The 230686-nt window shown below is 56.2% G+C and carries 192 protein-coding genes, 4 tRNA genes, 23 pseudogenes, 1 riboswitch and 2 other annotated features (2 of these 222 running past the window's edge); of the genes and pseudogenes, 149 read left to right on the top strand and 70 right to left on the bottom strand.

Annotated elements, in window-relative coordinates; genetic code table 11:
* Both LKE90_RS08935 and xseA read right to left on the bottom strand, forming a co-directional pair.
* A protein-coding gene (locus LKE90_RS08935; protein WP_291493286.1) for a hypothetical protein crosses the window boundary here: on the bottom strand, window positions 1–183 show its 5' portion. It extends 63 nt beyond the left edge of the window; the window shows 183 of its 246 coding nt (coding positions 1–183); the start codon lies at window positions 181–183; the stop codon falls past the left edge of the window.
* Window positions 180–1652 (bottom strand): exodeoxyribonuclease VII large subunit, encoded by a 1473-nt coding sequence (gene xseA / locus LKE90_RS08930; protein WP_291493287.1) that lies wholly within the window; start codon window positions 1650–1652, stop codon window positions 180–182. The genes LKE90_RS08935 and xseA overlap by 4 nt, the downstream gene beginning before the upstream one ends.
* Before the next feature lie 75 nt (window positions 1653–1727).
* On the opposite strand from xseA, the gene purD reads away from it, so the two are divergent.
* The 8 genes from purD to LKE90_RS08890 all read left to right on the top strand — a co-directional run bounded on the left by purD (window position 1728) and on the right by LKE90_RS08890 (window position 12484).
* Window positions 1728–3008 (top strand): phosphoribosylamine--glycine ligase, encoded by a 1281-nt coding sequence (gene purD, locus LKE90_RS08925; RefSeq protein WP_291493289.1) that lies wholly within the window; start codon window positions 1728–1730, stop codon window positions 3006–3008.
* 247 nt (window positions 3009–3255) lie between these two features.
* Window positions 3256–5346, top strand: a complete 2091-nt coding sequence (tkt, locus tag LKE90_RS08920) for a transketolase (RefSeq protein ID WP_407066091.1) — start codon at window positions 3256–3258, stop codon at window positions 5344–5346.
* 90 nt (window positions 5347–5436) lie between these two features.
* Entirely contained in the window at window positions 5437–8292 is a 2856-nt protein-coding gene (locus LKE90_RS08915) for a bifunctional transaldolase/phosoglucose isomerase (protein ID WP_291493292.1), read from the top strand.
* A 20-nt stretch (window positions 8293–8312) separates the two neighbouring features.
* Entirely contained in the window at window positions 8313–9308 is a 996-nt protein-coding gene (gene gnd, locus LKE90_RS08910; protein WP_291493294.1) for a phosphogluconate dehydrogenase (NAD(+)-dependent, decarboxylating), read from the top strand.
* 29 nt (window positions 9309–9337) lie between these two features.
* Window positions 9338–10204 (top strand): HAD family hydrolase, encoded by an 867-nt coding sequence (locus LKE90_RS08905; protein ID WP_291493295.1) that lies wholly within the window; start codon window positions 9338–9340, stop codon window positions 10202–10204.
* A 201-nt stretch (window positions 10205–10405) separates the two neighbouring features.
* Window positions 10406–11161 carry a 6-phosphogluconolactonase gene (gene pgl / locus LKE90_RS08900; RefSeq protein ID WP_291493297.1) on the top strand — a complete coding sequence of 252 codons (756 nt, stop codon included), beginning with the start codon at window positions 10406–10408 and terminating at the stop codon, window positions 11159–11161.
* Window positions 11158–11847: a ribose-5-phosphate isomerase RpiA gene (rpiA, locus tag LKE90_RS08895; protein WP_291493299.1), complete on the top strand. Its 690-nt coding sequence runs from the start codon at window positions 11158–11160 to the stop codon at window positions 11845–11847. The genes pgl and rpiA overlap by 4 nt, the downstream gene beginning before the upstream one ends.
* Before the next feature lie 91 nt (window positions 11848–11938).
* Complete coding sequence (locus LKE90_RS08890; RefSeq protein WP_291493301.1) at window positions 11939–12484, top strand: gluconokinase; 546 nt, start codon at window positions 11939–11941, stop codon at window positions 12482–12484.
* A 523-nt stretch (window positions 12485–13007) separates the two neighbouring features.
* On the opposite strand, the gene LKE90_RS08885 is transcribed toward LKE90_RS08890, so the two are convergent.
* The 15 genes from LKE90_RS08885 to LKE90_RS08815 form a co-directional block, all read right to left on the bottom strand.
* Entirely contained in the window at window positions 13008–14738 is a 1731-nt protein-coding gene (locus tag LKE90_RS08885; protein WP_291493303.1) for a tetratricopeptide repeat protein, read from the bottom strand.
* 130 nt (window positions 14739–14868) lie between these two features.
* On the bottom strand, window positions 14869–16185 hold the full coding sequence (gene mtnK, locus LKE90_RS08880) for an S-methyl-5-thioribose kinase (protein ID WP_291493304.1): 1317 nt from the start codon (window positions 16183–16185) through the stop codon (window positions 14869–14871).
* Between the two features lie 83 nt (window positions 16186–16268).
* Window positions 16269–17009 carry a putative bifunctional diguanylate cyclase/phosphodiesterase gene (locus LKE90_RS08875; protein WP_291493305.1) on the bottom strand — a complete coding sequence of 247 codons (741 nt, stop codon included), beginning with the start codon at window positions 17007–17009 and terminating at the stop codon, window positions 16269–16271.
* A gap of 177 nt (window positions 17010–17186) precedes the next feature.
* A protein-coding gene (locus LKE90_RS08870) for an IS3 family transposase (RefSeq protein WP_291501409.1) occupies window positions 17187–18397 on the bottom strand; the annotation gives its coding sequence in 2 pieces (ribosomal slippage) (window positions 17187–18112 and window positions 18112–18397; 1212 coding nt in all).
* Window positions 18003–18119 (bottom strand) — a sequence feature (AL1L pseudoknot). It overlaps the preceding gene by 117 nt.
* Before the next feature lie 51 nt (window positions 18398–18448).
* The gene (locus LKE90_RS08865) at window positions 18449–19933 is read right to left on the bottom strand and encodes a sensor domain-containing diguanylate cyclase (RefSeq protein ID WP_291494061.1); all 1485 of its coding nucleotides are present in this window, start codon (window positions 19931–19933) and stop codon (window positions 18449–18451) included.
* Between the two features lie 195 nt (window positions 19934–20128).
* Window positions 20129–21064, bottom strand: coding sequence for an FAD-binding protein (locus tag LKE90_RS08860; RefSeq protein ID WP_291494063.1), 936 nt, complete (start codon window positions 21062–21064; stop codon window positions 20129–20131).
* A gap of 2 nt (window positions 21065–21066) precedes the next feature.
* A complete protein-coding gene (locus LKE90_RS08855) occupies window positions 21067–21816 on the bottom strand; it encodes an electron transfer flavoprotein subunit beta/FixA family protein (RefSeq protein WP_291494064.1) in 750 nt (249 codons plus the stop codon).
* A gap of 124 nt (window positions 21817–21940) precedes the next feature.
* Window positions 21941–23572: an electron transfer flavoprotein-ubiquinone oxidoreductase gene (locus tag LKE90_RS08850; RefSeq protein ID WP_291494065.1), complete on the bottom strand. Its 1632-nt coding sequence runs from the start codon at window positions 23570–23572 to the stop codon at window positions 21941–21943.
* Window positions 23573–23841: 269 nt separating this feature from the next.
* Window positions 23842–24537, bottom strand: a complete 696-nt coding sequence (locus LKE90_RS08845; protein ID WP_291494176.1) for a 2OG-Fe(II) oxygenase — start codon at window positions 24535–24537, stop codon at window positions 23842–23844.
* 124 nt (window positions 24538–24661) lie between these two features.
* Window positions 24662–25894: a multidrug effflux MFS transporter gene (locus LKE90_RS08840; protein ID WP_291494066.1), complete on the bottom strand. Its 1233-nt coding sequence runs from the start codon at window positions 25892–25894 to the stop codon at window positions 24662–24664.
* A 394-nt stretch (window positions 25895–26288) separates the two neighbouring features.
* Window positions 26289–27623, bottom strand: a complete 1335-nt coding sequence (locus LKE90_RS08835; RefSeq protein ID WP_291494068.1) for a hypothetical protein — start codon at window positions 27621–27623, stop codon at window positions 26289–26291.
* 165 nt (window positions 27624–27788) lie between these two features.
* Window positions 27789–28103, bottom strand: a complete 315-nt coding sequence (locus tag LKE90_RS08830) for a hypothetical protein (protein WP_291494070.1) — start codon at window positions 28101–28103, stop codon at window positions 27789–27791.
* Window positions 28104–28309: 206 nt separating this feature from the next.
* Window positions 28310–29662, bottom strand: coding sequence for a class I SAM-dependent RNA methyltransferase (locus LKE90_RS08825; RefSeq protein WP_291494071.1), 1353 nt, complete (start codon window positions 29660–29662; stop codon window positions 28310–28312).
* Window positions 29646–31637 carry a DEAD/DEAH box helicase gene (locus LKE90_RS08820; protein ID WP_434735030.1) on the bottom strand — a complete coding sequence of 664 codons (1992 nt, stop codon included), beginning with the start codon at window positions 31635–31637 and terminating at the stop codon, window positions 29646–29648. The genes LKE90_RS08825 and LKE90_RS08820 overlap by 17 nt, the downstream gene beginning before the upstream one ends.
* Before the next feature lie 374 nt (window positions 31638–32011).
* Window positions 32012–32461, bottom strand: coding sequence for a hypothetical protein (locus LKE90_RS08815; protein WP_291494074.1), 450 nt, complete (start codon window positions 32459–32461; stop codon window positions 32012–32014).
* Between the two features lie 138 nt (window positions 32462–32599).
* On the opposite strand from LKE90_RS08815, the gene LKE90_RS08810 reads away from it, so the two are divergent.
* The 25 genes from LKE90_RS08810 to LKE90_RS08690 all read left to right on the top strand — a co-directional run bounded on the left by LKE90_RS08810 (window position 32600) and on the right by LKE90_RS08690 (window position 58841).
* Window positions 32600–34033 carry an NAD(P)H-hydrate dehydratase gene (locus LKE90_RS08810; protein WP_291494076.1) on the top strand — a complete coding sequence of 478 codons (1434 nt, stop codon included), beginning with the start codon at window positions 32600–32602 and terminating at the stop codon, window positions 34031–34033.
* A 147-nt stretch (window positions 34034–34180) separates the two neighbouring features.
* Window positions 34181–34265: transfer RNA gene (locus LKE90_RS08805), tRNA-Leu, on the top strand.
* Between the two features lie 118 nt (window positions 34266–34383).
* Entirely contained in the window at window positions 34384–35715 is a 1332-nt protein-coding gene (tig, locus tag LKE90_RS08800) for a trigger factor (protein WP_291494078.1), read from the top strand.
* Window positions 35716–35973: 258 nt separating this feature from the next.
* A complete protein-coding gene (gene clpP / locus LKE90_RS08795; RefSeq protein ID WP_291494081.1) occupies window positions 35974–36612 on the top strand; it encodes an ATP-dependent Clp endopeptidase proteolytic subunit ClpP in 639 nt (212 codons plus the stop codon).
* Window positions 36613–36735: 123 nt separating this feature from the next.
* Entirely contained in the window at window positions 36736–38001 is a 1266-nt protein-coding gene (gene clpX, locus LKE90_RS08790; RefSeq protein WP_291494083.1) for an ATP-dependent Clp protease ATP-binding subunit ClpX, read from the top strand.
* A gap of 243 nt (window positions 38002–38244) precedes the next feature.
* Window positions 38245–40737, top strand: coding sequence for an endopeptidase La (gene lon / locus LKE90_RS08785; protein WP_291494085.1), 2493 nt, complete (start codon window positions 38245–38247; stop codon window positions 40735–40737).
* A gap of 151 nt (window positions 40738–40888) precedes the next feature.
* Entirely contained in the window at window positions 40889–41173 is a 285-nt protein-coding gene (locus LKE90_RS08780) for an HU family DNA-binding protein (protein WP_010668906.1), read from the top strand.
* Between the two features lie 138 nt (window positions 41174–41311).
* Window positions 41312–41386, top strand: a tRNA-Val gene (locus LKE90_RS08775).
* Between the two features lie 357 nt (window positions 41387–41743).
* Window positions 41744–42109, top strand: a complete 366-nt coding sequence (locus LKE90_RS08770) for an NADH-quinone oxidoreductase subunit A (RefSeq protein WP_291494086.1) — start codon at window positions 41744–41746, stop codon at window positions 42107–42109.
* 53 nt (window positions 42110–42162) lie between these two features.
* Window positions 42163–42735, top strand: a complete 573-nt coding sequence (locus LKE90_RS08765) for a NuoB/complex I 20 kDa subunit family protein (protein WP_291494088.1) — start codon at window positions 42163–42165, stop codon at window positions 42733–42735.
* Window positions 42728–43384, top strand: a complete 657-nt coding sequence (locus tag LKE90_RS08760; protein ID WP_291494089.1) for an NADH-quinone oxidoreductase subunit C — start codon at window positions 42728–42730, stop codon at window positions 43382–43384. Before LKE90_RS08765 ends, LKE90_RS08760 begins: the two co-directional genes overlap by 8 nt.
* 13 nt (window positions 43385–43397) lie before the next feature.
* On the top strand, window positions 43398–44690 hold the full coding sequence (locus tag LKE90_RS08755) for an NADH-quinone oxidoreductase subunit D (RefSeq protein ID WP_291494091.1): 1293 nt from the start codon (window positions 43398–43400) through the stop codon (window positions 44688–44690).
* Window positions 44687–45316, top strand: coding sequence for a complex I 24 kDa subunit family protein (locus tag LKE90_RS08750; RefSeq protein WP_291494093.1), 630 nt, complete (start codon window positions 44687–44689; stop codon window positions 45314–45316). Before LKE90_RS08755 ends, LKE90_RS08750 begins: the two co-directional genes overlap by 4 nt.
* A 15-nt stretch (window positions 45317–45331) precedes the next feature.
* Window positions 45332–46666, top strand: coding sequence for an NADH-quinone oxidoreductase subunit NuoF (gene nuoF / locus LKE90_RS08745; RefSeq protein ID WP_291494095.1), 1335 nt, complete (start codon window positions 45332–45334; stop codon window positions 46664–46666).
* 5 nt (window positions 46667–46671) lie between these two features.
* Window positions 46672–48708 (top strand): NADH-quinone oxidoreductase subunit NuoG, encoded by a 2037-nt coding sequence (nuoG, locus tag LKE90_RS08740; protein WP_291494096.1) that lies wholly within the window; start codon window positions 46672–46674, stop codon window positions 48706–48708.
* A 4-nt stretch (window positions 48709–48712) separates the two neighbouring features.
* Window positions 48713–49735: an NADH-quinone oxidoreductase subunit NuoH gene (nuoH, locus tag LKE90_RS08735; protein WP_291494098.1), complete on the top strand. Its 1023-nt coding sequence runs from the start codon at window positions 48713–48715 to the stop codon at window positions 49733–49735.
* Window positions 49735–50223 carry an NADH-quinone oxidoreductase subunit NuoI gene (nuoI, locus tag LKE90_RS08730; protein ID WP_173574077.1) on the top strand — a complete coding sequence of 163 codons (489 nt, stop codon included), beginning with the start codon at window positions 49735–49737 and terminating at the stop codon, window positions 50221–50223. Before nuoH ends, nuoI begins: the two co-directional genes overlap by 1 nt.
* Window positions 50224–50283: 60 nt before the next feature.
* Window positions 50284–51009 (top strand): NADH-quinone oxidoreductase subunit J, encoded by a 726-nt coding sequence (locus LKE90_RS08725; protein ID WP_291494100.1) that lies wholly within the window; start codon window positions 50284–50286, stop codon window positions 51007–51009.
* Window positions 51006–51329 carry an NADH-quinone oxidoreductase subunit NuoK gene (gene nuoK / locus LKE90_RS08720; RefSeq protein ID WP_291494102.1) on the top strand — a complete coding sequence of 108 codons (324 nt, stop codon included), beginning with the start codon at window positions 51006–51008 and terminating at the stop codon, window positions 51327–51329. The genes LKE90_RS08725 and nuoK overlap by 4 nt, the downstream gene beginning before the upstream one ends.
* 5 nt (window positions 51330–51334) lie before the next feature.
* Complete coding sequence (nuoL, locus tag LKE90_RS08715; protein WP_291494104.1) at window positions 51335–53278, top strand: NADH-quinone oxidoreductase subunit L; 1944 nt, start codon at window positions 51335–51337, stop codon at window positions 53276–53278.
* Between the two features lie 46 nt (window positions 53279–53324).
* Window positions 53325–54749, top strand: coding sequence for an NADH-quinone oxidoreductase subunit NuoN (gene nuoN / locus LKE90_RS08710; protein WP_291494106.1), 1425 nt, complete (start codon window positions 53325–53327; stop codon window positions 54747–54749).
* Window positions 54742–55551, top strand: a complete 810-nt coding sequence (locus LKE90_RS08705; protein ID WP_291494108.1) for a biotin--[acetyl-CoA-carboxylase] ligase — start codon at window positions 54742–54744, stop codon at window positions 55549–55551. The genes nuoN and LKE90_RS08705 overlap by 8 nt, the downstream gene beginning before the upstream one ends.
* Window positions 55535–56350, top strand: coding sequence for a type III pantothenate kinase (locus LKE90_RS08700; RefSeq protein ID WP_291494178.1), 816 nt, complete (start codon window positions 55535–55537; stop codon window positions 56348–56350). The genes LKE90_RS08705 and LKE90_RS08700 overlap by 17 nt, the downstream gene beginning before the upstream one ends.
* Window positions 56351–56359: 9 nt before the next feature.
* On the top strand, window positions 56360–58009 hold the full coding sequence (locus LKE90_RS08695) for a ribonuclease J (protein WP_291494110.1): 1650 nt from the start codon (window positions 56360–56362) through the stop codon (window positions 58007–58009).
* 154 nt (window positions 58010–58163) lie between these two features.
* Window positions 58164–58841: a TetR/AcrR family transcriptional regulator gene (locus LKE90_RS08690; protein ID WP_291494112.1), complete on the top strand. Its 678-nt coding sequence runs from the start codon at window positions 58164–58166 to the stop codon at window positions 58839–58841.
* On the opposite strand, the gene LKE90_RS08685 is transcribed toward LKE90_RS08690, so the two are convergent.
* Window positions 58762–60222: an NCS1 family nucleobase:cation symporter-1 gene (locus LKE90_RS08685; RefSeq protein ID WP_291494114.1), complete on the bottom strand. Its 1461-nt coding sequence runs from the start codon at window positions 60220–60222 to the stop codon at window positions 58762–58764. The genes LKE90_RS08690 and LKE90_RS08685 overlap by 80 nt on opposite strands.
* A 126-nt stretch (window positions 60223–60348) precedes the next feature.
* Here LKE90_RS08685 and hydA point away from each other — a divergent pair, with 126 nt between their 5' ends.
* Entirely contained in the window at window positions 60349–61749 is a 1401-nt protein-coding gene (hydA, locus tag LKE90_RS08680; RefSeq protein ID WP_291494115.1) for a dihydropyrimidinase, read from the top strand.
* A gap of 137 nt (window positions 61750–61886) precedes the next feature.
* On the opposite strand, the gene LKE90_RS08675 is transcribed toward hydA, so the two are convergent.
* Window positions 61887–62942, bottom strand: a complete 1056-nt coding sequence (locus LKE90_RS08675; RefSeq protein ID WP_291494117.1) for a 2OG-Fe(II) oxygenase — start codon at window positions 62940–62942, stop codon at window positions 61887–61889.
* 479 nt (window positions 62943–63421) lie between these two features.
* Between LKE90_RS08675 and LKE90_RS08670 the strand changes: the two genes are divergently transcribed.
* The 7 genes from LKE90_RS08670 (at window position 63422) to LKE90_RS08640 (ending at window position 73095) form a co-directional block, all read left to right on the top strand.
* Entirely contained in the window at window positions 63422–65572 is a 2151-nt protein-coding gene (locus LKE90_RS08670) for a TonB-dependent receptor (RefSeq protein ID WP_407066101.1), read from the top strand.
* A 140-nt stretch (window positions 65573–65712) separates the two neighbouring features.
* On the top strand, window positions 65713–67071 hold the full coding sequence (locus LKE90_RS08665) for an NAD(P)-dependent oxidoreductase (protein WP_408737093.1): 1359 nt from the start codon (window positions 65713–65715) through the stop codon (window positions 67069–67071).
* 15 nt (window positions 67072–67086) lie between these two features.
* On the top strand, window positions 67087–68355 hold the full coding sequence (gene preA, locus LKE90_RS08660) for an NAD-dependent dihydropyrimidine dehydrogenase subunit PreA (RefSeq protein ID WP_291494127.1): 1269 nt from the start codon (window positions 67087–67089) through the stop codon (window positions 68353–68355).
* Window positions 68356–68397: 42 nt separating this feature from the next.
* On the top strand, window positions 68398–69657 hold the full coding sequence (locus LKE90_RS08655; protein ID WP_291494129.1) for a M20 family metallo-hydrolase: 1260 nt from the start codon (window positions 68398–68400) through the stop codon (window positions 69655–69657).
* Window positions 69658–69852: 195 nt separating this feature from the next.
* Window positions 69853–71169 carry a proline--tRNA ligase gene (gene proS, locus LKE90_RS08650; protein WP_291494131.1) on the top strand — a complete coding sequence of 439 codons (1317 nt, stop codon included), beginning with the start codon at window positions 69853–69855 and terminating at the stop codon, window positions 71167–71169.
* Complete coding sequence (locus tag LKE90_RS08645) at window positions 71169–72422, top strand: lipoprotein-releasing ABC transporter permease subunit (protein ID WP_291494133.1); 1254 nt, start codon at window positions 71169–71171, stop codon at window positions 72420–72422. The genes proS and LKE90_RS08645 overlap by 1 nt, the downstream gene beginning before the upstream one ends.
* Window positions 72415–73095 (top strand): ABC transporter ATP-binding protein, encoded by a 681-nt coding sequence (locus LKE90_RS08640; RefSeq protein WP_291494135.1) that lies wholly within the window; start codon window positions 72415–72417, stop codon window positions 73093–73095. Before LKE90_RS08645 ends, LKE90_RS08640 begins: the two co-directional genes overlap by 8 nt.
* A gap of 100 nt (window positions 73096–73195) precedes the next feature.
* Here the strand turns inward: LKE90_RS08640 and fliP are convergent, their stop codons facing one another.
* Window positions 73196–73990, bottom strand: a complete 795-nt coding sequence (gene fliP, locus LKE90_RS08635) for a flagellar type III secretion system pore protein FliP (RefSeq protein WP_291494137.1) — start codon at window positions 73988–73990, stop codon at window positions 73196–73198.
* Window positions 73987–74268, bottom strand: coding sequence for a hypothetical protein (locus tag LKE90_RS08630; RefSeq protein ID WP_291494139.1), 282 nt, complete (start codon window positions 74266–74268; stop codon window positions 73987–73989). The genes fliP and LKE90_RS08630 overlap by 4 nt, the downstream gene beginning before the upstream one ends.
* Before the next feature lie 205 nt (window positions 74269–74473).
* On the opposite strand from LKE90_RS08630, the gene LKE90_RS08625 reads away from it, so the two are divergent.
* The 16 genes from LKE90_RS08625 to LKE90_RS08550 all read left to right on the top strand — a co-directional run bounded on the left by LKE90_RS08625 (window position 74474) and on the right by LKE90_RS08550 (window position 90038).
* Window positions 74474–74869 (top strand): flagellar basal body rod protein FlgB, encoded by a 396-nt coding sequence (locus LKE90_RS08625; RefSeq protein WP_291494141.1) that lies wholly within the window; start codon window positions 74474–74476, stop codon window positions 74867–74869.
* A gap of 14 nt (window positions 74870–74883) precedes the next feature.
* Window positions 74884–75291: a flagellar basal body rod protein FlgC gene (gene flgC / locus LKE90_RS08620; RefSeq protein ID WP_291494142.1), complete on the top strand. Its 408-nt coding sequence runs from the start codon at window positions 74884–74886 to the stop codon at window positions 75289–75291.
* A complete protein-coding gene (locus tag LKE90_RS08615; RefSeq protein ID WP_291494144.1) occupies window positions 75288–75629 on the top strand; it encodes a flagellar hook-basal body complex protein FliE in 342 nt (113 codons plus the stop codon). Before flgC ends, LKE90_RS08615 begins: the two co-directional genes overlap by 4 nt.
* Before the next feature lie 22 nt (window positions 75630–75651).
* Window positions 75652–75924: a flagellar biosynthetic protein FliQ gene (locus tag LKE90_RS08610; protein WP_291494146.1), complete on the top strand. Its 273-nt coding sequence runs from the start codon at window positions 75652–75654 to the stop codon at window positions 75922–75924.
* Window positions 75921–76724 (top strand): flagellar biosynthetic protein FliR, encoded by an 804-nt coding sequence (locus LKE90_RS08605; protein ID WP_291494147.1) that lies wholly within the window; start codon window positions 75921–75923, stop codon window positions 76722–76724. Before LKE90_RS08610 ends, LKE90_RS08605 begins: the two co-directional genes overlap by 4 nt.
* A gap of 34 nt (window positions 76725–76758) precedes the next feature.
* Complete coding sequence (locus LKE90_RS08600) at window positions 76759–77844, top strand: EscU/YscU/HrcU family type III secretion system export apparatus switch protein (RefSeq protein ID WP_291494148.1); 1086 nt, start codon at window positions 76759–76761, stop codon at window positions 77842–77844.
* 102 nt (window positions 77845–77946) lie between these two features.
* Entirely contained in the window at window positions 77947–79179 is a 1233-nt protein-coding gene (locus LKE90_RS08595) for a TIGR03862 family flavoprotein (protein WP_291494149.1), read from the top strand.
* A gap of 28 nt (window positions 79180–79207) precedes the next feature.
* Window positions 79208–80680 (top strand): ATP-binding protein, encoded by a 1473-nt coding sequence (locus LKE90_RS08590; RefSeq protein ID WP_291494150.1) that lies wholly within the window; start codon window positions 79208–79210, stop codon window positions 80678–80680.
* Window positions 80681–80880: 200 nt separating this feature from the next.
* Window positions 80881–82053 carry an HlyD family secretion protein gene (locus LKE90_RS08585; RefSeq protein WP_291494152.1) on the top strand — a complete coding sequence of 391 codons (1173 nt, stop codon included), beginning with the start codon at window positions 80881–80883 and terminating at the stop codon, window positions 82051–82053.
* Window positions 82050–83633 carry a DHA2 family efflux MFS transporter permease subunit gene (locus LKE90_RS08580; RefSeq protein WP_291494154.1) on the top strand — a complete coding sequence of 528 codons (1584 nt, stop codon included), beginning with the start codon at window positions 82050–82052 and terminating at the stop codon, window positions 83631–83633. Before LKE90_RS08585 ends, LKE90_RS08580 begins: the two co-directional genes overlap by 4 nt.
* Before the next feature lie 66 nt (window positions 83634–83699).
* On the top strand, window positions 83700–84431 hold the full coding sequence (locus tag LKE90_RS08575) for a JAB domain-containing protein (protein ID WP_366509557.1): 732 nt from the start codon (window positions 83700–83702) through the stop codon (window positions 84429–84431).
* 443 nt (window positions 84432–84874) lie between these two features.
* Complete coding sequence (locus LKE90_RS08570) at window positions 84875–85558, top strand: tetratricopeptide repeat protein (RefSeq protein WP_291494158.1); 684 nt, start codon at window positions 84875–84877, stop codon at window positions 85556–85558.
* Between the two features lie 257 nt (window positions 85559–85815).
* Entirely contained in the window at window positions 85816–87150 is a 1335-nt protein-coding gene (locus LKE90_RS08565) for an amidohydrolase family protein (protein WP_291494160.1), read from the top strand.
* An 85-nt stretch (window positions 87151–87235) separates the two neighbouring features.
* Entirely contained in the window at window positions 87236–88396 is a 1161-nt protein-coding gene (locus tag LKE90_RS08560; RefSeq protein WP_291494162.1) for an SMP-30/gluconolactonase/LRE family protein, read from the top strand.
* Between the two features lie 160 nt (window positions 88397–88556).
* A tRNA-Val gene (locus tag LKE90_RS08555) sits at window positions 88557–88631 on the top strand.
* A gap of 129 nt (window positions 88632–88760) precedes the next feature.
* Entirely contained in the window at window positions 88761–90038 is a 1278-nt protein-coding gene (locus tag LKE90_RS08550; RefSeq protein WP_291494164.1) for a tyrosine-type recombinase/integrase, read from the top strand.
* 2219 nt (window positions 90039–92257) lie between these two features.
* Here the strand turns inward: LKE90_RS08550 and LKE90_RS08545 are convergent.
* Window positions 92258–92665, bottom strand: a complete 408-nt coding sequence (locus LKE90_RS08545; protein WP_291494166.1) for a hypothetical protein — start codon at window positions 92663–92665, stop codon at window positions 92258–92260.
* Window positions 92666–92783: 118 nt separating this feature from the next.
* Window positions 92784–92906, bottom strand: coding sequence for a hypothetical protein (locus tag LKE90_RS08540; RefSeq protein WP_291494168.1), 123 nt, complete (start codon window positions 92904–92906; stop codon window positions 92784–92786).
* A 2-nt stretch (window positions 92907–92908) separates the two neighbouring features.
* Here LKE90_RS08540 and LKE90_RS08535 point away from each other — a divergent pair, with 2 nt between their 5' ends.
* The 3 genes from LKE90_RS08535 to LKE90_RS08525 all read left to right on the top strand — a co-directional run bounded on the left by LKE90_RS08535 (window position 92909) and on the right by LKE90_RS08525 (window position 96037).
* A complete protein-coding gene (locus LKE90_RS08535) occupies window positions 92909–93367 on the top strand; it encodes a tyrosine-type recombinase/integrase (protein ID WP_291494180.1) in 459 nt (152 codons plus the stop codon).
* A 384-nt stretch (window positions 93368–93751) separates the two neighbouring features.
* Window positions 93752–95326 carry a Fic family protein gene (locus LKE90_RS08530; RefSeq protein ID WP_291494169.1) on the top strand — a complete coding sequence of 525 codons (1575 nt, stop codon included), beginning with the start codon at window positions 93752–93754 and terminating at the stop codon, window positions 95324–95326.
* A gap of 324 nt (window positions 95327–95650) precedes the next feature.
* Entirely contained in the window at window positions 95651–96037 is a 387-nt protein-coding gene (locus tag LKE90_RS08525) for a hypothetical protein (RefSeq protein WP_291494171.1), read from the top strand.
* A gap of 330 nt (window positions 96038–96367) precedes the next feature.
* Here LKE90_RS08525 and LKE90_RS08520 read toward each other — a convergent pair whose 3' ends face one another.
* Window positions 96368–96973, bottom strand: a complete 606-nt coding sequence (locus tag LKE90_RS08520; protein ID WP_291501020.1) for a recombinase family protein — start codon at window positions 96971–96973, stop codon at window positions 96368–96370.
* A gap of 242 nt (window positions 96974–97215) precedes the next feature.
* Here LKE90_RS08520 and LKE90_RS08515 point away from each other — a divergent pair, with 242 nt between their 5' ends.
* From LKE90_RS08515 to LKE90_RS08500, 4 genes are all read left to right on the top strand, one after another.
* Window positions 97216–99057 (top strand): Hint domain-containing protein, encoded by a 1842-nt coding sequence (locus tag LKE90_RS08515; RefSeq protein ID WP_291501435.1) that lies wholly within the window; start codon window positions 97216–97218, stop codon window positions 99055–99057.
* A gap of 62 nt (window positions 99058–99119) precedes the next feature.
* The gene (locus LKE90_RS08510; protein ID WP_291501434.1) at window positions 99120–99686 is read left to right on the top strand and encodes a helix-turn-helix domain-containing protein; all 567 of its coding nucleotides are present in this window, start codon (window positions 99120–99122) and stop codon (window positions 99684–99686) included.
* Window positions 99687–99825: 139 nt separating this feature from the next.
* On the top strand, window positions 99826–100458 hold the full coding sequence (locus LKE90_RS08505; protein ID WP_291501433.1) for a helix-turn-helix domain-containing protein: 633 nt from the start codon (window positions 99826–99828) through the stop codon (window positions 100456–100458).
* Window positions 100455–100988 (top strand): hypothetical protein, encoded by a 534-nt coding sequence (locus LKE90_RS08500; RefSeq protein ID WP_291501432.1) that lies wholly within the window; start codon window positions 100455–100457, stop codon window positions 100986–100988. Before LKE90_RS08505 ends, LKE90_RS08500 begins: the two co-directional genes overlap by 4 nt.
* A 6-nt stretch (window positions 100989–100994) precedes the next feature.
* On the opposite strand, the pseudogene LKE90_RS08495 reads toward LKE90_RS08500, so the two are convergent.
* The 3 genes and pseudogenes from LKE90_RS08495 to LKE90_RS08485 all read right to left on the bottom strand — a co-directional run.
* Window positions 100995–101183, bottom strand: a pseudogene (locus LKE90_RS08495) (transposase); the annotation flags it as partial.
* A gap of 142 nt (window positions 101184–101325) precedes the next feature.
* Window positions 101326–101963: pseudogene (locus tag LKE90_RS08490) on the bottom strand (IS5 family transposase); the annotation flags it as partial.
* A 136-nt stretch (window positions 101964–102099) separates the two neighbouring features.
* Complete coding sequence (locus tag LKE90_RS08485; RefSeq protein WP_291501431.1) at window positions 102100–102993, bottom strand: LysR family transcriptional regulator; 894 nt, start codon at window positions 102991–102993, stop codon at window positions 102100–102102.
* 232 nt (window positions 102994–103225) lie between these two features.
* Between LKE90_RS08485 and LKE90_RS08480 the strand changes: the two genes are divergently transcribed.
* The 7 genes and pseudogenes from LKE90_RS08480 (at window position 103226) to LKE90_RS08450 (ending at window position 114244) form a co-directional block, all read left to right on the top strand.
* On the top strand, window positions 103226–103927 hold the full coding sequence (locus LKE90_RS08480) for an isochorismatase family protein (protein ID WP_291501430.1): 702 nt from the start codon (window positions 103226–103228) through the stop codon (window positions 103925–103927).
* 81 nt (window positions 103928–104008) lie between these two features.
* Complete coding sequence (locus LKE90_RS08475; RefSeq protein ID WP_291501429.1) at window positions 104009–106087, top strand: hydantoinase/oxoprolinase family protein; 2079 nt, start codon at window positions 104009–104011, stop codon at window positions 106085–106087.
* The gene (locus LKE90_RS08470) at window positions 106084–107880 is read left to right on the top strand and encodes a hydantoinase B/oxoprolinase family protein (protein WP_291501428.1); all 1797 of its coding nucleotides are present in this window, start codon (window positions 106084–106086) and stop codon (window positions 107878–107880) included. Before LKE90_RS08475 ends, LKE90_RS08470 begins: the two co-directional genes overlap by 4 nt.
* Before the next feature lie 32 nt (window positions 107881–107912).
* On the top strand, window positions 107913–109280 hold the full coding sequence (locus LKE90_RS08465) for a purine-cytosine permease family protein (protein WP_291501427.1): 1368 nt from the start codon (window positions 107913–107915) through the stop codon (window positions 109278–109280).
* The gene (locus LKE90_RS08460) at window positions 109273–110544 is read left to right on the top strand and encodes a cytosine deaminase (protein WP_291501426.1); all 1272 of its coding nucleotides are present in this window, start codon (window positions 109273–109275) and stop codon (window positions 110542–110544) included. The genes LKE90_RS08465 and LKE90_RS08460 overlap by 8 nt, the downstream gene beginning before the upstream one ends.
* An 85-nt stretch (window positions 110545–110629) precedes the next feature.
* Window positions 110630–111478 (top strand): annotated as a pseudogene (locus LKE90_RS08455) (transposase).
* A 225-nt stretch (window positions 111479–111703) separates the two neighbouring features.
* The gene (locus LKE90_RS08450) at window positions 111704–114244 is read left to right on the top strand and encodes a TonB-dependent receptor (RefSeq protein ID WP_291501425.1); all 2541 of its coding nucleotides are present in this window, start codon (window positions 111704–111706) and stop codon (window positions 114242–114244) included.
* Window positions 114245–114471: 227 nt separating this feature from the next.
* Here the strand turns inward: LKE90_RS08450 and LKE90_RS08445 are convergent.
* Window positions 114472–115166: pseudogene (locus LKE90_RS08445) on the bottom strand (IS5 family transposase); the annotation flags it as partial.
* Window positions 115167–115616: 450 nt separating this feature from the next.
* On the opposite strand from LKE90_RS08445, the gene LKE90_RS08440 reads away from it, so the two are divergent.
* Together LKE90_RS08440 and LKE90_RS08435 are read left to right on the top strand one after the other, a co-directional pair.
* Complete coding sequence (locus LKE90_RS08440; protein WP_291501424.1) at window positions 115617–116435, top strand: YoaK family protein; 819 nt, start codon at window positions 115617–115619, stop codon at window positions 116433–116435.
* 45 nt (window positions 116436–116480) lie between these two features.
* Window positions 116481–117164 (top strand): annotated as a pseudogene (locus LKE90_RS08435) (oleate hydratase); the annotation flags it as partial.
* A gap of 115 nt (window positions 117165–117279) precedes the next feature.
* Here LKE90_RS08435 and LKE90_RS08430 read toward each other — a convergent pair.
* A complete protein-coding gene (locus tag LKE90_RS08430) occupies window positions 117280–118359 on the bottom strand; it encodes an IS5 family transposase (protein ID WP_011252003.1) in 1080 nt (359 codons plus the stop codon).
* 76 nt (window positions 118360–118435) lie between these two features.
* Between LKE90_RS08430 and LKE90_RS08425 the strand changes: the two are divergent.
* From LKE90_RS08425 to LKE90_RS16485, 3 genes and pseudogenes are all read left to right on the top strand, one after another.
* Window positions 118436–119521, top strand: a pseudogene (locus LKE90_RS08425) (oleate hydratase); the annotation flags it as partial.
* A 437-nt stretch (window positions 119522–119958) separates the two neighbouring features.
* Window positions 119959–120411 (top strand): hypothetical protein, encoded by a 453-nt coding sequence (locus tag LKE90_RS08420; protein WP_291501091.1) that lies wholly within the window; start codon window positions 119959–119961, stop codon window positions 120409–120411.
* Between the two features lie 22 nt (window positions 120412–120433).
* Window positions 120434–120556: pseudogene (locus tag LKE90_RS16485) on the top strand (IS630 family transposase); the annotation flags it as partial.
* On the opposite strand, the gene LKE90_RS08415 reads toward LKE90_RS16485, so the two are convergent.
* Together LKE90_RS08415 and LKE90_RS08410 are read right to left on the bottom strand one after the other, a co-directional pair.
* On the bottom strand, window positions 120527–120883 hold the full coding sequence (locus LKE90_RS08415) for an EVE domain-containing protein (RefSeq protein WP_291501090.1): 357 nt from the start codon (window positions 120881–120883) through the stop codon (window positions 120527–120529). The pseudogene LKE90_RS16485 and the gene LKE90_RS08415 overlap by 30 nt on opposite strands.
* On the bottom strand, window positions 120880–121242 hold the full coding sequence (locus LKE90_RS08410; protein ID WP_291501089.1) for a VOC family protein: 363 nt from the start codon (window positions 121240–121242) through the stop codon (window positions 120880–120882). Before LKE90_RS08410 ends, LKE90_RS08415 begins: the two co-directional genes overlap by 4 nt.
* A gap of 67 nt (window positions 121243–121309) precedes the next feature.
* Between LKE90_RS08410 and LKE90_RS08405 the strand changes: the two genes are divergently transcribed.
* From LKE90_RS08405 to LKE90_RS08395, 3 genes and pseudogenes are all read left to right on the top strand, one after another.
* Window positions 121310–121738 carry a MarR family winged helix-turn-helix transcriptional regulator gene (locus LKE90_RS08405; protein WP_291501088.1) on the top strand — a complete coding sequence of 143 codons (429 nt, stop codon included), beginning with the start codon at window positions 121310–121312 and terminating at the stop codon, window positions 121736–121738.
* Window positions 121739–121895: 157 nt separating this feature from the next.
* A riboswitch (Fluoride riboswitch) is annotated at window positions 121896–121972 on the top strand.
* A 35-nt stretch (window positions 121973–122007) separates the two neighbouring features.
* A pseudogene (locus LKE90_RS08400) lies at window positions 122008–123063 on the top strand (chloride channel protein); the annotation flags it as partial.
* Between the two features lie 126 nt (window positions 123064–123189).
* Window positions 123190–123327 carry a hypothetical protein gene (locus tag LKE90_RS08395; RefSeq protein WP_291501087.1) on the top strand — a complete coding sequence of 46 codons (138 nt, stop codon included), beginning with the start codon at window positions 123190–123192 and terminating at the stop codon, window positions 123325–123327.
* 381 nt (window positions 123328–123708) lie between these two features.
* Here LKE90_RS08395 and LKE90_RS08390 read toward each other — a convergent pair whose 3' ends face one another.
* Window positions 123709–124086: a hypothetical protein gene (locus LKE90_RS08390; RefSeq protein ID WP_291501086.1), complete on the bottom strand. Its 378-nt coding sequence runs from the start codon at window positions 124084–124086 to the stop codon at window positions 123709–123711.
* Window positions 124087–124114: 28 nt separating this feature from the next.
* Here LKE90_RS08390 and LKE90_RS08385 point away from each other — a divergent pair, with 28 nt between their 5' ends.
* The 11 genes and pseudogenes from LKE90_RS08385 (at window position 124115) to LKE90_RS08335 (ending at window position 133098) form a co-directional block, all read left to right on the top strand.
* Complete coding sequence (locus LKE90_RS08385) at window positions 124115–124387, top strand: type II toxin-antitoxin system Phd/YefM family antitoxin (protein WP_291501085.1); 273 nt, start codon at window positions 124115–124117, stop codon at window positions 124385–124387.
* Window positions 124388–124825: a type II toxin-antitoxin system VapC family toxin gene (locus tag LKE90_RS08380; protein WP_291501084.1), complete on the top strand. Its 438-nt coding sequence runs from the start codon at window positions 124388–124390 to the stop codon at window positions 124823–124825. It begins immediately after the preceding gene.
* A gap of 577 nt (window positions 124826–125402) precedes the next feature.
* Window positions 125403–125726: pseudogene (locus tag LKE90_RS16605) on the top strand (transposase); the annotation flags it as partial.
* Window positions 125727–125846: 120 nt separating this feature from the next.
* Entirely contained in the window at window positions 125847–126773 is a 927-nt protein-coding gene (locus tag LKE90_RS08370; protein WP_291501422.1) for a LysR substrate-binding domain-containing protein, read from the top strand.
* 151 nt (window positions 126774–126924) lie between these two features.
* Window positions 126925–127296: pseudogene (locus LKE90_RS08365) on the top strand (ABC transporter permease); the annotation flags it as partial.
* Window positions 127297–127302: 6 nt separating this feature from the next.
* Window positions 127303–127476 (top strand): annotated as a pseudogene (locus tag LKE90_RS08360) (IS5/IS1182 family transposase); the annotation flags it as partial.
* A gap of 79 nt (window positions 127477–127555) precedes the next feature.
* Window positions 127556–128104 (top strand): annotated as a pseudogene (locus tag LKE90_RS08355) (transposase); the annotation flags it as partial.
* A 53-nt stretch (window positions 128105–128157) separates the two neighbouring features.
* The gene (locus LKE90_RS08350) at window positions 128158–128910 is read left to right on the top strand and encodes an LLM class flavin-dependent oxidoreductase (RefSeq protein ID WP_367117410.1); all 753 of its coding nucleotides are present in this window, start codon (window positions 128158–128160) and stop codon (window positions 128908–128910) included.
* Complete coding sequence (locus LKE90_RS08345) at window positions 128907–130682, top strand: FAD-dependent monooxygenase (RefSeq protein WP_291494655.1); 1776 nt, start codon at window positions 128907–128909, stop codon at window positions 130680–130682. The genes LKE90_RS08350 and LKE90_RS08345 overlap by 4 nt, the downstream gene beginning before the upstream one ends.
* Before the next feature lies 1 nt (window position 130683).
* Window positions 130684–132537, top strand: coding sequence for an ABC transporter permease (locus tag LKE90_RS08340; RefSeq protein ID WP_291494656.1), 1854 nt, complete (start codon window positions 130684–130686; stop codon window positions 132535–132537).
* Between the two features lie 45 nt (window positions 132538–132582).
* Entirely contained in the window at window positions 132583–133098 is a 516-nt protein-coding gene (locus tag LKE90_RS08335) for an efflux RND transporter permease subunit (protein ID WP_367117422.1), read from the top strand.
* A gap of 290 nt (window positions 133099–133388) precedes the next feature.
* On the opposite strand, the pseudogene arsC reads toward LKE90_RS08335, so the two are convergent.
* The 3 genes and pseudogenes from arsC to LKE90_RS08320 all read right to left on the bottom strand — a co-directional run.
* Window positions 133389–133682, bottom strand: a pseudogene (arsC, locus tag LKE90_RS08330) (arsenate reductase (glutaredoxin)); the annotation flags it as partial.
* A complete protein-coding gene (locus LKE90_RS08325; RefSeq protein ID WP_291494692.1) occupies window positions 133679–134032 on the bottom strand; it encodes an ArsR/SmtB family transcription factor in 354 nt (117 codons plus the stop codon). The gene LKE90_RS08325 and the pseudogene arsC, both read right to left, overlap by 4 nt.
* Window positions 134033–134109: 77 nt before the next feature.
* A complete protein-coding gene (locus LKE90_RS08320; protein ID WP_291494657.1) occupies window positions 134110–134805 on the bottom strand; it encodes a VIT1/CCC1 transporter family protein in 696 nt (231 codons plus the stop codon).
* Between the two features lie 228 nt (window positions 134806–135033).
* Between LKE90_RS08320 and LKE90_RS08315 the strand changes: the two are divergent.
* Window positions 135034–135279, top strand: a pseudogene (locus tag LKE90_RS08315) (transposase); the annotation flags it as partial.
* Here the strand turns inward: LKE90_RS08315 and LKE90_RS08310 are convergent.
* Window positions 135254–135590, bottom strand: a pseudogene (locus tag LKE90_RS08310) (transposase); the annotation flags it as partial. The pseudogenes LKE90_RS08315 and LKE90_RS08310 overlap by 26 nt on opposite strands.
* Window positions 135591–135886: 296 nt before the next feature.
* Between LKE90_RS08310 and LKE90_RS08305 the strand changes: the two are divergent.
* A complete protein-coding gene (locus tag LKE90_RS08305) occupies window positions 135887–136525 on the top strand; it encodes an HPP family protein (RefSeq protein WP_291501421.1) in 639 nt (212 codons plus the stop codon).
* A gap of 33 nt (window positions 136526–136558) precedes the next feature.
* Here the strand turns inward: LKE90_RS08305 and LKE90_RS16475 are convergent, their stop codons facing one another.
* The 3 genes from LKE90_RS16475 to LKE90_RS08295 all read right to left on the bottom strand — a co-directional run bounded on the left by LKE90_RS16475 (window position 136559) and on the right by LKE90_RS08295 (window position 139130).
* Window positions 136559–136864, bottom strand: a complete 306-nt coding sequence (locus LKE90_RS16475) for a helix-turn-helix domain-containing protein (protein WP_367117421.1) — start codon at window positions 136862–136864, stop codon at window positions 136559–136561.
* A 237-nt stretch (window positions 136865–137101) separates the two neighbouring features.
* Entirely contained in the window at window positions 137102–138181 is a 1080-nt protein-coding gene (locus LKE90_RS08300) for an IS5 family transposase (RefSeq protein WP_011252003.1), read from the bottom strand.
* 370 nt (window positions 138182–138551) lie between these two features.
* Window positions 138552–139130, bottom strand: a complete 579-nt coding sequence (locus LKE90_RS08295; protein WP_291501420.1) for a DUF488 domain-containing protein — start codon at window positions 139128–139130, stop codon at window positions 138552–138554.
* A 35-nt stretch (window positions 139131–139165) separates the two neighbouring features.
* Here LKE90_RS08295 and LKE90_RS08290 point away from each other — a divergent pair, with 35 nt between their 5' ends.
* Window positions 139166–139381 (top strand): DUF2945 domain-containing protein, encoded by a 216-nt coding sequence (locus tag LKE90_RS08290; RefSeq protein ID WP_291501419.1) that lies wholly within the window; start codon window positions 139166–139168, stop codon window positions 139379–139381.
* Between the two features lie 13 nt (window positions 139382–139394).
* On the opposite strand, the gene LKE90_RS08285 is transcribed toward LKE90_RS08290, so the two are convergent.
* The 4 genes and pseudogenes from LKE90_RS08285 to LKE90_RS08270 all read right to left on the bottom strand — a co-directional run.
* On the bottom strand, window positions 139395–139667 hold the full coding sequence (locus LKE90_RS08285) for a DUF1971 domain-containing protein (protein ID WP_291501418.1): 273 nt from the start codon (window positions 139665–139667) through the stop codon (window positions 139395–139397).
* On the bottom strand, window positions 139664–140053 hold the full coding sequence (locus tag LKE90_RS08280; RefSeq protein WP_291501417.1) for a PAS domain-containing protein: 390 nt from the start codon (window positions 140051–140053) through the stop codon (window positions 139664–139666). The genes LKE90_RS08285 and LKE90_RS08280 overlap by 4 nt, the downstream gene beginning before the upstream one ends.
* A gap of 61 nt (window positions 140054–140114) precedes the next feature.
* Window positions 140115–140480 (bottom strand): DUF488 domain-containing protein, encoded by a 366-nt coding sequence (locus LKE90_RS08275; protein ID WP_291501416.1) that lies wholly within the window; start codon window positions 140478–140480, stop codon window positions 140115–140117.
* A gap of 6 nt (window positions 140481–140486) precedes the next feature.
* Window positions 140487–141704, bottom strand: a pseudogene (locus LKE90_RS08270) (cbb3-type cytochrome c oxidase subunit I); the annotation flags it as partial.
* A 98-nt stretch (window positions 141705–141802) separates the two neighbouring features.
* Here LKE90_RS08270 and LKE90_RS08265 point away from each other — a divergent pair.
* A complete protein-coding gene (locus LKE90_RS08265; protein WP_011252003.1) occupies window positions 141803–142882 on the top strand; it encodes an IS5 family transposase in 1080 nt (359 codons plus the stop codon).
* Between the two features lie 106 nt (window positions 142883–142988).
* Here LKE90_RS08265 and LKE90_RS08260 read toward each other — a convergent pair whose 3' ends face one another.
* Both LKE90_RS08260 and LKE90_RS08255 read right to left on the bottom strand, forming a co-directional pair.
* The gene (locus tag LKE90_RS08260; protein ID WP_408737094.1) at window positions 142989–143558 is read right to left on the bottom strand and encodes a hypothetical protein; all 570 of its coding nucleotides are present in this window, start codon (window positions 143556–143558) and stop codon (window positions 142989–142991) included.
* Window positions 143559–143743: 185 nt separating this feature from the next.
* A complete protein-coding gene (locus tag LKE90_RS08255) occupies window positions 143744–145060 on the bottom strand; it encodes a globin domain-containing protein (protein WP_291501414.1) in 1317 nt (438 codons plus the stop codon).
* An 88-nt stretch (window positions 145061–145148) separates the two neighbouring features.
* Here LKE90_RS08255 and LKE90_RS08250 point away from each other — a divergent pair, with 88 nt between their 5' ends.
* From LKE90_RS08250 to LKE90_RS08240, 3 genes are all read left to right on the top strand, one after another.
* Window positions 145149–145601, top strand: a complete 453-nt coding sequence (locus tag LKE90_RS08250; RefSeq protein WP_291501413.1) for an Rrf2 family transcriptional regulator — start codon at window positions 145149–145151, stop codon at window positions 145599–145601.
* A 1-nt stretch (window position 145602) separates the two neighbouring features.
* A complete protein-coding gene (locus tag LKE90_RS08245) occupies window positions 145603–146097 on the top strand; it encodes a DinB family protein (RefSeq protein WP_291501412.1) in 495 nt (164 codons plus the stop codon).
* Window positions 146098–146502: 405 nt separating this feature from the next.
* On the top strand, window positions 146503–148974 hold the full coding sequence (locus LKE90_RS08240) for a heavy metal translocating P-type ATPase (RefSeq protein WP_291501411.1): 2472 nt from the start codon (window positions 146503–146505) through the stop codon (window positions 148972–148974).
* Window positions 148975–148976: 2 nt separating this feature from the next.
* Here the strand turns inward: LKE90_RS08240 and LKE90_RS08235 are convergent, their stop codons facing one another.
* Window positions 148977–149915, bottom strand: coding sequence for a chloride channel protein (locus tag LKE90_RS08235; RefSeq protein ID WP_291501410.1), 939 nt, complete (start codon window positions 149913–149915; stop codon window positions 148977–148979).
* Here LKE90_RS08235 and LKE90_RS08230 point away from each other — a divergent pair.
* Window positions 149835–151045 (top strand): IS3 family transposase gene (locus LKE90_RS08230; RefSeq protein WP_291501409.1). Its coding sequence is split into 2 segments (ribosomal slippage): window positions 149835–150120 and window positions 150120–151045, totalling 1212 coding nucleotides; the frame shifts between segments, so codons are not numbered across the junction. The genes LKE90_RS08235 and LKE90_RS08230 overlap by 81 nt on opposite strands.
* Window positions 150113–150229: a sequence feature (AL1L pseudoknot), on the top strand. Its footprint overlaps the gene before it by 117 nt.
* Before the next feature lie 36 nt (window positions 151046–151081).
* Here the strand turns inward: LKE90_RS08230 and LKE90_RS08225 are convergent.
* A complete protein-coding gene (locus tag LKE90_RS08225; protein WP_291501408.1) occupies window positions 151082–151606 on the bottom strand; it encodes a chloride channel protein in 525 nt (174 codons plus the stop codon).
* A gap of 105 nt (window positions 151607–151711) precedes the next feature.
* Complete coding sequence (locus LKE90_RS08220; protein ID WP_291501407.1) at window positions 151712–152989, bottom strand: type II restriction endonuclease; 1278 nt, start codon at window positions 152987–152989, stop codon at window positions 151712–151714.
* 232 nt (window positions 152990–153221) lie between these two features.
* Here LKE90_RS08220 and LKE90_RS08215 point away from each other — a divergent pair, with 232 nt between their 5' ends.
* Window positions 153222–153368, top strand: coding sequence for a hypothetical protein (locus tag LKE90_RS08215; RefSeq protein ID WP_291501406.1), 147 nt, complete (start codon window positions 153222–153224; stop codon window positions 153366–153368).
* A gap of 397 nt (window positions 153369–153765) precedes the next feature.
* On the top strand, window positions 153766–154869 hold the full coding sequence (locus LKE90_RS08210) for a chloride channel protein (protein WP_408737092.1): 1104 nt from the start codon (window positions 153766–153768) through the stop codon (window positions 154867–154869).
* A 265-nt stretch (window positions 154870–155134) separates the two neighbouring features.
* Here LKE90_RS08210 and LKE90_RS08205 read toward each other — a convergent pair whose 3' ends face one another.
* Window positions 155135–155350 (bottom strand): hypothetical protein, encoded by a 216-nt coding sequence (locus LKE90_RS08205; RefSeq protein ID WP_291501405.1) that lies wholly within the window; start codon window positions 155348–155350, stop codon window positions 155135–155137.
* 190 nt (window positions 155351–155540) lie between these two features.
* Between LKE90_RS08205 and LKE90_RS08200 the strand changes: the two genes are divergently transcribed.
* The 5 genes from LKE90_RS08200 to LKE90_RS08180 all read left to right on the top strand — a co-directional run bounded on the left by LKE90_RS08200 (window position 155541) and on the right by LKE90_RS08180 (window position 158196).
* Window positions 155541–156179 carry a LexA family transcriptional regulator gene (locus LKE90_RS08200; protein WP_291494761.1) on the top strand — a complete coding sequence of 213 codons (639 nt, stop codon included), beginning with the start codon at window positions 155541–155543 and terminating at the stop codon, window positions 156177–156179.
* A gap of 237 nt (window positions 156180–156416) precedes the next feature.
* Entirely contained in the window at window positions 156417–156587 is a 171-nt protein-coding gene (locus LKE90_RS08195; protein WP_291494727.1) for a hypothetical protein, read from the top strand.
* Window positions 156588–156600: 13 nt separating this feature from the next.
* Window positions 156601–156900, top strand: a complete 300-nt coding sequence (locus LKE90_RS08190; RefSeq protein WP_291501404.1) for a hypothetical protein — start codon at window positions 156601–156603, stop codon at window positions 156898–156900.
* Window positions 156901–156985: 85 nt separating this feature from the next.
* Window positions 156986–157612, top strand: a complete 627-nt coding sequence (locus LKE90_RS08185; RefSeq protein ID WP_291494691.1) for a hypothetical protein — start codon at window positions 156986–156988, stop codon at window positions 157610–157612.
* A 35-nt stretch (window positions 157613–157647) separates the two neighbouring features.
* Window positions 157648–158196 (top strand): hypothetical protein, encoded by a 549-nt coding sequence (locus LKE90_RS08180; RefSeq protein ID WP_291494690.1) that lies wholly within the window; start codon window positions 157648–157650, stop codon window positions 158194–158196.
* A gap of 43 nt (window positions 158197–158239) precedes the next feature.
* On the opposite strand, the gene LKE90_RS08175 is transcribed toward LKE90_RS08180, so the two are convergent.
* From LKE90_RS08175 to LKE90_RS08165, 3 genes are all read right to left on the bottom strand, one after another.
* Window positions 158240–159013, bottom strand: coding sequence for a hypothetical protein (locus tag LKE90_RS08175; RefSeq protein WP_291494689.1), 774 nt, complete (start codon window positions 159011–159013; stop codon window positions 158240–158242).
* 118 nt (window positions 159014–159131) lie between these two features.
* Window positions 159132–159365, bottom strand: coding sequence for a hypothetical protein (locus tag LKE90_RS08170; protein ID WP_291494688.1), 234 nt, complete (start codon window positions 159363–159365; stop codon window positions 159132–159134).
* Window positions 159366–159503: 138 nt separating this feature from the next.
* Window positions 159504–160268, bottom strand: coding sequence for a hypothetical protein (locus tag LKE90_RS08165; protein ID WP_291494687.1), 765 nt, complete (start codon window positions 160266–160268; stop codon window positions 159504–159506).
* Between the two features lie 1811 nt (window positions 160269–162079).
* On the opposite strand from LKE90_RS08165, the gene LKE90_RS08160 reads away from it, so the two are divergent.
* The 6 genes from LKE90_RS08160 (at window position 162080) to LKE90_RS08135 (ending at window position 168046) form a co-directional block, all read left to right on the top strand.
* Window positions 162080–163297 carry a hypothetical protein gene (locus LKE90_RS08160; protein ID WP_291494686.1) on the top strand — a complete coding sequence of 406 codons (1218 nt, stop codon included), beginning with the start codon at window positions 162080–162082 and terminating at the stop codon, window positions 163295–163297.
* A gap of 95 nt (window positions 163298–163392) precedes the next feature.
* Window positions 163393–164817: a hypothetical protein gene (locus LKE90_RS08155; protein WP_291494685.1), complete on the top strand. Its 1425-nt coding sequence runs from the start codon at window positions 163393–163395 to the stop codon at window positions 164815–164817.
* Between the two features lie 163 nt (window positions 164818–164980).
* Window positions 164981–165352: a helix-turn-helix domain-containing protein gene (locus tag LKE90_RS08150; protein WP_291494684.1), complete on the top strand. Its 372-nt coding sequence runs from the start codon at window positions 164981–164983 to the stop codon at window positions 165350–165352.
* A gap of 177 nt (window positions 165353–165529) precedes the next feature.
* Window positions 165530–167251, top strand: coding sequence for a recombinase family protein (locus LKE90_RS08145; protein ID WP_291494683.1), 1722 nt, complete (start codon window positions 165530–165532; stop codon window positions 167249–167251).
* A gap of 169 nt (window positions 167252–167420) precedes the next feature.
* On the top strand, window positions 167421–167648 hold the full coding sequence (locus tag LKE90_RS08140) for an AbrB/MazE/SpoVT family DNA-binding domain-containing protein (RefSeq protein ID WP_025826032.1): 228 nt from the start codon (window positions 167421–167423) through the stop codon (window positions 167646–167648).
* Window positions 167648–168046 carry a type II toxin-antitoxin system death-on-curing family toxin gene (locus LKE90_RS08135; protein ID WP_291494682.1) on the top strand — a complete coding sequence of 133 codons (399 nt, stop codon included), beginning with the start codon at window positions 167648–167650 and terminating at the stop codon, window positions 168044–168046. The genes LKE90_RS08140 and LKE90_RS08135 overlap by 1 nt, the downstream gene beginning before the upstream one ends.
* A 22-nt stretch (window positions 168047–168068) precedes the next feature.
* Here LKE90_RS08135 and LKE90_RS08130 read toward each other — a convergent pair.
* A pseudogene (locus tag LKE90_RS08130) lies at window positions 168069–168409 on the bottom strand (transposase); the annotation flags it as partial.
* A 462-nt stretch (window positions 168410–168871) separates the two neighbouring features.
* On the opposite strand from LKE90_RS08130, the pseudogene LKE90_RS08125 reads away from it, so the two are divergent.
* The 3 genes and pseudogenes from LKE90_RS08125 to LKE90_RS08115 all read left to right on the top strand — a co-directional run.
* Window positions 168872–169716: pseudogene (locus tag LKE90_RS08125) on the top strand (IS630 family transposase); the annotation flags it as partial.
* 269 nt (window positions 169717–169985) lie between these two features.
* Window positions 169986–171110: an alkene reductase gene (locus LKE90_RS08120; protein WP_291494681.1), complete on the top strand. Its 1125-nt coding sequence runs from the start codon at window positions 169986–169988 to the stop codon at window positions 171108–171110.
* 88 nt (window positions 171111–171198) lie between these two features.
* Window positions 171199–171504 carry an ArsR/SmtB family transcription factor gene (locus tag LKE90_RS08115; protein WP_291494680.1) on the top strand — a complete coding sequence of 102 codons (306 nt, stop codon included), beginning with the start codon at window positions 171199–171201 and terminating at the stop codon, window positions 171502–171504.
* Window positions 171505–171970: 466 nt separating this feature from the next.
* On the opposite strand, the gene LKE90_RS08110 is transcribed toward LKE90_RS08115, so the two are convergent.
* The 6 genes from LKE90_RS08110 to kdpF are packed head-to-tail and all read right to left on the bottom strand — an operon-like array spanning window position 171971 to window position 179901.
* Window positions 171971–172663, bottom strand: a complete 693-nt coding sequence (locus LKE90_RS08110; RefSeq protein ID WP_291494679.1) for a response regulator — start codon at window positions 172661–172663, stop codon at window positions 171971–171973.
* Entirely contained in the window at window positions 172660–175341 is a 2682-nt protein-coding gene (locus LKE90_RS08105; RefSeq protein ID WP_291494678.1) for a sensor histidine kinase, read from the bottom strand. Before LKE90_RS08105 ends, LKE90_RS08110 begins: the two co-directional genes overlap by 4 nt.
* 3 nt (window positions 175342–175344) lie before the next feature.
* Window positions 175345–175959 (bottom strand): potassium-transporting ATPase subunit KdpC, encoded by a 615-nt coding sequence (gene kdpC / locus LKE90_RS08100; RefSeq protein WP_291494677.1) that lies wholly within the window; start codon window positions 175957–175959, stop codon window positions 175345–175347.
* Window positions 175960–175971: 12 nt separating this feature from the next.
* Entirely contained in the window at window positions 175972–178086 is a 2115-nt protein-coding gene (gene kdpB / locus LKE90_RS08095) for a potassium-transporting ATPase subunit KdpB (protein WP_291494676.1), read from the bottom strand.
* 15 nt (window positions 178087–178101) lie between these two features.
* Window positions 178102–179808: a potassium-transporting ATPase subunit KdpA gene (gene kdpA / locus LKE90_RS08090; protein ID WP_291494675.1), complete on the bottom strand. Its 1707-nt coding sequence runs from the start codon at window positions 179806–179808 to the stop codon at window positions 178102–178104.
* Window positions 179809–179811: 3 nt separating this feature from the next.
* Entirely contained in the window at window positions 179812–179901 is a 90-nt protein-coding gene (kdpF, locus tag LKE90_RS08085; protein WP_291494674.1) for a K(+)-transporting ATPase subunit F, read from the bottom strand.
* A gap of 363 nt (window positions 179902–180264) precedes the next feature.
* Between kdpF and LKE90_RS08080 the strand changes: the two genes are divergently transcribed.
* From LKE90_RS08080 to LKE90_RS08040, 10 genes and pseudogenes are all read left to right on the top strand, one after another.
* Window positions 180265–181530, top strand: a complete 1266-nt coding sequence (locus tag LKE90_RS08080) for an outer membrane beta-barrel protein (protein WP_407066115.1) — start codon at window positions 180265–180267, stop codon at window positions 181528–181530.
* An 88-nt stretch (window positions 181531–181618) separates the two neighbouring features.
* Window positions 181619–183541 (top strand): potassium transporter Kup, encoded by a 1923-nt coding sequence (locus LKE90_RS08075; RefSeq protein ID WP_291494672.1) that lies wholly within the window; start codon window positions 181619–181621, stop codon window positions 183539–183541.
* Window positions 183542–183674: 133 nt separating this feature from the next.
* On the top strand, window positions 183675–184136 hold the full coding sequence (locus LKE90_RS08070) for a phosphate-starvation-inducible PsiE family protein (RefSeq protein ID WP_291494671.1): 462 nt from the start codon (window positions 183675–183677) through the stop codon (window positions 184134–184136).
* Window positions 184137–184289: 153 nt separating this feature from the next.
* Window positions 184290–184842 (top strand): annotated as a pseudogene (locus LKE90_RS16600) (IS481 family transposase); the annotation flags it as partial.
* A gap of 452 nt (window positions 184843–185294) precedes the next feature.
* Window positions 185295–185654, top strand: coding sequence for a hypothetical protein (locus LKE90_RS08065; RefSeq protein WP_291494670.1), 360 nt, complete (start codon window positions 185295–185297; stop codon window positions 185652–185654).
* Window positions 185651–185824 carry a hypothetical protein gene (locus LKE90_RS08060; protein WP_291494669.1) on the top strand — a complete coding sequence of 58 codons (174 nt, stop codon included), beginning with the start codon at window positions 185651–185653 and terminating at the stop codon, window positions 185822–185824. The genes LKE90_RS08065 and LKE90_RS08060 overlap by 4 nt, the downstream gene beginning before the upstream one ends.
* 87 nt (window positions 185825–185911) lie before the next feature.
* The gene (locus LKE90_RS08055) at window positions 185912–186646 is read left to right on the top strand and encodes a hypothetical protein (RefSeq protein WP_291494668.1); all 735 of its coding nucleotides are present in this window, start codon (window positions 185912–185914) and stop codon (window positions 186644–186646) included.
* 376 nt (window positions 186647–187022) lie between these two features.
* Entirely contained in the window at window positions 187023–188159 is a 1137-nt protein-coding gene (locus LKE90_RS08050; protein ID WP_291494667.1) for an L-dopachrome tautomerase-related protein, read from the top strand.
* 5 nt (window positions 188160–188164) lie between these two features.
* On the top strand, window positions 188165–189214 hold the full coding sequence (locus LKE90_RS08045) for an alpha/beta fold hydrolase (protein WP_291494666.1): 1050 nt from the start codon (window positions 188165–188167) through the stop codon (window positions 189212–189214).
* A complete protein-coding gene (locus LKE90_RS08040) occupies window positions 189211–189336 on the top strand; it encodes a hypothetical protein (RefSeq protein ID WP_291494665.1) in 126 nt (41 codons plus the stop codon). Before LKE90_RS08045 ends, LKE90_RS08040 begins: the two co-directional genes overlap by 4 nt.
* A gap of 372 nt (window positions 189337–189708) precedes the next feature.
* On the opposite strand, the gene LKE90_RS08035 is transcribed toward LKE90_RS08040, so the two are convergent.
* From LKE90_RS08035 to LKE90_RS08025, 3 genes are all read right to left on the bottom strand, one after another.
* Entirely contained in the window at window positions 189709–190665 is a 957-nt protein-coding gene (locus tag LKE90_RS08035; RefSeq protein ID WP_291494664.1) for an aldo/keto reductase, read from the bottom strand.
* A gap of 45 nt (window positions 190666–190710) precedes the next feature.
* Complete coding sequence (locus LKE90_RS08030; RefSeq protein WP_291494663.1) at window positions 190711–191421, bottom strand: SDR family oxidoreductase; 711 nt, start codon at window positions 191419–191421, stop codon at window positions 190711–190713.
* A 316-nt stretch (window positions 191422–191737) separates the two neighbouring features.
* A complete protein-coding gene (locus tag LKE90_RS08025) occupies window positions 191738–192793 on the bottom strand; it encodes an SDR family oxidoreductase (RefSeq protein WP_291494662.1) in 1056 nt (351 codons plus the stop codon).
* A 105-nt stretch (window positions 192794–192898) separates the two neighbouring features.
* On the opposite strand from LKE90_RS08025, the gene LKE90_RS08020 reads away from it, so the two are divergent.
* The 9 genes and pseudogenes from LKE90_RS08020 to arsH all read left to right on the top strand — a co-directional run.
* The gene (locus tag LKE90_RS08020) at window positions 192899–193807 is read left to right on the top strand and encodes a LysR family transcriptional regulator (RefSeq protein WP_291494661.1); all 909 of its coding nucleotides are present in this window, start codon (window positions 192899–192901) and stop codon (window positions 193805–193807) included.
* Window positions 193808–193959: 152 nt separating this feature from the next.
* Window positions 193960–194235 (top strand): formaldehyde-responsive transcriptional repressor FrmR, encoded by a 276-nt coding sequence (gene frmR, locus LKE90_RS08015; RefSeq protein WP_291494660.1) that lies wholly within the window; start codon window positions 193960–193962, stop codon window positions 194233–194235.
* Window positions 194236–194293: 58 nt separating this feature from the next.
* The gene (locus tag LKE90_RS08010) at window positions 194294–195403 is read left to right on the top strand and encodes an S-(hydroxymethyl)glutathione dehydrogenase/class III alcohol dehydrogenase (protein WP_291494659.1); all 1110 of its coding nucleotides are present in this window, start codon (window positions 194294–194296) and stop codon (window positions 195401–195403) included.
* A 59-nt stretch (window positions 195404–195462) separates the two neighbouring features.
* On the top strand, window positions 195463–195864 hold the full coding sequence (locus LKE90_RS08005; RefSeq protein WP_291494658.1) for a VOC family protein: 402 nt from the start codon (window positions 195463–195465) through the stop codon (window positions 195862–195864).
* A 473-nt stretch (window positions 195865–196337) separates the two neighbouring features.
* Window positions 196338–196630: pseudogene (locus LKE90_RS08000) on the top strand (DUF1275 family protein); the annotation flags it as partial.
* A gap of 627 nt (window positions 196631–197257) precedes the next feature.
* Window positions 197258–197953 (top strand): VIT1/CCC1 transporter family protein, encoded by a 696-nt coding sequence (locus tag LKE90_RS07990; RefSeq protein ID WP_291501403.1) that lies wholly within the window; start codon window positions 197258–197260, stop codon window positions 197951–197953.
* 77 nt (window positions 197954–198030) lie between these two features.
* Window positions 198031–198384 (top strand): ArsR/SmtB family transcription factor, encoded by a 354-nt coding sequence (locus LKE90_RS07985; RefSeq protein WP_291501467.1) that lies wholly within the window; start codon window positions 198031–198033, stop codon window positions 198382–198384.
* Window positions 198381–199913 (top strand): arsenical efflux pump membrane protein ArsB, encoded by a 1533-nt coding sequence (gene arsB, locus LKE90_RS07975; RefSeq protein WP_367117408.1) that lies wholly within the window; start codon window positions 198381–198383, stop codon window positions 199911–199913. The genes LKE90_RS07985 and arsB overlap by 4 nt, the downstream gene beginning before the upstream one ends.
* Before the next feature lie 23 nt (window positions 199914–199936).
* Window positions 199937–200632 (top strand): annotated as a pseudogene (gene arsH, locus LKE90_RS07970) (arsenical resistance protein ArsH); the annotation flags it as partial.
* A 200-nt stretch (window positions 200633–200832) separates the two neighbouring features.
* Here the strand turns inward: arsH and LKE90_RS07965 are convergent.
* A complete protein-coding gene (locus tag LKE90_RS07965) occupies window positions 200833–201438 on the bottom strand; it encodes a recombinase family protein (RefSeq protein ID WP_291501401.1) in 606 nt (201 codons plus the stop codon).
* A gap of 287 nt (window positions 201439–201725) precedes the next feature.
* Between LKE90_RS07965 and LKE90_RS07960 the strand changes: the two genes are divergently transcribed.
* From LKE90_RS07960 to LKE90_RS07920, 9 genes are all read left to right on the top strand, one after another.
* Window positions 201726–203036 (top strand): autotransporter strand-loop-strand O-heptosyltransferase, encoded by a 1311-nt coding sequence (locus LKE90_RS07960; RefSeq protein ID WP_291501400.1) that lies wholly within the window; start codon window positions 201726–201728, stop codon window positions 203034–203036.
* Between the two features lie 44 nt (window positions 203037–203080).
* Window positions 203081–205447, top strand: coding sequence for a Hint domain-containing protein (locus LKE90_RS07955; protein WP_291501399.1), 2367 nt, complete (start codon window positions 203081–203083; stop codon window positions 205445–205447).
* A gap of 63 nt (window positions 205448–205510) precedes the next feature.
* Window positions 205511–206077 carry a helix-turn-helix domain-containing protein gene (locus LKE90_RS07950; RefSeq protein WP_291501398.1) on the top strand — a complete coding sequence of 189 codons (567 nt, stop codon included), beginning with the start codon at window positions 205511–205513 and terminating at the stop codon, window positions 206075–206077.
* A gap of 139 nt (window positions 206078–206216) precedes the next feature.
* Window positions 206217–206849 carry a helix-turn-helix domain-containing protein gene (locus tag LKE90_RS07945; protein WP_291501009.1) on the top strand — a complete coding sequence of 211 codons (633 nt, stop codon included), beginning with the start codon at window positions 206217–206219 and terminating at the stop codon, window positions 206847–206849.
* Window positions 206846–207379 carry a hypothetical protein gene (locus LKE90_RS07940; RefSeq protein WP_291501008.1) on the top strand — a complete coding sequence of 178 codons (534 nt, stop codon included), beginning with the start codon at window positions 206846–206848 and terminating at the stop codon, window positions 207377–207379. The genes LKE90_RS07945 and LKE90_RS07940 overlap by 4 nt, the downstream gene beginning before the upstream one ends.
* Window positions 207380–207675: 296 nt before the next feature.
* Window positions 207676–208272 (top strand): invasion associated locus B family protein, encoded by a 597-nt coding sequence (locus tag LKE90_RS07935; protein WP_291501007.1) that lies wholly within the window; start codon window positions 207676–207678, stop codon window positions 208270–208272.
* A gap of 50 nt (window positions 208273–208322) precedes the next feature.
* Complete coding sequence (locus LKE90_RS07930; protein ID WP_291501006.1) at window positions 208323–210110, top strand: ShlB/FhaC/HecB family hemolysin secretion/activation protein; 1788 nt, start codon at window positions 208323–208325, stop codon at window positions 210108–210110.
* Window positions 210110–220726 (top strand): two-partner secretion domain-containing protein, encoded by a 10617-nt coding sequence (locus LKE90_RS07925; protein WP_291501005.1) that lies wholly within the window; start codon window positions 210110–210112, stop codon window positions 220724–220726. The genes LKE90_RS07930 and LKE90_RS07925 overlap by 1 nt, the downstream gene beginning before the upstream one ends.
* A 2-nt stretch (window positions 220727–220728) precedes the next feature.
* On the top strand, window positions 220729–220929 hold the full coding sequence (locus LKE90_RS07920; protein WP_291492061.1) for a hypothetical protein: 201 nt from the start codon (window positions 220729–220731) through the stop codon (window positions 220927–220929).
* Window positions 220930–221052: 123 nt separating this feature from the next.
* Here the strand turns inward: LKE90_RS07920 and LKE90_RS07915 are convergent, their stop codons facing one another.
* Window positions 221053–221511, bottom strand: coding sequence for a hypothetical protein (locus LKE90_RS07915; RefSeq protein WP_291492062.1), 459 nt, complete (start codon window positions 221509–221511; stop codon window positions 221053–221055).
* On the opposite strand from LKE90_RS07915, the gene LKE90_RS07910 reads away from it, so the two are divergent.
* From LKE90_RS07910 to LKE90_RS07895, 5 genes and pseudogenes are all read left to right on the top strand, one after another.
* Window positions 221512–222186 (top strand): cytidine deaminase-like fold-containing protein, encoded by a 675-nt coding sequence (locus LKE90_RS07910; RefSeq protein WP_291492063.1) that lies wholly within the window; start codon window positions 221512–221514, stop codon window positions 222184–222186. It begins immediately after the preceding gene.
* Window positions 222183–222623 (top strand): DUF6911 family protein, encoded by a 441-nt coding sequence (locus LKE90_RS07905; RefSeq protein ID WP_291492064.1) that lies wholly within the window; start codon window positions 222183–222185, stop codon window positions 222621–222623. Before LKE90_RS07910 ends, LKE90_RS07905 begins: the two co-directional genes overlap by 4 nt.
* 118 nt (window positions 222624–222741) lie before the next feature.
* A pseudogene (locus tag LKE90_RS16470) lies at window positions 222742–222972 on the top strand (hemagglutinin repeat-containing protein); the annotation flags it as partial.
* Window positions 222973–223006: 34 nt separating this feature from the next.
* Window positions 223007–223630 (top strand): hypothetical protein, encoded by a 624-nt coding sequence (locus LKE90_RS07900; protein ID WP_291492065.1) that lies wholly within the window; start codon window positions 223007–223009, stop codon window positions 223628–223630.
* Between the two features lie 19 nt (window positions 223631–223649).
* A pseudogene (locus LKE90_RS07895) lies at window positions 223650–223961 on the top strand (transposase); the annotation flags it as partial.
* Window positions 223962–223987: 26 nt separating this feature from the next.
* Here LKE90_RS07895 and LKE90_RS16465 read toward each other — a convergent pair.
* From LKE90_RS16465 to LKE90_RS07875, 4 genes are all read right to left on the bottom strand, one after another.
* On the bottom strand, window positions 223988–224272 hold the full coding sequence (locus LKE90_RS16465) for a hypothetical protein (protein WP_366509542.1): 285 nt from the start codon (window positions 224270–224272) through the stop codon (window positions 223988–223990).
* Between the two features lie 248 nt (window positions 224273–224520).
* Complete coding sequence (locus tag LKE90_RS07885; protein ID WP_291492067.1) at window positions 224521–225669, bottom strand: tyrosine-type recombinase/integrase; 1149 nt, start codon at window positions 225667–225669, stop codon at window positions 224521–224523.
* Window positions 225670–225800: 131 nt separating this feature from the next.
* Window positions 225801–225876, bottom strand: a tRNA-Glu gene (locus LKE90_RS07880).
* 83 nt (window positions 225877–225959) lie between these two features.
* Complete coding sequence (locus LKE90_RS07875) at window positions 225960–226973, bottom strand: hypothetical protein (RefSeq protein WP_291492069.1); 1014 nt, start codon at window positions 226971–226973, stop codon at window positions 225960–225962.
* 146 nt (window positions 226974–227119) lie between these two features.
* On the opposite strand from LKE90_RS07875, the gene LKE90_RS07870 reads away from it, so the two are divergent.
* Together LKE90_RS07870 and LKE90_RS07865 are read left to right on the top strand one after the other, a co-directional pair.
* Complete coding sequence (locus LKE90_RS07870) at window positions 227120–227809, top strand: ATP-dependent Clp protease proteolytic subunit (RefSeq protein ID WP_291492070.1); 690 nt, start codon at window positions 227120–227122, stop codon at window positions 227807–227809.
* A gap of 102 nt (window positions 227810–227911) precedes the next feature.
* Window positions 227912–228925 (top strand): ferritin-like domain-containing protein, encoded by a 1014-nt coding sequence (locus LKE90_RS07865; protein WP_291492071.1) that lies wholly within the window; start codon window positions 227912–227914, stop codon window positions 228923–228925.
* 134 nt (window positions 228926–229059) lie between these two features.
* Here the strand turns inward: LKE90_RS07865 and LKE90_RS07860 are convergent, their stop codons facing one another.
* Complete coding sequence (locus LKE90_RS07860; protein WP_291492072.1) at window positions 229060–230220, bottom strand: serine hydrolase domain-containing protein; 1161 nt, start codon at window positions 230218–230220, stop codon at window positions 229060–229062.
* Window positions 230221–230231: 11 nt separating this feature from the next.
* Window positions 230232–230686, bottom strand: the 3' portion of a protein-coding gene (locus tag LKE90_RS07855; RefSeq protein ID WP_291492073.1) for an NAD kinase. The gene runs 352 nt beyond the window's last position; only the last 455 of its 807 coding nucleotides appear in the window; its start codon lies beyond the right edge, outside the window; its stop codon occupies window positions 230232–230234.

Below are 230686 nucleotides of genomic sequence, written 5' to 3'. Positions count from 1 at the left end.
TGACATGCGTAAGGCGTTCACAAACGATCCGCCGATGTAGATCAGCATCGAGAGGGTGGCGAGCACGATCATGAGGATGAACATCAGTTTTTCGGGACGGTTTTCGGCGCCGTCGGCGTCAGGGGATGCGATCCTGCTGAAATCCGGTTTAATCGACTTCAGATTTTTGAGTATGTTCTTCATAGATCAAAGGCTCCCTGAGCCGTATCTTTGGGTGCTTCGATGCGGGCGAGGCGCTCGTCATCAGCAAAAACAAGCGTGACGCGCTGACCCGAATTCAGCCCGGCAGCGCGTGTGACGGCATCGCCCGCCATATCGCGGACAAGAACATAACCACGGTCGAGAACGGCGCGTGGCGAGACAGATTCCAGCACATTCCCGACGCCCAGCAGGCGGGCCTGTCGTTCCCGGCACAGGGCCTGCAAGGGAGCGGCAGTCAGACGCTGGCGTCCCAGACGGGCTTCGGCAGCGCGGCGGGAGGCTGTCATGGCGGCGTCCAGTGCCGCATTATCCAGAGAAAGGCGGGAGCGCCGGTCGCTGAACAGTGCCGACGGTGCGGGCATGTGCCGTTCCGCTGCGACCAGAGCCGCCTTGCGGCGTTCCAGTAGTGCGGGCAGGGCGAGGTCCAGCCTGTGCGACCGGTCATCCAGCCGCATCCGCGCCGTGCTGAGCAGGGAAGGCAGGTCCGGCAGACCTGAAGCCGCACGATCCAGCCGCAGGCGTGCGGTCTGTGCGATCCGGTTCAGTGCGCTTCCCATACGGGCGATGCGGTGCGTGAGATCCGCCAGCAGTTCGTCGCGCACCGGCACGGCCAGTTCGGCGGCGGCTGTGGGCGTGGGGGCGCGCATGTCGGAGACGAAGTCGATCAGAGTGGTGTCGGTCTCATGTCCAACAGCGGAGATGAGTGGAATCGGACAGGCCGCGACGGCACGCAGAACGGCTTCGTCATTGAAGGCCATCAGGTCTTCGAGCGAGCCGCCGCCACGAGCCACGATCAGCACGTCCGGACGGGGCAGGTTCTCGCCCGGACCGGGACGACCCAGCAGGCTGAATCCCTCAATGGCTGCTGCAATCTGTTCCGCCGCCCCTTCGCCCTGCACAGCGACAGGCCAGATCAGCAGATAACGGGGAAAGCGGCGGGCGACCGTGGTGCGGATATCGTGCAGCACCGCGCCCTGCATGGAGGTGACGACACCGATCACGCGCGGCAGGCGGGGGATGCGACGTTTGCGCTCGGGGTCGAACAGACCTTCCTGCGCGAGTTTCAGACGCAGACGTTCGATACGGGCGAGCAGCGCACCTTCGCCCGCATACTCCATCTTCTCGACGATCAACTGATAGCTGGAGCGTTCGCCGTAGGAGGAGACGCGGCCCGTGGCGATGATCTCCAGCCCGTTTTCCGGCACCAGCCCGAGACGTGACACGGAACCACGCCAGACCACGCCGGAGATTTTGCCGCCCTCGTCCTTCAGTGAAAAATAGAGATGACCCGAGCTGTAACGCTTGAATTCCGTGATCTCGCCACGCACCCGCACCCTGCCAAACGTCCCTTCAAGGGTGCGTTTGATGGCTCCCGAAATTTCGGAGACCGAATATTCCGGCACATTGACGCCGGGAAAGGCGGGGGGAGGTGTTGGAGAGCCATCGTCCATGACGCGACCCTATGCTACAGACGCTGCGTTCTCAACAAGAGCCGCAATCCATGTGGTCGGAAAGAAGGTAATGCGATGAGAGTCCTGCTGGTTGGTTCGGGTGGTCGTGAGCATGCGCTCGCGGCGGCGCTGGCGAAGTCGCCAGTCCTTACGCAGCTCTATATCGCTCCCGGAAATCCGGGCACGGCCCTGTGCGGCACGAATATCGCCATCGCGGTGGATAATGTCGCGGCGCTGGTGGCGTTCGCGCAGAAAGAAGGCATCGACCTCGTCGTGCCGGGACCGGAAGCGCCACTGGTCGCCGGACTCGCTGACGCCTGTGCTGAAGTCGGGATTCCCTGCGCCGGACCGACAAAAGCGGCGGCGCAGTTGGAGGGTAGCAAAACCTTCACCAAGGAAGTGTGTGACGCGGCAGGCATTCCAACCGCCAAATGGGAGCGTTTCACTGACCCGGCTCATGCCATCGCCTTCGTGCGTCGTCGCGGTGCGCCGATTGTTGTGAAGGCCGATGGTCTGGCGGCGGGCAAGGGCGTGGTTGTGGCGCAGACGGCGGCGGAAGCCGAAGACGCCGTCACCGACATGATGACGTCCAACAAGCTGGGCGCTGCGGGTCATTCGGTGGTGATCGAAGAGTGCATGGTGGGCGAGGAAGTCTCGCTCTTCGCCTTCTGCTCCGGCGAGACGGCTGTGCTGATCGGTGCGGCGCAGGATCACAAGCGTATCGGCGATGGCGATACGGGTCCGAACACTGGCGGAATGGGCGCAGTCTCGCCGCCAGCCGGTTTTGATCGAGTGGCGCAGGAAAAAGCGCTCGATCTTCTGGTGCGCCCGATGCTGGCCGAAATGGTGAAGCGCGGGACGCCGTTCCGTGGCGTGATCTTCGCTGGTCTGATGCTGACAGACGAAGGCCCGAAGCTGATCGAATACAATGTCCGTTTCGGTGACCCGGAAGCGGAGGCGCTGCTGCCTCGTCTGACATCTGATCTGCTGCCCGCCCTCGTGGCGCTGGCGAAGGGCTCTCTGGGGGATGTGCAGGTCACTTTCTCGGATGACGCCTCTGCCGTGGTGATCATGGCGGCGGAAGGCTACCCCGGTGATTATGCAAAAGGTGGCCTGATCGAGGGGATCGATCGTGCGGAAGCCGTGCCGGGCGTGCGGGTGTTTCAGGCGGGCACGGCGCGTGATCCGCAGGGGCATCTGGTCTCGTCCGGTGGGCGCGTGCTGGCGGTGTGTGGGATCGCGCCTACGTTGAAGGAGGCCATTGACGCCGCCTATCAGGGTGTTTCCGCCATTCGCTGGAAAGAGGCCGTCTGGCGGCGCGATATCGGCGCGCGTGCGCTGGCTGCGGGCGGTTGAGAGAAAGTCTCACAAACTCGTGATGGCGGAAACCGGGGCGGTCTTGACGGCTTGAGTCCCTGAGTTCCGTGTGTGGTGTCCCTGTGCCTGCCTTGTCGAGGCAAAAGGGGCGTGTGATGGTATGGCCCTCTCGTGCCGGGAGGGTTTCCGCCGCAACGGAAGATGATCCGTTGCAGGCCTGATTGATAGAGGATCGGTTACAATGCGTTCTTTCCACGCCGCGTCTGGAAACGGTATGGCCAGCGGTATGGTCAGTGCGACCTGGGCGCCTGAAACGGGCGGAGCCGCGGGTCACACGATCGACCGCACCTGCATTGACACCATCCGCACCCTGTCGATGGACGCGGTGCAAAAGGCGAATTCCGGCCATCCCGGCACCGCGATGGCCCTTGCTCCGGTAGCCTATACGCTCTGGCAGGACGTGCTGAGCTATGACCCGGCCAACCCGCTCTGGCCTGCCCGCGACCGCTTCGTGCTGTCGGTCGGCCATGCGTCGATGCTGATCTATTCGCTGATCTGTCTCAGCGGCATCCGCGATGTGAAGAATGGCAAGGTGCTGGATGCACCATCTCTGACGGTCGCCGACCTTGAGCAGTTCCGCCAGCTTGATTCAAAGACGCCGGGGCACCCGGAATATCACCATACGGCAGGCGTCGAGACGACCACCGGCCCGCTCGGACAGGGCTGTGGCAATTCCGTCGGTATGGCGATCGCCGAGAAATGGCTCGCAGCCCGCTTCAATAAGCCGGGTTTTCCGCTGTTCGACTATCATGTCTATGCGCTGTGCGGTGATGGCGACATGATGGAAGGTATTTCCAGTGAAGCGGCGTCCACGGCCGGACATCTGAAGCTCGGCAATCTGGTCTGGATGTATGACGCCAACCAGATTTCCATCGAAGGTTCGACCGATATCGCGTTTACCGAAAATGTCGGCAAGCGCTTCGAAGCCTATGGCTGGCAGGTTCTGGTCCTGAAGGACGCCAATGATACGGAAACGCTGAAAAAGCTTCTGGTCGAGGCAAAGACGGAGACCGAGAAACCGACGATGATCGTCGTTCATTCGGTTATCGCCTGGGGCGCGCCGAAGAAAGCCGGAACCGCCGCCGCACATGGCGAGCCGCTGGGCGGCGAGGAAATCGCCGCGACCAAGCGCGCCTATGGCTGGCCGGAAGACAAATCCTTCTACGTGCCCGAGGGCGTGACCGACCACTTTCAGGCAGGCCTTGGCGCACGCGGCGCCAAGGCGAGCAAGGCGTGGGATGATCTGTTCTCGGCCTATCGCAAGCAGTTCCCGTCCGAGGCGGCTGAACTTGATCTGATCCTGTCCGGCGAACTGCCGAAGGGCTGGGATGCCGATATCCCGACCTATCCGACGGACGCGAAAGGTACTGCCAGCCGCGCCAGTTCCGGTGAGGTGCAGAACGCTGTCGCGAAGCACATTCCGTGGCTGGTCGGCGGCTCCGCCGACCTCGCGCCGTCCACCAAGACTCTCATCAAGGATGGCGGATCGTTCCAGCCGGAAGCATGGGGCGGTAGCTACGCCGGTCGCAACTTCCATTTCGGCGTGCGCGAACATGCGATGGGTTCCATCGTCAACGGCATGGCGCTCTCGGGTCTGCGTCCCTATGGCGCGGGCTTCCTGATCTTCTCCGACTACATGAAGGCTCCGATCCGTCTGTCGGCTCTCATGCATCTGCCCGCGATCTATATCTTCACGCATGACTCCATCGGGGTGGGCGAAGATGGTCCGACGCACCAGCCGATCGAGCAGCTTGTGCAGCTTCGCGCGACACCGGGTGTTGTCACCCTCCGTCCGGGTGACGCCAACGAGGTCGCCGAGGCATGGCGCACGCTGATTCCCTTCCGTGACCGTCCCGCCGTACTGGCGCTGAGTCGTCAGAACCTGCCGACACTGGACCGCAGCAAGTATGCGTCCGCCGCCGGTGTGGCGAAGGGCGGTTACGTTCTGGGTGACAGCGGCAAGACGCCTTCGGTCATCCTGATCGCCACCGGTAGCGAACTGTCTCTGGCTGTTGAAGCCTACGAGAAACTGGAGGCGGAAGGGGTTGCCGCGCGCATCGTGTCCATGCCGTCGTGGGAACTGTTCGAGGAGCAGCCACAATCCTACCGTGATGAGGTGTTACCGCCTTCAGTTACAGCGCGTGTGGCTGTCGAGGCGGCGTCGCCCATCGGCTGGCATCGTTATGTCGGTCTGACGGGTGACATCGTGTGCATGAACAGCTTCGGTGCGTCGGCTCCGGCTTCGGCGCTGATGGAGAAGTTCGGCTTTACGGTTGAGACCGTTCTGGCGGCTGCCCGTCGGCAACTAGCGCTGTAGGAAACCAGTCCTGCATCCGGATTCGGATGCAGGTTTTTTTGAATGAATGAATCGGCAGGTTCCGTTGCTGCTGCCGGGGAGAATTGCTCGATGAACGCATCATCCGTGAACGGAAAAAGCCCTTTACGTGCTCTGGAACAGTTCGGGCAGTCGCCCTGGCTGGATTTTGTGCGCAGGGGTTACACGCGGGACGGGTCGATGGCGGCCCTCATCAAGCAGGATGGCGTCAAGGGCGTCACGTCCAACCCGGCGATCTTCCAGAAAGCAATGGGCGAGGGCACGGATTATGATGCCCAGATCAGGGACGTGCTCGGCAGGGAGATTGTCTCAGCCGGTGAACTGTATGAGCGTCTGGCGATTGAAGATATCCGGGAAGTGGCGAAGCTGCTGAAGCCGGTCTTTGAACAGACCAAGGGTATCGACGGCTATGTCAGTCTTGAAGTCTCGCCTTATCTGGCGCTGGACACGGTCGGCACCATCGAGGAAGCCGGGCGTCTCTGGACGGCAGTGTCCGAGCCGAACCTGATGATCAAGATCCCGGCGACGAAGGAAGGCATTCCGGCCATCCAGCAGAAGATCGCTGATGGCGTGAACATCAATGTCACGCTGCTCTTCTCGCTGGAGATGTACAAGGCGGTCGTCGAAGGATGGCTGTCAGGCCTTGAGGCGCGTCATCAGGAAGGCAAAAGCGTTGCGGGCATTGCGTCCGTGGCCTCCTTCTTCGTCAGCCGCGTGGATGGCAAAGTCGATGGTGAGATCGATCGCCGGATCAAGGCTGGCGACAAGGACGCGGAGTCTCTGAAGGCCATTCGTGGCAAGGTCGCTATTGCCAACGCGAAGATGGCCTACCTGCACTGGCAGGAGATCATGAAGAGCGATCGCTGGACGAAACTGAAGGCGGCAGGCGCGCAGCCGCAGCGTCTGCTCTGGGCGTCAACCGGCACCAAGGACAAGGCTTACAGCGACGTTCTGTATGTCGAGGAGCTGATCGGTCCCGAGACGGTCAACACGATCCCGCCTGCGACGCTGGACGCGTTCCGTGATCACGGAACGCCCCGTGATTCGCTGGAAGAGAATCTCGATGACGCCAGACACGTCATGGCGGAAGTGAAACGTCTCGGCCTTGATCTGGACGGCATGACGACGAAGCTGGTCGATGAAGGCGTGGTTTCATTCGAAGAGGCGTTCGACGCCCTGCTTGGCTCGGTGGCGAAGAAGCGGAATGAACTTCTCGGTAACAGACTGGCGAAAACGAAGCTGTCACTGCCGCAAGATTTTGACGACGCGGTGAAGGCCGGTCTGGAGGAGTGGCGCAAGGGTGGCCTGATCCGTCGTCTGTGGGCGAAGGACGCTGCGGTCTGGACGAATGGGCCGGAGGCGAAGTGGCTCAACTGGCTCGGTGTTGTCGCTGACCGTCTGAAGGCGCTGCCGGAACTGGAAGCCTTTCAGCAGGAGGTGAAGGCGCGCGGTTTCAAACAGGTGCTGCTGCTGGGCATGGGCGGCTCAAGCCTTGGTCCGGAAGTGCTGGCCATGACCTTCGGCAAGCATGAAGGCTACGGCCATCTCTACGTGCTGGACAGCACCGATCCACAGCAGGTCCGCACGTTCGAAGGCAAGATCGACCCGAAAGAGACGCTGTTCATCGTCTCCTCCAAATCCGGTTCCACGCTGGAGCCGAACATCATGCTGTCCTACTTCTTCGATGTCGCGAAAAAGGCATTGGGCGAGAAGGCCGGTGAACACTTCGTCGCCGTGACGGACCCCGGTTCGGCTCTGGAGAAGAAGGCCAAAGAGGACGGCTTCTGGAGAGTCTTCGCGGGTGACAAGCAGATTGGCGGCCGTTATTCCGTGCTGTCGAATTTCGGCATCGTCCCGGCGGCTGCTTCCGGCGTGCCGCTGAAGCTGTTTCTTGAAGACGCGCTACATGGCGTGAAGGCGTGTGACGGCAGCGTGCCGCCGACCGTCAATCCGGGCGTGCTGCTTGGCACGGTGTTCGGTGTTGGTGCTGAAAAGTTCGGACGCGACAAGATCACCATCATCGCCACGAAGCAGGTGATGGATTTCGGCGCATGGGCCGAGCAGTTGATTGCCGAGTCCACCGGCAAGCTCGGCAAGGGCCTGATCCCCATCGACGACGAAACGCTGGCGGGCCCGACGCATTACGGCAAGGACCGTCTGTTCGTTTATTTCCGTCTGTCCAACGAGCACTCGCACGAGCAGGACGAGGCCGTGAAGACGCTGATCGACGCAGGCCAGCCGGTTGTGACAGTCAATCTGCATGACCGTCGCCAGATTGCGCAGGAGTTCTTCCGCTGGGAGATCGCCACGGCGGTCGCGGGCGTGTTCCTCGGGATCAATCCGTTCGATCAGCCGGATGTCGAAGCCAGCAAGCTTGAGACCAAGAAGCTGACCGCCGCCTATAACGAGACAGGTGCGCTTCCGGCTGAAGCACCGTTCGCGACGGATGGTGATCTGGAATTCTTCGCCGACAGGAAGAACACCGCAGCGCTGAAAGGCGATACGGCGCAGGCGATTCTCAAGGCGCATTTCGACCGCGTGAAGGCTGGCGATTATGTCGGTCTGCTGGCCTATATCGAGCGTGACCGGCACAGTATCGAGTGGATCCAGCACACACGTCTGGCCATCCGTGACGCCAAGACGGTTGCGACTGCTGCCGAGTTTGGCCCGCGCTTCCTGCACTCCACGGGGCAGGCCTACAAGGGCGGTCCTGACAGCGGCGTGTTCCTCCAGATCACGGCGGATGACGCGCACGATCTGCCGGTCCCCGGCGAGCGTTACAGCTTCGGCGTGGTGAAGGCGGCGCAGGCGCGGGGTGACTTTGATGTGCTGGCCGAGCGCGGTCGCCGCGCATTGCGGGTGCATATCAGGGGCGATCTGAAAAAGGGTCTGGCGACGCTCGCGTCCGCCATCAGGGCCGTGATCTGAGGCGGGAAGGAAGAAAAGACATGCAGATTGGAATCATTGGCCTTGGCCGCATGGGTGGAAACATCGCTGTCCGTCTGACCCGTCATGGACATGATGTGGTGGTGTATGACCGCGATGCGTCCACAGTGCAGAAGGTCGTGGAGCGTGCCGAGGGCGGTCGTGCTGTCGGCGCGGTGAGTGAAACCGATCTGGTGTCGAAGCTTTCGGGCGACAAAAGGGTCGTCTGGCTGATGCTACCCGCTGGTGATATCACCGAGACGGCGGTTCAGTCCGTCGGTGGTCTGCTCGGCAAAGGCGATATTCTCATTGATGGTGGCAACACCTATTACAAGGACGATCTCCGTCGTGCCGCCGCCCTGAAGACAAAAGGCGTGGATTACGTCGATGTTGGCACGTCCGGCGGCGTGTGGGGGCTGGAGCGCGGCTACTGCATGATGTTCGGCGGCTCGAAAGAGGCGGCTGCCACGATCGACCCGATCCTGAGCGCGCTGGCTCCCGGCAAGGGCGATATTCCGCCAACGCCGGATCGTGACCGCGCTGGCCTCGATCCCCGCGCCGAGCAGGGCTATCTGCATTGCGGCCCCGCAGGGTCAGGCCATTTTGTGAAAATGGTCCATAACGGCATCGAATACGGCATGATGCAGGCCTTTGCTGAAGGCTTTGACGTCATGAAAAGCAAGAACTCGCCACTTCTGCCGGAAGACGAGCGGTTCGACCTGAACATGGCCGATATCTCCGAGGTCTGGCGTCGCGGCAGCGTTGTGTCGTCCTGGCTGCTTGATCTGACGGCGGAGGCGATGGCCCGGAATGGGGAACTGTCCGAGTTCAGCGGGGAGGTTCAGGATTCCGGCGAGGGTCGCTGGACGATTGAGGCGGCCATAGAGGAAGCGGTTCCCGTGCCGGTGATGACGGCGGCGCTGTTTACGCGCTTCCGGTCCCGCAGCGGCAACACCTACGGCGAAAAGGTTCTTTCCGCCATGCGGTTTGGCTTTGGCGGTCACGTCGAGAAGAAATAACGTCCTGTCTGCGACGTGGGGAGTGCGCTGTGAAAGTTGATGATATCGCAAGACATGATGCGAAGCCTGCGCCGACGGATCGTGTCCGTCTCGTGGTGACGGACATGGACGGCACGCTTCTGACACCGGAAAAGCAGGTGGCGCGCAGCAGCGTCGAGATGATCGACAGGCTGCGGGCCGCTGGTGTGGCGGTGTGTCTTGTCAGCAGTCGCGCCCCTGTGGGCATCGAGCGATATCATCAGGCGCTGAATCTCGAAACACCTTACGCGGCCATGAACGGCGCCATCGTGCGGGACGGGCAGGGGAAAACCCTGTCCACGCTCACCTTGCCGGTTGAAGCGGTAAAGGCGACGATCGACATGCTGGATGTGCATGAGGTCGATGGCTGGCTGTTCTGTGGTTCCGACTGGGTCGTCCGGGACGAGGCGGGAGGCTATGTGGCGCAGGAGCAGAAGGCTCTGGGGCTTGCTCCTGTCGTGGTAAAGGACTTTGGGCCGTGGGAAGACAAGGTCGGCAAGATTACCGGTTCCAGCGCGGATTATGATCTTCTAGGCCGTCTTCAGGGAGAGATTGGCCAGATGCTGACAGGTCAGGCCAGTGTTGCTTCTTCGGCGCGGTATTATCTGGATATCACGCCACTCAATGCCAACAAGGGGTATGCGCTCCGTGAAATCGGGCGGCAACTGGGTTTTGAGGCACATGAAATCGCCTGCCTTGGCGACATGCAGAACGATGTGCCGATGTTCGATGTCGCCGGTCTGTCGATCGCCATGGGCAATGCGACCGATGAGGTCGCTTCGCACGCACATTTCACGACGGATACGGACGACAACGAAGGATGGGCGAAGGCTGTCGAGCGGTGGATACTTCCCCGGGTTGGCGGCAACGCTGCCTGAAAGCAGGAGGGGAGCAGGCTTCGCGCTACCCTGAGGAGTAGTGTCAGAAGCAAGAGGGCAGCACATCGTGTCGTATCCGGTTTCGGAGGAACCGGAGCCATCGGCCAGCGGTCCGGAGACGCATAAGACGTGATACAGCGTGACAGATGCTGATGGTTTCCTGAAAAAACGTTGTGGTGAGTGCTGGTTGGGAGTGGGCCGATGAGTGGACAGGATGTGATGACGGCGCAGGAAATCGTGCTGGACACTCCCGATGCCGTGGCGCAGTATGTGGCCGACTTCCTGCTGGAAAAAGCGTGTGCAGCAACGGGAGTGTTCCGCATCGCGCTGTCAGGTGGCTCCACTCCGCGCAAACTCTACGCGCTCATGGCGAATGCCGGTTATGCGGAACGCTTTCCCTGGGATCGGACAGAGTTCTTTTATGGGGACGACCGTTTCGTTCCAGCCGACTCTCCCGACAGTAATCGCGGCATGGTGCAGTCGATCCTGTTCGCGCATGTTCCCGTTCCGTCGAAAAACATTCATCCAATGCCGGATCATGGCGACCCGGATGAGGCGGCTTGCGCCTATGAAGTCGATCTTCAGCGGACATATGGTGCAAAAACACTTGTGGTCGGAAAACCGCTCTTTGATGTGGTGCTTCTCGGTCTGGGTGAGAACGGTCATACAGCCTCGCTCTTTCCACGCCAGCCGGTTCTGGAGGAAAAGACACGGTGGGTTGCGTCCTGTGTGCCGGATGATGCGCCTCACACAAGACTGACGCTGACCTACCCGGCTATTGCGTCCAGCCGGCATGTGCTGTTTCTCGTGACCGGGACGTCCAAGGCGGATGTTCTGAGCAGGGTTCGTGCGGGTGATCCGGCTGAGCCAGCCAGCCATATCCGCTCGGATGGCGAGATTGTGTGGATTATCGACAGAGGCGCTGCGGGGCAGGCCGAAGGGGAAACGGGACGATGAGCGCGAGCGAATATAAACGTCAGGCAGCCGAGTTTGCGGCCGAGATGGTCGAAGACGGCATGGTTGTCGGTCTTGGCACGGGCAGTACGGCGGCTTTTGTCGTGGAGGCACTGGGTCGCCGCCACAAGGAAGGTCTGCGTTTCGTGGCGATCCCGACCTCGTTGGCAACTGAAAAGCAGGCGCTGGGACTGGGCATTCCTCTCACGACGTTTGGAGAACATGCAAGGGTCAATGTGACCATTGATGGAGCTGATGAAATCCAGCGTGGTACGCTCAATCTTATCAAAGGTCTTGGTGGCGCGCTTCTGCGTGAGAAGATTGTCGCGGCCTCATCTGACCGTCTGGTGATCGTGGCGGATGATACGAAACTTGTTGATCATCTGGGCATGAAAACACTTCTGCCTGTTGAGGTGACGTCTTTTGGCTGGGAATCAACCGCACGTCAGATTGAGCGGTTGGGTGGACAGGCTTCACCGCGACGGAACCGGGAAGGGGCGTTTTTTGTCAGTGATGGAGGCAATCTGATTCTTGACTGTCGTTTCGAGGTGATTTCCGATGCAGGACGTCTTGAACAGGATATCCGCTCAATTGTCGGTGTGGTGGAGAGTGGCCTGTTTGTCGGAATGGCAACGGACGCCATCGTCGCTGGTGGAGAGGGTATTGTCCATCTGACTGTTGGCGCGTGAGCTTTTCTCTTTGTGACAATGGACGGGGGGCGTTTGGCTCCCTGTCTGTGATTATGCTGAGCCGTAACTGTGATTCTGGAGAGAGCAGGCTATGACGCAGTCATGTCCCAACGGTATCGCGCCTCGCCTTGTGGTTGTCATGGGTGTTTCCGGTAGTGGCAAGACACTCGTGGCTGAAGGACTCTGCGCGCGGCTCGGATGGCCTTTTCAGGAAGGTGACGCGCTTCATCCTCCACATAATATTGCAAAGATGTCGTCAGGAGAGCCGCTCACGGACGAAGATCGACTGCCCTGGCTGGAAAAATGCCGGAGCTGGCTTGCGGAACGTGCGCGGGATGGCAAGGGCGGGATTCTGGCCTGTTCGGCACTGAAGGGGTTTTATCGTGATATTCTGAGGCAGGAGGGAGTGGATGTCACATTCCTCTTCCTGAGGGTTCCTCGTGAGGAACTTGAACGTCGCCTTAAGGGACGCAAGAAGCACTTCATGCCTGCTACGCTGCTGGACAGCCAGTTGGGGACGTTGGAAGCGCCATCCGCTCAGGAACATATTCTCGTGCTGGATGCCGTGGGGCGCCCGGCAGAGGTGATTTCAAAAGCGATTGATATTCTCTGTGAGGATCAGGAAGGCTGTCTCTGATCCTTATTTCCGGCGGATGGCGACAACCGTATGCTCGCATTTATTCTGGCATCTGGCGTGCTGTCCCTGCCAGCGTAACCAGCCGCCACAGGAAACACATTTCAGCCCGTCTCCAAGAGAAAATGACACGGTGTGTGGAAGGGTTTTTACCTTCTCTTTCTCTCCGCTAGAGAGCGTCATGAACTGCCTCTTGTGTTTCTGTTCTCCTGTAAAATATCTGACGGAATTGGTTAATTGCGGGTTTATTTTCTGAATATTTCATACGGCAGGAGTGTGAGTGAATTTTGATTTTCCATGTAAAAGAGCAGCTCATTGAAGTGGATGGCGACTGAAGCTTCATCCATATCCGGCAAGAGAGGATGAGTAGCCAGTTCTGCCTGCTGCTATAAATGCGGCCTTGGTGGGTTCAGGAAAATAATTGATTGCGCCACGATATTATGCGCCTGGCGTCAGCTCTCACCACCCGGACAATCGAACCTGATGGTAAGCATTCAGTCGTCGGAACTGCTCACCGCTCTACAGTTCATGACACGGCTGCCAGTGTGGCTGGTGTGTAGGCTTGCAGATCCTCCTTCAGGGTGCTGATGAGACCCGCCCAATCTCCCGGTCTGGGCTGGCGGAAGATTTTCATGGTGGGATACCACGGCGTATCGCTGCGTCCTTCCAGCCAGCGCCAGCAGCCGTCGAAACGGGACATCATCCACACCGGTAATCCCAGTCCACCGGCAAGATGGGCAATGGATGTGTCCACACAAATCAGCAGATCAATACCAAGGAGACGGGCCGCAGTATCGGCAAAATCTCTGATACCGTGAGTTCCGTCATGAATGGACAAGCCAGATTCCGCGATTTGCTGAGCGCCGTTCATCTGGAAACTCACAAAGATCGTTTCAGGCACATCAAGCAGAGGTGCAAGTTCTCCAAGAGGCATGGAGCGCCTCTGGTCGATGGCGTGCGCTTCGACGTGAGACGGGCGGGGAGCGCCGGACCAGACAAGTCCGATGACACGCCGGGCGGGACGTCTTCCTGCCCACATGAGACGACGGATGGCCGTTCCCTGTCGGGATGCTTCTTCGGGAGAGACGGAGAAATAGGGCGCGGAAGGAATGGTCTCCGCCGTGATGTCCAGTCGATGCGGCAGACTGGCCAGAGGACAATGATAGTCAAAATGCGCGTCGGCAGGCAGGTCTGTCACGCTGTGAGTCACGCCAGAGACTGTTGTGAAAAGCCTCTGCAATGGCTGAGGCGTCAGAACGGTCACGACGGCTCCACGTGCTGCAAGATGTGGCGCAAAGCGGATGAACTGGAGAGAGTCTCCAAAACCCTGCTCCGCATGAAGAAGAATCTGACAACCCTGAAGGGGCTCACCCTGCCAGAGTGGAGCGGGAAGATCGGATGGAAGCGTTTGGGAGGTGCCCCATCTGGTTTCATAATCAGCCCATCCCTCCCTGAAGCGTCCAAGCTTGAGCAGGCTGACTCCGCGAGAAAAGCGGGTTTTGGCGCAATCGCGGCCTGTCGACAGGGCTTCGTCAAACACATCCAGCGCTTCGGCGGAACGATTCAGATTGAAAAGCAGATGCCCCCGGTTATGGATCGCCTCCGGATTGTTTGGCTGTAGGGAAATCGCTTTTTCAATCGTTGTCAGCGCTTCTTCAAGTCGGCCCGCATGTTCGAGAGCGACACTGAAATCGACAAGGTAGGCCGGGTCATCCGGACGGGATGCCAGCGCCTGCTCAAGATAATGCAGGGCGCCGATGGTCTCGCCTTTTTCAACAAGCGCTCGACCCAGACGATGCTGAATGGACACCTCATTGGGGAGTGTCGTCAAAGCCTGTCTATAGAAACGGATGGCGCGGTCGGTTTCCTTGACGCCTTCAAAAGCGATGCCTGCCATGAAATAGGCAGTTCCGGTTTGAGGCATCCAGAGGGCGGCCCGCTCAAGAATGGCCTGCTGCTCCTGAATGCGACCAAGTTTTTTCAGACAATCCGCTTGCAGAAGGTAGAAAATGAAATGGTTGGTCAGACGGGCGCTGCGGGCAAGAGGAGCCAGTGCGCGTGCGGGATGGCCGAGCAATAATTCGGCGCGGCCCAGAAGCGCCAGAACAGCCGGTTCACGTGGAAAGCGCGCCAGATATCCAAGGGCAGTTTTTCTCACTCCGCTCATGTCGTTCAGTTTCTCGAAAGCGCGGGCTTCTGCAAGGCATGCTTCGAGTGCGGAAGGCATCGCTGAAGTGGGGTCGTCGAGAACAGACATGGAAGACTCCTTTGACGAGTCTTCTCTTACGCAACGTAGGTTAAAAGCCTGTTGCGATTGAGGAGATGCATCCGTTTATCTGTCACGGATGCATTGAGTCTGCCTGGCGGAGTAAGCAGGTTTCTGCTTTTCAGTGTCCATGAAAGAGTTTTTCCGGGGCTGCTTTCAGATTGGAAAGAAGCTCTATTGCAAAGGAAAGCGCCTGATATTGTCGGTGACCTTTTTCCGTTTCCGGTAGAGCATCGAAATGCGACGTGTGGGCGTATCCTGTAAGCCTTCGAATGACTTCCATGGCTGTGAAACCTGCCATATCCGAGACAATCCGGTCACACTCTTCCTGCTGCTGACGCTGTATTTCTGTAGCGTCATGGCGTGTCAGAAAAGCCGGAGCAAGATCGGTGTCTGTATTGTTATCAAGCCATTCTTCACAATAAGTCTTGAGAAAACTCTCATGGAAGATGGCAGCAGCCTGTCGTATCTGCGTGCGTCGTGATGTATCCTGCGCGGCGAAAGAGGCGAGTATCAGGCTCGCAACGAACATGCCGCAATCAAAGCCGGTTGGACCAATGCAGGCAAATTCACCATCAATCACAGAAGCGCCATTGGGGCCGACCATGATGGAACCGCTATGCAGATCTCCATGGAGCAGAGCTTCACGGGCCGTAAAAAACCGTGACTGCATGTGGGAGACCGCACGGTGAATGGTCGGGTCAGTATGAAGCTGCTCTACGAGCGTCTTCAACGCTGGATGGTAATGATTGCGAGGATGATCGTAATAGGGGTCTGTCAGAACCAGATCGACTGTAATGCGGGTCAGGGTTGTGTTGCCTGAGAAAAAGCTTTCGAGTTGAAACATTTTTTCGAATGGTCCGCCTCGCCATGAGGTGTGGAACGCGGTTCTGGCCACAAAATGACCGATCTGACGCGCTACGGGAAGCGGGTCGACTCCTTGGATCAGGGCTTCGGTAAAAGTGACATGATCGTCAAGGCAGGCTGTCACCAGCAGGAAAAGCTGTGGATCGAAATAAAGAAATTCCGGGACCATTTCCGGCGCCAGCGGTGTAACAGCCTTTAACCACCCTGCTTCAAAAGTCGTTCGGTCAAGCGGCATTTTCCATGAAGGATCAACGCGCACATGTGGAAGCGACTGCTTTGCACAGAGAGAGCCTGATGGACCGTGAATAAGCCAGACACTGTTGAGGTTGCCGTCGCTGACTTCCCGAATATTCCAGCCGGATGGGGTGCCGCCAAGGCGGACCGCCAGCAACGGGAGTTCAGACAGAACCAGTCTAAGGCTCTCAGGATTCAGGGGGCGATACGGTGTGCCTTGGGTCAAACTGGTATATTCCGGCCCGGAGCGGTTGTCGTTGACCGGACTATACCACTGAATGAAGAACGTCTGTCGAACGATAATGACTTCGACTGGTCTGGCACGCTCTGCCGGCACCGAAGTCTGGAACTGCTCTCAGGGCCATTCGTTCCGGAAGGAGGCAATCCCTGTTTGGCGTGAAGGCCAATTTTCCTGAGTCTTTATGCCGGAACAGGAGATTGCAGGACTTCTGCTCTGGGACGTTCTGCAATGGTCTGGCTTGGTCTGCCGATGAAATATCCCTGTACCAGAGAGCAGGACCGTTTCTCCAGATAGGAAAGTTGCTCGGCGGTCTCAATCCCTTCGGCAACGATGTTTACCCCGAGACCATGGCCAAGCGACAGGATGGCATCCACGATCGCGGCTGAATGAGGCTGATCCAGCATGTCCCAGATAAAGGAACGATCGATCTTCACTTCGTCGAACTGGAAATCACGCAGATAGCTGAGGCTTGAATATCCCGTTCCAAAATCATCCATGACGATTCCTACGCCAAGAGTGCGAAGGGTCTTGAGGATTTCAATATTCTGTTTGCCCTGAAGAAACGTGTTCTCGGTAATTTCAATGCTGAGGCGCTTTGCTGCAAGTCCAGCATCGTCAAGAGCGGTCTTGATGATCTTCGGCAGATCGGATGTCGTAAACTGGATGGGAGAAACATTGACTGATACTTTCAGTCCGTTTGTCCAGCCAGCGGCATCGCGACAGGCCCTGCGTACGACCCAATCGCCAAGCTGTGCGATCAGGCCGCAATCTTCTGCAATTCCGATGAACTGGTCAGGCGGAACCCGACCGCGTTCGGGATGCTGCCAGCGAAGCAGCGCTTCATATCCGACCAGCCTTCGCTCACGGGTTGACATGATCGGCTGGTATTCAAGAAAGAACTCATCGCGCTCAAGACCCAACTGGATTTCACGCTCAAGACGGATGCGGTCCTGTATCGAGCTGTCAAAAGAACTGTCATATTCACGTACATTTCCACGTCCGGCCTGTTTTGCCGCCAGCAGAGCAATGCCTGAGCAATGGAGAAGCTGTCCCCCATCTGAATTGCCCCGGGTTTTGTGGAGACGTTTTTATCTGAACTACGCAGCTAATGCATGTGATTTCTGTTGTGCATAAAAGCGTGCCTCAGCTTCTGCTGGGGGGATGTTTCCAATGGAGGACAGGATCCGTCGATTGTTGAACCAGTCGACCCATTTAAGTGTTGCCAGTTCAACCGCTTCCCTGTTTTTCCATGGCCCCTGCCGATAGATGAGTTCGGTTTTGTAAAGCCCGTTAATGGTCTCCGCCAGGGCGTTATCATAGGAATCTCCGACACTGCCGACAGAGGCGACCAGTCCGGCTTCAGCCAGTCTTTGCGTGTAGCGAATGGACACATATTGACAGCCGCGGTCGGAATGGTGGGTCACTTTTCCCTCAGGCCGCCTCTGGCACAGAGCCTGCTCGAGAGCATCCAGTACGAAGTCGGTATGGGCAGTGGACGAGACGCGCCAGCCCACAATAACCCGTGCGAATACATCAATGATGAAGGCCACATAAACAAAGCCCTGCCATGTGGAAACGTAAGTAAAATCCGAAACCCAGAGCCTGTTGGGGGCTGGGGCATGAAACTGGCGCTGCACCAGATCCCGTGGACAGGGCCGTGCCGGATCGGGCCGTGTGGTTCTGATCCCCTTGCCACGAATGACGCCTTTCAGTCCCATCCGGCGCATCAGCCGCTCTACCGTGCAGCGGGCGACATCCAGACCTTCACGTCTGAGCTGATGCCAGACTTTGCGCGCTCCATAGACACAGAAATTATCGGTCCAGACCCTGCGGATTTCATGATACAGTTCTTTGTCTTTCTGGCTGCGCACACAGGGATTTTTCTGTCTCGCCCGATAAGCATAATAGACAGATGGTGCAATCGACAGAACCCTGCAGATTGACCCGACACCATATGTCTGCCGATGCTCCTCAATGAAGCGTGTCATGGCCTGAACCGGCGGTCGAGTTCCGCCTGGGCAAAATATGCCGACGCCTTGCGCAGGATTTCATTGGCCTGCCGCAGTTCGCGGTTCTCTCGCTCCAGTTGCCTGATCTTCTCTCGATCTGGCAGTTCACTCACCGCAGGCGCATTGGCACGTTCATGCAGACGGGTCCATTTTGACAGCGTGTCAGGATGAATATCCAGCTTTGGCGCTATCATCATCACCGCGGACCAGCGTGATGGATGGTTCTTCTCTTCCTCCAGAACCATGCGGGCTGCACGCTCGCGAAATTCAGGCGGAAAACGCTTCGATTTGTTGCTCATGAATTCTTCTTACCTTACGGGTCGTTCTGTCTCCACAAAACCCGGGGCAATTCAATCCTTCATCTCGTCGTCGGATACGGCAAAGCCTACACTGACGGATACCGGCAGTTCATCATGCCCGTCAGGCAAGGGAATTTTCAACTCCAGAGCGAGGTAGGAAGCGAAATCCGTTACATCGTCCGGACTGAGCACGCAGGCCACGGCAAACTCATCTCCCGCGATACGGGCCATGATGGCGTCCTGTGGTACAAGAAGCTGGAGACGCTTGGCGATATGGGACAGAACCTTGTCGCCCATGGCATGTCCGCAGGTCTCGTTGATGTTCTTGAAACGATCAATATCCACAAGAAAGACGACGATCGGATTGTTGCCGGGTCTGTTCTGAAGCAGATCGGTAAGGCTGGTGACGAAAAAGGAACGGTTGCCGATACCTGTCAGCATGTCCGTGATGGCAAGTTCCTTGATGGTGGCTTCAGTTTCCTTGCGTGCACGAAGGTCGATGATCGCAAGAATGGTTCTGGATTTGCCGCGCCACAGGCTTTCACGGGCATAGATTTCAACGGGGATGCGTTCTCCATCGTGGTTGACCATCTGGATTTCACGGGGAGTTTCTTCCTCGATCAGTTTCTGGACAATTTCTTCGCTCGCGAGAACCGGAAAAAAGTTCTTCAGATGATATGCCGCGTTGGGTTTCGTTCCTGCGAGATTCCAGAAAGCGCTGTTGGCATCAAGTATGGTGCTGCCGGTTGTGACGACCAGCCCTTCCAGAGCCGCGTCGGCAAAGCTGCGCGCACGCGTGCTTTCTTCGATTTTCCGTCTTGCCGACTGATATTCGAGCAGAAGAAAAATGCAGGCCAGAGCGAGAAAAGTCGACGTGCCCGCTCCGACCGTTTCAGCAAGGGACAGGGAGGCGATATGCTGTGACATGCCGCCCATTACCGCATGGGAAAGAGAGGCATGGGGCATGCCCATGAAATGCAGGGAGCATATGCCGAGAACCCATGCGAGCGCAGCAAGGGATCTTCTACGGCCACGCTGATGACGCAGGAGCAGAGTGCCCGCGTAGAAAAAGGCAAAACCGACTGCCAGGGAAAGAATGATCCTGACAGAGGGAATGAATTCCTGCCCTGCGCCGCCCATGGCGGCTATGCCGATGTAATGCATGCTCCCGACCGTTATGGTCATGAGAAGTGCGGTGCGGGGAGAGTGGGAGCGGTTGGGTGTGTGACATTCACTCCACCATGTCGGAATGAACAGCCCCATGGCGACGAGCATGGAAAGGAGTGTCAGCGGCACTTGGTAGGCTGTCGCCAGACTGTTCGCGCAGCCCAGCATGGCGACGAAATGGGTGGCCCATACACCATTTCCGGCTATGCAGGCGCTGAAAAGCAGTCTTTTCTGATAGGGACGCCCCTTCACCATCGCAGCGCGGCAGATCATCCGCACGGCGATCAGCATGGTCAGGGTGCAGAGAATCAATGCACCGAGCGCAAACGTGAAGTTGTAGCCTGTAAAGTCGGGAAGAGTGTCAGACATGGCGCCGGGCTGATCCTGTGGAACTGCCTTCAGTCTGCCTTGTCGAGGTCAATCACCCGTTAACGTGTTGCCGCGATTCTATCCCGGAAACAGCCTGTGGTGTGCAGGCTGTTCTTCCAGTGGATCATGCCGCAAAAATAAAGCCCCACCGGCGGAGAGGTGGGGCTTTATGACAAAGAAGGGCCTGACTGCCCTTCAGAGAGCCTTGGCCAGTTCCGGCACGACTTCAAACAGGTCGCCAACAAGCGCGTAGTCCGCAACCTGAAGCAGCGGCGCGTCGGCGTCCTTGTTGATCGCAACAATCACCTTGCTGTCCTTCATGCCCGCGAGATGCTGGATCGCACCGGAAATACCGACAGCGATATACAACTCGGGAGCGACGATCTTGCCTGTCTGACCAACCTGACAGTCATTCTCGGCGTAACCGGAATCAACTGCCACACGGGATGCGCCGATGGCGGCTCCCAGCTTGTCGGCCAGAGGAGCCAGCACGGACTGGAAGTTCTCGGCGCTGCCCAGACCACGACCGCCGGAGACGATCACGCGAGCCGACTCGAGTTCCGGGCGATCGCTGGTCGGCGTGTGCTCGGACACGAAGAGCGAGACCGTGTCCTGCACCGTTACGTTCACGGCTTCGACGGGAGCGGAGCCACCTTCAGCCGGAGCCGGGTCGAAGTTCGTCGCACGAACAGTCAGAACTTTCTTCGCATCGGAGGACTTCACCGTCGCCAGAGCGTTGCCCGCATAGATCGGACGGACAAAGGTGTCGGCATCGACAACAGCCATCACGTCGGGGATCGGCTGCACGTCAAGCAGCGCGGCAGCGCGGGGCAGGACGTTTTTGCCGACAGCCGTGGAAGCGGCGACGATATGGCTGTACTCGCCAGCCAGCGAGACGATCAGGTCGGCCACAGGCTCGGCCAGTTCATGCGCCAGCACGTCGGCGCCCGCCTTCAGCACCTTGGCCACGCCCGGCACCTTGGCGGCGAGAGCGGCTGCGGCGTCCGCATCGGCTGCGCTGCCTGCGACCAGCGCGTGGACATCGCCCAGCTTGGTGGCAGCGGTGATGGCGGAACGGGAGGCTTGACGAATCTGACCGGCTTCGGTCTCGACAAGAACAAGAACGGTCATGATCAGATCACCTTCGCTTCGTTGCGCAGTTTCTCGACCAGTTCGGCCACGGAGCCAACCTTGATGCCTGCCTTGCGGACCGGCGGTTCAGCCACGGATACCGTCGTCAGGCGACGGGTCATGTCCACGCCGAGGTCAGCAGCCTGAATCGTCTCAAGCGGCTTCTTCTTGGCCTTCATGATGTTCGGCAGGGACGCATAACGCGGCTCGTTGAGACGCAGGTCAGCCGTAACAATGGCGGGGACGGCGAGGGACACTGTTTCCGTGCCGCCATCGATTTCGCGTGTCACTTCCGCACGGCCGTCAACGATTTCGACCTTGCTGGCGAAGGTGCCCTGACCCCAGCCGAGCAGACCGGCCAGCATCTGGCCCGTCGCGTTCATGTCGTCGTCGATGGCCTGCTTGCCAAGGAAAACGAGGTCCGGCTTCTCACGCTCGACAAGCGCCTTCAGCACCTTGGCGACGGCCAGTGGCTCAGGGCTTTCCTCGGAGAGGACGAGGATGGCGCGGTCAGCACCCATCGCCATCGCCGTACGCAGCGTGTCCTGCGCCTGCTGCAAGCCGATCGAGACGGCGATCACCTCGGTCGCAGAGCCTTTTTCACGCAGTCGGACAGCCTCTTCGACGGCAATCTCGTCAAAGGGATTCATCGACATCTTCAGACCGGCCGTCTCAACACCGGTTCCGTCCGATTTGACGAGAACCTTGATGTTGTAATCAACAACCCGCTTTACCGGGACAAGTATCTTCATCGTCTCTCTCGCATACTACCCGCATTGGTGGGCGCAGATCGTGGCGTACGGACGCTGGTATGAACCACGTCCGGCGATCGGGCCACCGGAATTGGCGGCAGGCTTAACGTACTATCGACAGAAATCACATACCCGCAGGGTAATTCGGACCGCCAGCCCCTTCCGGCGTGCACCAGTCGATATTCTGCGTGGGGTCCTTGATGTCGCACGTCTTGCAGTGGACGCAGTTCTGAGAATTGATCACCAGACGGGCTTCGGTCTCCGCGTCAACCGCCTCATAGACCGCTGCCGGGCAGTAACGGCTTTCCGGTGAACGGAAAACATCCCAGTTTACCGTCTTCCACAGATCCATGTTGCGGACCTTCAGGTGAACCGGCTGGTCTTCCTCATGATTGGTGTTCGACAGAAAGACGGAGGACAGCCTGTCGAAGGTGATCTTGTTGTCCGGCTTCGGATAGTCGATCGGCGTGCTGAGAGACGCAGGCGTCAGCGTCTCGTTGTCCGCATGTTTGAAATGCAGGGTCCACGGAGCCCTGCCGCGCAGAACCATCGCATCGAACCCGGCATAAAGCGCGCCCAGCTTCGAGCCCCAGCGGGCGAAAGCCGGGCGGACGTTGCGGGCGGTTTTCAGTTCGTCATACAGCCACGACTGACGGACAAGGCTGGTATAGGCGGCAGGCTCCACCCGTTCGGCCTTCATGGCGTCCAGAACAGCTTCAGCGGCCAGCATGCCGGATTTCATGGCCGTATGGGTGCCCTTGATCTTCGGCGTGTTGAGGAAACCCGCCGAATCGCCGAGCAGCGCTCCACCGGGAAAGGTGAGGCGGGGGATGGACTGGAGGCCACCCTCGGACAGCGCGCGTGCGCCGTAGATCAGGCGACGTCCGCCTTCGAAATGCTTGCGGAAGACCGGATGCAGCTTGGTGCGCTGCATCTCGTCGAACGGCGACAGCCATGTGTTCTCGTAATCGAGACCGGTGACGAAGCCGTAGGAGACAAGGTTCTCGCCGAAATGGTAGAGCCACGCGCCGCCATAGGTCTTATCGTCGAGCGGCCAGCCAAAGCTGTGTACGACCAGACCGGGGCGGTGGTTCTCGGCGGGGATTTCCCACACTTCCTTGATCCCGAGGCCGTAGGTCTGCGGATCGACGCCTTTGCGCAGGTTGTAATGTTCCATCACCTGCTTGGTGAGGGAGCCACGGCAGCCTTCCGCGAACAGCGTGTATGTCGCACGCAACTCCATACCGGGCTGATAGTTCGGGCCTTTTTCGCCGTCACGGGTGATACCCATGTCGCCGGTCGCCACACCCACCACGCGGTTCTTTTCGATCAGCACTTCCGCGCCTGCGAAGCCGGGATAGATCTCGACGCCGAGTTCTTCCGCCTGCTCGGCCAACCAGCGGCAGACATCGCCAAGGCTGACGACATAGTTCCCGTAATTGGCGAGATGCGGCATCACACGGTCGAGCGCCGGAATTTTGAAGCCTTTTGTCTCGGTGAGGAAATACATTTCCTCCTCGGTCACCGGGGTCTTCAGGGGAGCGCCACGCTCCAACCAGTCAGGGAGCAGTTCCTCAAGAGCGCGAGGCTCGATCACTGCACCAGAGACGATGTGCGCGCCGATTTCGCTGCCTTTCTCGATCAGGCAGACAGTGGCTTCGGGGTTAAGCTGACGCAGGCGGATGGCTGCCGCCAGACCCGCCGGGCCGCCACCCACGATGACGACATCAAATTCCATCGCCTCGCGTTCGCTCATCGGTCCTCGTTCCTCGTCGTCAAATGCCGTGGACGAGAAGGCGGAAGGGCGCTTTCTCGCGGGCTGTCTATGATTTGAAGTGTCCGGGTAAGGCGTTCGTCCCGATTTGCCAAGGCTGTTTATCTGCGTGAAAGACCTGAACAGAGGCGTTTCAGGAGAGGGTGTGGCAGAAAAACTGTCGGACTCACGGATGCCCGACGTCAGATATATTCAGGTCTTCAGCGCATCCCCGGCAGAGGGTTCCCGTTCCATTCGTCGGAAAGCTTCACTCAGTGAGCCGGTCCGAAAGCCAGTTCCTGTGTTGCGCGCCATGTGGAATCGACAAAATTGACGATCAGTCCGCGCCGCAAACCCTTGATGGGGCGTTTCTTGAAACCGTGCCAGGTATCGTCACCCGGCACGAACAGGGTACCGGTGTTGAAGCGGCCACTGCTGCGGACGACGGTTTCCCCTTCCGCGTTCATCAGGTCCGTGCCCCACTGCTCGGCATCGTCGTGAGTGGATAGGGGGATGAGCAGCGTCAGCTTCTTCGCGCCGATGTCTGTATGCGGCTCCAGCCAGAAACCATCCGTATCGAGACTGAGTTCAAGACGGAGCGCCGTATGGTCGAGCTTCGTGCCACAGAGCGCTTCCACGGCGGCACGTCCTTCGGGACTGTCGAACATATGGGCCAGCACATCCAGCCGCGCATCCCGCGCTCGCGCTTCCGGCTCCACAAAAACCCGGGAGCCGTTGCGCGTCTCACGGCGACCGCCGGTGTCGCCTGCGACAGCATCTTCCTCCGGCTCCCATGCCACCAGCGCTTCGCACGCCTCCTGCGGCAGGATGGCGGACAGAGTCCAGTGACGGAACGGTGTCGTCGAACACGCCGCCGTGTCGAGGGAGTTACGCAGGCCCGCGATGGCGGCCTCACAGGCTGTTCGGTCTGAAGCCAATGCCGATGTCCGTGTGCTGTGTGTCATCATCATCCTTTCGCTCACGACAGAAGTCTGTCCGGAGCGACCCGTCCCATAACGCGACAGCGCGGGAGGCGTTCGCGACAAGGAAGGCTCTGTCTAGCAAAAAGGTGCGGGAATGGCGAGTGAAGGGTCAGGTTTCAGCGCAGAGGAGAAGGCGGAAGATGTTCGCGATCACCATCATCGCCGCGCCGACCGCCATCACGCAGGCTGTGGGGATGATCGAATCCGTTGGCATGTAGCCCATCATCAGGCCGCTGACGGCGCCGATGCTGAACTGCATCGTACCCAGCAGCGCGGAGGCGCTTCCCGCATGGGCGCCGTGATGGTGGAAGGAGAGTACTGTTGCATTTGCGCCGATGAACCCGAGCGAGCCGGTCATGAACATGATCATCATGACGACAAAGACGGGGGTCTGGGCCGTGACGACGTGCGTCGTGGTGAGCAGCACGTTCATGGCTCCGGCGAAGGCGCACCAGCCGATACCGAACTGCATGAGCGTTTCAAGGCGCACGCGATGCACCAGCCTGCCGCTGATCTGGGTGCAGAGGATGAAGATGGCGGCGTTGACGCCGAAGAAGATGGCGAAGTGACGGGGCGAAAAGCCCATCAGATGTTCGAACACCACAGGCGCGCCGCCGAGATACGCGAACATCACAAAGGTCGCGGCGCTGGCGATCAGGGCGTTCAGGAAGAAATGCGGCTCTCTAAGAATGGTCAGGTAGCGGGCAAGAATCGTGCTGACGGGCAGGCGCGGGCGGCGTGAGAGCGGCAGTGTCTCGGGCAGCACGAACCAGACACCGGCGATGGCGGCCACGCCGTAAAGGGCCGCTACCCAGAATATCCAGCGCCAAGTTGCGATTTCCAGAATCAGTCCGCCGATGGAAGGCGCCAGAATCGGCATGACGCCAAAAACGAGGGTCAGTTGGGTCATGATATGCGCCCCGGCTCTTCCCGTGGCGACATCGCGGATCATGGCGCGGGGAATAACGGCGCCGCCCGACCCGCCGAGGGCGGAGAGAAAACGGAACAGGCAGAACAGCCGGTAATCGGATGTCACCGCGCAGCCGATGGAGGCAAGTGTGTAAAGCGCAAGCCCTGCGATCAGAGGGCCACGTCGGCCGAAGCGGTCGGAGAGCGGACCGCAGGAGAACTGTCCGACAGCCAGTCCGATGAACCATGTGGCAAGAGTGAACTGCGCCGAGCCGGGGCCGCCTCCCAATTCCTGATCGAGAATCGGAAAGGCGGGCAGGTACATGTCGGTGGACAGGGGGCCGAGCGCTGTGATCAGTCCCAGCAGAGCCACGATATAAAAAGGCAGACGTTGATCGGCCTGCATCGTCTCTACTGACATTTTGCCTGACATGTCTGGCGTCCGCCCCAAAAAGGAGGAACGGCTATGCCGTCTTGAGGCGAGGCTGTCCATGCCGGATTATGCATGGTGACCTGCGTCTGGCGGGAGGGGTTCTGAGGATATTTCGGCCGATTTGCCTGAGTTCCAGATTATGCCGTGTCTTCTGTGATCTTCAATGTGACGTCGGGACAGGATGTTCGGACACTCTGGCGATGATGATCTGAAAGACGCTGGCTGAAAACGTGTTAATCGCCATGCGTTCATGCACGGCGTCAGTGAGCATGGTCTGGGGGAATAGGGCAGGCGTCAGTTTTGTGAATGTCCTTATGGCGATGTGAAACGTGTTTTCACATCGCCATAAGGCAGTACATGATCCCGCTTCCAGTGGGAAACAGGAGCGTTCAGATCACGAGAACAGGGACGCAAACAGGTTCTGATGGCTGGTTGAAGCCACGTGATTCTGGGTGCTGGACAGGGCGGATGCGTGCGAGGACGTGGAAGAGAAGCTCCCCGTCAGATCCGTCAGAATGTTGCCCGCGAAGTTCGGGGCATCGGTAAGACCTGTTCCAACAATGGAAACAACGGGCGCCAGGAAGTCCGCGGAAATAGCCGGGGCGATATCTGCCAGCACGTCCTTGATGGTGGCTGTCACCAGATCCGTTGGAAGAGCAGGCAGGTTCAGGGTCACCTTTGAAGAGGTCAGATCGCTTGCTGTAAGCGTCGATCCTGCCGGAAGCTGAAGCTCTGAAGGAAGCGTCAGGCTGCCGGTAATGCCCGCATTGGTGGCTTTGGCGAGCGCCGAGTAAATATTGGTGACCGCATCACCGGATTTCGTACCCTGCTCATCAAGACGCGTGGTGCGCAGCGCGTCGAGTTCCTTGGTGTCGGTGACATTGACCGAACTGATGCCGGCATTGGCTGTTGCGATCCATTCACTGTTGCCGAACCAGTTCTTGCCGACATACTGGTATCCGTTGATCAGATTTGGATTGCCTGCGGCACTCTGCCCGAGCACGTCTTCCTCGAAAGCGCGCGCGATGACTTCCGCCTTGACGCTCGTCTGGACGCTGGAACTGACAATGGTGGGTACGCCGACCTGAAGAATATTCAGGAACTGGTTGACTTCATTGCTGATTGAACCGGAGCTGAAGCTCAGACCGAGTTCTTCGATGGCTGTGTTGCCTGTGACCACAATGGCATTTGCTGTCGTGGCGATGAATTTATCATACTGCTCCGGATCGGCCATGATGGCCTGACCGACAGTCTCTGTTCCTTCAAACGGAGTGTCCCAGTAATAGAAGGAACCGCCCCAGCCGCCGACAGTCATGCCGCCGTAGGAAAGTGATGTTCCGATATCGTCTTCAAGCATCGAATTGATGCTCTGGAGCGTGCCGCTTTCGATCGTGCCATTGATGACGGCAAGACCGATCTTGTTGGACAGTGACTGGAAATCAACGGTTTTTCCGTCCCATGCCGCACCATAAGCTGTTGCGGCATGGATAAAGATATTGCCGAAGCTGGTGGGATCATTCCCGTTTACCGTGATTGCCTGCTGGTACCAGAACTGGCTTGCATCATCGAGCGTATCTGTGCCGGCCGTGTTCGCGGCATCAAGAAAGGCGATCATGTCCTGATAGCCTTTCAGCGGATTGGCGGTGCCGTTATCCGTATCAGCACGAAGCTTTTCGATCTGCTCTTCAGTCAGAATCAGAGGTGAAGAAGTCGAAGAAGACTCCAGCATTTTTTTATCCAGGAAATAGTTCTGCAAGGCAGAATGGTTGACGTAAAAATAAAATGAACCCTGTCATTTTATTTTATGGCGCTTTTTGAATTCATGAGGATTGCATCATGGTTGTGATGCAATCCTGTGGTTTTTCTGCGTATTCAGAAAAGCATTTCTGTCGAATTAGAAGTATTTGCTCAGAGCGCCGTTGCCCTGCCACTCGTTCAGATAATGATAGTCTGGAGTAATTGTGCCGCCGAGAGCCTTTCCAACAGTATCGATGGCTTTTGAGCCTTCATAAACAACGTAATCGTTGAATTCATGCAGGGCCGCGACAACAGGGCCACCGACATAGGTGAGAGCGACACCGATAGGTCCGATTGCATCGAGGAAGGAATTGAAGGTGTTGGCTGCGCCGATCAGGGCATTGCCAGCCAGAGAACTCAGGCCATTGCCGCCTGAGATTTCATTGAGTTCGGAAACTGTAAGTTCACGCATGGGACGATTTCTCCGCAATAAAACGCCCTCCATAGAAGAGCGGCGTAGAGGAAGTTCAGAGGTTATTCGCCCTGTGATATTAACCTCATCTCAACTTTTTGGAAAGATTTCTCAAAACAATATTCTGTATTGTTTTTGATAAAAATCATTAATAGTGAGGTTTATACATGTGTATAAATTACTTCTTATCGCCGTTTATTCTGTAATTAATGTACCCCATACGAGAAGCGGCAAACGATTTCTGTCTCTGCTGACCAGAGGAACTGATCAATCACCGTCAGGGCATCAATCCGGTAGCCCGCCTGCAGAAGGTGCGCAGCATCCCGGTAGAGAGTACGCGGATTGCAACTGACATAAATAACGACGCCCGGTTTTGCCTCAAGAATCACATTCATCTGAAGACCCGCGCCAGAATGAGGCGGGTCCAGAACAACAGCCAGAGAGGACGTCAGTTCTTTTGCTTCTACGGGCTGCCTGTTCAGATCCCTGCGATGGGCGGTGACATTCTTCCCTGCGGCGGCCCGTGCAAGGGTTTCCACCGCGTCGGGGTGTCCTTCGTAGGCGTCAACCCGGGCATGGCCCGCAAGCCCGAATGTGAGGGTGCCGCATCCCGCATAAAGCTCGACAATTGTCGAACGGCGGCCACGGGAGGGGGGCAGGGCCGCCAGAACGGCTGTGCGGATCGCCACCTCCCCTTCACGACTCGCCTGTAGAAAGGCGCCGGAGGGCGGTTCTGTCACCACACCATCGAACGTGATGACGGAAGGCGCCAACTGCACGAGGGTTTCCGGGTTTTCCTGCGAGGCTTTTCCTTTCCAGCACAGGCGCGAAATACGGTGAGTCTTGCAGAATGCGGCGAGTTTTATGCGATCAGCGGTGCTGGGCTGCGCATCCGACGCCAGCAGAAGATCCGGCCCCGAATCGAGGAGGTTGATAAGCAGATCCGCTTCCCTGCGAAAAAGATCCAGACGCTCCAGCATTGTGCGAAGAGCGGGAAGAAGGCTGACAATATCAGGATGCAGCAGAGAGCATTCTGTCAGATCGACGACATCGCCACCGCGTCGATGCAGTCCCAGAATGACGCTATCGTGCCTGCGTCTTGCCGCGAGATCGACTCGTCGACGTGTCGCGGGAGGAGTCTGGAACGAGGAAACGGGAGGAAGATCAATGGCCCCGGCGCGACGGAGACCGGTGACAACCTCGGCGGTCTTCCACTCAAGTATCCATGCCGCTGACAGGTGCTGAAGAGAGCATCCGCCGCAGGTTCCGAACAGGGAACAGGGCGGCGTGACACGCTCTGGCGCAGAGACGCAGATTTCCAGAACCGATGCCCGATCCTTGCCCACGCTTCGGGCAAGGACCTCGTCGCCGGGTGCCGTATAGGGAATAAAGACAGGAGCGGCCTGTTGCGCTCCGGAATCTGCCGGACGACCGATACCATCGCCACTGACGCCAAGCGCTTCAATACGATAGCGTCGTGGCGTCGGGTCGATGGCGGGAGAGGGTGACTGATGAGAATGGGGCCGACGACGGCCCCTTCCTTCAGCTTTCCGTGCCATCCTCGCCCGTTGCTTCGATTGCGACCGGCACACGCCGGGGAAGTTTCATGAAGTTGGGAAGATCCATCCCGAATCCGAGAACGCTCTCGCCGGGCGCATCGGCAATTTCCGAACCGCGACGGCGGCTGTCGTCACGCCGACCGCGATCATTCCGATCGTTGCGGTCCCTTGTCCCCCGACGATCCTCACGTGCCTCTGCCTGAGAGGTAGTAGCTTCTGTGGGAGTTGCCGGTTTCTTCTCGGCTTCCTTGCGGCGAGCCGGAGCGTCCGGCTGCCGGGAGGGCTCACTGTCACGTTCACGTCCTGAACCGCGACCTCCGCGCTTCTTTCTGCCCCGGTTGCTGCGTGATTCTTCCTCACTCGCCCAGTCAAGCTGCGTGATGCCCTCACGTTCCAGACGGGGGATCGGTTTGCCTGTCAGCGTTTCAATCGCTTCCGCGAACTTGCGGTCGTAAGGCGTCGCAAGACTGTAGGCCTTGCCTTCCTTGCCGGCTCGTCCTGTCCGACCGATGCGATGGACATAATCCTCGGCATGGAAGGGGAGATCGAAGTTGAAGACGTGAGACAGCCCGCCGATATCAATACCGCGGGCGGCAACGTCCGAGCAGACCAGAATCTTCAGTTCGCCGGACTTGAATTTTTCCAGAGTCTGGAAACGGACTGACTGCGGCAGATCGCCATGCAGGGCGCCTGCTGAAAAGCCGTGCTTCAGGAGTGACTTGAGCAGAACATCGACATCGCGCTTGCGATTGCAGAAAACGATCGCGTTCTGAAGGTTTTCGGCCCGCAGCAGCTTGCGAAGAACCTTCCGCTTGTCGTCCTCATCGACGACAATCAGTCCGGTCTCGATCGTCGTCGCAACGGTCGAAGGACGGCTGACCGTGATCTGCTTGGGTGACTGAAGAAACGCATCGGCGAGGCGACGGATTTCAGGCGCCATCGTTGCGGAGAAGAACAGCGTCTGGCGATTCGTCGGAAGCAGACCGACGATGCGCTCGATATCGGGGATGAAACCCATATCGAGCATGCGGTCGGCTTCGTCGATCACGAGAATCCGTGTCTGTGTCAGCAACAGACCACCGCGCTCGAACAGATCGAGCAGACGGCCCGGCGTGGCGATCAGCACGTCAACGCCCTTGTTCAGCACCTCTTTCTGGTCGGCCATGCTTTCGCCGCCGATGAGAAGGGCGTGCGTCAGCTTCAGATGCTTGCCGTAATTGACGAAATTCTCGGCGACCTGAAGCGCCAGTTCACGCGTCGGTTCAAGGATGAGCGAGCGTGGCATCCGGGCGCGGGCGCGGGAGCCGGAGAGAATCTCCAGCATGGGAAGTGTAAAGGAGGCTGTCTTGCCGGTTCCGGTCTGGGCGACGCCCAGCACATCCTGCCCGTGCAGAATGGCAGGGATCGCCTGCGCCTGAATGGGGGTGGGATGGACATAGCCCATCTCGGTGACGGCGCGGAGGATTGGTTCCGAAAGCCCCAGATCAGCAAACCTGACCTGTGCGCTCTCTCCGCCGACTTCGTTTGGAGCAGGCTCCGCTGCTGGCGTTGTGGCCGGATGGCTCGCTGCTTCCGGCTCGACGATACCGTCGGTAGCCCCACCGACATGAAGTGGATGAGCGTCAGTCGCCTCTTCGATAACCGGCTCGTCCGGAGACTTGGCTTCCGCCTTGGCGTTGCGTCGGCGTATCGGTTTTTTCGGTGTGGCCACGGGCGCCGCGTCCGCACTTTTTGCCGTGACGGCGGCTTTACGTGTGCGTGGCTTTTTGACAGGCGCTTCTTCAGAAACGGCCTCTTCCGGAACAGCGACCGCTTTCTTCGCTACGACAGGTTCAGCTTTTTTCCGTGTCGTGCGGCGCGGCGTTTTTGCGGTGGAGGTGGCTGCCGCGACCTCTTCCACGACGGCAGGCTCTGCCTTTTTCCGGCGTGCCCGTGCGGGTTTTTGGGGAGATGCTGTTTCAGCAGCCGCAACCACTTCCGGCGCGACTGTTTCCTCGACAACCTTTTTCCGTCGTGTCGCCGCGCGCTTTGGAGCAGGCGTAGCCGAGGCTTCCGCCTTGATCACGGCAGACTCTGCCGTCACCGCGTCGACAGTCGCCGCGGTCTTGCGGGTGCGAGTGCGGGGAGCCGCTTTGCGCGGCTTTTTCTCGGTCGTGTCGGAAGCTTTGGGGCTCAAGTCGCTCTCAGATTAGGTCGGTCGCCGCATAGGGCGGGGCGCACAGAAGGGGCCGGAAAAAACCGGTGCCTGTCGGTAGGCCGTCCCGCGCGAAAAATCAAGCGGCAGTCGTTTCGGTTCCGGACTGGCCGCAAGTGTTTTCGGCAGAATAACCGTCAGGCTCTCATGAAAGTTTAAAGACCATGCCCGATCGACGCGCACAGGATGGCGAGCACACCGCAGGCGACCACACCCAGCATCAGGCTGCGGATGGAATCGAATGTCTGCGGCTGCGGACGGATGGCGCGGCGGGCTTTCTGATAAGGGCCGTAAAAAACACGCAGGAACAGGCCCGCCATGACCAGACCGAGAAGCTGCATGACGTTTGTGGTCCAGGGGATTGCCGCAAAGCCACCTTCATGAACGATCATGAGCCAGCCGGTCACCAGCACGATCGGCATGATATGCCAGACGACGCGTAAAAAACGCTTCAATGTCAGCAGATGCACGGCGCTGCGCTGCGCCTTGTCGAGCAGGGACAGGCTCGGACGCAGGATGGCTACGGCATAGGTCGCGCCACCAACCCACACCGCCATTCCGGCGATGTGCAGCGTCAGAACAAGACTCCAGAGAATATGTGGCATGCGAACTCCATCGGACAGATCGGCTGTACGGTCGTAAGCTGTGTCGCCAATCAGAGCGTCGAACGCAAGACTCCCTGTTTCCCGGAGTCAGATTCAGGCGGGTTCATTCCGCCGCATTATCATACGGAGACACCCGTCATGTCAGGCCGACCCGACAGATTCGCCGTCCTTACCCCGAAGGAAATGGACAGCGTTGACCAGATCGCATCCCGCGCCATCCCTGTGGCGACCCTGATGGAGAATGCGGGCCGGGCTGTGGCGCTGGCCGTGAGGCGTTTTACAAAGCCCTGCCGTGTGCTGGTTCTGTGCGGTCCCGGCAATAATGGTGGCGACGGCTATGTCGCGGCCCGTTATCTCGCCGGGATGGGGTGGCCTGTTGCTGTCGCCGCGCTGGTGGAGCCGCGTCCGGGAAGTGATGCCGCGGCTGTTTCAGCAGGATTTCATGGTCCGCGTGTTCCATTCTCTCCGGAAGAAGCTGCCCGGGTCGATCTGGTCATCGACGCGGTTTTTGGGGCGGGTCTCAGTCGGGATGTGCGGGAGCCTGTTCCGTCCGTGCTTGCCGCTGCAAAACGTGTCGTCGCCATCGACATGCCGACCGGTATTGATGGCGCAACCGGATTGGTGCGCGGATATGCCCGTTCCGCCGACCTGACCGTGACATTCTTCCGTGCGAAACCCGGTCATCTTCTGCTGCCGGGACGTGAATATCTCGGGCAGTTCGAGGTGAGGGATATTGGCATTCCTGCTGCGACATTGAGGGAAATCGCCGTCACTACATGGCGGAATGAGCCGGGGCTCTGGAAGCTGCCCGTTCTTGCTCTTGAATCGCATAAATATTCCCGTGGTGTCGTCAGCCTGTGCGCCGGTGAGGCGATGCCCGGCGCGACCCGTCTGGCGGCGGCCTCCGCACGGCGCACGGGCGCGGGTCTTGTCAGGATTGCAGCAGGCAAAGCGGCTCCTGCATTCCGTCTCGGCGAGCCGGGCCTCATCATTGATGAGGAACCGCTGGACGAACTGCTGAAAGATCATCGTCGCAGGACGTGGATTTGCGGTCCGGGTCTTCTGCCGGAAGAGGTGGAGCGGGTGTTCCCGCAACTGGTCGCGGCGGATCGACAGATTCTGGCGGATGCGGGCGCTTTTTCATGGGCGGCCGGTGCGCCGGAGCGTCTGCGGGGGGCGGCTGTCCTGACGCCGCATGGCGGAGAGTTTACGAGGGTCTTCGGCTCGTCGGAATCAGACCCGCTGGCCGCAGTGCGGGCGGCTGCCAGAGAGGTGAACGCGGTCGTGGTTCTGAAAGGGGCGACGAGCCTGATCGCCGCTCCGGACGGACGGGTTGCCTTGAATACGCATGCGACCCCGGCTCTCGGCACGGCGGGGTCGGGCGATACGCTCACCGGCATTATCGGCGCCTTGCTGGCGGCGGGTATGGAGCCTTGGGAGGCTGCGTGCGCAGGCGTGTGGCTACATGGCGAGGCGGCCCTGCAGGCGGGAGACTGGCTGGTCGCGGAAGATCTGGACCGGTATCTCGGGAAGGCGAGGGACAGGGCGACACGGCTTCAGGCCGAACAGTGAAGTTCCGTGACAGTCCGGTGAAGTCGTTCTGCCGGGGTGTCGGCAAACAGCTTAATTGCAGGATGCGTGCCGGAGTGATCTTGCCGTAAGGGTAAGACTGCGGTAATCGGTGCGCCCTCGGCGTTATGGGTTGCGCTGATAGGCCATGCGGGTGTGGTGGAATTGGTAGACACGCCAGATTTAGGTTCTGGTGGCGAGAGTCGTGGGGGTTCAAGTCCCTCCACCCGTACCAGCCCTGTCACAATGACAGAGGCTGGGTTTGCATCCCATTCATTCTGCCGGAAGAGTTTTGGCGGTCGGTGAAGATCGCTTTGTATTGAAGAGTTCGCACGAGAGGATGGCCTGGGCATATGCAGGTTACTGAGACGCTTTCCGAGGGCCTGAAGCACGCCTTCACCGTGGTCGTTCCGTCGGCCGAACTCGAGAAGAAGGAAGAGGCGCGCCTCAAGGAAGTTGGTGCGTCCGCCAATCTTCCCGGTTTCCGCCCGGGCAAGGTGCCGCTTTCTGTCATCCGTCAGCGTTTCGGCGCATCCGTGAAGGGTGAAGTGCTGGAGCAGGCTGTGAATGACGCGCTGCGTAACCTCTTTGAGGAACGCAACCTGCGTCCGGCGCAGCAGCCCAAGGTTGATGTTGTTTCCGGTGGCGACGGCAAGGGCGACCTTGAACTCAAGGTCGAGACGGAAGTCCTTCCTGAAATCAAGGAGCCGGACCTGTCTGACGTGTCTCTCGTCCGTCTGAAGGCGACGCCTGATGCCGAGACCGTGGACAAGGCTCTGAACGACATTGCGAAGCGTCAGCGCGAGTTCGTGACGGTCGAGGACGTGCGTCCGGCTGCTCAGGGTGATGCGCTGGTCGTCGATTTCGTTGGCAAGCGTGACGGCGTTCCGTTCGATGGCGGCACAGCGGAAGATGTCAGCGTCGAGATCGGTGGAGAGGGCTTCATCCCCGGCTTCGCCGAGCAGCTTGAGGGCATGACGCCGGGTGAAGAGAAGATCATTACGGTGACCTTCCCTGAAGAATACGGCGCGAAGGAACTGGCTGGTCAGGTCGCTACTTTCGACATCAAGGCGAAAGAGCTGAAGAAGCCGGTCGAAGCCGAGATCAACGACGACCTTGCCAAGAAGATCGGGTTCGAGAATCTCGACAAGATTCGCGAAGTCATCACGAAGCAGGTTGAAGACGAGTACGAGCAGCTTTCCCGTCTGCGTCTGAAGCGTGATCTGCTGGACAAGCTGGCTGAGAAGACGGACTTCCCGGCTCCGGAAAGCATGGTTGAAGCCGAGTTCGAGCAGATCTGGGCGCGTGTTGAGGCTGATCGCAAGTCCGGTGAACTGGACGAGGAAGATCAGGGTAAGGACGAAGACACGCTCAAGGCTGATTATCGCAAGATCGCCGAGCGTCGCGTAAAGCTCGGCCTGCTGCTTGCAGAGATCGGTCGCGCGAAGGGCATCACGGTGACGCAGGACGAAATGGCGCGCGCCATTCGCGCTGAAGCCATGCGCTACCGTGGTCAGGAACAGGCTGTGTTCGACTTCTTCATGAAGAACCCGCAGGCTGCCGAGTCCCTGCGCGGTCCGATCTTCGAGAACAAGGTGATCGACTACATCATCGAGTTGTCCAAGGTTGAAGACAAGGACGTGACGCCGGAAGAGCTGGCCGACATGCCTGCGGCCAACGTCTGACAGTCTCTGCTGTCCTTGTAGTTAAGTGATGATGCGGCACTTTCTTCTTTTTCGGGAGGAAAGTGCCGTTTGTCTGTGTGGCCTGCCATGATGGCCGGTCGGAAATGCAGGATTTTCACCCAATGGGGTGGCGCTGGGTCTGATTATCTCTATCTTAAGCAGACCGGGCGTTCTGTCTGGGTTGAACCTAACCTGTCTTGAGGGCGGGGGACGGGGCAGGATGCATGGCGTGGCGGCATATAAGTCGGGAATGATGTGATGAGGGATTCGAACCCCGTAGAGATTTTTAACAACGCTCTTGTGCCGATGGTGGTCGAGCAGACTTCTCGCGGGGAGCGCGCGTTCGATATCTATTCGCGTCTTCTGCAGGAGCGGATCATCTTTCTGACCGGGCCGGTTTACGATCAGGTGGCGTCGGTGATTTCGGCGCAGCTTCTCTATCTTGAGAGTGTGAATCCGAACAAGGAAATCTCCTTCTATATCAACAGCCCGGGTGGCGTGGTTTCCGCCGGTCTCGCGATCTATGACACCATGCAGTATATCCGCAGCCCTGTGAGCACTGTGTGCATCGGTCAGGCCGCTTCAATGGGCTCCCTGCTTCTGGCGGGCGGCGCCGAAGGGAAGCGTTTCGCTCTGCCGAATGCTCGCGTCATGGTGCATCAGCCGTCTGGCGGCGCGCAGGGACAGGCCAGCGATATCGAGATTCAGGCGCGAGAGATTCTCACGATTCGCCAGCGTCTCAACGAGATTTACCGCGAACACACAGGCCAGACGCTCGAAGATATCGAGCAGAAGCTTGAGCGCGACAGCTACATGTCCGCCGACGAGGCGAAAGCCTTCGGGATTGTGGATGAAGTTATCAAGAAACATCCGGCTCAGCCCGCAGAAAAGGCCTGAGCCTACAGACACCGTCATGCCTGGCTATCACTTGATGCGTCTTGCTGGTCCGGTTACGATTTTCGCTTTGCCCGGTAATATGGCCGGGCGGCTCCGGGAGGAGTCAAGATTGGGGGACTGCAGATGAATGCAAAGTCCGGCGATTCCAAGAACACGCTGTATTGCTCGTTCTGCGGAAAGTCACAGCATGAGGTCCGCAAGCTGATCGCGGGTCCGACCGTGTTCATCTGTGATGAGTGCGTTGAACTCTGCATGGATATCATCCGTGAAGAGCATAAGACGACGCTGGTGAAGTCGCGTGACGGCGTGCCGACTCCCAAAGAGATCTGCAAGATTCTCGATGATTACGTCATTGGCCAGTTCGAGGCGAAAAAGGTGCTCTCGGTTGCGGTGCACAACCACTACAAGCGCCTTGCCTACGCCCAGAAGAACAATGACGTCGAAATCTCGAAGTCGAACATTCTTCTGATCGGTCCGACCGGTTCGGGTAAGACGCTGCTTGCGCAGACACTGGCCCGCATCATCGACGTGCCGTTCACGATGGCGGACGCCACGACCCTGACGGAAGCCGGTTATGTCGGTGAGGATGTGGAGAACATCATCCTCAAGCTGTTGCAGGCGGCCGATTACAATGTCGAGCGGGCGCAGCGCGGCATCGTCTATATCGACGAAATCGACAAGATTTCCCGCAAATCCGACAATCCCTCCATTACCCGCGATGTCAGCGGTGAAGGCGTCCAGCAGGCGCTTCTGAAGCTGATGGAAGGCACCGTGGCGTCCGTTCCGCCGCAGGGTGGTCGCAAGCATCCGCAGCAGGAATTCCTGCAGGTCGATACGACCAACATGCTTTTCATCTGCGGTGGTGCTTTTGCCGGACTGGAAAAAGTCATTTCGGCACGCGGCAAGGGTTCGGGTATCGGTTTTGGAGCAGACGTTCAGGCTCCGGAAGATCGTCGCACAGGCGAGATTCTGAAAGGCGTAGAGCCGGAAGACCTGATCAAGTTTGGTCTGATCCCCGAATTCATCGGTCGTCTGCCGGTTGTCGCCACCTTGGGTGATCTCGATGAGACGGCGCTGGTGCAGATTCTGTCTGAACCAAAGAACGCGCTGGTCAAGCAGTACGCCAAGCTGTTCCAGATGGAAGATGTGAAGCTGACCTTCACGGACGATGCGCTCAAGACGATCGCTCACAGGGCCATTGAGCGGAAGACGGGAGCACGTGGTCTGCGTTCGATCATGGAAAGCATTCTGCTCACAACCATGTTCGAACTGCCTGGCCTCGAAACCGTGGACGAGGTTGTCGTGAACAAGGATGTGGCTGAAGGAAAGGCCTCGCCAGTTTTCGTTTACGGGAAAGCCAAGGACAAACCGGCGGAGCAGTCAGCCTGACCGCCTTTGCGGGTACTCATTGCATGAAACGGGAGGCTTCGCTCCGGCGTGGTCGCCTGTTTCATGCCTCCGGCTCTTGATAGTGCCGAAAATCATTCCGATATACATCAGTGTAAACGACAGCTCCGGAATCGTCAGAAGGCGTTATCCGGAGAAATCCACCCATTGCCGGGGCGGATGGGCGATGTGTGTGCCACTGAATGGGCATGCATCGCCGGATCGTCCATTCAGGAGATCGGCATCATGACAGAAAAACCCAAAGCACCCTCATCACGCCGCAAACGGACCAAAGCCGACGATGCCCCTGTCGCGCCGACAAGGAAGGCCGCGGCGAAAAAGGTCGCCGCCCCGACGACGGAGCGCGTGGCTGTTCTGCCGCTGCGTGACATCGTTGTGTTCCCTCACATGATCGTGCCGCTCTTCGTCGGGCGTGAGAAATCGGTGAAGGCGCTGGAATCCGTCACCAAGGATGACAAGAAAATCCTTCTGGTCGCGCAGAAAGAGGCGACGGTGGATGATCCGGGTCCAGACGACATCTACCGCTTCGGAACGACTTCGACCATTCTTCAGCTCCTGAAGTTGCCGGACGGCACGGTGAAGGTGCTTGTCGAAGGGAATCAGCGCGCCCGTGTGGTGGCGCTTCACGATGTCGATGGACATTTCGAAGCCGACGTCGAATTCGTCTCCGATGTCCCCGTGGAAATGGAAGAAGCCGAAGCGCTTGCCCGCGCCGTGGTGGGGCAGTTTGAGCAGTATGTGAAGCTCAACAAGAAGATTGCGGCGGAAGTGCTGGTTTCGCTGAATCAGATCGGTGATCTGTCAAAGCTTGCTGACACCATTGCCAGCCATCTCAGCCTGAAAATTTCCGAAAAGCAGGAAATTCTCGAACTGCCTTCCGTGACGAAGCAGTTGGAGAAAATTCTGGCTCATATGGAAGCCGAGATCGGTGTTCTGCAGGTCGAGAAACGCATCCGGAACCGTGTGAAGCGGCAGATGGAGAAGACCCAGCGCGAGTACTATCTGAACGAGCAGCTCAAGGCGATCCAGAAGGAGCTTGGCGAGGGCGAGGACGGCAAGGACGAGACTGCCGAAATCGAAGAGAAGATCGTCAAGACCAAGCTGAGCAAGGAAGCGCGGGAGAAGGCTGTCGGCGAGCTGAAGAAGCTGCGCGGCATGAGCCCGATGTCGGCAGAATCGACGGTGGTGCGCAACTACCTCGACTGGCTGCTGGGCGTGCCCTGGAAAAAGACCACCAAGGTAAAGAACGACCTCGATGCGGCTGAAAAGGTGCTCGACGAGGATCATTACGCGCTGGAGAAGGTCAAGGAGCGTATCCTTGAATATCTCGCGGTCCAGAGCCGTTCGAAGAAAGTGAAAGGGCCGATCCTGTGCCTTGTCGGCCCTCCGGGCGTCGGCAAGACCACGCTGGCGCGGGCCATCGCCAAGGCGACGGGGCGGCACTATGTCCGCATGTCGCTTGGCGGCGTGCGCGACGAGTCCGAGATTCGCGGTCATCGCCGGACCTATATCGGCGCGATGCCAGGCAAGATCATTCAGGGTATGAAGAAGGCGAAGGTTTCCAACCCGCTTTTCCTGCTTGATGAGATCGACAAGCTCGGCGCCGACTGGCGGGGCGATCCGGCTTCAGCGCTGCTTGAGGTGCTGGACCCGGAACAGAACAGCAGTTTCTCGGATCATTATCTGGAGGTCGATTACGACCTGTCGGATGTGATGTTCGTCACGACGGCGAACAGCCTCAATATGCCCCAGCCTTTGCTGGACCGCATGGAGATCATCCGCCTGTCCGGCTACACGGAAGAGGAAAAGCTGAACATCGCGAAGCGGCATCTGATCGCCAAGCAGAGTGAGGCGCACAACCTCAAGCCTGAGGAATGGTCTATTTCCGATGCGGCGCTGATGGACCTTATCCGCTTCTACACGCGTGAGGCGGGTGTCCGCAGCCTTGAGCGTGAGATCGCCAATCTCGCCCGCAAGGTCGTGAAGGAGATTGTCACCGGCAAGGCGAAGAAGGTGGCCATCACCGAGAAGAATCTCGGCAAGCTCGCAGGGGTGCGTCGCTTCTCGCATGGCGAGACAGAAGCCACCGACATGGTCGGTATGGTGACGGGACTGGCCTGGACCGAGGTCGGCGGTGAAATCCTGACGATCGAAAGCGTGATGGTGCCGGGCAAGGGCAACATCAAGCAGACCGGCAAGCTTGGCGACGTCATGCAGGAAAGCGTGTCTGCGGCGCTGTCCTATGTGCGGAGCAGGGCGCCCTATTTCGGGATCAAGCCGACGCTGTTCGAGAAGTGTGACATCCACGTTCACGTGCCTGAAGGCGCGACTCCGAAGGATGGCCCTTCCGCCGGTATCGCGATGGCGACGTCGCTCGTCAGTGTCCTGACAGGCATTCCTGTTCGGCGTGACGTGGCGATGACGGGTGAGATCACTCTGCGTGGGCGTGTTCTTGCCATTGGCGGCCTGAAGGAAAAGCTGCTTGCGGCTCTGCGGGCCGGGATCAAGACGGTCTTCCTTCCCAAGGACAATGAGAAAGATATCGCGGAACTTCCAGAAGCTGTGAAGAAGAATCTGGAACTGGTCCCTGTTTCCCATGTGGATGAGGTGATCGGTCGCGCTCTTGTCAGTGTGCCGCAGCCGATTGAATGGGAGGACGAGAGCGATCTGGTTGCGCCGATCGCGGCTTCGGGAACAGCCAGCGCGGTGGCTCACTGACGGATGTGAGGAAAGGGCAGGGGAGGCGATTTTGCGCCCCTGCCGCGGTCACTGGCTGTTGACGTGGCCGAAAACGGCTTCATAGTGCGCCGCGGAATGTCTCTGACGGCACCGAGCCGCATGAGAGACTTGAACATGGAAAGGCGTATGTATGGACAAGCCGCTTAACAAGCAGGAACTCGTCTCGGTTGTTGCAGATGATGTAGACCTGCCCAAGGCGAAGGCTGGCGAAGTGGTTGACGCTGTGTTCTCAGCCATCGAGAAGGCCCTGAAGGGTGGACAGGAAGTCCGTCTCGTCGGGTTCGGCTCGTTCGTTACGGCTCACCGTAAGGCGACCAAGGGCCGCAATCCCCGCACTGGCGAGGAAATCGACATTCCGGCTTCGACGTCTGTACGTTTCAAGCCCGGCAAAACCCTCAAGGACGCAGTCAGCTAAGACGCTGCCTCACTGAGTGCTTTGCGAGCAGGCAAGACGGTTTTTACTGTCCTGCCTGTTTTTTTATGGGACGATTTCTGCTCAATTTGTGCTTGCCGGGGCTTGATTGATCGTTCTGTTTTGTCTACCCAGTGCGGCGGGCGATTAGCTTAGCGGTAGAGCATCTCGTTTACACCGAGAGGGTCGGCGGTTCGATCCCGTCATCGCCCACCATTTTCCTGAAAACTTAATCATGTGATGTCTGCCTGATCACGGCTGTCATCTTCCCTGCATCGCTGCCATGCGTCAGAGGATGGAGTGCGGCTTTGGGTGTGCATATCTATATTGTTTTATATATAGATATGCAGCCGAGACGTATTTTGTCATCATGACAAGCGGTCGGGATGGGGTGTTTCTGTGATGAAATTCATTTCGGTGAATGATGTTCACTATGCTGGACGCCTCACGGGAAAGTTTCTGAATCGTGCCGGTATGAGGGTGGCCACGGAAACATTCCGGGCATAGTTTGACGGCATTATCTCCCGGTTCGGGCGTAAGGCGCGGATCCGGAAAATTATTACGGAGGGCGCGATGCCGTCGGTGATCAACGATTATCTTCCGGTTCTCATTTTCGGCGTCCTCGCCGTGGTGATCGCGGGCGCCATGCTGGGCGCTTCCCTCGTCTGCGGACATCAGAAGCCTTACGCGGAAAAACTGACAGCGTACGAGTGCGGCTTTGAAGCATTCGATGACGCGCGTCGGCGCTTTGACGTGCGCTTTTATCTCGTTTCGATTCTGTTCATCATATTCGATCTGGAAGTGGCGTTCCTGTTCCCGTGGGCCGTGAGTCTGTCGCGGATCGGATTGTACGGCTTTCTCTCGATGATGGGATTTCTCGGCGTGCTTGGAATCGGCTTTCTCTATGAATGGCGCAAGGGCGCGCTGGACTGGGATTGATCTGTGATACTGACGGACGTGGCTGCGACAGTGGTGAAGGTGGAGAACGCGCAATGAGCGGTGACAATGCTGTGGTTCCGGATACGAATATCGTCTGGAACCGTGACGCGGTGCCGGCGGGTCCGGAGCAGGACGCTATTGTGCGTGGGATAACCGGCGAGATCAGCGAAAAGGGCTTCGTGGTCGCGAGTCTGGACAAGCTCGTGAACTGGGGGCGCACCGGTAGCCTCTGGCCGATGACGTTTGGTCTGGCCTGCTGCGCCGTCGAAATGATCCATGCCTACATGCCGCGTTACGATCTTGACCGGATGGGCATCATCCCGCGCGGGTCGCCGCGCCAGTCCGACGTGATGATCGTTGCTGGAACGTTGACCAACAAGATGGCTCCCGCCCTGCGCCGCGTCTATGACCAGATGGCGGAGCCGCGTTGGGTGATTTCCATGGGGTCCTGCGCCAATGGCGGCGGCTACTACCACTATTCCTATTCGGTCGTGCGTGGCTGTGACCGTGTCGTACCGGTCGATGTCTATGTGCCGGGCTGTCCACCGACGGCTGAGGCGCTGATCTACGGTATCATGCTGCTACAAAAGAAAATCCGCCGGACAGGGACGATTCTCCGTGGCTGATCACTCCACTGCACCCGTCGCCGGAGGCAATTCCTGCCTCTCCTTTCTGGCCTTCACGCTTTCCACATCGCTGCCGGGTATTTCTTCCGCCGCCATCGAGGGCGGAGAGCTTGTGGTGCGGGCGAGCCGGGACCGGCTGATACCGCTGATGATGCTTCTTCGCGATGATCCGCGGTTCCGCTTCGAGCAGCTTATGGATCTGTGCGGTGTTGATTTCCCTCAACGCGCCGAGCGTTTCGATGTGGTCTACAACCTCCTGTCGGTGAGCCTGAACCAGCGTGTCCGGGTGATCGTGACGACGGATGAGCTGACGCCGGTCGCGTCCGTGCATCAGATATGGCCCTGCGCCACATGGTGGGAGCGCGAGTGTTACGACATGTATGGCGTTCTGTTCTCGGGTCAGCCGGATCTTCGTCGTATTCTCAGCGATTACGGGTTCGAGGGACATCCGCTTCGCAAGGACTTCCCGCTGACCGGCTACACGGAGGTTCGCTACGACCCGGAGCGCCGTCAGATCGTGCGGGAGCCTGTCACATTGACGCAGGATTTCCGTGATTTCGATTTCGTGTCGCCGTGGGAGGGTGTTCTGACGCTGCCGGGCGATGAACGGGCGCATGAGCTGCGTCAGATCATGAAAAAGATACAGTGACAGGAGCCGGAGCATGACAGAGGCCCTGAAACAGGACGAAAATCTTCTCGGTCTGCGTGACAGTCTTGATGAAGGTCCGCTACCCGAGACGCTGCTGCCGGAACCGGTGGCGGAGCAGGAAGTGGAGCGCCGGACAGTCGAAATCGACAGCCATGCGCTGAATTTCGGCCCGCAGCATCCATCGGCGCATGGTGTTCTGCGTCTTGTGCTGGAGATGGAAGGCGAGGTTGTGGCGCGTGCCGTGCCGCATATCGGCCTGCTGCATCGCGGCACGGAAAAGCTGATCGAATACAAGACCTATCCCAAGGCGCTGCCGTATTTCGATCGTCTCGATTACGCCTCTCCGATGTGCGAAGAACACGCTTTCGCGCTGGCGACCGAAAAGCTGCTCGGCATTGAAGCGCCGGATCGCGCCAAGTGGATTCGCGTCATCTTCGCGGAAATCACCCGTATCCTGAACCATATCCTCAACCTGACGGCGATGGGTCTGGACTGCGGCGCGGTGACGCCTGCACTCTGGGGGTATGAAGAACGTGAGAAACTGCTTGAGTTTCATGAAGCAGTTTCCGGCGCCCGTTTCCACGCCAACTATTTCCGTCCCGGTGGCGTCGCGCGCGATATGCCTGCTGGTATGGAAGAGAAAATTGCAGCTTGGGCGGAAGAATTTCCAAACTGGATCGATGATCTCGAAGGTCTGCTGACAGAAAACCGTATCTGGAAGCAGCGCACGGTCGGGATCGGCGTGTTCACCAGCGAACAGGCGCTGGCGTGGGGCTGGAGTGGCCCCTGCCTGCGTGGTTCCGGCGTGCCGTGGGATCTGCGTCGTTCCCAGCCGTATGACAATTACGACAAGGTCGATTTCGAAATTCCTGTGGCGCGGCATGGTGATTGCTACGATCGCTATCTTGTCCGCGTGGCCGAAATGCGTGAGAGCGTGAAGATCATCAAGCAGAGTCTGGCGCAGATCAGGCCTGGCGCGATCAAGGTTCAGGACCCCAAGTTCTCGCCGCCGCCGCGTGCCGAAATGAAGCGGTCGATGGAAGCGCTGATCCATCACTTCAAGCTGTTTACCGAGAGTTATCATGTGCCGCCGGGCGCGACCTACACGGCAGTTGAGACGCCGAAGGGTGAATTCGGCGTCTATCTCGTGGCTGACGGAAGTAATCGTCCGTATCGCTGCAAGATCAGACCAACGGGTTTCGCGCATCTACAGGCGATTGATGAACTCTCTCGACGAGGCATGCTGGCTGACGCCGTGGCGATCATCGGCTCGCTGGATCTCGTCTTTGGTGAGGTGGACCGATGAGCGCTGTTTCAAACGTGCAGCCTGATCACTTTGAATTCGATGAGATCAGCGAAAGCGAAATCGCGACGATCCTCGCCAAGTATCCGCCGGAGCGGAAGGCGAGTGGAGCTCTGCCGCTGCTCTATGTCGTGCAGAACCAGATGAAGCGCCAGACAGGCAGCGCCTGGGTGCCGACCGTGGCGATGGACGCCGTGGCTGAAAGGCTGGATGTCGCGCCGATCCGTATCTACGAGGTCGCGACGTTCTACTTCATGTTCAACACCAGACCGATCGGGAAGTATCACCTTCAGGTCTGCACAACGACGTCCTGCTGGCTGCGTGGTTCCGATGACGTGCTGTCCGCCTGCAAGAAGGCTGCCGGTGTTCATAATGTCGGCGATACCAGTGAAGACGGTCTGTTCACGCTGAGTGAGGTCGAGTGTCTCGGGGCGTGCTCCAATGCGCCGATCCTTCAGGTGGATAACGACTTTTTCGAGGATCTCGATGGCCCCCGTACGGAGGCGCTGATCGAAGCGCTGAAGCGTGGCGAGTATCCGGAGCCGGGTCCGACCAACGGGCGTCATGGCGCGGAGCCGGAGGGTGGCCGTCGGGTGCTGCTCGAAGAGACCGGTTCGGGTCAGGGTTGAGGGAGATCTGCGACGATGCTGAGCGATAAGGACCGGATCTACACCAACCTGTATGGCCAGAATGACTGGCGACTGGCTGGTGCGCGCGCCCGTGGTGACTGGAACGATACGAAAGCGATCACCGACAAGGGACGCGACTGGATCGTCAATGAAATGAAGGCATCCGCCCTGCGTGGGCGTGGTGGCGCGGGTTTCCCGACCGGCGTGAAATGGTCCTTCATGCCGAAAGGTGACGGACCGGCACCACGCTACCTCGTCATCAATGGTGACGAGTCCGAGCCGGGCACCTGCAAGGATCGCGAGATTCTGCGCCATGAGCCGCACAAACTGATCGAGAGCGCGCTGATCGCCTCCTTCGCGATGGGAGCGCACGCTTCCTACATCTATGTGCGCGGTGAGTTCTATAACGAAGCGCGTCATCTCCAGATCGCCATTGATGAAGCGTATGAAGCCGGACTGCTTGGCAAAAATGCTGCGGGCACGGGCTGGGATTTCGACTTCTATCTTCATCGCGGCGCAGGCGCTTACATCTGTGGCGAGGAAACCGCCCTGCTGGAAAGCCTTGAAGGCAAGAAGGGCCAGCCGCGCATGAAGCCGCCGTTCCCGGCTGGCGCGGGCCTGTATGGCTGCCCGACGACGGTGAATAATGTGGAGTCGATCGCTTCGGCGTCCACGATCCTGCGGCGCGGGGCAGCATGGTTCTCCGCACTCGGCCGTCCGAACAATGCGGGCACCAAGCTGATGGCCATTTCCGGTCATGTGAATACGCCGTGCGTGTTCGAGGAAGAACTCGGCGTTTCGATGAAGGAGATCATCGAGAAGCATGGCGGCGGTGTGCGTGGTGGATGGGACAATCTGCTTGCAGTCATTCCGGGTGGCTGCTCGGTGCCGCTGCTACCGAAGGATGTCTGTGAGACCGTGCTGATGGACTATGATAGCCTGCGGGCGGTGCAGTCAGGACTCGGAACGGGCTGCATGATCGTGATGGATAAATCCACGGACATCATCAAGGCGATTGCCCGCTTCTCGCAGTTCTTCAAGCATGAGAGCTGCGGCCAGTGCACGCCTTGCCGTGAAGGCACCGGCTGGATGATGCGCGTCATGAACCGCATGGTCGAAGGCCGCGCCGAAATCGAGGAAATCGACATGCTGGAGCAGGTCACAAGGCAGGTCGAAGGGCATACGATCTGTGCGCTTGGTGATGCGGCGGCATGGCCCATTCAGGGCCTGATCCGGCATTTCCGCCCGCTCATGGAAGAGCGTATCCATGACTATAAGCGGCGGCATGGTGGTTCGCAGCAGGTGCAGGTGCCTACGGGAACGCCTGTCGTAGCGATTGCGGCGGAGTAAGGCGGATGGTCAGAGTCATTGTTGACGGCACGCCCGTCGATGTCGCTCCCGGTTCCTCCGCCCTTCAGGCGTGTGAGGCGGCGGGCAAGGAAATTCCGCGTTTCTGCTATCATGAACGTCTGTCGGTCGCGGGCAACTGCCGTATGTGCCTCGTTGAGGTCGAGCGGGCTCCGAAACCGGTCGCTTCATGCGGTTTTCCCGTCAACGAGGGGATGAAAATCTTCACGGACACGGAAACGGTCCGTAAGGCGCGTCGGGCGGTGATGGAGTTCCTCCTCATCAACCATCCACTCGATTGCCCGATCTGTGATCAGGGCGGTGAGTGTGATCTTCAGGATCAGGCGTACGGCTACGGCAGTGGCATTTCCCGCTACCACGAGGAAAAGCGTGCCGTTACCGACAAAAATCTCGGCCCGCTGGTAAAGACGGTGATGACGCGCTGCATCCAGTGCACACGCTGTGTCCGTTTCAGTGCGGAAGTGGCGGGCACCCCGGAACTGGGCGGCATCTCGCGTGGTGAAAATCTGGAGATCACCACCTATGTCGAGAAAGCGCTGACCTCGGAACTGTCCGGCAATCTGATCGATATCTGTCCGGTTGGCGCGCTGACTTCCAAACCGTCCGCCTTTCAGGCCCGTCCGTGGGAGATGCGGAAGACTGACGCCATCGACGTGATGGATGCGGTCGGCACCAACATCCAGATTCAGGCGCGTGGCGGCGAGGTGAAGCGCATCGTTCCCCGCGTGAATGATGAGGTGAACGAGGAATGGCTGTCCGACAAGGGCCGTTTCTCCGTCGATGGCCTGAAGCGCCGTCGCCTCGACCGTCCGTGGGTGCGTGTGCATGGCAAGCTGCATCCGGCAAGCTGGCAGGACGCCTTCGTCGCCATCGCCAAACGGCTTGAGGGTATGCCCGGAAGCCGGATCGGCGCGATCGTCGGTGATCTGTGTGATGCCGAAAGCATCATGGCGCTGCGGGATCTGATGTGGTCGCTCGGTTCGCTCAATCTCGACTGCCGTCAGGATGGCGCGAAATACGATCTGTCGGACCGTTCGCGGTATACTTTTGCCAGTGGCATCACCGGTATTGATGAAGCGGATGCGATTCTCGTGGTCGGAGCAAACCCGCGTCTCGATGCACCGGTTCTGAACGCCCGTATCCGCAAGCGCTATCTGTCCCTGGGACGCGGTGGTCTGCCGATCGGTGTCATCGGCACGCTTATGTCTGACCCGACATGGGCGTATGAGGATCTGGGCAACAACCCGGTCTCGGTGAACGGTCTGCTGAGCGGCAATGTCGAATTTGTCGAAAAGCTGAAGGCCGCGAAGAAGCCGATGATCATCGTCGGACAGGAAGCTCTGACCCGCGAGGATTCCGGCGCTATCCTGAAAGCCTGTCGCGCTCTGGCGGAATCGGTCGGCGCTCTGACGGACGACTGGAACGGCCTGAACATCCTGCATACGGCGGCCTCGCGGGTTGCGGCGCTCGACCTCGGCTTCGTGCCGCGCAATGGTGGTCGCAGTCTGCGCGGGATGCTGAGCAGCGGGGTTGATGCGCTCTGGCTGCTGGGAGCGGACGAGTTCTCCGTGAACGCCATCAGCCCGGAAACATTCGTGATCTATCAGGGGCATCATGGCGATGCGGGCGCGGCCCGCGCCGATGTGATCCTGCCCGGTTCGGCCTATACCGAGAAATCGGGCACATGGGTCAACACGGAAGGCCGCATCCAGCGCAGCTTCCAGGCGGTGTTCCCGCCGGGAGAGGCGAAGGAGGACTGGAAGATCATCCGCGCCGCCTCGGAAGTGCTGGGCGCGAAGCTGCCTTATGACACGATCGAGGCGCTGCGTGAGCGGCTTCAGCTCGGTGTGTCCTCGGCGGCAGGGGAAACGGCTGAGGAAGCGGGTTCGGACAGCATTCAGGCCAAGCCGCTGCTGCCGTTCTCCCGGAGTTATTACCTGACAAACTCGATCAGTCGGTCCAGTCCGACCATGATCGAGTGCGCGGAAGTCTACGCGCCGAGTGTGGCTGTGGCGGCGGAGTAGGAACGTGGCTGACTTTTTCTTCCATACGCTTGCCGGCCAGCTCATTCTCATGGTGCTGGAGACGCTCGCGGTCCTCGTGCCGCTGCTGATCGGCGTGGCTTACCTGACGCTCATGGAGCGTAAGGTGATGGCCGCGATGCAGATGCGCCGTGGTCCAAACGTGAACGGCATTTTCGGTCTGCTTCAGGCGTTCGCCGATGCGATCAAGATGATCACCAAGGAAACGATCATCCCCACCGGGGCCAATCGCTTCCTCTTCCTGTTCGCGCCGTTCCTGACCTTCTCGCTGGCCATGACGGCGTGGGCGGTCATCCCGACGGGTAACGGGCTGGCGGTCGCCAACATCAATGTGGGCATCCTCTACCTGCTGGCGATCTCTTCGCTCGGTGTCTACGGCATGCTCATCGCGGGCTGGGCGTCGAACTCCAAATACGCCTTTCTCGGCAGCCTTCGCTCCGCCGCGCAGATGGTGTCCTACGAGGTCTCCATCGGTCTGGTGATCGTCTCCGTGCTGCTGGCGGTGGGGAGCCTGAACCTCAACGACATCGTGCTGGCGCAGCGGCATGTCTGGTTCTGCGTGCCGATGTTCCCGATGTTCATCCTGTTCTTCATCTCGGCGCTGGCCGAGACGAACCGGGCGCCCTTCGATCTCCCCGAAGGCGAGAGTGAGCTGGTGGCGGGCTTCTTCGTCGAATATTCCTCTCTCTCTTTCGGTCTCTTCTTTCTTGGCGAATATGCCAACATGATCCTCATGTCCGGCATGGTCAGCATCCTGTTTCTCGGTGGCTGGCTGCCGCCGCTTGGCATCGCGCCGCTGACATGGATACCGGGTCCGCTCTGGCTGATCGCCAAAATCCTGTTCTGTCTTTTCGTCTTTATCTGGACCCGCGCAACGTTCCCTCGTTTCCGGTATGATCATCTCATGCGTCTTGGCTGGAAAGTGTTCCTGCCGTTCTCGCTGCTCTGGATGATCGCGACCGCCGGGTTCCTGCTTGCAACGGGTCTTCTGCCGCAGGGAGTAAGCTGATGGCTGGCATGGATCGTGCGCTGAAGGCTTTTCTGCTGACCGAAATCGTCTCCGGCATGGCCGCGACATTCAGGACGATGTTCAAGCCGAAAGTCACCATCAACTATCCTTACGAAAAGGGGCCGCTTTCTCCGCGTTTCCGTGGTGAGCACGCCCTGCGTCGCTACCCGAACGGCGAGGAACGCTGCATCGCCTGCAAGCTGTGCGAGGCGACCTGTCCGGCGGAGGCGATCGTCATCGAGGCCGAGCCGCGTGACGACGGTTCCCGCCGTACCACGCGCTACGATATCGATATGACGAAGTGCATCTATTGCGGCCTGTGCGAGGAAGCCTGCCCGGTGGATGCGATTGTCGAGGGGCCGAACTACGAGTTCGCCACGGAGACCCGTGAGGAACTCATGTACAACAAGGAAAAGCTGCTCTCGAACGGCGACCGCTGGGAGAGCGTGCTGGCACGGAGGCTCGAACTCGATGCGCCTTATCGCTGATCGGCCCCACGCTATGTCCGTAGCCGTGTCCGCCGCCTGTTTCAGGGGAGGCTGTGTCTGATGGTCCAGCTCGTCTTTTATGTGTTCGCCACCATTCTGGTCGGTTCCGCCGCCATGGTGATCAGCGCACGTAACCCGGTCCATTCGGTCCTGTTCCTGATCCTTGCGTTCTTCAATGCTGCCGGACTCTTCCTCGTTGCCGGGGCTGAGTTCCTCGCGATGATCCTGGTGATCGTCTATGTCGGCGCGGTGGCCGTGCTGTTCCTGTTCGTGGTGATGATGCTCGACATCGACTTCACGAAGATGCGGGAAGGCCTGCAACGTTACGCGCCCATCGGGGCCGTGGTCGGCTGCATCCTGTTCGTCGAACTGGCGATGGCGGGTCTTCACTGGGGCATGTCCCCGGTCATGCCCGCGCCGATCACGGGTGGTCTCGGCCTGCCCGGAGGCGCCGCCACCAACACCGGCGCACTCGGTAACCTGATCTATACGCACTACATCCTGCTGTTCCAGCTCTGCGGTATCGTGCTGCTCGTCGCCATGATCGGCGCGATCACCCTGACACTGCGTGACCGTCCGATGGGCCGTCGCCAGATCATCGCCCGCCAGCATGAGCGCAAGCGCGCCGACACGCTGGAGATGATGACCCTGCCGCTGGGGCAGGGCACGGATGCGAATGGCGGCTTCATCCGCCCCAACGATTCCTATTACGTGACAGCCGTTCCGGGTTCTTACGGAGTCCCTGCCGCGGAGACGCGCGAGCCGGGTGAAGGAGATGCAGAATGAACACGACAATCGCCCAGATCGGGCTTGGCCCCTACCTGACGGTCAGCGCGGCGCTGCTCGTGCTCGGCGTGTTCGGCATCTTTCTCAACCGGAAGAACATCATCATCATCATGATGTCGATGGAGCTGATCCTGCTGGCCGCCAATCTCAACCTGGTGGCGTTCTCCTCCGTGCTGGGCGATCTCTCGGGACAGGTGCTCACGCTGTTCGTGCTGACCATCGCGGCCGCTGAAGCCGCGATTGGTCTGGCCATCCTCACTGTCTATTTCCGCAACCGTGGCTCGATTCAGGTCGAGGACGTTGCGACGATGAAGGGCTGAGCATCATGCAGGCAGCACTCATCCTCTTTTCGATCGCGACACTGGCCCCGCTGGGCGGCTCGGCCATTGCCGGACTGTTCGGGCGTCGCATCGGCGACGGCGCGGCGCAGGCCGTGACGGTCCTGTGCATGCTCATCGCTACGGTATGCAGTTATGGCGCGCTGGCCGGTGGCTTCCTTGGTGGCGGCATGCCGAGCGTGGCTCTGCTGGCGCACTGGGTTGACGCCGGTTCCTTCCATGTGAACTGGGCGCTCCGCTTCGACACGCTGTCGGTTACCATGGTGGCGATGGTGCTGACCGTCTCGACGCTCGTGCACATCTATAGCATCGGCTACATGGCGCACGATACGATGCCGCGTTACCGGTTCTTCTCCTACCTGTCGCTGTTCACATTCGCCATGCTGATGCTGGTCACGTCCAACGACCTGATCCAGCTCTTCTTCGGCTGGGAAGGGGTCGGTCTCGCGAGTTACCTGCTGATCGGATACTGGTATCAGAAGCCAAGCGCCTGCGCCGCAGCGATCAAGGCGTTCGTGGTCAACCGTGTGGCCGACCTGTTCTTCCTTGTCGGCATCGGCCTGATCTTCGTGGTGTTCGGCACGGTCCAGTATGACGACATCTTCGCCACGGTCCCGGACCATGTGCAGACCGGCTACTATCTGTTCGGTTCGGTCCACTCCGTCATCGAGGTCATTGCGACGCTGCTGTTCATCGGCGCGATGGGCAAGTCGGCGCAATTGTTCCTGCACACATGGCTGCCGGATGCGATGGAAGGGCCGACGCCGGTTTCCGCTCTCATTCACGCCGCCACCATGGTCACGGCGGGCGTCTTCCTGATGGCGCGCATGTCGCCGCTGGTCGAGTTCGCACCTGACACACGCATCTTCATCGTGCTGATCGGGGCCACGACCTGCTTCTTTGCGGCGACTGTCGGTATGGTGCAGCCGGACATCAAGCGTACGATCGCTTATTCCACCTGCTCGCAGCTTGGTTACATGTTCATGGCCATCGGTGTCGGAGCCTATCAGGCGGCCGTGTTCCATCTGACCACGCACGCCTTTTTCAAGGCGATGCTGTTTCTCGGCGCAGGCTGTGTGATCCATGCGATGCACGAGGAACAGGACATGTTCCGCATGGGCGGCCTGTGGAAGAAGATCCCGGTCACCTACGCTATGATGTGGATCGGCAGTCTGGCGCTGGCGGGCGTCTTCCCCTTCGCCGGTTACTGGTCGAAGGACGCCATCCTGAACGCAGCATGGGTCTCGCATTCCGGTGTTGGCACCTATGGCTGGATTCTCGGCACGGTCACGGCTTTCATCACAGCGCTGTATAGCTGGCGTCTGATTTTCCTCGTGTTTCATGGCAAACCCCGTGACCAGCATGCGTTCGATCATGCCCATGAAAGTCCGGCGGTCATGCTGGCCCCGGTCATGATCCTGTCGATCGGCGCGCTGGTTGCCGGTGCTGCTCTGGCACCGCTCTATATCGGCGGCAGGCAGGAAGGATTCTGGCAGGGGGCGATTTTCAATGCTCCGGGCAACACGATCATCGCCTCGCTTGAGGATGTTCCGACGCTGATCGGACTGCTGCCAAGCATTGTCGGTCTGCTGGGTATCGCGCTGGCTTATGTTCTTTATATCGCCAAGCCGGAGCTGCCGGGGCAGATCGCCACGTCCTTCCGTCCGGTTTATCAGTTCCTGCTCAATAAATGGTATTTCGACGAATTGTATGACGTGGTTTTCGTGAAGCCTTATCGCGCCATTGCCCGTGCCCTGTGGCATGGTGTGGACGAAGGTGTGATCGAGAAAATCCCGGTCGGTCTCGCCGAGATTACGCGTGGCACGGCGGTTACCGCGACGCGCACGCAGACGGGGTCTATCGCCATCTATGCGTTTACCATGCTTGTCGGTCTGGTCGTGTTTGTCAGCACCGTGGTCTTTTTCCGATGAGCGGCTTTTCTGAAATCCTGCACGTCATCGCCGGGGAGAATGGACGATGAACTGGATACTTGCGTTGCCGGAAATCGTTCTGGCGGTCAGCGGTCTCCTTATCCTCTCGGTGGGTGTGCTCACGAGGAAAGGCCATGCCTTTCTGCCATCGGCGACGCTGAGCATCGCGGCCTTCGTGGTCACGGGGTTTCTGGTGGCCACGTCCTATGGTGGCGTTGGCTATGATGGGCTCTTCGTGGTCGATGCGTTCGCTCGCTTCATCAAGCTGCTGGCGATTGTCGGTGGCGTGGTGGCGATTGCCCTGTCGGTGGGTTACACCAACGAGCACCGTGAACTGCCGTTCGAGATGCCCATTCTCGTGCTGTTCTCGACCCTCGGGGCGATGGTCATGGCGTCGTCCACCAATCTGATGACGCTGTTTGTCGGGCTGGAACTGTCCTCACTGGCGATTTACGTTCTGTGCGCCATGGAGCGGGACCGTCTGGGTTCAGCGGAAGCAGGTCTGAAATATTTCATTCTCGGTTCGCTGGCGTCCGGTCTTCTGCTCTATGGCGTGTCGCTGGTCTACGGCTATGCGGGGACGATGGAGTACGCGCCCATCGCGGCCGAGATCAACGGCGCAGGCATCCTGCCCGTCGGTCTTGTGATTGGCATGGTGTTCGTCATCGTCGGGCTGGCGTTCAAGCTGTCCGCCGTGCCGTTCCACATGTGGACGCCGGATGTCTATCAGGGTGCGCCGACACCGGTGACGGCCTACATGGCCGGTGCGCCGAAATTTGCGGCTTTCGCCCTGATTCTGCGCGTGATGGCGGGTCCGTTCGGTGCGATGTCACCGCGCTGGCAGTTGCTGATCGAAGTGATCGCGGCCCTGTCCATGCTGTTCGGTTCCTTCGCCGCCATCCCGCAGCGCAACATCAAGCGCCTGATGGCCTACTCGTCGATCGGTCACATGGGCTATGCGATGATGGGGCTTGCCGCCGCGTCTCCTGCAGGGACGACAGGCACACTGGTTTATCTCACGACCTATCTGATCATGAATGCGGGCACGTTCGGTGTGATCACCGCCATGCGTCGGCAGGGACGTGAGATTACCGAAATCTCCGACATCGCAGGACTGGGGCGCACCAATCCGGGGCTGGCTCTGGTTCTGGCGATCTGCATGTTCAGCATGATCGGCGTGCCGCCGCTGGCCGGGTTCTTCGGCAAGTTCATGGTGTTCGCCGCAGCCTGGAACGCAGGCCTGTATCCGCTGATCGCAGTCGGCGTGGTGTCCGCCATCGTTGGAGCGTTTTATTACCTCCGCATTGTTAAGGTGGCGTATTTCGATCCGGCGGCTCCGGCCTTCGATCGTCCTGCCCCGTCTGTCTCGTTCGTATCCATCGCCATGGGGCTGGCGACGGTGCTGTTCCTGATTGGTCTGGGTCCGATCAGCGAGGCAGCGCAGGCTGCGGCGCAGGCGCTCATTGACTGAGCCGGCTGCGCCTCAGGGAAGCGGTCCGGATCAGCTTCCCGTCTGGCGGCTCTCATGTTTCGACGAACTGCCCTCCACCTCTGACCTCTGTCTTGCAAAGGCGGAGGAAGGTGAGGCTGACGGCTTCGCCGCGCTGGCCTTTCATCAGACGAATCCCCGAGGCAGTCGCGGGCGTCTCTGGTCTGATCCGGGAGACAGTCTGGCGCTTTCAGCATTGCTGCGGCCGGATGAGACCGAGCGGAAACAGCCCGGCGCATGGGCGTTCATCGCGGCTCTGGCGTTTCATGACGGTCTTGCTTCGGGGCGGGACAGTAGCTCCCGGCTGCGGATCAAATGGCCCAATGACATCGTGCTGGATGGTCGCAAGATGGGTGGTATTCTGGTGGAAGCAGGAGGAGGTTCCGCGCCCTGGCTGGTCATTGGTTTCGGGGCCAATCTTGTGGCCTCTCCCGTCATTCCCGGCCGGAGGTTGGCCTGTCTGGCGGAGTGGACAGCCTCCTGCCAGCCGCGTGCTGTCGCCGGGCGTATCCTGTCTGCACTGACACACTGGCGACAGGTTTTCAGGACCGAAGGTTTTGCAGCAATTCGTCTCGCATGGCTTGAGAGATCGTTGCCTTTGGGAGCGCCCCTTGTAGTAAATGGCGGCGGACACTATTCTGAGGGCAGATTTGCAGGGATTGGTGAGGATGGTGAGCTGCTCCTCGACTGTAATGGAAGGGTCGAGAGAGTGATCACGGGTGAAGTGCTTTATGGTGATCCCAGAGTGAATGCGTTGGAAGCCGGTCGTGCTGCTGGTCATTGACGCAGGCAATACGAACGCTGTTTTTGCTGTCGATGACGGGGAAAAATGGCGTGGAACCTGGCGCATCTCCATGCAGACGCAGCGCACAAGCGACGAATACGCGGTGTGGCTGCTGACGCTGCTTCGCAACGAAGGGATTGCGCCAGAGGACATTACAGGCGCCGCCATCGGTACGGTTGTGCCAGCAGCTTTCTATCATCTCCGCCAGCTCTGCCGTCAGTATTTCAATGTGGAGCCTCTCGTGGCCTCGTCCCGTCTGGACTGGGGCTTCCGGATTGCACTGGATAACCCGACGGAAGTGGGCGTTGACCGTCTGCTGAACGGGCTCGCGGCCCAGCGCCTTTATGGTGGTCCGCTGGTGGTCATTGATTTCGGCACCGCCACCACGTTTGACGTCGTGGCGGAAGACGGAACGTATCTGGGTGGCATCATTGCTCCCGGCATCAACCTGTCGGTTGAAGCCCTGCATATGGCCGCGGCGCGTCTGCCGCGGATTGGAATTGGTCGCCCGGAAGGCGGCCTTGTTATCGGGAAGAATACGAACATGGCCATGCGGTCAGGCGTGTTCTGGGGATATGTCGGATTGATCGAAGGACTTGTCGAGCGGGTCAAACGGGAGTTCGGAGCCCCGATGAAGGTGCTTGCGACTGGTGGTCTCGCGCCGCTCTTCTCTGAGGGGACAGAGGTTTTCGACCATATCGACCCTGAATTGACCATCAACGGATTGCGGTTCCTGTTCGAGCGAAACCCGGAGCCGCCATTACACACCATCACAGACAGTACACAGGAAGAAGGATAACAGAACGATATGACAGAGAAGGACGGCGGTCTGGCCTTTCTGCCACTTGGCGGAACGGGCGAGATCGGCATGAATCTCAACCTTTACAGGTTGGGAGAGACATGGCTTGCGGTTGACTGCGGTATCGGGTTTTCCGGCAATGATACGCCGGAAGCGGAAATTCTGGTTCCGGACCCGACCTATATCATGGAGCGTCGGGACAAACTGGCTGGTCTGGTCATCACGCATGCTCATGAAGATCACATCGGCGCGGTGGCGCACCTCTGGACCCGCCTTGAGTGCCCGATTTACGCAACGTCGTTTGCGGCAACGGTTCTGCGCCGCAAGCTCGGTGAGGCCCGTCTCGACCAGCAGGTGAAGATCCACGTGGTCCCCTGCGGCGGACGCTTCAATGTCGGACCATTCGACATCGAGTTCATCCCGGTCACCCATTCGGTGCCGGAAGCGCAGGCGATGGCCATCCGCACGCCGCAGGGCGTGGTGGTGCATACCGGCGACTGGAAGATCGACCCGACGCCACTGGTCGGACCGCCGACCGATATCGAGCGTCTGCGCGAAATCGGTGACGAGGGTGTGCTGGCGCTGGTGTGTGACAGTACCAACGTGATGACGCCCGGTGCCTCGCGCTCGGAAGCCGAAGTGCGTCAGGGCCTGACGGAACTGATGGGAACGCTGACGGGACGCATCGCCGTTACCTGCTTCGCGTCCAATGTCGCCCGCGTTGAGACCATCGCCATGGCGGCGCAGGCTGCCGGACGTGTCGTGGTGCTGGTCGGTCGTTCGCTGCGCAACCTCGACGTGGCGGCGCGTGAGTGCGGCTACCTCTCGGGCGTGCTGCCGTTCCTGCCGGAATACGAGATCAACAATGTCGAGGACGACAAGATCGTCATGATCATCACCGGCAGTCAGGGCGAGCCCCGCTCGGCGCTGTCGCGGATCGCCTCGGACACGCATCAGACCGTCGCGCTCGGAGAAGGGGATACGGTCATCTATTCGAGCCGCATGATCCCGGGCAACGAGCGCGCGATCATGCAGGTGCAGGACAATCTGACCCGTAACGGCGTCCGTGTCATCACGGACAAGGAAGGGTACATGATCCACTGCTCCGGCCATGCCACGGCTGATGACGTGCGGATGATGTATGACCTGATCCGTCCGCAATACGCTGTGCCGACACATGGCGAATGGCGTCACCTGACGGCCCATGCGGCTCTGGCTCAGGAGAAGGGCATCGCCTCGATCCTGCTGGAAGACGGCGATATCCTGAACCTCGCGCCCGGTGCTGTGCAGGTGGTCGACACCGCGCCTACCGGACGTCTGGCTGTGGATGGCAACCGTCTGCTGGCGATGGACGGCGATGTTCTGTCTGCCCGTCGCAAGATGCTGTTCAACGGCATTATCATCGCCAGTGTCGCGGTGGATGACGAAGGCTACGTCATCGGCGAGCCGAAGATCAGCGCGCCGGGTCTGCTGGAAGCAGGAGAGCCGGAAAGCATTCGTGTTCAGGAAGAGTTCTCCAACGCGATCGACGAGATTCCGGATGAACTGCGCATGGATGACGTCTCCTTCCGGGAGGCCGCCAAGACGGCGCTGCGTCGGGCTCTGGGGCGCAAGCTGCAGAAACGTCCGCTCGTGGACGTACACGTCCTTCGCGTCTGACGTGATCGATCAGGCAGGCGCCACGCACGAGACGCCTGCCTGCTTCTGACGGCGGCTGATGATACGCTTCGACATGCTGCGGTCATGCATGGGCGAGGGTCGTGTGGCATAATCGTCGGATGAAGGTTACAGCAAGCAAGAGACAGAAAATTCAATGAGGCAGAAAGACGGAAACCGGCCCGTAGGGTCTTTGCGCGAGAACATGACAGGTCATATTCTGGACGCGGCGGAAAAAGTCTTTTCTTGTCATGGTTTTTCTGGCGCTCGTGTTGATGAGATCGCCCGGGTCTGTGATCTGCCCAAGGCGAATGTCCTTTATTATTTCAGTACCAAGGAAAAGCTCTATCACGCGACGCTGGAGCGTTTTCTTGATGGTTGGCTGGCTGATGCCGATGCTTGGATTTCAGAAAAGAACAGACCTTATGACGGTCTGCTGAAATACGTTCAGGCGAAAATCGTTTTCTCCCGGCGTAAGCCGGAGGTTTCCCGGCTCTTTATGCAGGAACTTCTGTCTGGCGGTGGCCAGATCGAGGATTTTCTGAAAATCACGCTGAAAGAGCATGTGGAGAGACTGTCAGAAGTTTTCAGAATCTGGCAGGAGCGGGACCAGATGAAGGCGGTGAATGTTCCGCACTTCATGTTCCTGCTCTGGTCCATGACACAGTCCTACGCCGATATGCAGGTGCAGTTTGCAGCCGTTCTGGGGCGAAAGAAACTGCTGAAAAGCGATTATGACGATGGCCTGAGCACCATCATGCAACTGCTTTCTTCTGTGTGTATTGATGCGGAAACAGCCGCGCCAGAAGAAGGTAGAACCCAAGCGCCGTCGTGAATCCGGCGATGCAGGATAGGTTCCGATACGGCGCGAAAGCAGCGAAGAAGATGAAACTCAGTCCGCATAGCGTGCCGGTGACAAGGGCGCTGATTGCGACGGGATTGATACCTCCGCGATACCAGTAGACGCCGCTCCGGTCAGAAGAATAAAGAGCCTCTGCCTGAATATGCTGCTTTTTGACCACGTAGTAATCGGCCAGAAGAATGGCGACCATCGGTGTGATGCAGCTTCCCAGCACATCGAGCGTGAGATGCACCAGTTCAGGCCGCGCATAGAGGTTCCACGGTGTGACGATGATGGCGCCTGCCCCGGCGATCAGTCCACCCTTGCGCCATGAAAGATGGTTCGGCGCGATATTCGAAAAATCGAATGCGGCAGAGACGAAGTTCGCTGAAATATTGATGCCGATTGTGGCCGTAACGACGGTCAGAACGCCCAGAAGAGCTGTGGTCAGGCTTGTGGTTTTGACGACGGTTTCCACTGGGTCGAAAATCAGATGACCAAAGACCGGTAGTGTCAGGGCGATCGTCAGCAGTGTCAGGGAGGCAAACGCCAGAAGATTGAAGGGAAGCCCCCAGAAGTTGCCGCTGCGGATGGCGCGCATGCTGACGCCATAGCGGGAAAAATCGCCGAAATTGAGGATGATGGGCGAGAAATAGGCAAGGATGAGTGCCATGGCATTCACGATGCCGAACAACTGCTGGCTGAAGGTCGGATGTGTTGCTGTGTGGAACATGTGAAAGGAGACATGCCCGCCGGTTCTGACAAGCAGCCACCCGTCGAGCAGCACCATCATGCCGTAAATGATGGGGCCGGCCCAGTCGATGAAATGGCGGATGGCATCCATACCGTTCCAGAAAACCATGATTTGCAGGGTCCACACGGTCATGAAGGCGGCCCAGCCGACCAGTGACAGTCCGACAAAGCCATGTTGCGAGGCGATGGCCCAGGGTTCAAGGGCTGGCCACAGCTTGACGGCAAGCACCACAAGCGCGTTGGAGGCAAGCCAGGTCTGGATGCCATACCAGCCGATGGCGATCAGCCCGCGTATGAACGCCGCGAGGATGGCGCCATAAACGCCGAACGTCATGCGGGCGACGACAGGAAACGGCGCGCCTGTACGGAAGCTTGGAGCGGCGACAAGGTTGCAGGCCACCTGCACCACGAGAATGCCGAGGAGCAGGGCGAGAAACACGTCTTTAAGCGGCAATTCCATGACAAAAAGGCTGCTGACCGTCACATAGCCCGCCACACTGTGAATGTTGGACATCCACAGGAACAGGTAGTCCTTGCCACCCCATGTGCGTTGGGTCACCGGAGCCAGGTCGTCATTGATCAGGCGGGATGATCTCAGTGGGGGTGATAAAGGGCCGTTCATGGTGCTCTCCCTGAGAACATGATTCGTTTCTGAAATATCTTATTGACCAAATAGTCAGAATAACAATACGGTTTCGATATGAAATGTGGAGAAATCCACGATTCCTGCAATCACGAGGGAGCACTCATGCTGCATATCAGAGGCGGTGACGTTGTAACGGCGGAACGCACCATGCGGGCCGATGTGCTGTGTGGTGATGGTGGACGGATTCTTCAGGTGGGACCTGATCTGGAAACACCGACTGGCTATGACGTGGTGGAGGCAGGTGGTCTGCTGGTCATGCCGGGTGGCATAGACCCGCATACGCATATGGAAATGCCTTTCATGGGCACCATTGCGACAGATGATTTCTTTACAGGTACCGCAGCCGGGCTGGCGGGAGGCACAACGAGCATCATTGATTTCGTGATTCCGGGTTCGGGGCGTGGCTTGCTGGATTCATGGAAAGAATGGCGTGAAAAAGCAACGAAATCTGCCTCTGACTATGGTTTTCATGTTGCCATCACGGAGTGGAATGACCAGGTGCGCCATGACATGGGTACGCTGGTTGAAGAGTGTGGCGTCAACTCCTTCAAGCATTTCATGGCCTACAAAAATGCCCTGATGATTGAAGACGATACGCTGCTCCGGTCCATGAAACGAGCATCGGAACTCGGCGCGATCTGTACTGTTCATGCTGAAAATGGTGATGCGGTCGCCTACCTCCAGCAGGATCTGCTGGCGCAGGGACGAACCGGGCCGGAGGCGCACCCTGTCTCACGTCCGCCGGAAGTGGAGGGGGAGGCTGCCCAGCGCGCCATCGCTCTGGCTGGTCTGCTGGGTGTGCCGGTCTATATTGTCCATGTCTCGACCGAGCAGGCGGCAAAGGCCATCGCTGATGCCCGCATGAGAGGGCAGGAGGTGTATGGCGAAGTCCTGCCGCAGCATCTTGTGTTTGACGAAAGCGTTTATGAAAGTTCGGACTGGCTGAAGGCGGCACGTTACGTGATGAGCCCGCCGTTTCGGGAGCGTCATCATCAGTCGGCTCTGTGGGGCGGGTTGATGTCCGGCCAGTTGCACACGACGGCGACGGATCACTGCTGCTTCTGCGCTGCGCAGAAGGAGGCCGGACGACAGGATTTCACCCGCATTCCCAACGGAACGCCGGGTATTGAGGACAGGATGAGTGTGCTGTGGCACTACGGCGTGAAGAAAGGCCATCTGTCTCCAGAGAATTTCGTGGCTCTGACGTCCACCAATACGGCCCGGATTTTCAATATTTATCCGCAGAAAGGGACGATCTTACCCGGAGCGGATGCTGACATTGTTCTGTGGGACCCTGATGCGGAGCGAACCATTTCGGCCGCAATGCACCATCAGAATGTCGATTACAATATTTTTGAAGGTATGACGCTGACCGGTCTGGCGCAGACAACAATCAGCAACGGCAGGGTCGTCTGGCAGAACGGGGATTTACGGGCGGTCAAGGGGGCTGGGCGTTATATCAGCCGCCCGGCTCTGAAAAGGGCTCCTCGCAAACCTCTTTAGAAACATCTGAAGAAAGTCTTCAGGCTGAGCCTTTTGTCCCGGAGGGCAGAAGTAAGCGGTCTCTGTGAAGCTGCTCCACCTGTTAAATGGATGGGGCAGCGTTCTGCATTGTTATAGATACTGTTGACGCAAGAACCCTATTTCGCATCGGAGGTTTTTTGTCCGGTCACTTCCTCCTGACTGCGGGCATAGGCAAGGGAGTCTTCGTTGAAGGCGAAGGGAAGGCATGCATAACGCTTGCCCTCTGTGACGGGGCAGACGGCATGCATGAGTGCGCTGGAAAAGATGAGAGCGCCTCCTGTTGGCGGACAAAATCCCTGATCTGAAAATTCGGGAAAGATCAGCTCACCACCCTTGAAATCATGATTGAGATTAAGGGAAATGGCGAAAAGTCTGTGAAACGCGCCTTTGACCGTATTATCGCGATGTGGCCCGAAACCACCCAGTTCGGCGGCGTCATAGCATCCGATGATCATGCGATCCATGCCGGTAACCGTGCATTGAAAACTCTTGCGGATTTCAGGAACGACACGCCGGATGATCCGGGCCTGCAAACCTTGAACCAGAGTTTTGTCACGTAAAACACAGTCATGTCTGCGCTTGAAAGACTGGCTGACGGTCTGGATGGCAGTCCCGTCACTGTCACGTGTAAGAATGCCGGAGAAGTTCTGTGGCTGACTGTGATAGTAAGAAATGAGCGTCTGACAGAACTCTGGTTCGAGCACATTGTCGAGCATGAGTGCGGGGATGGGGCCGTTCTGGAAACGGGGGGGCTTGTCCAGCCATTTGTTCAGATGGTTTGCTACGTCAGGACTGTCGGGAAGAACCTGTCTGATCCTGAGCATGGGATCGACCAGAATCCAGAGCGCTTCATCTGGGCCAGCACCGTAAAGCCTGTGCACGGCCTGATCATCGTCAAAGAGCACAATGCTGTCGCGACTGGCATGATCCGAAACGGGACGGCTGATCTCCCGACTGTCGCCAGTGACACGGAAGATTTCCAGAACACCGCTCTTTCGTTTCTCAGCAAGGCCGCGAAATGCTTCGGTGTCGCATGCCGCCGGAGGAGACTGGGCTGAAGCCATGAAGATCAGCAGGCTATACCGTCCGGCAGCCATATCGAAACTGTAATGGCCCCAGCCCGTATCGGCTTTCTGTAGAAACAGCGGGGCGGGATCGCCGGTAAGGATCATAGGCGGAATTCTCTGATCGCAATTGATTTGTCTTACTATATTGAAAATACTTATTATTTAAAGGTTTTTGTTTGCACGGGGAAGATGGGAAAAGGAGATGGAGAGAAAAACTTAACCAGATGGTCGAATTATCGTTGCGAATCCGGATTAAAAAATTATAGTTACCCTGCATTGATCACCTTTGCTTTTCGATGCGGGAGCGGGAAGAGAACATGGTCCGAAAACGCCTTTCAGTTTTTCATTTCCTCCTGGCGGGGACGATCTGTGGAGAAACAATTCTAACTGAGCTGGCGGTGGCTCAGGAGACGACCTTTCCTGCAAAGGCGACAAAAGCTGCCGCTGGACATGGTGTTGCACGGAAACCGGCTGCCTCCAGACCGCGTTCCATAAAGGCAAGTGGTCCCGGAGAAGCAATTCAAGTGACAGGCCGCACAGCCTCCGCGCAGGGTGTGACGGGACGGCAGCCGGGTGGCGGTCTTATGCGTCTCGAAACGCGTGCCGGAACCATCCAGTCTGTAACAAGGGATTTCATATCGAAGCAGCCTCCGTCCGCCAATCCTGTGCAGGTGCTGTCACTGACGCCCAGCGCCTTTGTCTCGTTGACTGAACCCTATGGTATTGCCGGTGGTAACCTGACCCTGCGCGGACTCCCTGGTGACCATGTCGGCTGGATCTATAATGGTGCACCGGTCAATGACGTGGGCGACGGTGGCTTTTATGCCAACCAGACATCGGATGGTGACAACCTGAAATCGGTTTCTCTGACGCCGGGATCAGTCGATATTGATACGCCAAGTATCTCGGCTGCTGCTGGCGCCGCTTATGCCGAACTGATCGACCCATCCCACAAGCGCGGTGGTTTTGTCGATTTCTCCTATGGCTCCTATAACATGCACAGAGAGTTCGTGCGGCTGGAAACCGGTGATATCGGGAAAACAGGCGTGCGTGCCTTCGCATCCTTTTCCAATACGGCATCAGATAACTGGCGTGGCCCGGGCAAGTTCACTCGCAAGCATGTCGATTTCAAGCTGGTGAAGGATTTCACACCGGAAAGTAACTGGACGCTCAATGCCAGCTACAACACCAATGAGTTACAGCTTGATATGTACCCGACAAAGGACCAGTTCGCGCAGTATGGTAAGAAACTGGATTACAGTTCCCACTTCAATAAAAACGACCGGACGAACTATTACAAGTACGGACTTGATGCTTTCCAGAATCTGATTGCTTCCGCGCCGCTGTCCCTGAAGCTGGCTGACGGTCTGCGGTTTGATGATACGCCTTATCTCTGGTGGGGGTCCGGCAGCATTGGTGGTGTGAGTACGATTGAAGATGGTCAGACTTTTTCTGGCAATCAGCCTGTAGACGTGAATGTCGCCAATGGCACGACCGTTTACTCACCACTTTATTTCAGTTACCACAGGACAGGTAATAACGCGAAAGTAACATGGACCAAAGGGATCAACACGCTCACCTTTGGCTGGTGGTATGAATGGTCACGAACCAATCAGGCGACCCCGGTATCCTACATCAATCAGAATGATGGTGGTCCTGCCAATATTTATGGCGATTATGGTCCAAGCATCTACCGCACTGCTGAAGGTAAAAAGTGGTACCTGAATAATCATAACACCTTTACGCAGGTGAACATGCTTTATCTTGGGGACAAGCTGAAGCTCCTGCATGACAAGCTGGAACTACAGGCTGGCGTGCGTCTGGCGATGGTCAATCGCAAGGTGAACAGTTATGTTCCCAACATTATCCAGAATCGTGGACAGAATGTTTTTGAACCGCTGCCGCAGTTCAGCGCCAGTTACACATTCAACTCCCATCATCAGTTGTATGTGCGTGGTTCGACCAGCTTCAAAATGCCCAACAACAATACGCTGTTCGAGCTGTATAATGTGAATGGCAGCATGTCGACGGCGCCATCGGACAATGTGAAGCCGGAATATTCGATTAATGAAGAAATCGGCTATCGCTATCATGACGACATCTTTGTCGGTGATATTTCTTTCTTCAATTACAATTTCACAAACCGCCAGATGGGAGTTCTGAGTTACTTCGGTAGCGCGCCTATGGCGACCACGATGAATGTTGGTAATCAGACATCACGGGGCGTCGACGTCCAGCTTGCAACGCGACCGATCTTTGGTCATTTCCGTCCCTATATCAGTTTCGAATATCTCGATGCGACCACCGATTCGAATATTCATTATCTGAATGATTACCTCCGTACCAAAGGGAAGCGGCCTGCCCAGACACCTCATGAAATGGGAGCATTGGGCATTGACTGGGATAACGGTCACATATTTCTTAATCTCAACCTGAAATATGTCGGATCGCAGTATGCGACACTGATGAATGATGAGAAATTACATTCATATATCTCGGACTCGCTGACTGTTGGTTATCGTTTCTCCAATGTCTGGTATCTGCATTCCCCCCAGATTCAGCTCAATTTCCAGAATCTGGCGGGTTCGCTTTATCGAAACGGCGTTTATTCGATGACGCCCTTCGCTCATGCCACAACGGGTCTGCATGGGACACAGTATACGGCGGGTTCGGCTCCGACCTATACACTCGCGCCGCCTCTGTCGGTTTCTTTTTCGGTGTCCACCGGTTTCTGATTTCTGTTTGACAATCAGGGAAAGCCCGTCAGTGAAAACTGCCGGGCTTTTTTTGTGTCCGATAAAAAGCTGACTAAATGGTCAGAAAAATGTTGCGTAACCGGATTAAATTCTCCACCATCAGGACGAACAGAATCTTGATGGATACACAGCCAATGCCATCCCCCGATATCCTAAGCGGTCGTCTGACTGATCTGGAGCTCACTCGTAACTTTTCCGATGCGCATCCACCGTTGTCCCATGAGCAGGCGCTGGTGGAAGCGGAGCGCTGCTTCTACTGCTATGACGCGCCATGCATCGAAGCCTGCCCGACCAGTATTGATATTCCCCGTTTCATCCGGGCGATTGCAACAGGCAACATGCAGGGGTCGGCCCGTACCATTCTCGACTCGAATATCCTTGGCGGTTCCTGCGCCAGGGTCTGTCCGACCGAGATTCTGTGTGAGCAGAAATGTGTCCATAACACGCTTGAGGAAGGGCGGCCCGTTCGGATCGGTCAGTTGCAGCGTCATGCGACGGACTGGCAGATGGGGCATGGCGGTCAGCCTTTCCGTCGCCAGCCGGAAACAGGACGCCGCGTGGCGATTGTGGGAGCGGGGCCAGCAGGTCTGGCATGCGCCCATCGTCTCGCCATGTATGGGCATGACGTCGTGCTGTATGACCGTCATGCGAAAGCAGGCGGCCTGAATGAATATGGCGTTGCGGCCTATAAGCTTTCAGATGATTTCGCGCAGAAGGAGGTGGATTTCCTTCTTGCGGTCGGAGGGATTTCGATTGTCGGCGGCAAGACGCTCGGTGTCGATTTCAGCGTCGGAGACCTTAAAAAGGATCATGACGCTGTCTTTCTTTCGATTGGTCTCACCGGTGTCCGGCAACTGGAGATGGAAGGTGAGACGCTGGATGGCGTTCAGGACGCGGTCTCCTTCATCGAAACGCTACGGTCCCTGCCGAAAGCCGATGTGCCTGTCGGCAGGCGGGTCGTGGTGATTGGTGGCGGTAACACGGCGGTTGATGCTGCTGTGCAGGCGCGTCGGCTTGGCGCGGATGAAGTGACGCTGGTTTATCGTCGTGGTGCGGAAAACATGTCGGCAACGGCGGTCGAACGGGAATGGGCGCAGACGAACGGCGTTACTGTTCGTCTGTGGGCGTCACCCGTGGCGATCGTGCAGGAGCAGGGGGTTCTGGCGGGCGTGGAGTTTTCACGCGGCTCTCTGAATGAGGCAGGAAAGCCTGTCTACAACGCTGACGACAGATTCCTTGTGCCGGCGGATATGGTGCTGAAGGCGGTAGGTCAGGTTTTCTGCCATGACCCGATCAGCGGTGAAGATATTGCAATCCAGAACGGGCGGATTCTGGTGGATGCGGAATATCGCACCAGCATGAAGGGCGTGTATGCTGGCGGAGACTGCACTCCGGGCGAAGATCTGACGGTCGCTGCGGTGCGTGACGGGCGGGATGCGGCGGAAGCCATCAATGCCGCTCTTGTGAATGTGGCATAAGGGAGGAACGGGAATATGGCTGACCTGACTACAGTTTTCGCTGGCATTCGCTCTCCCAATCCGTTCTGGCTCGCCTCTGCGCCACCGACAGACAAGGAATACAATGTCCGACGTGCCTTTGAGGCCGGCTGGGGTGGTGTCGTCTGGAAGACGCTTGGCGAAGATCCTCCGGTGGTGAATGTAAGTTCGCGTTATGGTTCGCTGGATTTCAACGGCGCACGCATGATCGGTCTCAACAATATCGAGCTGATTTCCGACCGTCCTCTTGCGACCAATATTGCGGAAATAAAGTCTGTCAAAAGAGATTATCCGGATCGCGCCGTGATTGTCAGCCTGATGGTGCCGTGTGAGGAGGACAAGTGGAAGGCGATCCTCCCAATCGTTGAGGAAACGGGCGCGGACGGTATCGAACTGAACTTTGGCTGTCCGCACGGCATGTCCGAGCGCAATATGGGCGCTGCCGTGGGGCAGGTGCCTGAATATGTGGAAATGGTCACCCGCTGGTGCAAGCAGAACACCCGCATGCCGGTGATTGTGAAACTGACGCCCAACATCACCAACATTCTCATGCCTGCCCGTGCAGCGAAACGGGGTGGCGCGGATGCCGTGTCTCTTATCAACACCATTCAGTCCGTGATCGGTGTCGATCTGGACCAGATGGCGCCCATGCCGGTTGTTGGCGGTAAGGGAACGCATGGTGGCTATTGCGGGCCTGCGGTGAAGCCGATTGCCCTTCGTATGATTGGCGAGATTGCTCGTGATCCTGAGATGGCCGGAATGCCGATTTCAGGAATTGGCGGTATTGGTTCATGGCGGGATGCCGCCGAGTTTCTGGCGATGGGATCGACCACGCTTCAGGTCTGCACGGCGGCGATGCATTATGGCTTCCGCATTGTCGAGGATATGGCTGACGGTCTTTCCGCATGGATGGATCAGAAAGGCTACAGTTCGATTGAGGAACTTTCCGGTCGCGCACTTCAGCAGTTCGTGCCATGGAATCAGTTGAACATGAAGTTCAAGACCATCGCGAACATTGATCAGGACGCCTGCGTCAGTTGCGGTCTGTGTCACATCGCCTGCGAGGACACGTCGCATCAGGCGATTGCCAAAACCCGTGTCGGAAACGAACGTCATTACGAGGTGATTGAAGAAGAGTGCGTGGGCTGCAATCTGTGCGCTCATGTCTGCCCCGTCGATGGATGTATCACGATGGAGCCGCAGCCGGTCGAGGGACATCTGACATGGCCCGAGCATCCCAATAATCCGCATCGTGTCATGGCGTAACAGCTGGTTTCCTGAACTGATATCTGAACGAGGAGAAAGAGCGTGTCCCAGTCGGTCAAAGGCAGTAATCTGAGGGTCGATGGCAACGCCCTGTGGGTGGACCTGATGGCAACGGCCCGGTATGGCGGCACACCCAAAGGTGGCATCCGTCGGCTGACGCTCACGGATGAGGACCGGCAGGTGCGTGACTGGTTCATGCAGGCTTGTGCTGACCTTGGGTGTGAAGTCTCCTTTGACTCCATGGGCAATCTCTTTGCCCGCCGTCCGGGAACGGATAACACGCTGCCTCCCATCACCATGGGTAGCCATCTGGATACGCAGCCGACGGGTGGCAAGTTTGACGGTATTCTCGGCGTGCTCGGTGGTCTGTCCGTGCTTCGGGCGCTGCACAATTCCGGCTACACGACGCGTCATCCCATCGAGGTCATCAACTGGACCAACGAGGAAGGCTCGCGCTTTTCACCGCCGATGATGTGTTCGGGCGTGTTCGCAGGCGTGTTCACTGAAGCGGAAGTGCTGGACAAGCGCGATCGCGCCGGTATCCGTTTTGGCGATGAACTGGACACGATTGGCTATCGCGGCAAGGAGCCCTGCGGTCAGCACCCGATTTCAGCCTATTTCGAACTGCATATCGAGCAGGGGCCGATTCTGGAGGCCGAGGACAGGACGATCGGTATTGTCACCGGCATTCAGGGCGCGCGTTGGTATGAGGTGACGGTGCGCGGCAAGGACGCCCATGCGGGTTCGACCCCGATGCCGATGCGTCACGACGCGCTGGTTGCGTCCGCCGGGATGATCATGACGGTCAGTGAAGTGGCGAAGGCGCATGGTCCCAGTGCGGTGGGCACTGTAGGGCTGCTCGAAAATCGTCCCAATAGCAGTAATGTCGTGCCGGGCGAGGTGTTCTTCACCATTGACATCCGTGATCCAGATGATGCCGTGGTGCTACGCATGGAACAGGAGCTTCGTGGAAAGCTCGAAAAGATCGCACAGGAGAACAGTGTCGAACTGGAGATTGTGCAGATTTGGGACGCGCCGGCGGTTCATTTTGATGCGGCCTGTGTCGGTATGGTGGAAGCTGCCGCCGCAGAGCACGGCTACAGCGCGCGTCGGATCGTTTCCGGTCCCGGTCATGATGCTGGTTATGTGGCGAAAGTCGCCCCGACGGCGATGATTTTTGTGCCATGCAAGGATGGTCTCAGTCACAATGAGGAGGAGAGTGTCCTGCAACACGACGCGGAGATGGGCGCGAACGTGCTGCTGGCGGCGGTGCTCAAGGCGGATCAGGCGTTCGATCAGTAAAGTAAAAAGTTCGGTTCTGTAGAAGGCCGGATGGGCGGGGCAAACCTCACCCATCCGGCCTTTTCTGCTTGCAAGGCCCACGAAACCGACGTTTTGACAGGGGAGGGGCTTGCATCCAGCGCCGGTGTGAGGGATCACGCAAGGGAACGACCGCTCCCGGTCAACATGTTTGTCCTGCAGGAACGAAAGCCCACCATGCGCCTGTCACGCAGTTTTCTGCCTACCCTCAAGGAAACCCCGTCCGACGCCCAGATCGCGTCGCACAGGCTCATGCTCCGCGCCGGTCTCGTCCGGCAGACGGCTTCGGGTATCTACACCTGGCTTCCGGCAGGTCTGAAGGTTCTGCGCAACATCGCGAACATCGTGCGTGAGGAGCAGGATCGGGTCGGCGCACAGGAAGTGCTGATGGCGACCATCCAGTCCGCTGAACTGTGGAAGCGTTCCGGCCGTTATGACGCTTACGGCCCCGAGATGCTGCGCATCAAGGATCGGCACGAGCGCGAACTGCTCTACGGACCAACCAACGAGGAAGTCATCACCGACGTTGTTGGGCAGGAACTGAAATCCTACAAGGAGCTGCCGCAGGTTCTCTATCAGATCCAGTGGAAGTTCCGTGACGAGATTCGTCCGCGTTTCGGCGTAATGCGTGGCCGTGAATTTTACATGAAAGACGGCTACGGCTTCGATATCGACTACAAGAGCGCTGTCGATACCTATCGCAAGATGATGCTGTCCTACCTCCGTACGTTCCAGCGTCTTGGCGTTCGCGCCGTGCCGATGGTGGCTGACACCGGCCCGATCGGCGGCGACCTGAGCCACGAGTTCCTGATTCTTGCACCGACGGGCGAGAGCGGCGTGTTCTATGACGGTGCGCTCGATACGCTCGACTGGCTCGCCGATCCGGTGGACGTGGACAAATCCGAAGATCTTGAGAAGTTCTTCAAGAACGTCTCCTCTTACTATGCCGCCACGGACGAGAAGCACGACGAGAAGGCATGGGAGTCCGTGCCTGCCGAGCGCCGTCGTGAAGGGCGCGGAATCGAGGTCGCGCATATCTTCTATTTCGGCACGAAATACACCAAGTCGATGGACATCACTGTCGCCGGTCCTGATGGCACGCCCGTCCATCCGGAGATGGGGTCTTACGGTATCGGTGTGTCGCGTCTGGTCGGCGCGATCATCGAGGCCAGCCATGACGAGGCAGGCATCATCTGGCCGGACAATGTCGCGCCGTTCAAAGCCGCGATCCTGAACCTGAAGGTCGGTGACGAGACCTGCGACGCTCTGTGCGAGGCGCTCTATGCCAAGGCTCCCGAGCAGTTCCTCTATGACGACCGTTCCGATCGCGCTGGCGCCAAGTTCGCCGATGCCGACCTGATGGGGCATCCGTGGCAGATTATCGTTGGGCCGCGCGGAGCGAAGGAAGGCAAGGTCGAACTGAAGCGTCGCGCCACCGGTGAGCGTTTCGAACTGACCGTCGATGACGCTCTGGCGAAAGTCCTCGGCGTCTGATGTTCGGCTCCTTCGAGCGCGCCGTCGCTGGGCGGTATCTGCGGGCGAGAAAGGGCGAGCGCTTTGTCTCGGTGATCGCCATCTTCTCGCTGGTGGGCATTTCGCTCGGTGTTGCGACCCTCATCATCGTCATGGCGGTGATGAACGGGTTCCGCTCTGATCTGATGGGACGCATCCTCGGCCTGAATGGTGATCTTTCGCTCTACAGCGCCAGCGTCACGCGCTCGATTACGGACTATGATTCCATCGCTGACGAGGTTCGGAAAGTTCCGGGTGTCACCAGTGCCACACCCCTGCTGGAGGGGCAGGTGCTTCTCAGTGTCGGCAACTACAGTTCCGGCGGTGTCGTGCATGGCATGACGAAGCAGGGACTTATGGACCTGAAAGAAATCAGCTCCTCGATTATCGCCGGTTCGCTCGACAATTTTCAGGGCGATGACGCCATTGCCGTTGGTGCTACTCTGGCCGATCGCTCGGGTCTGATGATCGGTTCGAAGATCACGCTGGTCTCGCCCAACGGAGCCGCCACCGCATTCGGTACGGTGCCCCGGGTTAGAGCCTACAAGGTTGTGGCGATCTTCGATGCGGGTGTGAACGATTATAATGCGGGATATGTTTTCCTGCCGCTCGAAGCAGCGCAGGTCTATTTCCAGCAGCCGCATGCCGTGACGCAGATTCAGGTCATGACAACCGATGCAGAAAATATGCAGCCGGTAACACAGGCCATTACGGAGACGCTGGCTGATCCACGCATCCGTGTGATCGACTGGACGAAAAGCAATAACGCCTTCTTCGGGGCGGTTCAGGTCGAGCAGAATGTCATGTTCCTGATCCTGACGCTGATTATTCTGGTGGCGGCTTTCAATGTGATTTCATCCCTCATCATGATGGTGAAGGACAAGACGGCTGATATTGCCGTGCTACGGACGCTTGGCGCGACACGTGGTGCGATCATGCGGATCTTCCTGATGTGCGGCGCGTCCGTGGGTGTCACAGGTACGGTTCTGGGCACGGTTCTGGGGGTGGTGTTCTGCGAAAACATCGAACGTATCCGCCAGTTGTTGCAGAAAATAACCGGCACCAATCTGTTCAATCCGGAGGTCTATTACCTTGAACACCTTCCGGCGAAGCTGGTCTGGGGACAGGTAATCGAAATCATCGTCATGGCGCTGGGTCTGTCGCTTCTGGCGACGCTTTATCCGTCATGGCGGGCGGCGAAGACTGATCCGGTGGAGGCTCTGCGTCATGGGTGAGACAGTTCTGGCCCTGCGTGACATCACGCGTTGCTATGTCAGCGGCGACGAGACACTGCATGTCCTGCGTGGCTTGAATTTTGAACTCCGTGCTGGTGAAACTGTTGCTCTTGTCGCCCCGTCCGGCACGGGTAAATCCACTCTGCTGCATATCGCGGGTCTGCTTGATCATCCGGATGGTGGCGTGATCGAGGTTGCCGGACGGGACGCGGGACGTCTGCCGGACAAGGACCGTACGGCCATACGCTGTTCGGAAATCGGCTTTGTCTATCAGTTCCATCATCTGCTCGCTGAATTTACAGCTCGTGAAAATGTGGCTTTACCGCAGATGATCGGGGGAATGTCCCCGGCGGTTTCCCGTCGTCGGGCTGAAGAGTTGCTGGGTGTGTTCGGACTGGGGCATCGGCTAAATCACCTGCCCGGTAAACTGTCCGGTGGTGAACAGCAACGTGTCGCCATCGCCCGTGCGCTGGCCAATGCGCCATCTGTGCTGCTGGCGGATGAGCCGACCGGAAACCTCGATGTGTCCACTGCCGACATTGTGTTTGATGAACTGCTGCGCGTAGTGCGCGGCTCTGCTGTCGGAGCGCTGATCGCGACCCATAATGAAGAGCTTGCTGCCCGCATGGACCGGGTGGTGACCTTGCGGGATGGGCTGCTGGTTGAAGGATAGCGGGTCTTACTGTCCGCACTGGGTCTGAAATGTTTTAAAACGAGTATGTTGCAGGGTTGTCTGCAACATACGGGTAGGCTGCCGGAAGCCGATTACTCCCTCATCCACCGAAACTTCTCACCAGACTACCGGCCGTCAGTTGCCAGCCGTCAACCATCACGAAGAAGATGAGCTTGAACGGGAGTGAAATCGTCGTGGGCGGCAGCATCATCATGCCCAGACTCATGAGGACGGTTGAGACGACCAGATCAATGACAAGAAACGGCAGGTAGAGCAGAAATCCCATTTCAAAGCCTCTGCGTAACTCCCCCACCATGAAGGCAGGCATCAGAATACGCCATGGGGTATCTGCGGCGGTCTTTGGTGGTTCGACATGGGCGAGGCTGGCGAATGTCGCCAGATCCGCAGACCGCGTGTTCTGAAGCATGAATGTCCGGAAGGGTTCTGCTGTCGCCTTTATACCATCCATTTCACTGATGGATCCGTTGATGAGAGGCGAGATGCCATCTTCCCATGATTTTTCAAATACGGGTTGCATGACAAAAAAAGTGAGAAAGAGCGCGAGGCCGATCAGAACCGTGTTTGGTGGTGTGCCCTGTGCTCCTATTGCGCCGCGCAACAGCGACAGGACAATGATGATGCGCGTAAAGGCGGTGACCATCACCAGAAGGCTTGGAGCCAGAGAGATGACGGTGATCAGGGCTGAAAGCTGGACAAGGCGTCCTGTTGTGCCCGGCCCGGCTTTCTGTCCCAGATCAAGACTGATGGCCTGCGCGTGGGCGGTGCCCGGCCAGACGGCGAGAAGCAGGCCGCCGAGCAGGGTCAAGCCAGCAAGAGAAAACAATGCCAGAAGGGTAGTGTTGCGGCTGAATGGGAGACGTTGGGCGCCCATCATGTGTCGTTCTCTTCCACGGTGGATAATGGATAGGTTCCGCTGACAACAAGGTCATTCGGACCGCCTGTCAGGAGGAGAAAGCGTTGTCCTTCCCATGTGATCACGCTCAGCCGTCTTCTGGTATCCAGAACCAGTGAGGATTCCATGGCCAGCGTGCCCGAACTGCGACGGTTGCCACCAAATCGTGCCGCAATTTTCCAGCCGTTTCGGCTAAGCAGAATCATGACAAGCACGGCAATGGGAGCCAGTATTACAGAGAGCGTATCGTAGAATCCCATACAGACAATATTCCGTAGTCCAGGTTCCGGAATGTCTGATTTGGGCCCTGAAGATGAATCATTCCTTTACAGAAGATCATTTTCTTTCTGTGTAAACGAATAGTCCATTTGACCGTGATGTTAACGATATTGCAGTTTTTCTGCTCGATAACTGCCTGAGTTTCTGATGCGGTAAGTCCCGGTTACATGATACAGGAATTTGTGCATGTTTGATGCTTCACGTCCCGCTGCGGGTGGGGTTGATCTTTTTGGTCTGGCTCAGAAGCGGCTGGAATGGCTGGATAATCGCGAGCAGCTGCTGGCATCCAATATTGCGAATGCAAATACGCCCGAATACGTCGCAAAGGATATGGCACCCTTTGAGAGTGCGCTGTCTCAGTTCGGCGGTCAGCTTACGAGAACTTCGGAACGTCATATTGCTGGCAGAAAAGGCATGGATCAGAAATCAGATGAAGCTTCGGGCACCCAGTCGCTGGACGGTAACCGCGTTTCTCTTGAGAACCAGATGCAGCTCGTTGCCGAAACATCGGATCAACAGAGGCTCGCCACCAATGTCTACACAAGTTATCGGAACATGCTTAACTCCGTTCTGGGTAAATAAGGAGGGATTGGATAATGGATATTAATGCGACATTATCCATCTCCGCGGCAGGAATGGAGGCTCAGTCAGAGAGACTGCGTGTCGTGGCAGAAAATATCGCCAACAAGGACACTGTCGGTTCCACACCTGGCGCTGATCCTTATCGCAGAAAAACCATTTCATTCGAAAATGTTCTTGATAGAAACACGGGGGTCTCAAAAATAAGGACCAAGAAAATCGGACACGATATGTCCGATTTCGAAATGCGTTATGATCCAACGAATCCTGCTGCGGATACAAAGGGCTATGTCAAAATGCCCAATGTGAACACCATGGTTGAGGTTGTTGACTCGCATGAGGCCCAGAGATCCTACGAGGCGAATCTGAATACCTTTCAGACAACCCGCACAATGGCAACCCGGACAATAGATCTTCTGAAATGATAATCACTTCGGCCACGAGTAATTCCGCTGCCGCAGCAGCCTATGCCAAAACCCAGTCATCTTTGGAGATGGGGTTGCCGGCAGATGATGCCGATGGAGTCGTGTCCGGCGCATCAGGCGCACAGAAATTTGGCGACGTGCTGGCAACTGCGATCGAGGGAGCCGTTTCCAGCAATAAAGAAGCCGAGATGAAGGCTGCGTCGGGCCTGACGGGGCACGGTAACCTGACTGATATTGTTACCTCTGTGTCTCAGGCTCAAATGGTGCTGCAAACTGCATCTGTTGTGCGTGACAAGGTGATTCAGTCCTATCAGGATATCATGCGTATGACGATTTAAGTATTGACCGGGATTTTATTAAATGAATTCAGTTGATGTGGCATCCGTATTAAGAGAAACACTTTTTGTGGCCGTAAAGGTAGGCGCTCCTGCATTGCTGGCTTCCATGGCTGCGGGATTGCTGGTGTCCATTTTTCAGGCGGTAACGCAGATCAATGAGTCGACACTGGCGTTTCTTCCCAAATTTCTCGCATCAATGGCGGCGTTGCTGGTGGGTGGGCCTTTCATGTATGGGACACTCGTTACATATGCCCGTCATGTTTTTGATCAGTTGATTGTTGCCGGGGCGTCTTGAATCCGGATCTTGATCAGTTTATTGCAACGCTGCCAGAACAGGCGGTAATTTTTATTGCCATTCTTGCAAGAGTGGCCGCGATGTTTGTCGCTTTTCCGGCTTTCATGTTTCAGTCAACGCCGACAACAGTCAGGGCGGCGATGGCAATCGGCGTCAGTCTTCTCCTGTTCCCACTTGTGCAGCCGCAGTTTGCTTCCGCCGTCTCCGATGACGTCATGGTCCCGAGCCGTCTTCTCATACTGCTTTGTTCTGATTTCCTCAGCGGTGCGTTGATCGGATGGCTCGCGCAACTGATGATGCTATCTTTTCCAATTTCCGTTCAGATCATGTCAACATTTATTGGTATATCGAACGTGTTGCAGCCAGACCCGGAACTGGGCGCGCAAAGCACACCGCTGAGCCATCTGGCGCAACTATCGACCACGCTGATTGTTTTTTCTTCCAGTCTTTATATTTTTCCTTTGAATGCGCTTGTGGGCAGTTATCAGATTTTTCCGCCCGGACATTTTCCATTTCTGGGAGATGCTGCCAAAACCGTCGCTAAAGCAACAGAGTATTCCTTTTTTCTGGCATTCCAACTGGCAATGCCCGTCGTTCTGATCGGCACCATATGGCCCATCATGCTGGGGCTTCTAAGTCGTTTCTCGCCGGGATTGCAGGTCTACAATCTTGCAATGCCCGCTCAGTTGCTGGGGGGCATATTTCTGCTGGCCCTGCTGCTTAAGGGCATGCTGTCTGTCTGGACGCATGCGGCATCCGCAGGGCTGGTTCAGTTGCCTGGATACGGACTCATCCATTGAATACAGATATTTTTTCATGTCGGATTTAACGTAAATGGCAGAATCCGGTAGCGGTGATAATACAGAAGCCCCAACGGGACGAAGACTTGAGAAAGCCCGCGAACAGGGTAATATCGCCCAGTCGAGGGAGCTTCATATCTTTTCTGGTCTGGGGCTGGCCACTATCGCTCTGGTTATGATTGTTCCATCCAGCGCACGAAGCTTTATGTCCCAGATGGCGGGTCTCTGTGATCATGTTGAGGAAATTCACCTCAACCCCGCAACTGCGGCTTTCCTTCTGGAAATGAGCTGCAAGATGCTGATTATGCTGGCCTTTCCTGTTGTTATGGCTGCTGTGGCCGGTGGAATTGCAACAGCAGCGATGCAGTCCGGCTTTCTGTTTCGTCCTGAAGCCTTGATACCTGACATAGGAAGATTGAATCCTCTCAAGGGTATCAAGAAGATGTTTGGCGTTTCGAGCCTCATCGAGGCCTTGAAATCCATTCTGAAAGTCGTCGTCTTTTCCCTTATCCTCTATGGTGTGGTGAAGGATGTCCTTGTTCTCGCGCCGAGGACGATGTTCTGGTCCGCTGAAACTTTTTCGGCGCAGATAAGTAAAATCACGCTCAGGGTTCTGATTGCGGTTCTCGTTGTGCAGGTGGCGATCATCGTTCTTGACGAAGGATGGACACGCTACAAAAGACTTCAGGATCTGAAAATGAGCCGTCAGGACATCAAGGATGAGATGAAGGATTCTGATGGCGACCCCCATGTCAAGGGACGTCAGAAACAGTTGCGGATGCAGCGCAGCCGGAAACTGATCAGGAAGGCGGTGCAGTCAGCGACAGTGGTTGTCACGAACCCGACTCACTATGCCGTCGCCCTGTCCTATGAAGTCGGCTCAAGTGGCGCACCAAAGATCGTCGCGAAAGGCGCTGATGAACTGGCTGGACGGATCAGGGAATTTGCTTACGAGGCGAAAGTGCCCGTTATCTCGAACCCGCCTCTGGCCCGCTCCTTGTATCAGTTTCCGGAAGATACTGAAATTCCATACGAATATTTTCAGGCGGTTGCAGCCATTATTGCGCATGTATGGCGTTTGAAGCAGCCCGCCGGGACGCAGCGCACGCCGGTAATGTAAGGCGTCTTTAATTGCTCCGCTTTGTGCCGTTCTTCGCGCCTCTATCTTTTCCGGACGGTTTACGGATAGGAAGCCCAAGAGACGGACAGCAGGGGCATCACCATGACAGAGCAAAGCAGGCCACAGGTGCTGGTGATTGGCGGCGGTCCTTCTGGACTTGCGGCCGCTGAAATTCTGACGGGTGGACACTGTGAGGTGACCGTCGTTGATCATATGCCGAGCTTCGGTCGTAAATTTCTGATGGCCGGTCGGAGTGGTCTCAACCTGACGAACGCCGAACAGGAGACCGCTTTTTTGCAGAGATATGGTGCGGCTCAGGATTGGCTTGCGCCCGCTTTATCTGCTTTTTCTCCGTCCATGATGACAGTGTGGGCCGAAGAGCTGGGCCAGCCCTGCTTCACGGGAAGTTCCGGCCGCGTTTTTCCGAAAGCGATGAAGGCGTCGCCGTTGTTGCGGGCCTGGTTGAAGCGGCTTGCGGATCGAGGAGTGCATTTTCGGGCGGGAATGCGGTGGCAGGGCTGGAAGAGTAACGGCGATGTCGTGCTGGTCTCCCGGAACGGTAGTGAAGAGACCCTGAGAGCCGACGCCACGGTGCTGGCTTTAGGTGGCGGGAGTTGGACACGGCTGGGTTCCGACGGCGGATGGGTGCCCCTTCTGTCTGCCGCCGGTGTTCCGGTCGCAGCACTGAGACCGGCTAACTGCGGTTTTCATGTCGAATGGTCGGAGGGATTCAGGGAAAGATTCTCCGGTGCCCCGCTGAAACGCATAGCCTTGTCTTTTGCCGCTGAAACCTGCCGGGGGGAGGCTGTGATCACCCGGAAAGGGCTTGAAGGTGGGGCGGTTTACACCCTGTCGGCGCTTCTGCGGGATGCGCTGGAGCGTGATGGAACGGCTGACGTCCTGCTTGATCTGCGCCCTGATTTCGATGTCTCCCAGATGACGGAAAGACTGAAACGATCCCGTGCTCGGGAAAGCCTTTCCAATCGTCTGCGGAAAGCATTGCAGTTGTCTCCTGTCGCCGTTGGTCTGTTGCGCGAAACAGGAGAAATTCCGGCTGACCCCGAGCAACTGGCGCAACGTCTGAAGACCATTCCAATACGGCTGTCCGCAACGGAACCCCTTGAGCGCGCCATCTCCTCTGCGGGAGGCGTCTGTCAGAGCGGTGTGGATCAGAGGTTTATGCTGAAAGAGCTGCCGGGCGTTTTTGCCTGCGGCGAAATGCTCGACTGGGAAGCCCCCACCGGAGGCTATCTTCTGCAGGCGGTCATCGCGACAGGGCGGGCTGCGGGGCAGGGCGTTCTGGACTGGCTTGCCGAGAGGGAGCTGGTTGCCTGAAAAGGAGTCGGGACTGTATCGGGGCGTCATGACCAGCACCATCGAATTGGGTGAGATTGTCGGCGGCGGCCCGGCAATGATGAATCTCGCCGAACTGCTTGCAACCCGTCTGCTCGTGCAGGGCAACTCGGGCTCCGGAAAATCGCATCTGCTCCGGCGTCTGCTGGAGCAGACGGGAAATCTTGTGCAGCAGGCGATTATCGATCCGGAAGGCGATTTTGTCAGTCTCGCCGAGGCCTACAGCCACCTCGTGATTGATGCGGCGGAACATACGGAAGTGGCGTTACAGGCAGCGGGAGAGCGGATGCGGGTGCATCGGGCGTCCGTGGTCCTCAATCTGGAAGGACTGGACGCCGATCTTCAGATGAAGCGGGCGGCGGCGTTTCTCGGTGGCATGTTCGATGTGCCCCGGGCGCACTGGTATCCGGTGCTGGTCGTGGTGGACGAGGCCCAGCTTTTCGCGCCGGCTGCTGCGGGGGAGGTCTCGGATGAGGCCAGACGGGCCTCGCTGGGGGCGATGACCAACCTGATGTGCCGTGGTCGCAAGCGCGGACTGGCCGGCGTGATCGCGACGCAGCGGCTGGCCAAGCTCGCTAAGAACGTCGCTGCTGAAGCCTCCAACTTTCTGATGGGTCGCACGTTTCTTGATATCGACATGGCGCGTGCGGCCGATCTGCTTGGAATGGAACGGAGGCAGGCGGAAGCCTTCCGCGATCTTCAGCGTGGCACGTTTGTTGCGCTTGGTCCGGCCCTGTGTCGCCGCCCTGTCACGATCCGGATCGGGAAGGTTGAAACTGAAAGCCGTTCAGCGGGTCCAGTGCTGGAACCGTTCAGGCCTCCGACCGAGCAGGTGGCTGATCTGATTCTCGCGCCCCTGCCCGAAGCGGAGGTGATGCAGCGTGCAAAGCGTCCCGTCGCGCCGCCGCCGCCGGATTTGCTGACACAGCTCGCCACACATGGGGCTTCTCTGGCTGAAACGGAGACCGCCGAGGAAGAGAACGCTGTCGATCCGCGTGAGCGTCGCAGGCAGATGGAAGCGGTTCTGCGGGATGTGCTGGCGGAAGATGATGGTGGATTCCGTCCACCGGCTTCGCTCTATCAGGATTTCCTCGTCCGGTGTCGTATCGCCGGATTCGGACGGGATGCGATGGATATGAAGAGTTTCCGGCGTGCGCTCGCATCGGCCCGGAGCGGTATCAGTGTTGAAGCCGCGGAAACATCCGACTGGCAGGACGCGGAAGCTGTGGCGTCGACGCTGCCCGAAGACATGCAGGGGGTGTTTCTCTATCTGGCGCGCGCGGCGCTGGAGCAGGCGGTCTGTCCTTCGGACACAACAGTCGCCAGGGTCTATGGAACGCACTCGACCGGGCGCGCGCGGCGTATTCTGGGATGGCTCGAAGAGCAGAACGTCATCGTGCTCAGGCTGGATGGCGCGGGGCGTCGTCGTGCGGCGATTATCGGTCTGGGCTGGGAGACGTTGCCGGGAGATCCCGGACTGTAGAGTGCCGACAAGGCTGGCCGGGGAGAGAGGGGCAGGTCTTTTGCCGGGTGTCTGATATGTGAGTTGCGAGGTGGAGTGCGTCTCCCGACTTGATGGGGCGGCGCTGGCATGCGATGAAACTGACCGAACCGATCGGTCAGCGCAGCAGCAATCAGAGCGCTGGCCATTGAAAAGCCCGGGATCAGGCGGACGGAGACGGCATGGCCGACGGACAGCAGACACAGGACAGCACGCAGGACGAAAAGAAGAAGCCGGAGAAAAAGCGGAATCCGCTGATCCGCGTCATCCTTATTCTTGCGCTTCTGCTGATTATCATCGGCGCCGCTGTTTACTGGTTCATGCACCGCTTCGAAATCGAGACGGATGACGCCTTTACGGCAGGGCGTTCCATCACCATTGCGCCGCACGTCGCCGGATACGTGACTGAGTTGCTGGTGGACGATAACCAGTTCGTTCACGCCGGGCAGTTGCTCGCCCGCATCGACAGCCGTGACTGGCAGGCCGAGCGTGACCGCGCCATCGCCAGTGTCCAGCAGAGCGAGGCCAGCATGACCGCTCACCAGATGATGCTGGCTGTGGCCGAGAAAAACTTCCCCGGACGACTGACGGCGGCGCAGGCCGAGCTGTCTGCCGCGAAAGCGGATGAGTTCAAGGCGTTGACCGATTACAGGCGGCAGCATTCGGTCGAGCATGCGGCGACGACTCAGCAGGATATTGATTATTCCAAGGCGGCGCTTGATCAGGCCAGAGCCCATGTGCAGCAGGCTGAGGCGCAGGTTGTGATAGCGACCCCGGTCGAGCCGAATATTGGCAATGCGCGGGCGGCTGTCGCAGGAGACAGCGCTGATCTGGCAAGCGCAAAGGCGGCGCTGGTCAAGGCGGAGCTGAATCTGGGCTGGACAGAAATCCGCGCTCCGCATGACGGCTGGATTTCACAACGCAATATCGAGCGTGGCAATTACGTGACGGCCGGGCAGAGCCTGTTCTCAATCGTGGAGCCTGAAGTCTGGGTGATTGCGAACTACAAGGAAACGCAGATCACCAATATGCGGCCGGGGCAGCAGGTGGATATCTCCATTGACGCCTATCCCTCGCATGATCTGCATGGCCATATCGACTCGCTGCAGAAGGGAACCGGCGCGACTTTCAGTGCTTTCCCGCCTGAAAATGCGACCGGAAACTACGTGAAGATCGTGCAGCGTGTCCCTGTGAAAATCCGTATCGACAGTGGACTCAATCCGGACATTCCGCTGGCGCTGGGTCTCTCGGCCGTGCCCGTCGTGCATACGGACAGCGCTGCCGCACGTGGTTCCGATGGACATGTCGTCAACCGTGATCCCGGCCACGAACAGCTGGAGCAGGGCAACCCATGAGCGCGGCCTCCAGCGACGTCGAGAAAAAGGACGAGAACTGGAAGCCAAAATACAATCCGTGGCTCGTCGCTTTCGTGGTGACCATGGCGGCGTTCATGGAGATTCTGGACACGACCATCGTGAACGTATCGCTGCCGCATATCGCCGGCAGTCTCTCCAGTACATATGACGACGCCACATGGACGCTCACATCCTATCTTGTGGCCAATGGCATCGTGCTGACCATTTCCGGCTGGCTTGGAAAACTGTTTGGCCGGAAGCTCTATTTCATGGTCTGTATCGGGATGTTCACCGTAACATCCTTCCTGTGTGGCATTTCCACCAGTCTGGGCGAGCTGATTTTCTTTCGCCTGATGCAGGGGTTTTTCGGTGGCGGGCTTCAGCCCAACCAGCAGTCGATCATCCTTGACGTGTTCCCGCCGGAGAAACGGGCGGCCGCGTTTGGGCTGACGGCCATTGCGGCGGTCGTCGGGCCTGTGCTTGGGCCGACGATGGGTGGATGGATCACCGACAATTTCTCATGGCGCTGGATTTTCTTCATCAACGTGCCGTTCGGTATTCTCACCACGATCGCCGTCGGGTTCCTTGTGGAAGATCCGCCTTGGGCGAAGAAGCGCCGTGAGCCGTTTGACGTGATCGGCATCAGCCTGATCACCCTCGGCTTCGGCTGTCTTGAGATCATGGTCGATCGTGGCGAGGATGATGACTGGTTCGGCTCGACCTTCATCTGCATCATGGCGGTGCTGGCGGCGATTGGCATCATCGGCGCCATCATCTGGCTGCTGAAAGCGAAGCGTCCGGCTGTAGACCTCAATGTTTTCAGGGATCGCAATTTTGCGGTTGCAACCTTCCTGATGGGCGCCATGGGCGCGTTGCTCTATTCGTCCGCTATTATCGTGCCTCAGTTTGCACAGCAGGTGATGGGGTATACGGCCACCCTGTCAGGGCTTGTGCTGTCACCGGGTGGTATCGCCATGATCATCCTGATTCCCATCGTGGGAAAGCTGATGGGACTGGTACCGATCCGCACGGTCATTGCGCTCGGCTTCACGCTGATGGGATGCTCACTGTTCTGGTCGGCGAATCTTACGCCCACGACTGATTTCAAGTCTCTGGTGTTTTTCAGGATGAGCCAGACCGCATGCCTGGCTTTTCTGTTTGTGCCGCTGTCCACGATTGCCTATGCGACCCTGCCGCGTTCCATGAACGCGGATGCTTCGGCACTGTTTTCGATGGTGCGGAATTTTCTGGGCTCGTTGAGTATCTCGGGAGCGACGGCTCTGATCATTGAGCGTCGGCAGGCGCACCAGTCTGATATGGTTCACTGGATGACGCCGTTTCACCAGCCTTACAATGACTATCTGGCGCGTGGACGGCAGGTCGCCCTCGATCATAATCATCAGCCGCAAGCGAGCGCGCTAGCGACACATCACCTGTTTACGGACTTCAGTCAGCAGGTCGCCATGCTGGCGTACAATGAAGCTTTCATGATTTTTGGAATCGCCGCCTTCTGCATCGTTCCGTTCTGTTTTCTGCTTTCAAAGATGAAAAGTGGAGGGAAGCCGACAGCAGTTCACTGATCTGACGAAAAGACGGTATCAGCCCGCTGTCTTGGCATTCAGTACGTTCAGTGACAGAATCTGTTCATGCCCGGCTTCCCATCCAGTTCCCGTCCAGATGAGACGCTCCCATTCGCGAGCACGGGGCCTTATGGCCATCGCAGGAGAATGCGGGAGCGTGTGATCGCACGCAGCGCGTCTGTTCTGGCTGATTATGAACTGCTGGAGATGCTGCTGTTCTGTGGCGTTCAGCGTGGCGACACGAAGCCGCTGGCAAAAGCTCTGATCAATCAGTTCGGTTCTTTCGCGGGCGTTCTGTCCGCGCCGGTTGCGGCTTTGAAAACTGCCGGACTGAACAGTGACAGTATCGCAGCTCTCAGACTTTCCTCGCTGGCGGCCCAGCGTCTTGGGGGAGCGGAGGCGAGGGAACGTCCTCATCTGGGAAACTGGGAAGCTCTGCTCGGATATTTCGATACCGCTCTGGAAGGGGCTGTGCCGGGGCAACTGCGTGTGCTGTTTCTCGATAATAAAAACCGTCTTCTGGCGGACGAGGCCTTGCCCGGACCATCCAGTCAGGGGAGGGAGACCCAGCAGGAGGCTGCGGATATTCTCCGGCGGGCTCTGGAAGTCCATGCGACCGCGCTGATTCTGATCCGTCTGTGCGGTGAGGGGGCCGAGCCGCAAAAAATTATTGGGCTGGACGAGCCTCTGGCGCGTGAACTGGTCAGAGCTGGTGGCTTTCTTGCCATGACGCTGCACGATGTGTTCGCGCTGCATGGAGGAAGTTGGGCCAGTCTGAAGCAGTTGGGGCGGTTGTGACGCACCGGTTTACCCCTTCATTCGAAAACAGATTATAAGATATGGAATCTATTAAACGCTTCTGCTGAATGTATTCCGCTTTGTGGACTTTCAGGATGATGGGAGTGCGCCTGCGCTACCGAAACCGGACTTCGTCCTGTGCGAGCCTGTCGCGGGCAGGGCGTCTGGGATACTGCACAGGTTGTGTCTGCTCTGACCCGCTGACAGGGCATCGGCTTTATGTCCGAAAATCCGCAGAAGTCAGCCAGTCCTCCGACTTCCCGAATATCTTATCAAAATGCGTGGGTTTGTTTACAGGTGGTTGACATTCACCGGCTAGTTTGAGTTTCAAACTTTATCAAAAAGCTTTAAATCAAAGGGTTATTCAGTTGAAACTATTAACACGCCACGCAGGCCTCATCGGATGCCTGTTACTGGCCGCCTGTTCTCATTCACCGGCGACGGTGGACAGACAACTCGCTGTTGCGGATATCGAAGTGCAAAACGGCCAAGAGGAAAGCGCACTCCCGCAGTTGATTGAACTGAACCAGCGTTATCCCAACAATCCCGCCGTTCTGCTCAGGCTCGCCAGAACGCATGAGGCATTGGGGAGAGAAACGGCTGCCATCGAGTTTTACAAGAAAATCATCGGAATCAATCATGATTCCAAGGATGGCTGGATGGGGCTTGTCAAAATATACATGCGCCGCAAGCCTGAGACAGCTCTGACCATTCTGGAAAATATGGTCAAGCTCTATCCTGACGACCCACATATCGTTGATGATTATGGTGTGGCTCTGGATCTGAACGGTCATTACGCCGAAGCGCAGGCCGAGTATAAGCGGGCGATTCAGATTGATCCCAGTATGGTTTCGCCTGAGGTCAATCTCGGTCTTTCCATTGGCCTGTCAGGAGATGTCTACAAAGGTCTGGCCATCATCAAGCCATATGCCATCACAGGCGATGCAGCGCCGCGGACGCGGGAAAATTATGCCCTTCTCCTCATCGCCGCCGATCATGTGGAGGAAGCCAAGGTTGTTCTGATTTCCTATCTTCCGCCGGATGCGGCGGCTGCCAAATTCAGAAAACTCTCGGAATTCTGGGCGCTCCACGGATCTCAGAAGCGTATTTCATCTGGCAATAACTGAGAGATTCGGATAACTGTAAGCTTGTCGTGAAACCAGCTTAGCCTTTCCGACACTCTTGTTTCCTGCTTCTGCCATGAAGACCGGAACGAGCTGAATGTATTCGGAAAATGGTTTGTGTGGCTGGAATTTTGTCACTGTCAGGTTTGGTGGGCTGTCAAAGCGGCCCTGCTATAGTTGCCTGAAGTCATTTTTCCACACGTCTCTGAAGGAACGAATTCAAGCTTTATATCGTTGATGGAAAAAGCGTGGAGTTTGTAATGAGACAATTCAGTCTGGCAACAGCAGCCTTTCTGCTCTCGGCAGTGCCCGCTTTTGCAGACTCTGCGCCTGTTATCGCCCTGACACATATACGGGTCATCGACGGTACGGGCGCGCCTCCCATGGAGGATGTCACACTGGTCATGCAGAGTGGCCGTATTCTGGCTGTCGGGAAAGGTATCAGTGTTCCCGGTCGCGCCCGTATTCTGGATCGCTCGGGCGACACGGTGCTCCCCGGTCTCATTTCCGATCACAGCCATGTCGGACAATATGAGAGCGTCGTAGCCGGTCCTCAGTTTTACACGCGCGCCACCATCATCTCCGAGCTTGAACAGTATCGTCGTTACGGCGTGACGACCGTCACAGCTCTGGGCAATAACGCGCCGGATGTGTTCGATCCGCTACGACGGGACGCTCACGCAGGCAAAACGCCAGCCGATCTTTTCGGTGTGGATCAAGGGATCGGGGTGCCCAAGGGGGCTCCTCCGGTCAATGTCACGGCTGATCAGCTATTCCGTCCCCGAACGGCGGAAGAAGCCCGTCATGATGTGAATATCATGGCGGATGAAGGTAGCGATCTGGTCAAAATCTGGGTTGATGACTTCGATGGCTCTCTGCCGGTTAAAATGGCTCCCGACATCATCTCCGCTGTCGTGGATGAGTCCCACAAGCGCAATCTGCGTGTTGCTGCACATATTCATGATCTCGACGATGCAGAACATGTTGTCGCGGCTGGTGTGGATATTCTTGCTCACGGAATACGGGACAAGCCCGTCCCTCCGGCTCTGATCGAAAAGCTGAAATCCGGGCAGATCTGGTATATCGCGACCCTGGAACTCGATGAAGCCAGCACGGCATGGGCTGAGCATTCACCGTGGACACAAACAGCCTTTACGCTTGCCGGGCTATCGACGCCATTGCTTCGGCAGGTCAGCGATCCGGTCTGGCGGCAGAAGCACATGACCGGCAAGCAGGCTGATTTCGCGAGGGCCTCACTTGCGATGAATCTGCAAAACCTTAAGACGCTCTACGATGCGGGCGTCAAGATTGGTTTTGGAACAGACAGCGGTGCAATGCCGCTTCGCGTGCCCGGTGTGGCGGAACATAGGGAACTTGCCCTGACTGTTCAGGCAGGAGTGCCAGCACTCGCAGCCATCCACATTGCCACTCAGAACGCTGCCGATCTGCTGCATCTTTCCGACAGAGGTGTGATCGCTGCTGGTAGGCGGGCTGATCTTCTGGTGGTTTCAGGAAATCCCGCGGTCGCGATCGGAGATGCCGACAGGATTGTTGAAACATGGGAAAACGGGACGGTAACAACAACTCGTCCCTGATGACTTCCCCTGACATCAGGCTTCGATGATATATGATCACCTTGTCCTGACTGCCATTACTTTGCCTCAAGCTGTTTTTGGAAAAATGAAAAAGCTGTATTTCCTGCTGATGACAGGTGTTCTCTGTGTTGCTACGGTTTCCACGACACAGGCCGCTTCTACGGCGATCACCAGTAATCTTGATCCGGCATTTGGCGCCAGCGGCACAGTGGAAATTGTCGCAACGATTGACGCTCCCGACCCGTCAGGGATTGCTGTCGTCAATAATCGTCTGTTTCTGACTTTCCCGAAGCATGATGGCGATCATCCGGGACCGGTGCTCGCAGAATGGAAGAATGGACAGCTCATTCCATTTCCTTCATCGGCTTTTTCGGAATCAGCACAAGGTGATCCTGCATCCCGGCTTATCTCCCCTCACGGGATGACCACGGATACACAGGGTAATATCTGGGTCATAGATGACGGGAAAATCAAAGGACACTCCATTCCTGCGGGTGGGGCTAAAGTTGTAGGTATCAGTCCGACAAGCGGTCAGATCATCGCCAGCGTGATTCTGAAAGAGGCTTTACTGCCTGACAGTCACATGAACGATCTGCGCGTCGATCTGACGCATGGCGCGAAGGGCACGGCGTTCATTACCGACAGCTCCTTCGGAGGCCATCCCGCCCTCGTTGTCGTGGATATCGCCACAGGTCGGCAGAGACGTGTGCTGGCGGGGCATGTGTCAACCATGCCAGATAAAGGGTATCAGACTGTTCTGGATGGGCGAGTGCTTCATTATGATTCCACACACCCCACATTCCCGGCTGGCGGGGCTGACGGAATAACACTCTCCGTTAACTCACAGACGCTCTATTATTCGCCACTGGCCAGCCGTCGTCTTTACAGTCTGTCTACGGCGCAGTTGGCTGATTTTTCCGTCAGTTCAGACGAACTCGCTCAGCGTGTTGTCGATGAAGGCGAGAAAGGTGCGGCGGATGGTCTTGCCACCGATCCATGGAATCGCATCTACACCACAGCGGCAGATCATGATGCCATTTTTCGTCGTAACCCGGATGGCGGGTTTGAGCTGATTGCCTCCGACCCGAGATTCGTATGGCCGGATGGAATCTTCGCCGATTCCCGGTATGTCTATGTCGTTCTTGGCCAGTGGAGCCGCCTTCCGCGGCTACATGGCGGTCAGGATATGCGCAGACCACCTTTTCTGGTGGCAAAAGTCCCGATCACACCTCCTGCATCTCAGTAAAAAGGCTCGGTCTGGGCTTCCGCTCCGTTTTCAGTCTGACGTGGACGGCTGGTCTTTTTGTGTGGGTGAGTGGGATCATTCGCTCCGTGGCGCGTAAAATTACCCATTTGTGTCTTGCGCTCTTTGTCCGTTCTGGCTATGAGCTGCCTACGCAAAATCGGGGTGCGTAGCTCAGCGGTAGAGCATCGCCTTCACACGGCGGGGGTCACAGGTTCAATCCCTGTCGCACCCACCACGATTTTCCAATAAAATCAAACACTTAGCTGGATTTTTCCCTTATACATTTTAGGGATATATCCACTTTTGACCCTAGCGTAGTTCTAGCACAAGATTTTCCACATCAAGGAAAATCAAGGACTTAGCTATGAACGAAAATCATCGTAAGCACAGAATTAGCACAGTAGGGCAAGCGCCGCCTGTTCAGCCATTCACATTGTTTATACCCACCGGCACAAAAAACTATTCAATGCGCTTTTCTATCGCCGGTCATGGACAACAAAGGATAGCGTTAAAGACTGCCTTTTATCCTGATGCCCTGTCATTGGCTTATAGAAAATATTGGGGTGCAGTAAACAAAGCCGAATCAGGTCAGTCATTAAAGATTAAAACCACTGAATCACTTATAAAACAATGGATGTCCCTAAAACGTCCACCTGAATTACATCAGAAAACGTCATACAGACAAACAGTGATGACCCGTTATTTTGGTTCGTTCATTGGCAATCAGTCTATTACAGACAAGACAATGGCCAGCTATCAGCAATGGCGTAATACCTATTGGACAGAAGGACCGGGCAAGGACATCACCCACTTGGAATATCGGCGTGCAAGGCCAGAAGATGCCCTTATTAAAAGTCCGGGGATGCTAATCCGTTCACCTGTCACGGATTCAATGCGGAAAGCACCTAGCCAATCCACCGTCCAGCATGAAAACGCCATTCTAAGGGACTTCTTTCAATGGATGAAACAGGAAGGCCACCTATCACAAATTCCATCATTCACTAAACCAAAGAAAACAAAATCTACTGATAACAGGCCATCTTTCACAGATAAGGAATTGGCGAAGTTTCGTGCCATCACCATGAAACGCCTACAGCAATCAACAGAAACCAATCGCCATTCCCGTTTCCTGTTCTGGGCCTTCACTGAAATAATGATAGACAGCGGCTTGCGTGATACGGAATGTCTACACCTTAAATGGTCAGATATTATAAACTTCACTACTGACACCAAACCAATCGACAATAAACTATCCATACAGATACAGGGTAAATCCAAATCAAGAACCTGTATCCCTAACCCGTCCATTATTCATCCCTTACAGGTGTTATATGCAGAACAGAAACCTAATACAGACGACTATCTATTCACCTATAAAAATGGAAACAGGGTTTCATCCTTTTCTGAACAGATGAATGAAACATTGAAAGATGCAGACTTAACCACTGATTATCGTGGCGTTAAAAGAACCTGTTATTCATTCAGACACTACTACATCACCAAAGGACTTAACAACGGCATAGATATCCATCTGCTTGCCAGAAACACAGGCACGTCAGTTTCAATGATAGAAAAGCATTATTCCCATGTATCACTAGAACAGCACAGGGACAGGATAATACCAGACCACATGCGTTTATAATTAAATGATTGATGTCGATGCTAGTCTTGTCTTTAATAATGCACAGACAGGGCTTTATATCGGATTACGGGCAAATGCCGGTGATGCCGGTGATATGCCGGGGCAAGGAAATCGCTTCCACCGGCACCAATAACACCAATTTTAACGATAATTCACGCAAATAAGGGAAAAACAGGTCATTTCAGGCCAAAAACAAGGGATGCCGGTGATGCCGGTGATGCCGGTGATAATTTCCTGTTTTATTAGATATTGTTTTTTTTATACGAAAAAGAAGAAAAAAATATATATATAAGTGAAATCTGTGTTTTTTGCCCCTTTTCCCCCGCATCACCGGCACAGGGCAGTCCCTTGAACCAGTGACCATCCTGTGACCTGTGACCACCCCCCCCACCGGGATACCCATCCGTCAGCAAGACCACCCCCCGAAGCATCGCGCGGTTGATGAAATTGGTACGCCTGTCATTTTTTCACTTTCAAATAATTTAATAGGTATAGATCATAGCTGATTCATTTAATAATCACTGTAGCGGCATCCTGTGCTATTTTAGGGCTATGTTTCTGCTTATTGGTATCGGCAAGGACAGGAACAAAGCAATACCTGTTTGTTCCTGCTGTCCCTTACTTGTCCCTGAAAAAACCAAGGAAAACCAAGTGGTTACAGCCATAACGGGATAAACGGGATGTTTTCTTCTTGTTTTATTCTTAAGAAAAAAAGTAAAAATATATATTATACATATATGGAATTGCCCTTGTCCCTGTCCCTTTATCCCGTCCTATCGAAAAAACCAAGGAAAACCAAGGGTTCTAGCCTATCAGGTCTTGTCCCTTTTATCCCGTGTTTATCCCGTGTTTATCCCGTTGACGGGACAAGCGGGATAAAGTTGACCATCATGTGACCTGTATAGCGGTATATTAAATGAAAGGCATAGATTATACCCAATTCATTTAATAATTACACAGCGGCTTTAAATCAAGGAAATGCCGATATGACCAGAATACGGCATTTATACAGCAATTTTGTAGTATGGAAACTACAAAAAACCAGCAAAACAAACAAAAATTACCCCTGAAAAACGTGATTAGACCGCCATTATTTCTATCCATACATCAATTTTGCTGTATATTTCTAAAAAATTATTATTAATAATAATATATATAAAGATGATAATGGGAAATATACAACAAAATTGCTGTATCAACACATCGGCGCTTCTTTTCTACCAGCGCAAGGACTTATCTATAGAAAAGCATGGCTGATATGTATAAATTGCATAGATAAATGACGTTACTGATTATCGGTTTATTTCCGATAATTTTCCGATATAAAAGCGATAATTTCCGATTGACTTCCCAAGCCATTACTGAATCAAAATTATAGCATCAATCGGATTTAAGGAACCCAAGGACATCGACATCAGCGACACCCATCACCCGGCATGGACCTACATCAGGCCACACGCCTATCCGCCCACTAAACCAAAAGCAGATCACCCAGTCCCATTACCCGGCATGGACCTATTTCACCACACGCTCCGCTGTGCGGAGCGGTGGGATCAATCGGATTAACTACACCCTGCCTTGTTTCTAAGGGGGGCAATAAGGGGGACAAGGACTACCAAGCCAAATCACATCAGCAGATAACCCACGTAAATCAGCTAAGGTTCGGTTTCTACCATAGGCACCAAACCCGTCACCAAGCAGGATCAACCACCCGGTATGAACCCAAGGGTATCAATCAGATTTATACCCATCCCACAGCATAGACATCAGCGATAGCAGCCAAATCTGTCTTCTGAAATATCCTACATCACCGCCACACGCTCCGCTCTGCGGAGCGGTGGGATCAATCCGTCTGACATCGACATCACCGATGGAATCGACTTCACCTAATCCATCCACCAGACAGGTTACAGTATCACCAGCCCTTGATATAATACGCTTCACCACTTGATGAATCGGCCCGAATCGGTCAAAAAAATATGTAACAAAAACAAGGACTTATTCATGCCGGAAGCCGCTTCACACGGCGGGGGTCACAGGTTCAATCCCTGTCGCACCCACCACGATTTGGCTGAAAAACGGCTGATTTCTCACGATAATAAATTTTTAGAGATAATCATTTCGGTTCACGCGAATACATTTTGGGTCATAGAAAGCCGCTTCTGCACACCTAAATCCGTGCAGTCATTCTGCGAGTCTATGCCTCTCTGAATCGCCCCTCAAACACCCCCGCGCAACTGGACCGCAGGCTGCATTTGGTCCCGCCAATGTGGCGCTGGGACCAGAATAAGCAATCCGATTAACGACACCGTTTCGTAGAGTCGCCATGACGTGGCACGTGCCGTGCCCTCTCCCAGAGACAGATCAAACGAAAAAGGCGTCTTGAGATCCAGCGGACCTTGGACTGGCCGATCCTGTCGCCAGACCATAATCTCTTGTCCATCGCGGATCTCGTCCTGGTCAGGGATTCCTGCGCAGGAGACCATGTCCGCACGTGTAAAGCCTATCAGCTGGCGGCGCGCTTGATTTGGAATTTCCGAGCAGGCAGCCTGTAAACCAATCAGACCCATAACTGCTGACAATCGACCAACCTGACAACAGAAGCCGCCGATGTGTAAACCGATCATCGTCGCCCGCTTCCATCATACGGCCACCTGAGGCGGTGCCTGGACCAGACGATGGCAACGACGAGCCCCTGGCTCACCGCAACCATCACCACACAGGCTGGTATGAACCAGCCCGGCATCAGCCAGCCTGGACAGCAGCGTTGCCGTCATCCAATTGCTGGCGGGCAAAATCCCACTCAGCCTCGGTTGGCGCACGATCTTCCCGAATAGGCTGAAGAAGAGCCTTGATGTCCTCGATCATGACTGGCGTCGCCTGTCTACACCGGAGCGCGACGCGGATCCATTCTCGCCCTCACATGGGACCGAGTGAACTGGCAGACCGGCATGATTGATTTCCAGGAACCCGGCAAGCCATTGACCAGCAAACGCCGATCCATCGTCCCCATGACAAAGGCGCTGAGGGCAGAGATGGAGAGAGCCAAAGGTCTATCAATTGGCAACTATGTCGTCGAGTGGCACGGGAAGCCAGTCCCCAAAGGGCTGCGTTGGCCATTTGCCAAGGCGTGCGAGCGAGCTGGGCTGACGGGGAAGCCGACACCGCATCATATCAAGCACTCAGTGGCTTCATGGTTTGCAATGGATAGGGTGCCTATCGATCAGGCATCGGACTGGCTGGCGACTGATCCAGCCACCCTGCGGCGCGTCTATAGAAAATTTGACCCGACCTATCTGAGGGGTATCGCCGATGATTTCGAGTTGTAGTGGTTCAATTGAACCACTAACTCTTTATCAGCCTGATGATTTTATCTAATAAAATCAATGGCGTGCCGACGACAATGAAACTGAGAACTGGAACCTGTTGATATCGCTGGAATAAAATAAACTGACTATCTCGAGATGGATTGAGTGTTCGAAACATCGACCTGCAGGCCGAACGTCTGCTTCGGGGGAGCGGGTGGTCTGCATTCCGACGAATTGTATTGGAAAACAGCTATTTTGTTCTGTATCGGGCCTTGTCAGTCTGCCTTGGCCCGGCTTTTCCGGAGACTCGTTCACCCGCAGCGTAAGTCTTTTCTTGCAATATTGCTGATTTCTAATCGAATATGAACAATCGTAATCGGTTTTTTCGAATGAGGCGTATTTCTAATGGCGGACACAGAAAGGTCCACACTGCTTGGGGGGCGATGGCTCGGCGATAACTTTGGCGTTGATCCGTGCTGCGGCTTTCCCGTGACCAGCACGACCGGTTCGCGCCGGGAGAGCCGCCATCATGGTTTTGAGAGCCATGAAGTTTACCCGGAAAGCATGCGCCCCGCTGAGAGCCCCGCTGGACATCTTCAGTTCCATTTACGTTATGAACCAACCAACCTCGAACTGCTGGCGCGGGTATTTGAAGTGTCGGGACCTGATTTCGTGCGAGACTGGATAGAGCGGGAACCGACCGGGCAATACGCACGCCGCGCCGCCTTCCTCTATGAGTTTCTGACGGGACAGGAACTGGAAACCGAAGCGGCGGTCGGTGGCAACTATGTCTCCGCGTTGAATGACGAACTGGTTGTTACCGCAAGCCAGGATCAGGCCATCAATATTAAAAAGTGGCGTGTGCGGGATAACATGCCCGGGACAAGGCATTTTTGTCCTTCCGTTTGGAAAAGTCAGCAGCTGGAGGGTGCCGCAGGTTTCAACATCGCAGCCAGATATACCCGCCTGCAGGAGGATTTCGGCGATGACATGCTTGCGCGGGCAGCAGTCTGGCTGACCAATCGGGAGAGCAAGGCGAGCTTTGCAATTGAGGGCGAAGCAGACCAGACCGACAAGATTGCCCTCTTCAGCCATGTGCTGGCAACCAGGACCGGCAAGGGTGCAATCCCTCTTATCGGTCCGGCGCTCGTTGAGCTGCAGAAGGATATCATCGGCCCGAAAACGTTCATCAGCAGTTTCGGTCCCAGAAAATCACCGGTTTTTGTAGGTGAGAACACGATACGCGGGGAAGTCGTACATTATGTAGCGCCGCCACCGGAAGACCTGAAGGATATGCTTGATGGACTTGCAGCCTTCCTCAAAAAAACCCGGGGGCAGTCACCCATCCTGCGTGCTGCAGTCGCTTCCTTCGGTTTTGTCTACATTCACCCTCTGGCAGACGGGAATGGTCGGACACACCGCTACCTCATCAATGACATTCTCTGCCGGGATAACGCTATCCCGGATGGTGTCATCATTCCGGTGTCCGTTGCCATTATGGCCGACAAGACAAGCAGGCGTCACTACGATGCGATCCTTGAGTGCGTCTCAAATCCTCTGATGAGGGTCGCGCGTCCGCATGTGTCTTTCGCGTCGAAAAACAAAACCTATTCGGACGGTATTCAGTCCAACCTCGTATTTACTGGCGATGGAGTTGCCCGGCCAGCGTGGCGCTATCCGGACCTTGCCCGGCATGTCGATTATCTTGGGCACGTTATCAGGCTTACGATGGACGAGCACATGCAGGAGGAGGCTGACTATCTCCGGCGTCACTATACGGCGCGCGGGCTGATCAAGGCCATGCTGGACATGCCGGACAAGGATGCTGACCGCATCATTCGAAGCCTGCAATCCAACGACTTCATCGTCAGCAACGGTCTGCGGAAGGAATTCTCAGGACCTGAAGTCGCCCACCAGGTCACAGATGACGAATGGAAAGGCTTTGCTGAGAGCGTGAGGTCGGCCTTCCAGAATGACTGAAGTCTCGCAGGCGAGGGAAAGGATAGGGCACCAGGCACCGCATATACCGTGTAGCTACGTCTGCTTCGAAGCGACGAAGTGCTGCGTTCTGGACATTCGGCAACGCAGAGGGTGGCTGGCGTCTGACCGGGATCACAGATATGCGCGAGATGACTGGAAAGGGGCATTATGTCGGGGATCAGATGAGCAGGGAGGAAAGCTCTGGTTCTGTTCTGACGATGTCGACTATGTTGCACGAGCGACAAAAACCATTCGGTTCGGTGCGGAGGGCAGTCATGTTCCCCAACCACGCACCGCTTGCCGTCGCCGATCGCACCGGATCTGATGGAAGAGGCGCTCGCGCTCTATCGTCAGTGTTTTGAATCGTCAGAACGCCTCCCGAAGTCTTGCGCCATGCTGGCTGTCAATGCGATTATTGGAGAAATACTCACCGAGGCGCAGCATGCTGCAACTTCACTGGAGCAGCATTTTGTTGCGTTGTGCCGCGGGTGTCCAACGCAATTTCCAGCCTCTCGATCCGTCTTATGGAGTGAACAGGAACAGGCGTTCATCAACCGGACTCTGCGTTATATGTTTACAGGAACGGCTGACGTCGTAGCGGCAAGGATTTCTGCGTTCATACAACAGTACCAACCCGACGAGTTTATGATTGGTCCCCTCTTCTCACAGGCTGCAAGGCGACGGCCCTTGCCGGGATTGCACAGAGACTGATGGGGCGTCAGTTAGTGGAAGTTTCGTGATTTTATCATCATATGTTCGGACCGGAAGTCCTGCGGGTCTGTAATAATATCTTGCAAGGAGTGATTGCGACATCGGCCAGCAATCCGGAGAGGTCAGTGATCTCCTCGCGATCAGATGCATGACGTCGCTTTCCTTCTGGAGCATGCCTGTCACCGCCAGTATCTGCCGATGATGACGATGTACCGTTCCCGCAGAGCCTTGCGAAGAAAGGCCTGGGGATGATCCCTCAGGGTCAGGCCAAGCCGGTTACAGTCCCGCATGACTTCTGCTCCATCGCACATGGGTTGCGGAAACTCAGCTTTATGATTCTTCGTCGGGCGGCACGGCTTTCTTTCTGCTTCGATGACTGTCCGCGCCTGTTGCGATACGTGAAACGGTACCCGCGCTGATTCCAAATGCATCGGCCACAGCCTTCAGGGGCTCTCCTTCCTGTCGTCTGCGTGCGATTTCCTCGCGCTGGAGGCCAGTAATCCGGGCGGGACGTCCCATTCTGACGCCCATTTCCTGTGCTCGCGCCCGGCCTTCAGCGGTTCGTGTCCGGATGAGATCCCGTTCCACATCGGCAAGGCCTCCCAGAACAGCCAGCATCAGACGGCCCGTGCTGGTTGTCGTGTCTGCCCATGGTTCTGCAAGTGAGTAGAACTGCGCCCCCTTCTGGGTAATTTCCCTCACGATGGCGAAAAGATCGAAGGTGCTGCGGGCAAGGCGGTCGATACGTGTGACGACGACGGTATCACCGTTGGAAAGGCTTTTTAAAAGTCTTCGTAACTGGATTCGTTCCGCATCGGCTCCGCTGGCTTTTTCCCGGAAGATTTTCTCGCAGCCGAATGCCTTGAGAGTGCGGAGCTGCATATCCAAAGTCTGCCCGACCGTGCTGACCCGGGCATAACCGGTTTTCCGCGCCATATTTTGCCATCCATGCTCGTGATGGCGGCATCCTACGACGCACAGTCAAATTTGCGCAACGCTTGATTTGCGCAAATGCATTTTAGACTAGGCTTCTTCGCCTTGGACTTGCTTCGAGCCTAACTTCCACATGGACCGAAAGCAAGAAAATTGTCATCGAAAAGCAAACAGACCCCAAAATATTTTTTTGCGCAAATCAAGGGTTGCGCATGATGCGTAGCGAAATATGAAGGAGTTTTATTATGGCTTCCTATACTGATCAGGCATCTGGCTTAACATACACAGTAAATCAATCTGATTTGCTTGGTTTGTTTTATAATGTTGTTATTTCTGATTCATCTGGAAATACAATAAAATCTCTTTCAAGCGTTCCTGTGGGGAATATTATTACAGGTAGTGGCAGTAGCCTTAGCTTGGTAAGCATTCTCACAGGAACTTATGTCAGTGTTCCAGGATCAACGGGAAATATAAATATCGCAATTAATGCCCTTAGTGGTTTAAATTTTTATATTGGTGGAGATACCACTGTTAGCCTTGGTGTTTCTGCTATCACTGGATTAACTCTCAATGTTTATGGCGGAGATCTGACTTTCTCATCAGGTATTGTTGCAAGTGCTCTTTCTGGTAGCACAATCAATATTGGCTATGGCGGTACATATTCCTCAGGAAGTAATCTTGCGAGCATTCTCAATGGTTCAACAGTCAATTTCACCACTGGCGGCGGGACGTTAATCCTTAATGCCGGCGGAAGCCTTCTGGATCTTAGTTCAACATCAATCACAGGCTATGATCCCAGCAAAGATACTATTGAACTTGAAAATACGACTGCAACAATTTCAGGATATATTGTTTCAGGTTCTGGCAGTAGCCGCACGGTAACACTTGTTGGCACTGATGGGAAAACAATTGCGACCTATACAGCAACACTGGCGTCTGGTGTTACTCTGGCAGATGGCGTTTATAGTACCAGCACGACAGATACCACTTCCAATCCTCTCAAAATTACATATCACGATGGCAACACTTATATCGGTGCCTGCTTCCTGCCTGGGACATTGATCCGGACCCCGTCTGGAGAGGTCTTGATTGAGGATGTGCGGATTGGCGACACGGTTTCCGTTTTTAACTGGCGCAATGGTGTGGAAACCCAGCGCGAGGTGACGTGGGTTGGCAGCCAGAAGATGGTTGTCCGTTCAGGGTTGCCTGACGATGAGGCGGGCTACCCGGTCCGCGTCCTGAAGGACGCGATTTCTGACGGTGTTCCCTACAAGGACATGCTGATCACACCTGAACATTGCCTGTTCTTTGAGGATAAATTTGTTCCTGTGCGCATGCTGGTGAATGGACGGTCGATCTTCTACGATCGGACGATCACGAGCTACAGCTTCTACCATGTCGAGACGCAAGAGCACTCCGTCATCTGGGCGGACGGGATGCTGACGGAAAGTTATCTCGACACCGGCAACAGGGCATCTTTCAGACAGCACGGCAATCTGGTGATCCTCGCCGGAGCACAGGGCAAATCCTGGGGCGAGGACGGGGGGGCGCCGCTTGGCGTCACCTGTGATTTCGTGGAGCCGCTGTTCCGTTCGATCGAAAGCCGCGCGGAAGCCGGACAGATCGAACGGAAGGATGCCGCGCCGGTTCTCACGGACGAGACGGACATCCATCTCGTCACGGAGACGGGAGCTGTCATCCGCAAGGCGCGCGAGCATGACGGCAGCGTCATGTTCATGATCCCCGCGTCCGTCAGAAACGTAAGGATCGTGTCCAACGCCAGCCGTCCCAGCGACGTGTTCGGTCCGTTCGTTGACGATCGCCGTCGTCTTGGTGTGGCCATCGGCGACATCACGCTGTTCGAAAGCAGACGGACGGTGCCTGTCACCAGTCATCTTACAGTCAGTGACCTGACGGGCTGGCACGGGCTGGAAGGAGAAAGCTGCCGCTGGACGACGGGCGACGCCCTGCTGCCGCTGGGCGAGCGTCCCCCTGCTGGTGTGGCCATGCTGACCCTTCAGCTTGTGGCGGCAGGTCCTTACCTCGTGTCCGACACGGACGGTCAGACCCTGCAGCAGTCGGTCTGATTACGGCCTGTCCCGTTCCCTTCGGGGGAACGGGACGGACTGTATCTGTTAGAAAAACAGCTATGACATCACATATTATTCTTCAGTCCGGGCAGATATGGATGCCGCATGAGGGTGCCGGACAGCTCCCGCGCCGGATCGTCGATCTCCCTGAAGGCATGCTGGCCTATCAGACCGTGTCGATACCCTCACAAACCGTCAGGGGCAAAGGTTATCTGGTCAGCCAGTCGACATTCCGCCGATGGATGCGCCTTCACAATGCGGCGTTGCATGCCGAAGGCGAGGGCAGGGCCGCACCGGCTGCGGAACTGGCGCAGAAGATCGTCACATTGCGCAGAAGTGCCGGCGTCACTCAGGAAGAGATGGCCAGAGCGCTGGGGATAAGCCGCTCCGCAGTGGCGGCGATGGAGACGGGACGCACCAGCAGGGCGCATCTGCATCTTCCCCGACTGGCGGCGCTGTTTCAGGTGCCCGTGGATTTCTTCCTCACCGGTATGGTCGAGGAGAACGTGACCATGACGCTGGGCGCGGACGAGGCTGATCTTGTCGATCTTTACAGGCGTCTTTCGCCGGAACTGAAAATCACCGTCCAGAAATACGTGGAACGGCAGACAAGAAAGATTTCCTGATCATGGAGACTATCGAGAGACCGCAAGAAGGTGGTCGGCCCAGCCCGGATGACGGTCGGCCGTTCAGAGGGATTGTTTTCGCGGGGCTTATCAGTCTGGTCATCTGGACGATATTTTTCTGCGTATTGAGAAAACTCTGATGAGTGCGGCCATTCATCTGGAAGCCGGGCAGGTCTGGGGAGCCGGACGGATGAAGATGAGGCGCAGGACAATCGTCCTCGTCGCGGGTCATACCGTGCTCTTTCAGGTTGAGGGCGAGGAGAATAGCAGCGCGCCGAGTAATTCGGGGATTCATGCATTCCATGAGTGGATTCGTGGCAATGGCGCGGTGTTGCTGGGAACGGAGGCAACTCCCCATTCCGACAAAATTTCCGACAGGATCGTTGGTCAACGCCTGCGGGCTGCCCGGGTGAGCGCGCGACTGTCGCAAGACGAAGTTGCAGTTCAGGCGGGGATTTCCCGCACGGCGATCGCGTTATGGGAAGGGGGACGCCGAGGCTGCTCGCTGAAACGTCTGGGCGATGTCGCAGACGTTCTCGATATTGCGCTGTGGGATCTGTTCCGGGAGGAAGACGAGCCCGCGTCTCTCCCTGCCTCGGACGAAACAGAGCAGAGACTGCTGGCCCTGTTCCGGAGAGTGGATATTTCTTCACGCTCGGAGGTTCTGAGATGGCTTGAGGTGCGGGTTGGGGCGACAGCCATGCGGCCGCAGAGACCCGATCCGATCGTGGAGCGCCTGCGGCAGATTACCGGCCCGGCGGAGCCTGTATGAGTGTGACGCGTCACAGGACGGCAACGTCGATCGTCGGGGATTTTGTTGATCCGGACCATCTTGAGCCTGAGGCTGTAAGATCCCTGCTGGTGAACCCTCTGCCCGGGAGGAGGGGAGCTCCTCTGTATCAGGCGGAGGTCGTGTTCCATGACGGCACGACATATCCTCTTGCAGCGCCAGAAGAAAATCTCGATGTCCGGCGATACTGCCAGCGCCTGTCCGTTCTGTATGACTGGCCGGTGCATGACGGAATGCAGACTGGCATGCCCTGTCCGTCCGTGACGGGCGAGGTCTCGTCACCGCAGCTCAGTCAGGGAGAGCGCGAGGCGATGCGGCGGATCGGACGCGAGATCGCTGACGGTCTGGAGGCCGGCAGCATTCCGTTCGGGCGGGCGGTCGAGCAGGCGGCCGACCGGCTTGCGGCGTTTGTCGCCCTCTCTGTTGTCGAGGGAGGGCTCGACAGCGACGCTGCAAAGGAGGCCGCCATCGAAGCCCTCAACGAAACCATACAAAAACTTCTCAAAAAATAATCAGACCCTTCTTTCATAGCGGATGGTGAGGCGGCGAAAACGGGGTACCCACGCGAAGGTGTGCTCGACGACCCAGCGATGTTTTCCGAGATGGGTACTGCTTTCAATACCTTTTTTGGCGACCCTGTGCCTGATCCTGATCCCGCGGCTGGAGCATGCCTGTCGGCAGCGTCGATAATTATAGCCTTTGTCGGCGAGGATCTATGCCAGCCAGACGGATGCGGCGGCGCGCGTGATGTCATGGTTGCGGCATTGACGCGCTGGAGGCGCAGATTGCGGTGGTCTCCGCTGTGGCGATGATTCCTGTCAGCGGCCTTTCGATGCATGGGCTCTGGCTTATGCGGTTGCGGCGTTTGTATTTTCGCTTGTCGTATTTGATCGGTTTTCCGCGAGATTTCCGTTCTGGAATGCAGGGCCTGATCTCTTTTTTTCCAGAGCATCCTGGAACCAGTCAGCATCGTAACCTCGATCCGCCAGCAACCACTGTGCCATGAGAAGGCTTTCCAGAAGAGCAGAGGTCCGGTGTAATCACTGACCTGTCCGGCTGTCATGAAGAAACTCAGCGGTCGTCCGTTCTGATCGGTGACCGCATGCAGCGTGGCGTTCATACCGCCTTTGGTGCGACCGATCAGGCGGCCTGGATCCGCTTTTTTAACCGCAGGCTGGAAGCCGTGCGGTGTGCTTTGAGATAGGTCGCGTCAATCATAATCGCCTGAGGCTCGGCTTCGCGGCAGACAGGTCATCCATCATCCGCATGAAAATGCCCATGTCGCCCCAACGCTTTCAACGGTAGTAGAGCGTCTTGTGCGGACCGTATTCCCGGGGCGCATCACGCCAACGCAAGCCATTGCAGTTCACGAAAATGATGCCGCTCAGCACGCGGCAGTCATCAACGCGAGGTTTGCCGGGGCTCTTGGGAAAGAATGGCCGCAGACGCTCCATCTGTTCATCCGTCAGCCAAAACAAGTCGCTCATCTTCAGTCTCTTCACAAAGCGTGAATCAGATTTCCGCAATTAAATCAATGGGTCCTGAGCCTAAGTAATAAATACAGATATCATATCTCCAATAACCGTATAAATGGAAATATATTGTCGGGGTCAAATCACTGATTCATAAATCTGTGTCTTTAATGAGTGATAGAAACTTATGAATATGCGAGGAATGAGTAGTCCTACTCCATGCGATTTGAATCTCGATCCCCTGCGAAAGTCCAGTGATCGGTACGGAGACAAGTGATGAAGGAATGGCGTGTTTCATGCATTCGGGCAGAATAGTTACTCCACATCCTGCAGAGACCATACCAAAAATGGCCGTGATATTTGATATCTTCCACACGATCTCAAGAGATACGTTGCTTTCTCTCAATAAACTTTCAATTTTCCATCGATAAAAACTCCATTCGTCGTCATCGCCCATAATGAATTTTAACGAATTAATGGTTGATGCCGGAACGAAAGGCCTGTTTGCTAAAGAGGAGGCAGCAGGTACGATGAGAAAAAGATCTTCCTGTCGTAATGTGACAAAATCAATATCCTGATTCTGAATCGGACCAATAGTATAGCCAATGTCGATTTCATTTCGTGAAAGCTGAATCTGTTGAAGTTGACTTGGAACATAAAGTAAAGATATCAGGACATCAGGGAAAGATTCGCGAAAGGCTTTTACTGCTCTTGGCAATAAATCCACTCCCGCAAAATTCATGTAACCAATCGAAAGATGTCCATAAAGTCCTTCTGAAACTGACCGTGCCCTTTTGATCGAGGACATGTAGCGGTCGATAACACTGCAGTTTGCTTCCAGAAAATACAGCCCGGCGTCCGTAAGACGAACGTTATGCGTGGAACGCACAAGAAGTTGCACACCCACCTGATTTTCCAACTTTTGGATACGTCGTGTCAGTGCTGATTGGTCAATGTTCAGACGTGCAGCGGCTCGCCTAAAACTTAATTCTTCAGCCACCACGATAAATGTATCGAGTAAACCGATGCTTTCCGCTCGCGCCACGATTTCTGCCTTTCCTGAACGGGGCAATAGGGATGCGGATCGTCCATGTCGCCTTCAGGCTACGACAGTTGGGAACCCATCGGCAAGTGGTGATGCATTTCGCGCAAGAAAGGGTGTTCATTTGCCAATTCCCTGTAGCTTTCGCTCTGTGCATGTTGTTCTGGTATCGCAATGACACCGCCACGATAACGTGGGCGTAGTGCTGGATGTCTCTCGATTAAGGATGGCTCTGATGGCCCTTGATGCAAAAGAACTGGATCGTCTGCTTGAGCAGGCTTTTAACGAAGGTACACGTCTTTATCAGGAACGCGGCTTCCAGCGTCGGGTCGGGTTCGGTTCACGACCGGCTCTCGTAAGCGTCGACTTGGCAAATGCCTGGACGCGTCCAGGTAATCCCTTCACCTGCGATCAGGAAAAGATGGACGGTGAAATCATTCCGGGCATGCAGAAGCTGCTTCGGACGTTCCGTGCTCACAAACTGCCAGTGGTGCACGTTACAACGGCATACGAAATTACGGATCGCAATGCTTCTCTGACTGACATGGGTCTCTGGCATGACAAAATTCCGGTAGATGTCGTCAATCTGAAAGATCGAGATCTGTGGGCAATCGATAGTCGTATTGCTCCGGTCGAGGGTGAATACACTCTGCTGAAAAAGCGGGCTTCAGCTTTCCATGGAACAGAGTTGGCTGGAATTCTGCGGGCGGCCGGCGTTGATACAATCTTGGTCACAGGTGTGACTGCCTGCGCTTGTGTTCGCACGACGATTTGTGATGGGCTTGCTGACGGTTTCCGGACAATTGCTGTCAAGGAATGTATTGGTGATCGGGTGCCAGGCGCCGTCGCGTGGAATCTTTTCGATATCGATGCAAAATTCGCTGACGTTCATACAGTTGATGAATGTGTAGAAAAAATTGCGGCTCTCGCGGGCTGAGTAGGCCCGTCAGAGCAATGTGAGCATACATCGGTTCTGTTGCCGGTTCAGACTGTGACGTAACACAAGGGAAGAGACAGAATGGCTCGGATTGGGGTCGATGTGGGGGGCACTAACACGGATCTGGTGCTCGAATGTCATCAGGGCGTATTCTACCATAAACTGCCAACCACACTTGAAGATCAGTCAATTGGTGTGATCGAGGGAATTCTGACTCTCTGCGAAAAGGCCGGCATCAGTGTGGAGGAGGTGGAAACACTCCTCCACGGAACGACGACAGCAACCAACATCACGATTGAACACAACGGTGCCGAATGCGGAATGCTGACAACAGACGGATTCCGCGACATCCTTCATATTGGCCGTCACAAGCGGCCACATAACTTTTCGCTGCATTTTGATGTGCCGTGGCAGTCACGGCCTCTCGTGCGGCGACGTAACCGTATTCCTATAATGGAAAGAATTTCGCCTCCTACAGGAGAAATTGAAATCCCTCTGGATGAGGCTGCCGTAAGGGAAGCCTGCGCTCTGTTCCGCAAGCGTGGGATCAGGGCCGTAGTGATTGGATTCCTTTTTTCCTTTCTCAATGACGCGCATGAAGTGCGTGCCCGCGAGATCGTGCTTGAGGAAATGCCAGACGTATTCGTATCAATTTCGTCAGAAATTTCGAATGCAATGAGAGAATATGAGCGTTTTTCGACGGCTGCGATGAACAGCTATGTCGGCCCCCCCACGTCGTTCTATCTTCGACGTCTTCAGAAAGGGCTTGAGGCAGCCAATATCAAGGCACGCCTCCGCATCATGCAGTCGAACGGCGGTGTGGCATCGGTTGAAGCCTGCTGCGAGCGGCCGGTGAACATTCTCATGTCAGGTCCGGCTGGCGGGGTGATGGGTGGCCTCTGGGAAGGCGCTGCCGCTGATGTTTCCAATATCATTACCGTCGATATCGGCGGCACGTCGGCTGATATTGCCGCCATCGTCAATGGTGAAGTGAAGGTCAAGAACCCTCGTGATACAGAGGTCGGGGGCTACCCTGTCATGGCCCCAATGATCGATCTTGTGACGATCGGTGCTGGCGGCGGTTCTATCGCAAGAGTGGATGAATTCGGTGCGTTTCATGTTGGGCCCACTTCAGCAGGGTCAATGCCTGGTCCAGCGTGTTATGGGCGCGGCGGGGCGGAGCCTACTGTTACCGATGCCCATATCGTTCTTGGTCGGCTTGATCCGGACAAGGCGCTGGATGGGCGTCTCGCGCTTCACCGCGATCTCGCAGAAAAAGCAATTCTTGAAAAAATTTCGCAACCCCTAGGTATTTCTGTTCAGGAAGCAGCATTGGGCATTATTCGCGTTATTGATAACAATATGGCGTTGGCTATTCGCTCCACGACTGTTGCCCGCGGACTTGATCCCCGCGAATTCGCCGTCATGCCATTTGGCGGCGCTGGTCCACTGCATGGCGTTGCGTTGGCGGAAGCTGTCGGCGCTCCAGAAGTGATCGTGCCAGTAGCGCCCGGCATTACAGCCGCTGTCGGACTGCTCAGGACCGGTGTGCAGTATGAGCATGTCGAGTCAGCACTGGTTATGCTTCCTACCCAGTCTGCGGATGTTATCGAACATCTTGAAAGTGCTGCGGAGCGTTTGAAGATCAATCTGCTGAATGATCTTTCTTCTTTGGGTGAGGAAGAAGAGACTTACGATATTACACTCTTTGCGGAATGCCGTTATGCGGGGCAAGGGTTTGAGTTACGTGTTCCGCTGGAAAGCGACACAATCTCACTGGATAGTACAGGAAATCTTCTGAAAGATTTCCATGCGATTCATCATCGTGACTACGGCTATTCTTATCCTGATGCCCCTGTTGAGGTCGTATCACTCCGGGCTAGGGGGAAGATCCCGCAACGGCAGGAGGAAGCGAAAGAATTACCACTTGCTGATGAACAGGGAATTGAACGGGCCTTTCTCTACTTAAAACAGACTGTTTTCGATAACGGCCAAACCCTAGATACACCGCGTTATAACCGGACACTGTTATACCGTGGCGAACAGGTGCGTGGACCCGCCCTGTTGATTCAGCAAGATGCGACAACGCTTGTACCTCCCGGATACACTGCAGAGGTACTGCCGCGTGGTGGTACGCGCCTAAAAAGATGTGCGATATGAGCGGAGATCAGATCATGGAAAAAGCATCCGAAAATGGTGATCTGGATCCCATTCTTCTGCAAGTGATCCGCGGCGCATTTGAGACAATAGCCAATGAAATGGCGCACGTTCTCCATCGCATGTCCTTTTCTTCGATCATTCGAGAAAGTGAAGATCTTGGCGCAGGTCTTTTTGATTCACAGTTCAATACCCTCTGTGAATCGGAATCGACACCGATGCATATCGGCTCCATTCCAGCTTATTTGAGAGGTATCCAAGATACGCTGGAGGATGGTGAGTGGTATGAAGGGGATATCGTTGTACACAATCACCCTTATCACGGCTCTTCACACAGCCCCGACCTTGCGATCGTCATGCCGATTTTCCATGAGGGACGACTGATCGGATTTGCCGCCAACACAGCGCATCACGTCGATATCGGCGCGGCGACGCCAGGTCTGATCATTGATGTTCCGGATGTATTCGCAGAGGGAATGCTTTTCGCTGGAAACAAGCTGTATCGTAAAGGGCAGCCGAACAAGGCATTGTGGAATTTTATTCGTAATAACTCCCGCGCTGCACAGCATCTTGTCGCTGATATCGAAGCGCAAATTGCCTCGGTCCGTCTTGGAAAGACCCGTTTTCTGGAGCTTGTTGAGAAATATTCGGAAAAGACCGTGCTGGCTGCCTCTGCGCAACTCATGGATTATGCCGAGCGCATGATGCGGCAGAAGATTGCCGCCATTCCTGATGGTGAGTATGCCGCAAAGGGATATTTGGATGACGACGGTCGCAACCGTGGTCATCAACTTCCAGTCGTGGTGACTGTCCGTGTGACCGGAGACAGTCTGGAAGTGGACCTTACCGGATCGGCTTCTCAAACACCGACAGCCTATAATGTCCCCTTTGAGGGTTCGACGAAAGTGGCAGTCTATGCTGCTTTTCGAAAGTTGCTGCTGGATAGTGCGTGTCGGGATGTGCCTGTTCCATCCAATGAAGGTTCGTTCCGGCCTATTACGGTTACGGCCCCGCTCGGGTCCATCTACAATCCGGTCTTTCCAGCCTCGGCGGAAGCCCGATTTACCCAGTGCAACAGGCTGATCGATCTGATCCTACGTGCTCTTGCGCCTGTGATGCCAGAGCAGGTAATTGCGGGATCATCAGCGTCGATTTCGTTCGCAGCGTATTCCGGACTGAAAGATGATGGAAACTATTGGGTCTTTCTTGAGGTAAATGAAGGAGCATATGGTGGCCGTCCTAAATCGGATGGTCCGGACTCAATCGATAATCTCATGGCCAATACGAGAAACAATCCGATCGAGGATCTCGCCATGCACCTTCCCATGCGTTGCGAGCGCTATGAGCTGCGTGATGATGTTCTTCCGGGTGCGGGAGAATTTCGTGGTGGAATTGGTGTGGTCAAGTCGCAAAAGATGCTGTCAGACGGATTCATCACGCATGAATCGGAACGTCATACAGATGCTCCTTGGGGGTTGTTTGCGGGACATGATGGTGCTGTTGGCCGATGCACGATCACGTCATTGCAGGATAACAAAACACGTGACATGCCATCAAAGTTTTCAGGAGAGATCGTCAAGTCCGGCGACATGATGACCTATTTCAGTCCCAATGGGGGCGGCTACGGGAATCCTCTGAAACGCAGCCCAGCCAAGGTACTGGACGACGTGCTTGATGGCTTTTGCTCTGTGGACGTGGCTCATGATGTTTATGGGGTCGTGCTGGATCTCGAATGTGAGGTGGTGGATGAATCTGCCACGCGCGCCCGACGCCAATTCATGATGTCTTCTACTTAACAAATAAAAATACAATCAAGGAATGTTCGAGGATGCGTGTAGAACAAGGGGGGGCGGCGACCGTCCTGGAGCGGGTGCCGCCTCATCTTCAGACCACCACCCCTGAAAAGATTTTCTGGAGCCATTTTTCACCCAATCTCGCTCCTGCCGCTTGGGTAATTGGAACACTTGTCGTGTTTCTCGGTCTCTCCGGCTGGGCCGGTTTCTGGGTGTTGGTGATCGGCAACCTGTTGGGTTCATTGCCGGTGGCCTTATGTGCGGTCATGGGTCCGCGTACAGGCCTGCCGCAGATGGAGGCTTCACGCTTTGCGCTGGGCACAACCGGCAAACGTTTGCCTTCGCTGATCAACTGGATCAACTGCGTGGGGTGGGATGCCGTCAACAACGTACCTTCGGCTCTGGCTTTCATACTGCTGTTGAAAATGGCCGGACTGAATACACCATTCTGGCTTGCATTAGGCGTCTTGGCTACTGCGCAACTTCTTGCCAGTCTCGGTGGACATGATCTGGTTCAGGTGATCGAAAAATATCTCGGATGGGTCTTACTGACAGCATTTGCCATCGTGGGTTGCATGGCTATCTCACATGCAGGTGTGGCTCCTTCTTCAGCCTCGGCCGCGACACTCAGTTTTGCTTCCGTGACCATCGCGTTGGGTGCTGTCAGCAGCTTCAATATGGGATGGACAGCCTATGCGTCCGATTATACGCGCTATGTGCCGGAGAACACATCGTCGAAAACTGTTTTCCTGCTGACCTTTCTTGGAACATTCATGTCCTCTTTCATCATGGAACTGTTCGGTCTTCTGACCGGCGCCGCCATAAAGGATCCTTCACCGGGAGCGGTGATTGATGCACTTAATCAATGGTCAGGCCCTTTTGCGCCGGTGGCTCTTGCTGCTGTTGCGTTCTCGTCGATTGCAATCAACGCGGCCAATGACAATACGGCGTCTTATGCCCTGATTTCAGCAGGTGTGCGTGTCAATCGTATGCTCAGCGTGGCTGTCACCGCAGGAACGGCCTACATTCTTGCCGTGATGGGAGAAGGTTCTTTTGTTTCACTATATGAAAACTATCTGTTGCTGGCGCTCTACTGGATTGCTCCCTGGTGCGGCATTGTCTTGGCGGACTGGTATTGCCGTCCTACCCGTGCGCGATCAATGCGGATGCTGACCAAAGAGGGATGGACATCTTCGGCCTCACTCTTTGTGCTGATCACCATTCTGACAATCGCACTTTTCTCATCCACTCCGATTTATGTTGGCCCGGTTGCGCAATTTATGGATGGAGCTGACCTTGGCTATCTGGTGGGCTTTGTCTTGGGAGGTCTTGGTCAAGTCCTGATTTTGCGCCAGCGTCACGGCGTAGACACGCTTTTCGAGAAGGACCAGTTCCATGCTTGATCTGATTATTCGCAACGCCACTCTTCCAGATGGCCGTAATGTCGACATCGGAGTGCGGGACGGTCTGATCGCAGTGATGGAACCTGAGTTGAAAGGCGATGCCGGACAGGAAATCGACGCACAATTCTATCTTGTGTCACCTCCTTTCGTGGATAGCCATTTTCATCTTGATTATACATTGACGTCGAAACTGGCGCCTCCCAACCAAAGCGGCACGCTGTTCGAAGGTATCCGCAACTGGCGCTCGATCAAATCATCCCTGACTGAGCAAGGAATTTACGAGCGCGCACGCCGGCTTTGTGAGAAATCACTAACAAAGGGCACGTTCGCTATTCGGAGCCATGTCGATATTGGCGACCCCGAATTTAAGGGAGTGCGTGCGCTCCTGAATCTCCGTGAAGATATGAAGCCGTGGATGACAATCCAACTTGTAGCGTTTCCGCAGGATGGTTTTTTCCGCAAGCCTGACGCAGAAAAGCTGCTCAAGCAGGCATTGGATATGGGGCTCGACGTCGTCGGTGGGATCCCTCATTACGAGCGGTCCCGGAGCGAAGGCGACAGAAGCATTCATGAACTGTTCCGTCTTGCTGCAAACAACGGTCTGCTCGTCGACATGCATTGCGACGAAAATGATGACCCAGAATCCCGTCATATAGAAACCATGGCTGCTTGTAGCGTCGAGTTTTCCTTGCAGGGGCGTGTGACGGGCTCACATCTGACGTCCATGCATTCGATGGACAATGCCTATGCCGACAAGCTGATTTCGCTGATGGCGGAATCAGGAGTGGCGGCGATCGCCAATCCTTTGGTGAATATGACGTTGCAGGGGCGCTTCGACACCTATCCTCGTCGTCGGGGCATGACCCGTATTCCTGAACTCCTGGCTGCAGGTATTCCTGTGGGACTCGGCCATGATTGCGTGATGGATCCCTGGTACGGCCTTGGCAGTCACGACATGCTTGAAGTGGCTTCCATGGCAGTCCATGGTGCACATATGACCGGTGCCGACCAGATTTCGGCTTGTTTTGCGGGGATCACGACACTACCAGCACGGATTATGCATTTGGACAATTATGGTCTGGAAGTCGGCAAAGACGCCGATCTTATCATTCTTCAGGCACGCTCAATTATGGATGCTATTCGTCTCCGTTCGGAACGACTGTACGTGCTGCGAAAAGGTCTAGTGATTTCAACCTCTTCTCCTTCTGTGTCGACATTATACCTCGGCGATGAGAAGACAATCGATGCGGCGAGCGGCTGGTAATTAGAGCAATTCCACTGAACTCTGAATCGAGAGATGACACTGAAGGCGCAGTATGATTCACCGTTTTCCATTGATGGAGACGGTGATGGCACGAGCATTGAGTGATGATCTTCGGAAGCGGGTTCTGGAAGCTGGAACGGCCGGGGCATCAACCCGCTCGATTGCGGCGCGGTTCGGTGTTGGGATTTCGACGGCGATCCGCTGGCTGCGTCGTGAACGCGAAAGCGGCGAGCGGACGCCCCGTCGTCAGGGCAAGCCGCGCGGGTCACGGCTGGACGCGCATGAAGCGTTCATTGCTGGCATGATCGAAGCGCAAAAAGACATCACGCTCAACGACATGATGGCGCGCCTGAAAAACGAACGGGCCGTCGGGATCGTCCGCAGCGTATGGTGTTCATTGACGAAACCAGCCTCTCCACAAAGATGGCCGACTGAGCGGGCGTGTCTTACGCGGAGAAGGCTGCCGGGCCGGTGTGCTGCACGACCACTGGAAAACCACGACCTTCACCGGTGGGCTGCGTCTGACAGGCACGATCGCGCCCTTCGTGCATGATGGCCCCATGAACGGCACGATCTTTCACGATCTTTCAGGTCTATGTCGAACGGGTTCTTATCCCGACACTGAAGCCGGGCAATATCGTCGTGACGGACAACCTTCCGGCGGCACAGAAGGCCATTGAGCAGGCAGGGACGGAACTGATGTTCCTCCCGCCCTACAGCCCGGACTTCAATCCCATCGAGATGGTCTTCTCAAAACTCAAGGCCTTGCTGCGCACCAGATCCGCGTGGATCTTCGGGGCCATCTGTCCTGAAAAGGGAGCGGCTGCAGGCCTCATGGCATACCAGTCAGAAGCTGGATGTTCCCTACAATATCACCATTCTCCCGCTGCCTCCCAGGGCTCCTGAACCGAATCTATCAACTATTAATGTCTAGAGCGCATTACAGGCTGTTATCTTGTCAATTCCCAAATGCCGATTAACGAGTCTATCGTTGCTATATCGGAACGTATATATGGATAAGAAGTGTTTGACGTATTGTAAGTAAATTGAATACATTTATCCTAATAGATAATTAATAATCCAATTAAATGATAAGTACATATAAATAAATGAATTTATGTAGTTCGTAAATGTCCGTATGTAACTGTGGAGGAAAAAAATGGCAAGTATTTCTTTGTGCGGCACATCAAATGCAACTAACCAAATAATTTTGAGATATATAGAAAAAAAATTCTATAGACTGAGCTTTTGTCTTACTTTTATCTCATCGTTTGCTCTATGTTCAAGCTATTCCTTTGCTAACGATGTAAAAATTCATCGCGAAAGTTCTATTTCTAATAAATTCACAAAAACCAATAAAAACCGCAAACCAGTGATTCCTAAACATATGAGAGTCAATCAATCACAAAAAAAGAAAATAAGTTCCTTTGCAGCAACAAAGTCAGAAGAAGTTCATGTTAGCTCCGTTCGACATGGTGCCGTTGGTGGAGGACGGATGATTAATCTGTCAACTCCAAGCGCCATGAGTGTCGTAGATCGTGCATATATCGCTATGCGTCCTCCACAAGGAAATATACTTCAAATAGCTCAGAATATGCCGGGAGCTAATGTCACAGCGGCAGATCCCTATGGTGTCACTAATAATGTGAATTTTACGGTTCGAGGACTGAACTCGGCCGAGATTGGTTATCTTTCGGATGGTACGCCGCAGAATGATACGACTGCGGGCGCAATTTATCCTACTCAGTTAGTTGACGTCGAAAACCTTGATCAAGTTCGTTTAAGTCAAGGAGCTTCGAGCCTCGACCTGCCTATCTTTAGCGCTCTTGGTGGTGTGTTATCCTATACAACTATTGATCCTTCTAAAAAAGCAGGTGGCTATGCTGAATATATGGTCGGCAAATACAATGCTCAAAAAGAATTTGGCCGAATTCAGACTGGAGAGATAGGTCAATCAGGTATCCGGGCATGGGTATCTTTTTCTAATTTCCTTGACCATCACTGGAATGGCCCTGGGATTGATCATAGAAAGCATATCGATGCAAAAGCCCTAAAGGAGTGGGGTGATGGCAATCGTATTTCTGCAATATTTTCATGGTCTGATGCAGACCTAGCTCAATATTATAATCCGACGATGACAGACTGGAAGCAAAAAGGAAATTCAAATTATTATGGAGCGACGTTCAATCCATCAGGAAGTGCAGCGAATAATGCGTCATATTGGAAAAATCAACGTAATGAATGGATGGATGTTAACGCTGCGCTTCCTTCAAGTTTTACTTTGACAGATCATCTGAAACTCAATGTTCTTCCCTACGTCTGGAGAGGATGGGGTAATGTGACTTACGGTAGCACCGTTAATCCGTCTGGTTCGTATTACGGTACTACATATATGGATGGTCCTGGAGCAATACCATTTACTGATGCTACTGGTTCTGCACCGGCAGCATCGCGATATGTGTTCCTTGATTCTCGTGCGGGAATCACGGCAAAAATTAACTACTCATGGCACAATCATGATTTTGTATTTGGTGATTGGTATGAATACGATGATAATACCAATTATGTTGATATGGTACCTCTAGGACAAACGGGCGAACCCGTAAATATTTGGAAAGCTTCTCGATTTGCGTTGCGATACAATAATGACATTCAACTTCGGGCATTGGACTGGAATTTGATTACTCAAGCAAATTCATTATTCGCCGGGGATAAAATTACATTTCTAAACAAGAAACTTACAATTAATGTAGGAATTAAAGTTATCATGCTTGACCGTTTCGGGGCGAACCATCTGCCAGGTTCACAATATGCAGTAGGCCAAAACATTACAGAACCATTGCCAGAATTTTCTGCACTTTATAAGTTCAACAGACAGAATCAAATTTTCTTTAATGTGAGTACGGGCATGCGAGCCCCGTTGGGACAGAGTTTTTTTAATTCTTACAGTCTTTCAACCGGAGATGTTTCTCAAAAGGGTACAACTAATGAACGTCCTGAGTACGCAATTAAGGAAGAATTGGGATACCGTTATCAATCAAACCTACTTCATGCATCTGCGACGTTATTTAATTATGATTTTAAGAATAGGCAGGTATCGACGCTTGAAAATTACAATGGAGATTTGATCAGTTCAACTATTAATGTCGGATCTCAAACAACACGTGGTGTCGACGTTGAAGTGGGAACTCGTCCATTTTGGCATTTTAGCCCTTATGCGAACTTTGAATTTGTTCACGCCATAAATGACAGCGATTTCTTAACTCAGGGATGTAACAACACAGGATCCTGCGAGTCTGTCGCATTAAACACCAAAGGAAAATACGCGACACAGACACCAGCATATCAAGCGTCATTTGGGCTATCTTATAACGACGGGTTGTTTTTTGGTAATTTTGATCTTCGGTATACCGGCAAACAGTATACAACTTTCATAAACGATGAGCGCATGCCTTCACAACTACGTGGAGACATTGCAGTGGGAGCGAATTTGCCGTCATTTTCATATATGAAATCGCCTAAGATAAAGTTGAATTTTTTAAATATTAGCGACCTTCACCATCTTGCCGGTCCTGCGTCCGTTACATCAAATTCACATGATGTTATTAGCAAAAATAGTTATGTAGTTAAAGGATCATCTCCAACATATTATCTGGGATACGGGTTTACCATGATGGCAACATTTTCCAGTTCATTTTAGGCTCAAGTCCCATTTGTTTGTGGATAGGATGTTAATTCAGACTTTATAAGAAGACTGAAGAGGAATGATCTGTACTGGCTGGGGGACGAGCGGATGACTCGTCCACAGTTGTTTCAAAATTATGACTGCTGTCGAGTTGACGATCCGCATACTGAACAGAATGATTTTAGTGAAGAGGAGCGGATTGCCGCCGCGAGAATGCGGACTACACTTGGCGCTGTCTGCATTTAACGTAACCAGATCATGGCGCAGGCGAGATGAACGAAGCCCATGAAGGCGATGACTGTCTTTTCGCATCGCAACGCGATTCTCCGGAAGCGTTTGAGTTTATTGAAGAAGCATTTGACCTGATGGCGTTCCTTGTAGAGCCGCCAGTCGATCGGCGGCGTCGTGGCGCGACTAAGATTGGCCTTGATCTGAGGCGTTGCACCGAGGTCGTTGATGATGAACGCCCGGAGAGGATCGGCGTCATAGGCGGCATCGGCAATGACGTGGCTGATGCCCGTCAAGCCGTTCAGCAAGGCTTCGGCCTGCGGACGGTCGCCATATTGGCCTGGCGTCGGATGGATACGGATTGGCAAGCCGATGGCATCGACGGCGGCATGAAGTTTGGTCGTCAACCCACCGCGTGAGCGACCAATGGCGGCAGCTTCAGCCCCCCTTTTGCGCCGGTCGCATCGGCGTGGACCTTCGAAATGGTGCTGTCGATCAGGACGTATTCAAAGTCCGGCGTGTCGGCCTGGGCATGGAAAAGCCTCTCCCATACCCCTGCGTGCGACCACCGACGGAAGCGCGCATGAACCCCGGTCCATTTGCCGAAAGCCTCCGGCAGATCGCGCCATTTTGCCGCATTGCCGGCCATCCATAGGATGGCATCGACAAACAGCCGATTGTCCACCCCGCTTCGTCCACGAGTACCAATCGCCCAGCGACCAGCCCCGCCTTCATTGCCTGCGAACAGTGCATTCTTGCGCCCGAGCGTTACGGGAAGGGCAGCACCGTACGGCGCCGGTCGCTGTGCCCTTCGAGACGGCTGATCGCAGCCCGCAGCGTCTCCAGACCGGGTTTTTTCTGGGGTTTGGCAGTCATGTCACGACTCAGTATCCATTCGTCCTGGTGGGTTTCCTGATTATATGTTCTCTATGTGTTCTTTATTGGCGTGGGGAGTCAAGATTCATCTATCTGGAGAGCGTATCGCGCCACATTTGTGGCAATTCGTAATCCGGTAAGATATCGTTATAAGAAATTGAAAACAGGAAGCTTTGTCGAAAGAGGGCGGCTGTTACTATTCCGCCGATAAAAAAGATCGCTGTCAGGGGAAACCGATGAACACGGAGTCTCATCATGCGGTCAGTCACGATGGGAGGCTCAGGTGCTTGTTCACGAGGGGGCGGAGCGCAACGCCAGCATCGACAGGCGTCTGGGCTGTACGCTGGCGGCCATCGCCGGTGCAGTGAACGCTGCCGGGTTTCTGGCCGTAGGCTATTATTCGGCCAATATGACCGGCAATGTCTCCGCACTGGCGAGTGGCCTGCATGAAGGGCGTATGGAACTGGTCCTGTCCTGCTGTGGTCTGATACTGGCCTTTGTCACAGGAGCCGTGCTGTCCGCGCTGCTGGTCAATGCGGGCCGTCGCCACAATCTGCCCTCGATCTACGCACGGAGCATTCTGCTGGAAGCCTGCCTGCTTGGGCTTCTGGGGGCTGTGGATTTTCTGTTTTCGGCCCAGCCACGGGATCCGGTGCTGGCCTACGGGCTGAGTTTCCTCATGGGGCTCCAGAACGCCACGGTCACACGCATTTCCGGGGCGCGTGTCCGCACCACCCATATGACAGGGATGCTCACCGATGTGGGGTTGGAACTGGCGGACTGGCTGGAGGGCTTCTTCCATCCGGTTGACCCGGCCCGACGGACCGTTACGCGTGAACGCCTGGGGCTGCATGCCGCCATCGTGCTGTCCTTCACGCTGGGCGGCGTGGCCGGCGCCTTTCTGTATGGCTGGTGGTCCGGCCTGTTTCTTCTGGTTCTGGCAGGGCTTCTGGCCTGCCTTTCCCTGCCGGGCGCGCTGTCGCAGGAGCCTGTGGCGGAGCATAAACCGGCGCCGGTCCCCTCTTGCGGGGAGAGGCATTCCTGTTCACGGCACTTGATACATCGCAAGGACAGATCGGGTCATTGGGGGTCGTATGAATAGCAATGCCACCCGCCATCGGCCCTTTTCCGGAAAAGGACACGCGCCATGAGATATGCCCACAGCAATTATGAGGCTTTTGTCCAGCCCCCTGCGCCACAGGATATGGCAGGACGGTCAGCGTGGATCGTGGGCGGAGGACTGGCGGGCATGGCGGTGGCGGCGTTCCTCATCCGGGATGCGGGCATGGCGCCCTCAGCCATCACCATTCTTGAGGCCTCGGACAACGACGGTGGCGCGCTGGACGGAGCGGGGAATGCAAAGACCGGCTGGCTGATCCGTGGCGGTCGGGAAATGGAAGAGCAGTTCCAGTGTCTGTGGGATCTGTACCGTTCCATTCCCTCTCTGGAAATTCCCGATGCATCGGTGCTGGATGAAGTCTGGCAGGTCAATCAGGCCGATCCGTCCACAAATCCGGTCCGCGCCATGTGCAACCGTGGGCAGCCCCTCGCCGATCGTGACAGGCTGACACTCACGGGAAAGGCGCGGCGCGAGATCATTGCCCTCATTCTGACCGATGAGGATGAGCTGGCGGGGAAGACGATCGCGGATGTGCTGTCCGGCGATTTCATGGCGTCGAACTTCTGGCTGTTCTGGCGGTCGATGTTCGCTTTCGAGACCTGGCACAGCGCTATTGAGATGAAGCGCTACCTCGCGCGGTTCGTGCATCAGATTCTCGGACTGAAGGATCTGCATACGCTGAAGTTCACCAGATGGAGGGTTCGAAAAACCTTTGATTGACTTCTCTTGTGCCTGATTTCAGGTTTTTAGCGTGTTGACTGCTGCTTCCCTGGTCTAACTTTTACTCTGGGTTTTGAGCAGAGCGATGGTTTCCTGCTCTGGATTGCTACGCGGCGGCGTTAATCCGCTCCAAGAGGAGAAAGCGGCGCATATTATAGACGATATTGGCCAGCCCGACCCTCATGGTGGCCCGCGTTATGCCTACGGTTCGGACGAACAGCCCCGTCTGTGATTTCTGATCGGCAAAGACATGCTCGACACGCGACCGGATAACGGACTTTCCTGCGTTGGATCTCTGGATATGGCGTGGCATAGGCTTGAGATGCGGCTTTTTCCTGTGAACCTTCGAGACAAAGCCCTGCTTTTCCATGAAGTCCTCATTGGCTTTTGAGCGGTAGGCTGTGTCTGCCCAGACCGTTGAAGCTGTATTGCTTTTATCAAGCAGGCCCTCCCTCAATCGCGCGCCATCACTGGCGGCGGCATCTGTCGTCTTCCATTTGCGGATCAGCCGAAATTTCCGGTCGATGGAGATGTGCGATTTATAGCCAAAGAACGGGATGGCCAGATCTGTTGCAGGGATACTCCCGTCCTCCTGTCGCTTCGCTTTCGTGAACTTCAGGGTCCAGCGCGCATGCCTGTCCTTGTGGGACAGCTTTGACGGCTTGTCCTGCCAGTCCTGAGGGATCCGTCCTTCACGCAGATCCGCCTTCTCCGCATTGGTATTGCGCTGCTTCGGAGCCGCTACCAGCGTGGCATCCAGGATCTGGCCTGACATCGGCAGATAACCAGCGTTACGCAGGGTTGCGTCAAAGCGATTGAACAGACCACCAATCGCACCAGCCTGGGTCAGACGCTCTCGAAACAGCCATACCGTTCTGGCATCAGGTACACGGTCCGACAGCCCCAGACCTAAAAAGCGCATGAAGGAGAGACGGTCGTTGATCAGGTATTCCGTCCGTTCATCGGACAGATTGTTGAGTGTCTGGATCACCAGGATCTTGAACATCAGCACCGGATCAAACGGTGGACGCCCGCCTTTGCTCCCGTCTGAATAGGCCAGTGCCTTGTCCAGTTCCGGGCGGAACACCTCAAAATCCACAGTCCGGGAAAACGCTTCAAGCTGGTCGCCAAGACCGCTTAACCGAGCAAGCCGCTCTTCAACGTCAAAAAATCCCGCCTGTTTCATAGCGCCATTCCTCCAACCAGAACCAGAAAAATGGAATCACAGCGTAGGCCTCAATACCAAGAGGTTTTTAGAACCCTCCAGATACAACCAGCAGGAATCCCTCAGCCGACCACTGGCCACATGGCTTGCCGATCAGGGGGTCGTGTTCCGTCATGGCGTGAAGGTGACGAATGTTACCGTTGATGTTTCTGGCGGAAAGAAAGTTGCGACCCATCTCGACTGGCTGGAAAATGGCGCGTCCGCCGGTGTTGACCTGGGTCCGGCGGAGCTGGTGTTCGTGACCAACGGTTCCATGGTGGAGAATTCACGCTGGGGCGATCACCATACACCAGCGCCGATTGACACGGTTATCAAAGAGGGGAGTGTCTGGCAGCTCTGGCGCAATATCGCAGCACAGGATGCCGCATTCGGGCATCCTGATGTTTTCTGTGGCGATACAACAAAATCCCGCTGGCTGTCGGCAACCGTTACGACCCGGGATGCGCGGATACCGGAGCTCGTAAAGCGGGTTACGGGGCGTGATCCGTTCTCGGGGAAGATTATCACGGGTGGTCCGGTCACGATCGCGGATTCATCCTGGCTGATGAGCTGGGTGGTCAGCCGTCAGCCCCATTTCAAGGGGCAGCCCGAAGGGCAGATGGTGGCCTGGCTCTATGGTCTGTTCAGTGACGTGCCTGGCGATTATGTGAAAAAGCCCATGCAGGATTGCACAGGGGGGGAAATCACCCGTGAGTGGCTGTTCCATATGGGCGTGCCGGTGGACCAGATCGACGATATGGCAGCAACAGGGGCGACGACGCATCCGTGCATGATGCCGTTCATCACGGCGCAGTTCATGCCGCGTGCACCGGCGGACAGGCCGAACGTGGTGCCGCACGGGAGTGTCAATCTCGCCTTCCTCGGGCAGTTCGCCGAGACGCCGCGTGATACGGTCTTCACCACGGAATATTCCGTCCGCACGGCGATGGAGGCGGTCTATACGCTGTGCGGCGTCAGGCGGGCTGTGCCGGAAGTGTCAGACGGCATTTTCGATGTCCGGATGCTGCTACAGGCGGCAGCGGAACTGCGGGACGGAGAGAAGGTACCGGCGTCGGGGCTGATCAGGCACCTGACGCATGGAACGGAGATTGACGATCTGCTGGAGCGCTACGGGCTGGTTTGAGGCGATAACTAAAGAAGACTGGAAAGGTGGCAACGGGGGGGAAGGCAGAAGGTCAGCAATGGGGGGTAGGTGGCCGTCCGCCTACGGAACGGAAAACCGCATGAGCAGACTGGCAGCTAGTTGCGGTAAATGGCGCAAAGTTTGTTGCCGTCGGGATCGCGGACGTAGGTCAGGTTGACGAGCCTCATGTTGCTACTGCGCGGTCCCGGTGCCCCCTCAATCGACGTGCCCCCGTGTGCCACGGCAGTGTCGTGGAATTCGAACACCTGTACAGGGGATACGGATCTGAACGCAATCGTGCCTCCATTCCCTGCGGACGCAGCCAAGTCGTTGATGGGTTCACTAGAGCATTTTCTGCCCTGATTGAATCGTTGGGGATTCCCAAAATGGTGGTGATCTGATTCAAGGTGATCGCCGGGATGGGAGGCCGGTTATGGATGTCATCACGCACATTGTCTCTGGATCTCCGCGAGCGTGTTGTTGCGGCTGTATCGAATGGTCTTTCACGCCGTCAGGCGGCTGAACGGTTTGGCGTCAGTCCGGCAAGTGCGGTTCGCTGGTGCGCTCTTGCAGACACGATCGGCAGTCCTGCCGCCAGACTGCGTGGCGGGGATCGTCTGTCTCACCGGATTGAGGCGCAGGCAGAGCGTATTCCCGTGCTGATTGCGGAGAAGGACGATCTGACCCTGTCCGAAATCCGTGCCCGACTGGCTGAGGACGGGCATCACTTCGCAATCAGCACACTGTGGCGTTTCTTCACGCGTCATAAGATCACATGGAAAAAAGACCGCTCACGCGGCGGAACAGGAGCGACCGGACATCCTGACACGACGACAGGAGTGGTTCGATGCCCAGCCCGATCTCGACCCGGCGCGGTTGGTCTTCATTGATGAAAGCTGGGCTTCCACCAATATGGCTCGGCGCTACGGACGGTGTTTACGTGGCCAGAGACTGCGCTCCGCTGTGCCGCATGGACATTGGAAAACCACGACGTTCATCGCCGGGTTACGGCTGACCGGCATCGTAGCGCCCATGGTACTGGATGGTCCGATCAACGGCCGCAGCTTCCAAACCTATGTCGATCGCGTGCTGGTAGGCGACGTCGCGGCGCCAGGGGGTGAAACCTTCAGACTGATCCGCAAGATAGGCTTTGCCCGGCCGCACCCTTCCGATCGCGGTGAAGGCGCGAAGAGGTGCGCCATCCCCCATGCGTTCGCGCGGCGAATAATAGACGAGGCCATCGCCTTCCGAGAGCTGGCGGGCAGGAGCATCCCGGCCATGGCAGAATTGGCAAAACCCGCCATTCTCGGCCGCTTTGACGTGATCACGGCTCGCGACGCCGATCCAGTAGTGTGTCGTCATATCGTGTGCGCCGTGATCGTGTAGCCGAACGGATCGCGAAACGCGAAATACCGCCCGAAGGGGCCGTCCTTCGGCGGAAAGGCAATCTTCGTCCCTGCCGCCTTCAATTCCTCATGCAGTGCATCGGCGTCATCGCAGCCGAACCACAGAGCGATGCCCCAGCCGAGTTTTCCCTGGACAGCTTCCAGATCGACCAGCGGCTTTCTGACCGCGAAGGGAGCGGGCTTGCTGTCGAAAACGATCGTCTGGGGCGTTTCCTGCAGCACAGGCAGGCCCAGCCTGTCTCCATAGAAGGCTCTGGCTGCTTGCAGGTCTTCTGTCTGGATGGCGATGAAATCCGGGCCGGTCAGTCTGGGCATGATTGCCTCCGTGGCATGGGATGATAGTATCAGGAGGCTAATATAATATAAGGCGCCTTATATTTCAATGACCAAAGACATGATTCCGCTGCTGGGGTATCGACTTAAGCTTGCGCAGCATGCTCTACACCGGAGCATGGAAGAGGTGCTGCGGCCATTGGGGCTCAGTCCCGCCCAATATGCGGCGCTCGCCGAGCTGAATGTGAGACCGGATCAGACCAATGCGGATCTGGCGGAGCGGGCTTTCGTCACTCCGCAATCGATGCTGGGCGTTCTGGCGAAACTGGAAGGATCGGGGCTGGTAGAGCGTCGGCAGGATAGTCGTCACGGTCGTCGCCAGCTCGCACGTCTGACGTCTGATGGATATGCCAAGGCGGAGGCCGCGAATGCAGCGATGATGCGGGTCGAGGAAGCGCTCGAGGCCGCGGTTTTTCCGGATACCGTTCAGAATGCGGTCGATCTGATGGACAGGCTTCAAGGCGCGATGTGCAAATAGGATCGTCGCTACGTCCAGTTTCTGGAAAACGCGAAACCAGTTCTCATGACCGAGATGAGGCGGAAGCGGAATGTCTGGGCCTATTCGTCAAGCTATCAAAATTTCTTTTCCACTGACAGACTTATCATTGACATGAGGCAACAGATAAGTCGTAGTATCGCTTAACGGCAATGGACTCTGCCTGACTTCTAAAGAAGTCGAACCGCCCGAAGGGCTGATGACTCCTACCTCGCCATAGTGGCATGTGAGGGAGGAGTGTGTTCAGAGTCATGGGTCGTTTTCCGTTTTTCCAAAATTCTATTGTAGCCAATAGTCTGACGGTTCTGCGCTGGAGTGGGCTTTTGCTGCCCATGGCGGCCTGTGTCGGTACGTTATGCGCCGTCTTCCTCTGGGCGCTCGATCATGTCACCGACTATCGCTTCGCCCATCCCGGCCTGCTGTGGTTCCTGCCTCTGGCAGGTGTAGCTGTCGGGCTGGCGTATCACTGGTTCGGGCGTTCCGCCGAAGGGGGCAACAATCTGATCGTCGACCAGATCCATGAACCGGGTGGCGGTGTGCCACTGCGCATGGCGCCCCTTGTCCTGATCGCCACCGTCATCAGCCATCTGTTCGGGGCCTCGGTGGGCCGCGAAGGAACAGCCGTTCAGATCGGCGGCAGTATCGCATCCGGGTTCGCCCGCCTGTTCCGTCTGGACGACAACGGGGTCCGCATCATCCTGATGGCCGGGATCGCGGCAGGATTTGGCGCGGTCTTTGGAACACCCGTCGCGGGTGCCGTGTTCGCCATGGAAGTACTGAGTATCGGCCGTATTGACTACCGTGCCCTTGTTCCGGTCGCGGCGGCCTCAATCCTCGCGGATATGGTATGTCATGCCTGGGGTATTCATCACGTCCCTTACAAGATCGGGTTTGCCGGCTATCCTGATCTTTCCGGCCAGATCTTTCATACGGATCCGCTGTTGCTGTTGAAGGTCGGTGTGGCAGCCGTCTGCTTTGGCCTGACCAGCCTGCTATTCGCGGAGTCCGTACACCGCCTTACCCCCGTTTCCCGCAGGATTTGCCCTGTTGCCTGGCTGCGTCCCGCCATTGGCGGCGTACTGACCATCGCGCTCGTCTTCATCGCCGGATCACGGGACTATCTCGGTCTTGGTGTGGTGGCGGCCACGCCTGATGGTGCCTCAATTCTCAATTTCTTCCATCCGGGTGATTATACGTGGAGTTGGCTGTGGAAGCTTGTCTTCACGGTTGCCGCCCTGTCGACCGGCTTCAAGGGCGGGGAAGTCACGCCCCTTTTCTTCATTGGCGCCGGTCTGGGACATACCCTGCCTCATCCAGCAACAGCGAGATGACGATCAGCGCGATAAAGGTGAACTAGCCTGGTTGCTGGCGAACCGTCTTCGCGACGAAGCGCCGCACCGCACCGGCCAGTGCTCAACCTGAAAGACGCTCCAATGGCATCGAATGTCATCAATTTCGCATCTGTCGTCCGGAACACGAAAACCGGCAGGGATGTGATCATCCGGGATCCGCGTTCACGGCACTGGGCGTTTCGTGCGCCGCAGATCGCCCGCGAGATCAGCGTCCGGTGACTGGGAAGCATGCGGCGATTTCACGGACACGCATGCTGCCGAGTGAGATTTGCGCGCTGACTGTGCGGGCATGGAATGCGTTCATTGAGGGTAGGGATCCCTGCTGCGGCTTTCCCGTGACCAGCACGACCGGTTCGCGCCGGGAGAGTCGGCATCATGGTTTTGAGAGCCATGAAGTTTACCCGGAAAGTATGCGCCCCGTTGAGAGCTCGGCTGGACATCTTCAGTTCCGTTTACGTTATGAGCCAACCAGACTTTCTGCTACATTCCCATCAATACTGTTCAAAATCTTTGGATCGACTGGCAACGAAGCAATATTTCCAACTTGGAAGTTGAGTGTTGGATTCATTAGTTTTAGATAACCCCATGCGACATTACGCCCTAAAAAGCAGTAAGTTTTTCAGTATAACTTTGAATGATAAAAGTAGAACTTCCAGATACATAAAGTATATATCCTTTTGGTGTCATTCTTACACCAAAATTCGAAGATATAATAAAAGTCAAAGTTATGCATTTATTAAAATAATATTCTGTATTCTGGGCGAGAGAGCGAATATAACCTTTTTCATCTAAGAAATTTCGGATGTCTACTCCATCATTCTCCCAGTTAACCAAGTGCTCTGCATTTCCATACCAGCGTCGGAAATCGCCAGGGATGAGAGCGTTGATCGTGATGCCGCGTTCTTTAAGGAATGATGCTTCCGGGATACGTTCTGAATGAATGGATTGGAACTTCGGGTGGTCTCGGATCAGGCGCATTCTCTTGCAACGAGGTCACATTCATACTATGACTACAGTAGTTTCAGTGGGGGCGATCATGCATGAAATTCAGCTACGCGATGCCAAGGCTACCCTGTCTGCGGTTGTCGATCACGCCTGCGCGGGGGAGCCGGCCATCATTACGCGGCACGGTAAACCAACGGCTGTTATCCTGAGTTATGCGGAGTGGGAGAGACTTTCCCGCGTGCCCTCATTTGGCCGTTTGCTGATGAGTGCTCCCCTGGATGAAGCTGACTTCCCGGAAAGAGTTGAGAGTGGTCTCCGGGAAGTGGAATTCTGAGTGTATCTCGTCGATACAAACGTCCTGTCTGCGGGCGCACCAACCAAGGCCCGGATAGAGACAGGTCTCGTTGAATGGATGGACAGGAACAGTGACAAGCTGTTCATTTCTGTCATTACAATTGCGGAGATTGACGCTGGTATTGCCAAATTACGGGACAACGGCAGCCTGAAGAAGGCACAACGACTTTCTGAATGGCTTGAGACGCTTCTCCATCTCTATCAGCACCGAGTGCTGCCGCTGGATCTTCAGGCAGCACGCGAATTGGGACGTATGACACAGGCGGTACGTCAGGCAGGCCGCATGCCCGAAATGGCCGACCTGTCGATCGCGGCGACAGCGATAATGAAGGGCTATGTCGTGCTAACCCGCAACCTACGACATTTCCAGGGAACAGGTGTCACAACCCTTGATCCCTTTGAAAGCCTGCCAGCTTAAGGTTCGCAGGCAGCGCTCTCCTATAGATGAGGCGTGTCGTGTGTATCTTTATGGTTTTGAGAGCCATGAAGTTTACTCGGAAAGTATGCGCCCCGTTGAGAGCTCGGCTGGACATCTTCAGTTCCATTTACGTTATGAGCCAACCAACCTCGAACTGCTGGAACGGGTATTCGAAGTGTCGGGACCTGATTTCGTGCGAGACTGGATAGAGCGGGAACCGACCGGGCAATACGCACGCCGCGCCGCCTTCCTCTATGAGTTTCTGACGGGACATGAACTGGAAACTGAAGCGGCGGTCGGTGGCAACTATGTCTCCGCGTTGAATGACGAGCTGGTTGTTACTGCAAGCCAGGACCAGGCCACCAATATTAAAAAGTGGCGCGTGCGGGACAACATGCCGGGGACAAGGCATTTTTGTCCTTCCATCTGGAAAAGTCAGCAGCTGGAGGGTGCCGCAGGTTTCAACATCGCAGCCAGATATACCCGCCTGCAGGAGGATTTCGGCGATGACATGCTTGCGCGGGCAGCAGTCTGGCTGACCAATCGGGAGAGTAGGGCGAGCTTTGCTATTGACGGCGAGGCAGAACCGTACCTTTTCGCCACGCTTTGCTGGCTCAGGAAAATGCAGACCCTGCTTTTTAAAAAGAGGGATTCCAACATGGAACGCGATCTGAAGGCTCTGTTGGAAAAAGGAAAGATGACGCTACTGTCGCGTTTGATTCCCGCGTTTGAACGGGATGCGGCTGCCATTGAAACGTATCTCGTCACACCATGGACAAACAGCCCGGTTGAGGGACAGATCAACCGATTGAAAATGCTCAAACGCACTGTGTTCGGAAGAATAGGCTTCCAACTTCTCAGAGCTCGTGTCCTCCAGCTCATAAGTAACTATTTAATATAGTTATTTTTAAAATTAACCTTGAAAATTGACAAAAAGCAAGCAAAGAATACTCAGTGCACACTCGCCCGTCGCAATGTGACCGAGCCGGCCATTAAACGGAGATCGAGAGCGGAGCCCACCATGTCCCAGTCCATCCGGCCTTATTCTGGCCCACCCACCGACGCTCATCTGGACGTTCGCCTGCCCCAGCGTATGGCGCGGAATGTTCCGAGCGAGCTTCTGCGGTCATTCGTGGCGATCGTGGAGGCTGGCTCCATGGCGCAGGCGACCGAGACGATTTTCCTGACACAGTCCGCGCTCAGCTTGCAGATGAAGCGTCTGGAAGACGTGCTCCAGCAGAAGCTTTTCCGTCGCGATGGACGCCGTCTGATCCTCACGCCCATCGGCGAGGAACTGGTCGGCTACGCACGCCAGCTCCTCGCTCTCAATGACCGGATCATGCGCACGCTCGGTCAGGATTCGGAGCCGGAACCCATTACTGTCGGCATGGTGCAGGATTTTGCCGACACGCTTCTTCCCGACGTGCTGGGACAGTTTCGTCTCGCACATCCCCGCTCCCGCCTTGTGATCCAGATCGGCGGATCGGCGGAGCTTCTGGAGATGTTCGACCGATCGAGACTCGATCTGGTACTGTGCCTCGGGCAACACGGAGACCGTCCCGGCGCGTCATGGAAAGTCGTCGGGCAGGACCGCATGACATGGATCGGCGATCCGGCCATCGCCGAACTATCCGAAGTGCCCCTCGTTCTGCTTGAGCCACCCTGCCGTTTTCGTGACGCCGCCCTGCGTGCGCTGACACAGGAACGGCGTGATTACCGGCTGGTGCTGGAAACACCCAACCTGCCCGCCATGCGGGCCGGAGTGCGCGGCGGACTGGGAGTGAGTTGCCGCACACGCAGGTTCGCCACCGCTGAAGGCTTGCCCACGATCACGAGCGACGCCCTTCCGGCGGTCCCCGAGATCGAGACCATCCTCGTGCGGCGCAATCATCTCGGAGACGCCGCGAACGATATAGGCGACCTTCTGGCCGCCGCCGCGGAAGCTTGAATAATGTTCAAGGAACGGATGACAAGAACTCTTTATGAGACAGGGAAGTTTTCGCGGCAGGATCGGGTTGTCCTGATATCTGCAACGAGGTTTCTCATGACGTCATCCGCATCTGTAGTCAAAGCAGGAGACGTGCTGCCACCGCTCACGCTACGGTCTGGGATCACTTATCGGCATCACCACCGGGATCGGACTCGGGCGGTCATTGCGGTTCCGTTACTGGGCGCATCCCGTCCTGCGTATGATCGGCCCTCTGTCTCCGATCGCGCTTCTGCCGCTGGATTTCGTGATGATTCCGTCAAGCTGGATCGCCTCCGTCGTGGATCCGGCCTTTCATGACGTAGCCGGCACTATGGGCGCGAAGGAGCGATTTCTGGTCTTCCATGTGGCGCTGCCTGCCACCCTGCCGCAGATTTTCGTCGGTTTGTTCATGGGGCTGGGTGCGTCGTTCATCATGCTGGTGGTGATCGAAATGCTGGGCGTGAAGACGGGTCTTGGCTTTTATATGCAGTGGGCGCAGGGCTGACGCAATAGAACGATGCAGCGGGAAACCGACTTCGCTCTTTACAGTGAACGGAACCTTGTCGAGCGGTTCTTTAATAAACTCAAGCAGTTCCGCGCCATCGTAACGCGCTACGATAAACTGAAATCAACTTTCGTCGCAGCCGTTCAGTTCGCCTCAATCATTATTCTGCTTAACTGACGACGCGCCGTAGGCCTTGTCTAGCAGGCTGTCGGGTTGGGGTACGCCCTGAAGCGGAGAGGCTGTAGAGTGACGCGATGATCCGCAGGCATTGCCCGAAGAACTTGCCCGCCGGGAGACGTTGAAAGCGAAGCTGGATGAGGCGTGCGCCCGACTGGAAGTCGATGCGGCACAGGCCGAGGCGGCGCGACCGGGCGCCCCAATCGCCCGATGAGGAACCAGCACTCGAGAGACAGATCAGTCTGACCGATCCCGAAAGCCGCCTCATGCGGCGCTCGGACGCCCATGAATTCGGGCAGGCTTACAATGCCCAGGCCGTGGTCTGCGCCGAAGGCAGCCAGTTGATCGTGACAACCGGCGTTGTCGCCACATCAGCAGACGCGCCATTCTTTGCCGACACGGTGCTGTCGATGGAAGACACGATCGGTCTCCCAAAAACGGTACTCGCCGACACGGGTTACGCCAGCGGCCAGGCGGTGCGGGAATTACAGGAAAGGGTATCGATCCGCTGGTAGCCATCGGACGGCCTTGCGCCCGCAGGCTTTATGATTTTCGGCCGCCTCCTGAAGACAGGGAACCTCGTCGGATAATCGAACCGAGGCGGCTCGCCATGAAAGAGAGACTGGAAATCAGAGAAGCCGGAGACGGTCGGCTGAATATGTTTCCCTCTTCGAGCAAGAATTGAGGGCTGTCGAGCAATTTGATTACGAAGGGGAGTTTTATCGAGTGCGGGGCGCACGTTCCTCCGTGCATCCCATTCAAAGGCCTCGACCAGTGTTTCAAGCTGCTGGTAGTTCTCCTGAAGGGTTTGCTTTTGCAATGGCCCACGCTGATCTTTGGGCCTATCGCGCTCTGGGATTAGAGCAAATTGGGACTGAACTGGAACGGGCACGGCTGGCGGCCAGAGGCCTGGGTCGCACAATTGCGGGGTGGGCAGGGGGGTATAACGTCATTCTGGCTAAAACCGATGAGGCGGCATGGGATTTAGCCCGAGAAACGGCAGACTTTGTTGCTAACTACATCCGTTTGCGCCAACAAGAGGATCCTTCCTTCAGACCTTTCTCTTATGGTGATGCAAAAGCGTTTGAATTGGCGGCTGATAGCCGTGAAGAAGGTCAATTCCGACCTGAGCGGGCACTGTATACAAGACTGTCTGCCCTGACGGGGCATGGACCTAGCTTGGTAGGCACCCCTGATTCTGTCGCCGATTATTTGACAGACCATTATCGACTGGGTGTTTCAGCAATTACGCTTGGCGGACTGAGCGAACTTTACGGAAAAGATGGTGAGGAACTGCTTGACCCATCCACGCAGGAACTGCGCCGCGCTCTAGTCCGGACACTACGCGAACGGACTACGCAGGTGGATGTAGAGGCAGCACGTAATCCTGCCCTGGTTGATCATCCCCGTGCGATTGCGGAGGCTAATGCGTGAGCACGCCCTTGCACCGCAGGCCGGTTCCCGGTGCAACTGTACCGGGTAATGCGGCAATAACAGAGCTGCCGCATCTCAGGCTACCGCAACATAGTCCAGTGCTGGTTGTGGGGGGTGGACCTGTGGGGCTTGCTCTTGCCCTTGAACTCTCTCTACGTGGGGTTGGGGTATTCCTGATCGAACGGGAGACAGAAATTGCGCATGATCACGTCCGTGCCCGGAGCTTTAACCGAAGGCTTGTCGAGCATTTGCATCGTTGGGGTGTGTGGGAGGAATTGACAAAACGCTGGACTGTACCGCCAGAGTGGGTTGGCCCTCCGGTTGTTCGGACATCTCTCGTCGGGCATGATTTGGTGGCTTCTACGACCTCATCATCTGAGTTGGATAGTGATGAAACTATCTTCTCAATGGCTCAACGGCTTGGTCGGCCACAATATGTCTTGCGTAGTGTGCTGGCAGAGGAAGCAGTCCGCCAAGGAGCCGTTATTGCCGGAGGTTATGAGGCCGTCGGTGTAGATGAAAACACCTCGGGTGGAGCAGTCGTCCGTATCCGGGATCTGGCTACGGGTGTTGAATATCAGGTCGCAGCAGATTTTGTGGTAGCGGCGGATGGCTCGACAAGCTCAGTGCGTCGCAGTGCGGGCATTACTCGTTCTGGAATTAACTCGACAGAAAAATTTTATAATGTCGCTGTGAAGGTTCCCCATGTTTTTGAAACTCTAGGCACTCCGCCACGCGCTAACAATATCATTTACAATAAAGGATTTACGAATCTTTTTAGCCTGTTTGACGATGTACGCTGGGGGTTTCCAGTTGGCCCGTTTCCTGTCGGCTCCAAGCATTCGGCCGAAGATTTTGTTGCCTATGCAAAGAATGCAATTGGATCTGATATTCCCGTCGAATTTGAATCAGCAGGTCCTTACCTTGTCGGCACACGTATCGCTGATCGTTTTCAGATCGGTCGGGTTTTTGTGGCAGGGGATGCTGCGCATGTACGTCCGCCAGGGGGAAATCTGGCTGAGGGTATTGGTGATGTTGCAAACTTTGGGTGGAAGATAGCTGCAGTCTTGAATGGATATGCAGGTCCTGACCTTTTAGACTCTTACGATCAGGAGCGCCGTCCTCATGCCCTGCGGGTCGCCCAGCATGCTTATAATGCAAGCCGTTATCGCACTGAGATAGCAGACTACATTAAGGGTATGGCAATCCCAGATGACTGCGATCATGGCGAGGCAGCCCAGCAGGCTAGAGCAAACATTACCCGCTTTTTGGAACAGAAAAAGGGGTGGCACAATGCCATTGGCGTAGAGTTTGATGAACGTTATGACGCGTCCTCGATCAACCTGTACCGCGATAGCCAGCATGATCATGAACGTGCCTGGGATCCCTTCGTTTACGAAGATATTCTGTTACCCGGACACCGTTTCCCTGGGGCGGTAGGCAAGCAGTCCGTAGAACTTATTTACGGAAAGACAAACAGTCACTTCACACTTGTAAGTCCAGAAATCCTACCTGCGTCTGTAAAGAGCCAATGGCAGCAGGAAGCAAAGAGTATCGGCGTTGTTCTTGATATAATTGTTGAACCCGCATTGCACGATGCACTGGCAAGTTCAGAGGCCCTTGAAGCCGTTCTGGTCCGTCCGGACCAGAAAATTTCGTGTCGCTGCGATCCAAAAAAGGTGCGGCCTCGTGAAATATTACATCATGCTCTTGGGTATAACATAAAATACTCAGCCTCTGTTTTCCATAATACTTTGCAGGATGGGTCGTGAAATGGCAAACTCAGGACAAAGATTGCTTGTCAGAAGAAATGACAGCAGCTTTCAAATGCTGCTTGCTGTTGTTTATCTGTTGCTTGGAATTCTCGTTCTGTGGCCATTGATGATGATCCTTTATGGTTCATGCCATTCAGGGTCTCCACTCAGTGGCAATGCACACTGGACCTTCGATGGCTATCGCAGATTATGGCAGACACTTCTGTCTAACGGGTTATTCTGGAAATCAGCATTACTCTCTGCACTGGTGGCCGCACTTGGAATTCCGGGGGCTATAGCGCTTGCGTTCATTCATGCTCGCACCGATGCCCCACTTAAACAGGTAATTCCGACACTTGTTGTCATTTCGATGAATATCTCGGTTCTGTTTTATTCCATTTCATACGGGCTTTTTGGAAATGGTTTTAATGGTCTGCTTAATATCGCATGGAGGCATGTCAGTGGTAGCCATGCCGCGCTGTTCGAAACTGAATCCTGGGCGGGTATAATTTTTGTCGGAGCCATCTGCACGGCCGCCCATGTCTATCTGTTTTTGATCGACTCTTTCCGTTCTTTCGATGGGCGCCTGCAAGAAGCAGCACTGGTTTGCGGTGCCTCGCGCTTCCGTTCGGAAATAAACATTGCCCTGCCGCTTTTGCTCCCGGTGCTTTCCAGTGTGATCCTTGTCGGGCTGATCGGGGGTCTTCAGCAGTATGAAAGTGTCGTTGTATTGGGGAAATATGACCCTTCCATCACTATTATTGGCCGAAAGATCGCAGATCTGATTACCGCACCCAAGCCTGATTATGCACTTTCAAGCACGCTAGGGGTATTCCTGATCGGTTTGGTGCTTCTTGCAGCCTGGGGCCAACATCGTCTTTTGCAAAATCGCGATTTTACCGTTGTTACCGGCAAGGCGGGGGCGAAACAAATTGCACGTCTGGGCCCTTGGCGCTGGGTGGGAACTGCTGTTGTCCTTCTTTTTGGGCTAGTGGCTGTTATCTTCCCGTTTGCCACCATTGTCATCGCATCACTTCAGAGTTTTCCAGGTCGGTTTGATCGGTTGTCTCTCGATGGTTATGCTGCTGTGCTGGCGAACCCGATCCTGCCACAAGTACTCATTACAACGACACTGATTGCTGTCGTGACTGGCATTGCTTCTGCGGGCACTGCTTTTGCGGTTGTTTACCTGGCAGTTCGTATCGGTGGCAGACAGGGTAGCATCTTGCGCACGATCACTCTTCTATCTCTTGGTCTGCCAGGGGTTGCCGGAGTGATTGCGACATTATGGGCTTATGTCTCTGTTCCAGGACTGCGTAGTCTTTACGGTACGACATGGGTGATGGTGGCTGCATTGACTGCAGGCAGCCTGACAAGTTCTGTCCAGATTGTTCATGGGGCACTTGTTCAGATTTCGCGAGATCTTGAAGAAGCATCTCTCATTGCGGGTAGAGACCGCTTACAAACAGTGTTTCGTATCACCATGCCGTTGCTATTGCCTACCCTCAAGTCAGCCGCATTTCTCGTCGGCACACTCGTAACCGGCAATCTGGCGGTGCCTCAACTCCTGTCTGCCGCAGATACACGAACACTCGCCCTCTTTAGCTATAGTCTGTATACGGGCGGCCACCAAACCCAGGCTGCAGTGCTTCTGGTTGTATGGGTTGGTTTTGTGCTGTCTCTTATCATCACATGGAATATCGCATCGTCATTGTTTCGGGTTCTCGTTTTTGTTCTTCGGCAGAAAAACAGTTCCAGCTACCAGTCGGATAAAAAAGCGTCTGGAGTCTCAGCCTTTGTGGTCGGCGTCAGGCCCTCCACAAATCCTCTTGAAAGACCTGTCTCGGTACAAACGCAAGGAGCTTCACGATGAGTGTTCTCACGATCGAACAGGTGCGCAAGCAGCTTGGTGGCCGCGATGTGCTGCGAGGGATCGATCTGCATATTGCCGAGGGGGACCCGGTCTATCTCCGGCATGTTCATGGTGTTCCTGACCGCGCCGTTGGGGCTGATCGGAACTGTTCCGACCCTGCTGATCTTCCATCAGCCGTTCGGCTTCAACGCGATCCTGGGGCTGATCGGCTTGTCGGGCATCCTGATGCGCAACACGCTGATCCTGATCGGACAGATCAAGGTCAATCAGGCGGCGGGGCTCGATCCGTTCCATTCGGTGGTCGAGGCGACCGTGCAGCGTGCCCGTCCGGTTATCCTGACGGCCCTGGCGGCGGTGCTGGCCTTCATCCCGCTGACGGAATCGGTGTTCTGGGGATCGCTGGCCTATACGCTGATCGGCGGCACGGCGGCCGGAACCGGGCTGATCCTGATGTTCCTGCCAGCGCTTTATGCGATCTGGTATCACATAAAGCCGACGAACGAGCCTGACGGCGGCGATCCTGAGGTGGCGAAGGGATTCACGGGGTCTGCGCAGGTGTAAGGAGCGCCTTCAGCGCTCCCTACGTCCCGAAAAAAATATAAGGACGCGTCGAAGATGCAGCTCGATCGGCTCACCAAAGGCATGTTGATCCCGTTTGGAGGGGATCGTGCCGTCAGCGTGCCGGCCGGCCTGGCGAATGAATTTCGGGCCGGCCGGCACGCTGGTCGTATGCCAGATCGACGGGGCGTTGCTTCATATACCGGCAGATATTCGCAACGCAGTGCGCGACGATATTTCTGCGTCTTCGGTAGTCTTCAAGGCGTTGGCGACTAAAATCTTCATAATGGCGACGTTGCGACGATCGGCCTGTTGATCAGGATCGGATGCGCCATCATGGCGTCGATCAGCGCGTCATCGCTCAGGGTCGGATTATCCAGGCCGAGTTCGTGAAAGGGCGTGCCCTTTTCTCGCAGGACCGAGCGTACCGGAACGCCCATACGGGCGATCAGATCGACCAGTTCGGCCCGGTTCGGCTGCGTTTTCAGATATTCGATGATCCGGGGTTCTTCGCCGCTGTTGCGGATCAGGGCAAGCGTATTGCGCGACGTGCCGCAGGCCGGGTTGTGGTAGATCGTGATGGTCATGAGCAGGATTCCGGGGACGGACAGCAGGAGGACAGGGTCGCGACCAGGGGCGTGCAGAGTTCCGGGCTGCCTGCACAGCAGTCCCTGACAAGGAAAAGCATCAGGTCCCGCAGGCGCGGCAGACAGGCGCGATAGATGATCAGCCGACTGTGGCGCTGCGAGGTCAGCAGGCCCGCGCGCGTCAGGGTGGCGAGATGGGTCGAGATCGTGTTTTGCGGGACATCAAGATACCGCGCGACCTCGCCCGCAGGCAGGCCGTCCGGTTCGTGGCGCACCAGCAGGCGGAAAATCTCCAGCCGAGTGGACTGTGACAGGGCGCTTAGGGCAGCGAGGGCAGATTCTGTATCTATAAATCGACGATTATAGATATATTGGATGAAGTCAAGACTATAGAGGACATGCACCGTTCAGAGCTTGCAACGCGGTGTCACACGCCGAACAGACGGCCGATTCCGCCCGTGACGATCATCGCAACAATACCCCAGAACGTCACACGCAGTGCTGGGCGCAGAGGCGCCGCGCCGCCGGCAATCGCGCCAACGACGCCCAGAACAGCGAGAACCACGACGGACGTCAGGGACACGCCCCAGGACACCCACGCCAGAGGGGTCAGAACCGCCGCCAGCACGGGCAGCAATGCCCCAGATGAAAAGGCGGTTGCCGAGGCGAATGCCGCCTGTATGGGTCTTGCCGCCGTGGCCTCGGACAGACCCAGTTCATCCCTTGCATGGGCGCCAAGCGCATCATGTTTCATGAGAGAGACGGCGACCTTGCGTGAGAGATCTTCATCCAGACCTCTTTTTTGATAGATCCTAGCCAGTTCGGCAACTTCCCCCTCCCAATCCGTTGCCAGCTCCTGTTTTTCACGGGCAACGTCGGCGTGTTCGGAATCCGCCTGGGAACTGACCGAGACATACTCGCCTGCCGCCATGGACAGGGCTCCCGCGACAAGCGCAGACAGTCCCGCGATGAGAATGTTGCCGTGTGTCGCATGAGAACTGGCAACGCCGACGATGAGGCTGCCGGTCGACAGCGTTCCGTCATTGGCACCGAGAACAGCTGCACGTAGCCATCCCAGTTTCTCGACAGCATGACGTTCAGTCAGAGGATGGAGACGTGACATAAAAAAACCTACTGCTTCTGGTAAATACAAACCAGATTTAGGACCCTCTTTTTGTTTCGGCAATAGATATTTTATTCTGATATTGCGAGTTATTTTCAATATTATTTGTATATTTATAAAAGTGGGTATTAAGGACAGGACGTTTTTTTGAGTGATCTGTGTTTTGATTTTCTATGTTTATGATGAGCAACAGAACAGAAAGAAGGGAATGTTGCAGCGAAATTCCCAGCGACATCGTTGCAAGAACCCTGCTATCCGACCATCTTCATGAGTGGGAGTCGGGTCGATATCCGCAGTGACGGAACTGCCTCGAACAAGACCGCCTTCGTGGTGTTAGCGATCCTGCCAGACGACACGCGGGACAGTCTGAGGCTGTGTTTCCAGGCAAACGAAGGAACCAAATTCTATACAGCCTCCTTCATATCCAAGCCGGAGATAGCTACGCACCAAATACCTCGATCTGGCAGTTCGTAATCTTGCCCGCAGAACCTGTATACTGCCGCCCCACACCGCCGGATGGATAGCTTTTCTTCAGAAATCCAGTGTTATCAATGACCAGCATCCCATCTTCAATGCCCAAACCCGCGATCACATAGTCCCTGACGATATCACGAACGACATCAACGTCCCACTTCGACAACCAACAAGCGCTAGTTGCGGTCACGGACCTGCATCATCTGCGGCTTCCGGACGTAACCGTCCTGTCTTACGTGGCTCATTGTCAATAAGAACATCAATAAAGCACATGCAGAAGACGCAACAGGCTTCTGAGTAAATAGCGGCATAATCGGCTCCTTTGCAGCACGGAACTCCAACGCTCATCATTCCAGCGTTTATTCAACTAACGTGTCACCAATTATCATAGCGTGAATTACGGTGATCCATAGATTCAGAATCTCATCATAAAATGCTATTATATTACTAGCTTTGTGATTAAATGTGGCATAGATTCACGCACCGCTACGGTTCGATCATATGAATCGATGAAATCCCGCAATCAAGAGATGTTTTGCATTTACATTTTTTGAACACCAGAGTATTCTGCACGTTATCTTGATTTAAGCAAAGTAGTGGATACAATATGAGTCATTTTATTTCATTACGTGCTTCTATTAGCGGGTTTGTTGGTATAATAGCATCTTATTCTGCCGGGTTTATCTTAATGCCAATTGAAAGTGCCGCCATTATTGCACCTATGGGTGCATCGGCCGTCCTTGCATTCGGTGTTCCAGCCAGTCCTTTAGCAACACCTCGAGCTGTGATTTTAGGAAATGTTCTTTCAGCAACGATTGGCGTCATAGTTTCGCTTATTCTCGATGTACCACTTCTTATCGCCTGCGCTCTTTCAGTAGGACTCGCAATCGCTGCAATGAACGCCTCAAAATCACTTCATCCTCCTGGAGGAGCGTCGGCACTCACAGCAACGCTCCTCCATCCTGGCAATCATGATCTTACGACTGGTTTCTTATTTCCTTTTGTGCCAGTCGGCCTGAATGCCGTCGCTTTGACCATTGCCGCCATTGCTTATCATCGGATTACTGGTCATACGTATCCACATCGTCCTCAGGACATCGGAGCTTCCACGGTAATTCAAAGTTATTTTACACGGGAAGATATTTACAAGGCGTTGCAATCAATGCCCGATACGCTTGATGTCGAACCCGGTGACATTGAACAATTATTAACCATCATTGATAAAAATAAATACGACTTAAAATAATACATTTTTATTCCATATTTTATCTTTTAATCATTAAGCCCTAATGTGTCCGCAAAGACTAATTAACTGAGCATAATTTAAAATCGTTATTTCCGAACCGTTTACTTCTAAAATTTCACCACGAAACCGTGTTATAATACGGGATAAATTTTCAGGTGTTATGCAAAGCTCCGCTGCCACTAGAGATTTGCTATGCGGAAGTACGACTTTTTTCCTATTGTCCTGTATAATGGAAAGTTTCACAAGATAACAGAACAAGCGCTGTGAACCACTACAATGATAATTAGAACTCGTCTGACTAGTATTATTCCTAAATTGTTTTGCAACATATTCCAGCATAATACGTGCGAACGATGAATCAAGAGAACACAATGCGTCTATAATATTTGTATCAATTTGAGCATCGTCGCTGCTGAGGCACAATAAGCTTCCAGAAGATAAGGTGGAGGGTTCGAAAAACCTTTGATTGACTTCTCTTGTGCCTGATTTCAGGTTTTTAGCGTGTTGACTGCTGCTTCCCTGGTCTAACTTTTACTCTGGGTTTTGAGCAGAGCGATGGTTTCCTGCTCTGGATTGCTACGCGGCGGCGTTAATCCGCTCCAAGAGGAGAAAGCGGCGCATATTATAGACGATATTGGCCAGCCCGACCCTCATGGTGGCCCGCGTTATGCCTACGGTTCGGACGAACAGCCCCGTCTGTGATTTCTGATCGGCAAAGACATGCTCGACACGCGACCGGATAACGGACTTTCCTGCGTTGGATCTCTGGATATGGCGTGGCATAGGCTTGAGATGCGGCTTTTTCCTGTGAACCTTCGAGACAAAGCCCTGCTTTTCCATGAAGTCCTCATTGGCTTTTGAGCGGTAGGCTGTGTCTGCCCAGACCGTTGAAGCTGTATTGCTTTTATCAAGCAGGCCCTCCCTCAATCGCGCGCCATCACTGGCGGCGGCATCTGTCGTCTTCCATTTGCGGATCAGCCGAAATTTCCGGTCGATGGAGATGTGCGATTTATAGCCAAAGAACGGGATGGCCAGATCTGTTGCAGGGATACTCCCGTCCTCCTGTCGCTTCGCTTTCGTGAACTTCAGGGTCCAGCGCGCATGCCTGTCCTTGTGGGACAGCTTTGACGGCTTGTCCTGCCAGTCCTGAGGGATCCGTCCTTCACGCAGATCCGCCTTCTCCGCATTGGTATTGCGCTGCTTCGGAGCCGCTACCAGCGTGGCATCCAGGATCTGGCCTGACATCGGCAGATAACCAGCGTTACGCAGGGTTGCGTCAAAGCGATTGAACAGACCACCAATCGCACCAGCCTGGGTCAGACGCTCTCGAAACAGCCATACCGTTCTGGCATCAGGTACACGGTCCGACAGCCCCAGACCTAAAAAGCGCATGAAGGAGAGACGGTCGTTGATCAGGTATTCCGTCCGTTCATCGGACAGATTGTTGAGTGTCTGGATCACCAGGATCTTGAACATCAGCACCGGATCAAACGGTGGACGCCCGCCTTTGCTCCCGTCTGAATAGGCCAGTGCCTTGTCCAGTTCCGGGCGGAACACCTCAAAATCCACAGTCCGGGAAAACGCTTCAAGCTGGTCGCCAAGACCGCTTAACCGAGCAAGCCGCTCTTCAACGTCAAAAAATCCCGCCTGTTTCATAGCGCCATTCCTCCAACCAGAACCAGAAAAATGGAATCACAGCGTAGGCCTCAATACCAAGAGGTTTTTAGAACCCTCCAGGTTGTCGTGTTACGACCGCTGCAGGAAGAAGAAAGTCACCAGTTATCATACTCATAACAGTGATATTTTCTTTCTTTTCTGGATGCGGACTCCTTAAGTGTATGACGCCATCAAACACAATCCATAAACTTTTAGGTTTATCGTTTTTTTAAACAAAATTACACCGGGGGCAAACATCGTTCTTTTCACAGATGACAAAAGCAGACGTTTTTCATGCTTTGAAACACCATCAAAGAGTCTCAGAACACTGAACATTTCTTCGGGGTCCGATGGAATATTCTGATTTTTATTATGACTTCTCATCATTTTGGACACATACGGACTCTGGAAGAGGATATGTTAAACAACCTGTTGGTGCGACAACAGCACCAGGCGTAAGAACACCTTCCTGCGTATTCGTCAACGACAGGATATGGATCACCGTCAAACCTTTAGAAAGAAGGTAATCTGAAATAATGCGCCGATGACACCGCCACCAGAGAACCTCTGCGCACGTTAAAACAACCGTTTCATATCGGCTCGCTTCGATTAAAGTTGCTAGACCATTCTGAAATTTATCGCTTAAAGCATAGTCGGCATAATTATGAAAACTTTGCACACGCCAGAATGCATTAATCGTAGGTGCAACGGTTCTGGACCGCGGACGTCTCCCGCCTAACTCCGGAAAATGACGATAAATAACGTTTACTTTCCCAAGCGCTTCAGGCAGGACATTACCATTGTAATCCCGATTACGTCTAGAATACGGAAACGCACGAACATCCGCCACGAATGTAATATGATAATGACAAATAAGTGTTATAAACTCGTCAAGGGAATGCGTAGAGTGACCAATCGTATAAATCGTCTTACATTTAACCTTGGTCATTTTACAGTGTCTTCGGTTGCATAAGGAAAATTACCATGTCTTCACAAACCTTCAGAATTGGCGACATTGTTTCATGGAACTCTGAAGCCGGTTATGTCACAGGTAAAATTACGAAAATTCACACATCACCATTTCTCGTCAATGGGTATCATCATCATGCGTCAGGCCAGGAACCTCAATACGAGATTGTCAGCCAGAAAACTGGGCATATAGCATTTCACAAAGCGTCGGCCCTACAGCTACAGATGTAAGTGTTCATATACTTCACAAAGAATGAACTGGATCAGAATCGTAAAACTCCAGTTTTAGCCGGACCAAACCAGATAATTTTAGGTAATGCGTCTGCTCCGGTTTGATAAGGCCTGGTTCACAAGATGTCAGATGCCTGACTTCTCCAGTGTCAACGTACACGAGCGTCGCAGTTCCTTCCAGAATACGGATAACTGCCCATACGCCAGCCTTCGTGGCATGACGCTGACGCAGACCTGCGGGAAGGGTTATCGCATTGAATTCCGACGTAATACGATACGGTTTCATGGCTGCTTCCTGATATCACGAAAAACAACCTTTATCGCATCGATATTTCCACTATGGTTTTTTATGATATCCATATTGAATACAACAACAATCTGCGAACCATTCCGTCTTAAAGCCGGCACGGTGAGTGTACGATCTGAATTAAAACCTGTTGCTCCCTGCTCCACGACATAAGACCAACCTTTCCAGTGCCGTTCACGTAATTTTTCCGGTATAATCAGATCAAGTGACTTCCCAATAGCTTCCTCTGCCGCAAAGCCAAACATCTGAACTGCGTTGTCATCCCACAACTCGATGATGCCTGAGCGATGGACCCGGACAATCGCATCGTCACAAATAATGGGAGAATTCTTTTGATCTGTCTTAACAAAACTTAAATTCGGCATGGAACATAATTCCTAAAAACGTGATAACGGACGAATACTTTTTATACGTTAGCGTCAATACCTATATGTCCTGCTCATCCAGAAATTTCTGGAGAACAAGAGCGTGATTATGAAGCGGATCATGCGCAGCATAAAGAAGAGTGATCCTCCCTTTTTTCATAAGATTCTCAAGTTTTTTGATGTCGGAATTTCCTTCAGAAAGCTCATGACGATACCTCAGTTTGAATTCATCCCAGTGAGCCGGGTCATGAGCAAACCAGTGTCGAAGATCGGGGCTTGGGGCAGCATTCTTTAACCAATAATCCATTTTAACATCTGATTTGTGCAACCCTCGAGGCCACAATCGATCCACAAGAACACGAACGCCATCTATTTCCGAAGGCAGATCGTAAACTCGTTTTATCCGAACGTCGTGTCGAGATTTCATGACAGACTAATCCTTTTTGGTGTCCAGAGACACACTCCTAAAAAGTCTTTGTGTCCATAGCGGGTAAAGCGGATACAATTTGATGATAAAATCACCACTCATGACCAAAGCACCACCTGCAAAGACAACATCACCAGGCAGGCGCATCCATTGCCAGAACAATGTCGTATTATAGAATGCAGCACTCCGTGCATAAGCGTAACCATGCTCGTAAACAGCCAGGAGCTGCGACCAGCCAACGGGGAAGAAATTCAGAACAGTCCAGAGAATGAGGCCTGCATTGTATAGCCAGAATGCCCAGATCCCTGGTCGCTCGGAAAACGTTTTCTCACCGGCATGGATATAGCGCAGACAGAAGTAAATCAGACCAATTGCCAGTTCACCAAAGGCGCCAAACAAAGATGCATGTGCATGATTTAACGTTAAAAATGTACCATGTTCATAATAGTTGACCAATGGCGCATTCAGGATACCTCCTCCATAAACGCCCGCACCAACAAAATTCCAGAAAGCAGCGCCAATAATGTACATATAGCCAACGCGATACTGGAAATCTCCGTGAGCATTGATCAGACGATAATGATGAATACCCTCCATGATGAGCAGAACCAGTGGAAGCACCTCAATAAACGAAAACATTGTTCCAAATGGGATCCAGATACTGGGTTCTCCTGCCCAATATAAATGGTGTCCAGTACCAATCACCCCACCAAGAAAGACGAGAATGACTTCAAAATACATTCCGCGCTCGGCCAGCTTTCGTGACACCAGCCCTGTTGCCATAAGAGTCCATGCCGTCATGGTTGCAGCAAAAAACTCAAACGATTGCTCAACCCACAGATGAACGACCCACCACCTCCAGAAATCAGCCAGTGTAAAAGATTTCTCGATTCCTGTCAGAGGCACCATTCCACAGACGTACAACAGGGCAATATTTACTGTTGAGGCCCAGATCAGGTGTTCAAGCCGGATACGACCTGTCCAGAAATCACGAGCAGCATCTATCCAGCCAGGCACTGTTGGCCAGAGAGCGCGCATGACAAGCGCACTCCACACGATTAAACCTGCAAAGAAACCAATCTGCCAGAACCGACCAAGTTGGATGTAAGAGAGCCCCTGATTGCCGAACCAAAACCAGTTTGTATCTATCGCTCCCATAATACCGAGATAGTCTCCGACGAGACCGCCAACCACAACAAATGCCGTAACCCAGAATAGAGCATCGACAAGCCATCCCTGACCTGGAGGGTTCTAAAAACCTCTTGGTATTGAGGCCTACGCTGTGATTCCATTTTTCTGGTTCTGGTTGGAGGAATGGCGCTATGAAACAGGCGGGATTTTTTGACGTTGAAGAGCGGCTTGCTCGGTTAAGCGGTCTTGGCGACCAGCTTGAAGCGTTTTCCCGGACTGTGGATTTTGAGGTGTTCCGCCCGGAACTGGACAAGGCACTGGCCTATTCAGACGGGAGCAAAGGCGGGCGTCCACCGTTTGATCCGGTGCTGATGTTCAAGATCCTGGTGATCCAGACACTCAACAATCTGTCCGATGAACGGACGGAATACCTGATCAACGACCGTCTCTCCTTCATGCGCTTTTTAGGTCTGGGGCTGTCGGACCGTGTACCTGATGCCAGAACGGTATGGCTGTTTCGAGAGCGTCTGACCCAGGCTGGTGCGATTGGTGGTCTGTTCAATCGCTTTGACGCAACCCTGCGTAACGCTGGTTATCTGCCGATGTCAGGCCAGATCCTGGATGCCACGCTGGTAGCGGCTCCGAAGCAGCGCAATACCAATGCGGAGAAGGCGGATCTGCGTGAAGGACGGATCCCTCAGGACTGGCAGGACAAGCCGTCAAAGCTGTCCCACAAGGACAGGCATGCGCGCTGGACCCTGAAGTTCACGAAAGCGAAGCGACAGGAGGACGGGAGTATCCCTGCAACAGATCTGGCCATCCCGTTCTTTGGCTATAAATCGCACATCTCCATCGACCGGAAATTTCGGCTGATCCGCAAATGGAAGACGACAGATGCCGCCGCCAGTGATGGCGCGCGATTGAGGGAGGGCCTGCTTGATAAAAGCAATACAGCTTCAACGGTCTGGGCAGACACAGCCTACCGCTCAAAAGCCAATGAGGACTTCATGGAAAAGCAGGGCTTTGTCTCGAAGGTTCACAGGAAAAAGCCGCATCTCAAGCCTATGCCACGCCATATCCAGAGATCCAACGCAGGAAAGTCCGTTATCCGGTCGCGTGTCGAGCATGTCTTTGCCGATCAGAAATCACAGACGGGGCTGTTCGTCCGAACCGTAGGCATAACGCGGGCCACCATGAGGGTCGGGCTGGCCAATATCGTCTATAATATGCGCCGCTTTCTCCTCTTGGAGCGGATTAACGCCGCCGCGTAGCAATCCAGAGCAGGAAACCATCGCTCTGCTCAAAACCCAGAGTAAAAGTTAGACCAGGGAAGCAGCAGTCAACACGCTAAAAACCTGAAATCAGGCACAAGAGAAGTCAATCAAAGGTTTTTCGAACCCTCCAGGTCTCACCGGGGCGATGCGCCACAGTCGTCAAAGCTGAATACATGAGAAAATCGGCTGTTTTTAACGCAAGCGCTGGCGTGAGAGCCTTTGTCGCATTCCAGCCGGAAGAGCGGTCTGTCCTGAGAAACGACGCCGCTGTTTCATCACGTATTTTTACAAAAGCGTGGGATACGGCATCGGGTAACACAACCGTGTCTTGTGTCAGATCGATGCCACGAAGATCCTCACGCATATGGGTTGTCGCAACCGTCTGCTTTTCCGGAGACAGATGAGAAAAGGTCTTCTCTCCGACATCGTGTGCATAATTTTCCCGTGTTGAAAGCGCAATATTTTTTAGTAAGGATGCTGTGTAATCTTCTCCATAATACGAGCCCATACCATACAGACTGCCATAATCCATCAGGTCTGCTTTCTGAAACCCGCCTTTACCAGCGATAATGTCATCTGCAGTCATGATGACATCCCCGGACCGGGAAACAAATCTCTGAGGCTGAGGTGGAACACCCTGATATGTCCTGAGTGTTGTCCAGAACAGCAGCATCGCGGTAGCAAACCCGACAACAAGTAAAACCCATTTCAGGACAGTGCTGACAGGATCCCTGTCAGCACGACTGACTAATGACGTCTTGGACATCCTGAACGGACTTTCTGGCTAAAAGTTTAAGAAAACAGAAAAAAGAGCGACCAGACGACCCCCTCCTTTCTGAGAAGGTCGTCTGACAGGTTTCAGATCACCAGAGCCGGATCAGATGCGGAGCCAAAAATCTCATAGCGGATTTGAGAGCCTGACAACTGCTCATTACGCAAAGTTTCAATCATGTCGCGCATGAAAGAATCCGGGCCACAGATGTAATAGGTCGCTGCGTGATCAAGGTTTTTGCGCAGCCAATCTTGTGTAATGTGACCTGAATGAACCGTAATACCCACAGAAGAGACAGCTTCTGGTATTGTTCCCTTGCTACCTGTCAAATGACTGAGTGTTCTATGCAACCATCCTGATGAAACAACATTGGATTGCGCAACAGGCTGTCCTGGAAGATTTCCCGCAGGAACATTGCCTTTTGCAAAAAAGAACTCAGCTGTCAGTTTTCCTGCAGTCGCCAGAGACGTCACAAAAGGCACAAACGCTGCCAGATCAACTGTTTCGGCTCCCAGAACATAATGTATTTTACGACCAGGATGTGTTGCGACAAGATCTTCAAGCATAGAGATCAGCGGCGTGAGACCAACGCCTGCCGCCAGAAGAACGACTGGGGCATGACTGGCGTCATCCAGAAAAAAATCACCCGCTGGATTAGCGGCCTGAAGAATGTCACCGACCTGCACACTGTCGTGAAGCCACGTTGAGACTACCCCCTGATCATGACGCTTGACAGTAATACGGTAATGATCGGCCCCAGGTGCTGAAGAAATACTGTAATTACGTCGTTGTGACCCGTGACCCGGAATATCAAGTTTGAAGCTCAGATATTGGCCGGCCTTATGATGAAAAAGCGGCTTTCCATCGACTGGAACCAGATCAAACGAAGTAATGAAAGGCGTTTCTTTGTGCCGTGCTCGGACCGTGAATTCACGCCACCCCTTCCAGCCTCCAGGAGCATGTTCGTGCTCGTCATAGATCTGTTTTTCTCGACCGATCAGGACATCTGCCAGAAACCAGTAAGCCTTACCCCATGCATCAATAATTTCCGGAGTCGCCGCATCGCCGAGAACGTGCTTGATAGCACCGATCAACGCGTCTGCAACGAAAGGATAATGCTCAGGCAAAATGTTCAGGCCAACATGCTTTTCGGCAATGCGCTCGACCATGCCGCTCAGCTTTCCAAGATCATTGATATGCTCGGCATATGCGAGAACGGCCAGAGCCAGTGCTTTGGGCTGCTCCAGATCTCCCTGATGCGAAAGATTAAAAAGATCCCGGATTTCCGGCTGTGACAGAAGGCGTTTGTACATCTCTTCCGTAATTGCAAGACCGTGCGTTTTGAGTGCAGGAACTGTTGCAACAACGAGAGCACGTGTTTTTTCGTCGAGTGGGGTGGACATAGTGCTTGGATCCTTTAAGGTTTATGGGCCGTATACCTTTTGTGTCGGGCATCTTGGAAAATCTGTCAAGTGGATGCATTCTGTAGATATGAAACTTAATTTGCAGACCGATTATGCGCTCCGCGCACTGATCTTCCTTGGCGCACGGACTGACCGATTGTCTTCCATTCGGGAGATTGCTGAAAGCTACAGGATTTCTGAAGCTCACATGGTCAAAGTGATTCATCGTCTAGGTAAAGGTGGCTTTATTGAAACCCTGCGTGGTCGCAACGGCGGTATCCGTTTAGGGAGGCTGGCTGAGACAATACGCATTGGTGCAGTCGTAAGCTATATGGAAGAAGACATGAGCTTGCTTGATTGTCTCAACGACAAAACTGACGAGAGAGCGGGTTCATGCATTCTTATGCCCTCATGTCGACTGCGAGGGGTTCTGTCGGAAACAATGCAGGCGATGATGGCGGTTCTCGACCGCTACACTCTGGCTGATGTGATTACACCGTTTGAATGTGAACGACTCACCAGAAATGAAACGAAGGATTAATATGTCAGGATTAATGGAATACAAGAAATGGATGGATGAAAATCTGATTACATGCCTTCTGAATGCAGAGAAGTCAGGTGATCAGGAGATCGTCGAAAAAATCCTGTTCTGGCTAGCGCATATTAATATTGTCGACGAGATTTTCCGCGCACACCTAACGAAAACCAAACACGTTTATTCAAAAACTGTAGTTGATAAACTACCTTCAGTGTCCGAACTGATCACAAATGTTTACAATACAGACAATTGGCTGATAAATTACGAGAGAAATCTGTCTGAACATGATCGACAGGCAGTATTTGACTTCATATACACCGATGGAGAAACTGGTCAGCTGACCGCACAAGGCATTCTGATCCACCTTCTTACGCATGGTCTATATCACATAAGTGTCGTTGATGACAGAATCAGCAAGTGCGGATACGATGTCAACGGAATCCTGTTCACCACTCATGTGAAACACACAAAAAAGAGCATGAAAACACCCCACAAATAAATGATACTCTTTAATGCCTGATGAATGCTTTAGCTTCATAGCTTAAAAACAAGGTTTTGCTTCTATTTCTCTGCGACCAGAAGATTGGTATAAAGACAATCTGTTCAAAACACGCCATGGTGTGCAGGAGGTTATGACGCAATAGTTCTGATCATATTATAATGTATGGCAAACCCACCATAGGAGAAACCACAGATCAACACCAAATAAAAATATAAGGCAATTACCTGAAATTTCCTTCAAATCTCTATTAAAAATAATGAAGGATTTATCACTTAACGTAATTTCTATCGAATTTATGTTCGTTCAAGTTTTCTGCCATGCCGATAATAAAAAATTGTAGCAGAAAAACGACACGTCTGTAGACATGAGAATATTTAACGCTCTCGTTCAGGACAAAAACCAATGCCGACGGACCCATCAGCCATCATGAAAACACGCGATCCCGTATGCGGCATGACGGTTGATCCGGCTACCAGCCGGTTCAAGAGCGAGCATAACGGGCACAGCTATTCATTCTGCAGCGCGCACTGCCAGAAGAAGTTTGAGGCCGATCCGGCCTCCTTCATCAAGGCTGACAGCACGCCTCCCACGATGTGGACGTGTCCCATGCACCCCGAGATCAGGGAAGCGCATCCCGGCAAATGCCCCAAATGCGGCATGACGCTGGAACCTGTGAAGGAAGTGCAGGAAAAGGCGGCGCCCATGCAGGGCATGAACTGCCATCATGAACCCCAACAGCCTTCCTCCGCCGAACAGGACAAGCCGGGGATGATCTGGACCTGCCCGATGCATCCGCAGATCCGGCAGGATCATCCGGGGAACTGTCCGCTCTGTGGCATGGCGTTGGAGCCGGAGGAACCGACGGGAGCAGAGACCGAAAACCCCGAACTGCATGATTTCAGACGTCGTCTGATCGTCTCCGTGTTTCTCGCCGTTCCACTGATGCTCATCGCCATGGGTGGGGATGTCGGTCTCCACCTTGTTCCGGGCTCATGGTCTTCCTGGGTTCAGCTTGCGCTGACCACTCCGATTGTCTGCTGGGCGGGGCTGCCTTTCTTCCAGCGAGGACTCGCCTCACTGCGGACCGGTCACTTCAACATGTTCACGCTGATCATGTTCGGCGTCGGCGCCGCGTTTGGCTACAGTCTGGCCGCGACGCTTGCGCCGGGTGCGTTCCCGGCCAGTTTCAGGATGCCCGACGGAGCCCTGCCGGTCTATTATGAGGCGGCGGGCGTGGTCGTTGCGCTGGTTCTGCTGGGACAGGTTCTGGAACTCCGGGCACGTGCGGCCACCGGTAACGCTATCCGCGCCCTGCTGGATCTCACACCAAAACAGGCTCACCGCATCGGAGAGAACGGGCAGCCGACAGACATAGCTGTGGACGCTGTCGTGGTCGGAGATCGACTGCGGGTGCTGCCCGGAGAGTCGATCCCTGTCGACGGCAGGGTCCTCGACGGCACGTCCAGCGTTGACGAAGCCATGATTACCGGGGAGCCAGCACCCGTTGTCAAAAAGATCGGCAGCACGGTGACCGGCGGTACAATCAACGGCAATGGCAGCCTCGAAATCGAAGCGCAGGCCGTCGGCAGCGATACCATGCTGGCGCGGATCGTGAAGATGGTCGCCTCCGCCCAGCGCAGCCGCGCGCCCATCCAGGCCGTGGCCGACCGGGTCGCCGGATGGTTTGTCCCCCTGGTGCTGGCCATTTCCGTGCTGACTTTCATAGTATGGTACGCCGTCGGGCCGGCTCCGCGCTTCGGGCATGCTCTTCTGAATGCCATCTCGGTGCTGATCATTGCCTGTCCCTGTGCGCTTGGGCTGGCCACGCCCATGTCAATCATGGTCGGCACGGGACGGGGCGCACGCGAGGGCGTTCTGGTCCGCAATGCCGAAGCGCTTCAGGCGCTCGACAGGGTGGATACGCTGGTTGTGGACAAGACCGGCACGCTGACGGAAGGCCACCCGAAGCTCATCGCCGTTGAGGTGGCCACCGGATGGCAGGAAAACGATGTGCTGCGTTATGCCGCCTCTGTGGAGACACGCTCCCAGCATCCTCTGGCGCAGGCTATCGTTCAGGGCCTGAAAGACCGCCATGGGGAGCCTGGCGCTCTTACCCATTTCGCGTCGCAGCCGGGACTGGGCGTGAGCGGCAGCGTTGAGGGCCATGCCGTCGTCGTGGGCAATGCCGAGTGTCTGAAGCAGGCCGGCGCTGATGTGTCCCCTGTTGAAGCTAGCGCGACGGTGCATCGTGAAGCCGGAGCCGGGGTGATGTTCGTGGCGGTAGACGGCAGGCTCGCCGGACTGATCGCCGTGGCGGACCCTCTGCGCGCGGATACGCGGGCCTCTCTTGCGGCGCTCCACGCCGATGGTCTGCGGATCATCATGCTCACGGGTGACAGCGAAGCGACGGCGAAGGCTGTGGCGGCGCAGGCGGGAAATATCGCGGAAGTCCATGCCGGTCTGAAGCCACAGGACAAGGCCGACATCGTCAAACACCTGACGGCGCAGGGCGCACATGTCGCGATGACGGGCGATGGCGTAAACGATGCTCCAGCTCTTGCGGCCGCATCCGTCGGGATCGCGATGGGAACCGGCACCGACGTGGCGATCGAAAGCGCCGGGATCACTCTGGCGCATGGCAGTCTGGAAGCACTGGTCAGGGCGAGACGGCTCGCCCATGCGACCATGCGCAACATCCGGCAGAACCTGGCTTTTTCTTTCCTGTTCAACGGGATCGGCATTCCGATCGCCGCCGGTGTGCTCTACCCGATCTGCGGACTTCTTCTTTCCCCGGTTATCGGCGGCGCGGCCATGGCTCTGTCGTCCGTGACGGTTGTCACCAACGCGCTTCGGCTTGGTCGGGGGAAAGACTGACCCTAGCGTTTTTCGGCTGCGGCGCGGGTGCGTAATGCCTCATAAATCGGCGCTTCCCCCATGCCGTCGGCCACGAACATCGCGGCAAAACTGCCCGAAAGCAGCGGAAGCAGCAGACTGGGCGTATCGGTCATTTCCGTCACAAGAATGATCCCGGTCAAAGGTGCCCGCACCGCTCCCGCAAACATCGCCGCCATACCGACCACAACAAAGGGTGTGGTCCGCCCCGCCAGCGTGGGTGCCAGAACATGGGCCAGATCTCCGCAACCCAGTCCTGCCAGCGCCCCCAGAGCCAGCATGGGAGCGAAGAGGCCACCCGGCGTTGCTGCGGCATAGGAAATCGAGCCAAAGACCAGACGCAGGACATACAGTCCTGGCAGGACTGTCCAGATCAGCGTGCCGTCGATGGCGTTTTGCGTGATCCAGTCGCCTCCACCGGCAAGGTGAGGTGTAAGCCAAACGATCAGCCCACCGATAGCGCCAATAACCGCAGCCCGAATTTCCACGCCAATGGTCATCCGTTCAGCCCGCCGTAACGTGGCCAGAACTGTCCGGTTGTAAACGACAGAGAGCAGGCCAACTACAAGTCCTGTCAGCAAAAACAGCAACTGCGTTGAAACGCTGATGACCAAGGGGCTATCGACCACCACGAAATCAGGATGACCGCCCAGCAACGCGCGGGCAACAAGAATGGCGGACACGGAAGCGCCGAGCGCGGAACAGGCGGTGCGCGCTTCGAATTTGCCGACCAGCTCTTCCAGAACAAAGATCGCGCCAGCGCCCGGCGCATTGAACGCCGTCGCCAGTGAATTGCCCCGGGTTTTGTGGAGACAGAACGACCCGTAAGGTAAGAAGAATTCATGAGCAACAAATCGAAGCGTTTTCCGCCTGAATTTCGCGAGCGTGCAGCCCGCATGGTTCTGGAGGAAGAGAAGAACCATCCATCACGCTGGTCCGCGGTGATGATGATAGCGCCAAAGCTGGATATTCATCCTGACACGCTGTCAAAATGGACCCGTCTGCATGAACGTGCCAATGCGCCTGCGGTGAGTGAACTGCCAGATCGAGAGAAGATCAGGCAACTGGAGCGAGAGAACCGCGAACTGCGGCAGGCCAATGAAATCCTGCGCAAGGCGTCGGCATATTTTGCCCAGGCGGAACTCGACCGCCGGTTCAGGCCATGACACGCTTCATTGAGGAGCATCGGCAGACATATGGTGTCGGGTCAATCTGCAGGGTTCTGTCGATTGCACCATCTGTCTATTATGCTTATCGGGCGAGACAGAAAAATCCCTGTGTGCGCAGCCAGAAAGACAAAGAACTGTATCATGAAATCCGCAGGGTCTGGACCGATAATTTCTGTGTCTATGGAGCGCGCAAAGTCTGGCATCAGCTCAGACGTGAAGGTCTGGATGTCGCCCGCTGCACGGTAGAGCGGCTGATGCGCCGGATGGGACTGAAAGGCGTCATTCGTGGCAAGGGGATCAGAACCACACGGCCCGATCCGGCACGGCCCTGTCCACGGGATCTGGTGCAGCGCCAGTTTCATGCCCCAGCCCCCAACAGGCTCTGGGTTTCGGATTTTACTTACGTTTCCACATGGCAGGGCTTTGTTTATGTGGCCTTCATCATTGATGTATTCGCACGGGTTATTGTGGGCTGGCGCGTCTCGTCCACTGCCCATACCGACTTCGTACTGGATGCTCTCGAGCAGGCTCTGTGCCAGAGGCGGCCTGAGGGAAAAGTGACCCACCATTCCGACCGCGGCTGTCAATATGTGTCCATTCGCTACACGCAAAGACTGGCTGAAGCCGGACTGGTCGCCTCTGTCGGCAGTGTCGGAGATTCCTATGATAACGCCCTGGCGGAGACCATTAACGGGCTTTACAAAACCGAACTCATCTATCGGCAGGGGCCATGGAAAAACAGGGAAGCGGTTGAACTGGCAACACTTAAATGGGTCGACTGGTTCAACAATCGACGGATCCTGTCCTCCATTGGAAACATCCCCCCAGCAGAAGCTGAGGCACGCTTTTATGCACAACAGAAATCACATGCATTAGCTGCGTAGTTCAGATAAAAACGTCTCCACAAAACCCGGGGCAATTCACAGTCCCGCTCCGGCGCCAGCCGCCAGCAATGACCGGCAATCCGCCGGTCCCAGCCGTAACAGCCGGCCGATCGTATTGGCGGCCGTCGCGCCCATCTGCACACTCGGTCCTTCACGCCCCAGCGCCAGTCCCCCGCCGATGGCCAGCAATCCTCCGATGAACTTGACCGGGATCAGGCCGATGGAAGCAGGTGTTGCAAGTCCGGCCAGAACGGCCTCGACATGAGGGATCCCGCTTCCAGAAGCCAGAGGTGCCAGTCGTTTGACCATCCAAGCCGCGATGAAAGCCGTGATGCTGCCGATCGCAATCATTATCAGACCGGCGGAAAACGGGTGCAGGGCATCAAGCGCCAGCGCCGTTCTCAACCCCGCAGCATGTTCAAGTAACAGCCGGAATGTTCCACAGACCGTTCCGACAACGACACCTGTCAGAATGGAAAGAAGGGAAAGCACAGTGAGACTGCTTGGCGGTTGGGTCGCCACCGCTTGCTGTGTTTCGTCACAATGAATGGTGTCTGACATCACCCTGTTACCACATTATCATCGCTGCAAACTCGACGATGATAATCGCTTCTTCCTGAAGTCTGAAAAAAGTTTAGCATCTTTCCTCTTATGCCGATAACAACATCAGATCGGTGTCAAAGCATGCGAAATCGCCTGGACAGGCTTCAGTCCATGACCAAAGCGCCTGATTGCCTCGCGATCTTCTTCAAGCGCCCCATAAGGCAAATACCGGACTTTCAGATCGGCGATCCTGCTGAACGCCGGCCGTCGCAACTGCTCCCGCACATCTGCTTCACGCTTGTCCGGCGCGACAAGAAACAGACCCTCCAGAGCCTGCGCCTCTGATCCGAGCGCAAGATCCAGCATCCGCACAATGCCGGAATAGATGGTTGTTGAATGCTCGACTTCGAATGCTGCAACAATCCGGTGGCTTTCCCGGTCCAGCCACAGAACATCGATCAGCCGCACGGATTGTGCCCCTTGCGTTTCCGTTGTGAACCCCGGCAATACCGACAGGCAGCCATCCCCCAATTTGCCATCCTGCCATGGACGACTGCGATCATTGGCCGCAATCCAGACATCGTAACCCAGAGAATGCCCCAGATCGCGAAGCCAGCCCTGAATCTCGGTATGAGTGTGATCCGTTTCCCGCTCCGCGGCGAGGATCCGGGCCTCTTTTGCGCTCTGCTCCCTCACCTGATGAAGATCGGCTTCCCAAAGTTTCCGCGCTGTTTCGTCATCCTCGAGAGGCGGCGCTGTATAGCGTCCGCTTCCGAGGTCAAACAGCAGTCCTCCAATGGCGCCCAGGTCATTGGAAAGCAGCGAACGATAGGTCGCATTCAGCTTCAGGATACCCTGGCGCATGGCAAGATATTCCTCCCATCGCCCCAGCTTCACCTTTGATCCCGTCAAGACGTTATAGCCGTTCACAATCGCCGTATTGAAAGGCGGTATGATCGTCGGGTGCAGGAAATACAGCAGATTGGCGACCGCTGGTCCCAACCCTTTTATCTTACGGGCATCGATTGCATGAATGGCAGAAACCACATGCTCTTCGGTGTTGCAGCACAGACAGGTATCGAGAAGCTGCCCGAATGCTTTCTGGTTGGCCGCATTTTCATAGATGTCGGGAATGCGGAGCTTCGGCTTCCACAGGAACGCATGATCCGCACCCTTGAATATCTGACGCTGTTCAGCAATCGAATGAACAACTGTTTCCAGGGATGAGCCACGATAGGCGACCCCGAATGTGCCAGCGGTAATCTCGGCGACGACCTGCTGCAGACCACGGCGGATAGACCGGAAATTCTTGAGGCGTTCATCCCACAAAAACCAGCTCTGATAGGTGCCTGCCGGATCATCCCGCCAGCGAAGGATAAGGTCTCGAATAAGGTCGGTCATCAATCCGGAAACTAAAAGTATATTTCGCTTTTGACACTGATTATAACAGCATCTCACGTCAATGCGGATAATCGCAATATCTGGCGAGATTTAAGATCCTCATGTCTCGTTTCGTCGTGGCCCTCAGAAGGCTGGATAGCCTGTTTAACGTACAAGCAGCCCATACGCTTCTTTTGTCAGGTATGGCGCACAGCTGCAGGGAGAAGGGGGGGCACGACGAGTTCCTCACGAGATGTCTCGACTCTGTTCCTTGTCTCCGCTCCATATCGATTACGTGATCGGGTGCGACGGCAACAACAATATGGCGCGTATTCAACCCGATCGCCTGCCACCGCGCGGTCTCCATGCCGAACCGGGAACACGCGTGCCGCATGTCTGACTGTATCCGGAAGTGTGCGCACCTCTCCAGTTTTGATCTGTTCGGCGATAGATTGGTTCTGCTGGCGGGGACAGATGCGGTATTACCCGCGTTACATCATCTCAATGACACCTCACCACTTGACACGTAGTTCCTAAACTGGTCGTTCCAAGCCATCCGTCAGATCAATTACGCATTTTTACACAATATTTGACCCGGTCCACACAAATCTGGCACGACGATTTTATTCCAGCTTCCCCGGCAGCCATCATAGTGACTGTGGCGGCTGATCGTAGTGCTATGGACGCCTCCTGTGTCAGATCAATCTTCTGTTCCTGTAAAACCATTCACTCATCGCAAGGGCTGGATGCACCATCTCAGACGAACATTACTTGTAAGGACCACACGCTGGCGCAGGATGAGTCTTTACTGGGTTGGCGCGATCATTGTCGGTTTGACTGCCGTGCTGTTTGCGAGGTTGGGTGATCAATGCGCAGACCTCCGGACCCGACTTGTAATATGGCACCCGTGGGCCTTGCTTGTTCTGGCACCATCTGGTTTTGCCTTCATTACATGGATGACACAAACTTGTTTCAAGGGGGCACAAGGTTCAGGTATTCCACAGACAATTGCGACGTTGCATATGGGGAATTATGACGTTATCGACCGAATACTCACCCTAAAGATTTCTGCTGGAAAAATCATCTTAACATGCTTTGGTCTTATCTGTGGTGCGTCCATCGGTCGCGAAGGCCCAAGTGTGCAGATCGGCGCCACCATCATGCACGTTTTTTCCCGGCTGCTTGGGCAATCTAATATCGTGTCCAAACGCAGTATGATTCTGGCAGGCGGAGCAGCAGGCATGGCTGCCGCTTTCAATACTCCTCTGGCAGGAGGCAGTTTTGCAGTGCTGGTCATCAAGGCATCAGCCGGCCTGCCAGGCTCTGTCGGTCGACTGGCTAAGCGGCGACCGATCATGTTTTCAGCACTTTGCGGACTGTTGACCGCTCTGATCGGTCTGGTTTCCAAAGGCAGTACTTATGGAACGGGTTATGCGCAGGCAAAGGCGATTTTCGCAGGAACAGACCATTATCCTGCCTCGTTCTTTATCCTGAAATATCTCTCGATGCTGATTTCGTACTGTTCGGGTATTCCGGGGGGAATGTTCGCGCCGTCTCTCGCAATCGGAGCGGGGATCGGCGGATGGATCGAGCAGTTTCTACCACATACGACACCGGGTGCGGTCGTGCTTCTGGGTACAGTTGCCTATTTCTGTGGTGTTGCACAATCACCTTTGACAGCTACAATTATTGTCATGGAAATCTGTGACGATCAGCAGGTGACACTTGCATTACTTGCAACAGCCTTTCTGGCGTTTGGCGTTTCTCGGATTATCTGTCCCAAGCCTCTTTACATAGTTTTGGCTGACAGATTTCTGCAAACGATGGACAAACCCGTCGTGCTATCAAAATCCGCACCCAAAAAACGGGACTCTGCTTCTCGGGAAAATTTACTCTCCTGAGATGGAGGCGTGGCTGGATGAGAGAAAAATCTTCGTGCAATCCACTCCATCATGAGGTCTTGTGCATTGATCGTGAACACCACTGCAAAGTAACAGATTGGCAACAGCAGGCCGCATGAGTTGGCAAATATCAATCCGCTCACTCCAGATGGCTGCTTGAGGCAGATAAGAGCAGTAATCTGCTCACAAGACCTTATCGGTACGGCACCATAAGCGATTTGTTCAACAGAACTCCTCACAGCCTCCCGATCTCCCGGCAGATCTGCTACAACCCGGCCATCCTCTGCTGAAGCACGGCGCCGAGCACCATCACCCCCTCCAGCAGCCTCGCCCCTTCGCTGTCAGCCTTCAGGCTTTCCAGCCGCCCGCGCAGCAGGGCATGTTCAATCTCGATCAGACGCAGCACGTCATGCAGTCCGGCATGGAGGTCCTCAAGACCTGGCATGTGTGCGGGCGGTGGCAGGAGCGGATCTTCAGGCATGATAATCCCTTCGACAGAACGCCGTTTCTGTGCGAGGATCTGACCATGACGAGTGACGGGTCCCGCAACATTTCGATTCACAGAACTACGTTTTTCCGACTTACATATCAAGCGGAAATCCGTGTAGCGTTCTCATTTTGTGATGAGGACAACAGGCGTGGCCCGCAAACGCAGACAGAAGCGCAAGCTCATGGATGAACAGATCCGCCTGATGCGCGAGCGTGGCGAGCGTCTCCGTGAAGCCGCCCAGAGCATCGGCATCACCCACGCCGCAAAGGCCGCCGGCGTCCCCTACACGACCCTGCGGGATTATATGAATGGTGGCGAGATGAAGTTCTCCGCCATCGCCTCACTGGCCCGCGTCTGTGGCGTCTCCCTGGACTGGCTGGCCTTTGGCAACGGTGCCGGTCCGGGAACTGACAGTCCGGACGGAGCAGCCAGCATCACCCGACAGATTGTCATTCCCTGGCACGACAATCACGAGGACGGCCTGCGGATCAGTCGTGACTGGCTGCAGAGCGCCATCCCCCGTGATCTCTCGGCCCTCTGCCTGATGACCAGCGAGGGCGATGCGATGGAGCCCACGCTGGCCTCGGGCGATCTGGTGATCGTCGACCGTAGCGTGACGACCATCACGGCCAGCGCCCTCTATGCGCTGGAAAGCAGCGGCACGCTGCTGATCCGCCGTCTCGATCCCCGTCTGGGCGGTGGCGTACGGGTCATAGCCGACAACCACCGCTACCCGCCGCAGGATGTCGAAGAAAACCAGCTGGGCTGCTTCCGGCTGCTGGGTGAAGTTGTGTGGACCGGCGGCGTGCCCCGGCCGTAACGACCCGGCCGGAAACGACCGGCGAAGAGCTGACTGTCAAGAAATACGATATGTCGTATTGACGGCAGGCGATATCTCGTAAATTATCCCTCTCATCAGGCACGCAGGGCCGGCGCTTTCCGCCCTTCTGCCATCGGGAGGTCATGATGGTGTCTCTGTCAGTTTTCGATCGCACAGCCTGTCGGATCGCGTCGTTCAGCGTGCTTCCTGTCCGTTATGGCGCAGGAGCATCCTGACATGCTGCTTCTGACAGCCCTTGTCTTCGTCGTCGTGGTGGGCGGGATCATCCTGCTGGTGTACCTGAATAAATTCAGCGACTGGCTCATAACGAGTGATGTCCTCTCTCCGAGCCTCATCATGATCTGCTCCTATCTCGCGTGCATGTTTCTGTTCCACCGTCATGACTGACCGGGAGAGCACGATGCCCCTCAATGATACCATTCTGCAGCCCGGTGAGAGCGGCGTCGATAAAAAGGCTGCCCGCCTTGCCGCCTATGAAGAAGAATATGGCGCGGAAGAAGCCGCAAACCGCAAGGAGCTTCGTGACATGACGTTGTTCTGTGCCTGCGTCTGCGTCATCTGCGGGATCGTCATATCGATCCCCTTTCATCCGGTCATCGTGTTCTGTTTCGGGCTTGCCGCCTGGGTCTATCCCCGCAGGCCGATGCTGGAAAAATGCAGGACCGCAGAAGAACGGCGGAAGTTCTACGGGATCGACTGAATATCTGTCTTCGAAAAACTCTTTTCTTTCAAAATGCAAAACAGAGGACTGATGACGATGTCAGGCTCCTCGGGAAGGCCTCAACATGACCAGCAAACGTCTTTCAGCCATTGCTCTGGCCCTTGCGATGACCACAGCACCGGCTCTGGCCTCAGCGGCCTCCATGAGTCCAGCCGACATGTCATCGCCGCTTCTGGCGCTCAGCGATCCGGCCAGCAACGGTAACTGGAAACAGGCGGCGCAGGGGAATTTCCCCAACAGCAGCGCCAATGACCACCAGAACGGCGTGCCACCCTATGACCTTATCCGGAAACTCCGCAGTGCCGGGATAAAGGACGCGCTGGGGAATTTTGACTACACACCGATGCTTTATCAGGTTTTCAGGACATCGGACGACCGGACCATCGTCGCGTTCGTGCCTTACAACAGCGCGTGCGATCAGGCTGCGAATGACGTGAACGCCGGAAATGTGCCTCTGCGCTGCACCACCTATGCCCTGACCTTTGACAGCACAGGTGCGCCGGAAAGCCATCATTCCACAAAACACGGCTGTTTTTACAGTAACAACGAGGAAAACCCAAAAGATCGGACTGCTCCGCAAGAGGGCAACCGCGTGCTGTTCCGGATCAATGAAAAGGATCACACGATCTCCGAAAAAACGGTCGCTGTGAACAGAACCGTCAGGGACTGTGACGCCGTCGTGAAATACTGAACTGCGCGCAACGAACGGAACAAAAAGAACCCGTCATGAACAGCCACGACATCGATTTCGAAGGGATCAGGGCCCGGTTGGGTCTGTTCTGGGAGACCCCGGATGAACTTGTCCTGGTTGCGCTGGGCAGCACCGTTCTGGCGGGGGTTCTGTCCTGCGCTTACCGCCATGTCGAACGCGGCATGAATTCGGTTCAGCAAGCCGGTTTCAGCGGGTTTCGTATTCTGGGCATCATACTCTGGCTGACCATCGCCTGTTTTGGTGCCTCCTACCTCAGTCGTCGGCGCGCCTCCTTCAATATCCCCCGTCTTTACTGTGATCGTGCGTCATGGGGCATGACGCTGTTCTGTCTCGTCAAAATCTATGTTTTTCTGCAATCATCGCAGACAGAGACAAGCAGCTTCTTTTTTGCGTTCTCGACCTTCCATCTCTATTTCACGCCCGGTTCCGGCATTCTGTTTCTCCTTGCCGCTCCCGTCCTGCTGTGGCGTGCAACCAGGATCGAGAAGGCACAGAAGGTTGACACACAGCAGGACGAGAGAAAGCCTGAACTGCTGCCGCCACAGGATGACAAAAAGGACTGAATGATAACCAGCCTTCTAAAAAAGGAAGGCTGGCTGCCATTTCTCACTCACGCGTTCGCCAGCGTGAAACAGGAAGAGAACGTCGCTTCCCATATCGTGCACTACGATCCGGCACCGATGTGCGACGTTCCTCCCCGTTGCAGACAAGCTGAGCGACAGCCGCTTCGATGGCTTCTGAACAGATTGCCTCCAGCCAGTCCGGGTGCGCCATCATGTCGAGCCAGATCACCCGCAGCAGCGGACGGTCCGGCTGACTGAACCAGTCTTCCTTCTTCGCCAGACGGTCCAGAGAGGCTTCCTCGACGTCCGCCCGGCAGATCCGGTCGGAGCCCAGCATGCCCATCACCTCGATGCACACCAGAGGGGTGTTATCGTCCGGTGCACAGAGACCGAAATCGCTGCGCAGATAACGCCCTTCTTCCAGCCAGGGATGGCAGCACAGCTCCAGTTCATCGGGAACCATCTGCACGAGGGTCTCCCAGACGATGCGCTCGGGCGCAGAATCCAGTATCGTGCCGTCGGACGCCCGCTGTCCCGATTGCGGCAGATCCGGATAACGCCGGGCGAGTGCTTCGAGCATCCGCCGCCAGTCGCCGAGGCTTTCGCCTAGCTGGTCCAGATGCCGCGCTTCCGGGCCGCAATAACGCATCATGTTCGAGACCGGCGGTGCGCCCAGCCGTTCGGTGAGTGCTGCCATGAACTGCAGGTCCTCGTCCGTTGCATCCCACGGCGAGAGACGACGGGTGTGGCGAAGACGGCGGGTGGCACGGGATACGCCATGTCGGCCTGTCTGGTGGCGTGTAATCTGAGAACGCATGGTGAAAATCCTGTGCAGAGCCATCGGACAGAACGGTTTCTGTCTGATGGCAGAGTGTTGATCTGGGTTTGAGGAGGATGGCCTGACGACCAGAAAGAGGCAGAGCAGAGGCCGGCATTCACGCCGAAGCGGGACTGTCCATGACATCCTGAAGCGTCTCGCCAAAATCTTCGAGGAGATCGCCGAGCAGCAGCACATGGCCTTCCAGCGGGCGGCCAAAGTGCAGCGTGTCGTCCGGACCGTCATCGCGGGCGACACACAGGGCGGGCAGCAGCACGTCGTGCATCTGCAGCCAGACATCAATCAGCCGGTCGAGGCCAGTGCGGGGCAGAGAGAAATGGTCAGCAGACATAGCGGATAATCCTTGTTCCTGCCTGCCCTGCAGACGCAGATCGACACCGGGACGTCTGGAAACGTCCGGTGTCCGAAAAAGCCGTCTGAGGCAGGCCATGAAAAAAACAGGTGGTGGAGATAGGGAAAGAAAAAGCGTTCAGTGGCCCCGGAAGGACAGATCGAACGGCAGTAGATCATCCTCTTCGGGACATTCGAGCACACCGAGATGTTCCAGGCCGGCCTGCAGGCTGTAGCCGGGCGCGCACGCCGTGCTGAACCAGTGTGGGTCCACAGCCAGACCGTTGATGACAGGGGCAGCATCCACCGCTGTGGAGGCCGACAGGCAGATCAGGTCCGATGGGTTGATCTGCCGGCTCAGAGCGTCAAACAGCATCAGATCCCTCTGCGGGTCGGTCAGTCCCAGAAGATCTTCAGGGACGAGACCCGCCAGTCGCCCGCTGGACGCGGCATGCACGATCAGACTCATCGGGGTATGGAACATTAGATGCGGCCAGAGTTCCCCGGCCGCGCGATACAGGCACAGACCCGGCAGGGTCAGAGCCGGATCATCCTCCGCGAGGAAGCGCCGCAGAAAATGGTAGTTGAAGACGGCGATGGCGTTCGGTGCGTCCATGCCATCTTCGGCAAAGACCAGCGGTTCATCGAAGCACAGCCGTCCGTTGGCGTCATGATGCAACTCCATCGTGCGGACGTAATCCCATACAGTAGAAACGGTGAGCGGGGTCCAGAGGATATTCTGCACCACGACCACGAAGCGGCTGCCCTCGGCAAAGCCGGTCATGGGTCTGGCCGGCCACCAGCTGAGCAGACGCAGGCGAAGGGACGTGAGCTGTCCCACGTCAGAGCGCAACGCACTGACCGGCGAGGCAGGAGAGAAAAAGGAAGACGAAATTCGTGTCATGAAACATGTCCTGAAAGGCGAGGAAGGACACGGCGGGAGCACACAGGCCCAAACGCCACGTCCTTCTCTCTGGGAACGAAGGGACCAGTCCCTTCATCGCCAGCCCTCAGAACCGGGGATGTCTCTCTGTCCGACCATCTTCTCTCAGCCCTCGTCTTCCGGTTTCCCGGATGCAGACTTTGACGGGGTCAAAGTCGCGCCGTCAGGCGCGCATCCGGCGACGTTCGAAGGACCATGCGAAAAATGGCAGAAAACCGTCGTTTTTCGGCGTTTTGCGTGCGCCCTGCGCACCAAAATGCGGTATCGTGCCTTAAATCCCTTGCGGGGATAGATTTGACCCGTTCTGGAGTTTTTGTGGTGCATGTGTTCGTCGATCATACCGCAAACAGGTCTTAGAAACGGTCTGTAGGCCGGCCGGGCAGGAATCCGAGGGTTCTTATGCGGGCGGGTTTCCAGACCGGCCTGTGCGGCCATTGTCGAGGGTTTTATGGCGGCAATGGTCGTAGTTTTGTGCGATTGGGTAACGATCTGGGACGGATCGTTAGGTTTTCTGCGGTTTTTGGTTTGTTTGGCGGGATAAGTGATTCGTGCATACTATGAAGACAGCCATTTTCTGCGAATACAGTATGCTGGGAAGCCCCTTTTTTTCTGGGGTGCAGGTCCAGAAAACAGGAGTTTTCTGCCGATCTGGTCTCCTGAGCAGATTGGAATCTGATTCGTGCGTACTATGAAGACAGCCGTTGTCGGGAAAGACAGTATGCTGCGAAGACCCTTTTTTCAGGTGTCTTGATGCAGAAAACAGGAGTTTTCTGCCGATCTGGTCTCCTGAGCAGATTGGAATCTGATTCGTGCATACTATGAAGACAGCCGTTGTCGGGAAAGACAGTATGCTGCGAAGACCCTTTTTTCAGGTGTCTTGGTGCAGAAAACAGGAGTTTTCTGCCGATCTGGTCTCCTGAGCAGATTGGAATCTGATTCGTGCATACTATGAAGGCCGCCGTTTTCGGGAAAGATAGTATGCTGTGAAGGCCCTTTTTTCAGGTGTCTTGATGCAGAAAACGGGATTTGTCTGCCGATTTTGCTCTGGGAGCAGTTCGCTATCTGATTCAACGCTGCAGACTCAAGTGCGAAAAAAACGAATGTATCGATTCATAATGACAATACGGCAGTCTTTTCCAAAGCGCATGCCACTGGATGTCTCTGGGAGTCTTTTTGGGAAAGACTGACAGCGCCGAACTGAACGCGGAGGAAAACTTCCACATTGACGAGGCGTGATGGGAATCGGCTGCTTTCCGATGCTATGCGTGTACTCGGTAACGCCGATTTGGCGTTCGATGACTGATTTCCAAAAGGACTTTGACTCGGTCAGGTCAAATTATTATTCCGAGCCTCAAATCAAGAAAAAAATGGTAAATTTTTTTTAATTAGATTGAGCGTCTTTTTGCGACTTTTCTCCGCAATGTCACGATAATTACCTGAGTCAAAAAGACATAATGACTTGTTATATTTTGATATTTTTTAAAGTCTGGATTTAATTCACGATTTTGTGAGTAATGTTTGCAACATGATGCCTATCTGAAATTTTTCCTGATTTTGAGGAAAAAAAACAAGAGTACATAGAAAATGTCTGAAAAATGAGTGTGCTATGGTCTGGAAAGCGACGCAAAGAGTGACAGGAAAAGAAGGCAGTCATTTCTTGTGATGCCAGATAAAATCCTGATTTGTGTAGTCTAGAGTGGGTCTTTTTCTTTTAAAGCCGCTTGGAAAAGTAATTATTTTCCACGCATACTTTTGATGGAGGTTTGTTGATCATGGCACACCACACTCCGTACGATGAGGCGCGACTTGGTTCAGTGGAAGTTGTCGAATTCATCCGCGAAACTGGCGGCCGCATCATGCCTGGACGTGCCGAGATACTCTCGAAACAGATTCTGGGTCCTGATGGGAAGGCGGCAATAGATGCAATAGCAAAGCGTGCCATACTTAAAATGGATGAGAGTATACTTGATGGTTTGAATACTCTTGTCAGAGAAGATACGTCTTCAAACGTATTTGATGGATACATCGGGTTTGTTTTCGACCCATCACGAACACAGCACATTCTGATGGCCCGTTTTTTCGATTTTTGCAGACGAAATCAGGAGAAGATTGGTTTTATCGACTGTACGCGTAATCTATTTATGGAGATACTGCAAACATACCCTTTGCCAGAAGCAGAAGTTCGCTTTATTTCCACAGTACGTTTGGCTGGTGCGATGAGTATTCATCCCGGCCTGTCCGAAACAAATCTCACCGGTTCTCCGAAGCCAGTTTCGGTCCGGGCGCCACTACGCATTGCTGCATTTCTATGGATGGGCTTTTTTGCAAACTGGCACTATCGGACAATGCAGCAGTCAGTCTACGGGTTTGGTATCGCTCCTTTATATCCCCCGCACCAGCGTAACTCTCTAAAAGCATATTTCCCGCAGTTTACCGAGGAAATGGCCACTCGAAAAATATATTTATTAGATATATTTCGGAAGATTGAATTGAATCTGGGAAACTACAGAATCACTGAATCTCTTGTTGACAGATTGGGCATAGAAGAATGCCTCTCGCTACTTGTTAAGATGAGATATGGTCTCTCAAAAATGATCATTGACGTAAGAAAAATTGGGAAGAAACGAAATCGCATAACAACTCATGACAAGATGTCAGAAATCGGCATAGCGAGACCGAAAAAGGACGAAGCTGCTCTTTTACGATTTCTGATCCTCTCAGATTTTGGAAAAAGAGATTTATTCGGTCTTATGCAGATGGCGATGGATAACTTTGATATTCTTGAACATTTTCATCGTGTCTTTAGCGAGGAACCACTTCCTGTGCGCGTGTCAGAAGATGGTAAGGATTCCCATCTTCTGAAAGAAGACATACGACAGCTACTACACGAGTTTATTATGCCGGTTCGAAATGGTTACAGATATGATGAAACGGAAAGTCAGAGCACGGAGGAGACATCCGCGCAAGCGCGTCAAATACATGAACATTAATGGGCTCAAGCAGACGATCACGTCACTTCACGGGAATTTAGTCTCGTTGACTGTACGCCGTGACATTGAAAACTGCTAACCGGAAGAGATCAGTTATGTCCACGAGAAAAGCGGGAATAACGTCAGAAAAAGTTCCGGTTTTCTTCGATTCCGATCGACTGTGCGAGAGCGACAATTTTGCTCTTCAGGGTCTTCTCGTCGCTGCCGAAAGGGATTTTACGGCCGGGCGCCGGAGCAGGGTGCAGAAACACAGCACCATGTGCTCCGATAGCCGTGACAGGTCATCTCCCGTCACGGACGACTGTCTCCATCTGGAAATGATGCTTCTGGAACGGCAGCATCTGCAGTTGCTGGCCTGCCAGCGCACATCGGGGCGGCAGTTCCTGGATTTTCTCAGGCCGTTCGACCTCCAGACGCTGGATGATCTTGGCTCGGTCAGGCGGAAACTGCACGACCAGATCCACACGCAGCCGCTCTCCAGTCTCGACAGGGCTCTCGAACTCCAGAACCTCTATCAGGAGCATGATCTCTGGCGGTTGCAGATGCGGATTGCCGATATCGGCACGAGGCTGAAAACGGCCATGCCACGGTACGGTTTTTCAGAATATAGTGCGATCCGGGCCACCATCATTGAAGAGGGCTGCCGCTACATTGGCCGGGCGGTGCATATCGCCGCCCGTCTGTCGCTGCATCATCCCGACATACCCATATCGTGGGAGCGTTGCCTGCACGTGTTTCAGGCGGGGGACAGGGGGATTGATCCGTTCAGCACTATTGATGATTATGTGATGGAGTCCTCCACCCCTTCGCGCGTGCTGAGAAAAAGAAAACGGGAAGCCAGCGAGGAACAGGAAAACAACGAGAGAGAAAAGAATCATCTCAGCAAACGCACGCTTGCGGAGATGATTAAATATTTCAGACCTGTCGCGCATATTCTCGCCGCCATGGATGTTCTGGCCTGCCGTGCCTATCTGCCGATACATCCCACGGACGACGTGTGGCCTCCCTACCGCCCGACATGTGAAACTGATCCTGGCTATCTGACAGCGGGCCGGAGTTTCATGGACGATCCGCGGGATGGAGGTATGACCCGGGCGACGCTTGGTTATGCGCTGTGGTTTCAGGACTGGGGTCTGAAAAAGCCTTCCGCCCCGGGAAGCCGGTCTCTGCTCCGCGCTTCGGATATCGCGTGGCTGCAGAGTGATCTTTCTCTGCCAGAGGTGATCGGGCAGGAACTGGATGTCATTCGGGATGACGGGTCTGTTGCACGGCGGGATCCGGTCTATGGCTACGCTTATGATCCACACATATATGGTGATCGGACAGAGGACGTCGCTGACAAGGTAGGTATGGCTGCTCCCGAGCTACCTTCCCCGGATGTCTCCCCGGTAGCAACGGACATGGGAGAAAAAGAAAAACCTGCGTGCATGAAACCTCCTGTTCTGGTTCTTCCGCCACTACCCAAAAAAATTCTTAACATACTGGGTGGTTATGAACCGCAGCATAGCAAGCCGGAATGAACTCCTGACGCAGCCCGTGCTGCACAGGAACCGCCGTGTGCCTGGAGCGGCCTGAAGCCAGAATTCAGTTTTTTCCGCAAAGCGGTTCGACCGGGCGCGGGAACGGACAAATCTCTCTCCAGTCTGTTTTTCGTAGAATAAGCGCAGGAAATACGAGTGCGATGTGACCGGAACGGCAGGCCGTGCACATCATGCCGGGTCATTTCTCGTTTCGATCCGAAAAATGCAACGGAAATTGCAGTTTTTGTTTCCCGTGCCCTCATCGATGCTGCTTTCAACGAAGTGCGAGTTGAAAGCAGCATCGATGCAGGAAATATTCAATTTCTCGGAAGTAATTGGCGTTGGTAAGACTGCTGAATTATTCGGATTTTCACGTGAAACAGCATACAGACTTGCTGCATTAGGCAGGATAGTCACGATAAAAATAGGCAGATCGCGTTTTATAGTAACTGAAAGTATTAATAATCACATTCAGAGATCCATTACTTTCAGGCAGAAGACTATCGGCACTCCGGTTGTGGATACGCGCTCATGAATCGCGCGATATTGCCCCGACGGGGCGAACCAGTCCGGCATAGGCAGATCGACTCTGGTTCAGGGCGGCGGTCCGTGGCACTCTCCCACAAAATGCAGAACTGGCGGGTTCAGGACGATCTGCCGCCAGAAATCCCCGTCGACAAAGCGGAAATCGATATTCTGATGAGGTTTTGCCATGACATCCTTGCCCCTTGCTTCGAGCCCCCTCCGGCCACTGCCGTCCCTGCGCGCAGCCCTTTATCTGCGCGTCTCAACAGGGCGGCAGGCCGAGCACGACCTGTCAATTCCCGATCAGCAGCGCCAGACTGAAGCCTATTGTGCCGCGAAAGGCTGGGAGGTCGCTGAAGTCTTTATCGAGCCGGGAGCCTCGGCAACAGATGACAGGAGACCGGAATTTCAGAAACTGATGGAAGTGGCCTCAGAAAAACCAAGGCGTTTCGATGTTGTCGTTGTGCATTCTTTCAGCCGTTTTTTCCGGAATCACTTTGATCTGGAGTTCAACGTCAGACGTCTTGCGAAGCAGGAGATCAGGCTCGTCTCGATCACGCAGGAACTGGAAAATGATTCTTCTGGCACCATGATCCGTCAGATCTTGGCGCTGTTCGATGAATATCAGTCCCGTGAAAATGCCAAGCATACACTGCGCGCGATGAACGAGAACGCCCGGCAGGGGTTCTGGAACGGCTCCCGCCCGCCCTTCGGCTATCGCACGGTAGAAGCGGAGCGTCGTGGGCAGAAAGTCAAGAAGAAGCTGGAGATCGACCCCATTCAGGCGGAGACGGTCAGGCTCATCTTCGGGCTCTACCGTGATGGAGACGGACAGTCCGGCGGGCTCGGCATCAAGGCGATCGTCAGCCACCTCAATGCAAAAGGATACCGCACTCAAACCGGCTCGCGGTTTTCCTGCAAATTCATTCATGACGTGCTGACGCGCGAGACCTATGCGGGCACGCATGCGTTCAACGTGGTCGAAGCGAAAACGGGACGGAAGAAAGCGTCGGATGACGTGATCACCATGGATGCTCCTGTCATTATTCCCCGCAGTGAGTTTCTGGAGGTGCAGCAGCGTCTGAAACAGAACGCACCGCGTGTGACGGCACCCCGGATCGTCAATGGTCCATGTCTGCTGACGGGGCTGGCAGTCTGCGCCACCTGTGGCGGCGGGATGACGTTGCGGACAGGGAAATACGGTCGTTATCGCTATTATACCTGCGCGACGCAGGCCCGGCAGGGAAAGACGGCCTGCAAGGGACGGAGCATCCGGATGGATCTGCTCGATACGCTGGTTATGGAGCATCTCGCCACCCGTCTGCTCACGAAGGACAGGCTTGGCGTGATTCTGGAGGCGCTTCTGGCACACTATGCCGCCAACCAGAATCGTGATGCCGTCCGTCAGGAGAGCCTGCGTAACGCGTCCCGTGAAGCCGAGCAGAAGTTGCAGAGAATGTACGCGGCTATCGAAAACGGCGTTGTCGATGTCACCGATCCCATGCTCAAGGAACGACTTGATGCACTCAAAGCCCGGCGGGATGAGGCCAGCCGTCTCTGCGCGATGGCAGAAGCCCCGGCGATGGTCGTGCCGGCCATTACCGACGAAATGATCGAACGCTTCTCTTGTGACCTGCGGACGAAGCTGGCCGATGGTCCCGTCGCCATGCGCAAGGAATATCTCCGCGCGATCGTCGATCGCATAGAGGTCGATGACAGGGAAATCCGCATTTTTGGAAGAAAAGACAGGCTGATGAACCAGCTCGTCTCAGACCGTCCTAAACTGAACCCAAAAGTTCGCAGTTTTGGACGGGAGTGGCGTCCCGTACGGGATTCGAACCCGTGTTACCGCCGTGAAAGGGCAAAAAGTATCCGCAGTCATCTGCCGTTTATCTTTCCAACTATATGATTAACAATGGTATTTGTGTCACGTCAGATCACTGTTTGTCACCTGAAATCTTCCTCGATGTGGTGCAAAAATGGTGCATGTGTTTCTGCCAGTCGCATTCGGTGTTTCGTTGTTGAATAGCGCCAATAGTCTCTGCTATGTAATACGGACCGTATTACGGAGATGGGTCATGGAAACAGTTGTTGTGCGGAAACAGGGAAATTCTATCGGAATTACTCTTCCTGCTGAAACACGTATTCGGCTGGGTCTGGAAGTAGGGCAGGAACTCACACTCGTTGAGATGGCCGATGGTATTAAGCTGGTGAAGCGTAATTTGAAGTTGGAACGTCAGATGCAAATGGCGCGTGAGACGCTTCGAGAGCAGGCCGATGTGCTTCAGGAGCTGGCTAAGCGGTAATGGCGGAGAAACCAGAGTTTCTTGAACCTGATGTGGTGTTGTTCATGCATGACCAGGCTCTTAGGGAATATGGCGGAACACAAGGCGTCAAAAGTGAAGACTTATTGCATAGCGCGTTAGCGCGGCCAGAAAATCGTTGGCATTATGCGGAGAGTGAAGCGCCAGATATGGCTACGCTGTCGGCTGCCTATGCTTATGGCATAGCCCGTAACCACCCTTTTAATGATGCTAACAAACGGACGGCCTGGAGTTGCTGTTTACTGTTTTTGAGACTGAATGGGGTGTGTATTCAGGTCCATGCACCAGAGGCGGTAGAGGTTATGGTGGCTCTTGCTTCAGGTGGTATGGAAGAGGAGGCATTTGCTGTCTGGCTACGACAGCATTTCGTTTGTTATTAAAGTTTTCTGGCCATCCGGCATAAGAAGTTGTGCGCAGATGCTCCCAGTGTTCGGCCGGGAAATCGTAAAAAGCCAGCAGCGGTAAGCATTTGACGGCCGCCGGATATCTGGTTGCGTATTTCTCCACGAAGATGGCCATAGCATCCTGTGCCGCGGCCCGGCATGATGAATGTCGCGCAGGTCCGATTTGACGGTCGGGATCATAGGTTTGGGAAACTTGTTCACGACATTGCCGATCTTGTGGAACCAGCAACGCTGGTGACGGGTGCATGGGAAGACCTCGTCCAGAGCTTTCCAGAAGCCGGGCGACCCGTCACCGACCGCGAGTTTGGGCACGATGTTCAGGGGGAATGTCCTGAAGTCTGTGTATCTGGCCTGGCCCATGCGTTTTCAGATACTCAAGCGGCGAAGCGCTCGCCGAACATTATGGCAAACTGATTGCGGGCTGGGGAGTGTCATGGATTTTGTGCGGGGCCGGTTTTCATTCAGAGAGTGAAGCGTTCGCCGAAAAGGATGGCGAACTGGGTTTTGGCCACGACCCACTCGCGCGGTGGCCGTTTCCAGTCCTGCGCGAGGTGGTTGCTGCCCGGAAACGGGCAGCAGCTTCTGTCGTGTCTGGATATAAGAAAAGTATTATTGCCCGATATAGAAGATGGATTTTGGAAAAATATTCATCCCGTCCGACGTCGGGAATAAACAGTGAACCGCGCCGGGTTTCTCGGAGGCGGATTGTATTGAGTCAGACCTTGCGTACGCCATAAACGCCGAGGTTCTCGTCCCGGATCCGGCGAATTTCGCCGACCAGCGTCTCGTCACGCTTCTCCCGCGCCGGACGCCGACGCGGCACGACTGGCCGGGACGGATCGGCAGATTGTGCGGGACTGGGTGGTACGTTTCAACGCCGAGGGCCCGGATGGCGTGCGGGATCATCATGGCGGCGGTGTCGCGCCCCGCCTGACACCAGCCATGCCGGAAGCCCTGATGCACGGGATCGAGGACGGCCCGATCGCTGCCGTGCATGAGGTGGTGCGCTGGCGGCAGGCTGATCTGGGGCAATGGCTTTATGAGGAATTCGGCGTCTCCCTTTCGCGCAGCCGGCTGAGCGCCGTTATCCGGGGCCTCGACTTCCGCCTTCTGACGGGACGCCCCCGGCACCATGCCCAGGATCCCGAGGCCCAGGATATTTTTAAAAAAGCTTCCCCGACGTCATAGTCGGGATCCGGGCCCGGCATCCCGGCAACGCCGTCGAACTCTGGTGGGGCGACGAGGCGAGGGTCGGCCAGAAAACGAAGCTGACGCGGCGATGGGCCAGACGCGGCACCCGTCCACATGCGCCTGTTGATCAGCGCACACGTTCGGCCTGGATCTTCGGAGCGATCTGTCCGGCGCTGGGCAAGGGAGCGGCGCTCGTCCTGCCCTGGTGCAACCGCCACGCCATGAACCGGCATCTCGACGAGATTTCTCAGGCCGTAGCACCGGGCGCTCACGCCATCCTCATCGTCGATCAGGCAGCGTGGCATACCAGCCCGAAACTCCATATCCCCGCCAACATCACCATCCTGCCGCTCCCGCCACGCTCGCCCGAACTTAATCCAGTGGAAAACGTCTGGCAGTTCATGCGCAATACCTGGCTGTCGAACCGGATCTTCCGCACCTACGACGACATCCTCATTGTCGATTGATTGGTGATCACCCCGTCGGGGTTCACAGGCAATGCACATCTTGAATTATATATATTGACATATCTCGATTTATAGTTACATTGGCGATGTCGCTTACCCCTGAAGGAGATGCACGATGCTAATGCTAGGCGGTTCTCTTTGACTTACGCTCCAATGAACCTCGACGAGGCGTCTTGCGGGCTGTTCTGAGGTCAAGTCGTTGTAAGGCGTTTCATGTCTTTAAACATCCAAAATTCTCGATATGTAGGAATATAAAAATGAGCGACTCGGTTCTCTTCGACAGCGTTCAACTTGGTCCTTATACATTGAAGAATCGGATCGTTCTCCCGCCGCTCACACGTTCCCGCAGTTCCCAGCCAGGGAACGTTCCCAACGATTTGATGGCGACTTATTACCGTCAGCGCGCCGGTGCTGGTTTCATGGTAACTGAAGGGACGCAGATCGAGCCACGTGGGCAGGGCTACGCCTGGACGCCAGGCATTTACAGTCCCGAACAGGTCGATGGCTGGCGCAAGGTGACCGATGCGGTGCACGCTAAGGGCGGGATCATCTTTGCGCAGTTGTGGCATGTGGGGCGCGTGTCCCACACTTCACTACAGCCGGGCGGGGCCGCTCCTGTCGCACCGTCGGCAATCCCTGCCGACAACGTCAAGGTGTTCATTGAAACGGGTCCGGGCCAGGGGGCGCTTGTGCTGCCGTCCGCGCCACGTGCGCTGACCACCGCGGAGGTCAAGGAACTGGTGCAACTCTACGCCCAGGCGGCGTGTAACGCTCTCGAAGCAGGCTTCGATGGCGTGGAGATCCACAGCGCGAACGGATATCTGGTGAACCAGTTCATCTCCGTCCACACCAATAGGCGCGACGATGAATATGGCGGCTCGCTGGAGAACCGCCTGCGGTTCCTGCGCGAGGTGACGCAGGCCGTGGCCGATGTCGTCGGCAAGGAGCGGATGGGGGTGCGATTTGCTCCGCTGTTCGCGACCACCGAGGAGGATCGCGTTTATCTTGGTCTGGTCGAGGAAGATCCGCACACAACCTATATCGAGGCCGTGAAGGTTCTCGAAGAAATCGGGGTCGCCTACCTTTCGCTTGCCGAGGCCGACTGGGATAACGCGCCTGAACTGCCTGAGGCTTTCCGGGCGGACGTGCGGAAGAATTTCACCGGCAAGGTAATCTATGCTGGCAAGTACACGCCCGCACGCGGCGTGCGCGTGGTCGAGGCGGGCTGGGGCGACCTGATCGCCTTCGGCCGTCCCTTTATCGCGAATCCTGATCTGCCGGAGCGCATCGCTCATGACTGGCCGCTCAATCCGGTGGATTCGACGGCAATGTATGGGGGCACCGACAAGGGGTACACCGATTATCCTACCTGCCAGCCCTAAGCTTATGAGTCGCGTCAGACATATCTGGACGCGGCTCCCAATGCAGCGATATATTGCAATATCGCAAAACATCGCTAGATAAGGGAGCATGAGCGTCGATTTCAATGAAGCCCTGAAAGCTCTGGACAATCCCGCCCGGCTGGCGATCCTGGCAAAGCTCAAGGATCCACGTAAGAATTATCCTGAACAGGAAGTAGATCCAGAGCAGGTGGGTGTGTGTGTGAGCATCATCCAGGAGCACGCAGGTCTCTCCCAGTCGACCATTTCACTGTATCTGGCGACGCTGCAACGTGCCAGACTCGTTACCTCGCAACGCATAGGCCCCTGGACCTATTACAGGCGTGATGAGGCGAACATCGCGGCGTTCCTGAAGCAGTTACAAGACCTGATCTGAACAGCGACCGATATCGCCGTTCAACCTCTCTCGATCTCCATAATCGGGTGCGATGCATACCAGACTGGATTCATGGAGTGAATCTCACTCACGGATTTGCGCAACAAAACTTCCCTACGCTGGAAAAGCACCGTATCCGTTCCGACTGATCATCGCGTAAGCCATTCCGCCGCATCTGTTTCTCCCCCTGAAACCGGGGAGAGCAATCATCACAGGGAACCAGAGAGTACAACTCTGATGCCACAATTGCAGGCCTTAACTGACGACACGTCGTAGTGACCGGATGCTTTCCATAGAGACATATCCATGATGTCGTCTGCCACTTAACTCTAAGGCCCGTTGCGCGTCGCAGAATCAACCCCAGCATTTTAGATTCCTGTTAACCTTAATCAGGGTAAAACAGGATAATTCTTCGAGTTTTCTTTCATACTATCTGGAAAATTCTAACAATTTATATTTCTCTCATTTAGAGATTCATAGGGTCTATCAAGCGATATCCGATTCCTGTCTCTGTGATGATGTATGTTGGCCGCTCCGGATTTTCTTCTAGTTTCTGACGGATTTGGCGGATATACACTCGAAGTTGCTGGACGTCCCCGTTCGCTCCCCAAAGCTGGCCCAATATATGCTTATGGGTCAGGACACGTCCTGCATGGCGGATAAGAAGGCGTAGAATATCCCATTCTCGCGGCGAGAGATGAACTTCCTTACCGCTCCGGGTCACGATACGGCGCACGAGATCCACGCTGAGATCACCCGAGACATACAGCGGGATCGTTCCCTCTTTCTGAAGAGCATGTCTGAGCGCGGCGCGCAGCCGGGCAACCAGCTCGGCCATGCCGAAAGGTTTGGTGACATAATCATCCGCTCCGAGGTCCAGGGCGGCGACCTTGCCCCGTTCGTCATCGCGCACCGAAAGTACGACAATCGGCAAGGTGGGCAACGCCAGGCGCATCTGGCGAATAACTTCGATGCCGTCCATGTCTGGCAGTCCCAGATCAAGCAACACGACGTCGATCTCTTCAGCTTTCACCGCCGCCAACGCGTTCATGCCGTTTCCAGCCTCGATCACACGCCAGTCCTGGGTCGCAAGGCTGGTGCGCAGAAGCCGCCGGATAGCAGGTTCATCATCGACAACGAGGACACGTGGCGCGCTCATCCTGCTACCTCCGCTACAATCGGAAAACTTAAGGTAAATACAGCTCCTGTGCGGTCGAGACGGTTTCCCGCCGTGATCGAGCCACCCGTAGCTTCGACAAAACCTTTGGCGATCGCAAGGCCCAGCCCCGTTCCTGGTCGCTGCCGATCAGCAAACTGGATGCGCGTGAACTTGTCGAATATCTGGTTTGGATTATCGGCAGGCAGACCAGATCCTTCGTCGGTCAGACGCAGGCAGAGACTCCCCCTTTCTCGCGAGATCTCGATCACTACCTTGGTGCCTTCGGGCGTATATTTCGCGGCATTATCGAGAATATTGAATAATGCCTGCTCCACGAGAACGTCATCCAGTGGGACCAGTGGCAGATCGGGTGCGACCTTGAGCGACACGTGATGATGCCGGAGAATCACGGAAGCACGCGCCAGTGCGCTACCGGCAACCTCGCCTAGGTCGCATGGTTGTCGAGCCGGGATCAGAGCTCCCGCCTCCAACCTCGTCATGTCGAGCAGATTGGCGACGAACCGCGAGAGGCGTTCGGCCTCCTCACGAATGGTGATCAGAAGCTCTTTACGGTCCTTGTCATCAAGCAAAGCATCATAACTGTCGAGACTAGACGCAGCACCGAGAATAGAAGAAAGCGGCGTGCGCAGATCGTGCGAGATTGATGAAAGAAGCGCCCCACGCAAACGTTCGGTTTCTGCGTGCAGACGCGCCTGATCGAGATCCTGCGACAAGATGATGCGCTCGATCGCAAGTGCAGCCTGATCGCCCAACGCATCGACGAGACGCTGCTGTTCCTGCCCGAGCAGGAGCCCGGGACCGTCAGAATCCAGACCGACCACCCCGATAGGTCCACGCGCTGTCCGTAACGGAACAAACAACCGGCGTGCGCCCGGAAGATTATCCGAGCCCCGTCCCGCCGCACGATCATGTCGCCACGCCCATGTCGCCGCAGCGAGATCAGCAGAGTCCAGGTTTTTTTCCGGCGGATCGCTGGCGCGGATGATAAGTTTGTCATCACGCGGCAGAAGAATGACGATCTGCCGGTCGAGCATTTCAGCGATCTGCCGACAGGTCGTCCACAAAAGCTCATCCATTGATGTGACTCCGGTGAGCTTACGACTGAACTCGTACAATGATTCGGTGATCTCCGCCCGATGCCGCGCGACGATCGCCTGCGCGCGGACCCGATTACCAAGGTGACTGGCCGTGACAGCGGTTATGGAAAAAAATGCGAGAGCCGCGATGTTGTCAGGATCTGCTATAACGAGCGTATAAAGTGGCGGCAAAAAGAAAAAATTGAATGCCAGCACCGCCAGAACCGATGCATAGAGTGATGGCCAGAGGCCAAAACCGATCGCGATACCGAGTACGGCCGTCAGGAATGTCAGCGAGACGTTCTGGACTTCCATCCCGTGACGAAGCGCCAGGGACAGAACAAGCGCCCCCGCCACAATGCCGGTGGCCGCGATATAGGGGCCGAAGGCGAGCGGGCGCTTTTCCGGCTTTTCATCCGTTCCCTCATGACCATTGGTCGCTCCCACGATATGGACCGGAATATCACCGGCCCGGTCGGCCAGTATCCGCGTCACCGATGCCCACGTCCACGGCGTCAGCCAGTTTGTCCAGGGCCTGCGCGCGGGACGCCCCGCCACGATCTGCGTGACGTTATGGCTCCGCGTCCAGGCCAGCGTCTCGGCCGCCACATCCTGACCCGGTATCGTGATCGTCTCAGCACCCATCGACTGCGCGAGATGCATCTGGCTTGCCGTGCGTTGACGAATTGTCTCGCCGGCTTCCCGGCTGGTCTCCACATGCAGCACTGTCCAGGGTGCGTGAAACCGCTCGGCCAGCCGCCGTCCGTAGCGCAGCAGGCTTCCGTCGACATCCTGGAGCGTGAGGCAGACAAGAATCCTCTCTCCCGCCGCCCATGGACCGCTGATCGCATTCGAGCGCATATGGTCGATCAACTGAGCATCGACTTGCCGAGCGGTCTGCCGCAGTGCGAGTTCGCGCAACGCCGTCAGATTTCCCGGCGAGAAATAATTCCGCATCGCCCGTGCGGCCGTTGGCGCCGTATAGACCTTTCCTTCGCGTAGCCGTTGCAAAAGGTCAGATGGTGTCAGATCGATCAACTCGATCTCGTCGGCACGGTCAATCACCGTATCAGGCACGGTCTCGCGCACTCTGATCCGGGTAATGCCTGCCACAACGTCGTTCAGGCTCTCCAGATGCTGGATATTGACCGTAGTAAAGACATCAATTCCGGCCGCGAGCAGTTCCTCGACATCCATCCAGCGTTTCGGATGACGGCTGCCTGGCGCATTCGTATGCGCCAGTTCATCAACCAGCACCAGCCGGGGCTGACGGGCGAGGATCGCGTCCAGATTCATCTCAGTCAGTGTTTGGCCCCGGTAAGCTACGACACGGCGGGGCACGACCTCCAGACCGTCGAGTAGAGCCGCAGTCTCGGATCGTCCGTGCGTTTCGACGACGCCCGCCACGACGTCAACGCCATCCCTCAGGAGCCGATGCGCCGTTGTGAGCATCTCGAAGGTTTTGCCCACGCCGGGGGCCGCGCCGATGAAAATCTTCAGCCTGCCGCGCGTTCCTCCCAGCTCATGGGTGGCCTGACGCAGAAGCGCATCGGGGTCGGGTCTGTCGATACGGTCCTCCATTCCCTACTTTATAGCATCCAGCGCCAGATTCAGTCGCAGCACATTTATGCGCGCCTCTCCCAGTATCCCTGCGACCGGTGCCTGCGTCATGCGCAGGATCAGATCATGTATCCTTTCCTCGGGAAGATCGCGCGCCGCCGCGATGCGAGGAACCTGAAACCGGGCGCCTTCCGGCGAGATATCCGGGTCCAGGCCGCTGCCCGACGTCGTCACCAGATCGGCTGGAATGGCCAGCCCCTCCCTGACGGCCCCGGGATTTTCAGCCCGCAGCGCGGCGACGCTTGCGTTAACCCGGTCAACGAGAGATTTCGAGGTCGGACCGAGATTGGACCCCACGGACGCGGCGGCGTTGTAGGGTAGCGGTCCTGTCTTCGAGGAATCGACCGGATCGGGACCACTGGTGGCGGACGGGCGCGGATGGAAATAGCGCGGGGAGGTGAAATTCTGTCCGATCAGTTCCGAGCCGACCGGTTTGCCATCGACAAGGATGAGACTGCCACCCGCCTGCCGCGGAAACAGCACGTTGGCGACACCGGTGATGGCCAACGGATAGATCACGCCGGTCAGAACGGAAAAAACGAAAAACAGGACGAGGGCTGGCCTCAGTTCACGAATCATGGTGCTTTTCCTTCAGGCGATGCCGAGCGCGTTGACGAGCAGGTCGATCAGCTTGATGCCGACGAACGGCGCCACGACGCCCCCCACGCCGAACACGAGAAGATTGCGCCGCAGCAGCGCGGCCGCGCCGACGGGCCGGTAGCGCACGCCTTTCAGTGAAAGGGGAATGAGGCAGATGATGATGAGGGCGTTGAAGATGATCGCCGACAGGATGGCGCTCTGCGGCGTGCCCAGCCGCATGATGTTCAGCGCCGAGAGCTGGGGATAGAACCCGATGAACATGGCCGGGATGATGGCGAAATATTTCGCAACGTCGTTGGCGATCGAGAAGGTGGTGAGCGCGCCGCGCGTCATCAGGAGCTGCTTTCCGATACCCACGATCTCGATGAGCTTGGTCGGATCGCTGTCGAGATCGACCATGTTCCCCGCTTCGCGCGCGGCCATCGTCCCGGTGTTCATGGCGACGCCCACATCCGCCTGCGCGAGAGCGGGCGCGTCGTTGGTGCCGTCGCCGCACATGGCCACCAGCTTGCCCTCCGCCTGCTCCTTGCGGATCAATGCAAGCTTGGCCTCGGGCGTGGCTTGAGCAAGAAAATCGTCCACGCCGCTCTCCGCGGCGATCGCGGCCGCCGTCAGCGGATTGTCACCCGTGATCATGACCGTGCGGATGCCCATGCGGCGGAGTTCGGCGAAACGCTCGCGAATCCCTCCCTTGACCACATCCTTGAGCGCCACGATCCCGAGCAGCCTGTCGCCGTCCACCACGGCAAGCGGCGTCCCCCCGGAACGTCCCACGGCGTCCGCGTGCGCACTGGCCGCCTGAGCGGAGGCGTCCGCCGGATTGCCGAGATAGGCCAGCACACTGTCCACGGCTCCCTTGCGGATGCGGCGCTCCCCGATATCGACACCGCTCATGCGGGTCTGGGCGGTAAACGGGACAAACTGCATCCCGGTCTGCGCCATGTCCCGCGCCCGGATGTTGAAACGCTCCTTCGCCAGCACGACGATCGACCGTCCCTCCGGGGTCTCGTCGGCCAAGGAGGCAAGCTGGGCCGCGTCCGCGAGTTCCTGTTCCGTCACGCCCGGCGCCGGCAGAAAATCCGAGGCCTGACGGTTGCCGATGGTGATGGTGCCCGTCTTGTCCAGCAGCAGCGTATCGACATCACCTGCCGCCTCCACCGCGCGGCCGGACATGGCGAGCACGTTGAAGCGGATGAGCCGGTCCATGCCTGCGATGCCGATGGACGAAAGCAGCGCGCCGATTGTTGTCGGAATGAGCGTCACGAACAGCGCGACCAGCACAAGGACGGATATCTGTCCCCCGGCATAGGCCGTGAAGGAAGGAATTGTCGCGACGGCGAAGATGAAAACGAGCGTCAGCCCCGCGAGCAGGATGTTGAGCGCGATCTCGTTGGGCGTTTTCTGGCGCTGCGCGCATTCGACGAGCCCGATCATCCGGTCGAGAAAGGTCGAGCCCTGCGCGGCGGTGATCTTCACGATGATCCAGTCCGACAGGACGCGCGTGCCGCCGGTGACGGCCGAGCGGTCGCCGCCGCTCTCGCGCACCACGGGCGCCGATTCGCCGGTGATAGCGGACTCGTCGATCGAGGCGACGCCCTCGATCACCTCGCCGTCGCTCGGTACGAAATCACCCGCCTCGACGAGCACCACGTCGCCGGGCTGGAGCTGGGGAGCCGGGATTTCGTCATAGGCGCCCGAGCGGGACCAAACATCCGCGCCAGTTGGCCGCAGCCGCTTGCCAGTCGCATCCGTCCGCGCCCGGCGCAGACTGTCCGCCTGCGCCTTGCCGCGACCTTCCGCGACGGCCTCGGCGAAGTTCGCGAACAGCACGGTAAACCAGAGCCAGAGATTGATCTGGATGGCGAAGCCCGGATGCGGCGCACCGGTGACCAGATCGCGGATCAGCAGGATCGTGGTCAGCGTGGACACGATTTCCACGACGAACATGACCGGGTTGCGCCACATGACGCGCGGATCGAGCTTGCGGAAGCTCTCGCCGATCGCGGGTACAAGCAGGTCGGCGCGCAGGAGACTTGAGCGGCCCTGATCGCGGCCGCCCTCTTGTCCGCCCGACCCATGCGCCGGGATTGCGGAGTGAACAGTCATGATGATGCTATCCCGTCAATAGAGCGTGCCGGCGGTCATCGCGAGATGCTCGACGATGGGACCGAGGGCGAGGGCAGGCAGAAAGGTCAGTCCACCGACGATCAGGATGACGCCGATCACGAGACCGATGAACAATCCGCCATGCGTGGGAAATGTTCCGGCGGAAGGCGCCATTGTCTTCTTGCCGGCAAGCGAGCCCGCCAGAGCCAGCGCCGGAATGATGACGAAGAACCGTCCGATCATCATGGCGACGCCGAGCGTGACGTTCCAGAAGCTGTTCGCCGTGAGACCGGAGAAGGCGCTGCCGTTATTGGCCGCCGCCGAGGTGTATTCGTACAGGACTTCCGTAAACCCGTGCGGACCGCTGGCCGACATCGCCGAGGTGCCGGGAGACACGACGATGGCGATCGCCGTCAGCGTGAGGACCAGCATAGGCGGCACCAGGATGCCCAGCATGGTCATCTTGATCTCGCGCGCCTCGATTTTCTTGCCGAGATATTCCGGCGTGCGCCCGACCATCAGACCGGCGATGAACACCGCGACGATCGCGAACAGCAGGAACCCATACATGCCCGAGCCGACCCCGCCGAAGATCACCTCGCCGAGCATCATGTTGACCAGCGGAACCATCCCGCCCAGCGGCAGGAAGCTCTCATGCATGGCGTTGACCGCGCCGCAGGAAGCATCGGTCGTCACGGTGGCGAACAGCGAGGACGCCACGATCCCGAAACGCGTTTCCTTGCCTTCCATGTTGCCCAGACCCGGATCGACGCCGAGCGCCGCAAAGGCCGGGTTGGCGTGCGCCTCGGACCAGTAGGTCACGGCGACGCCCGCGACGAACAGCGCCGCCATCGCGGAGAACACCGCCCATCCCTGCCGCCTGTCGTTCACCATGCGCCCGAACGCGGACGTCAGACCCGCGCCGATCACAAAAATTGCGAGCATCTCGACAAGATTCGTAAGAGGCGTTGGATTCTCGAACGGATGCGCCGAGTTCGTGTTGAAGAACCCGCCTCCGTTGGTTCCCAGTATCTTGATCGCTTCCTGTGAGGCCACCGGCCCGACAGCAATGGTCTGATGCGCGCCTTCGAGCGTGGTGACGGTAATGCTGTTCGAAAAAGTCTGCGGCACACCTTGCCAGACGAGGAACAGGGCCAGAATCACGCTTCCCGGGATCAGCCCGTACAGCGTGATGCGCGTGAGATCGACCCAGAAATTGCCGATCGTCTTCGCGCTTCCCCGTGAAAACCCCCGGAATACCGCGAACGCAATAGCGATGCCTGCTGCGGCCGAGGTGAAATTCTGCACTGTGAGCGCCACCATCTGGCTGAGATAACTCATCGTCGTCTCACCGGCGTAACTCTGCCAGTTGGTGTTCGTCATGAAACTGATGGCGGTATTGTAGGCGAGATCCGGTGTCAGCGAGCCAAGGCCGAGCGGATTTAAGGGAAGATGCGCCTGCAAGCGCAAAAATGCATAAACCACGAGAAAACAGATCAGCTTGAAAACCAGCATGGCGACGGCGTAACCCCACCAGCTTTGTTCCCGGGCTGCATCTATACCGGCAAGCCTATAGAGACCTGCTTCAAACGGTCCGAAGAAGCGTCCGGCCGCTCCTCCGGCCCCCGTCATCACGCGCGTCATGGCGCCTCCGGCGATGGGGGTGAGAAGAACCGTCGCGAACAGGAAGGCGGCGATAAACGTCCAGCCTGCGATCGTCATGTTTCAGAACCTTTCCGGCCGCACCAGCGCGAGGAAGACATAGACCAGAAGGCCAAATGTCACCGCGCCACCAAGAATGAGATCAAGCGACATGACGCTAGATCCGTTCACAAAAGGACAGAAAGCCCAGGGAAATCAGGAATCCCAAAACCCCAAGTCCGCAATAAAGAAAATCAAGCATAGAAAGGCCTCCTCCTTGCTGAATCAGGTTATCGCAGCATTCGTATAGGAAAGAGAGAGGAGGTTTGTGGTTCTAGTATATGAATCTCATAGGAATTCAGACCAAATAGCGACTTGAAAAGCCCCGTGCTCTTGTCAGCGTCATGAAGGACTGCCTACTCGGCTAGAAATAAATTCAGGCCGGGAATGATCGATGGCATGCAATATCCAGTTTATATTTGGCAGCGTCTCCGATGGTTGTGTCGCATGCCTCTCATGGTTGACGCCGTTCAAATCATGATGCGCTCTCGTCAGTCGGCGCCAGGCTCAAACGTGATTCTGCGCCCCGTCCCTGGTGTTGTCGTAACGGCGTGCCTGGTAGTGTCTCACTGGACGATGCCCAGTGCCTTCGCGGATGATCTCGGAGGTTGGGCGAAGACCATTACCTATGGTGCGCAGATAGAAGGAGGGATAAACGCCAATCCTGCCCGGCCCGATAACGGCGCCAATTTCGGTCAGTTCTTTGGTGATCGCGCCAATCAGGCGCAGCTCGACCAAATTCTGCTCACCGTCAACCGCGCCGTTGACACGACCGCGCATGACTATCAGGTCGGCTTCTTCCTTCAGGGAATGTATGGCGCAGACGCACGCTATTACCAGATCGCAGGAATCACATCGAGCGCGATCAGGAGCCGTTACCAGTTCGTCCTTCCTCAGGCGCATCTCGACCTGCACCTGCCCTGGCTGACCCGACACGGGCTGGATCTGCAAGCCGGTATCCTCACCTCCCCGATGGGTGTGGAGTCCTACGACCCCTCTCTGAGACCCTTCTACACACTGTCTTACACGACTCAGTACTCCACCACCTTCGAGCATGTAGGGGCACTGTTCCAGTGGCATGTGGATGATCATTTCAGCGCACTTTTCGGTGTGGATACCGGGAATCAGGTCTCGTTCGGTCGCAGTGACAACAACCACGCTGCCGCCGGTTATTTCGGCATCACAGGCAACGGCCTGCTCGACGGAAAATTCTCCTTCACCTATCTCGGTCGCGTCGGACCGGAAGACGCCATACGGGCGTTGGGGCGACAGGCTAATTCCACCCAGAGATTCTGGAATGACCTGAACGGAACTTACAAGATCAGCGACAGACTCTCCGTGACGGCCGAGTTTAACTACATGCACGATGACGGGTTGCGCGCCGACACTTACAGCTTCGTCAGCTATATCAGCTATCAGGTCACGCCGAGCCTGACACTGAACTATCGCGGTGAAATCTATCGTGACAATACCGGTCTGTTCGTCACCTCATTCCTCCGCGACACCTCCTATATTCGAGCCACAATGGGCAAGAGCGCCTATACCCAGTCCGCCCCGCCCACCACCTACGGCGCGCTCACGCTCGGCGCGAACTGGCATCCCACCCTTGGACATCACGTCAAGCTGTTCGAGATTCGCCCGGAAGTACGTTTCGATCGCTCGCTTAATGGTACGACGCCTTTCAACGACCTGCGCAACACAGGGCAGTTTACTTTTGGCGCGGACGCGGTGCTCGGCTTTTGAAGGCAGGTAATTCTTCACGCAACGACGCACATCCCAGAAAAACGCGGAATATGCGGATTGATCAATCAACATTACAGGAGATGAGATCGTGTCTTTAACAGCACCGGCCGCCGTGCAGATCGAAAAGGGATCAGCGGGACATGATGCTCGTCCTGTAGGCTTTGCCGCGATTTTAGGTGCGCTCGGGGTCGTGTTTGGCGATATCGGCACCAGCCCGCTCTACGCGTTACGTACAACTGCACAGGTCGTATCTGATCATGGAACCATCGCCGCGAGCGAGGTGCTGGGGGTCGAAAGTCTCCTGTTCTGGACGCTGATGCTGATTGTGACGGTAAAATACGTCATTCTTGTCATGCGCGCCGACTATAATGGCGAGGGAGGCATTATCGCCCTGATGTCTCTGGCGCAGCAGACCGCGAAGCGTAAATCCCTCAAACTTCTTCTCGGCATGACCGGTGTCATAGGAGCCTGTCTGTTCTTTGGAGACGGCATCATTACCCCTGCGGTCTCGGTCATCTCGGCAATCGAGGGCATCGAAGTTTCCTTTCCGGCCGCGAGCCATCTTGTGGTTCCCTTATCGATTGTCGTTCTGATCGGATTGTTCTCGATCCAGTTTCATGGCACGGGCAAAATCGGCATTATCTTTGGTCCGGTTATGGTGCTCTGGTTTCTGATGATCGGGATTTTAGGCATTCTTGCGATTATTCATCATCCCAGAATTCTGCTCGCACTTTCTCCTACTTATGCAACCATGTTCATCGCGCAGCATGGTTATCTGTCGTTCCTCGCACTTGGTTCCGTAGTCCTGGCCGTGACCGGTGCCGAAGCCCTTTATGCTGATATGAGCCATTTTGGGCGCAGGCCCATTCGCGAAGCGTGGTTATTTTTTGTCCTGCCCTGCCTGGCACTCAATTATTTTGGTCAGGGGGCATTGCTGATTTCTGATCCGGCAACGATCTCCAATCCGTTCTTTCTGCTGGGGCCTCAATGGCTTCAGGTCCCTATGATCATCATATCGACAATCGCAACTGTCATCGCAAGCCAGGCGTGCATATCCGGGGGCTTTTCCTTGTGCCGACAATTGATCCAGCTCGGTTATGTGCCACGCATGCGGATCATGCATACAAACCCCTCGGAAGAAAGTCAGATATACCTGCCCGGTCTCAACCATTCGCTCATGGTGGGCGCGTTGCTTCTAGTGATCGCATTCCGCAGTTCCGAGGCCCTGGCATCAGCGTATGGCATTGCCGTAACCGGTACATTCCTTTGCACCTGCATACTGGCGGCAGTTGTATATCGCGATCAGTACAAATGGCCTCTCTCGCCGGTCATGATCGTTTTTGGCGGATTTTTTATCGTAGACGGAATTTTCTTTGCCTCAAACACACTGAAAATCATCGAAGGCGGATGGGTCCCGGTCCTTCTGGCGGCAGTTCTTATCCTGATGATGTTCACGTGGAAAAAAGGACGAAGTCTCGTTCTCTCGCGGCAACAACAAGACGCCATGCCCGTAGCGGCTTTCATGGCGCGGCTTCCTCATTCCCGGAATATCGTTCGGGTGCCGGGTACCGGAGTGTTCATGACGGCAAATCCTGAATTTATTCCGACATCGCTTCTTCATAATCTCAAGCATAACAAGGTATTGCATGAGCACGTGATTCTTCTGACGGTAAAAAATCTCGACCTGCCGCAGGTAGCGCCTGATCAACGCGCTGAAGTGACGGAGATCGCACCGAATATTTATCGTGTTATGCTTCACTACGGCTTCATGGAAATGCCCAACCTTCCATCCGCATTGGCGTTACTGAAGTTTGGCGATATCGGTTTCGATGTGCCACAGGCTTCCTATTTCGTGTCTCGCGAATTGCTTATTCGCTCGCAACCGTCCGAGATCTCGCGTTGGCGTATGGCGCTTTTTCTTGTCATGACGAGAAATGCAACGTCTGTTACTGACTTCCTTCGCATTCCACTCGATCGCGTTGTAGAACTGGGTGTCCGTATCGCTATCTGACGGGTGTTGCGCCGCTTTTATGCGGCGCAACACGATATAATTGATGCACACCGAGATACTGGCGTCTAACGCAACTTTACCAGACGCGGTCGGTGCAAAAGTCTTTTTTGAAGAATGAAAGGGACTATTAGATATGCAACATAATGATATTTTCGATGCCTTTGAGAAATTTATAATGATGGCGTTGAGTGCGATCATCATGTTGCTTGCCGGCCTGTCTCTTATTCATCTCACTGTAACTCTGATAAAGATGCTTCTCGAAACAGGACTGGATTCTACGTCACCGGAAAACCTTCAGGCGGTATTCGGGATGTTCTTTACAATTCTTATTGCACTCGAGTTTAAGAGGTCTTTTATTACGCCAATGACCGGAAGGCAATATGGCATTATTCGTATTTCTCCCATTATTCTTATTGGTATGCTCGCAACCATACGGAAATTTATCGTTCTTGATTTGAAAGAGATTGATTTCATGGAGACGCTCGGCGTTTCGGCGGCTATTCTCTCTCTGGGACTGGTATATCGACTCATTCAAACTACCCGTTCGGCCCAAACTGGGCCGAACCAAACAATTCCCAGCAGTATTTCGGATTAATACCTCTCCGAAGTCACGATGCATGTCGCCAGCGTTTCTTTTGGAATTGTGTGAAAATGCAACAAGCATCCCGTTCGAGAAGAGCATTTTCTATCATTGTTGTCAGATTGCTAGACGTCATTGGAATGATGTAACGTGGGCGATACCGCGTTACGCGCCACTGTCTGTCAACTCCGGTGTTCTACGAGTTTTGGTCTGGATGACCTGGCCTTTGGCGTAAGGCATTTCCCACCGTATCTAAAAAGGGGTCAATGTCTGACATATTCTGAAAAATGCCGGACTGAATAGGGTGCTTCCCGCTCCAAAGATGAGCCCTGTTCGCGGACAGGGAGCATTCCGGGAACGCGGTCTTGGTTATGTCTATATCGATGTGAAACATCTGTGAAAACTGAAGGTAGTGGATGGAGAATAAAGGAGACATTTTCTGTAATTCGTCATCGATCGTTGTTCCCGTTCGGTTCATCTGGCTGGTTATGAAGAAGAAAATATCGACAGTGCAGTTAATTTTCTCAAATTTGTTAAAGCTGCTTTTCTTTTTCGGATCATCCATATCCTGACCGATCGTGGTTCCTGTTTTACGGAGGATACCTTCGAAAAAGCCTGCAGTGGCATGACGATCGACTGACGCAGGACGAAAGCTTATTCACCACAAATCAATAGGATAGTGGAGCGTTTTAATGGCCGCGTCGCAACAGAAATGCTGCATACACACATAAAGCCAGCCACGTTCAACCTGCTGCAGCGAAGCCACTCCGTAGGGGGCGCGGGATAATGATGGGCCGCTGGAGGAGTTTTCCGCCCTGCCGGGGTGTGGGTGCTGCCTTTTTGTGTTTCTTTCGGGCCGGATTCTGAGATCGGGGTCCGGTCTCCCCAGAAAAGGAGGCTTTGCCTCCGTGGTCCGCGCGTTCCCGCTTTGCCGGGATGTGTCCGGTCCCCCCCTGGGTGTTCCATCGTTTCTCAGGACAATCAGATTATGGCTTCTCTGTCTTTCACCGGTCGCCCATGGCGCGACCGGAGTGTTTCCGCGTGCTTTCTTCCTACCGAAACAGACCTGCGTCTATATCGCGATCTCGCACAGGAGCTCAAAGCGCCATCTACACCGTCAGGCGTAACGATCCGCGTTTCCTGTATGATCTGCAAAGGAATGACCGTTTTCTGATGGACAGGGCCTCATTTCCTGTCAGGGTCTATGACACGAAACTCCCGGAAGAAGGAGTTTACACCATTCCTGTGGTGTTTCCCTATATGGTGAGCAGCGTGTCCGCTGCCTGTTTCCCGGTGCGGGCCCGCGATGTCACCAATATTCAGCCTCGGACAGATCCCTGGACCGGGAACCAGCTCTACGCGGCGACTGTCGAATTCAGTGTGGACAGGGTGCCGGAGTGGATGGACACCGCCGTCTTCCGCCGCTCCGTCGGCGCACCGGATTTTCTTGCGCCCGGCAGTAGGATCCGCCGCGCAACAGTCTTTGAGGTTCATCGCGGCAGGCTGGTGTTCAAAACGGATTACACACAATGAACGGCGCTTCTGTAAAAAACACCGTCGACAGAGTGGCCAGCCTTGTGCGACGCAGGCCGGGTTGGGCTGTGCTGGTGGTGGCGGGTCTCGCGGGCGGCTGGCTGCTGATGCCGCGTGATGATCCAGGTCGGGCGGCGGCTGAAGAGGTTCTTGCAGCTGTCCGGGCATGACCGGACGATCGGGGCGACATCCTCGGGACTGCCAGCAGGCGCACATGCAAAAGGGTAAAAGACGAGATATTCGTGTCAGGGCTGGGCATGATGAACAACGTCGACCAGCCGCGTATGGCGCTGCCCGCACCGGGCTACGACGCAGGCACGAAGGGAGTCTATTTCGGTGGTGGGCCGTTCGGCATCCAGCCGGGCGCGTTTCTGCAGGCGCTGATGGATGCCGGTGTTGTCAGGCGCGTGCCTGTCACGATCGTCACGCATACGCACCAGCCTTCTGCCGGGGCATCGGTCTTTGTTCCGCTTCAGGATGCGGCGGGGGGCGGTATTCCTGCTGCACCGGCACAGCAGTTCACGGACAGCGATGACCGGATGAGGGCTGATCTGTTCATCGGGACAGGACGGTACGCGGACTGGTTTATTACCAATCCGTCCCTGCGGGCGGGACTTATGGGGGTAGCGCCCGCCACGACGCCCCGGTCGGTGCCGGTTCAGGACGGGTCCGGCAAGGGCGTTGCTCCCGCAGGCATCGCGGCGCCCGACGGGCTGTGCTACCCGCTGGAGGCTGACCGTGTGCTTGAATACACCGATGTCAGGCCGATCGGCTCTCGTACCGGCGAAATCACCGTCGCCATCCTGATGAAGCCTCGGGACATGCCCTCATGGGCTTCCGATCCCCGGATTTTCGAGGCGCTTCTGGATGGGCCTGTGCTGCCGGAGGATGTTCATGTCTGGACATTCCGCAACGCAGGGGATGGCTGGCGTCTGGCCGGGATCACAGATATGCGCGAGATGGCCGGAAAGGGGCATTATGTCGGGGATTAGACGTGCAGGGAGGAGAACCCTAGTTCTGTTCTGACGATATTCTCAATGTGTCCCGGGTTCGCTCTGGCTGCCTCGCCGTGTTGTCTGTGCGGGGCGTGAGGAACTGGCGTATGTCTCGGCCTTTCTTCTGCTGAGTTCAGGCAGGGTCCCGTTTTCCAGTATGTCAGACGGTCTGTGACGTGGATGAAACTGCCAGCCAGTCATTGCGTATGCAGGCTTCAGGCGTCACAACCTGCTGCAGCATCACTGAAATTTTCCGTGGTTTCATAAGTGCACTGGCATCCTGACGCTACCAGCACCATGTAATAGCCTGGTAAACAGGGAAAACATTATGTCCGGGCGAACATCGCAATAGACAGATCGGGGTAATATGGAAATGATGCCTTTAAACAGACGAGCGATGCTGGGTGGACTGGTTTTCGCAACTTCCGGTCTCTTTCCGCGGTCTGTCCTTGCAGATGAAAAGCTGTCAGTCGCTGCCAGGTCTCCTTTTATCGCCAGCGGTGTCGCCGTCGCCCACGACGGTACGGTCTTCCTTGGTATGCCTCGTTTTCCGGGCATGGAGCACACGTTTTCTCTCGCCAGGGTGAACGCCGCCGGAGAGCCGGTTTCTTTTCCCGGGGGGCATTGGAATGATTGGCGGGAAGGACAGGACGGCAGCAATAGTTTCGTAATGGTGAACGCCATTCATATTTTCCGGGACAATACCCTATGGGCCGTCGATCAGGGAGCTCCAGCTGGCCAGCGTCCGCCGCCCGGAGCGCAGAAACTGGTGCAGCTTGATACGACCAACGGGAATATTCTCCGCATTTTACGTTTTCCTGAAGCCGTTATGCCTTCAGGCGCGCAGTTCAATGATCTGAGAATTCATGGAAATCTGGTTTTCGTGACGGACAGTGGACTGGGCGGCGTGATTATCCATGATCCTGAGACAGGAATGACACTCCGGCGCCTGTCCGGTCAGGTCGTCATGCGTAATGATGGCGTTCACCTTCACAAGGGCATAGGCGACCATATCCTGCAGGATGAACACGCAAAACGTCCTGATGTCGCCAGCGATGACATTGAAGTCGATGCGACCGGAATCTGGTTCTATTTCTCAGTGCCGGCGGGTCCGTTAAAACGGATCAGGATAGCAGATCTGCTGAACGTCGCTTTTACGGACGACCAGCTTGCGAAGAAGGTCGAGATCGTGGCGGAAATTCCCAGCATCGGTGGAACCTGCATTGATACGCTCGGGAACATCTATCTTTCCGACGCGGAGAACTGCTGCATCACGGTTCTTGCACCGGATGGAAAGCGGGCGATACTGGTGCAGGACAGTCGCCTGATTTCTCCGGATGCGCTGTTCATAGACCGACATCGCAGACTCTATATTCCTTGCCCTCAGCTTCAGAAACTGGCCATGTTCAACAATGGTCATAACGAAACGCACCCGCCATTTCTGGTTCTTTCGATGGTGCTCCCTGCGAGCCTGAACGGAATTACGCTGGGTGAGGGGGTTGAAGGATGATGACAATGCAGTCCTTGATACAGCGCGCTCTTTGCGCGGGTGCGTTTCTTCTGGTGACGCTCCTGAGTCCGCAGGCTCGCGCAGAGGCGAAAGACCCTCCCGTCTATGGCGCTGAACTACAGGGTTTTTCGTATCCATGGCCCGTTGCAGACTTTTCCTTTCAGTCACAACAACAAATCCTGCATATGGCCTACATGGATGTCCGGCCTGATCATCCCAACGGCCAGGTCGCGGTGCTTCTGCATGGGAAAAATTTCTGTGCGGCGACATGGGAAAATACGATCCATGTTCTGGTTGATCACGGATATCGGGTAATCGCGCCCGACCAGATCGGATTCTGCAAATCGAGCAAGCCACACGCCTATCAGTTCAGTTTCGGGCAACTTGCCAGCAACACCAATGCTCTCCTGAAGTCTCTGAATATTTCCCGCCCGGTCATGATCGGCCATTCGACGGGTGGGATGCTCGCCATCCGCTACGCTCTCATGTTTCCCCAGGACGTTTCCCGTCTGGTTCTCGTTGATCCTGTAGGGCTGGAGGACTGGCAGGCAAAGGGCGTGCCATATCGCACTGTCGATGCGTGGTATGCCCGCGAGCGTGGCAAGACGGCTGATCAGATCCGTGCCTATGAACGCAAGGTGTATTATGCGGATCAGTGGAAGCCGGTGTACGAGCCATGGGTCCAGATGCTGGCCGGGATGTACAGGGGGCCGGACGCGGACAGCGTGGCATGGAATTCGGCCCTGCTTTACGACATGATTGCAACGCAACCCGTGGTCTATGATCTTCCACGTCTGAGGGTTTCGACAACATTGATGATTGGAGACAAGGACGTGACCGCCATCGGCAGTGATGGGGCTCCCGCTGATATCCGTGCAAAGCTTGGGCATTATCCCGAACTGGGCAGGCAGGCCGCGTCCGCCATTCCCGATGCGAAACTGGTGGAATTTCCTGATCTGGGTCACACGCCCCAGCTACAGGATCCAGTAGCTTTTCATAAAGCTCTTCTTCAGGCTCTGGACGGACAGCCTCAAAGAGTGGAAAAGACACCATGAACGGGAATCATCTGTCACGCAGAACCTTTCTTCATGCTGTCACGCCTGACCTCGTTCTTGCCGGAAACTGGGTTGTTCCATCGCCTTCCGGAGCGGTCTCCCGGTTTGCGGCTGGTCCCTGAGACTGCTGGGACCACTTTCCTGATGCGGAGTCTTTTCCGGAACCGCGTGTTAGAAGCCTTGCCCACGGCATTCTGGCGCCCAACGCGCAGAATCTGTAGTCTTGGCGTGTTCGACCGTCAGATCACGGTATCTTTCGGAGCCTTTTGCGAATTGTTTCGTATCGACAGGCATGTTTGCGGGTACGACACAGAATCCGTCCACTTTCCGAAGGTGAGCTCAGATCCATATTGGACGAGCGTCCTGTCGCTGATCTCAGACTGACCGGATCGAGAAACAGGATGGCGTCACCCTGTTTATCTACCGCGATGATCCCTTTGGGTCGCCAGATGTCCATTGTTCCGCCTTTCCTGAGATTATGCCCACCGCGTCACTTACGATGCGCTGGCGTTATCCAGTTCTGTGATGTCCTCTTCCGTCAGAACGAGTGAAGCGGCCCGGGCGAAACTTTCAACGTGACTCCGTTTCGTCGCGCTGGCGATGGGAGCCGTCACGCCTTTGCGGGCGATCAGCCAGGCAAGGGCGATTTCCGCGTTACTGGCGTCGTGTCGTGCGGCGACCCGGTCCAGCGCGGCAAGGATGGTCTCGCCTCTGGGTGTCAGATATTTGGCGATCCTTTCTCCACGTCTGCTCTGCGTCAGATCTGCCTGATCGCGGTATTTGCCGGAAAGGAACCCTGACGCCAGACTGTAGTAAGTCACGACACCGATATTTTCCCGCAGGCAAAGATCACGCAGAGCTCCATCGTAACTCTGCCTGTCATACAAATTGTACTCAGGCTGAAGCACCTGATACTGCGGAAGAGAAAACTCCCTGGCCACTTCAAGCGACTGCTCAAGCTGTGTCGCATTCAGATTGGACGCGCCAATGGAACGGATTTTCCCGGCATCCAGTAAAGTTTCATAGGCAGACAGAGTTTCTTCAAAAGGCGTTTCAGGGTCAGGCCAGTGGGAAAAATAGAGGTCGATCTGTTCTGTCCTCAGGCGACTCAGGGACTCTTCAACAGCCTGAAGTATCCATTTTTTTGAAAGCCCTTTCTTGCCGGGTACACCAAGATCGGAACCAACCTTGGTGAAGATTTTGACCCGTTCTCTCATGCCCGGACGGTTTTTCAGCCAGTTTCCGATGATCGTTTCTGATTCACCACCGTTGTTGCCGGGAGCCCAGGCGGAATAGACGTCTGCCGTGTCGATCGCGTCGAAGCCGTGGTCAACGAACGCGTCCGGCACGTCGAAGCTGGTCTTCTCGTCAATGGTCCAGCCAAACACGTTGCCGCCGAAGACGATGGGCGCAATTGAAAAACCTGTCTTTCCAAGAGATCTGGGTGTCATGTCCTGTTGTCCTTCAAAAACTGAAACATGCGAAACTCATCAGGTTCAGATCAGAGAACCTCCCCCATCGACATAAACGGTGCTGCCCGTGATGTAGGGATTGTTCATGAAGGCCATTACCTGAACGGCGATATGCTCCGGCTTTCCGACAAGTCCGGCAGGCAGGCGTTGGGCCGCACCGTCAAACATGGCGCGACGGGAATCGTCTGCCAGACTGTCATACAGTTCGGTCATCACCAGCCCGGGCGAGACACAGTTGACGCGGACCGGAGCGAACTCCAGCGCCAGTCCACGGGTCAGACCTTCCAGCGCGGCATTGATCGCGCCCTGAATGGCGGCACCTTTCTTGGGCCGGATCGAGAGAAACCCCGAGACCAGCGTCAGGGATGCGTTTTCCGAAAATCTTGCAGCGCGCGCGATACGATACGCGCCCCAGAATTTCGACTCCATGGACGCCTGGGCGTCTGACAGGGCGAGTTCACGGACAGCCGCGACTTTTGTGCTGGCGGCGGAGATCAGCACATGGTCGAAAGGCGGCTCGTTCGCAAAGAAATCCTCAAGCTGTGCATTGTTACCGGTATCGAGCACATGACCCTGGGTATTGCCGCCAAGAGAAGAGGCGGCCGCAGCGACCCTGTCCGCCGAGCGGGACGCCACCGTGACGTGCGCGCCCTCTGCTATGGCGGCCTGCGCCACGCCGAACCCGATGCCAGATGTTCCGCCGACGACCAGAATACGTTTTCCGGAAACAGTCATTTCATTGAACCTTTTTTCTGGATTGTACGACATGCCCTGCGGCATTTTCAGGGAGTGTGATGAGATCGAAAACACCTGCCAGAGAGACCAGGGCGACAATCAGGAACGCGGCGTGAAAAGCGTACCGGCCACCAGCAGCGCCAGAAGAGTCACTGCACGACCAGTCTGGTCCGGTCCTTGTCCGTGGTGTCGATGCATGTGCTGATGCCTGACAAAAATCACTCCTTATGAAAATCAGACATGAAAAAGGGTCATGTATTTTTATCTGACCGGACCACCATATTTCCTGTCATCATTCAGAAGCATCAGTCACACATCACGGGATGACTTTGCGTTCTCTGAACTCATCGAACAGACGGATGAACATTGCCGGCGAGTCCACACAATCCTGAAAACCGGCCTGCCGGATTTTGGTCGTTGAACTGATGACATCCCAGTCACAGCGGAAAATGAAATCGCCAAATCCCCATGAAGCGACTTTTTCAAACGGCACTCTGACGAGATCATGTTTTTCCACGATCCTGTTCCAGACGGGGCCTTTGTCCGCCATCATATCGCTCAGGGAAATGGTCATGGGAGCCGCAAGTTCCATGCCAAAATACTGAGCCGCCTGCTTCCAGACCGTATGCCAGCGGAAAACGTCGCCGTTGGTCAGGTTGTAGGCTTCATTGGCGACGGCATGATTGGCGGCCCATTGCGATCCCGCTGCCAGTTGTGCTGCGTCCGTCACCTGCGCCAGACGCCCATAGCAGTCAGAAGTGCCCGGAAACCGGAGCGGCAGACCCAGCTCTTTTGAAATGGCCGCATAGACGGCGATGACCATGGAAAGGTTCATCGGATTGCCGATGGCAAATCCACAGACGACATCGGGCCGGAGAACGATCATGTCCCATGGCCGTGATGCGGCTTTTGACCGTAGCCAGTCTTCCTGATCGTAGTAGAACATCGGCGGCATCTGGCGTGGGTCGCTCTCGACCGCGGGTGTCGGAAACGCACCAAGATGCGCACCGTAATATTTAGCGCCTTCGTACAGAATCACCCGTGCGAAAGCTGGCGAGCTTTCATCCACGGCTTCCACGAGATTTTGCAGCATGGCCAGATTGAGCTCGACCTGCATTTTCGGGTCGTCATGCTCCTGATAGGCCGCATAAAAAATGTGCGTCACGTCTTTCAGGCCGTTCAGTGCAGTCCGGGTAGCGGCCGGGTCCGTCAGATCAACGGAAAGAAATGCTGCGGAGGTTTGGAAATCCGGCTTACGCCGGGAGATCGCCGTTACTTTCCAGCCTGATTGCTGGCTTAGGTGGGTGACCAGGTTACGTCCAATGACGCCAAGACCACCGGCGATGACAGCATGTTTGACAGACGACGTCACAACGTTTCTCCGCACGAGACATTATCAGTGAGCAAAAACCATACCATTATGAAAAAGAATGATAATCATGCATCTTGATAAAAGACCTTTCGATCAGGAAGAATAATGGACCAGTTCGATCTTTTGCGGCTTTATGTGGATATCGCTGAACAGGGCAGTCTCTCCGCCGTTGCCCGCATCAGGGGCCTGTCTCCGTCAACGGTGACGCTTGGATTGCAGACTCTGGAAACGCGGGTTGGGGTGTCTCTGGTGCGCCGGACGACCCGGCGGCTGTCTTTCACTCCGGAAGGCGAGCGGTTTCTGGCGGATTGTCGCCGGATACTGGTCGATCTTGAGGAAACGCTGGAAAACGTGTCCGACAAAGGGCGTCTTCAGGGCGAAATCCGGATGACCGTCACCAATGATTTCGGGCGCAACCGTCTGGCGCCTCTGATTGATGGGTTCATGAAGCATCATCCAGATGTGATTGTTGAACTGATGCTGACTGACGCCGTACAGGATCTGGTGGAGGAACGGTACGATCTCGCGATCCGAATGGGTCAACTCGCGGACTCCCAGCTGACAGCGCGTCTTCTCATGCGTGGCCAACGGCATGTATGTGCGGCTCCCGATTATTGGAAAAAGCATGGATATCCTTCTCATCCCCGCGATCTGACGCGGTATAACTGTATGGTTCTGGCGCGCCCGGGCGCGCCCCAAGCGAACTGGAGTTTTCACGAAAAAAACAGGGAATTCAGCATCCGGGTCAGCGGCGACCGTCTGGCGAATGACGGCGGCACACTCAGAGACTGGGCGGTTGCCGGGGCCGGCGTCGTACTCAAATCCAGTTGTGATGTCGAAGGAGATATCGCGGCCGGGCGTCTGCTCACCGCTCTGGACGAATTTTCAATGAGCGCGACCAATGTGTACGCTGTTTATCCACATGGACGCCTGCCCAATCGTCGGGTGACAGCCTTGATCGATTATCTCGTGGAACATCTTGCTCCTGCTGATCGCAACTTTGTCGATCACTGAAATCGTCCCGTATAATCCTATCATTTGCTATTCGATCCGTACTATGGAGGGGTGAAGCATCACGTTACCGCGAGAAAACTCTCCCATCATTTATAAGGTGGGGGGGAGTATGTATGTATACTGTTAGGTAGTATTTTGGAGTTCAAAGCTGAATGCCCCATACACCTGCGGAAAAAAAGCGGGCTCTTGCCAGGGTGAAACGTATTCGTGGTCAACTGGACGCTCTGGAAAGCGCGTTGGAGCAGGGGACAGACTGCGCACCCGTGCTACAGCAGCTCGCTGCGGTGCGGGGTGCTGTTAACGGATTGATGTCAAGCGTTCTGGAGAGCCATCTGAGGGAGGAGTTTGCTCTGTCGGGCACTGTTACGGACCAGCAGAAGGGATCAATTGATGATGTCGTCGCACTGGTTCGATCCTATCTGCGCTGACGGCGCAGACAAAAGTTTCTCTATTGGCAATACATAATTCCTGAAAAGGAAATGAACCGTGAAATCACGTGCAGCCGTTGCTTTTGAAGCAAAGAAACCTCTGCAAATTGTGGAAATTGACGTTGAGCCGCCGCGTGCGGGGGAGGTTCTGGTACAAATCACTCATACAGGTGTGTGTCATACTGATGCCTTCACTCTTTCAGGTGACGATCCTGAAGGGCTGTTCCCGACTGTGCTGGGTCATGAGGGCGCGGGTGTTGTGGTGGAAGTCGGAGAAGGTGTGACAAGTGTTGCACCCGGCGACCATGTTATTCCGCTCTATACGGCTGAATGCGGAGAATGTCTGTTCTGCAAATCTGGTAAAACAAATTTATGTATTTCAGTCCGCGCCACGCAGGGAAAGGGTGTGATGCCTGATGGTACAACACGGTTTTCCTGTAAAGGTCAGCCGCTTTATCACTATATGGGATGCTCGACGTTCAGCGAATATACCGTTGTTGCCGAAGTGTCTCTGGCAAAAATCAACCCACACGCCAATCCGGAGCATGTCTGCCTTCTGGGTTGCGGTGTCACGACAGGCATCGGCGCCGTACATAATACGGCGAAAGTTCAGCCCGGGGATACGGTGGCGGTATTCGGGCTTGGCGGCATAGGTCTGGCCGTGATCCAGGGAGCGCGACAGGCCAAGGCCGGCCGGATATTCGCCATCGACACCAACCCGGATAAATTCGAACTGGCAAAGGCCTTTGGTGCGACAGATTTCCTCAATCCGAAAGACTATGACAAGCCGATCCAGCAGGTCCTTGTGGAGCAGACCGGGTGGGGCATTGATCATACGTTTGAGTGCATCGGCAACGTCAATGTCATGCGGGCGGCTCTGGAATCCGCGCATCGCGGCTGGGGACAGTCGATTGTCATCGGTGTGGCGGGAGCGGGGCAGGAAATCTCCACCCGTCCGTTCCAACTGGTCACTGGTCGTTCATGGCGGGGTACCGCTTTTGGCGGCGTAAAGGGCCGCACCCAGCTTCCCGGCATGGTGGAGGACGCGATGCGGGGCGATATCCAGCTTGCCCCTTTCGTGACGCACACGATGCCGCTTGAAGACATCAACACTGCCTTCGATCTGATGCACGAAGGCAAGTCCATCCGCTCGGTCATCCATTACTGATACATGCGTCGCAGACGCGAAGTGACATGCTTTTACAACACACAACAGGAGTATGACTCATGGCTGTAATTTCTGGAGACGGTGTTTTCTCCCATGTTTTCCTCGGCGCAATTGATGTTGAGGTTTCGGCGAAATTCTACGATGCCGCGCTGGGCGCATTGGGGATCAGGAATCTCGGTCCCTTCGGAAACGGCTGGATTCTGTATGGGCGCGACAAACCCGCTTTCATCATAGCGCGTCCTGGTAATGGCGAGGCGCCGACGAGCAACGGTGTCACGATCGGCTTTGCCGCCTCCACGACGGCCGAAGTGGACGCTTTTCATGCTGCTGGTCTGGCCAGCGGCGGAACGGATGAAGGAGCGCCGGGTCCACGCAGTCACCTGCCCGGAGCCTACGCTGCGTATCTGCGTGATCCGGCAGGCAACAAGGTATGCAGCTATACGTTCACGGACGGCAACTGACACTGTCAAAGAAACGTTCGGGGCTTTCCGAATCCTTCTGGTCAGATCCTTGTTAATATGAGTTTTTGTGAATGGCAGATCATTCCGATGATCTGCCATTTTTCTATCTGTTTAAGCACACGATAATTTCCGCCTTCTTGAAAAAATATGTCCTGAAGCACATGGTCATGGTCATAATAGTAAGAAAACGAAAAACACCAATTATGGATTGGTCACATCATGCAATTTCCCGAACATAAATAGATTTAATGCAGGAAGAACATAATCTGCACTGACAACGATAAGTCTATAAATCTAGCAGTTCTGTTATTTTTCCGGAAATTGAAGGGGCGGGTACAGTGTAGCTGTCGCCGATCGCTTGATAGAGCGTCACGGTTTCCATCAGGCGATCGGCCCGTCGGGCTGCCAGTGTTAAACGTGAGTTCGGTTCGTTGCTTTCAGCATCAAGAGCATCCAGATAATCAGTATAACAGATTCTGTCCTGCTGTGGTCTTAACTGACCTTCGTCGCCGGCGCGGTGTTGTCCGCGCTTCTGGTCAAGGCAGGCCGTCGCCACGATCTGCTGTCGATCTACGCACGGAGCATCCTTCTGGAAGCTTGCCTGCTTGGGCTTCTGGCGGGTGTGGATTTTCTGTTTTCGGCCTAGGGATTTGGTACTGGCCTATGGGTTGAGCTTTCTCATGGGGCTCCAGAACGTCACGGTCACATGTATTTCCGGGGCGCGTATCCGCACACCCATATAACAGGAATGCTCACCGATGTGGGGTGCCGAAGGCAAAGTGAACTCCGCCCACGTCGCAAGACCGCTTGCATAACCGGCCCTGCATCAGGCCAATGGATGGCTGCTCGCGGGGCCGAGTAGAAACTGGCGCAGCCCGACGAAATCTGCATAAGTGCGGTCATCAAGCCACCGGCGTCGGACGACAAACTCATCCGGTCTGCGAGTTGGAGGAGACCGGACAGGTGCTGGTCTTTCGTCAGACGCCAGAATAATGCGGAACGCCAAGATTGCCGTCAGCAGGATCCCGGCGGTCAGATGCGCAACGACCATCAGGTGATGGACAGGTTTTGTCGGCCAGCCTCAAGATGCACCTGCGACGAACTGAGACAGAACCAGAAGAGCCGTCAGCCAGTGAAGGATGATCGTCGGTTTGTCGTAGCGCAGGGCGTCGGTAATGTCCGGCACTGGATAGTGTATATATCTCTCGGCAAAAAAGAATCTGAATCCACTCTCATATCATCCTTACCTGACAGGATTCTGAACAGAGAAGATTTTACGAAAATATAAATACTATTGAAAATAGATCGCAATATCAGAATAAAATATCTATTGCCGCAACAAAAAGAGGGCCCTAAATCTGGTTTGTATTTACCAGAAGCAATAGGTTTTTTTATGTCACGTCTCCATCCTCTGACTGAACGTCATGCTGTCGAGAAACTGGGATGGCTACGTGCAGCTGTTCTCGGTGCCAATGACGGAACGCTGTCGACCGGCAGCCTCATCGTCGGCGTTGCCAGTTCTCATGCGACACACGGCAACATTCTCATCGCGGGACTGTCTGCGCTTGTCGCGGGAGCCCTGTCCATGGCGGCAGGCGAGTATGTCTCGGTCAGTTCCCAGGCGGATTCCGAACACGCCGACGTTGCCCGTGAAAAACAGGAGCTGGCAACGGATTGGGAGGGGGAAGTTGCCGAACTGGCTAGGATCTATCAAAAAAGAGGTCTGGATGAAGATCTCTCACGCAAGGTCGCCGTCTCTCTCATGAAACATGATGCGCTTGGCGCCCATGCAAGGGATGAACTGGGTCTGTCCGAGGCCACGGCGGCAAGACCCATACAGGCGGCATTCGCCTCGGCAACCGCCTTTTCATCTGGGGCATTGCTGCCCGTGCTGGCGGCGGTTCTGACCCCTCTGGCGTGGGTGTCCTGGGGCGTGTCCCTGACGTCCGTCGTGGTTCTCGCTGTTCTGGGCGTCGTTGGCGCGATTGCCGGTGGTGCGGCGCCCTGGCGTCCAGCAATGCGTGTGACGTTCTGGGGGATAGTTGCGATGATCGTCACGGGCGGGATCGGCCGTCTGTTCGGCGTATGACACCTTATTTCATATCCTGAACGAGGTATGTCCTCAGTAGTCTTGACTTCATTCTATATATCCATGATCGTCGATTACTGGACACACAATCCGCCCTCGCTGTCCTGAGCGCTCTGTCGCAGTCCACACGGCTGGAGATTTTCCGCCTGCTGGTGCGCCACGAACCGGACGGCCTGCCTACGGGCGAGGTCGCGCGGTATCTTGATGTCCCGCAAAACACGATCTTGGCCCATCTCGCCGCCCTGACCCGCGCTGTTCTGCTGACCTCGCAGCGCCATAGTCGGCTGGTCGTCTATCGCGCCTGTCTTCCGCGCCTGCGGGACCTGATGCTTTTCCTCATCAGGGACTGCTGTGCGGGCAGCCCGGAACTCTGCGCGCCTCTGGTCGCGAACCTGTCCTCCTGCTGTCCGTCCCCGGAATCCTGCTCATGACCATCACGATCTACCACAATCCGGCCTGCGGCACGTCGCGCAACGTGCTGGCACTGATCCGCAACAGCGGCGAGGAGCCCCGGATCATCGAATATCTGAAAACCCCGCCTAGCCGCGCGGAACTGGTCGATCTGATCGCCCGTATGGGCGTTCCAGTGCGCTCGGTCCTGCGGGAAAAGGGCACACCCTTTCACGAACTCGGCCTCGATAATCCGGTGCTGACGGATCTTCTGATGCTCGCTCTTCTGCTTTTCGTTGTCACGCTGGTTTTTGTCATCTGGCAGCCTCGGGGGCTGGGCATCGGCTGGAGCGCCATGGCGGGTGCCGCCGTGGCTCTGGCGGCTGGCGTGATCCACTGGCATGACATTCCTGTCGTCTGGCACATCGTCTGGGACGCGACCTTCACCTTTATCGCGCTGATCGTCATCTCGCTGTTGCTGGATGAGGCAGGGTTCTTCCATTGGGCCGCCCTGCACGTCGTGCGCTGGGGCAAAGGGCGAGGCCGGACGCTATTCCCGCTGATCGTGGTGCTGGGAGCGGCCATTGCAGCGGTTTTCGCCAATGACGGCGCGGCCTTGCTGCTCACGCCCATTGTCATCGCTATCCTCACTCAACTCCGTCTGAGCCATACCGCATCTCTGGCCTTCATCATTGCGACCGGCTTCGTCGCAGACACCACAAGCCTGCCGCTAGTCATCTCCAACCTGGTGAACATCGTCAGCGCCAATTTCTTTGGCATTGCGTTCGATCGCTATGCCGCGATCATGGTCCCTGTCGATCTGGTGGCGCTGGGCGCGACGCTGGCTGTGCTTTGGCTGCGGTATCGGCGGCAGGTGCCTGCGACCTATCCCGTCGCCGAACTTCCGGCACCTGCGACCGCCATTCGTGACCACAATGTATTCCGGACGGCATTTCCGCTGCTGGCGCTCGTTCTGGCAGCCTATTTCCTGACAGCACCGTTTCATATCCCGGTCTGTGTCGTGGCCTGTCTGGCCGCCGGAATCCTGTTGCTCGTCGCCGGATATGGTCGGGTCATCCCTGTTCGTAAGGTGCTGCGGGGCGCCCCGTGGCAGATCGTGATCTTCTCGCTGGGCATGTATCTGGTGGTGTATGGCCTGCGCAATGCCGGGCTGACCGACTATCTTGCGACCGCACTGGTCTGGCTCGGTCATCAAGGGACGTTCACGGCCACCATCGGCACCGGCTTTCTGGCGGCTGTTCTGTCGTCCATCATGAACAATATGCCGAGTGTGCTGGTCGGGGCGCTGGCGATCCAGCAGGCTCACGACATCACGCCGCTGACACGCGACCTGATGATCTATGCCAACGTCATCGGCTGCGACCTCGGACCAAAATTCACGCCGATTGGTAGTCTCGCAACACTGTTGTGGCTGCATGTGCTGGCATCCAGGAACCATCGGGTCACATGGGGGCAGTATATGAAAGTTGGACTGGCGATCACCCCGCCCGTCCTGCTGGTCACACTCGCGGCGCTGTCCCTGTGGTTGCCCTGGATCAGCCACTCGTAATGCACGAATGGACCAATATCACAATGACCGAACCTGACTTGCCGGCCCTCCACCCCGAATATCTTGAACGGGTCGATCTCGCGCGGCTGGAACCGCAACCGCGTGTGGACCATCCGCCGCGTATCCTTCTGCTCTTCGGCTCTTTACGCCCCCGATCTTTCAGCCGGTTGCTGGTGCTTGAGGCAGAACGCATCCTGAAGGTGCTGGGGGCCGAGACACGGGTGTTCGACCCGACCGGCCTGCCGGTAGCGGATTCCGTGCCCGCAACCCACCCGAAAGTGCAGGAACTGCGGGATCTCTCGATCTGGTCGGAAGGCCAGGTCTGGTGCAGCCCCGAACGGCATGGCAACATCACTGCCGTGTTCAAGAACCAGATCGACTGGTTGCCCCTGACCGAAGGCTCGATCCGCCCGACGCAGGGCCGCACGCTGGCGGTCATGCAGGTTTCGGGCGGATCGCAGAGCTTCAATTCCGTCAATGCCCTACGGGTGCTGGGCCGGTGGATGCGGATGTTCACCGTCTCCAATCAGTCCAGCGTGGCGATGGCCTATACCCAGTTCGGTGACGATGACCGGATGAAGCCATCCCCCCTCTATGACCGGATGGTGGATGTCATGGACGAGCTGATGAAGTTCACATGGCTGTTGCGCGACCGGGCCGACTACCTTGTGGACCGCTATAGCGAACGGAGGGTGGAATTCCGTCTCCCGGAAAGCCTGCGAGCCGGGCGATGGCGGATCAGTCCTGGATGTTTTCACCTCCAGACGAGTGTGCCAACTTCTTCACCGCAGCAGGATATGAACCGGAATAACGTGGACATGCTGTAGGTGCTGTTGATGACATCTATGCCCGTCTGATTGTTGACGGATGGGAGGTTCAGGCTCCGCGTAATTTTTGTCGCTCCCGGACGGCTGGATTTTCATGATTCTTCGTCGGGCGGCACGGCTTTCTTTCTGCTTCGATGACTGTCCGCGCCTGTTGCGATACGTGAAACGGTACCCGTGCTGATTCCAAATGCATTGGCCACAGCCTTCAGGGGCTCTCCTTCCTGTCGCCTGCGTGCGATTTCCTCACGCTGGAGGCCAGTAATCCGGGCGGGACGTCCCATTCTGACGCCCATTTCCTGTGCTCGCGCCCGGCCTTCAGCGGTTCGTGTCCGGATGAGATCCCGTTCCACATCGGCAAGGCCTCCCAGAACAGCCAGCATCAGACGGCCCGTGCTGGTTGTCGTGTCTGCCCATGGCTCTGCAAGTGAGTAGAACTGGGCCCCCTTCTGGGTAATTTCCCTCACGATGGCGAAAAGATCGAAGGTGCTGCGGGCAAGGCGGTCGATACGTGTGACGACAACGGTATCGCCATTGGAAAGGCTTTTTAAAAGTCGTCGTAACTGGATTCGTTCCGCATCGGCTCCGCTGGCTTTTTCCCGGAAGATTTTCTCGCAGCCGAATGCCTTGAGAGTGCGGAGCTGCATATCCAAAGTCTGCCCGACCGTGCTGACCCGGGCATAACCGGTTTTCCGCGCCATATTTTGCCATCCATACTTGTGATGGCGACATCCTACGACGCACAGTCAAACTTGCGCAACGCTTGATTTGCGCAAATGCATTTTAGGCTAGGCTTCTTCGCCTTGGACTTGCTTCGAGCCTAACTTCCACGTGGACCGAAAGCAAGAAAATTGTCATCAAAAAGCAAACAGACCCCAAAATATTTTTTGCGCAAATCAAGCGTTGCGCACAGTGGCATTCGTATTGATTTCCTTGCAGGATTTTTCAGATTTTAAGGAAAAATCCGTTTATTTAAAGGTTTTTTCTGATGTCTGACGTCGGATATTTGTTGGAAAGCGGGGGTAAGCAAGCAGAAAAAACGCTTTCTGGCTCTTGCGCCCGGCAGGAGACAAAAGCGCCTTATCCTGTTCCGGCTCCTGTGCCGACTCAGTCTGGCGGAGAGGGGATTTTCTTTGATTTCAACGAAGGATGCCGTGTCCAGCTTCCTGATCCGGGGGAAAATGCGTGGTGGCGTATTGAACTGAAGGATCTGGATACGGGAAATATTCTTTTTCATCAGGCCGGTCTGAAGAGGGATTTTGTCCGCTCGTCCAAGCGCTGGTTTGTGAAATTCGGTGTGTCGTTATGGAAGGAGGTGGCTGTTTCAGGAAGTGAAAGGCAGTCAGTTCTGGTTTTCGATCATGTGTTTGATGTGCGGCAACGGGATGTCCTTATCAATTTTCCTGTTGGAACGCTTGGCGATACTTTGGCGTGGATGCCATATGCAGACCGTTTTGCTGAAAAGCATAGTGCAAACGTCACTTGTGCGATGTCCGGGCTGATCATTCCTCTTTTTCGTGATGCTTATCCTCATCTGCGTTTCGTAACTCATGAAGAGGCCGTGGCCCAGAATCTGACAAAAAACGCTTACGCCAGTTATTATCTTGGTCTGTTTTTCGATGATGTTAGCTGTGACTGGCAACCTGCGGATTTTCGTCTGGTAGGGCTTCATAAAACCGCAGCTTATATTCTGGGAACGGAGCCGGTTGAAGAGCCTGCGAAGATAACGTTTCCAGATGCGGGGCGTCCCATCGCGGAGCCGTATGTCTGCATCGCGATGCAGGCGTCGAGCCAGTGTAAATATTGGAATAACCCGTATGGCTGGGCAGAAGTTGTCTCTTGGCTAAAGGCTCAAGGGTATCGTGTTGTCTGTATTGACCAGAAGGTAGTTCATGGGGCTGGGATAGTCTGGAATTACATGCCTTACGGTGTGGAGAATCAGACTGGCAATCGTCCGCTCGCTGAGCGGGCACGATGGTTGAAGCATGCCGCATTTTTTGTGGGGCTCGGTTCCGGACTTTCCTGGCTGGCCTGGTCCGCCGGGTGCCCAGTGGTGATGATCGCTGGTTTCTCCCACCCTACGACTGAGTTCCATACACCTTACCGTGTCATCAACTGGCACGCATGTAATTCTTGTTGGAACGATCCGAAAGAGCGTTTCAGTCACGATAATTTTCTCTGGTGTCCACGACATCAGGGAACACCCAGGCAGTTTGAATGCACGCGTCTGATCACGGCGCATCAGGTCATCGGTGCGCTCGGACGTGTCATGCAATCATCTTCAACGTTTCCGAAATAGAGGGTAAAAATATGTCAACTATCACTGTAAGTTCAGGCGGTTTTGTGAGTGCCGCGTCGGGAGTAGTAGACAATTTCATCATTTACGCTGGTGGTCTGGTTGCGTCTGGCGGTATAGCACAGGGGCAAGTTTACGGCGGTGTGGGCGCTTCGACGAACGTGACGGCGCTAACCGGCATCTGGTCCGCTGTTCTGGTCAGTGGCGCGACTGTTTATCAGAGTGGAGTTGGGGCGAGTCTTAAGACCGTCAGCGGTCCTGTAGCGCTTGACGACGATGCGATCCTGTATGTCACAAGTGGCGCGACAGCATCCGGGGTGCAGGATGCGGGTGCAACGGGTGCTGCTGGATATATCTACATTAACTCCGGCGGAACGCTGGCGAATTCCAATATTACCTATGACATCGTCACTGTTTATGCCGGCGGCGCCACCAGCGGAAATACGTTCAATAATTACCTGGGAAGTTATGTCAGCTACCAGGCCGGGACGACCTCCATCGCCGGTGGACAGTCGGTCAACGACACGTTCAATACAGTCGACGGTTCGACAGGAACGATCTATTTCTACAGCGGCGCCTCCGTTTCCGGAGCCACCGTTGGTGACGGAACAACGCTGAATGCCTATGACGGCGCTACAATTAAAGGTGCCACAGTCAATTCTGGAGCAACTTTTGCCGCAGGGGCGGATACTTCGTCGATTTCCGGAGTTGTCGTCAATTCTGGTGGCACGGCCAGCTTGGTTTCCGGTGCGTCCACGTCCGCATTTACTGTCAGCGCCGGCGGCCTGCTCAGCGCGGGAACGACGACAGTTTACGGCGGCGTGGGCGCTTCGACGAACGTGACGGCGCTAACCGGCATCTGGTCCGCTGTTCTGGTCAGTGGCGCGACTGTTTATCAGAGTGGAGTTGGGGCGAGTCTTAAGACCGTCAGCGGTCCTGTAGCGCTTGACGACGATGCGATCCTGTATGTCACAAGTGGCGCGACAGCATCCGGGGTGCAGGATGCGGGCGCGAACGGTCTTCTGGGAACCATTTACGTAAACTCTGGCGGAACGCTGGCGAATTCGAATATCACTTATGACAACGTAATTGTTTACGCCGGAGGTAGCACCAGCGGTAACACCTTCAACGGCTACGGTGCGAGCTATGTCAGCTACCAGGCCGGGACGACCTCTGCTGCTGGTGGAAAGTCGGTCAACGACACGTTCAATACAAACGACAATTCAACTTCACTGGCCTATTTCTACAGCGGCGCTTCCGTTTCAGGAGCCACCGTCAGCGACGGAACAACGCTTTACGCATATGCGGGTTCAACTGCCGATGCCATTACTGTCACGTCTGGGGGAAGTGTTAATACAGCCGTTGCCTGCTTCCTGCCTGGGACATTGATCCGGACCCCGTCTGGAGAGGTCTTGATTGAGGATGTGCGGATTGGCGACACGGTTTCCGTTTTTAACTGGCGCAATGGTGTGGAAACCCAGCGCGAGGTGACGTGGGTTGGCAGCCAGAAGATGGTTGTCCGTTCAGGGTTGCCTGACGATGAGGCGGGCTACCCGGTCCGCGTCCTGAAGGACGCGATTTCTGACGGTGTTCCCTACAAGGACATGCTGATCACACCTGAACATTGCCTGTTCTTTGAGGATAAATTTGTTCCTGTGCGCATGCTGGTGAATGGACGGTCGATCTTCTACGACCGGACGATCACGAGCTACAGCTTCTACCATGTCGAGACGGAAGAGCACTCCGTCATCTGGGCGGACGGGATGCTGACGGAAAGCTATCTCGACACCGGCAACAGGGCGTCTTTCAGACAGCATGGCAATCTGGTGATCCTCGTCGGAGCACAGGGCAAATCCTGGGGCGAGGACGGGGGTGCGCCGCTTGGCGTCACCTGTGATTTCGTGGAGCCGCTATTCCGTTCGATCGAAAGCCGCGCGGAAGCCGGACAGATCGAACGGAAGGATGCCGCGCCGGTTCTCACGGACGAGACGGACATCCATCTCGTCACAGAGACGGGAACCATTATTCGCAAGGCGCGCGAGCATGACGGCAGCGTCATGTTCATGATCCCCGCGTCCGTCAGAAACGTAAGGATCGTGTCCAACGCCAGCCGTCCCAGCGACGTGTTCGGTCCGTTCGTTGACGATCGCCGTCGTCTTGGTGTGGCCATCGGCGACATCACGCTGTTCGAAAGCAGACAGACGGTGCCTGTCACCAGTCATCTTACAGTCAGTGACCTGACGGGCTGGCACGGGCTGGAAGGAGAGAGCTGCCGCTGGACGACGGGCGACGCCCTGCTGCCGCTGGGCGAGCGTCCCCCTGCTGGTGTGGCCATGCTGACCCTCCAGCTTGTGGCGGCAGGTCCTTACCTCGTGTCCGACACGGACGATCAGACCCTGCGGCAGTCGGTCTGATTACGGCCTGTCCCGTTCCCTTCAGGGGAACGGGACAGACTGTATCCGTTAGAAAAACAGCTTATGACATCACATATCATTCTTCAGCCCGGGCAGATATGGATGCCGCATGAGGGTGCCGGACAGCTCCCGCGCCGGATCGTCGATCTCCCTGAAGGCATGCTGGCCTATCAGACCGTGTCGATACCCTCACAAACCGTCAGGGGCAAAGGTTATCTGGTCAGCCAGTCGACATTCCGCCGATGGATGCGCCTTCACAATGCGGCGTTGCATGCCGAAGGCGAGGGCAGGGCCGCACCGGCTGCGGAACTGGCGCAGAAGATCGTCACATTGCGCAGAAGTGCCGGCGTCACTCAGGAAGAGATGGCCAGAGCGCTGGGGATAAGCCGCTCCGCAGTGGCGGCGATGGAGACGGGACGCACCAGCAGGGCGCATCTGCATCTTCCCCGACTGGCGGCGCTGTTTCAGGTGCCCGTGGATTTCTTCCTCACCGGTATGGTCGAGGAGAACGTGACCATGACGCTGGGCGCGGACGAGGCTGATCTTGTCGATCTTTACAGGCGGCTTTCGCCGGAACTGAAAATCACCGTCCAGAAATACGTGGAACGGCAGACAAGAAAGATTTCCTGATCATGGAGACTATCGAGAGACCGCAGGAAGGTGGTCGGCCCAGCCCGGATGACGGTCGGCCGTTCAGAGGGATTGTTTTCGCGGGGCTTATCAGTCTGGTCATCTGGACGATATTTTTCTGCGTATTGAGAAAACTCTGATGAGGACGGCCATTCATCTGGAAGCCGGGCAGGTCTGGGGAGCCGGGCGGATGAAGATGCGGCGCAGGACAATCGTCCTCATCGCGGGTCATACCGTGCTCTTTCAGATTGAGGGCGAGGAGAATAGCAGCGAGCCGAGCAGTTCGGGGCTCCATGCATTCCATGAGTGGATTCGTGGCAATGGCGCGGTGTTGCTGGGAACGGAGGCAGCTCCCCATTCCGGCAAGGTCTCTGACAGGATCGTTGGACAACGCCTGCGGGCTGCCCGGGTGAACGCGCGGCTGTCGCAGGACGAAGTTGCGGCTCAGGCGGGGATTTCCCGCACGGCGATCGCGTTATGGGAAGGGGGACGCCGAGGCTGCTCACTGAAACGTCTGGGCGATGTCGCAGACGTTCTCGATATTGCGCTGTGGGACCTGTTCCGGGAGGAAGACGAGCCCGCGTCTCTCCCTGCCTCGGACGAAACCGAGCAGAGACTGCTGGCCCTGTTCCGGAGAGTGGATATCTCCTCACGCTCGGAGGTTCTGAGATGGCTTGAGGTGCGGGTGGGGGCGACAGTCGAGCGATCGCAGATATCCGATCCGATCATGGAGCGCCTGCGGCAGATTACCGGTCCGGCGAAGCCCGTATGAATGTGACGCGTCACAGGACGGCAACGTCGATCGTCGGGGATTTTGTTGATCCGGACCATCTTGAGCCTGAGGCTGTAAGGTCCCTGCTGGTGAACCCTCTGCCCGGGAGGAGGGGAGCGCCTCTATATCAGGCGGAGGTCGTGTTCCATGACGGCACGACATATCCTCTTGCGTTACCAGGAGAAAATCTCGATGTCCGGCGATACTGCCAGCGCCTGTCCGTTCTGTATGACTGGCCGGTGCATGACGGAATGCAGACTGGCATGCCCTGTCCGTCCGTGACGGGCGAGGTCTCGTCACCGCGGCTCAGTCAGGGAGAGCGCGAGGCGATGCGGCGGATCGGACGCGAGATCGCTGACGGTCTGGAGGCTGACAGCATTCCGTTCGGGCGGGCGGTCGAGCAGACGGCCGACCGGCTTGCGGCGTTCGTCGCTCTTTCCGTTGTCGAGGGAGGGCTCGACAGCGACGCTGCAAAGGAGGCCGCCATCGAAGCTCTCAACGAAACCATACAGAAACTTCTCAAAAAATAATCAGGGACGCGAAACACGTCGTTTTTGTAACGCGTGTCAGCCGCATGGAGAGATAACATGAAATTACAGATGTGTGTGTGATGGCGGGAAGGGAGAATTATGTCGAGGATTGGGTGTGCAGGGATAAAGGTTTATTTTGTGTTTTGAAGTTGTCGATTTGTCTCGACGGTCGTGTTGAATATGACACATTGTTTCATAATTTGTTCATTGTCATGGAAAGGCCGGATTTTTTGCCGTAATGCTTTGCAACAGAAATTAACGGAGTTTGTCTGTTGTTCTCCATCAGTAGAAAATTCATGGCGTCGTGTTTTCTGGCAGTGCTTTTTGCGCATGGGTCCGCTCAGGCCGCGACGGGCAAAACGGTGGCTGCGTCTGCGCTGACACAGCCACAGCCCTCTCCGACGACGCTGACGGGTACGTCCGGTCCCTGGAATTATCGCTGCGTGTTTCCGGGTGCGAACGTGACGACCTTGCCGGTGCTGTGCGTGATGGAGCAGCCGCTCGCCATGCAGGACGTCCAGAAGAAGACCGTGCCGTTGGGCGCAGTCATTTTTGCCCGTGCACAGGTGGACAACAAGACACCGCTGTCCGCACGCCCATGGCGTCTGACGGTCGAGACCCCGCTTGGTCTTTCCCTGAAAACCCAGCCCCGTGTCGCAGCCGACAAGAGCGGACCGTTGACACTCGTGTGGCAGAGCTGCGTGTCGACAGGATGTCTGGCGTCAGCCGATCTGACGGATGATCAGGTCAAAGACCTGCGTCATGCGAAGCAGGGTCATATCATGGCGGATAAGCTGGCAGGTGGCGTGCTGACCATCAACTTTGAAATGGTGGGTGCGGATGACGGACTGAAGGCGCTGGACGGGTGGATTTCTCCAAGCGCATCTCACTGATCTTTTTGTCGTATTCAGTCGTTTTTTCACCTGATTAGCCGGTGCTTTGTATGCGTCCTGTTCTGTTCGGTCGTCCTGTTGTCATGGGAGGACTGCTGCTGTCTGGTCTGTTTTCGTTCCACTCTGCGCTGGCGGCCCCGGCTGGAGCGGAGCCACCGGCGAGCGGTTTCGGCAACATGCCGCTTCCGGCAGGACCGGGCTCGGCGCAGGATCAGTTCCAGCGGTATCAGCAGCGGCAGCAGGATCTGAACATGCTGCCGCCACCGGATAACAGCACGCAGATCCTGAACGAGCCCAAGGAGAGCACATCCTCGACCCACTGTGTGGAGGTCAGGTCGATCTCCATCGAGGGTGCGGACCATCTTTCTCCGGGCGACCGTCACACCATCATCCAGCGTTATGCCGGGCGTTGCCTCACGACGGGCGATCTCAATCATGCTCTGGATGATGTGAATGGCAGTTATCTGGCGCAGGGCAATGTGACGTCGCGGGCCTATCTTCCTGAACAGTCCCTCGCCAGCGGCCATCTGCGGATTGTCGTCATTGAAGGCAAGATCGCGGGTTTTCTCTTCGAGGGTATTGAACCGCGGCTGCATGAGGTCGCAGCATTTCCCGGTATGCGGGACCATATTCTGAACCTGCGCGATCTGGAGCAGGGTCTCGACCAGATGAACCGCCTGCCCAGCTGGTCGGCACGCATGAAGATCGCGCCGGGCAAAAATCCCGGCGAGACGCAGGTGCGTATTCTCCAGCCTGCGCCGGGGGTCTTTCACGGACAGATCTGGGCGGATAACAACGGACAGCCGGAAACAGGCCGTGAAACCGGTCACGTCCTGCTGCGCGCCGACGATGCGCTGGGCCTGCTGGACATGTGGTCGGTTGAATATGACCACTCGCTGGTGGGTGATGCTGGCCATCGAAACACGCAGTATATTTCAGCTAACGGCTCCATTCCGTTTGGAAAGTGGACCGTGTTCGGTGGGTGGTGGATGTCCAGCGATGTCTATCATCTTCAGAGCCTTGGCGAGGATTACCGCTTTGCCGGAAAGCGCAAGGATTTCCGTTTCGGCGTCTCGCGCGAGGTGCTGCGCAATCAGATCGGTGTCACAACGCTTCAGGCTTTTTACGAACTGAAATCCTTTTCCTCGACACTCGATCGCACGCGTCTTGAAACCCAGAGCGCGCGTCAGGGCTCGGTCGTCGCGCAGGCCAGTGAGTCCCTCAAGGCCTGGGGCGGCATCTGGTATATCACCCTCGGTATGCGCTTTGGTGTGAGAGGTGTCGGCACACACTCGTATTTTACCGATCCCGGTGAGGCTGACCCGCATACGCAATACGTCAAGCCGACCCTCGATATTGACGGTTACAAGCCGCTGCCGTTCAGCCTGCTGTGGCACACCTCGATTCATGGTGAATACAGCACGGAAAATCAGTTCACGAGTCAGCAGCTTCAGCTCGGTGGTCCCTATACCGTGCGCGGCTTCCTCAGCCAGATGCTGGTGGGCAATGACGGTCTCTACATGCGCAATGATCTCTCCTGGCCGCTGACCGGCGCAGGCATGAGTGATCATTGTGGGGCTTATCGCGGCTTCTGCCGACTGTTTATTGAAAGCACTGAAGTTTACGGCATTCTGGATGTTGGCATGACTCGTTTGGGTTACCGCTCCAACACCCTGCCGCCCGCGCTGAAGGGCGGCAATATCGCAGGTGCCGGTATCGGATTTCGCAAGACACGCGGATCGATTTTCTGGATGGCGAACATAACCCACTCGGTCGCGCGTGGGCCTCTTCCGCAGGAGGGCTGGATTGCGGGCTTTCAGGCGGGAGTGCGTTTCTGATGAACTGGTTCCGGACATACCGGCGTCTGCTGGCGAGCATCAGTTGGGTTTCAAGTCTGACGCTGGCCATGGCGCCTGCTGTCGCCAGCGCTGAAGAGCCCACTATTGTCATCGATAACCGCACGGAGCCCGCGGCTCCCGCGCCGACGCTCGATCGTACGCAGAACGGGGTCGAACAGCTCAACATCGCCACGCCGAACGGCGCGGGCCTGTCCCACAACATGTTCACGCAATACAACGTGGAGCAGAAGGGGCTGATCCTCAACAACGCCACGCAGGCGACGCAGACGCAGCTTGGCGGCTATATCTACGGAAACGCCAACCTGAACGGACACTCTGCGCATGTCATCCTCAACGAGGTGACAGGTACGCAGGCCAGTCAGATGAACGGTTTTACCGAAGTCGCGGGCGCGAAAGCCAATGTAGTCATCGCCAACCCGAACGGCATTACCTGCAACGGTTGCGGATTCATCAATATCGACCGGGCGACGCTTTCCACGGGTCATCCGGAATTCAACGCCGCCGGTGGTCTGGCGGCCCTGACCGTAAGCGACGGGCTGATCGCCTTTGAGGGCAAGGGCGGTAACTTTACCGCCGTGCCGGTTCTTGACATCATCAGCCGCCGCGTCGCCTTGAACGCGCAGGTCAACGCCCAGACGGCGAACCTCGTCGTGGGGCGCAACCGGGTCGATTACAACACCGGCAATGTCACGAAACTGGCGTCTGACGGCTCGAAGACACCCGAGTTTGCCATCGACAGCTCGGCCATGGGCGGCATGTACGCCAACCGCATCTCCATGCTGGTCAACGAGACCGGCGCAGGCGTGCGCGTCAACGGCGCGATGGCCGCCAATGCGGGCGACATGGCGCTGACCGCAGACGGTCGTCTGGTGCTCAACGGGTCGATGACGGCCACGGGCAACGTGACCGTGCAGACCAACGGCGTGACCAACACTGGCACGCTTCAGGCAGGGGGCGTGGCCTCCATCGCATCCGCATCCGATGTGACCAATCAGGGTACGGTCGGCGCAGGTGATCATCTGGGTGTTTCCGCCGATACGCTCAACAACACCGGGGCCATGACGGCTGCGGGGAGTAGCGGCGTCGCCCTTGCTGTGACGCATGGGCTGTCCAATGCGGGCCAGATCAGCGCGACATCCGGCACAACCCTCGCCTCGGCCGGGACTGTTTCCAATGCGGGAAGCGGCATCATCGTCGGACAGGCGGGCGTGGCGCTGACGACTGCCGGGAACCTGATCAATGCGGGTGAAATCGGCACGGTTGCTGGTCCGCTGACCATCCGGGCGCAGTCGATCGCCAACACCGCCGGACAGATCCTCTCACAGAACCGCGACATCGCGCTGGAGACCGGCAGCCTGTCCAATACGGGCGCGGGGCAGATCCAGGCGGGCGGTAACCTGACAGCGCAGGTCACATCCTATACCGCGGACGCAGGCTCAACCCTGCAGGCCGGGGCTTCTCTGGCCATGGCGGTCACGGGCGGGGCCATCAGCAATGACGGTCGTCTGTCCGCAGGCAATGCCCTGTCCCTCAGCGCCGATCAGGGCATCGTCAACGGTGGCAATGGCGTCATCGCCGCCGATAACGGTATGGTGGCTATCACCACCGGCACAGCGGGTCTGAACAACGCCGGGCAAATCGGTACCGCTACGTCCGGTGATGTGGCGATTGCCGGTGGCGCGCTGGTCAATAGCGGCACGCTGGCGGCTGCGGGTGACGCCATTCTGACGACAGGCGCGCTCACCAACAGCGGCAGTCTGACGGCGGCGGGTACTTCGGGACTGGTGCTCTCGGTCAGTGACCTCGCCAACACCGGCAGCATCGGTGCGACCGCTGGAACACTGGCCGTCACGGCGACGGATGGCCTGACCAACAGCGGCACGCTCTATGGCGCTGCGGCTGACAGTGTGACGACATCCGGCGCGCTCGACAATCAGAACGGCCAGATCGGCGCCGGTACATCCAGCCTGATGGTGCAGGCGGCAACGCTTGCGAACGATTCCGGAAAGATCATCTCGACCTCAGGTCCTGTCACGATTCAGGCCGGGACCATAGGCAACCGGAATGGCGCGATTCAGGGGCAGGGCGACGTCACGATCACCACTCCGACGCTCGATAACCGTAATGGCGGGCTGATCCAGTCCACGGGCGCGGGCCTCTATCTGGCCAATGGCGACCAGCCGATGACCACGCTCTACAATCAGGGTGGCTCACTCGGCGCGGCCGGGACACTGTCGCTGAATACCAGTAATTATGAAACCGATAGCAAAAGCGCCCTGGTCAGCACTGGCGTTCTGACCCTGAAGATGGCCGGGACGCTGAGCAACGGCGGGCAGCTTGTCGGGCAGAAAGGCTTCAACCTCACGGTCGGCAGTTTTACCAACGAGGCCAGCGGTATCCTTGCTGCTGTCACGGGCAATGGCAGCCTGACCACGACCGGCACGGGACAACTCGTCAACGCGGGCGCCATTGAAACCCTGCAGGCTGGTTCGACCCTTGAGGTTCGCACAGCGACAGGTGGTCTCTCCAATACAGGCGCGATCCTCGGCAGCGGGACGGCGACCATCGTCTCCACCGGTTTGGTGGCCAACAGCGGCAAGATCAGCGCGCTGGGCGGGGCATTGACCCTGCAGGCGGCCGCTCTCACCAACACAGATACGCTGGCGGCCAAGGAGCTGCTGACCGCGCTGGTCAGTGGTGACCTGACCAATAGCGGCACGCTCTATGGAGCGACGGGTGGAAACATCAGCGCCACCGGCGCCCTCGCCAACAAGGGAACCACCGCGCAGATCGCCGCTGACGGGGCGCTGTCGCTCAGTGCAGGCACGCTCACCAACAGCAATGGCCAGATACTGGCCAGTCAGGACGGCCTGATCGTCGCTGCTAACACTGTCACCAACAGCGGTGGCCTGCTGCAAGGCGATACCGCCACCAACATCAGGGCTGACACGCTCACCAATATGGCTGGCGGTGCGATCCTGTCGAAATCCGGCGCAATGACGGTCGGCGGACAGAGCGCGACAGCGGCGCAGTCCGTCTCCAATCTCACCGGCACGTTACAGGCTGCGACCGATCTTTCCGTCACGGCGAACGCCATCGATAATTCCGGCGGCACATTCAACGCTCAGGCCGGAGCGCTGACCGCCTCATCCGGTACCGGTCTATTCCGCAATGACGACGGCATCGTGCAGTCGGCGACGGGCATGACGCTCTCGGGCGACAGCTTTACCGGCAACACGGGCTCCATCGTCAATGCCGGAACTATCCTTGGGCTGAACTTCGGATCATCGCTTGATACCGCAGGCCATATCGTCGCGACACAGGATCTGGCCGTGCAGACGGGCGCACTGACCACCCATGCGGGCACAACACCCTCCACCGTGGCGGTCGTGGCCAGCACGGGCGGCAATCTGACGGTCCGGGCTGGCACGATCAACAATGCCGGTGTTCTGGAAACAACGGGTGCGAACGGCACCCTGACGGTTCAGGGCGCTGATCTGACCAACACCGGAACACTGACTACCGCCTCGACCCTGAGCGTGACGGAGACGGGACAGATGGTCTCGTCCGGCAGCCTGATTTCCAGCAAGGGACAGGCCATCCTCACCGCAGGCAGCCTGACCAACAGCGGATTTGTGGGCGCTGCTCAGGAGCTGGACATCACGGCATCACAGACCCTGACCAACAGCGGCACACTCTATGGTGGGACAACCCTGACCGCGACCGGAACGGGCAGTTTTGACAATGCGGGCGGCCAGATCGGCACCGGCCAGAGCGTTACAGGACAGGGGGCGCTCACCCTTGCCAGCAACGGGGCCTTCAGCAACGAGAACGGCCAGATCGTCGCTGCTGGTGGACCGTTGGCCATTACGGCCGGGAGTATCGCCGGGAGCGCGGGCAGCCTGCTCCAGTCCTCCGACGCCGTCACGCTGACGGCCGGACAGATCAGCAATGACAACAGTACCATTCTGGCCAAGGGCGGTGACATCACTCTGGCGGGCGCAGGCAACAGCGCCGCTAACCTGAGCAATGTCAATGGTGGCGTCATTCAGGCGTCCAGAGCGATTTCCGCTACCTTCAGCGCGCTGGACAATTCCGGTGGCACCGTCTCCGCGCTGGGTGGCGACCTGTCCCTGAACGGCGTGTCCGGCAGCAGCGTGACCAATGCTGGTGGAACGCTTGAGACGGCGAACAACCTGACGTTGACCGCGGGCTTCTATAGCGGGGCAGGTACATCCCGTCTGACCACCGAACAGACCATGACATTGAGTCTGTCCGGCAGCATGGAAAACGGCGGCAATGTCGCGGCTGTTCGTGATCTGTCCGTCACAGCCTCCTCCTTTACGAATGACGCCAACGCGGTTCTGGCCAGCACGTCCGGCAATCTGGTGCTGGCGATCGGCGGGGACGCCGGACTGGTCAACGCAGGTACGATCCAGACCAGTGGCGTGGGCAACGCGCTTACATTGAACGCCTTGTCGATCGACAATCAGGCGACCGGCGCCATTCTCTCCAACGGCGCGCAGACCCTCGTGGCAGGCAGCCGCACCCGCTCGCTCACCGCGGGGACCTTCTCTAACGAGGGGCAGGTTATCGCCTACGGCAACAGCCTGACGGCGACGGCGACCGCGCTGAACAACAGCGGCACGCTGGAAGCCGGAACGAACACATCCCTGACCACCACAGGTGATGTCGCTAATACGGGTCTGATCTATGCCGCTGGCGGCACGGCGATCGGTGGTGCGAACGTGTATAATGCCGGCGGCCAGATCGGCGCGGGCAGCGGTTCCCTGACCGTCAGCACCGGCATGCTCGACAACACGGACAACGGCCGGATTGCCGCCACCTCCGGCATGATGGCCCTGACCGCCGACACACTCGACAATGCCGGGGGGCTGATCGACAGCGCGGGCGATCTGACCGTCCTGACAGGCTCGCTCGACAACGGATCCGGAAAAATCCTGTCCGATCATGGTAATCTTCTGATTGACGCCACGGCTGATGGTGCAGCGCTTTCCTCAGTCAATAACAGTTTCGGCCTGTTGCAGGCCGGGCGTGATCAAACGCTGCGAACCGCGACGCTCACCAACAGCAACGGCCAGATCATTACCGTCAGCGGAAACCTGACCCTGATGGGCGGTCCCGGTATGACGGCGCTCCAGTCCGTCGATGACACGAACGGAGTGCTGCAGTCCGGGCAGGATCTGACGCTCGCCGTCAATAGCCTGACGGGAGCTTCCGGCCTCTCCGCGACCCGCGATCTCAGCTTCAGCACGGCACAGTCCGTCTCGGGCGCGATGATGTTCTCGGCCGGACACAACGCGATGCTTGCGATCGGTGGTGACTACAGCATTGCTGCGGGCAGCGGCGTGATCGCAGGCGGGGATGCGACCGTGTCCGCGGCCTCTGTCACCAATGCAGGGGCGATGATGGCGGGCGGCACGTTGTCCGTCTCGACACCGGGAGCCCTCTATAACACCGGTCTGATCGACGGGGTGGGTGGCGTCAGTCTGGCGCTGGACGGTGCGCTGACCAATCTCGAAGCCGCCATCCTGTCGGACAATGGCAGTATCAGCATCGGTGGAAAAAGCGGCGCCTACGCGGGTGATGTGCTCAACCGCTCCGCCGAGATTCTTGCCGGAAGCGCAAATGGTGACGTCACCATCCACGCGGCTTCACTCACCAACGATATCGATGGCGGGGTGACGCAGAGCACCATAACCCAGATGGTGTATGACCATACCTATACGCTTGCCCAGGACCAGCTCGCCAACCCGCCCGCATTGAACCCGGCCTGGAGGGATGCTTACGGCAACAACGTCTATGACGAGGTGCAGCCCTATTACAAAGAGGTGATGCGGATCTACGTTCCGGAGCTGTTCTATTCCGCGGATGGCAAGCCGGGTCAGGGATATTATCTGGTCGTCATGAGCAAGGGAGCGGAAAACTCCTCTGTGGAAGTGCAGGGTCTCGAGACCCAAACTGCAACAGCCAGCAATGCAAGTTCCCTGATTGACGCGGGAGGCACGCTGTCTATCGACACGTTGGGGGCGATCACCAACGATGCGAGCCATCTTGCTGCGGGGGGCGATATCAATCTGACCGGAGCCAGCCTGTCCAATACCGGCTATGACAGCAGTATCACGTGGACGATCATCGCCGATACAAAATTGGGCAAACGCTGGGTGCCTCCGGGTGATAAGAACGCCGTAATCAATCCAGACCCGGATGCCATGTCTGCAGCGCCGATGCCGTCCTTCATGCCGAACGGACATGTGGTGCGTCTGTGGGGCACGTCTGTCGTGCCTGCGCTCAACGCCACCATCGTTGCGGGCGGGAACATGAATGGCGCGTTCACGGGGCAGGTCAACAATACGACTGTCATCGAACATGCCAGCAGCACGCAACTGGCCGCCAATGATCAGTATGCAGGCACAATGCCGGGCGGCATCAGCGGTTCTGCCACGACCGTTACTCCTGGAACAGGCGGAAGCGTCGCGCCCTCAAGCTCACAGGACGGCTTCGCGGATGCGTCAACAGCGGTTGCGGGTGGAGTGACAGGTTCCACCGCCATCAATGGAGACGCCATTAACAACGGTGGAACAGGCACCGGCACGCAGGCGGCGGACACGACCTCCTCCAGAACAGCCACTCTTCCCAGTTATGGTGGCGTGCTTGCGCCCGCCGGTCATGAGAGTGGTGCGGCTGCCGGACAGTCGCTGGTTCTTCCGGGTTTCATCTCGACCAGTACACCGACCGTCAGTCAACTGATCGCCTCCGTTCCCGGCGGGAAGGCGCTCTATGTGCCGGACACGTCACCGACAGCGAATTACCTGATCGAGACGAACCCGTCCTATACCAGCCTGAACGCCTTTCATGGCTCGGAATATCTGCTGGACCGTCTGGGGGACGACTACAAAACCTACACTTTCCTTGGTGATGCGACCTTCGACCAGCAGTATGTCCAGCAGCAGATCGTCTCGGCGACCGGCCAGACCTATCTGGGGGGAACCTATACGACAGCCTCTTCGCAGATGGAGGCGCTTCTCAACGACGCCGCGGATCAGGCCTCCTCGCTCGGTCTGACGCTGGGAGCCGCTCTGACGGATGCCCAAAAGGCGAAACTGACCTCAGACATTGTCTGGTATGTGAACAAGGTCGTGGACGGCAGGACCGTGCTGGTGCCGGAACTCTATCTGGCACCGGGACATGAAGCCCTGACGGGCGCCACGATTTCAGCGACAGATGTATCGGTCACGGCGGGCAGCCTGACCAACAGCGGCACCATCAACGCCAAAAACGCGCTGAGCCTGACTACGACGGACGGTGATCTGACCAACAGCGGCACGCTCTCTGGCGGCACGGTGTCGCTGGTGGCCCGCAACGGATCGGTCGTGAACAGCGATATGCTGGACACCTATTTGGTGCAGGGCGGAACGCAGCAGATACTGGCGTCCACCGGCGCAATCACCGCGACCGGTTCAGCGACGATCGTGGCGGCGAAGGATATCACCTTCAACGGCGGCACACTGACTTCAGGCGGAGATCTGAACCTTCTGGCGGGTAGCGGGCTGACTCTAGGCACGACCGAACTGACGCAGGCTGCGGCAGTTTCGACAAAGCATCTGAGCACGAGCGGCAGCGCAGACATCAATTACGGGACCACCGTTTCAGTCGGCGGGAACGCCACGCTGGCGGCGCTTGGCGGAGATCTGAAAACAGCGGCGCTGACGCTGACGGCGGATGGCGACGTCTCCCTGTCAGCCGCGAAAACGCTGGATCTGGGGTCGGCGACCGACAGCGTGTCGAACAGCATTTCCGGCAGCAAAAGTGGCTTCATGACGCATAGCCGCTTCTCGAACAGTCTGGGCACCACGACGGAGAACGGTTCCAGCGTTGCCGCAGGCGGCAGTCTGACGGCGACGAGCGGCGGCGACATGTCTGTCGCGGGCATGGCGGGCGCTGCTGGCGATGTGACGCTCCTGTCCGGCGGCGCCTTCACTGAGCGGGCGACGCAGAGCACGCTGGAGGCGAGCGCCTCCCATCATGTGGCGGGTTTCCACATGAGCACGCAGGGCGCGAGCGGCACCGTCGGCTACGGCTCGCGGACAGATAAATCGTCCGTGTCTGAAACACAGTGGACGCCATCCGTCATCGCGTCCACGGGCGGGAACACCGCAATTGTCTCCACAGGCGCGCTGACAATTGACGGGTCTGCTGTTTCGGCTGCGAAAGACCTCGCCCTGTCCGGATCGTCTGTGGCCTTCAAGGCTGAACAGAATAGCACGACGCAAAACCAGTCTCACAAGTCGACCAGTATCGGAGTCACAGCCGGGGTCTCACCGGATTCTATGGTTGGTGAGGCCATTGACGGTTTGCTGTCGGCGAGCAAATCCGGGAATGGCACGCTGGCGGCTCTGGGCGGCATCCAGACCGGCATGACGGAAGGCATGTCCGCGCTTGGTGGGGCGATTGATAACAATCTCGTCGGCGTTGGGGTTTCTGTCGGGTTTTCCACAAGTAAAAGCCATTCGACCGATACGCAGACTACCGTTCAGGGCACGACGGCCAGCGCCGGTGGCACGCTGTCGGTTGTTGCGCGTGGGGATAATGCGACGGATACGTCGAACGGCAATCTGAGCGCGGTTGCGGCGCAACTGGCGGGTCAGGATGTCGTTCTTGCAGCCTCGAAAGGGATCGACCTTTCCGCCGGATGGAACACCACACATAGCGAGAGCAGGAGCAAGAGTCTTTCAGCGTCAGTCGGTGTCGAAGCCAGTGTGGGGATGACCGGCGCGGGCATTAGTGTCACGGCATCTGTCGGTGCCCAGAAGCAGCACACGACCTCTGACAGCGCGACGGCGGTGGACACGTCGGTCTCGGCTGCGAACGGCGTCACGGTTGCAACCTCCGGCGCGCTGACGCTGAACGGGGCGGAAGTGTCCGGCCAGCGCGTTGATGTCGCCGCCGGTTCACTGAGTATCACGAGCCCACAAAACACATCATCTTACAAGAGCGTGTCCGAAAGCGGCGGCCTGAGTGTTGCAATCCCTGTGTATGGGACTGGCGGCTCTCTTGGTGGTTCTGCGAATGTCAGCGCCTCCACGATCACGGACCACTACGTCTCGACGGGGAGCGCACTGTCGGGTCTGTATGCCGGCACGGGCGGCCTTGGCGTTGATGTCACTGGCAATACGAGCCTGACGGCGGGCGTTCTGTCGAGCACGGCGGATGCGGGACTGAACCATTTCAGCACCGGCAGTCTTACAGCGACGTCCGAGGGGAATGTCTCCCGCTGGTCAGGAACCGGGACGTCCATTGGCGGCGGGGTTGCCGCGTCCGGCGGAGAGGTCGGCGGTCTGGGTACGGTCGGCGTGGGGGCGACCTCTTCGGAGCGGACGAGCGAGAGTCTGTCGGCGATTGGCGGCAATATTGCTGTGAACGCGGGGAGCGTTTCCGGCACTTACACGACGGATGTTGCTTCTGCGAACGGGCATCTTGCGAATGACTTCAGCGCTGCGAAGGTCAGCAACACGTTGCAGACGGAAATCGGGGCTGAGACAGCGGCGGAAAGCGCTGCCGAGCTTGGCGTGCAGGCGGCGGACCGGTTTGGGTCGCAGGGTGAGGGGGCGAGCGATACTTCAGGCTCAGGCACCGGGAAGTCCGGGCAGGATGGCGCGCAGGACGCGTCTGCTCGGGACAGTACGGTGGACGGGGCGGCCACAGGGGTCGGGGCTTCAGGGTCTGACGGCGCGGGAGGTGATTTCAGCCGGGCTATGCCCATCGATACAGGCGACACGCCTTCTGTCAGTGGCGGTCCGGTCAGCGATAGTGTTGCTGTTCGCAGTATGGATAACCGGACCGGTGATGAAACCATCACTGTCACTGTCACTGTCACTGCCACCCGGCACACCCCGGCTCCGGGCATTGATTTCTCTCGCGGCAATGCCGACGCGGACACGCTGGCGACGCTGCTTGTTCCGCCATATGCATCGGCCAAGGAAGGACTTGCGGCGGCGCAGGATTTTTCGAGCGGACACTATCTTTCGGGCGTCGGGCACACGGTTCTGGCGGTCGGCGGTGTTATGCCGGGCGAGAGCACGCTTGCGAGCGTGGGCGCTGAAGCGGAAGCTGTTGCGACAACGGGCGGGAGGGCCGTGGCGGCGGCGCAGCACGGCGAGCAGGACGCGGCGGCGACCGTGCATATGGCGCAGGGTGCCGAGGATGCAGCCCAGGTTGGCCAAAGCATAGCCATAAACAAGTCAAGCGGAGCAGACAGTGCGGCGAATGCCGCTAACAGCGTGAGATTGAACGATCAACTTGCCGCAGAAGAGATCGCAAATGGACATGCGTTCGATAAGCACGTGATCGATCAGAATGAGTTTGGTGGTGCGATTACGACGAAGCAGCAGTTTGCTGATCAGATTGAAAATATACTCAACAATCCTTCGGCGACGAAGCAACTGAGCAACGGACGTACCGCATATTGGGACAATTCTTCTGGTATGGTAGTCATCCGGAACCCGAAAGCAGCCGATGGTGGAACTGCATTTAAGCCGACGAATGGGAAAGCATATTTCAACAACTTGAGGTAAATATGAAGCTTAAGCGAATTACTACCGATGCCGAAATCGAGTTGAGCCATGATGAACTACTCATCCTCAACGCAGCTCTTAACGAGGTTTGCAATGGTATTGAAATGTTCGAGTTTGAAACTCGGATTGGTGCCCCAAGAGATAGTGTAGAGCGTCTGTTGTCAGAAGTTCAAGCCGCACTTGATCAGGTTGAAAAGAGGTAGAGGGGGTCAACATAGAAGGATAGAGGTTGTGGGAGTGCCTTCAGGCGGTCCGGTCAGGATGGGGTGCGGGACGCGTCTGGCGGGGGCAGCACGGTTGACGGTGTCGCCACAGGGGCCTGAGTTTCAGGGGTAGATGTTGCTGCGGGTGATGATTTCAGCTGGGTTGTCCCGATCGATACAGGCGACACGCCTTCTGTCAGTGGCGGTCCGGTCAGCGATAGTGTTGTTGTTCGCAGTATGGATAACCGGACCGGTGATGAAACCATCACTGTCACTGCCACCCGGCACACCCCGGCTCCGGGCATTGATTTCTCTCGCGGCAATGCCGACGCGGACACGCTGGCGACGCTGCTTGTTCCGCCATATGCATCGGCCAAGGAAGGACTTGCGGCGGCGCAGGATTTTTCGAGCGGACGCTATCTTTCGGGCGTTGGACACACGGTTCTGGCGGTCGGCGGTGTTATGCCGGGCGAGAGCACGCTTGCGGGTGTGGGCGCTGAAGCGGAAGCTGTTGCGACAACGGGCGGGAGGGCCGTGGCGGCGGCGCAGCGTGGCGAGCAGGAAGCGTCGGCTGCCGGGCATATGGCGCAGGGTGCTGACTCTGCCGTCAATGCCGAGCATAAAGCGGCGGAAACGGCTTTGCCTGATGGTTACAGGGTTCTGGATGATTCTGTTGGTGCGAAGAGAGTTGATCCCCCCGATGGCTATCGCTGGGTTGCGAATTCGGATGGTGAGGCGAAGTTGCAGTCCCTCTCCGACGGGAAGATCTATGAGAGCCGAAAGGAGGTGCCGGAAAATTCGTCTGCCGATAGTGGGAATTCTGAAGGTGCTGGTGGTGTAAAAGAAGCGGCAAAAGTTACGGCAGAAACTGAGATTGGTGGTCAAAAAATCAGTGGAATCAACCAAACAGCGCGTGATCCGTCAGTGTCTGACCCGAATAAACCCACTTTAATAGGAGATAAGATTCAAGCAAAAATTGATGCAACAGGAAAACCTCTTCCAAATGGGAATATGAGTACTGCCCATGCAGAAATTGAAGTTATTCAAAAGGCTTTTGATGCAGGTCTAACCAAAGGACATGACATGACCATTAAGGTTACCGGGCAGCCTGTATGCAGTTACTGCCGAAGTGATATAAGAGCAATGGCGGATAAAGCTGGTCTCAACAAAATCGAGATATATGAAACCACAACAGGTAAAACGCTTGTATCAATTCGTCAGCCAAACGGAAGCATGTCAAAGATGTCAGAGAAATGAAAATATCACTATGGAGGGGATGGGATGAAGAAAATCCTAATAATTTTCTTCAAATTCCCTCATGGGATACAGTTGTTCAAGCTATTTATTACGCTACAGAGCACGATAACTCATTAAGATTGTATTCTGAAACGCAATGGGGAGAAGACTTTCTTTCCCTATCCGCGCAGAACGGAAATATTTTTTTAGAACTATATCGGAATATATCTGATTCTGATGAACAGACATTGACACTATCAAACCCCAACTGGATGAAAGAAGGATTAAAGGGCGTCATTTTACATGATTGGGGTGGCAACTTGGGCCAAGTGCCATGTGTGGAGATAAATGGTAATTTTTGGAGCGCTGAAATGGTAACGCGGAACCTTTCGTTAACGATTGAATTATTCAAAGAATTTTATAATACGGGAAATATCTCACATCCGTGGATGAAGTAATTCTGAACAATAATGATCAGTGTCATCTATAAAAAATAGTGATATTTTTCATACGTTCCCTTGAAAATATGAACTTGCATGCGTTCAGTCGCGTGATGGCTATACGTCCAACGGCAACCTGAGCGCGGTTGCGGCGCAACTGGCGGGTCAGGATGTCGTTCTCGCGGCGTCGAAAGGGATTGACCTTTCCACCGGCTGGAACACGACGCACAGCGAGAGCAAAAGCAGTTCAAAATCCGCATTTGTCGGCGCGGAAGCGAGCATCGGGACCTCCGGTGCAGGTGTGAGCGTCACGGCGTCAGTCGGCCTTCAGAAGCAACATGTCATTTCTGACAAAGCGACGGCGGTTGACACGACGGTCTGCGGGCGGTGGCTCAACGTCTGTGAATGCGCTGAACGGTGCGGGTTATGCGTCGTCGATTGCGCAATACAACATGAGCCACACGATGGCAGGTGTTGTTTTTGCTGCGAAGACGGCGGGAGGAGTGCTTGTGCGGACCGGCAATCCGTATGCGGAGGTTGTTGGTGGCATCCTGCTTGGTAGCGCGGAAGCGTATACGCTGTATGATAGGCTTGTTAGCAGCGCGCTTGCTGGCAAGGGAACGGCTTCTCATGCGGAGAGTAGCGAGGCTGGCTCGGGCGGTGCTGCTGCGAGTGCTGGACAGGGTGCTGCGTCCGGCGCGTCTGCTGGCGGGGGTGCGGGAGCGCCTGAGCCGGAAGATGACGGGCCGGAGAAGGAGGACGGTCGATATGAAGATGCTCCGTATCATGGAAAAACAGATAATGCTGTAAAAAGCAGGAGGCCCACGAGTGGTCAGAATGCTTTTGATAATTCAATTCAGGTAAAAGACACATCTCCAAGAAGAATAGGTGTTGATAAAAATAACAATGAAATTGTCGCATTCGACAAGACGCAAGGGAATACCTATCATGGACATGTAAGATTTTGGTCTGATTTGACACCGACACAACAGAGCGTTCTTAGAGCCTATTTGGAAAGTGGTTGAAGTGTGATTCAAGCTCTGGATGTGGACGCCAGAGCAGAGAGGCCGCATGGCCAGGATTACCCGCAAGACGAAGCGTTATCCGTCTGACATGACGGAGGAGGAATGGGAGCGCATCGCACCGTTGATGCCCGAACTGGGACGCACGGGGCGTCCGCGCGAGATCGAATTTCGCGAGGTGATCAACGCGGTGCGTTATCTGGTTCGATCCGGCTGCGGCTGGCGGATGCTGCCGATCCATTTCGGGCATTGGCGTACGGTCTATGGTTGGTTCAGGGAATTGGCCCGGCGGTTCCTGTTCCAGACCATTCATGATGTGGAACTGATGCTTGACGTTCCAACTTTTCATTCACGTATCCCTCAGTTTGTAATACATCCCGTTATCATATCAAGAAATCCGTAAGCCCACAGAAGATAGGTGAGGAAGGCTGCCATCATGATGGAACTCCAGTGCGCCATCTGCCTCTGATCCCGCTGTTCGGTCTTGCGGGGGCGACCTGGCCTGCGCTTGAGCGTAACGGGTTCGGATGGAGCAGGCTCATGCCCGGTCATTCGCTGCAAGATGAAGGCGTCGAGAGCGGCAACAGGAAAGCCTCTGTCACGCTTGCCGTAAGTCACGGAAGCAGGACCTCGTCCTTCGCTCACCAGATTCCGTAATCGTCCGTGGCTGATACCCAGGTAGGTCGCAGCATCGCGATAACGCAAAACGCCGGGCGTAATCGGTGGCTGAGCCAAGTCACAGTACTCCCCTAAAAACAAAAGATTTCAGATTGTTTTCGGGGGAGAAGGCGGTGTTTCTTTCCTCAAGCGGTAGCATTGGAAACAGGATCAGGTAAAGAAGATTTTTCCTGATCCTGTTGGTATCCTCTGCTGTTCTGAAGAAAGATGGCGCCTCATTCCATCCGGGTTTCATGACGTGTCAGCATACCCATCACGCGCTCAGCTTCCTCGATCTGACGACTGATGTCTTCAGGAACAGGCTGGTAATAGCGATCCAGTGATTTCAGGTCGCGATGGCCGGTCACGCGTTTGAGGTCGAGCGGATTGGGCAGCAACTTTGCCAGCCGGCTGGTTGCTTCATGTCTCAGGTCGTGAAAGGTCAGGTTCTTCAGACCCGCCTCGCGGACGAGACGACCATATCTCATGCTGAACGCGTCCTCGGTTCCCACATCGAATACAGCCTCATCCGGTCCGGGTGGCCGGGGAAGCGTCGCCAGTTTCTCCAGAAGCAGGCGGCGGGCGCCAGGTGTCAGAGGCCGGATTTCAGGTCCATGTTCTTCCTGATGTCTGTGTGTCTTCGTTTTTCCGACTTCGCCCCCCAGGCGCAGGGTTCGGCGTTCGAGATCGATATCGCCCCATCTGAGACTGAGAGCCTCGCTGCGCCGCGTGCCCTGCTCGATGGACCAGCGCACGAGCCACACGTCATCGGGATGAGGGGACTTGCCTATCGCAAGAAGCAGGCGGTCGTATTCTCCTGTCTGCGCACTGTCATGGCTCTCCTCGAGCCGCCGGTTGCGCTTCTTGTCCGCCCCCTCCGGACGTTTGACCACCCGTCCGGAGGCATGATTGATGATGGAGATATCCCATTCCGAAATGGCATGCTGGATGATGGACGCCAGCAGGTTCAGGCGCTTGACCACCGTGGCTGGAGCGTATCCTGCCGCCGTCATCCGCTCCCGAAAGCCACGTACGTCGGCGGGCGAGAAACGGGAGAGTTTTACGCTGGCAATCTCTTCATCCCGGAGGATGGCTGGAAGGTGCCCGGTACGGTCGCGTTCGCGGTCGGCCATGCATTCGTCGCGATAGCGCGCCACAAGATCGCCGATGGTTGTCCGGTCAAGTGATCGTGTGTCCGTAAACTGGCCTAGCTCGGCCCTGGCGGTCGTCTCGTTCAGCCAGCGCCGTGCCTGGGCAGCCGTGGAAAAGGTTCGCTGAATGCGCCGCCCGTCAACGACCTTGCGGGTCATATACTGTTTTGGGCCGCGATAACTCACGCCGCGTGGCAGAGGCTTGCCGGTGGCGGGATCCATACGCCCGCTCATGACCTCACCTGCCAGACTGTCGGTCTCTTCCACCATGAGGCGATGGTAGCACATTCCTCGCTATGGTGCAGAAATGGTGCAAAAACCCATATTTTCTGTAGGAGTTTAGCCAAAAAAGCCAATGAAAACAATGGCGTCCCGTACGGGATTCGAACCCGTGTTACCGCCGTGAAAGGGCGGTGTCCTAGGCCTCTAGACGAACGGGACAGAGGCGAGGGCGTAATTAGGCGAGAGACTGCAGTGCGTCAAGCGGCATACAAAAGAAAAAATAAATTTATGCCATTCAGGGGTTATCCCTGCGTGCTGACACGCGCGGCAGGGCCGAATGCGGAGCTGGAGATGTGCAGGGCGGAGGCAGGAACACCTTTCTTGATCAGTGCGTCCGCCAGAGTTCTGCCACGCAGCAGGCCAAGTTCGACAGCCTGTGTCTGGTCTTGCGGTGACAGGGAGACCGTCTCGCCGCTACAGTGCAGAAAGAGTTGCCCACCGTGGCGGCTGGTGATCAGTTTATTCAGGGCGCCATCCTGCCCGGGTTTCATCTGATCCGAACCCGGAAGAAAGCCGATCAAGGTGCCGTCCTTGGGTGCGACATCATAATCAGGGCGAATCGGTTCTATTGTCGTGGCATCCCGGGGAGCGACGAAGCCGGGGATGGCGGGTGCTCCCGGCGGTCCGGCTGGAATGTCAGGCAGAGGCTGGGTGACGGAAGTGGCTACAACCGCAGCATCGCCACGAAATTCAGGCATGGCGAGTTCCGCTTCCGGCGTTGTCTTCTGGGCTTTGGGGGCAGGGGAGGCGTGGGCTGCCGCTGGTCCCGTCGAGGAGGAATCTGCCGCGTCAAGGATCGCGCCCATCCCTCCTGCGGGAAGCGGTGCTGAGGTCGCGGCAGAAGCCTGCGTCGTTGCTGCCTTGGACGCGTCAGAAGCGGGAGCAGCCGGTTTATTCGAGCTGGCTGCGTTGGGCGGCGGTGGAATGACAGGTGTCAGGGTGCCGTTCTGCGCTGTCGTGCGCATGGTGAGGTTGCGGGAAGCGATCAGATTATTGGTGATGGACTGACGCAACTCCGGAGAGGGGAGTGACGGAGGCGTGGTGGGAGTCAGTCCGACACGGGGGTAGGGATCGAGCTGTCCCGGTGCAGGAGGGCGCTGCTGGGCAATGACTCCGCCTTCATGCTGGTGGTACCAGTCAACGGTGGTATCGACCAGATCGCGATGCTGGCAGCCAGCCAGAAGCGCACAGGAAAACGGCAGGACGATCCTGAAGAAGCTTCGGCCCACAGCCGACTGGAACGGAAAAACTTTCATTGGGTTCATCTTAATCGTTTCGGGTTTCTCTGGCGAGAGCCCGCTGTCGTGAAAGCGATGTTGTGTCGTGCCTCTTGGCATTGCCAGCGGGGCAGCGCAGAATAAGAACAATGAGACCACATTACCGAACCAAGGAGGCCGACCTGATGGGCGCCAATCGCATGCTGGACGATGTCACCAAGGGGCGGATCAGACTCGATGACGAGGATCCGAACGGCCCTGACATTCCTGCGCCTGAAGGTCCGGAAAAGTCCGAGCCTGATGACAACAAGACCCTTTCCTCGCCAATCAGCGAACTGGAAACCAAGCTCTTCGATCAGCGCAAGGTTCTGATCTTCGGCGGGATCAACGACAAGATCGCCCGTGATGTCACCGGTCGCCTGCTGGCTCTTGCTGGTGCGTCCGACAAGCCGATCGACGTCTATGTGAACTCTCCGGGCGGTCATGTGGAGAGTGGTGACACGATTCACGACATGATCCGCTTTGTCGATTCCATCGCCCCGATCAACGTGATCGGTACCGGCTGGGTCGCGTCCGCAGGGGCGCTGATCTTCGCGGCCGGTCACAAGGATCGTCGATTCTGTCTGCCCAATACCCGTTTCCTGCTGCATCAACCGATGGGCGGCGTGCGTGGACCGGCCACTGATATCGATATCGAGGCCCGCGAGATCATCAAGATGCGTGAGCGTCTGAATCATCTGTTCGCACGCGAGACGGGACAGTCCTACGAAAAGGTCTGCAAGGACACGGACCGCAACTACTGGATGTCGGCAGAAGAGGCGATTTCTTACGGTCTCGTGACACGGATCATTTCCAGACCGTCCGATATCCATTAACCGCACTCTGTCCCACGCTGTGTGCGTGGAAAGAGATCCATCATCAGAGATGGCGTATCTCCTTCCCGGGGATACGCCATTTTTCAACATGGGTACGTGGAAATGACAGCACTTGCCGATATCTACACCAGACTCCCTGACAGCATTGATGACCTGCCTCCTCCGCCGAGCGCGGAAGCTGTAGAGCAGGCCGATTATCGCGCCCGTCACTGGAGTTCTTCCATTCCCGGTCCGCTCAAGCCTGGCTCCCCGGAGCACAAGCGGGCGATGGCGGATATGTTCCGGGAGACGTTCAATCCCTATCGTCCGTCCGTCATCAACTGGCCCAAGCTTGAGCCTGATGCCCTGAAACGAGTGACGTCCCTGCCGATCTGGGACATCGCCGTGCAGACGGAAGGCAAGGCGCGCCTTCGCATGGCGGCCTATGCGCGGATGATCGACGATCCTGATATCAAGGACGCGATTTCCCGCAATGCGTGGGAAGAAAACCGGCACAAGGAGGTTCTGACCAAGCTTGTCGAAGCCTATGGAATCGAGATGGCGCCGGAACCGCCCTATATCGAGCCAAAAGACGTCGAATGGGCTTACCTCGTCACGGGCTTCTCTGAGTGTGTGGACAGTTTCTTTGCATTTGGCATGTTCCGCGTGGCCCAGACATCAGGCTTTTTCCCGGCTGAACTGATCGAGACCTTCGAGCCGGTGATGCAGGAAGAGTGCCGCCACATCCTGCTTTTCGCCAACTGGCTGGCATGGTATCGGGCGGTCGTTCCGGCATGGCGACGTCCGTGGTTCGAGATGAAAATTCTCGCGGTCTGGGGGTTCCTGATTTACGAGCGGCTTGGACTTGTGCGGTCTGTCGATGCGGATGGCGCAGAGCATACGCAGGACAACAACTTCACGGTCACCGGCACGAAGGACATGACCAGTCAGGATATTACGCTGGCTGACTTCATGCAGCTTTGCCTCACAGAGAATGCCAGACGTTTCTCAGGGTATGATCCGCGTCTGCTCAGACCAAAGCTGGCTCCGAATATCGCCAGAACGATCCTGTGCGTGCTGCGTCTCATCGGTCGTCGGCCTCATGAAGTGAAAACAGGCGCTCCGGTCGCCGCCTGAAGACAGGTCCGGTCGCGGAGTGCAGATTTTTGTGCCCCGGTTTTGGAGCTATGCGCTATTTTCAATAGGAGCCGCAGTTTACGAACTGCGGCTCCTATTGGTTTATGAACATGGCCCAATGACCAGTCAGGATATTACGCCCCGCCTCTCAATGCGCGGGCGGCGACTGTCGCGACATCATGACGCAGCTTGACGATGGCCTTGCCGTTGGCGTCCAGCGGATGCACGCGATTGGTCAGGATCAGCACGAAAGCAGCGCTGGCGGCGTCCATCCAGAGCGAGGTGCCGGTGTAGCCGGTGTGACCGAAGGAACCGACGGGAAAAACGTCACCCCGGGGAGTGGAATAATGCGTGGCGATGTCCCAGCCGAGCCCGCGCTGATCCGTTTCACCGGGTGACTGGGGCGATGTCATCAGACGCAGCGTTTCCGTGCGCAGCGGATAATTGCTGACACGACCGGTCAGCCGATCCAGAAGGCTGGAAGCGTAGAGAACCATGTCCTGCGCGTCTGAGAACAAGCCTGCATGACCGGCGACACCGCTCATGCGTCGGGCCGTGGGATCATGCACGACACCCCGGAGTGGGACGTGATGCTCATCATACTGCGTTGGCGCGATGAGCGGTTTCAACGTCTCTGCGGGCAGGAAGCCTGATTCCCGCATGCCGATCGGCTGTAGGATGTGGCGTGTGGCATAAACATCAAGCGGCAACCGGCTGAACTGCTCGACCAGAAGTCCCAGAACGATAAAGTTGATATCGCTATAGACAAAATGCTGCCCGGTCGGGGCCTGCGGCACGGCAGCCATGGCTCTGCGGATGGCTTCGTCCTTGCCCGTCCACGATGTGGACAGGTCGAGGTCCGGAGCAAGACCTGAGTAGTGGGTCAGCAGATGGCGAATGGTGATCGCCGCTTTTCCGTTTTGAGCAAAATCAGGCAGATAACGGGCAACAGGATCATCAAGCTGGAATGCGCCCTGTTCCCAGAACTGCATGATCGCTGGCGCCGTGATGGTGGCCTTGGTGAGGGAGGCCATGTCAAAACGTGTGTCCCATGACATCGGTTCAGGGGCCGGGATGAGCGCCCTGTGCCCCATTACGGCCCGGTGAAGGATAAGGTCGTTCTGCCCGATAACGGTGACGACTCCCGGAATCTCTCCACGCTGGACGGCGCCTGACAGCAGGCTGTCGACTTCTGAAAAATCGTACGAGGGGCGGCCGACCGCGCAGCCTGTGACGCCTCCGGCGACGGGAAGGAGTGCTGCCGACAAACATTTGAGAAACAGGCGTCTGCTCATGGCTGGGAATCTCAGGCTGAGAACTGTTCAGCGATTATACGCTCTGACAGGGATTGTCCGGGATCAAACAGGACATTGACCGAACGGTTACGGTTTTCCTGAACGGACACGGTTTTGACGTCCCGTATTTCAGTGAAATCCGCGACAGCGGCAACCGGCCTCTTTTCCTGCTCAAGAATCGAGAATGTCACGACGGCGTTCGACGGCAGCAGGGCGCCCCGCCAGCGACGCGGACGGAAGGCGCTGATGGGAGTGAGCGGCAGGAGGTTTCCGGAAAGCGGCACGATAGGGCCGTGTGCGGACAGGTTATAGGCGGTTGAACCTGCGGGTGTCGCGACGAGCACGCCGTCGCAGATCAGTTCTGACAGACGCTCGCGTCCATCCACATCGATTCTGATCTTGGCCGCCTGACGGGTTTCCCTGAACAGGAAGACGTCATTGAGCGCTTCAGCCTCATGGACGGAGC

This window comes from Acetobacter sp. (assembly GCF_022483985.1).
Taxonomy (GTDB): Bacteria; Pseudomonadota; Alphaproteobacteria; order Acetobacterales; family Acetobacteraceae; genus Acetobacter.
The sequence above is the reverse complement of the archived record's forward strand: the minus strand, read 5'-3'. Positions and strand labels throughout refer to the sequence as shown.

Coding starts and splice junctions, on each gene's coding strand:
- xseA (WP_291493287.1), bottom strand. CDS start 1,652: ATGGACGATGGCTCTCCAACACCTCCCCCCGCCTTTCCCGGCGTCAAT.
- purD (WP_291493289.1), top strand. CDS start 1,728: ATGAGAGTCCTGCTGGTTGGTTCGGGTGGTCGTGAGCATGCGCTCGCG.
- tkt (WP_407066091.1), top strand. CDS start 3,256: ATGGTCAGTGCGACCTGGGCGCCTGAAACGGGCGGAGCCGCGGGTCAC.
- LKE90_RS08915 (WP_291493292.1), top strand. CDS start 5,437: ATGAACGCATCATCCGTGAACGGAAAAAGCCCTTTACGTGCTCTGGAA.
- gnd (WP_291493294.1), top strand. CDS start 8,313: ATGCAGATTGGAATCATTGGCCTTGGCCGCATGGGTGGAAACATCGCT.
- pgl (WP_291493297.1), top strand. CDS start 10,406: ATGAGTGGACAGGATGTGATGACGGCGCAGGAAATCGTGCTGGACACT.
- rpiA (WP_291493299.1), top strand. CDS start 11,158: ATGAGCGCGAGCGAATATAAACGTCAGGCAGCCGAGTTTGCGGCCGAG.
- LKE90_RS08890 (WP_291493301.1), top strand. CDS start 11,939: ATGACGCAGTCATGTCCCAACGGTATCGCGCCTCGCCTTGTGGTTGTC.
- LKE90_RS08885 (WP_291493303.1), bottom strand. CDS start 14,738: ATGTCTGTTCTCGACGACCCCACTTCAGCGATGCCTTCCGCACTCGAA.
- LKE90_RS08865 (WP_291494061.1), bottom strand. CDS start 19,933: ATGTCTGACACTCTTCCCGACTTTACAGGCTACAACTTCACGTTTGCG.
- LKE90_RS08860 (WP_291494063.1), bottom strand. CDS start 21,064: ATGACCGTTCTTGTTCTTGTCGAGACCGAAGCCGGTCAGATTCGTCAA.
- LKE90_RS08855 (WP_291494064.1), bottom strand. CDS start 21,816: ATGAAGATACTTGTCCCGGTAAAGCGGGTTGTTGATTACAACATCAAG.
- LKE90_RS08850 (WP_291494065.1), bottom strand. CDS start 23,572: ATGAGCGAACGCGAGGCGATGGAATTTGATGTCGTCATCGTGGGTGGC.
- LKE90_RS08845 (WP_291494176.1), bottom strand. CDS start 24,537: ATGATGACACACAGCACACGGACATCGGCATTGGCTTCAGACCGAACA.
- LKE90_RS08840 (WP_291494066.1), bottom strand. CDS start 25,894: ATGTCAGGCAAAATGTCAGTAGAGACGATGCAGGCCGATCAACGTCTG.
- LKE90_RS08835 (WP_291494068.1), bottom strand. CDS start 27,623: ATGCTGGAGTCTTCTTCGACTTCTTCACCTCTGATTCTGACTGAAGAG.
- LKE90_RS08830 (WP_291494070.1), bottom strand. CDS start 28,103: ATGCGTGAACTTACAGTTTCCGAACTCAATGAAATCTCAGGCGGCAAT.
- LKE90_RS08825 (WP_291494071.1), bottom strand. CDS start 29,662: ATGGCACGGAAAGCTGAAGGAAGGGGCCGTCGTCGGCCCCATTCTCAT.
- LKE90_RS08815 (WP_291494074.1), bottom strand. CDS start 32,461: ATGCCACATATTCTCTGGAGTCTTGTTCTGACGCTGCACATCGCCGGA.
- LKE90_RS08810 (WP_291494076.1), top strand. CDS start 32,600: ATGTCAGGCCGACCCGACAGATTCGCCGTCCTTACCCCGAAGGAAATG.
- tig (WP_291494078.1), top strand. CDS start 34,384: ATGCAGGTTACTGAGACGCTTTCCGAGGGCCTGAAGCACGCCTTCACC.
- clpP (WP_291494081.1), top strand. CDS start 35,974: ATGAGGGATTCGAACCCCGTAGAGATTTTTAACAACGCTCTTGTGCCG.
- clpX (WP_291494083.1), top strand. CDS start 36,736: ATGAATGCAAAGTCCGGCGATTCCAAGAACACGCTGTATTGCTCGTTC.
- lon (WP_291494085.1), top strand. CDS start 38,245: ATGACAGAAAAACCCAAAGCACCCTCATCACGCCGCAAACGGACCAAA.
- LKE90_RS08780 (WP_010668906.1), top strand. CDS start 40,889: ATGGACAAGCCGCTTAACAAGCAGGAACTCGTCTCGGTTGTTGCAGAT.
- LKE90_RS08770 (WP_291494086.1), top strand. CDS start 41,744: ATGCCGTCGGTGATCAACGATTATCTTCCGGTTCTCATTTTCGGCGTC.
- LKE90_RS08765 (WP_291494088.1), top strand. CDS start 42,163: ATGAGCGGTGACAATGCTGTGGTTCCGGATACGAATATCGTCTGGAAC.
- LKE90_RS08755 (WP_291494091.1), top strand. CDS start 43,398: ATGACAGAGGCCCTGAAACAGGACGAAAATCTTCTCGGTCTGCGTGAC.
- LKE90_RS08750 (WP_291494093.1), top strand. CDS start 44,687: ATGAGCGCTGTTTCAAACGTGCAGCCTGATCACTTTGAATTCGATGAG.
- nuoF (WP_291494095.1), top strand. CDS start 45,332: ATGCTGAGCGATAAGGACCGGATCTACACCAACCTGTATGGCCAGAAT.
- nuoG (WP_291494096.1), top strand. CDS start 46,672: ATGGTCAGAGTCATTGTTGACGGCACGCCCGTCGATGTCGCTCCCGGT.
- nuoI (WP_173574077.1), top strand. CDS start 49,735: ATGGCTGGCATGGATCGTGCGCTGAAGGCTTTTCTGCTGACCGAAATC.
- LKE90_RS08725 (WP_291494100.1), top strand. CDS start 50,284: ATGGTCCAGCTCGTCTTTTATGTGTTCGCCACCATTCTGGTCGGTTCC.
- nuoK (WP_291494102.1), top strand. CDS start 51,006: ATGAACACGACAATCGCCCAGATCGGGCTTGGCCCCTACCTGACGGTC.
- nuoL (WP_291494104.1), top strand. CDS start 51,335: ATGCAGGCAGCACTCATCCTCTTTTCGATCGCGACACTGGCCCCGCTG.
- nuoN (WP_291494106.1), top strand. CDS start 53,325: ATGAACTGGATACTTGCGTTGCCGGAAATCGTTCTGGCGGTCAGCGGT.
- LKE90_RS08695 (WP_291494110.1), top strand. CDS start 56,360: ATGACAGAGAAGGACGGCGGTCTGGCCTTTCTGCCACTTGGCGGAACG.
- LKE90_RS08690 (WP_291494112.1), top strand. CDS start 58,164: ATGAGGCAGAAAGACGGAAACCGGCCCGTAGGGTCTTTGCGCGAGAAC.
- LKE90_RS08685 (WP_291494114.1), bottom strand. CDS start 60,222: ATGAACGGCCCTTTATCACCCCCACTGAGATCATCCCGCCTGATCAAT.
- hydA (WP_291494115.1), top strand. CDS start 60,349: ATGCTGCATATCAGAGGCGGTGACGTTGTAACGGCGGAACGCACCATG.
- LKE90_RS08675 (WP_291494117.1), bottom strand. CDS start 62,942: ATGATCCTTACCGGCGATCCCGCCCCGCTGTTTCTACAGAAAGCCGAT.
- LKE90_RS08670 (WP_407066101.1), top strand. CDS start 63,422: ATGCGTCTCGAAACGCGTGCCGGAACCATCCAGTCTGTAACAAGGGAT.
- LKE90_RS08665 (WP_408737093.1), top strand. CDS start 65,713: ATGGATACACAGCCAATGCCATCCCCCGATATCCTAAGCGGTCGTCTG.
- preA (WP_291494127.1), top strand. CDS start 67,087: ATGGCTGACCTGACTACAGTTTTCGCTGGCATTCGCTCTCCCAATCCG.
- proS (WP_291494131.1), top strand. CDS start 69,853: ATGCGCCTGTCACGCAGTTTTCTGCCTACCCTCAAGGAAACCCCGTCC.
- LKE90_RS08645 (WP_291494133.1), top strand. CDS start 71,169: ATGTTCGGCTCCTTCGAGCGCGCCGTCGCTGGGCGGTATCTGCGGGCG.
- LKE90_RS08640 (WP_291494135.1), top strand. CDS start 72,415: ATGGGTGAGACAGTTCTGGCCCTGCGTGACATCACGCGTTGCTATGTC.
- fliP (WP_291494137.1), bottom strand. CDS start 73,990: ATGATGGGCGCCCAACGTCTCCCATTCAGCCGCAACACTACCCTTCTG.
- LKE90_RS08630 (WP_291494139.1), bottom strand. CDS start 74,268: ATGGGATTCTACGATACGCTCTCTGTAATACTGGCTCCCATTGCCGTG.
- LKE90_RS08625 (WP_291494141.1), top strand. CDS start 74,474: ATGTTTGATGCTTCACGTCCCGCTGCGGGTGGGGTTGATCTTTTTGGT.
- flgC (WP_291494142.1), top strand. CDS start 74,884: ATGGATATTAATGCGACATTATCCATCTCCGCGGCAGGAATGGAGGCT.
- LKE90_RS08615 (WP_291494144.1), top strand. CDS start 75,288: ATGATAATCACTTCGGCCACGAGTAATTCCGCTGCCGCAGCAGCCTAT.
- LKE90_RS08610 (WP_291494146.1), top strand. CDS start 75,652: ATGAATTCAGTTGATGTGGCATCCGTATTAAGAGAAACACTTTTTGTG.
- LKE90_RS08600 (WP_291494148.1), top strand. CDS start 76,759: ATGGCAGAATCCGGTAGCGGTGATAATACAGAAGCCCCAACGGGACGA.
- LKE90_RS08595 (WP_291494149.1), top strand. CDS start 77,947: ATGACAGAGCAAAGCAGGCCACAGGTGCTGGTGATTGGCGGCGGTCCT.
- LKE90_RS08590 (WP_291494150.1), top strand. CDS start 79,208: ATGACCAGCACCATCGAATTGGGTGAGATTGTCGGCGGCGGCCCGGCA.
- LKE90_RS08585 (WP_291494152.1), top strand. CDS start 80,881: ATGGCCGACGGACAGCAGACACAGGACAGCACGCAGGACGAAAAGAAG.
- LKE90_RS08580 (WP_291494154.1), top strand. CDS start 82,050: ATGAGCGCGGCCTCCAGCGACGTCGAGAAAAAGGACGAGAACTGGAAG.
- LKE90_RS08575 (WP_366509557.1), top strand. CDS start 83,700: ATGCCCGGCTTCCCATCCAGTTCCCGTCCAGATGAGACGCTCCCATTC.
- LKE90_RS08565 (WP_291494160.1), top strand. CDS start 85,816: ATGAGACAATTCAGTCTGGCAACAGCAGCCTTTCTGCTCTCGGCAGTG.
- LKE90_RS08560 (WP_291494162.1), top strand. CDS start 87,236: ATGAAAAAGCTGTATTTCCTGCTGATGACAGGTGTTCTCTGTGTTGCT.
- LKE90_RS08550 (WP_291494164.1), top strand. CDS start 88,761: ATGAACGAAAATCATCGTAAGCACAGAATTAGCACAGTAGGGCAAGCG.
- LKE90_RS08545 (WP_291494166.1), bottom strand. CDS start 92,665: ATGATCGGTTTACACATCGGCGGCTTCTGTTGTCAGGTTGGTCGATTG.
- LKE90_RS08540 (WP_291494168.1), bottom strand. CDS start 92,906: ATGATCGAGGACATCAAGGCTCTTCTTCAGCCTATTCGGGAAGATCGT.
- LKE90_RS08530 (WP_291494169.1), top strand. CDS start 93,752: ATGGCGGACACAGAAAGGTCCACACTGCTTGGGGGGCGATGGCTCGGC.
- LKE90_RS08525 (WP_291494171.1), top strand. CDS start 95,651: ATGGAAGAGGCGCTCGCGCTCTATCGTCAGTGTTTTGAATCGTCAGAA.
- LKE90_RS08520 (WP_291501020.1), bottom strand. CDS start 96,973: ATGGCGCGGAAAACCGGTTATGCCCGGGTCAGCACGGTCGGGCAGACT.
- LKE90_RS08515 (WP_291501435.1), top strand. CDS start 97,216: ATGGCTTCCTATACTGATCAGGCATCTGGCTTAACATACACAGTAAAT.
- LKE90_RS08510 (WP_291501434.1), top strand. CDS start 99,120: ATGACATCACATATTATTCTTCAGTCCGGGCAGATATGGATGCCGCAT.
- LKE90_RS08505 (WP_291501433.1), top strand. CDS start 99,826: ATGAGTGCGGCCATTCATCTGGAAGCCGGGCAGGTCTGGGGAGCCGGA.
- LKE90_RS08500 (WP_291501432.1), top strand. CDS start 100,455: ATGAGTGTGACGCGTCACAGGACGGCAACGTCGATCGTCGGGGATTTT.
- LKE90_RS08480 (WP_291501430.1), top strand. CDS start 103,226: ATGGCCCTTGATGCAAAAGAACTGGATCGTCTGCTTGAGCAGGCTTTT.
- LKE90_RS08475 (WP_291501429.1), top strand. CDS start 104,009: ATGGCTCGGATTGGGGTCGATGTGGGGGGCACTAACACGGATCTGGTG.
- LKE90_RS08470 (WP_291501428.1), top strand. CDS start 106,084: ATGAGCGGAGATCAGATCATGGAAAAAGCATCCGAAAATGGTGATCTG.
- LKE90_RS08465 (WP_291501427.1), top strand. CDS start 107,913: ATGCGTGTAGAACAAGGGGGGGCGGCGACCGTCCTGGAGCGGGTGCCG.
- LKE90_RS08460 (WP_291501426.1), top strand. CDS start 109,273: ATGCTTGATCTGATTATTCGCAACGCCACTCTTCCAGATGGCCGTAAT.
- LKE90_RS08450 (WP_291501425.1), top strand. CDS start 111,704: ATGGCAAGTATTTCTTTGTGCGGCACATCAAATGCAACTAACCAAATA.
- LKE90_RS08430 (WP_011252003.1), bottom strand. CDS start 118,359: ATGAAACAGGCGGGATTTTTTGACGTTGAAGAGCGGCTTGCTCGGTTA.
- LKE90_RS08420 (WP_291501091.1), top strand. CDS start 119,959: ATGTCATCACGCACATTGTCTCTGGATCTCCGCGAGCGTGTTGTTGCG.
- LKE90_RS08415 (WP_291501090.1), bottom strand. CDS start 120,883: ATGACGACACACTACTGGATCGGCGTCGCGAGCCGTGATCACGTCAAA.
- LKE90_RS08410 (WP_291501089.1), bottom strand. CDS start 121,242: ATGCCCAGACTGACCGGCCCGGATTTCATCGCCATCCAGACAGAAGAC.
- LKE90_RS08405 (WP_291501088.1), top strand. CDS start 121,310: ATGACCAAAGACATGATTCCGCTGCTGGGGTATCGACTTAAGCTTGCG.
- LKE90_RS08395 (WP_291501087.1), top strand. CDS start 123,190: ATGGCATCGAATGTCATCAATTTCGCATCTGTCGTCCGGAACACGAAA.
- LKE90_RS08390 (WP_291501086.1), bottom strand. CDS start 124,086: ATGCGCCTGATCCGAGACCACCCGAAGTTCCAATCCATTCATTCAGAA.
- LKE90_RS08385 (WP_291501085.1), top strand. CDS start 124,115: ATGACTACAGTAGTTTCAGTGGGGGCGATCATGCATGAAATTCAGCTA.
- LKE90_RS08370 (WP_291501422.1), top strand. CDS start 125,847: ATGTCCCAGTCCATCCGGCCTTATTCTGGCCCACCCACCGACGCTCAT.
- LKE90_RS08340 (WP_291494656.1), top strand. CDS start 130,684: ATGGCAAACTCAGGACAAAGATTGCTTGTCAGAAGAAATGACAGCAGC.
- LKE90_RS08335 (WP_367117422.1), top strand. CDS start 132,583: ATGTGCTGCGAGGGATCGATCTGCATATTGCCGAGGGGGACCCGGTCT.
- LKE90_RS08320 (WP_291494657.1), bottom strand. CDS start 134,805: ATGTCACGTCTCCATCCTCTGACTGAACGTCATGCTGTCGAGAAACTG.
- LKE90_RS08305 (WP_291501421.1), top strand. CDS start 135,887: ATGAGTCATTTTATTTCATTACGTGCTTCTATTAGCGGGTTTGTTGGT.
- LKE90_RS16475 (WP_367117421.1), bottom strand. CDS start 136,864: ATGCTGGAATATGTTGCAAAACAATTTAGGAATAATACTAGTCAGACG.
- LKE90_RS08300 (WP_011252003.1), bottom strand. CDS start 138,181: ATGAAACAGGCGGGATTTTTTGACGTTGAAGAGCGGCTTGCTCGGTTA.
- LKE90_RS08295 (WP_291501420.1), bottom strand. CDS start 139,130: ATGACCAAGGTTAAATGTAAGACGATTTATACGATTGGTCACTCTACG.
- LKE90_RS08290 (WP_291501419.1), top strand. CDS start 139,166: ATGTCTTCACAAACCTTCAGAATTGGCGACATTGTTTCATGGAACTCT.
- LKE90_RS08285 (WP_291501418.1), bottom strand. CDS start 139,667: ATGAAACCGTATCGTATTACGTCGGAATTCAATGCGATAACCCTTCCC.
- LKE90_RS08280 (WP_291501417.1), bottom strand. CDS start 140,053: ATGCCGAATTTAAGTTTTGTTAAGACAGATCAAAAGAATTCTCCCATT.
- LKE90_RS08275 (WP_291501416.1), bottom strand. CDS start 140,480: ATGAAATCTCGACACGACGTTCGGATAAAACGAGTTTACGATCTGCCT.
- LKE90_RS08265 (WP_011252003.1), top strand. CDS start 141,803: ATGAAACAGGCGGGATTTTTTGACGTTGAAGAGCGGCTTGCTCGGTTA.
- LKE90_RS08260 (WP_408737094.1), bottom strand. CDS start 143,558: ATGCTGCTGTTCTGGACAACACTCAGGACATATCAGGGTGTTCCACCT.
- LKE90_RS08255 (WP_291501414.1), bottom strand. CDS start 145,060: ATGTCCACCCCACTCGACGAAAAAACACGTGCTCTCGTTGTTGCAACA.
- LKE90_RS08250 (WP_291501413.1), top strand. CDS start 145,149: ATGAAACTTAATTTGCAGACCGATTATGCGCTCCGCGCACTGATCTTC.
- LKE90_RS08245 (WP_291501412.1), top strand. CDS start 145,603: ATGTCAGGATTAATGGAATACAAGAAATGGATGGATGAAAATCTGATT.
- LKE90_RS08240 (WP_291501411.1), top strand. CDS start 146,503: ATGCCGACGGACCCATCAGCCATCATGAAAACACGCGATCCCGTATGC.
- LKE90_RS08235 (WP_291501410.1), bottom strand. CDS start 149,915: ATGGTTCTTCTCTTCCTCCAGAACCATGCGGGCTGCACGCTCGCGAAA.
- LKE90_RS08225 (WP_291501408.1), bottom strand. CDS start 151,606: ATGTCAGACACCATTCATTGTGACGAAACACAGCAAGCGGTGGCGACC.
- LKE90_RS08220 (WP_291501407.1), bottom strand. CDS start 152,989: ATGACCGACCTTATTCGAGACCTTATCCTTCGCTGGCGGGATGATCCG.
- LKE90_RS08215 (WP_291501406.1), top strand. CDS start 153,222: ATGTCTCGACTCTGTTCCTTGTCTCCGCTCCATATCGATTACGTGATC.
- LKE90_RS08210 (WP_408737092.1), top strand. CDS start 153,766: ATGAGTCTTTACTGGGTTGGCGCGATCATTGTCGGTTTGACTGCCGTG.
- LKE90_RS08205 (WP_291501405.1), bottom strand. CDS start 155,350: ATGCCTGAAGATCCGCTCCTGCCACCGCCCGCACACATGCCAGGTCTT.
- LKE90_RS08200 (WP_291494761.1), top strand. CDS start 155,541: ATGGATGAACAGATCCGCCTGATGCGCGAGCGTGGCGAGCGTCTCCGT.
- LKE90_RS08195 (WP_291494727.1), top strand. CDS start 156,417: ATGCTGCTTCTGACAGCCCTTGTCTTCGTCGTCGTGGTGGGCGGGATC.
- LKE90_RS08190 (WP_291501404.1), top strand. CDS start 156,601: ATGCCCCTCAATGATACCATTCTGCAGCCCGGTGAGAGCGGCGTCGAT.
- LKE90_RS08185 (WP_291494691.1), top strand. CDS start 156,986: ATGACCAGCAAACGTCTTTCAGCCATTGCTCTGGCCCTTGCGATGACC.
- LKE90_RS08180 (WP_291494690.1), top strand. CDS start 157,648: ATGAACAGCCACGACATCGATTTCGAAGGGATCAGGGCCCGGTTGGGT.
- LKE90_RS08175 (WP_291494689.1), bottom strand. CDS start 159,013: ATGCGTTCTCAGATTACACGCCACCAGACAGGCCGACATGGCGTATCC.
- LKE90_RS08170 (WP_291494688.1), bottom strand. CDS start 159,365: ATGTCTGCTGACCATTTCTCTCTGCCCCGCACTGGCCTCGACCGGCTG.
- LKE90_RS08165 (WP_291494687.1), bottom strand. CDS start 160,268: ATGACACGAATTTCGTCTTCCTTTTTCTCTCCTGCCTCGCCGGTCAGT.
- LKE90_RS08160 (WP_291494686.1), top strand. CDS start 162,080: ATGGCACACCACACTCCGTACGATGAGGCGCGACTTGGTTCAGTGGAA.
- LKE90_RS08155 (WP_291494685.1), top strand. CDS start 163,393: ATGTCCACGAGAAAAGCGGGAATAACGTCAGAAAAAGTTCCGGTTTTC.
- LKE90_RS08145 (WP_291494683.1), top strand. CDS start 165,530: ATGACATCCTTGCCCCTTGCTTCGAGCCCCCTCCGGCCACTGCCGTCC.
- LKE90_RS08140 (WP_025826032.1), top strand. CDS start 167,421: ATGGAAACAGTTGTTGTGCGGAAACAGGGAAATTCTATCGGAATTACT.
- LKE90_RS08135 (WP_291494682.1), top strand. CDS start 167,648: ATGGCGGAGAAACCAGAGTTTCTTGAACCTGATGTGGTGTTGTTCATG.
- LKE90_RS08120 (WP_291494681.1), top strand. CDS start 169,986: ATGAGCGACTCGGTTCTCTTCGACAGCGTTCAACTTGGTCCTTATACA.
- LKE90_RS08115 (WP_291494680.1), top strand. CDS start 171,199: ATGAGCGTCGATTTCAATGAAGCCCTGAAAGCTCTGGACAATCCCGCC.
- LKE90_RS08110 (WP_291494679.1), bottom strand. CDS start 172,663: ATGAGCGCGCCACGTGTCCTCGTTGTCGATGATGAACCTGCTATCCGG.
- LKE90_RS08105 (WP_291494678.1), bottom strand. CDS start 175,341: ATGGAGGACCGTATCGACAGACCCGACCCCGATGCGCTTCTGCGTCAG.
- kdpC (WP_291494677.1), bottom strand. CDS start 175,959: ATGATTCGTGAACTGAGGCCAGCCCTCGTCCTGTTTTTCGTTTTTTCC.
- kdpB (WP_291494676.1), bottom strand. CDS start 178,086: ATGACTGTTCACTCCGCAATCCCGGCGCATGGGTCGGGCGGACAAGAG.
- kdpA (WP_291494675.1), bottom strand. CDS start 179,808: ATGACGATCGCAGGCTGGACGTTTATCGCCGCCTTCCTGTTCGCGACG.
- kdpF (WP_291494674.1), bottom strand. CDS start 179,901: ATGTCGCTTGATCTCATTCTTGGTGGCGCGGTGACATTTGGCCTTCTG.
- LKE90_RS08080 (WP_407066115.1), top strand. CDS start 180,265: ATGATGCGCTCTCGTCAGTCGGCGCCAGGCTCAAACGTGATTCTGCGC.
- LKE90_RS08070 (WP_291494671.1), top strand. CDS start 183,675: ATGCAACATAATGATATTTTCGATGCCTTTGAGAAATTTATAATGATG.
- LKE90_RS08065 (WP_291494670.1), top strand. CDS start 185,295: ATGGACAGGGCCTCATTTCCTGTCAGGGTCTATGACACGAAACTCCCG.
- LKE90_RS08060 (WP_291494669.1), top strand. CDS start 185,651: ATGAACGGCGCTTCTGTAAAAAACACCGTCGACAGAGTGGCCAGCCTT.
- LKE90_RS08055 (WP_291494668.1), top strand. CDS start 185,912: ATGATGAACAACGTCGACCAGCCGCGTATGGCGCTGCCCGCACCGGGC.
- LKE90_RS08050 (WP_291494667.1), top strand. CDS start 187,023: ATGATGCCTTTAAACAGACGAGCGATGCTGGGTGGACTGGTTTTCGCA.
- LKE90_RS08045 (WP_291494666.1), top strand. CDS start 188,165: ATGCAGTCCTTGATACAGCGCGCTCTTTGCGCGGGTGCGTTTCTTCTG.
- LKE90_RS08040 (WP_291494665.1), top strand. CDS start 189,211: ATGAACGGGAATCATCTGTCACGCAGAACCTTTCTTCATGCTGTCACG.
- LKE90_RS08035 (WP_291494664.1), bottom strand. CDS start 190,665: ATGACACCCAGATCTCTTGGAAAGACAGGTTTTTCAATTGCGCCCATC.
- LKE90_RS08030 (WP_291494663.1), bottom strand. CDS start 191,421: ATGACTGTTTCCGGAAAACGTATTCTGGTCGTCGGCGGAACATCTGGC.
- LKE90_RS08020 (WP_291494661.1), top strand. CDS start 192,899: ATGGACCAGTTCGATCTTTTGCGGCTTTATGTGGATATCGCTGAACAG.
- frmR (WP_291494660.1), top strand. CDS start 193,960: ATGCCCCATACACCTGCGGAAAAAAAGCGGGCTCTTGCCAGGGTGAAA.
- LKE90_RS08005 (WP_291494658.1), top strand. CDS start 195,463: ATGGCTGTAATTTCTGGAGACGGTGTTTTCTCCCATGTTTTCCTCGGC.
- LKE90_RS07990 (WP_291501403.1), top strand. CDS start 197,258: ATGTCACGTCTCCATCCTCTGACTGAACGTCATGCTGTCGAGAAACTG.
- arsB (WP_367117408.1), top strand. CDS start 198,381: ATGACCATCACGATCTACCACAATCCGGCCTGCGGCACGTCGCGCAAC.
- LKE90_RS07965 (WP_291501401.1), bottom strand. CDS start 201,438: ATGGCGCGGAAAACCGGTTATGCCCGGGTCAGCACGGTCGGGCAGACT.
- LKE90_RS07960 (WP_291501400.1), top strand. CDS start 201,726: ATGTCTGACGTCGGATATTTGTTGGAAAGCGGGGGTAAGCAAGCAGAA.
- LKE90_RS07950 (WP_291501398.1), top strand. CDS start 205,511: ATGACATCACATATCATTCTTCAGCCCGGGCAGATATGGATGCCGCAT.
- LKE90_RS07945 (WP_291501009.1), top strand. CDS start 206,217: ATGAGGACGGCCATTCATCTGGAAGCCGGGCAGGTCTGGGGAGCCGGG.
- LKE90_RS07940 (WP_291501008.1), top strand. CDS start 206,846: ATGAATGTGACGCGTCACAGGACGGCAACGTCGATCGTCGGGGATTTT.
- LKE90_RS07935 (WP_291501007.1), top strand. CDS start 207,676: ATGGCGTCGTGTTTTCTGGCAGTGCTTTTTGCGCATGGGTCCGCTCAG.
- LKE90_RS07930 (WP_291501006.1), top strand. CDS start 208,323: ATGCGTCCTGTTCTGTTCGGTCGTCCTGTTGTCATGGGAGGACTGCTG.
- LKE90_RS07925 (WP_291501005.1), top strand. CDS start 210,110: ATGAACTGGTTCCGGACATACCGGCGTCTGCTGGCGAGCATCAGTTGG.
- LKE90_RS07920 (WP_291492061.1), top strand. CDS start 220,729: ATGAAGCTTAAGCGAATTACTACCGATGCCGAAATCGAGTTGAGCCAT.
- LKE90_RS07915 (WP_291492062.1), bottom strand. CDS start 221,511: ATGCCCGGCAGCCGACGCTTCCTGCTCGCCACGCTGCGCCGCCGCCAC.
- LKE90_RS07910 (WP_291492063.1), top strand. CDS start 221,512: ATGGCGCAGGGTGCTGACTCTGCCGTCAATGCCGAGCATAAAGCGGCG.
- LKE90_RS07905 (WP_291492064.1), top strand. CDS start 222,183: ATGAAAATATCACTATGGAGGGGATGGGATGAAGAAAATCCTAATAAT.
- LKE90_RS07885 (WP_291492067.1), bottom strand. CDS start 225,669: ATGAGCGGGCGTATGGATCCCGCCACCGGCAAGCCTCTGCCACGCGGC.
- LKE90_RS07875 (WP_291492069.1), bottom strand. CDS start 226,973: ATGAAAGTTTTTCCGTTCCAGTCGGCTGTGGGCCGAAGCTTCTTCAGG.
- LKE90_RS07870 (WP_291492070.1), top strand. CDS start 227,120: ATGGGCGCCAATCGCATGCTGGACGATGTCACCAAGGGGCGGATCAGA.
- LKE90_RS07865 (WP_291492071.1), top strand. CDS start 227,912: ATGACAGCACTTGCCGATATCTACACCAGACTCCCTGACAGCATTGAT.
- LKE90_RS07860 (WP_291492072.1), bottom strand. CDS start 230,220: ATGAGCAGACGCCTGTTTCTCAAATGTTTGTCGGCAGCACTCCTTCCC.